At 43.8% G+C, this 230,686-nt stretch carries 206 protein-coding genes and 5 tRNA genes (1 of these 211 only partly in view); 135 read left to right on the top strand and 76 right to left on the bottom strand.

The genetic code is table 11. The features are described from left to right. Positions 1–2,526: the 3' portion of an efflux RND transporter permease subunit gene (locus AAEO56_RS05145; RefSeq protein ID WP_341695953.1), read on the top strand. The gene continues 552 nt to the left of window position 1, outside the view; the window shows 2,526 of its 3,078 coding nt (coding positions 553–3,078); its start codon lies beyond the left edge, outside the window; it ends in the stop codon at positions 2,524–2,526. Position 2,527: 1 nt separating this feature from the next. Beyond that, positions 2,528–3,853: a TolC family protein gene (locus AAEO56_RS05140; RefSeq protein ID WP_341695952.1), complete on the top strand. Its 1,326-nt coding sequence runs from the start codon at positions 2,528–2,530 to the stop codon at positions 3,851–3,853. Positions 3,854–3,905: 52 nt separating this feature from the next. Here the strand turns inward: AAEO56_RS05140 and AAEO56_RS05135 are convergent, their stop codons facing one another. Beyond that, positions 3,906–5,495, bottom strand: coding sequence for a hypothetical protein (locus tag AAEO56_RS05135; protein WP_341695951.1), 1,590 nt, complete (start codon positions 5,493–5,495; stop codon positions 3,906–3,908). Between the two features lie 384 nt (positions 5,496–5,879). On the opposite strand from AAEO56_RS05135, the gene AAEO56_RS05130 reads away from it, so the two are divergent. From AAEO56_RS05130 to clpX, 6 genes are all read left to right on the top strand, one after another. Then, the gene (locus AAEO56_RS05130; protein ID WP_341695950.1) at positions 5,880–7,127 is read left to right on the top strand and encodes an OmpP1/FadL family transporter; all 1,248 of its coding nucleotides are present in this window, start codon (positions 5,880–5,882) and stop codon (positions 7,125–7,127) included. Positions 7,128–7,137: 10 nt separating this feature from the next. Then, positions 7,138–8,706 (top strand): G-D-S-L family lipolytic protein, encoded by a 1,569-nt coding sequence (locus AAEO56_RS05125; RefSeq protein WP_341695949.1) that lies wholly within the window; start codon positions 7,138–7,140, stop codon positions 8,704–8,706. A 76-nt stretch (positions 8,707–8,782) separates the two neighbouring features. Then, complete coding sequence (locus AAEO56_RS05120) at positions 8,783–9,133, top strand: phage holin family protein (RefSeq protein ID WP_341695948.1); 351 nt, start codon at positions 8,783–8,785, stop codon at positions 9,131–9,133. Between the two features lie 115 nt (positions 9,134–9,248). Continuing rightward, complete coding sequence (gene tig, locus AAEO56_RS05115) at positions 9,249–10,574, top strand: trigger factor (RefSeq protein ID WP_341695947.1); 1,326 nt, start codon at positions 9,249–9,251, stop codon at positions 10,572–10,574. Between the two features lie 95 nt (positions 10,575–10,669). Beyond that, the gene (clpP, locus tag AAEO56_RS05110; RefSeq protein WP_341695946.1) at positions 10,670–11,344 is read left to right on the top strand and encodes an ATP-dependent Clp endopeptidase proteolytic subunit ClpP; all 675 of its coding nucleotides are present in this window, start codon (positions 10,670–10,672) and stop codon (positions 11,342–11,344) included. Between the two features lie 74 nt (positions 11,345–11,418). Continuing rightward, positions 11,419–12,651, top strand: a complete 1,233-nt coding sequence (clpX, locus tag AAEO56_RS05105; protein ID WP_341695945.1) for an ATP-dependent Clp protease ATP-binding subunit ClpX — start codon at positions 11,419–11,421, stop codon at positions 12,649–12,651. A 110-nt stretch (positions 12,652–12,761) separates the two neighbouring features. Here the strand turns inward: clpX and AAEO56_RS05100 are convergent, their stop codons facing one another. Together AAEO56_RS05100 and AAEO56_RS05095 are read right to left on the bottom strand one after the other, a co-directional pair. Further along, entirely contained in the window at positions 12,762–12,941 is a 180-nt protein-coding gene (locus tag AAEO56_RS05100; protein ID WP_341695944.1) for a hypothetical protein, read from the bottom strand. 73 nt (positions 12,942–13,014) lie between these two features. Continuing rightward, positions 13,015–14,547: a GH3 auxin-responsive promoter family protein gene (locus tag AAEO56_RS05095; RefSeq protein ID WP_341695943.1), complete on the bottom strand. Its 1,533-nt coding sequence runs from the start codon at positions 14,545–14,547 to the stop codon at positions 13,015–13,017. A 40-nt stretch (positions 14,548–14,587) separates the two neighbouring features. Between AAEO56_RS05095 and AAEO56_RS05090 the strand changes: the two genes are divergently transcribed. After that, positions 14,588–15,382, top strand: a complete 795-nt coding sequence (locus AAEO56_RS05090; protein WP_341695942.1) for a DUF2797 domain-containing protein — start codon at positions 14,588–14,590, stop codon at positions 15,380–15,382. A gap of 106 nt (positions 15,383–15,488) precedes the next feature. Beyond that, positions 15,489–16,223: a hypothetical protein gene (locus AAEO56_RS05085; protein ID WP_341695941.1), complete on the top strand. Its 735-nt coding sequence runs from the start codon at positions 15,489–15,491 to the stop codon at positions 16,221–16,223. A 203-nt stretch (positions 16,224–16,426) separates the two neighbouring features. On the opposite strand, the gene AAEO56_RS05080 is transcribed toward AAEO56_RS05085, so the two are convergent. After that, on the bottom strand, positions 16,427–19,090 hold the full coding sequence (locus tag AAEO56_RS05080; protein ID WP_341695940.1) for an AsmA-like C-terminal region-containing protein: 2,664 nt from the start codon (positions 19,088–19,090) through the stop codon (positions 16,427–16,429). Between the two features lie 131 nt (positions 19,091–19,221). Then, positions 19,222–21,048, bottom strand: a complete 1,827-nt coding sequence (sppA, locus tag AAEO56_RS05075; protein WP_407934950.1) for a signal peptide peptidase SppA — start codon at positions 21,046–21,048, stop codon at positions 19,222–19,224. A 344-nt stretch (positions 21,049–21,392) separates the two neighbouring features. Here sppA and folK point away from each other — a divergent pair, with 344 nt between their 5' ends. The 3 genes from folK to AAEO56_RS05060 all read left to right on the top strand — a co-directional run bounded on the left by folK (position 21,393) and on the right by AAEO56_RS05060 (position 24,175). Continuing rightward, entirely contained in the window at positions 21,393–22,526 is a 1,134-nt protein-coding gene (folK, locus tag AAEO56_RS05070; RefSeq protein WP_341695939.1) for a 2-amino-4-hydroxy-6-hydroxymethyldihydropteridine diphosphokinase, read from the top strand. A 281-nt stretch (positions 22,527–22,807) separates the two neighbouring features. Then, positions 22,808–23,542 (top strand): suppressor of fused domain protein, encoded by a 735-nt coding sequence (locus AAEO56_RS05065; protein WP_341695938.1) that lies wholly within the window; start codon positions 22,808–22,810, stop codon positions 23,540–23,542. A 3-nt stretch (positions 23,543–23,545) separates the two neighbouring features. After that, the gene (locus tag AAEO56_RS05060) at positions 23,546–24,175 is read left to right on the top strand and encodes an HAD-IA family hydrolase (RefSeq protein WP_341695937.1); all 630 of its coding nucleotides are present in this window, start codon (positions 23,546–23,548) and stop codon (positions 24,173–24,175) included. A 46-nt stretch (positions 24,176–24,221) separates the two neighbouring features. On the opposite strand, the gene AAEO56_RS05055 is transcribed toward AAEO56_RS05060, so the two are convergent. Together AAEO56_RS05055 and AAEO56_RS05050 are read right to left on the bottom strand one after the other, a co-directional pair. Further along, positions 24,222–28,520 carry an Ig-like domain-containing protein gene (locus AAEO56_RS05055; RefSeq protein ID WP_341695936.1) on the bottom strand — a complete coding sequence of 1,433 codons (4,299 nt, stop codon included), beginning with the start codon at positions 28,518–28,520 and terminating at the stop codon, positions 24,222–24,224. Positions 28,521–28,572: 52 nt separating this feature from the next. Continuing rightward, positions 28,573–29,115: an RNA methyltransferase gene (locus AAEO56_RS05050; protein WP_341695935.1), complete on the bottom strand. Its 543-nt coding sequence runs from the start codon at positions 29,113–29,115 to the stop codon at positions 28,573–28,575. Positions 29,116–29,758: 643 nt separating this feature from the next. Here AAEO56_RS05050 and mutS point away from each other — a divergent pair. The 3 genes from mutS to AAEO56_RS05035 all read left to right on the top strand — a co-directional run bounded on the left by mutS (position 29,759) and on the right by AAEO56_RS05035 (position 32,797). After that, a complete protein-coding gene (mutS, locus tag AAEO56_RS05045) occupies positions 29,759–32,365 on the top strand; it encodes a DNA mismatch repair protein MutS (protein ID WP_341695934.1) in 2,607 nt (868 codons plus the stop codon). Positions 32,366–32,626: 261 nt separating this feature from the next. Beyond that, positions 32,627–32,699, top strand: a tRNA-Gly gene (locus AAEO56_RS05040). A 12-nt stretch (positions 32,700–32,711) separates the two neighbouring features. Further along, positions 32,712–32,797 (top strand) — tRNA-Leu (locus AAEO56_RS05035). 358 nt (positions 32,798–33,155) lie between these two features. Here the strand turns inward: AAEO56_RS05035 and AAEO56_RS05030 are convergent. Together AAEO56_RS05030 and AAEO56_RS05025 are read right to left on the bottom strand one after the other, a co-directional pair. Continuing rightward, the gene (locus AAEO56_RS05030) at positions 33,156–33,371 is read right to left on the bottom strand and encodes a hypothetical protein (protein WP_341695933.1); all 216 of its coding nucleotides are present in this window, start codon (positions 33,369–33,371) and stop codon (positions 33,156–33,158) included. A gap of 231 nt (positions 33,372–33,602) precedes the next feature. Further along, complete coding sequence (locus AAEO56_RS05025; RefSeq protein ID WP_341695932.1) at positions 33,603–35,738, bottom strand: S46 family peptidase; 2,136 nt, start codon at positions 35,736–35,738, stop codon at positions 33,603–33,605. Positions 35,739–35,945: 207 nt separating this feature from the next. On the opposite strand from AAEO56_RS05025, the gene AAEO56_RS05020 reads away from it, so the two are divergent. The 7 genes from AAEO56_RS05020 to AAEO56_RS04990 all read left to right on the top strand — a co-directional run bounded on the left by AAEO56_RS05020 (position 35,946) and on the right by AAEO56_RS04990 (position 41,825). Next, complete coding sequence (locus tag AAEO56_RS05020) at positions 35,946–36,524, top strand: hypothetical protein (protein WP_341695931.1); 579 nt, start codon at positions 35,946–35,948, stop codon at positions 36,522–36,524. Between the two features lie 216 nt (positions 36,525–36,740). After that, positions 36,741–37,415 (top strand): response regulator transcription factor, encoded by a 675-nt coding sequence (locus tag AAEO56_RS05015; RefSeq protein WP_341695930.1) that lies wholly within the window; start codon positions 36,741–36,743, stop codon positions 37,413–37,415. Between the two features lies 1 nt (position 37,416). Then, a complete protein-coding gene (locus AAEO56_RS05010) occupies positions 37,417–38,811 on the top strand; it encodes a HAMP domain-containing sensor histidine kinase (RefSeq protein ID WP_341695929.1) in 1,395 nt (464 codons plus the stop codon). Between the two features lie 77 nt (positions 38,812–38,888). Continuing rightward, a complete protein-coding gene (locus AAEO56_RS05005) occupies positions 38,889–39,614 on the top strand; it encodes a hypothetical protein (protein ID WP_341695928.1) in 726 nt (241 codons plus the stop codon). A gap of 23 nt (positions 39,615–39,637) precedes the next feature. Next, positions 39,638–40,582: a bestrophin family protein gene (locus tag AAEO56_RS05000; RefSeq protein ID WP_341695927.1), complete on the top strand. Its 945-nt coding sequence runs from the start codon at positions 39,638–39,640 to the stop codon at positions 40,580–40,582. A gap of 95 nt (positions 40,583–40,677) precedes the next feature. Beyond that, the gene (locus tag AAEO56_RS04995; protein ID WP_341695926.1) at positions 40,678–41,247 is read left to right on the top strand and encodes a Crp/Fnr family transcriptional regulator; all 570 of its coding nucleotides are present in this window, start codon (positions 40,678–40,680) and stop codon (positions 41,245–41,247) included. Between the two features lie 143 nt (positions 41,248–41,390). Beyond that, positions 41,391–41,825 (top strand): carboxymuconolactone decarboxylase family protein, encoded by a 435-nt coding sequence (locus AAEO56_RS04990; RefSeq protein WP_341695925.1) that lies wholly within the window; start codon positions 41,391–41,393, stop codon positions 41,823–41,825. Between the two features lie 50 nt (positions 41,826–41,875). Here the strand turns inward: AAEO56_RS04990 and AAEO56_RS04985 are convergent, their stop codons facing one another. Both AAEO56_RS04985 and AAEO56_RS04980 read right to left on the bottom strand, forming a co-directional pair. Further along, positions 41,876–42,322 carry a GNAT family N-acetyltransferase gene (locus AAEO56_RS04985; RefSeq protein ID WP_341695924.1) on the bottom strand — a complete coding sequence of 149 codons (447 nt, stop codon included), beginning with the start codon at positions 42,320–42,322 and terminating at the stop codon, positions 41,876–41,878. Then, positions 42,306–43,547: a 3-deoxy-D-manno-octulosonic acid transferase gene (locus tag AAEO56_RS04980; RefSeq protein WP_341695923.1), complete on the bottom strand. Its 1,242-nt coding sequence runs from the start codon at positions 43,545–43,547 to the stop codon at positions 42,306–42,308. Before AAEO56_RS04980 ends, AAEO56_RS04985 begins: the two co-directional genes overlap by 17 nt. Before the next feature lie 92 nt (positions 43,548–43,639). Here AAEO56_RS04980 and AAEO56_RS04975 point away from each other — a divergent pair, with 92 nt between their 5' ends. Both AAEO56_RS04975 and galE read left to right on the top strand, forming a co-directional pair. Further along, a complete protein-coding gene (locus AAEO56_RS04975; protein ID WP_341695922.1) occupies positions 43,640–44,770 on the top strand; it encodes a DegT/DnrJ/EryC1/StrS family aminotransferase in 1,131 nt (376 codons plus the stop codon). Positions 44,771–44,836: 66 nt separating this feature from the next. Further along, complete coding sequence (galE, locus tag AAEO56_RS04970; RefSeq protein WP_341695921.1) at positions 44,837–45,856, top strand: UDP-glucose 4-epimerase GalE; 1,020 nt, start codon at positions 44,837–44,839, stop codon at positions 45,854–45,856. 76 nt (positions 45,857–45,932) lie between these two features. Here galE and AAEO56_RS04965 read toward each other — a convergent pair whose 3' ends face one another. The 3 genes from AAEO56_RS04965 to fabD all read right to left on the bottom strand — a co-directional run bounded on the left by AAEO56_RS04965 (position 45,933) and on the right by fabD (position 48,430). Next, positions 45,933–46,910, bottom strand: coding sequence for a hypothetical protein (locus AAEO56_RS04965; RefSeq protein WP_341695920.1), 978 nt, complete (start codon positions 46,908–46,910; stop codon positions 45,933–45,935). Positions 46,911–47,046: 136 nt separating this feature from the next. Then, positions 47,047–47,466 (bottom strand): endonuclease domain-containing protein, encoded by a 420-nt coding sequence (locus AAEO56_RS04960; RefSeq protein WP_341695919.1) that lies wholly within the window; start codon positions 47,464–47,466, stop codon positions 47,047–47,049. 88 nt (positions 47,467–47,554) lie between these two features. Beyond that, entirely contained in the window at positions 47,555–48,430 is an 876-nt protein-coding gene (gene fabD / locus AAEO56_RS04955) for an ACP S-malonyltransferase (protein ID WP_341695918.1), read from the bottom strand. Positions 48,431–48,781: 351 nt separating this feature from the next. Here fabD and AAEO56_RS04950 point away from each other — a divergent pair, with 351 nt between their 5' ends. After that, positions 48,782–50,407, top strand: a complete 1,626-nt coding sequence (locus tag AAEO56_RS04950; RefSeq protein WP_341695917.1) for a hypothetical protein — start codon at positions 48,782–48,784, stop codon at positions 50,405–50,407. A 59-nt stretch (positions 50,408–50,466) separates the two neighbouring features. On the opposite strand, the gene AAEO56_RS04945 is transcribed toward AAEO56_RS04950, so the two are convergent. The 5 genes from AAEO56_RS04945 to AAEO56_RS04925 all read right to left on the bottom strand — a co-directional run bounded on the left by AAEO56_RS04945 (position 50,467) and on the right by AAEO56_RS04925 (position 55,210). Then, entirely contained in the window at positions 50,467–51,177 is a 711-nt protein-coding gene (locus AAEO56_RS04945) for a YiiX/YebB-like N1pC/P60 family cysteine hydrolase (RefSeq protein WP_341695916.1), read from the bottom strand. Between the two features lie 19 nt (positions 51,178–51,196). Beyond that, a complete protein-coding gene (locus AAEO56_RS04940) occupies positions 51,197–51,580 on the bottom strand; it encodes a DUF4878 domain-containing protein (protein ID WP_341695915.1) in 384 nt (127 codons plus the stop codon). Between the two features lie 64 nt (positions 51,581–51,644). Continuing rightward, positions 51,645–52,811, bottom strand: a complete 1,167-nt coding sequence (purT, locus tag AAEO56_RS04935) for a formate-dependent phosphoribosylglycinamide formyltransferase (RefSeq protein WP_407934949.1) — start codon at positions 52,809–52,811, stop codon at positions 51,645–51,647. 86 nt (positions 52,812–52,897) lie between these two features. Continuing rightward, positions 52,898–54,082 (bottom strand): pyridoxal phosphate-dependent aminotransferase, encoded by a 1,185-nt coding sequence (locus tag AAEO56_RS04930; protein ID WP_341695914.1) that lies wholly within the window; start codon positions 54,080–54,082, stop codon positions 52,898–52,900. 33 nt (positions 54,083–54,115) lie between these two features. Beyond that, positions 54,116–55,210 carry a fatty acid desaturase family protein gene (locus AAEO56_RS04925; RefSeq protein ID WP_341695913.1) on the bottom strand — a complete coding sequence of 365 codons (1,095 nt, stop codon included), beginning with the start codon at positions 55,208–55,210 and terminating at the stop codon, positions 54,116–54,118. 106 nt (positions 55,211–55,316) lie between these two features. On the opposite strand from AAEO56_RS04925, the gene rsmG reads away from it, so the two are divergent. Further along, positions 55,317–55,946 carry a 16S rRNA (guanine(527)-N(7))-methyltransferase RsmG gene (gene rsmG, locus AAEO56_RS04920; protein ID WP_341695912.1) on the top strand — a complete coding sequence of 210 codons (630 nt, stop codon included), beginning with the start codon at positions 55,317–55,319 and terminating at the stop codon, positions 55,944–55,946. A gap of 48 nt (positions 55,947–55,994) precedes the next feature. Here rsmG and AAEO56_RS04915 read toward each other — a convergent pair whose 3' ends face one another. The 3 genes from AAEO56_RS04915 to AAEO56_RS04905 form a co-directional block, all read right to left on the bottom strand. Beyond that, positions 55,995–57,041, bottom strand: a complete 1,047-nt coding sequence (locus tag AAEO56_RS04915; RefSeq protein ID WP_341695911.1) for an Omp28-related outer membrane protein — start codon at positions 57,039–57,041, stop codon at positions 55,995–55,997. A 33-nt stretch (positions 57,042–57,074) separates the two neighbouring features. Further along, the gene (locus AAEO56_RS04910; RefSeq protein WP_341695910.1) at positions 57,075–57,824 is read right to left on the bottom strand and encodes a T9SS type A sorting domain-containing protein; all 750 of its coding nucleotides are present in this window, start codon (positions 57,822–57,824) and stop codon (positions 57,075–57,077) included. A gap of 108 nt (positions 57,825–57,932) precedes the next feature. Further along, a complete protein-coding gene (locus AAEO56_RS04905) occupies positions 57,933–59,450 on the bottom strand; it encodes a T9SS type A sorting domain-containing protein (protein ID WP_341695909.1) in 1,518 nt (505 codons plus the stop codon). Positions 59,451–59,735: 285 nt separating this feature from the next. On the opposite strand from AAEO56_RS04905, the gene AAEO56_RS04900 reads away from it, so the two are divergent. Both AAEO56_RS04900 and AAEO56_RS04895 read left to right on the top strand, forming a co-directional pair. Beyond that, positions 59,736–60,212 carry a TlpA family protein disulfide reductase gene (locus AAEO56_RS04900; protein WP_341695908.1) on the top strand — a complete coding sequence of 159 codons (477 nt, stop codon included), beginning with the start codon at positions 59,736–59,738 and terminating at the stop codon, positions 60,210–60,212. 4 nt (positions 60,213–60,216) lie between these two features. Then, complete coding sequence (locus AAEO56_RS04895; RefSeq protein WP_341695907.1) at positions 60,217–61,917, top strand: DUF6029 family protein; 1,701 nt, start codon at positions 60,217–60,219, stop codon at positions 61,915–61,917. A gap of 158 nt (positions 61,918–62,075) precedes the next feature. Here the strand turns inward: AAEO56_RS04895 and pruA are convergent, their stop codons facing one another. The 3 genes from pruA to AAEO56_RS04880 all read right to left on the bottom strand — a co-directional run bounded on the left by pruA (position 62,076) and on the right by AAEO56_RS04880 (position 65,899). Beyond that, complete coding sequence (gene pruA / locus AAEO56_RS04890) at positions 62,076–63,701, bottom strand: L-glutamate gamma-semialdehyde dehydrogenase (RefSeq protein WP_341695906.1); 1,626 nt, start codon at positions 63,699–63,701, stop codon at positions 62,076–62,078. Positions 63,702–64,142: 441 nt separating this feature from the next. After that, positions 64,143–64,529 carry a Co2+/Mg2+ efflux protein ApaG gene (gene apaG / locus AAEO56_RS04885; RefSeq protein WP_341695905.1) on the bottom strand — a complete coding sequence of 129 codons (387 nt, stop codon included), beginning with the start codon at positions 64,527–64,529 and terminating at the stop codon, positions 64,143–64,145. Positions 64,530–64,633: 104 nt separating this feature from the next. After that, the gene (locus tag AAEO56_RS04880) at positions 64,634–65,899 is read right to left on the bottom strand and encodes a type IX secretion system plug protein (protein ID WP_341695904.1); all 1,266 of its coding nucleotides are present in this window, start codon (positions 65,897–65,899) and stop codon (positions 64,634–64,636) included. 175 nt (positions 65,900–66,074) lie between these two features. Between AAEO56_RS04880 and AAEO56_RS04875 the strand changes: the two genes are divergently transcribed. From AAEO56_RS04875 to AAEO56_RS04860, 4 genes are all read left to right on the top strand, one after another. Then, positions 66,075–68,879, top strand: a complete 2,805-nt coding sequence (locus AAEO56_RS04875) for a M16 family metallopeptidase (protein WP_341695903.1) — start codon at positions 66,075–66,077, stop codon at positions 68,877–68,879. Between the two features lie 142 nt (positions 68,880–69,021). Then, on the top strand, positions 69,022–69,840 hold the full coding sequence (map, locus tag AAEO56_RS04870; protein WP_341695902.1) for a type I methionyl aminopeptidase: 819 nt from the start codon (positions 69,022–69,024) through the stop codon (positions 69,838–69,840). 59 nt (positions 69,841–69,899) lie between these two features. Further along, on the top strand, positions 69,900–70,298 hold the full coding sequence (locus AAEO56_RS04865; RefSeq protein ID WP_341695901.1) for a GxxExxY protein: 399 nt from the start codon (positions 69,900–69,902) through the stop codon (positions 70,296–70,298). A 56-nt stretch (positions 70,299–70,354) separates the two neighbouring features. After that, positions 70,355–71,122 (top strand): class I SAM-dependent methyltransferase, encoded by a 768-nt coding sequence (locus AAEO56_RS04860; protein ID WP_341695900.1) that lies wholly within the window; start codon positions 70,355–70,357, stop codon positions 71,120–71,122. A gap of 212 nt (positions 71,123–71,334) precedes the next feature. Here the strand turns inward: AAEO56_RS04860 and gpmI are convergent, their stop codons facing one another. Next, positions 71,335–72,855 carry a 2,3-bisphosphoglycerate-independent phosphoglycerate mutase gene (gpmI, locus tag AAEO56_RS04855; protein ID WP_341695899.1) on the bottom strand — a complete coding sequence of 507 codons (1,521 nt, stop codon included), beginning with the start codon at positions 72,853–72,855 and terminating at the stop codon, positions 71,335–71,337. Positions 72,856–73,191: 336 nt separating this feature from the next. On the opposite strand from gpmI, the gene AAEO56_RS04850 reads away from it, so the two are divergent. Further along, positions 73,192–73,899, top strand: coding sequence for a murein L,D-transpeptidase catalytic domain family protein (locus tag AAEO56_RS04850; RefSeq protein WP_341695898.1), 708 nt, complete (start codon positions 73,192–73,194; stop codon positions 73,897–73,899). Here AAEO56_RS04850 and AAEO56_RS04845 read toward each other — a convergent pair. Beyond that, positions 73,888–75,459, bottom strand: coding sequence for a L,D-transpeptidase family protein (locus tag AAEO56_RS04845; RefSeq protein ID WP_341695897.1), 1,572 nt, complete (start codon positions 75,457–75,459; stop codon positions 73,888–73,890). The genes AAEO56_RS04850 and AAEO56_RS04845 overlap by 12 nt on opposite strands. Before the next feature lie 352 nt (positions 75,460–75,811). Between AAEO56_RS04845 and AAEO56_RS04840 the strand changes: the two genes are divergently transcribed. Further along, positions 75,812–75,884: transfer RNA gene (locus AAEO56_RS04840), tRNA-Gly, on the top strand. A gap of 210 nt (positions 75,885–76,094) precedes the next feature. Here the strand turns inward: AAEO56_RS04840 and AAEO56_RS04835 are convergent. The 4 genes from AAEO56_RS04835 to pepE are packed head-to-tail and all read right to left on the bottom strand — an operon-like array spanning position 76,095 to position 77,966. After that, positions 76,095–76,640, bottom strand: a complete 546-nt coding sequence (locus tag AAEO56_RS04835; RefSeq protein ID WP_341695896.1) for a 3'-5' exonuclease — start codon at positions 76,638–76,640, stop codon at positions 76,095–76,097. A 32-nt stretch (positions 76,641–76,672) separates the two neighbouring features. Then, positions 76,673–76,948, bottom strand: coding sequence for a type II toxin-antitoxin system RelE/ParE family toxin (locus AAEO56_RS19280; protein WP_407934953.1), 276 nt, complete (start codon positions 76,946–76,948; stop codon positions 76,673–76,675). Further along, positions 76,948–77,199 carry a hypothetical protein gene (locus tag AAEO56_RS04830; RefSeq protein ID WP_341695895.1) on the bottom strand — a complete coding sequence of 84 codons (252 nt, stop codon included), beginning with the start codon at positions 77,197–77,199 and terminating at the stop codon, positions 76,948–76,950. Before AAEO56_RS04830 ends, AAEO56_RS19280 begins: the two co-directional genes overlap by 1 nt. A 59-nt stretch (positions 77,200–77,258) precedes the next feature. Continuing rightward, a complete protein-coding gene (gene pepE / locus AAEO56_RS04825; protein ID WP_341695894.1) occupies positions 77,259–77,966 on the bottom strand; it encodes a dipeptidase PepE in 708 nt (235 codons plus the stop codon). Between the two features lie 113 nt (positions 77,967–78,079). On the opposite strand from pepE, the gene AAEO56_RS04820 reads away from it, so the two are divergent. The 11 genes from AAEO56_RS04820 (at position 78,080) to AAEO56_RS04770 (ending at position 87,732) form a co-directional block, all read left to right on the top strand. Next, positions 78,080–78,808 carry a hypothetical protein gene (locus AAEO56_RS04820; protein ID WP_341695893.1) on the top strand — a complete coding sequence of 243 codons (729 nt, stop codon included), beginning with the start codon at positions 78,080–78,082 and terminating at the stop codon, positions 78,806–78,808. Continuing rightward, positions 78,798–79,508, top strand: a complete 711-nt coding sequence (locus AAEO56_RS04815) for a hypothetical protein (RefSeq protein WP_341695892.1) — start codon at positions 78,798–78,800, stop codon at positions 79,506–79,508. The genes AAEO56_RS04820 and AAEO56_RS04815 overlap by 11 nt, the downstream gene beginning before the upstream one ends. Further along, a complete protein-coding gene (locus AAEO56_RS04810; RefSeq protein ID WP_341695891.1) occupies positions 79,498–80,250 on the top strand; it encodes a hypothetical protein in 753 nt (250 codons plus the stop codon). Before AAEO56_RS04815 ends, AAEO56_RS04810 begins: the two co-directional genes overlap by 11 nt. After that, entirely contained in the window at positions 80,240–80,989 is a 750-nt protein-coding gene (locus AAEO56_RS04805; protein WP_341695890.1) for a hypothetical protein, read from the top strand. The genes AAEO56_RS04810 and AAEO56_RS04805 overlap by 11 nt, the downstream gene beginning before the upstream one ends. Then, a complete protein-coding gene (locus AAEO56_RS04800; RefSeq protein ID WP_341695889.1) occupies positions 80,979–81,719 on the top strand; it encodes a hypothetical protein in 741 nt (246 codons plus the stop codon). Before AAEO56_RS04805 ends, AAEO56_RS04800 begins: the two co-directional genes overlap by 11 nt. Then, positions 81,709–82,491, top strand: coding sequence for a carboxypeptidase-like regulatory domain-containing protein (locus tag AAEO56_RS04795; protein ID WP_341695888.1), 783 nt, complete (start codon positions 81,709–81,711; stop codon positions 82,489–82,491). Before AAEO56_RS04800 ends, AAEO56_RS04795 begins: the two co-directional genes overlap by 11 nt. A 244-nt stretch (positions 82,492–82,735) precedes the next feature. Then, positions 82,736–83,239 (top strand): DUF6702 family protein, encoded by a 504-nt coding sequence (locus tag AAEO56_RS04790; protein WP_341695887.1) that lies wholly within the window; start codon positions 82,736–82,738, stop codon positions 83,237–83,239. 12 nt (positions 83,240–83,251) lie between these two features. After that, entirely contained in the window at positions 83,252–85,507 is a 2,256-nt protein-coding gene (locus tag AAEO56_RS04785; RefSeq protein ID WP_341695886.1) for a M1 family metallopeptidase, read from the top strand. A 233-nt stretch (positions 85,508–85,740) separates the two neighbouring features. Beyond that, positions 85,741–86,748, top strand: coding sequence for a T9SS type A sorting domain-containing protein (locus tag AAEO56_RS04780; protein ID WP_341695885.1), 1,008 nt, complete (start codon positions 85,741–85,743; stop codon positions 86,746–86,748). Positions 86,749–86,825: 77 nt separating this feature from the next. Then, positions 86,826–87,119, top strand: coding sequence for a Sec-independent protein translocase subunit TatA/TatB (locus AAEO56_RS04775; RefSeq protein WP_341695884.1), 294 nt, complete (start codon positions 86,826–86,828; stop codon positions 87,117–87,119). A 1-nt stretch (position 87,120) separates the two neighbouring features. Further along, on the top strand, positions 87,121–87,732 hold the full coding sequence (locus tag AAEO56_RS04770; RefSeq protein WP_341695883.1) for a phosphatase PAP2 family protein: 612 nt from the start codon (positions 87,121–87,123) through the stop codon (positions 87,730–87,732). Here AAEO56_RS04770 and AAEO56_RS04765 read toward each other — a convergent pair. Continuing rightward, complete coding sequence (locus AAEO56_RS04765; protein WP_341695882.1) at positions 87,691–88,332, bottom strand: O-methyltransferase; 642 nt, start codon at positions 88,330–88,332, stop codon at positions 87,691–87,693. The genes AAEO56_RS04770 and AAEO56_RS04765 overlap by 42 nt on opposite strands. A gap of 120 nt (positions 88,333–88,452) precedes the next feature. On the opposite strand from AAEO56_RS04765, the gene AAEO56_RS04760 reads away from it, so the two are divergent. Further along, positions 88,453–90,714, top strand: a complete 2,262-nt coding sequence (locus AAEO56_RS04760; protein ID WP_341695881.1) for a T9SS type A sorting domain-containing protein — start codon at positions 88,453–88,455, stop codon at positions 90,712–90,714. 483 nt (positions 90,715–91,197) lie between these two features. Beyond that, positions 91,198–92,250: a 23S rRNA (adenine(2503)-C(2))-methyltransferase RlmN gene (gene rlmN / locus AAEO56_RS04755; RefSeq protein WP_341695880.1), complete on the top strand. Its 1,053-nt coding sequence runs from the start codon at positions 91,198–91,200 to the stop codon at positions 92,248–92,250. Positions 92,251–92,351: 101 nt separating this feature from the next. Here rlmN and AAEO56_RS04750 read toward each other — a convergent pair whose 3' ends face one another. Beyond that, entirely contained in the window at positions 92,352–93,887 is a 1,536-nt protein-coding gene (locus tag AAEO56_RS04750; protein ID WP_341695879.1) for a S1C family serine protease, read from the bottom strand. Positions 93,888–94,195: 308 nt separating this feature from the next. On the opposite strand from AAEO56_RS04750, the gene AAEO56_RS04745 reads away from it, so the two are divergent. The 5 genes from AAEO56_RS04745 (at position 94,196) to AAEO56_RS04725 (ending at position 99,451) form a co-directional block, all read left to right on the top strand. Continuing rightward, positions 94,196–95,173 (top strand): polyprenyl synthetase family protein, encoded by a 978-nt coding sequence (locus AAEO56_RS04745; protein ID WP_341695878.1) that lies wholly within the window; start codon positions 94,196–94,198, stop codon positions 95,171–95,173. 591 nt (positions 95,174–95,764) lie between these two features. Continuing rightward, complete coding sequence (locus tag AAEO56_RS04740; RefSeq protein ID WP_341695877.1) at positions 95,765–96,952, top strand: aspartyl protease family protein; 1,188 nt, start codon at positions 95,765–95,767, stop codon at positions 96,950–96,952. A 173-nt stretch (positions 96,953–97,125) separates the two neighbouring features. Continuing rightward, complete coding sequence (locus AAEO56_RS04735; RefSeq protein ID WP_341695876.1) at positions 97,126–97,686, top strand: RNA polymerase sigma factor; 561 nt, start codon at positions 97,126–97,128, stop codon at positions 97,684–97,686. Continuing rightward, positions 97,673–98,401 (top strand): hypothetical protein, encoded by a 729-nt coding sequence (locus AAEO56_RS04730; RefSeq protein WP_341695875.1) that lies wholly within the window; start codon positions 97,673–97,675, stop codon positions 98,399–98,401. Before AAEO56_RS04735 ends, AAEO56_RS04730 begins: the two co-directional genes overlap by 14 nt. Before the next feature lie 33 nt (positions 98,402–98,434). Further along, complete coding sequence (locus AAEO56_RS04725; protein ID WP_341695874.1) at positions 98,435–99,451, top strand: coiled-coil domain-containing protein; 1,017 nt, start codon at positions 98,435–98,437, stop codon at positions 99,449–99,451. A 462-nt stretch (positions 99,452–99,913) separates the two neighbouring features. On the opposite strand, the gene AAEO56_RS04720 is transcribed toward AAEO56_RS04725, so the two are convergent. The 5 genes from AAEO56_RS04720 to AAEO56_RS04700 all read right to left on the bottom strand — a co-directional run bounded on the left by AAEO56_RS04720 (position 99,914) and on the right by AAEO56_RS04700 (position 105,129). Next, complete coding sequence (locus AAEO56_RS04720; protein WP_341695873.1) at positions 99,914–100,600, bottom strand: hypothetical protein; 687 nt, start codon at positions 100,598–100,600, stop codon at positions 99,914–99,916. 134 nt (positions 100,601–100,734) lie between these two features. Next, complete coding sequence (locus tag AAEO56_RS04715; protein ID WP_341695872.1) at positions 100,735–101,577, bottom strand: mechanosensitive ion channel family protein; 843 nt, start codon at positions 101,575–101,577, stop codon at positions 100,735–100,737. Then, a complete protein-coding gene (locus tag AAEO56_RS04710; protein ID WP_341695871.1) occupies positions 101,574–103,595 on the bottom strand; it encodes a thioredoxin domain-containing protein in 2,022 nt (673 codons plus the stop codon). The genes AAEO56_RS04715 and AAEO56_RS04710 overlap by 4 nt, the downstream gene beginning before the upstream one ends. Positions 103,596–103,821: 226 nt before the next feature. After that, entirely contained in the window at positions 103,822–104,232 is a 411-nt protein-coding gene (locus AAEO56_RS04705) for a hypothetical protein (protein ID WP_341695870.1), read from the bottom strand. A 153-nt stretch (positions 104,233–104,385) separates the two neighbouring features. After that, the gene (locus AAEO56_RS04700) at positions 104,386–105,129 is read right to left on the bottom strand and encodes a helix-turn-helix transcriptional regulator (protein ID WP_341695869.1); all 744 of its coding nucleotides are present in this window, start codon (positions 105,127–105,129) and stop codon (positions 104,386–104,388) included. 184 nt (positions 105,130–105,313) lie between these two features. Here AAEO56_RS04700 and AAEO56_RS04695 point away from each other — a divergent pair, with 184 nt between their 5' ends. The 35 genes from AAEO56_RS04695 (at position 105,314) to AAEO56_RS04525 (ending at position 135,158) form a co-directional block, all read left to right on the top strand. Then, positions 105,314–105,523: a hypothetical protein gene (locus AAEO56_RS04695; RefSeq protein ID WP_341695868.1), complete on the top strand. Its 210-nt coding sequence runs from the start codon at positions 105,314–105,316 to the stop codon at positions 105,521–105,523. Between the two features lie 2 nt (positions 105,524–105,525). Next, on the top strand, positions 105,526–105,714 hold the full coding sequence (locus AAEO56_RS04690) for a hypothetical protein (RefSeq protein ID WP_341695867.1): 189 nt from the start codon (positions 105,526–105,528) through the stop codon (positions 105,712–105,714). A 113-nt stretch (positions 105,715–105,827) separates the two neighbouring features. After that, positions 105,828–106,040: a hypothetical protein gene (locus AAEO56_RS04685; protein ID WP_341695866.1), complete on the top strand. Its 213-nt coding sequence runs from the start codon at positions 105,828–105,830 to the stop codon at positions 106,038–106,040. Positions 106,041–106,173: 133 nt separating this feature from the next. After that, on the top strand, positions 106,174–106,401 hold the full coding sequence (locus AAEO56_RS04680) for a hypothetical protein (RefSeq protein WP_341695865.1): 228 nt from the start codon (positions 106,174–106,176) through the stop codon (positions 106,399–106,401). Next, entirely contained in the window at positions 106,401–106,652 is a 252-nt protein-coding gene (locus AAEO56_RS04675) for a hypothetical protein (RefSeq protein WP_341695864.1), read from the top strand. The genes AAEO56_RS04680 and AAEO56_RS04675 overlap by 1 nt, the downstream gene beginning before the upstream one ends. Before the next feature lie 136 nt (positions 106,653–106,788). Then, positions 106,789–107,226 (top strand): hypothetical protein, encoded by a 438-nt coding sequence (locus AAEO56_RS04670; protein ID WP_341695863.1) that lies wholly within the window; start codon positions 106,789–106,791, stop codon positions 107,224–107,226. A gap of 441 nt (positions 107,227–107,667) precedes the next feature. Next, positions 107,668–108,306, top strand: coding sequence for a glycosyltransferase (locus AAEO56_RS04665; protein ID WP_341695862.1), 639 nt, complete (start codon positions 107,668–107,670; stop codon positions 108,304–108,306). Continuing rightward, a complete protein-coding gene (locus tag AAEO56_RS04660) occupies positions 108,303–108,773 on the top strand; it encodes a sigma-70 RNA polymerase sigma factor region 4 domain-containing protein (RefSeq protein WP_341695861.1) in 471 nt (156 codons plus the stop codon). The genes AAEO56_RS04665 and AAEO56_RS04660 overlap by 4 nt, the downstream gene beginning before the upstream one ends. 1,009 nt (positions 108,774–109,782) lie before the next feature. Then, positions 109,783–110,136: a hypothetical protein gene (locus tag AAEO56_RS04655; RefSeq protein WP_341695860.1), complete on the top strand. Its 354-nt coding sequence runs from the start codon at positions 109,783–109,785 to the stop codon at positions 110,134–110,136. 398 nt (positions 110,137–110,534) lie between these two features. After that, positions 110,535–111,077: a terminase small subunit gene (locus tag AAEO56_RS04650; protein WP_341695859.1), complete on the top strand. Its 543-nt coding sequence runs from the start codon at positions 110,535–110,537 to the stop codon at positions 111,075–111,077. 489 nt (positions 111,078–111,566) lie between these two features. Continuing rightward, positions 111,567–112,901 carry a phage terminase large subunit gene (locus tag AAEO56_RS04645; RefSeq protein WP_341695858.1) on the top strand — a complete coding sequence of 445 codons (1,335 nt, stop codon included), beginning with the start codon at positions 111,567–111,569 and terminating at the stop codon, positions 112,899–112,901. Between the two features lie 633 nt (positions 112,902–113,534). Next, positions 113,535–114,182, top strand: a complete 648-nt coding sequence (locus AAEO56_RS04640) for a hypothetical protein (RefSeq protein ID WP_341695857.1) — start codon at positions 113,535–113,537, stop codon at positions 114,180–114,182. A gap of 100 nt (positions 114,183–114,282) precedes the next feature. Continuing rightward, a complete protein-coding gene (locus AAEO56_RS04635; protein ID WP_341695856.1) occupies positions 114,283–114,738 on the top strand; it encodes a hypothetical protein in 456 nt (151 codons plus the stop codon). Continuing rightward, the gene (locus AAEO56_RS04630) at positions 114,729–115,247 is read left to right on the top strand and encodes a hypothetical protein (RefSeq protein WP_341695855.1); all 519 of its coding nucleotides are present in this window, start codon (positions 114,729–114,731) and stop codon (positions 115,245–115,247) included. Before AAEO56_RS04635 ends, AAEO56_RS04630 begins: the two co-directional genes overlap by 10 nt. A gap of 577 nt (positions 115,248–115,824) precedes the next feature. Further along, entirely contained in the window at positions 115,825–116,829 is a 1,005-nt protein-coding gene (locus tag AAEO56_RS04625) for a hypothetical protein (RefSeq protein WP_341695854.1), read from the top strand. A gap of 2 nt (positions 116,830–116,831) precedes the next feature. Next, the gene (locus AAEO56_RS04620) at positions 116,832–117,401 is read left to right on the top strand and encodes a hypothetical protein (protein WP_341695853.1); all 570 of its coding nucleotides are present in this window, start codon (positions 116,832–116,834) and stop codon (positions 117,399–117,401) included. Between the two features lie 496 nt (positions 117,402–117,897). Continuing rightward, the gene (locus AAEO56_RS04615; protein WP_341695852.1) at positions 117,898–120,195 is read left to right on the top strand and encodes a hypothetical protein; all 2,298 of its coding nucleotides are present in this window, start codon (positions 117,898–117,900) and stop codon (positions 120,193–120,195) included. Beyond that, on the top strand, positions 120,192–120,407 hold the full coding sequence (locus tag AAEO56_RS04610; protein WP_341695851.1) for a hypothetical protein: 216 nt from the start codon (positions 120,192–120,194) through the stop codon (positions 120,405–120,407). Before AAEO56_RS04615 ends, AAEO56_RS04610 begins: the two co-directional genes overlap by 4 nt. Beyond that, complete coding sequence (locus AAEO56_RS04605; protein WP_341695850.1) at positions 120,386–120,730, top strand: hypothetical protein; 345 nt, start codon at positions 120,386–120,388, stop codon at positions 120,728–120,730. The genes AAEO56_RS04610 and AAEO56_RS04605 overlap by 22 nt, the downstream gene beginning before the upstream one ends. Beyond that, the gene (locus AAEO56_RS04600) at positions 120,727–122,574 is read left to right on the top strand and encodes a hypothetical protein (RefSeq protein WP_341695849.1); all 1,848 of its coding nucleotides are present in this window, start codon (positions 120,727–120,729) and stop codon (positions 122,572–122,574) included. Before AAEO56_RS04605 ends, AAEO56_RS04600 begins: the two co-directional genes overlap by 4 nt. A 335-nt stretch (positions 122,575–122,909) precedes the next feature. Further along, positions 122,910–123,983, top strand: a complete 1,074-nt coding sequence (locus AAEO56_RS04595) for an XkdF-like putative serine protease domain-containing protein (RefSeq protein ID WP_341695848.1) — start codon at positions 122,910–122,912, stop codon at positions 123,981–123,983. 7 nt (positions 123,984–123,990) lie between these two features. Beyond that, positions 123,991–124,932 (top strand): hypothetical protein, encoded by a 942-nt coding sequence (locus AAEO56_RS04590; protein ID WP_341695847.1) that lies wholly within the window; start codon positions 123,991–123,993, stop codon positions 124,930–124,932. A 391-nt stretch (positions 124,933–125,323) separates the two neighbouring features. Then, positions 125,324–125,854 (top strand): hypothetical protein, encoded by a 531-nt coding sequence (locus AAEO56_RS04585; protein ID WP_341695846.1) that lies wholly within the window; start codon positions 125,324–125,326, stop codon positions 125,852–125,854. A gap of 135 nt (positions 125,855–125,989) precedes the next feature. After that, the gene (locus tag AAEO56_RS04580) at positions 125,990–126,538 is read left to right on the top strand and encodes a hypothetical protein (protein WP_341695845.1); all 549 of its coding nucleotides are present in this window, start codon (positions 125,990–125,992) and stop codon (positions 126,536–126,538) included. 14 nt (positions 126,539–126,552) lie between these two features. Further along, complete coding sequence (locus AAEO56_RS04575) at positions 126,553–127,017, top strand: helix-turn-helix domain-containing protein (protein ID WP_341695844.1); 465 nt, start codon at positions 126,553–126,555, stop codon at positions 127,015–127,017. Beyond that, positions 126,978–127,433, top strand: a complete 456-nt coding sequence (locus AAEO56_RS04570; RefSeq protein WP_341695843.1) for a hypothetical protein — start codon at positions 126,978–126,980, stop codon at positions 127,431–127,433. The genes AAEO56_RS04575 and AAEO56_RS04570 overlap by 40 nt, the downstream gene beginning before the upstream one ends. Before the next feature lie 217 nt (positions 127,434–127,650). After that, positions 127,651–127,959, top strand: a complete 309-nt coding sequence (locus AAEO56_RS04565) for a hypothetical protein (RefSeq protein WP_341695842.1) — start codon at positions 127,651–127,653, stop codon at positions 127,957–127,959. Next, positions 127,956–129,116 carry a phage portal family protein gene (locus AAEO56_RS04560; protein WP_341695841.1) on the top strand — a complete coding sequence of 387 codons (1,161 nt, stop codon included), beginning with the start codon at positions 127,956–127,958 and terminating at the stop codon, positions 129,114–129,116. The genes AAEO56_RS04565 and AAEO56_RS04560 overlap by 4 nt, the downstream gene beginning before the upstream one ends. Before the next feature lie 5 nt (positions 129,117–129,121). Beyond that, positions 129,122–129,598: a DUF6712 family protein gene (locus AAEO56_RS04555; protein ID WP_341695840.1), complete on the top strand. Its 477-nt coding sequence runs from the start codon at positions 129,122–129,124 to the stop codon at positions 129,596–129,598. Further along, the gene (locus AAEO56_RS04550; protein WP_341695839.1) at positions 129,586–130,137 is read left to right on the top strand and encodes a hypothetical protein; all 552 of its coding nucleotides are present in this window, start codon (positions 129,586–129,588) and stop codon (positions 130,135–130,137) included. The genes AAEO56_RS04555 and AAEO56_RS04550 overlap by 13 nt, the downstream gene beginning before the upstream one ends. Continuing rightward, entirely contained in the window at positions 130,137–133,373 is a 3,237-nt protein-coding gene (locus AAEO56_RS04545; protein WP_341695838.1) for an autotransporter outer membrane beta-barrel domain-containing protein, read from the top strand. The genes AAEO56_RS04550 and AAEO56_RS04545 overlap by 1 nt, the downstream gene beginning before the upstream one ends. Before the next feature lie 10 nt (positions 133,374–133,383). Further along, positions 133,384–133,623, top strand: a complete 240-nt coding sequence (locus AAEO56_RS04540; protein ID WP_341695837.1) for a hypothetical protein — start codon at positions 133,384–133,386, stop codon at positions 133,621–133,623. A gap of 1 nt (position 133,624) precedes the next feature. After that, positions 133,625–133,891, top strand: coding sequence for a hypothetical protein (locus AAEO56_RS04535; RefSeq protein ID WP_341695836.1), 267 nt, complete (start codon positions 133,625–133,627; stop codon positions 133,889–133,891). Further along, on the top strand, positions 133,888–134,526 hold the full coding sequence (locus AAEO56_RS04530; RefSeq protein ID WP_341695835.1) for a peptidoglycan-binding protein: 639 nt from the start codon (positions 133,888–133,890) through the stop codon (positions 134,524–134,526). The genes AAEO56_RS04535 and AAEO56_RS04530 overlap by 4 nt, the downstream gene beginning before the upstream one ends. Next, on the top strand, positions 134,523–135,158 hold the full coding sequence (locus tag AAEO56_RS04525) for a DUF6549 family protein (protein ID WP_341695834.1): 636 nt from the start codon (positions 134,523–134,525) through the stop codon (positions 135,156–135,158). Before AAEO56_RS04530 ends, AAEO56_RS04525 begins: the two co-directional genes overlap by 4 nt. A gap of 76 nt (positions 135,159–135,234) precedes the next feature. Here the strand turns inward: AAEO56_RS04525 and AAEO56_RS04520 are convergent. Further along, positions 135,235–135,307 (bottom strand) — tRNA-Phe (locus AAEO56_RS04520). Positions 135,308–135,441: 134 nt separating this feature from the next. On the opposite strand from AAEO56_RS04520, the gene AAEO56_RS04515 reads away from it, so the two are divergent. From AAEO56_RS04515 to AAEO56_RS04490, 6 genes are all read left to right on the top strand, one after another. After that, on the top strand, positions 135,442–136,173 hold the full coding sequence (locus tag AAEO56_RS04515) for a type III pantothenate kinase (RefSeq protein WP_341695833.1): 732 nt from the start codon (positions 135,442–135,444) through the stop codon (positions 136,171–136,173). After that, positions 136,170–137,438 (top strand): outer membrane beta-barrel protein, encoded by a 1,269-nt coding sequence (locus AAEO56_RS04510; RefSeq protein WP_341695832.1) that lies wholly within the window; start codon positions 136,170–136,172, stop codon positions 137,436–137,438. Before AAEO56_RS04515 ends, AAEO56_RS04510 begins: the two co-directional genes overlap by 4 nt. Before the next feature lie 17 nt (positions 137,439–137,455). After that, entirely contained in the window at positions 137,456–138,820 is a 1,365-nt protein-coding gene (locus tag AAEO56_RS04505) for a tetratricopeptide repeat protein (RefSeq protein WP_341695831.1), read from the top strand. 3 nt (positions 138,821–138,823) lie between these two features. After that, positions 138,824–139,369: an LPS export ABC transporter periplasmic protein LptC gene (gene lptC, locus AAEO56_RS04500; protein WP_341695830.1), complete on the top strand. Its 546-nt coding sequence runs from the start codon at positions 138,824–138,826 to the stop codon at positions 139,367–139,369. 202 nt (positions 139,370–139,571) lie between these two features. Beyond that, positions 139,572–140,840, top strand: coding sequence for a hemolysin family protein (locus tag AAEO56_RS04495; protein ID WP_341695829.1), 1,269 nt, complete (start codon positions 139,572–139,574; stop codon positions 140,838–140,840). 101 nt (positions 140,841–140,941) lie between these two features. After that, positions 140,942–143,047, top strand: a complete 2,106-nt coding sequence (locus AAEO56_RS04490; RefSeq protein ID WP_341695828.1) for a peptidylprolyl isomerase — start codon at positions 140,942–140,944, stop codon at positions 143,045–143,047. Between the two features lie 160 nt (positions 143,048–143,207). Here AAEO56_RS04490 and rpe read toward each other — a convergent pair whose 3' ends face one another. From rpe to AAEO56_RS04465, 5 genes are all read right to left on the bottom strand, one after another. Then, entirely contained in the window at positions 143,208–143,876 is a 669-nt protein-coding gene (gene rpe, locus AAEO56_RS04485) for a ribulose-phosphate 3-epimerase (RefSeq protein WP_341695827.1), read from the bottom strand. Positions 143,877–144,375: 499 nt separating this feature from the next. Further along, positions 144,376–145,239, bottom strand: coding sequence for a sigma-70 family RNA polymerase sigma factor (locus AAEO56_RS04480; RefSeq protein WP_020212501.1), 864 nt, complete (start codon positions 145,237–145,239; stop codon positions 144,376–144,378). A 212-nt stretch (positions 145,240–145,451) separates the two neighbouring features. Further along, on the bottom strand, positions 145,452–146,441 hold the full coding sequence (locus AAEO56_RS04475; protein WP_341695826.1) for a hypothetical protein: 990 nt from the start codon (positions 146,439–146,441) through the stop codon (positions 145,452–145,454). A 2-nt stretch (positions 146,442–146,443) separates the two neighbouring features. Then, a complete protein-coding gene (locus tag AAEO56_RS04470) occupies positions 146,444–146,980 on the bottom strand; it encodes an RNA polymerase sigma factor (RefSeq protein WP_341695825.1) in 537 nt (178 codons plus the stop codon). A gap of 168 nt (positions 146,981–147,148) precedes the next feature. Continuing rightward, positions 147,149–148,111 carry a hypothetical protein gene (locus tag AAEO56_RS04465; protein WP_341695824.1) on the bottom strand — a complete coding sequence of 321 codons (963 nt, stop codon included), beginning with the start codon at positions 148,109–148,111 and terminating at the stop codon, positions 147,149–147,151. A 103-nt stretch (positions 148,112–148,214) separates the two neighbouring features. On the opposite strand from AAEO56_RS04465, the gene AAEO56_RS04460 reads away from it, so the two are divergent. The 4 genes from AAEO56_RS04460 (at position 148,215) to AAEO56_RS04445 (ending at position 151,007) form a co-directional block, all read left to right on the top strand. Beyond that, on the top strand, positions 148,215–148,862 hold the full coding sequence (locus AAEO56_RS04460) for an LA_2272 family surface repeat-containing protein (RefSeq protein WP_341695823.1): 648 nt from the start codon (positions 148,215–148,217) through the stop codon (positions 148,860–148,862). 3 nt (positions 148,863–148,865) lie between these two features. After that, positions 148,866–149,495, top strand: a complete 630-nt coding sequence (locus tag AAEO56_RS04455) for a hypothetical protein (RefSeq protein ID WP_341695822.1) — start codon at positions 148,866–148,868, stop codon at positions 149,493–149,495. Further along, positions 149,492–150,262, top strand: a complete 771-nt coding sequence (locus AAEO56_RS04450) for an LA_2272 family surface repeat-containing protein (protein WP_341695821.1) — start codon at positions 149,492–149,494, stop codon at positions 150,260–150,262. Before AAEO56_RS04455 ends, AAEO56_RS04450 begins: the two co-directional genes overlap by 4 nt. Before the next feature lie 142 nt (positions 150,263–150,404). Next, complete coding sequence (locus AAEO56_RS04445) at positions 150,405–151,007, top strand: CDP-alcohol phosphatidyltransferase family protein (protein ID WP_341695820.1); 603 nt, start codon at positions 150,405–150,407, stop codon at positions 151,005–151,007. 2 nt (positions 151,008–151,009) lie between these two features. On the opposite strand, the gene AAEO56_RS04440 is transcribed toward AAEO56_RS04445, so the two are convergent. The 4 genes from AAEO56_RS04440 to rpsO all read right to left on the bottom strand — a co-directional run bounded on the left by AAEO56_RS04440 (position 151,010) and on the right by rpsO (position 154,503). Then, a complete protein-coding gene (locus tag AAEO56_RS04440) occupies positions 151,010–151,339 on the bottom strand; it encodes a GNAT family N-acetyltransferase (RefSeq protein ID WP_341695819.1) in 330 nt (109 codons plus the stop codon). Between the two features lie 40 nt (positions 151,340–151,379). Beyond that, complete coding sequence (locus AAEO56_RS04435) at positions 151,380–151,517, bottom strand: hypothetical protein (RefSeq protein WP_341695818.1); 138 nt, start codon at positions 151,515–151,517, stop codon at positions 151,380–151,382. 226 nt (positions 151,518–151,743) lie between these two features. Beyond that, positions 151,744–154,089, bottom strand: a complete 2,346-nt coding sequence (locus tag AAEO56_RS04430) for a polyribonucleotide nucleotidyltransferase (protein WP_341695817.1) — start codon at positions 154,087–154,089, stop codon at positions 151,744–151,746. 144 nt (positions 154,090–154,233) lie between these two features. Then, on the bottom strand, positions 154,234–154,503 hold the full coding sequence (gene rpsO / locus AAEO56_RS04425) for a 30S ribosomal protein S15 (RefSeq protein ID WP_341695816.1): 270 nt from the start codon (positions 154,501–154,503) through the stop codon (positions 154,234–154,236). A gap of 277 nt (positions 154,504–154,780) precedes the next feature. Between rpsO and AAEO56_RS04420 the strand changes: the two genes are divergently transcribed. Further along, on the top strand, positions 154,781–154,963 hold the full coding sequence (locus tag AAEO56_RS04420; protein WP_341695815.1) for a hypothetical protein: 183 nt from the start codon (positions 154,781–154,783) through the stop codon (positions 154,961–154,963). A gap of 5 nt (positions 154,964–154,968) precedes the next feature. On the opposite strand, the gene AAEO56_RS04415 is transcribed toward AAEO56_RS04420, so the two are convergent. Next, the gene (locus AAEO56_RS04415) at positions 154,969–155,424 is read right to left on the bottom strand and encodes a GAF domain-containing protein (RefSeq protein ID WP_341695814.1); all 456 of its coding nucleotides are present in this window, start codon (positions 155,422–155,424) and stop codon (positions 154,969–154,971) included. 76 nt (positions 155,425–155,500) lie between these two features. Here AAEO56_RS04415 and xrtF point away from each other — a divergent pair, with 76 nt between their 5' ends. The 7 genes from xrtF to AAEO56_RS04380 all read left to right on the top strand — a co-directional run bounded on the left by xrtF (position 155,501) and on the right by AAEO56_RS04380 (position 161,920). Further along, positions 155,501–156,052 carry an exosortase family protein XrtF gene (gene xrtF / locus AAEO56_RS04410; RefSeq protein WP_341695813.1) on the top strand — a complete coding sequence of 184 codons (552 nt, stop codon included), beginning with the start codon at positions 155,501–155,503 and terminating at the stop codon, positions 156,050–156,052. Then, entirely contained in the window at positions 156,030–156,509 is a 480-nt protein-coding gene (locus AAEO56_RS04405) for an exosortase F system-associated membrane protein (RefSeq protein WP_407934952.1), read from the top strand. The genes xrtF and AAEO56_RS04405 overlap by 23 nt, the downstream gene beginning before the upstream one ends. A gap of 119 nt (positions 156,510–156,628) precedes the next feature. Then, positions 156,629–157,063, top strand: a complete 435-nt coding sequence (locus tag AAEO56_RS04400; RefSeq protein WP_341695811.1) for an HYC_CC_PP family protein — start codon at positions 156,629–156,631, stop codon at positions 157,061–157,063. A 65-nt stretch (positions 157,064–157,128) separates the two neighbouring features. After that, on the top strand, positions 157,129–159,369 hold the full coding sequence (locus AAEO56_RS04395) for a TonB-dependent receptor plug domain-containing protein (protein WP_341695810.1): 2,241 nt from the start codon (positions 157,129–157,131) through the stop codon (positions 159,367–159,369). A 58-nt stretch (positions 159,370–159,427) separates the two neighbouring features. Continuing rightward, positions 159,428–159,769, top strand: coding sequence for a heavy-metal-associated domain-containing protein (locus AAEO56_RS04390; RefSeq protein ID WP_341695809.1), 342 nt, complete (start codon positions 159,428–159,430; stop codon positions 159,767–159,769). A 128-nt stretch (positions 159,770–159,897) separates the two neighbouring features. Next, on the top strand, positions 159,898–160,281 hold the full coding sequence (locus tag AAEO56_RS04385; protein WP_341695808.1) for a hypothetical protein: 384 nt from the start codon (positions 159,898–159,900) through the stop codon (positions 160,279–160,281). A gap of 283 nt (positions 160,282–160,564) precedes the next feature. Then, positions 160,565–161,920, top strand: coding sequence for a hypothetical protein (locus AAEO56_RS04380; RefSeq protein WP_341695807.1), 1,356 nt, complete (start codon positions 160,565–160,567; stop codon positions 161,918–161,920). Positions 161,921–161,963: 43 nt separating this feature from the next. On the opposite strand, the gene AAEO56_RS04375 is transcribed toward AAEO56_RS04380, so the two are convergent. The 8 genes from AAEO56_RS04375 to miaB form a co-directional block, all read right to left on the bottom strand. Continuing rightward, the gene (locus AAEO56_RS04375) at positions 161,964–164,324 is read right to left on the bottom strand and encodes a hypothetical protein (RefSeq protein WP_341695806.1); all 2,361 of its coding nucleotides are present in this window, start codon (positions 164,322–164,324) and stop codon (positions 161,964–161,966) included. Between the two features lie 150 nt (positions 164,325–164,474). Then, positions 164,475–166,106: a chaperonin GroEL gene (gene groL, locus AAEO56_RS04370; RefSeq protein ID WP_341695805.1), complete on the bottom strand. Its 1,632-nt coding sequence runs from the start codon at positions 166,104–166,106 to the stop codon at positions 164,475–164,477. A gap of 36 nt (positions 166,107–166,142) precedes the next feature. After that, the gene (locus tag AAEO56_RS04365) at positions 166,143–166,418 is read right to left on the bottom strand and encodes a co-chaperone GroES (RefSeq protein WP_035135923.1); all 276 of its coding nucleotides are present in this window, start codon (positions 166,416–166,418) and stop codon (positions 166,143–166,145) included. A gap of 142 nt (positions 166,419–166,560) precedes the next feature. Beyond that, positions 166,561–166,932, bottom strand: a complete 372-nt coding sequence (gene secG / locus AAEO56_RS04360; RefSeq protein WP_341695804.1) for a preprotein translocase subunit SecG — start codon at positions 166,930–166,932, stop codon at positions 166,561–166,563. A 4-nt stretch (positions 166,933–166,936) separates the two neighbouring features. After that, the gene (locus AAEO56_RS04355; protein WP_341695803.1) at positions 166,937–167,863 is read right to left on the bottom strand and encodes a tetratricopeptide repeat protein; all 927 of its coding nucleotides are present in this window, start codon (positions 167,861–167,863) and stop codon (positions 166,937–166,939) included. Positions 167,864–167,950: 87 nt separating this feature from the next. Continuing rightward, positions 167,951–168,454 (bottom strand): LptE family protein, encoded by a 504-nt coding sequence (locus tag AAEO56_RS04350; RefSeq protein ID WP_341695802.1) that lies wholly within the window; start codon positions 168,452–168,454, stop codon positions 167,951–167,953. A gap of 11 nt (positions 168,455–168,465) precedes the next feature. Further along, positions 168,466–169,737 carry a sigma-54 interaction domain-containing protein gene (locus AAEO56_RS04345; RefSeq protein ID WP_341695801.1) on the bottom strand — a complete coding sequence of 424 codons (1,272 nt, stop codon included), beginning with the start codon at positions 169,735–169,737 and terminating at the stop codon, positions 168,466–168,468. Between the two features lie 98 nt (positions 169,738–169,835). After that, complete coding sequence (gene miaB / locus AAEO56_RS04340; RefSeq protein WP_341695800.1) at positions 169,836–171,281, bottom strand: tRNA (N6-isopentenyl adenosine(37)-C2)-methylthiotransferase MiaB; 1,446 nt, start codon at positions 171,279–171,281, stop codon at positions 169,836–169,838. Between the two features lie 322 nt (positions 171,282–171,603). On the opposite strand from miaB, the gene topA reads away from it, so the two are divergent. The 8 genes from topA to AAEO56_RS04300 all read left to right on the top strand — a co-directional run bounded on the left by topA (position 171,604) and on the right by AAEO56_RS04300 (position 183,151). After that, positions 171,604–174,123, top strand: coding sequence for a type I DNA topoisomerase (topA, locus tag AAEO56_RS04335; protein WP_341695799.1), 2,520 nt, complete (start codon positions 171,604–171,606; stop codon positions 174,121–174,123). 9 nt (positions 174,124–174,132) lie between these two features. Further along, positions 174,133–175,284 carry a formimidoylglutamase gene (locus AAEO56_RS04330; RefSeq protein WP_341695798.1) on the top strand — a complete coding sequence of 384 codons (1,152 nt, stop codon included), beginning with the start codon at positions 174,133–174,135 and terminating at the stop codon, positions 175,282–175,284. A 149-nt stretch (positions 175,285–175,433) separates the two neighbouring features. Further along, positions 175,434–176,822 (top strand): T9SS ring complex lipoprotein PorK/GldK, encoded by a 1,389-nt coding sequence (gene porK, locus AAEO56_RS04325; protein WP_341695797.1) that lies wholly within the window; start codon positions 175,434–175,436, stop codon positions 176,820–176,822. A gap of 58 nt (positions 176,823–176,880) precedes the next feature. Then, the gene (gene porL / locus AAEO56_RS04320; RefSeq protein WP_407934948.1) at positions 176,881–177,513 is read left to right on the top strand and encodes a type IX secretion system motor protein PorL/GldL; all 633 of its coding nucleotides are present in this window, start codon (positions 176,881–176,883) and stop codon (positions 177,511–177,513) included. A 48-nt stretch (positions 177,514–177,561) separates the two neighbouring features. After that, complete coding sequence (gene porM, locus AAEO56_RS04315) at positions 177,562–179,100, top strand: type IX secretion system motor protein PorM/GldM (RefSeq protein WP_341695796.1); 1,539 nt, start codon at positions 177,562–177,564, stop codon at positions 179,098–179,100. A 25-nt stretch (positions 179,101–179,125) separates the two neighbouring features. Further along, the gene (gene porN / locus AAEO56_RS04310; protein ID WP_341695795.1) at positions 179,126–180,043 is read left to right on the top strand and encodes a type IX secretion system ring subunit PorN/GldN; all 918 of its coding nucleotides are present in this window, start codon (positions 179,126–179,128) and stop codon (positions 180,041–180,043) included. 65 nt (positions 180,044–180,108) lie between these two features. Beyond that, positions 180,109–181,161: an NAD(P)/FAD-dependent oxidoreductase gene (locus AAEO56_RS04305; protein WP_341695794.1), complete on the top strand. Its 1,053-nt coding sequence runs from the start codon at positions 180,109–180,111 to the stop codon at positions 181,159–181,161. 82 nt (positions 181,162–181,243) lie between these two features. Then, the gene (locus AAEO56_RS04300; RefSeq protein WP_341695793.1) at positions 181,244–183,151 is read left to right on the top strand and encodes an ABC-F family ATP-binding cassette domain-containing protein; all 1,908 of its coding nucleotides are present in this window, start codon (positions 181,244–181,246) and stop codon (positions 183,149–183,151) included. A gap of 74 nt (positions 183,152–183,225) precedes the next feature. Here the strand turns inward: AAEO56_RS04300 and AAEO56_RS04295 are convergent, their stop codons facing one another. Next, the gene (locus tag AAEO56_RS04295; protein WP_341695792.1) at positions 183,226–183,537 is read right to left on the bottom strand and encodes a hypothetical protein; all 312 of its coding nucleotides are present in this window, start codon (positions 183,535–183,537) and stop codon (positions 183,226–183,228) included. A 77-nt stretch (positions 183,538–183,614) separates the two neighbouring features. Further along, entirely contained in the window at positions 183,615–184,583 is a 969-nt protein-coding gene (locus AAEO56_RS04290; protein ID WP_341695791.1) for an App1 family protein, read from the bottom strand. 66 nt (positions 184,584–184,649) lie between these two features. On the opposite strand from AAEO56_RS04290, the gene AAEO56_RS04285 reads away from it, so the two are divergent. Next, positions 184,650–185,528, top strand: a complete 879-nt coding sequence (locus tag AAEO56_RS04285) for a diacylglycerol/lipid kinase family protein (RefSeq protein ID WP_341695790.1) — start codon at positions 184,650–184,652, stop codon at positions 185,526–185,528. 106 nt (positions 185,529–185,634) lie between these two features. Here AAEO56_RS04285 and AAEO56_RS04280 read toward each other — a convergent pair whose 3' ends face one another. The 3 genes from AAEO56_RS04280 to AAEO56_RS04270 form a co-directional block, all read right to left on the bottom strand. Beyond that, positions 185,635–186,768 (bottom strand): GNAT family N-acetyltransferase, encoded by a 1,134-nt coding sequence (locus AAEO56_RS04280; protein WP_341695789.1) that lies wholly within the window; start codon positions 186,766–186,768, stop codon positions 185,635–185,637. A gap of 74 nt (positions 186,769–186,842) precedes the next feature. Then, positions 186,843–187,319 (bottom strand): DUF1761 domain-containing protein, encoded by a 477-nt coding sequence (locus tag AAEO56_RS04275; RefSeq protein WP_341695788.1) that lies wholly within the window; start codon positions 187,317–187,319, stop codon positions 186,843–186,845. Positions 187,320–187,396: 77 nt separating this feature from the next. Further along, positions 187,397–187,732 carry a hypothetical protein gene (locus tag AAEO56_RS04270; RefSeq protein ID WP_341695787.1) on the bottom strand — a complete coding sequence of 112 codons (336 nt, stop codon included), beginning with the start codon at positions 187,730–187,732 and terminating at the stop codon, positions 187,397–187,399. A gap of 223 nt (positions 187,733–187,955) precedes the next feature. On the opposite strand from AAEO56_RS04270, the gene AAEO56_RS04265 reads away from it, so the two are divergent. The 5 genes from AAEO56_RS04265 to AAEO56_RS04245 all read left to right on the top strand — a co-directional run bounded on the left by AAEO56_RS04265 (position 187,956) and on the right by AAEO56_RS04245 (position 195,301). Next, positions 187,956–188,132, top strand: coding sequence for a DUF5522 domain-containing protein (locus AAEO56_RS04265; RefSeq protein WP_341695786.1), 177 nt, complete (start codon positions 187,956–187,958; stop codon positions 188,130–188,132). 124 nt (positions 188,133–188,256) lie between these two features. Continuing rightward, positions 188,257–190,242, top strand: a complete 1,986-nt coding sequence (locus AAEO56_RS04260; RefSeq protein WP_341695785.1) for a urocanate hydratase — start codon at positions 188,257–188,259, stop codon at positions 190,240–190,242. Positions 190,243–190,308: 66 nt separating this feature from the next. Next, the gene (locus AAEO56_RS04255; protein WP_341695784.1) at positions 190,309–190,869 is read left to right on the top strand and encodes a DUF4136 domain-containing protein; all 561 of its coding nucleotides are present in this window, start codon (positions 190,309–190,311) and stop codon (positions 190,867–190,869) included. A gap of 91 nt (positions 190,870–190,960) precedes the next feature. After that, the gene (locus AAEO56_RS04250; RefSeq protein ID WP_341695783.1) at positions 190,961–193,102 is read left to right on the top strand and encodes a T9SS type A sorting domain-containing protein; all 2,142 of its coding nucleotides are present in this window, start codon (positions 190,961–190,963) and stop codon (positions 193,100–193,102) included. Between the two features lie 72 nt (positions 193,103–193,174). Next, positions 193,175–195,301: a T9SS type A sorting domain-containing protein gene (locus AAEO56_RS04245; RefSeq protein ID WP_341695782.1), complete on the top strand. Its 2,127-nt coding sequence runs from the start codon at positions 193,175–193,177 to the stop codon at positions 195,299–195,301. 143 nt (positions 195,302–195,444) lie between these two features. Here the strand turns inward: AAEO56_RS04245 and AAEO56_RS04240 are convergent, their stop codons facing one another. After that, on the bottom strand, positions 195,445–196,623 hold the full coding sequence (locus tag AAEO56_RS04240; protein ID WP_341695781.1) for a DUF4932 domain-containing protein: 1,179 nt from the start codon (positions 196,621–196,623) through the stop codon (positions 195,445–195,447). Positions 196,624–197,009: 386 nt separating this feature from the next. Here AAEO56_RS04240 and AAEO56_RS04235 point away from each other — a divergent pair, with 386 nt between their 5' ends. Beyond that, on the top strand, positions 197,010–198,770 hold the full coding sequence (locus AAEO56_RS04235; RefSeq protein WP_341695780.1) for an aromatic amino acid hydroxylase: 1,761 nt from the start codon (positions 197,010–197,012) through the stop codon (positions 198,768–198,770). A gap of 56 nt (positions 198,771–198,826) precedes the next feature. Here AAEO56_RS04235 and AAEO56_RS04230 read toward each other — a convergent pair whose 3' ends face one another. The 6 genes from AAEO56_RS04230 to alaS all read right to left on the bottom strand — a co-directional run bounded on the left by AAEO56_RS04230 (position 198,827) and on the right by alaS (position 205,939). After that, on the bottom strand, positions 198,827–199,447 hold the full coding sequence (locus tag AAEO56_RS04230) for a DUF4230 domain-containing protein (RefSeq protein ID WP_341695779.1): 621 nt from the start codon (positions 199,445–199,447) through the stop codon (positions 198,827–198,829). A gap of 103 nt (positions 199,448–199,550) precedes the next feature. Further along, complete coding sequence (locus AAEO56_RS04225) at positions 199,551–200,507, bottom strand: GSCFA domain-containing protein (protein ID WP_341695778.1); 957 nt, start codon at positions 200,505–200,507, stop codon at positions 199,551–199,553. Further along, entirely contained in the window at positions 200,508–201,269 is a 762-nt protein-coding gene (locus AAEO56_RS04220; protein WP_341695777.1) for a hypothetical protein, read from the bottom strand. 112 nt (positions 201,270–201,381) lie between these two features. After that, entirely contained in the window at positions 201,382–202,173 is a 792-nt protein-coding gene (locus AAEO56_RS04215; RefSeq protein ID WP_341695776.1) for a hypothetical protein, read from the bottom strand. A gap of 128 nt (positions 202,174–202,301) precedes the next feature. Then, a complete protein-coding gene (locus tag AAEO56_RS04210) occupies positions 202,302–203,066 on the bottom strand; it encodes a hypothetical protein (RefSeq protein ID WP_341695775.1) in 765 nt (254 codons plus the stop codon). A gap of 245 nt (positions 203,067–203,311) precedes the next feature. Beyond that, positions 203,312–205,939 (bottom strand): alanine--tRNA ligase, encoded by a 2,628-nt coding sequence (gene alaS / locus AAEO56_RS04205; protein ID WP_341695774.1) that lies wholly within the window; start codon positions 205,937–205,939, stop codon positions 203,312–203,314. 208 nt (positions 205,940–206,147) lie between these two features. Between alaS and AAEO56_RS04200 the strand changes: the two genes are divergently transcribed. From AAEO56_RS04200 to AAEO56_RS04175, 6 genes are all read left to right on the top strand, one after another. Then, on the top strand, positions 206,148–207,125 hold the full coding sequence (locus AAEO56_RS04200) for a M23 family metallopeptidase (protein ID WP_341695773.1): 978 nt from the start codon (positions 206,148–206,150) through the stop codon (positions 207,123–207,125). Next, the gene (locus tag AAEO56_RS04195) at positions 207,125–207,454 is read left to right on the top strand and encodes a MerR family transcriptional regulator (RefSeq protein WP_341695772.1); all 330 of its coding nucleotides are present in this window, start codon (positions 207,125–207,127) and stop codon (positions 207,452–207,454) included. Before AAEO56_RS04200 ends, AAEO56_RS04195 begins: the two co-directional genes overlap by 1 nt. 12 nt (positions 207,455–207,466) lie before the next feature. Next, positions 207,467–208,060, top strand: a complete 594-nt coding sequence (locus AAEO56_RS04190; protein WP_341695771.1) for a LemA family protein — start codon at positions 207,467–207,469, stop codon at positions 208,058–208,060. A gap of 2 nt (positions 208,061–208,062) precedes the next feature. Beyond that, complete coding sequence (locus tag AAEO56_RS04185) at positions 208,063–208,500, top strand: TPM domain-containing protein (protein ID WP_341695770.1); 438 nt, start codon at positions 208,063–208,065, stop codon at positions 208,498–208,500. Continuing rightward, positions 208,497–209,300: a TPM domain-containing protein gene (locus AAEO56_RS04180; protein WP_341695769.1), complete on the top strand. Its 804-nt coding sequence runs from the start codon at positions 208,497–208,499 to the stop codon at positions 209,298–209,300. The genes AAEO56_RS04185 and AAEO56_RS04180 overlap by 4 nt, the downstream gene beginning before the upstream one ends. 171 nt (positions 209,301–209,471) lie before the next feature. Next, the gene (locus tag AAEO56_RS04175) at positions 209,472–211,859 is read left to right on the top strand and encodes a DUF5686 and carboxypeptidase-like regulatory domain-containing protein (RefSeq protein ID WP_341695768.1); all 2,388 of its coding nucleotides are present in this window, start codon (positions 209,472–209,474) and stop codon (positions 211,857–211,859) included. Between the two features lie 251 nt (positions 211,860–212,110). Here the strand turns inward: AAEO56_RS04175 and AAEO56_RS04170 are convergent, their stop codons facing one another. Further along, the gene (locus AAEO56_RS04170) at positions 212,111–214,948 is read right to left on the bottom strand and encodes an outer membrane beta-barrel protein (RefSeq protein ID WP_341695767.1); all 2,838 of its coding nucleotides are present in this window, start codon (positions 214,946–214,948) and stop codon (positions 212,111–212,113) included. A gap of 223 nt (positions 214,949–215,171) precedes the next feature. Here AAEO56_RS04170 and AAEO56_RS04165 point away from each other — a divergent pair, with 223 nt between their 5' ends. Beyond that, the gene (locus AAEO56_RS04165; protein WP_341695766.1) at positions 215,172–216,905 is read left to right on the top strand and encodes a leucine-rich repeat domain-containing protein; all 1,734 of its coding nucleotides are present in this window, start codon (positions 215,172–215,174) and stop codon (positions 216,903–216,905) included. 57 nt (positions 216,906–216,962) lie between these two features. Here the strand turns inward: AAEO56_RS04165 and AAEO56_RS04160 are convergent, their stop codons facing one another. The 5 genes from AAEO56_RS04160 to era all read right to left on the bottom strand — a co-directional run bounded on the left by AAEO56_RS04160 (position 216,963) and on the right by era (position 222,932). After that, on the bottom strand, positions 216,963–219,791 hold the full coding sequence (locus AAEO56_RS04160; protein WP_341695765.1) for an outer membrane beta-barrel protein: 2,829 nt from the start codon (positions 219,789–219,791) through the stop codon (positions 216,963–216,965). A gap of 141 nt (positions 219,792–219,932) precedes the next feature. After that, complete coding sequence (locus AAEO56_RS04155) at positions 219,933–220,409, bottom strand: nucleotidyl transferase AbiEii/AbiGii toxin family protein (protein ID WP_341695764.1); 477 nt, start codon at positions 220,407–220,409, stop codon at positions 219,933–219,935. Further along, on the bottom strand, positions 220,409–220,591 hold the full coding sequence (locus AAEO56_RS04150; protein ID WP_341695763.1) for a hypothetical protein: 183 nt from the start codon (positions 220,589–220,591) through the stop codon (positions 220,409–220,411). Before AAEO56_RS04150 ends, AAEO56_RS04155 begins: the two co-directional genes overlap by 1 nt. 43 nt (positions 220,592–220,634) lie before the next feature. Next, the gene (gene der, locus AAEO56_RS04145; protein WP_341695762.1) at positions 220,635–221,945 is read right to left on the bottom strand and encodes a ribosome biogenesis GTPase Der; all 1,311 of its coding nucleotides are present in this window, start codon (positions 221,943–221,945) and stop codon (positions 220,635–220,637) included. A 102-nt stretch (positions 221,946–222,047) separates the two neighbouring features. After that, entirely contained in the window at positions 222,048–222,932 is an 885-nt protein-coding gene (gene era / locus AAEO56_RS04140; protein ID WP_341695761.1) for a GTPase Era, read from the bottom strand. Between the two features lie 115 nt (positions 222,933–223,047). On the opposite strand from era, the gene AAEO56_RS04135 reads away from it, so the two are divergent. The 5 genes from AAEO56_RS04135 to AAEO56_RS04115 all read left to right on the top strand — a co-directional run bounded on the left by AAEO56_RS04135 (position 223,048) and on the right by AAEO56_RS04115 (position 226,428). After that, positions 223,048–223,120: transfer RNA gene (locus AAEO56_RS04135), tRNA-Met, on the top strand. Between the two features lie 303 nt (positions 223,121–223,423). Further along, positions 223,424–223,909, top strand: a complete 486-nt coding sequence (locus AAEO56_RS04130) for a hypothetical protein (protein WP_341695760.1) — start codon at positions 223,424–223,426, stop codon at positions 223,907–223,909. Positions 223,910–223,978: 69 nt separating this feature from the next. Further along, positions 223,979–224,845, top strand: a complete 867-nt coding sequence (locus AAEO56_RS04125; protein WP_341695759.1) for a hypothetical protein — start codon at positions 223,979–223,981, stop codon at positions 224,843–224,845. 307 nt (positions 224,846–225,152) lie between these two features. Next, positions 225,153–225,698, top strand: coding sequence for a hypothetical protein (locus AAEO56_RS04120; RefSeq protein ID WP_341695758.1), 546 nt, complete (start codon positions 225,153–225,155; stop codon positions 225,696–225,698). A 280-nt stretch (positions 225,699–225,978) separates the two neighbouring features. Next, positions 225,979–226,428: a KTSC domain-containing protein gene (locus tag AAEO56_RS04115; protein WP_341696072.1), complete on the top strand. Its 450-nt coding sequence runs from the start codon at positions 225,979–225,981 to the stop codon at positions 226,426–226,428. A 189-nt stretch (positions 226,429–226,617) separates the two neighbouring features. On the opposite strand, the gene AAEO56_RS04110 is transcribed toward AAEO56_RS04115, so the two are convergent. Continuing rightward, positions 226,618–227,805 carry a T9SS type A sorting domain-containing protein gene (locus AAEO56_RS04110; RefSeq protein WP_341695757.1) on the bottom strand — a complete coding sequence of 396 codons (1,188 nt, stop codon included), beginning with the start codon at positions 227,803–227,805 and terminating at the stop codon, positions 226,618–226,620. 286 nt (positions 227,806–228,091) lie between these two features. On the opposite strand from AAEO56_RS04110, the gene AAEO56_RS04105 reads away from it, so the two are divergent. Together AAEO56_RS04105 and AAEO56_RS04100 are read left to right on the top strand one after the other, a co-directional pair. After that, positions 228,092–229,846 (top strand): tetratricopeptide repeat-containing sensor histidine kinase, encoded by a 1,755-nt coding sequence (locus tag AAEO56_RS04105; protein ID WP_341695756.1) that lies wholly within the window; start codon positions 228,092–228,094, stop codon positions 229,844–229,846. Continuing rightward, positions 229,843–230,595: a LytR/AlgR family response regulator transcription factor gene (locus AAEO56_RS04100; protein ID WP_341695755.1), complete on the top strand. Its 753-nt coding sequence runs from the start codon at positions 229,843–229,845 to the stop codon at positions 230,593–230,595. The genes AAEO56_RS04105 and AAEO56_RS04100 overlap by 4 nt, the downstream gene beginning before the upstream one ends. Positions 230,596–230,686 lie beyond the last annotated feature (91 nt).

Below are 230,686 nucleotides of genomic sequence, written 5' to 3'. Positions count from 1 at the left end.
ATGAGGCTGTGGATAGACCCGGTAAAGCTGAATTCGTATGGCGTAACCGTATCTGATGTGCGCACTGCACTCGAAAGCCAGAACGTGGAGCTTCCGTCAGGTAAGCTTACGGGCGCCAATACCGAACTTACTGTTAAAACGCTGGGCAACCTGGCAACACCGGAAGAATTCAACAATATTATTATAAAGTCTGAAGGGGAAAAAATCGTGAAGATGAGCGATGTGGGAAGGGCAGAACTCGGCCCGGAAAACCTCGAAACCAAAATGACCGACAACGGCAAGCAGGTAGTGGGCCTCGCCATCATTCCGCAGCCGGGTACCAACTATATCGACATTTCGGATGCTTTTTATGAGCAATACGACCAGATGAAAAAAGAGCTTCCGGAAGACCTTACGCTGAATGTAGTTATAGACAACACGATATTCATTAAAAAATCAGTGCTCGAAGTAGCCGAAACACTGGGTATTTCAATCGTCTTGGTAACGCTTATCATTTACCTTTTCTTCAGGGACTGGGCTATAGCGCTCCGTCCGCTGCTCGACATACCGGTGTCGCTTATCGCAACCTTCTTTATTATGTACATCGCAGGGTTTTCGATAAACGTACTGACACTGCTTGCCATCGTATTGGCAACCGGCCTTGTAGTAGATGACGGTATCGTAGTCACAGAAAATATATTTAAGAAAGTAGAGGAAGGCATGAGCCCGATAGAAGCGGCTATGAAAGGTGCTAACGAAATTTTCTTCGCGGTAATTTCCATCTCAATAACGCTTGCCGCGGTATTCCTCCCGGTGATTTTCCTAGAAGGTTTCGTGGGCAGGCTGTTTCGGGAGTTTGGGGTCGTCATTGCTTCGGCAGTACTGATTTCGGCATTCGTATCGCTCACGCTTACCCCCATGCTAAATGCTTACCTGATAAAAGGCGGCGTACACAAAAAATCAAAATTCTACGATTATACCGAGAAGTATTTTGTAAAGATGAATAAAGGCTATGCCGATTCCCTTGCTGGATTTATGAAAAGAAAATGGATCAGCTTTCCAATATTGGTGGTCTGTATTGGGCTCATAGCCTTGTTCTATACCACTATACAGAAAGAGACAGCCCCTTACGATGACCGTAGTTTTGTAGGGATGAACATAACAGCACCAGAAGGTGCATCCTATGACTATATGGACCGCTTTATGCAGGAAATGGAACAGCTTATCAACGATTCTGTTCCCGAAAAAAAGGCGAGTCTTGTCATTACATCGCCGGGATTCGGTTCTTCGTCTGTCAATAGCGGCCGGGTCCGTATTGCCCTGGTCGAACCTGACGAAAGGGAGCGTTCGCAGAAAGAAATCGCCGCCGACCTTACGAAATGGACCAAACGCTATTCGGAAGCGCGTACCTCCGTGTCGGAACAGCCTACTATTGCTGTAAACCGCCGGGGAGGCTTCCCGATACAATACATTATACAGGCGCCGAACTTTGAAATGCTTCAAAAGAAAATACCTGAATTTATGGATGAGGTAGGCAAAGACCCAACCTTCGCTATGACCGATGTAAACCTGAAATTTAATAAGCCGGAGATCAATGTGAGCATTGACCGCGAAAAGGCGCAAAGCCTCGGGGTGTCGCTGCTGGATGTGGCGCAGACACTGCAATTGTCGCTCAGTGGGCAGCGTTTCGGGTATTTTATGATGAATGGCAAGCAGTACCAGGTAATGGGGCAGTTTGATAAGCAGGACCGCGAAGCGCCGCTTGACCTTACCTCGATGTTCGTGAAAAGCGATAAAGGTGAGCTTATACAGCTTGACAATATTGTTTCGGTAGATGAGCAGAGCAGCCCACCGCAGCTCTACCATAACAACCGCTATATGTCGGCAACCGTTTCGGCAGGCCTTACGCCCGGTATGAGTATCAGTGATGGTATCGACGCGATGGAACGCGCCAAAGCAAAAGTGCTTGACGATACGTTTACTACCGACCTTGGCGGGGAATCGCGTGACTTTGTGGAAAGTTCCAGTAATACGCTGTTTGCATTCGGATTAGCGCTATTGCTCATTTATCTGATACTGGCTGGACAGTTTGAGAGCTTTATCGATCCGTTTATCATTATCCTTACGGTACCGATGGCCGTAGCAGGAGCATTGCTTTCGCTGTGGCTATTTGGCCAGACGTGGAATATTTTCAGCCAAATAGGCACTATCATGCTTATCGGGCTCGTGACGAAGAACGGTATTTTGATAGTGGAATTTGCCAACCAGCTTCGCGAAGAAGGCAAACCGAAATACGAAGCCATTATGGAAGCTGCTGAATCGCGCCTTCGCCCAATATTGATGACGAGCCTTGCCATTGCGTTGGGTGCGTTGCCTATCGCATTGTCGCTTGGGGCGGCTTCTACAAGCCGTATCGGTATGGGTGTGGTGATTGTTGGCGGTACGATTTTCTCGTTGGTACTGACGCTGTTTATCATCCCGGCAATTTATTTTATGTGGTCGCGCCCTAAAAAGCACCGCCCTGAATTTGATAACATAGAAGAGTAAGATGAGGTTTTTTATTTATATAGCATTTAGCTTATTTACGGTCACATGTGCAGCTCAGGAAGATGCGCCCGTACAACCTTTGTACCCGGTGCTTACCGCCGAGCAGGCTGTAGCAATAGCATTGGAAAACAACTATGACATTAAGCTTGCTGCCAATGACCTGAAGATAGACGAGCAGAATGTCAGCCTTGCCAATGCGGGCCTGCTGCCAAATTTATCAGGAACATTCGGGCAGAATAACAGTCTGCAAAACTCAAGGCAGGTGCGGACGGACGGTACCGTACAGGCACAGGACAATGCCCGCAATAACAGTCTGAACTATGGCGTAAACCTGGGCTGGACTATTTTTGACGGCTTCAGGATGTTTGCGCGCTATGACCAGTTGCAGGAACTCGAAAAACTAGGAAGTACCGAACTGAAATTCACAGTACTCACTAAAGTAAGCGATGTCATGACAACTTACTACGACCTTGTACAGCAGCAACAAACCCTGAAAGCCCTTGATACCGCTGTGGTAATATCAAATCAACGGGTGACCCTTGCCAATAACCGCTTTACAATTGGGAAGGCTGCCAAGCTGGAAGTGCTTAATGCGCAGGTGGACCTTAATACCGATAAGACAAACTACCTCCGCCAAAAAGAACTGTACGAAAACACAAAAACCTACCTGAACGAACTCATGGCACGCGACCTGACGACGCAATTCCGTGTGGTAGATACCGTTGCTATAGATGATAAACTAAAGCTGGTAGACCTTATGTCATTGGCAGGAAGCCAGAACCCTCAGATACAAATAGCGCTTATTAATAAGCGGGTCGCAGAGCTCAACCTGAAACAGGTGCGGGGAGACCGTTATCCACAGATAGCTGTAACTACGGGTTATGTTTTTAACAAAAGTGAGTCAAGCCTTGGTTTTGCCAGAGAGAATACCGGCAGGGGACTGAGCTATGGCATTTCAGCGAATATCAATCTCTTCAACGGGTTTCTGCAAAAGCGCCGGGAAAATATTGCAAAACTACAAATTGACAGCAGCAAGATTCAGATCGAGCAGCAAACGCAATCCATCAATTCCCAGCTTATATCGGCCTACCAAACCTACCTGACCAATCTCGAACTGGTGCAGCTCGAAGCCCGCAATGTGGAGATCGCAGAGCAAAACCTTGATATCACTATGGAAAAATACCGTATTGGTACCATTACCCAGCTTGAGGTACGTACGGCACAGCTTAATTATGTAAATGCGCTTACACGTAATAATTCGGCACAATACCAGGCTAAGATCTCAGAGGTTACATTGAAGGAACTGGCTGGGAACATTAAGTTTTAATCTTTAATCAACTTACAAGCTTTATGTCTGACTTGTAAAGTCCTGAAAAGAGCTATTTCTTTTTTTTCTCCATCTTTTTACTGGCAATTTTCGCCACCGGCTTCGGTAGTACCGTCTGCGTAAGTCCTTCCTGCACAAATTTCCACAGGAAGTTAAACACCGATTTGTCTTTGGAGCGGTCAACACCAATATGTACTTTCTTAAGCTGCCCTTTGCTATCATTCTTTATAAGCAGGTTCCCAATGGCGCTCACCAGCTTTTTCTTCTTTTTCAGGTCGTCCGTATCATAGATCTCAACTTTCAGGTCGTCATAATTTATCGAAAAATCTCCGGTAGCCCTTTCGCGGTTGCCATTAAATGTAAAGTTGATTTCGTTCAGGTCGCCTGAAGTGGTGACACTCATCAAAGGTTTAGAAACAGGATTTACTTCTTCGCTGCGGATATTCTGCAGGTGGCCGGTGATGGTAAATGAGTCGCTGGTATCAAGTGTGTTGAATGACCATTTCACTTTCAGGGGTGTCGACTTCATAAACAGGCACTGCACATCTATAGTGGTTACAGGCAGCTTTTCTTTGCGCACAGGGCTGTAAATATTGGAAACAGTGGCGTAGAATTTCGAGAATGATACTTTGGCAGGCGGTCTCTTAAAGTCAATTTGCTCCTCATAGGTAATCACCGAATTTTTCAGCAGCAGCTTATCGACCCTGAGGTCAAATTTCAGGCCGCGAAGCATTTCGCTGTATAGCTTTTTTCGTGTCGGGTCGTCTTTAGGCAGTTTGTTCCGGTAAATGTTGGCATTCACTTTTTCGAGAACCATTTCCGGCGAATGCACATAGAGCGTGTCGTTAATGAAACCCCAGTCGGCATTAGGCACATTTATCTTTTCGGCAACAATAGCAAACTGGTCTTTTTCTTTCGGCATCATTTTCGTGAACTGTACGCGGTCCTGCTTGGGCACCAGCTTAAAATTGGTTATCGCGATGGCGCTGTCAGACGAGGTGAATTTATCGGCAGTGATGTTATAAAAGCCATCTACCCTGTAAAAAAGGCTGTCGCAGGAAAATTTGTAATCACGGTACCGTACCGGTATATTCTCATCCAGGGTAACACTGTCTATCTTTATATTGAAAAGCTCAAAATTAATATCAGAAGCTTTTAGCGTATAACCTTTCAGCGTGTCGAGCATCCTGAAGTTGCCATGCCGTATCTCTACACTGCCAGTAGTTATAGCATTTTTAAAAGGCTTCAGGTCTTCGTTGGGGTTATATTTCTTTTTTCGCGGGTATAGGGTTACATCAGGGGTATCAATAATTACCTTTTTTACTTTGATACGGTTGTCTTTTAGCAATGCCCACAAATTGAATCGCTCAACAGAAATTGATTTTATCTTTCCGTAAGCGCCCTCCTGTAATTTTGCCTCAAGGCTGTCTTTGGGGGCTATGTAGGCATTCTTCATTGTAAAGCTGCCGCTCAGGAGGTCTACGTCCAGGTCTTCATAACTTACATTGTAGGGGAAATCCTTTTCATTCCGGATGATCGAGGGGAGCTTTTGGCTTATCCAGTAACTCACGCCGTAACTGCCCACAATAACGAGCAGGAGTAGCGCGAGGATGCCTATAGCTATTTTTTTTAAAGTCTTCATTCTTTTGGGATTATGATGTAATGTACTACAATAACGGCGCACACCGAAGCGATTTATGTTTTAATTAACCTCATCCATGATTGCACAATTTTTTAATAAAAGTGATTCATATCATATAAGCGTTAATGCCATCCCGTTATTTTTGCGCTGGGCCTCAGCAGGTAGCTAATTCAAAGTGCGGGACCTGCTATGGGTTACAGGGTAGATGTTATAAATTGCTTTACAATATATTTACTGCGGGATTTTCAAAAATAGCATCTTTTTATTGCTAAATAAATTATTATGAATGCATAATAATTTTAAGCAAATTCTTGTACAATCCATAAAATATCATAAATTTGATATAAGATTATTAACAACGAGAACTAACACTTTAATTTAACTATGAGAAAATTATTATCCTTAGCTATGATGGCTTGTGCTGCTACGTCTGCCTTTGCGGGCGGATACCGCGTTAGCCTTCAGGGACAGAAGCAGCTGGGCATGGGTCATACGGGCGTAGCTGTGGTAAACAGTGCGGAAGTATTGTTTTTCAACCCGGCCGGTGCGGTATTCCTTAAAGACCGTTTCAGTGTTTCGGTAGGTGCCAATGCACTTTTCGCCAGAACAAAATTCCAGAATGAACAATACAACTGGAAAGCCTCTACTTCGAATACCGGTACACCGTTCAGCCTGTACGCCTCGTACAAGGCAATGGACTGGCTCGCGCTTGGAGTTGCAGTGTACACCCCTTACGGCAGCGCCGTGGAATGGAACAAAGACTGGGAAGGCTCACACCTTGTAAATAATATCGACCTTGAGGCTATTTATATCCAGCCTATCGCGTCAATAAAGGTAAATGATAAATTCAGTATCGGCGGTGGCCCTATATATGTAACGGGTGGTGTGGAACTGAACAGGAACCTTACCCGAAGCCTTACCGACGAGCAGGGAAACAGGTCGGACATTACCATAAAAGCACAAAATGTTACTGCATGGGGATGGAGCGCAGGCTTTATGTTTAACCCGACCGATAAAATAAGGCTTGGGGTTAACTACCGTTCTGAGATCACAATGAAAGCGCGCGGCGGCGATGCTACCTTCAGCGACCTTCCGGCCTTTGCGCAGGGAATTTATACCAATACAAAATTTAATGCCAACCTTCCGCTTCCTGCAGAGCTTACTGCCGGTTTCTCCGTAGAGCTTACCGACAAATGGCTTGTTGCTTTTGATTACAACAGGGCGTTTTGGAATGTTTACAAATCCCTAAATGTAGATTTTGCAAGCGGCATACCATCATCAATAAACCCACGTAATTACAAAGACGCAAGTACTTTCAGGGTAGGTACGCAGTTCAAGCCTAATGATAAAATTGCTTTACGTGCCGGATGGTACTATGACGAAAGCCCGGTTCAGCAGGGCTATTTCGCACCGGAAACTCCAAGGAACGATTCTATGGGCTTTACCGGAGGCTTTACCTACCAGTTTGCTCCAAAATTTGGTGTCGATGTGTCTTTCCTTTACCTGCGTTTTGCTGAAACCAAATCATCATATGACCATTATACTGAAGATGGAAACCCGAACGTCTCTTTTGGCGGTACTTACAAAAACGTGGTATTCTCTCCGGGTGTTGGTTTAACTTATAGCTTCTAATTAAAATACTATGAAAAATAAAGTAATATACTTAGCAATACTGGCCGCCGGATTCGCATCGTGTGAGCCGGAATTTGACAACGAGGTAACGAACGGCAGCTACAGCGCCGGCGATGCCGATTTCAGCACCTACGTGGCTGTGGGCAACTCGCTTACCGCAGGATATATGGACAATACCGTATCCAGGGTAAGCCAGTCATACTCGTACCCAAGCATACTGGCAAAACAATTTGCAATTGTAGGTGGGGGTGAATTCACGCAGCCTTCTTACGCAGAGGATATAAACAACCTTGGCGGTATTTCGGGAATCCCCGGGTTTCCCACAAGGCTTGTGATCGATGCTTCAGCCGGCGGGCCGGAACCGATAGCGGGAACTTCTACCGTAACCTTAACGCCGCAGGCAATGGCCTTTAACAACATGGGCGTTCCGGGGGCAAAATCCTTCCACCTCCTTGCACCGGGATACGGTAACCCTGCGGGGCTTACAACAGGGCAGGCGAATCCGTACTATGTGCGCTTTGCAATGTCGCCTACTTCAACCGTGTTGGGCGATGCGATGTCTAAAAACCCGACGTTCTTCACCAACTGGATAGGCTCTAACGATGTGCTTGCTTACGCAACTTCGGGTGGGGTAGGTGTAGACCAGAACGGTAACACGAACCCTGCTACCTATGGTTTCAACGATATTACAGACCGTAACGTTTTTGCAAGCGTTTACGCTACGATCATTAATACCCTTACATCAAATGGAGCTAAAGGTGTTGTCGCTACAATACCGAATGTTACAGCTATTCCGTTCTTTACTACAGTGCCTTATAACCCGCTTACGGCTTCGGCAATAGGTGGTGGCGATGAGGCTGTGGGAACAGCAACGATCAACCAGCTTAATGCATCGCTTTTAGGCCCGGTTAAGCAGGTGCTTACAGCATATGGGCAGGGTAACAGGATACAGCTTCTTTCTTTGACAGAACCAAATCCGCTTCTTATTAAGGATGAAACGCTTGCCAACATGTCGGCACAGCTTACAGGTGCGCTTACACAGGCTGGAGTACCTGCACAGCAGGCAGCGTTGATAGGCGCTATTTTCGGCCAGGCAAGGCACGCGACAGCGACTGACCTTGTACTGCTAACTACAAGGACGGTAATAGGCACAGCGCCTTCAAGCCCTATGGCGATCGCACCACTCAATAAATATGGCGTAACATTCCCACTTGACGACCAGCATATATTGACAGCAAGCGAAGTTACAATTGTTAATAATGCTACTACGGCATTCAATAACAGCATCAAAGCGATTGCAGCAACTAAAGATCTTGCTGTGGCAGATATGAATATGATCATGAACCAGCTGATATCAGGTCTAAGGTTAGATGACGGTACTATTTATACGGCCAATTATTTCAGCACGGCGACATTGAGCACAGTAGTATTCTCGCTTGACGGTGTTCACCCGAACGCAAGGGGCTATGCGCTTGTAGCTAATGAGATCATCAAGGTTATCAACGAGCACTACAATTCGAAACTGCCATTGGTGAGCCCTGGAAATTATCCGGGAGCCACAGTACTTCCGTCTAACTAATAGTTATAAAATTTTTCTAAAAAGCGTCCTGGTTCAGGGCGCTTTTTTTTATTTTTACAGTAATTACTTATGGTTTATGAAAACACTTATCAATATCTTTTTCACGACTGTTTTCGTATTGCTGTTGGCACACCTGCTTCCTGGCGTCCGTGTTAATAGCTTTATGACGGCACTGCTTGTAGCATTGGTGCTTGGCCTGCTCAATATTTTTGTAAAGCCGCTGCTCGTGCTATTCACGCTCCCTGCTACGATTTTTACACTCGGGCTTTTCCTGCTGGTTATCAATGCAATTATCATTATGCTTTGCGATGAGCTTGTGCCCGGATTTGAGGTAGATGGCTTCTGGAGGGCGTTACTTTTCAGTTTGGTGCTGTCGTTCTGCCAGTCGTTGGTATCAGGCTTTACGAAAGAAGAAAAGAAGTCGTAGCTTCTCTGTAAAAGTATTTTCACCCTCTTGTGATACAATATTTTAAAAACTTGTATAGGTTGTAAAAAATCAATAATTTTGCAACCCAATATTTTATGGTAAAACACATAGCAGAATGAATATTACAAGAGAGAATAAAGATGCATTAAATGCAGTTGTAACAGTGAATGTTACTAAAGACGATTATAAACAAAAAGTAGATAAAGTTTTACAGGATTACAGGAAAAATGCTTCGATTCCTGGATTCAGGAAAGGTGCGGTACCTATGAGCCTTATCCAGAAACAATACGGCAAGGCAGTTTTGCTTGAAGAAGTAAACAAATTGCTGCAATCATCCCTTAACGATTACCTTGCTAAAGAAAAACTGGATATCCTTGGCAACCCGCTCCCGAAAGTTACGGAAGACTTCAATTGGGATGCTGATGATTTTGCATTCGAATTCGAGCTTGGCCTTGCACCGTCATTCAGTGTAGACCTTGCTGCTAAGAACAAAGTTGTAAAATACAACATTCTTGCCGACGATAAAATGCTCCATGAGCAGATAGAGCGCATCCAGAAGCAATATGGCAAGCTGGTATCTAAAGATAAAGTAGAAGAAGGCGATGATATCGTTGGTACTTTCACCAATGAGGAAAAAGGCATTGAAAACAGGACAACGATCACAACCGATATCTTTAAGGACAAAAAAGCAGCTAAGAAATTCATCGGTAAAAAAGTAGGCGATGTGGTTACAATTGGTACCAAAGGCCTTTTTGACGACGACCACAAGCTTATGGATGTCCTTGCAGTAGGCCATGATGACGTTCACGGTCTTGATGTTGAGGTGAACTTCACTATAGAAGAAATAAATACACACGAGAAAACAGAACTTAACCAGGAGCTTTTCGACAAGCTTTTTGGTGAAGGCAATGTATCGTCTGTAGAAGAACTTAAAGCAAAAATCAAGGAAGATGCAGAGCAGCAGTTTGCACAGCAGGCCGACCAGAAATTCCTTAACGATGTGACCGAATCGCTTATCGAGAATACGAAATTCGACCTTCCTTCTGAATTCCTTACAAAATGGCTTCAGACAGCAGGCGAGACACCACTTACACCGGAGCAGGCGGAAGAAGAATTCAAAAGGTCGGAAAACGGTCTTCGTTACCAGCTTATCGAAGGTAAGGTAATGAGCGAAAATAACCTTCAGCTTACTTTCGAAGAGCTTAAAGCCGCTACAGCTGATGTGATCAAAAAGCAGATGGCACAATTCGGCCAGATGAACCCAACAGATGCTGATGTTGATGGCATCGTGGCAAGGGTGCTTTCGAATAAAGATGAGGTTAAGCGTCTGTCTGAGCAGGTTATGAGTGAAAAATTGATGAACCTTTTCAAAGAAAAAGTAAATTATACAACTAAAGAAGTTACTTATCAGGACTTTATCAAAGAGATGTACGGGGAATAATTCTCGTGAAAAATGAGTATCTTTGAACGTCAGGCTATAATGGCCTGACGTTTTTTCGTTCTTTTAAATAAACTAAAAAATTTTTAAAAAAGACTATGGACTACGGTAAAGAATTTAAAAAATATGCCACGAAACACCACGGTGTGAATAACTTATATTATGATAAGATCGTTGGCCGCGTAACACCAATGAACCTTACGCCTTACATCATGGAGGAGCGCCAGATGAACGTTGCACAGATCGACGTTTTCTCGCGCCTTATGATGGACAGGATCATTTTCCTGGGAACAGGCATAGATGACCAGGTGGCGAATATCGTTCAGGCGCAGCTGCTTTTCCTTGAGAGCACCGATGCTTCCAAAGACATCCAGATCTACATCAACTCACCGGGCGGAAGCGTTTACGCAGGCCTTGGCATGTATGACACGATGCAGTACATCAAGCCTGACGTGGCTACTATCTGTACAGGTATGGCGGCATCTATGGGCGCGGTATTGCTTTGTGCCGGTGCGGCAGGAAAACGTTCGGCATTGCCGCATTCAAGGGTAATGATCCACCAGCCATCGGGCGGCGCACAGGGTGTTGCTACCGATATGGAGATCAACCTTCGCGAAATGCTGAAGCTGAAAGAAGAATTGTACGAGATCATTGCGAAGCACTCTGGCCAGACGTACGAAAAAGTACACAAGGACAGCGAAAGGGATTACTGGATGAAAGCCCCTGAAGCTAAGGAGTATGGAATGATCGATGAGGTACTGATTAGAGAATAAAAAAATAAATTTCTGCGTTATACCAACCTAAGGCGCACATAATGCGTCTTAGGTTATATAAGCAAATACAAACAATGGCTAAAGAAGTATTAGAATGTTCCTTTTGCGGCAGGAAGAAGCCGGAAACCAATCTGCTGATTGCGGGTATAAACGCGCACATCTGCGACCGCTGTATTGAGCAGGCCCACGGTATTGTGCTGGAAGAGCTGCGTCAAAGCGGGTCTACTGCAATGGCCTCCGAACTGGAACTGAAAAAACCAAAAGAAATAAGGGCGTTCCTTGACCAGTATGTTATTGGGCAGGACCAGACCAAAAAAGTATTGTCCGTTGCGGTGTACAACCACTACAAAAGGCTGATGCAGCAACAGGGCGACGATGATGTTGAGATCGAAAAGAGCAACATCCTTATGGCAGGGCAGACGGGTACAGGCAAAACGCTTGTGGCCAAGACCATTGCCCGCATGCTTAACGTGCCGCTTACTATTGTAGATGCTACGGTTTTGACCGAAGCAGGATATGTGGGCGAGGATGTGGAAAGCATACTGACACGCCTTTTGCAGGTGGCCGATTATGATGTGAAGAAAGCCGAACGCGGTATTGTGTTTATCGATGAGATCGACAAGATCGCCCGTAAAAGCGATAACCCGTCAATAACCCGCGATGTATCGGGTGAAGGTGTACAGCAGGCATTGCTGAAGCTCCTTGAAGGTACCGTCGTGAACGTTCCGCCGAAAGGGGGAAGGAAGCACCCCGACCAGAAATTCATTGAGGTAAATACTCAGAATATCCTGTTTATTGCAGGAGGAGCGTTTGATGGTATCGAACGCATTATATCCAAAAGATTGAACCGCCAGGCGGTGGGCTACAGCACTTCACGTAATGTTGACAACATCGATAAAGACAACCTGCTGCAGTACATCATCCCGAAAGACATCAAGGATTTTGGACTGATACCTGAGATCATTGGGCGTATGCCGGTATTAACGCACATGGACCCACTCGACAGGGAAACGCTTCGTGCCATTCTTACAGAGCCTAAAAATGCCCTTGTAAAACAGTATCAAAAGCTATTCGCAATGGACGATGTGGCCCTGACCGTTGAAGACGATGCGTTAGATTATATTGTAGAAAAAGCTTTGGAATATAAGTTGGGTGCAAGGGGACTGCGTTCACTATGTGAAGCAATACTTACCGAAGCGATGTATGAACTTCCGGGATCGGATGAGAAGGAACTGCACATCGACAGGGAGTATGTGGAGCACCATTTGAACAGGACATTGCTGAAGCGTTTGAAAACGGCCTCTTAAGGGAACACGGATAACGCTGATTTAGCGGATGACCACAGATATTTTTATAGATACTGAAGGGCAAATATAAAATAATCAATAAAAAATAGAACATAACAAAAAAGCCATCGTTAAACGGTGGCTTTTGTCTTTTTGGCAATGCCCTCAGCAGGCACTGGAGTCTTTTCTTTTGTTTCGTTCTGCACGATGCAGCGGCGCCTGGAGCAGCCGTAGCGGTGTACCTGTGGGCCGCATGAGGTTAGTAATAATAATCCGGCAGCAGCAAGTGTTAAGAGTGTTTTCCTTTTCATTATATCATTTTCATATATAAATGCAAAGGTAATGCCAAATTTTAAATCACTGTAAATCTATGTGTTAAAGTTTTTATGTGGTGAATGTATCCTCCACCTGCATCGCCTTTAGCTGTTCCAAATAATGGCGCTCGTTTGAAAGTCGTGGTATCTTGTGCTGCCCGCCCAGCTTGTCCTGCTCCTTGAGCCAGTCGTAGAATAGCTTTGGCCTTGCAATATTTAATACAAGCGGATTTAGGGTCATATTGTTGTAGCGCTTGGCCTCATAATCAGAATTCAGTGCCTGCAATGCCTCATCAAGGGTTTTGCGGTAATGCTCGACATCTGCCGGGGCATTCTTAAATTCGATGATCCATTCGTGCGCGCCTTTTTCGCGGCCTTCCATAAATACGGGTGCCACGGTATAATCGATTACTTCGGTTCCGGTCAGGGCGCAGGCTTTCGCAATAGCGTTGTCGGTGTTCTCTACCATCAGCTCTTCGCCAAAAACATTGATATGGTGCTTCGTCCTGCCGGTAACCCGTATTCGGTATGGGTCGATAGACGTAAATCGAATGGTGTCGCCTATCATGTAGCGCCACAGCCCGGCGTTGGTAGTGATCACGATGGCGTAGTTCTTATTCAGTTCCACATCAGCCAGGCGGATGACTTTCTGGTTAGGTGTCCCGAAAGTATCCATCGGGATGAATTCGTAAAAAATACCGTAGTCAAGCATCAGCAGTAATTCATTACTGTCGTTTGAGTCCTGTATTGCAAAAAAGCCTTCGGAAGCGTTGTAGATCTCATAGTACTGGAAATCACTTTTCGGGAGTATTTTTTTATATTGCTCCCGGTAGGGTTCAAAACTCACCCCACCGTGGAAATAGACTTCAAGGTTCGGCCATACCTCCAACAGGTTGCCCTTTCCCGTCTCCTCGAGTACACGGTTCATAAGCACCAGCATCCATGAAGGCACCCCGGCAAAACTCGTTACGTTCTCTACCATGGTTTCTTTCACGATGGCGGCCAGTTTGGTTTCCCATTCGCTCATCAGCGACACTTTGTTGCTCGGCGTACTGCTGAATTCGGCCCATATAGGCATGTTGTCTATAAGGATGGCCGAAAGGTCGCCAAAGAATGTATTGTTATCGGCATATAGCTGCTTGCTGCCGCCCAGCCGAAGGCTCTTTCCGGTAAACAGCTGGGAGTCTTCGTTATTATTAAGGTAGAGGCACAGCAGGTCTTTACTGGCTTTATAATGGCAGTCTTCGAGTGCCTCGGTGCTTACAGGAATGAATTTGGATTTGGCGTTTGTCGTCCCGCTCGATTTTGCAAACCATTTTATCGGCGTAGGCCAGAAAACATTCTGCTCACCCTGACGCGTCTGCTCGATCATAGGCTCCAGGTCTTCGTAGGTCGACACCGGTACCCGTTCGGCGAAAGCCCTGTAATTCTTTACCGAAGAAAACTCATATTTACCACCAATAACGGTGCCTTCCGCATTTCGGATAAGGTTCATGAGCAGTTCTTCCTGCACTTCGTTGGGGTACTTCATGAACAATTCCATTTGGTGGATGCGTTTTTTAAGTATCCAGGAAGCGATCGAATTGATTATCGGCAATGCCATATTTTAGTATCTTTATGCCCATAAAAATACTAAATTTTCCATGCAATACGAAGGTGTTCTCACAAAAATGCAAACTGAGTCCGGCAATCCCATCCAATACTACATGGTGTTTGAAAATAGTTTTTTGAATGTGAACCAGTTATTGGGCAAAGACTTCGAGATCAATTTTATGGGTTTCAGCTGCCTGAACTGCACCAAAAAGAAGAAAATCTACAGGATGGGCTTCTGTTACGATTGTTTTTACAGCATCCCTTCGGCAGGCGACTGGATCATGCGCCCCGAGCTGAGCACCGCACACCTTGATGTCGCCGACCGCGACCTGGAGTTCGAAAAGAAAGTCCAGCTACAGCCGCATGTCGTTTACCTTGCATCATCATCCGATATGAAAGTAGGGGTAACGCGCAAAACACAGGTACCCACACGATGGATCGACCAGGGAGCATCGTTCGCGATCCCACTTATCGAAGTGCCCAACCGCTACCTTGCCGGGATTACAGAAGTCGCCCTGAAAAACCACTTCTCCGACAAGATCAACTGGAAGAAGATGCTGCTCAACGATGTCGCCCCGATTGATCTTGTCGCGCGCCGTAACGAAGTGCAGGAACTCCTGCCGGATGAAGTGCGCGATTATTTTGCCACAACCCCGGAAAAGCTGTATGAACTGCAATACCCCGTTTTGGAATACCCAAAAAAAATAACCAGCCTCAATATTGCTACAACGCCTGTCTATAACGGAAAGCTGGTTGGCATAAAAGGGCAGTACCTAATTTTTGAGGACGGTACCGTATTTAATGTAAGGTCGTATGAGGGTTTTGTGGTGCAGATAAATGTTTGATTTGGTTCTCTGTTGATAAAGGTATAAACTTATATAGTTTTCACGCTATATTATTTATTAATTCAATATTTTAGTAGAAAAGATGTATAAATCTATTAAGACATTTATGAAAGACTTTTGGAGTGTAATGTCAGCAGGTAATCTAGCTGTTTTTTTTGGGATAATAATTGCAGGAATAATTGTGACGTGGTATACAGCATATCAATATTATGATGGTGTTGTTTCGGGACATTTAGCTGACGAAAAAAATGAGCAACTCAGAATTAAGCAAGAGAAAATAATTGAACTACAGAATGAATCACTAAACTTTTATACAGGGACAGTATCCCCAGTGCTTAAATTAGGAATTCTTGACAAAAATCATAATTATATTGAATTGCATAATATGAGTAATTATCCAATTCACGATCTTAATTTAGAATTTTATTACCCAGATCTTATTCGAAAAAAATGCCCGCCAAAAAGTATAAATGGGCGTTTAATCTATGATGAGGAATGTCTCAAGACAACTTCTGTCACTTATACTAGAACATTTAATATACCTCCACAAAGTGCTATAGTTTTAACAGAAATGCCGTTAGTAGTAGGACAAGGGATAAATAACCTCGAAGTTAAAATAATTACAAGAAAAACCAGAGAATTATTGCAACTTGTTGTAATGAAGCAGGGAGATAAAATTACCAGTCAATGTCGAACATATGAATTAGATTCTAAGGGGCACAAACTTATAAGAACAGATATAAATCAACTTGAACTTCCTGAAAATTACTGGAATCAACATTTTTATCCTATTCAATCGGGATTAATAGTTAACCCAAATCATACTGAAAAACTACTATAATACCCGTAAGTGGTTTTCTTCAAATAAAAATATATCTTAAGGCATAATCTGCTTCTTTATAAAGCAAGAGTGAAGCTCGCTCCCCTCTCCTTTGGAGAGGGGGTTGGGGGGTGAGGCCAAAAAAAACACCCGTCAAGTCCTAAACATGACGGGTGCTTTATTAATATGAGTGAGGCTATCAACTGACAACCATCAACCAACAACTATTTTTCGTCTTTCTTCTCCTTCTTCTTGAACAAGCCATTCATCAGCTTGCCTGCGCCTTCTTTGGCCTTGTCCTCCAACTGTTTTTTAACTTCCTCATTTTTAGGCTTTGCAGTCGCAGTAGTATCTTTCGTTGTCGAAGTATTCTTGTTGCCGCCAAGCAGGTTGCTCAACGCTTCCTTGCCTTTATCAATACCCTGGTTCAGGTATTTATCTTTTTGTTGATTTACCAGCTGTGTGGTAAGGCTTGTAACCGATTTGGAAAGGTCGGTACTCACTTTAGGGTTCTTAAAGTTGCCGGTAATGACGGCGTTAACCGGTACGCTGATCTTGCTGCCGTCAGTTTTAAGTGAACTAAGCAGCTTGTTCACCTCGCTGCCAAGGTATTTGGCAGGAACATCGAAGGATACGTTATAATTCATCGTCTGGTCAAAGCCGTGCTGCCCACTTATCTGGATCGGGATGTCCTGGTATTTCAGGGTGATAGGCTTAATATTCACCTTGCCGTTCTCGAAAGTCAGGCCTATTTTTTGGTTCAGGTTCAGCTTTTTCAGGTCGAGGAACTTCAGGTTGCTGGTCACCGCCGTAAGCACTTTGGATTTTTCAGGATTAACGGATGTCGAAAGCAGCTGCCCCAACAGGTCGCCGCTCAGTGTGTTCAGGTTTGGCGTCATTTCCTTAGGGTCAAGGCTTCCGGATAATTTTATGGTCGAATTCAGCTTACCCGTAATAACCTCCGCAATAGGCGCGATAGATTTCAGCATTTCCAACTGCGTGAACGATTGTGTGATATCAACGCTGTTGAGTGAAAGAGCCATATCAAATGTAGGTGTCGCACTCTTGGTAGACACGCTTCCGTTTGCCGCTATAAGCCCCCCGAAGATGGAAGTCTTTAGGTCTTGTAACGTCACCGCTTCGTTTTTTATGATCATTTTTCCGGAGACATCTTTCAGGTTCAGGTTGTCATATACCACAGTGTTGGCTTTGGCTGTAATAGTACAGTCCAGGAATGCCGGAATCTTTACGGCGTCGCTTGTTGTCGTTGTTTTCTTAACTTCTTTGCCGTTCTTTTTAGTAGTGGTCGTTTTCGTGTCAGGAGCCATGAAATCGGCAACTAGCAACTTATTGGAATTCATATTGAAATTCCCCTTCAGCACCTGGTCTTTGAATATAAAGCCGTAAAAGTTATCCAGCGTGCCGGTAACCGAAATATCCGAACCGCCCGTTTTGGCATCAAAGCGGCTAAGTGTAATGCGGCTTGGATTGAAGGCTATATCCGCCTGGTTGATAACGATAGGTTTTGCCATGCCTTCACCGGAATAGTTGAATCCACTCAGGCTTAGGGTACCGTTATTCTGTATTTTTTCATACTGGCTCTTTTCTACAGCCTGCATGTCGAATTTCGTCTCTACATCGGCTTTCAGCATACCTGATAGCGGCATGTCCAGCTTCACGGGGTAGGCTTTCCCGAAATTGGTCAGGTTGATGGTCCCTTTCAGTTTGGCATCTACTAATGGGTTTTCCACAATATTCTTTATACTGGCGCTGGCATCAAAAACGTCCTGGTCAATACGGAACGACAGCTTGTCAAGGTTTACATAAGTATCATTCAGTTGCCCGGTCTCATTAATAATTTTCGTATCGATCACAATATTTTCCACTGATTTCGGAAGGTCAGGATATTTGAACGAAGCATTGTTTGAGGCTATCGCGATATTGAATTTCGGAACGCTATTGTCACCGTTCACGCCATTCACTTTTCCGTTAATAGTAAAGTCACCTTCTGTTTTCACGGCAGCAAGGTTACCCGAATACGCTTCCGGCACCAGGCCCAAAAAGTTCTTAAACGACGAAGTAGGTGTTTTAAAGGTAAGGTCAAACTGTTGGCCGGCTTCCACCATAGCAAGGCTTCCGTTGAATTCTAAAGGCAGTTGGTTGATCATTGCCTTATTGTCCTTAAACGTGTAAATGCTTTTCTCAAGGTCAAGCCCAAGCACCGCATCAAGGCTAAGTGTTACGTTGCGCATGTAGTTGGTCTTGTCCATATCTAGTGTAAGCTTTGCTGTAGTCTTGGTGTCAAGGTCTAGCTTGCTTGCCGCAAAATTTCCTTTGCCGGTATGGTTAAGGCTGTCGATAACCATTTTAATTTTCGAACGCTCATCGTAGTATTTAAAGCGAAGGTTCTCTATTTTATAATCCTGCACATTAAGCGCAAAAGGCTTGCTTTCTTTATCGTCGGAAGGCTTTTCGTCTTTATTTTTTAACGCAATATCAAAGTTGCCCACGCCATCTTTATTGAAAAGGATATTAATAACGCCGTCCTTAGTGCTTAACGATTCTATGTTCATAGCCTCGCCATCACCTTTGAACAGTTCTTTTATAGACATGTCAAGGTTCAGCTCGCCCATATAAACCAGCGTATCGCCTGCAAAAGGAGCTTTATTGATGATGCTTAGCTTATCAACAGTTACATTCGCTTTCGGGAAACTGCTGAAAAGGCTCAGGCTCACATCCTCGAAGGCCACAGTAGCATCCACCTGCTCATTGATAGCCTTAGCGATCATCTCTTTTATCTTGTTCTTAAAAAGGAATGGCGCTGCTGCCAGCGCGATAATGATAACCAGTAGGGTTATCCCGGTCCATTTCAGGATTTTCTTAACCATAATTCAATTTTGTAATATTTGCATTAAAGGTATTGCAACTGCTCCAATATTCAAAAAATAAAATAACCACATAGTTATGTCAGGATAGCTATGTGGTTAAATTTTAAGCAGTCGTATGTATGATAACGCGTTTACCTGATGTTTATTTCATAAGGCATGATCGCCTGTGTTCCCCTCAGCTGGCTCACACGCCTCAGGCGCTCTATCATCTGGTAGTTTTGCTCGCCAACTTCTTCTTTAATGAACTCTTCTTTCGTTTTGGCGAATGGCATCCCGCTAAGGCCGGCAAATAGCTTTTCGAAAGTCATTTCATATTCCGGGAAGTTAACGGTGTTGTACGTTTTTATTTTGGCAAGCTTCGCGGCATATTTTATAGCATCATCCATACCGCCTATCTCGTCTACAAGGCCGTTTTTCAAAGCCTCGCTACCAGTCCATACACGGCCCTGGGCAATAGAATCTACTTCTTCAAAACTCATTTTTCGGCCTGCCGCCACACGGTTTACAAACGTAGTGTAGACCCTTTCGATGCTCTGCTGTATTACCTCGCGGGTATTATCCTGCAATGGCGTAAACAGGCTGTACCCCGATGCATTGCTGTGCGTGCTTACCTGCTCGGTATGTACTCCGATCCTGTTTGAAAGTTCTGAGAAATTTGGCAATACACCAAATACACCTATCGAGCCTGTAATGGTGCCCGGCTCGGCAAATATCCTGTTGGCGTTGCACGAAATATAATACCCACCGGATGCCGCATAGTTACCCATAGATACCACTACCGGTTTTTTCTTTTTGGCTAGCTCAATTTCCCTCCATATAAGCTCTGATGTCAGTGCGCTTCCACCCGGGGAGTTTACGCGGAGCACGATCGCTTTCACGTTGTCATCTTCAAGTGCCGCCTTAAACGATTCCCTCATCGGATCTTCGCCAATGGATGTCAGCCCGCCTTCGCCGCCGGTAATTTCCCCCTGCGCATAAATGATGGCAATATCGTCTTTAGCACCCGACATTAAGCCGTCTAGTGCAGTAGCGTCTACATAATCCAGTATGTCAACTGAGTTGTAATCCTCGTCTTTCTTTACTTTCAGTGCTTTTTTGATGCCGCTGTGGTATTCATCCTCATAGCCTATCTTGTCGATTAGCTTGTTCTCCTTTGCCATTTCAGGCGTACGGCCTTTAAGGTTTTCGGCAATGCTGTTGATGCTGTCTAACGGTATGTTACGGCTTTTCGAAATATCTTCCGACACCGATGCCCAAATAGATGTAAGCATTGCTGTAATTTGCTCCCTGTTGGCAGGGCTCATTTCGTTGGCAAGGAACGGTTCAACCGCGCTTTTGTATTTGCCATGGCGGATCACTTCCATTTTGACGCCTGTTTTTTCCTGTAGGTCCTTAAAGAACATTACCTCAGACGATAATCCTTTGAAATCCACCTCGCCCACAGGGTTCAGGTACAAGGTGTCGGCAACCGAATTTAGATAGTAATCGGTTTGCGTATAATTATCAGAATAGGCTACAACAAATTTGCCCGATTTCTTGAAATCATCCAGTTGGTCCCTTAGCGATTTTATCTGCGCTATACCCAGCGTGGTCATGCCATTGGTTATAGAAATACCTTTGATGCGGTCGTCTTTCTTGGCTGAATTTATAGCTTTCAGAACATCCGACAGGCCTTCGTGGGGCTCAGAATTCAGGAAGCTGTATTCGTCGTTATAAAATGTTCCCGAGTAATCTTCGGTCACTTTGCTCAGGTCAAGCTCTATTACCGAGTTATCTTTTACCTGTACGGTGTTTTTATCACCACCACTGCCCACGGCAATGCCTATGATAAGGATAAATATAAAGAACAGGAAACAGAAAAGGAAAAGGCCTGTAAGCGTGGCCAGCAGCATTTTAAAAAATGAAGGCCCGGTTTTCACGGGTTTATAAGGATAATGCTGATTTGGATTAGTGTCCATAAAAATTAATATTTACTTTTTATATATAAGTAGCAAAAGTAAGCAATATGTTACAAAGCAACAGGGGATAAAAGCATTAGGAGTGTTTAGCCACGAATTACACAAATTTTCACAAATTTTTATTTTGTTTTCGCTAAGTTGAGAGGCAAGTAAATTCAACACTGGCAAATTGGTGGAAATTCGTGTAATTCGTGGCTTATTTTTTATGACGCGTTTACCTTCTTTTTCCTGTGATTACCATATTATGCTCTAAAAGAATTAGTGAAATTAGTGGCTAAGGCTTCCTTCATCAAATTTATCAACAACCGGCAATTGCATTTGAATGTTTGTTTACTTTGCAGCCTATGAGATTCCAAAACACCGCCATCTTATCGCTGGGCAGCAATATGGGCAACAGGCTCGATAACCTGCAATGGGCCATCAACGCCATTCATACTAAAATTGCCACGGTAACAGCCGTTTCGGGTATTTACGAAAACCCGGCTTTCGGCTTTCAAGGTGATGATTTCTACAATTGTGCCATTGCTGTGAATACCTCCAAAACCGCACCGCAATTGCTCAGTGAGTTGCTTGCTGCAGAACTGGAGGGAGGGAGGACCCGCAGCGCTACCGAAAGGCACACTTCCCGTACCATCGATATTGATATTATCTCCTTTAATAGTGAAGTCATTAATGAGGAGCACCTGCACATACCGCATCCGCGGATGCACCTGCGCAATTTTGTATTGTACCCGTTGCGCGACGTGGCACCCGGATGGATGCACCCCGAACTAAAACTGGATGTCAATGCCCTGATAGCACAAAGCGGCGATACCGGCCGGTGCGAATTCGTGATGCAGCTTCCGGCACCGTTGGCAGATTTCCATCCGCATACATTCAATTATATTGCTATAGAAGGGAATATAGGCGCGGGAAAGACCAGCCTTGCCGGTAAAATTTCGGAAGATTTTAATGCCAAGCTGATACTGGAGCGTTTTGCCGACAACCCATTCCTGCCAAAATTCTACAAAGACCAGAGCCGTTACGCGTTTTCTCTCGAAATGTCCTTCCTGGCCGACCGTTACCAGCAACTGACCGACGACCTTGCGCAATTCGACCTGTTCCGCGATTTCGTTGTCGCCGACTACCATATCTTCAAATCGCTTATCTTTTCAAAAGTCACTTTAAGCGAAGACGAATACCGCCTGTACCGCAAACTGTTCGATATCATGTATAAAGAAATGCGCAGGCCGGGACTGTATGTTTACCTCTACCAAAATACCGAAATGCTGCTCCACCATATCAGGCAGCGAGGCCGCAGCTATGAGCAGGACATCAAGGGCGAATACCTCGAAAGCATCAACCAGGGCTACCTCGATTATATCAAATCGCAGGCAGACCTCAACGTACTCATCATCGATGTAACCGACCGCGATTTTGTAAACAAACAGGAAGACTATATCTGGCTTTTGGAACAGATAAACGCAAAAGTAATTTAAGTAATTTGGGCGTGCCGGCTACTCCCGATAGCTATCGGGACTACGCCGTCGGGCCATCCGCTGTATCTGTTTCGTGCCTCCGCAGGATGCCGCTCCTGTCCCTCACGCGGGCCTCACCCCCAGCCCCTCTCCGAAGGAGAGGGGAGAAGCTACACTCAAACCGAATAATAAGTCTGAGTAAGCACGTCTTCGCTCCCCTATCCTTCGGAGAGGGGCTGGGGGTGAGGTCGGTAATAAAACCATTTTTTATATATTTACAAATCAACTATTATTATAAAACCATGGAAGAAAGAAAACCCGACGAATACTCTGAAGCAGGAAACCCGATATACAAATACGAACCTCTTGATCGCGAAATTGAAGCCGTTTCAGGCGACCCCAATGTAATTGAATATATCGACGCGCATCTGGAACAATTTTTCAATGACGAAGATGTGACTGTTTTCCACGAAATTATTTCCGATAAGGTACATGTCGATATCTACATGATAAGAGGCGGTGAACAGCGTGACTATAACATCCTGATGACATCCGGTATGAGCAGCCTCCCGATGAACGTACCCGAAGGCAGGGAAGACCTTGCGTATGCCGAGGTAGTCGCGCTATTGCCAAAAGACTGGCCGCTCACACAGGAAGCTTTCGAGAATGAAGATAATTACTGGCCCATCCGTCAGTTGAAAACACTTGCCCGCTTCCCGCATTTATACGGTACGTGGGTTGGCGAAGGCCATACTATTGCCAATGGTAATCCCCCACAGCGTATGTCACCTAATTGTGCTTTCGAAGGCGTAATCCTGCTTCCCGGGTTTGTGCTTCCGGAAGAATTTAACACGATCGACACCGGCGATAAAGTAATAAACATCCTTACCATGATTCCGCTTTATGCTAATGAAATGGATTTCAAGCTAAAAAAAGGAGCCAGTGCCCTCATGCCCCTTTTCGATAAGTATAATGTTGGAGATGTCATCAATATCAACAGAAGGGATACCTGCAAAAGGAAATTCGGGTTGTTTTAAAAAATGTACAAATACATAGTATTCGATTTTGACGGCACACTGGTCGATTCGCGGGGAATATTCCTGATGCTGTACAACGAACTTGCCACAAAGCACGGCTATACGCAAATGACGAGCGAAAATTTAGAACAGTTGCGCGGCCTCAGCATTAGCGAACGCTGCAAAATTCTTAAGGTGCCGTTGTATAAACTGCCTTTCCTTGCTGCGGAAATAATCAAAAAGTATAAAGCTTCTATCCCTGCATTGCAATTCAATGTGGGTATAAAGGAAATGCTAGAATCGATGGCGGCAGGAGGGATGCCCTATGCAGTGCTTTCATCCAATTCCAAAAGCAACATACAGGAGTTCTTTGCACTTCAGGGAATTGCTGTTACTGACATTTATACTTCGGGAAAAATTTTCGGTAAGGATACAATGCTCAAAAAATTCCTGAAAGATAAAAGCCTTACAGCGTCGGAAATTCTGTACTTAGGCGATGAGGCCCGCGATATCATTGCCTGCAAAAAAGCCGGTGTAAAAATTGCCTGGGTAATCTGGGGCTACGATTCGTATGCCGCCATACAAAGCCATTCACCGGATTATATTATCAATCATCCGTCGGAACTACTGAATCTGATTTTACGACAAGAGTAAGCACGTCTGGCTCCCTCTCCTTCGGGAGAGGGTCGGGGAGAGGCCCCTATCGCAACAAACTAAAATGCCCTTTTATTTCCGGTATACTATTATCCAGTTTTATCACATACCAATAGTCTGTAGCAGGCAGTCGGTATCCGTTAAAGGTGCCATCCCAGCCCCTGTTCCTCCTGTTCAGTACTGTTATCAGCTTGCCATAACGGTCAAAAATATCAACAGTCAGCTCAGGGAACTGGTTTATTCCCCCCAGGGTAAACTCATCGTTTATAGTGTCTCCGTTCGGGGTAAAGAATTTAGGTACAACAAACACAAGGAACGTATAATCATCTTCGCCGCAGCCATTGGTCGAAACTGCAGACACCGTATGGTAGCCGTTTAGGAGATTGTTAAATTGCGGCGAATTCTGGTAAGGCCCGCCATCTATGGAATATTCATAATTTTCAGGGTCGTTATTAACCATAATCACAAGGGCATCGTCCGATTTTACACTTACGGTGCTGATAACCGGTGCAGTAAGCATGCTTACAGTAAATTCCTTTGTGGCGGTACACCCGTCGGGAGTGGTAACAACCACAGAGTAAACTCCTGCTGTGGTCACGGTTATTATTTGTGAAGTTTCAGCTGTCGACCACACATAGGTCATGCCCGTAACACCTGCATCCAGGTCAACATCTCCACCTTCACAGAAAAGTACGCGCTCATCACCTCCAACTGCGGGCAGGGGATGGTAGAAAACAGTAACAGCTTCACGCGTTGCAGAAGAGCAGCCATTGTTCACCGCTTCGGCATAGAAAGTCCTGTCGCCTGTAATTACAGGGCTTTGTATGGAATTTCCGATGCCTACCAGGTGGCCACCTGTCGGGGCATCATACCAGTTTATGGTTCCGTCAGACGGTATTCCTTGAAGTGTTGCCCTAACCGGCCCGCATACATCCACGGTCGCGGTAACGGTTAGTGTTGGCAACGGCACTACCGTTGCTTCTATCGGGGTACGCGCTGCAGATACGCAGCCCCCCGGGCTCACCACTTCGGCGTAATAGGTAGTAGTTGCAGTAAGGACAGGTGTTGTAAAGCTCTGTCCTGTAGATAAAACAGGGCCTCCTGTTGCGGTCGCATACCAGTTGATGGTTCCCGAGGAAGGCACCGCACTTATAGTTGTCCTTCCTGTTTCGCATATAACTCCATTGGTAGTCGATGTTACGGTTGGCAGCGCATTTACGGTAACCGTTAGCGGCTGCCTGATGAGTGAAGTACATACGCTTACTGCCTCGGCATAAAAAGTTGTTGTTGCAGTAACAACCGGGCTGGTTATAGTATTTCCTGTGCCAATAGGCGTACCGCCCGTTGCTGTAGTATACCAGTTTACCGTGCCTGCCGATGGTGTGGCCTGTAGTGTTGCCGTTCCCGGGCCGCATAATGTTGGAGGCGTTGTAACGGTCACGGTCGGCGATGCGCTTATGGTGACACTAACTGCTTTTCGTGTTGTCGAAATACAGGTGCCGTTAGCGGCTTCTGCATAATAAGTCGTGCTGGCATTTATTGCAGGTGTGGTAAAGTTATTCCCCGTACCCACTGATGTCCCGCCGGTTGCGGTGGTATACCAGGTGATTGTTGCCCCTGCCGATGGTGCCGCCTGCAGGGTTGCAGTGCTTCCGGTACAGGTGGTTACAGGTGTAGTTACTGTAAGGGTTGGCAGCGGCGTTACCGTAACCAGTATGGAGGTACGAACAGCCGATGTACAGCCCTCTGGGCTAACCGCTTCGGCATAATAAGTCTTCGAGGCATTCAGTACAGGGGTTGTATAGCTGTTGCCTGTCCCTAATAGCGTACCGCCCGTTGCGGCATTGTACCAGTTGATGGTAGCAGGCGTTTGGGTGCTGACAGCGATAGTCGCTGCCTGCCCTGCACAAACCGTTACCGGGCTGGCGGAATTTATAGTGGGAAGTGCGTTTACCGTAACGGTAACAGGCTGCCTTGCAGAAATACAGGATCCGTTAGCTGCTTCGGCATAATAGGTTGTTGTAGTGCTGATCACAGGAGTAGTGTACGTTGTGCCTGTAGCAAGTACCGTTCCTCCGGTAGCTGTGGCATACCAGTTCACCACACCTACCGAAGGTGTTGCCTGTATAGTGGTGCTGCCCTGGCCGCATAATGGCGCAGGGGTTGTAACGGTCAGGGTAGGCAATGTGCTTACATTAACCGTTACAGCGCTACGGGCTGCAGAAGTACAGGTAGCGCTTACAGCTTCGGCGTAATAAATTGTATTGGCAGTAATGGCAGGTGTGGTAAAATTGCTGCCGGTGCCCACTAATGCCCCGCCTGTGGCTGTGGTATACCAATTAATTACTGCTCCCGCCGATGGTGTTGCCGTAAGGTTTGCCGGGCTTCCGGCACAGGTAGTTACCGGGGTAGTCACAGTAAGGGTTGGCAGCGCATTTACGGTAACCTGTGTTGAGGCACGAACGTCAGAGGTACATCCCTGGGCATTTACTGCTTCGGCATAATAGGACGCTGTTGTTGTAAGTACAGGTGTGGTAAAGCTGTTGCCTGTTCCTAAAAGCGTACCTCCTGTCAATGAATCATACCAGTTGATGGTAGCAGGGGTAGAGGTGCCCACCGAGATAGTAGCTGTCTGTCCGGCGCAAATGGATGCGGGGCTGGCTGAATTTATAACAGGGAGCGCGTTTACGGTAACGGTAGCTGGCTGCCTTGCGGCAGAAACACACGTTCCGTTCACGGCTTCGGCATAATAGGTGGTTGTAGCAGTAATTACAGGTGTGGTATAGCTTGTCCCCGTGGCAAGTATCGTGCCGCCGGTAGCTGCCGCATACCAGTTTACTACTCCGGCCGATGGTGTTGCCTGGATAGTTGCGCTGCCCTGTCCGCAAAGAGGGGCAGGCGCAGTTACAGCAACAGTTGGCTGGGGCGACGGTGTAACTGTTATCTCAACTCGCGTGGCCGAGACACAACCTGTCGAAGAGCTCACAGCCTCGGCAAAATAGGAGGTAGTGCTTGTTATAGCAGGAGTTGTAAAGCTGGTTCCTGTGCCCACAGATGTTCCGCCTGTAGCCACGGTATACCAGCGTACTGTTCCTGCCGATGGTGTGGCCTGTACAACTGCTGTGCTGCCCTGGCAAACGCTTACTGAAGGTGCGGTGGTCGTTATTGTCGGCAGTGCACTTATCGTTGCAGTTACCGGTGTGCGCGGTACTGTGGCGCAATTCCCTTCATAAGCGGTTGCATAATAGGTTGTTGACGATGTAATGACAGGTGTTGTAAAAGAAGTCCCTGTAGCCAACGGGGTTCCCCCTGTTGCACTTGTGTACCAATATACCGGCATGCTGTAGCTTGCCACTGCTGCCAGCGTAACCGTACCGCCGCCGCATCGTGAAGCAGGCGTGTTCGATGTTATTTTAGCAAAGCTGATAGTGGTACTTGCTGAGATATTCAGTACGGGATCGCCCGGCATACCTCCATATTCAACCACATAACCCTGTGCGGCATAGGCACCTGTTGTGTCGCCTGTAATCGAGAGGTCGTTCCAGGATCCGGGAACACCTATACCCGGAGCGGTAATATGCGCGTAATCTTCGTTGTTTTGGTTATTGGGCTCTCCGGTGTTCCAAAAGGCATATGTGGGGGAAGATCCCGCAGGGCCTCCATTCCAAAAAATTGTGCCTGCTTCCGGCCCGGTCTCCCAGCGCCATACGCCTTCTACTGCTGCATCGCTTCCGCCTATCCATCCGTTACCCGATGCCTGCAGGCCGCACAGGAGTGCTTCTTCCTGCGTGGTCAGCGTGGCAAGGTAGCCCTGCAATCCAAAGTAGGTGCTGGCCGCTGCGGCTGTTTTTGCGTTTGTCCATGTAATGCCCAGTAGGGGTACAAACATATAATAGTGGCCGGTAGAAGGAAGGTAATTCGCTGCGCCCACAGTTATAGAAAAATTACGTGTTCCTGTAGCATTGGCATTATTACTCGTGTACATAACATCTTCTACGGCAGAAATAAAATCGGCATAAGATGCACTGCCGCCAACGCCGTGCAATGTGAGTTTTCCTGTAGCTGCATTCCAGCTTGCAGAAATAGTAGGGTGCCCCGCCGGCAGCGATAGCAGGTCCTGCCCGTTTACATAGCCTGCCGATATCTGGATATAAATATTATCGGTACTGGAATCATCGGGATCGGTGATATTAAAGTCGGTTACAATAGGCATTGGAGTACCCGGGCAGTATACCTGGTTTCCGTCTGCGGTAACATATGGGGCTACATTCTGTGCTTTTAATGCAGAGGCCGGCAGGATGCAAAATAATAGGATTGCAAAAAACGATTGCGTAAAAGTATTCATCCTGTAAAAATTTAGCGTAAAATTATTCATTTCGTAAAAGTAGATAAATATACTAGTGCGTGCGGGTTGTATAGTTTTTTTGAAAGATATCCCACACTACAACGCCTGCACTTACCGAAATGTTGAGGGAATGTTTAGTTCCTAATTGCGGAATCTCTATTGCGCCGGTGCATTGTTGTACTGCTTCCTGGGCCACTCCCTTCACTTCATTGCCAAAAACGAGTGCATATTTCTTATTTTGTTGTGGTTCGAAATCATTTAGGTACACTGCACCTTCCACCTGCTCAACTGCCCAAACTTCGATATTTTGAGACTGTAGTGAAGCGATTACATCCAATACATTCTTTTGGTATTCCCAGGCAACAGTTTCTGTTGCGCCAAGGGCGGTTTTGTGTATTTCCTTATTCGGAGGCACCGCAGTGATCCCGCAGAGGTAAATTTTTTCGATAAGGAAAGCATCAGCTGTACGGAACACGGATCCTATATTGTGAAGGCTGCGTATGTCGTCCAGTACGAGTATTAGGGGAGTCTTTTCAGCTTCTTTAAAGTCGCCGATGCTCATCCGCCCCAACTCATCGTTGGCCAGTTTTCTCATGTAATTTTTTAGAATAGATAAAGGCAAAAGTAACATAAATAAAAGATTTAGGTAAACTTTAACGTTTTCGGGTGGTTTTATCTGGGGTTACTTGGGCGTGCCGCCTCCGCAGGCTATGGCGTCAGGCTGTACGCTATATCTGCCTTCGTTCCTCTGGCAGGATGCCGCTTCCATCCTTCACGCGAGCTACACTCATGCCGGTTATGCATGTCCCCGGCGATGCCCGGGGCTAATTTGTATAACTCTTTCAGGTTGAAGAATAGCAACCCCAACGGGGTTAAATATAGTAGCCCCGGGCACTGCCCGGGCAAATAAGGGTAATGTATTAAAAAGCCCTGTAGGGGCGTAACCATCTCATCCGAATGCGCACGCAACTACCCGGCACGAGTGTACTTCCGCGTGAGGGACAGGAGCGGCATCCTGACGAGGCACGAGGCAGATACAGCGGATGGCCCGGCCACTGCGTTGGATGAAGCCTGGGTGTGGCACGCCCAAATAAATAAACATCCAACTAAGGTTTGAGTAAGCAACCTTAAACGTTAAACCTGAAACCTTCAGAAGTTATCCACCATTTACAAACACTGTGCTTTACTTTTTTTTAATTTGAGTAAATTCGCCTCTTAATCAAACCCTACCCTTTACATTGGCATCAAAAGAAAAAATCGCGAAGGAAACCCCGTTAATGAAGCAATACAACGCCATCAAGGTGAAATATCCCGATGCATGCCTTCTGTTCAGAGTGGGTGATTTTTATGAAACCTTTGGTGAAGATGCCGTAAGGGCTGCGGGAATATTGGGTATTGTGCTGACCAAAAGGGGAGCGGGCAGCGAAACTGAAACAGCTCTGGCCGGGTTTCCGCACCACTCCTTAAATACGTACCTCCCAAAGCTGGTAAAAGCAGGGCTCCGTGTAGCGATATGCGACCAGCTGGAAGACCCGAAAATGACCAAGACTATCGTGAAGCGCGGCGTGACCGAACTGGTTACCCCCGGCGTATCGATGAACGATGAGGTTCTGCACTCCAAGTCGAATAACTTTCTGGCATCGGTATATTTCGGGCGAAAGAACATGGGGATATCGTTCCTTGATGTTTCTACCGGCGAATTCCTTACCGCACAGGGCAATGAGGAATATATCGATAAGCTGCTACAGAACTTTAGCCCGAGCGAAGTGCTTGTTCCAAAGAATGAGAAAACCAACTTCCGCGATACTTTTGGCGATGACTACCATACTTTTTTCCTGGAGGACTGGGTATATAAAGAAGATTATGCATTCGATAGCCTGACAGCGCACTTTGGTACCAACTCGCTCAAAGGCTTTGGGGTAGAGGAATTGCAGGAAGGCATCATAGCATCAGGAGCTGTGTTGTATTACCTTTCGGAAACGCAGCATAACAAAGTGCAGCACATCACGGCCATCCAACGCATTGCCGAAGATGCTTATGTGTGGATGGACCGCTTTACCATACGGAACCTCGAGCTGTACCAAAGCCCGAACGTGAATGCTGTAACATTACTCGATGTGATCGACCGCACGCTTTCGCCGATGGGGAGCAGGCTACTGAAACGCTGGCTTGCACTTCCGCTAAAAGATGCCAACAAAATAAGGGCGCGCCATGAAGTCGTGGCTTACCTTAAAGAAAATAAGAATACGCTGCAAAAGATACAGCAGCAGATAAAACAGATATCCGACCTGGAAAGGCTGATTTCGAAAATAGCTACCGGGAAAGTGTCGCCCCGCGAAGTAGTTTACCTGAAAGATTCATTGGATGCTATCGTGCCTATAAAGCAATTGGCGCTGGAAAGTAAAAACGAGGCCCTTAAAGCCATTGGCGACAGCCTGCATGCCTGCGAACTCCTTCGTGAAAAGATAAAAACAACGCTCAACCCCGAAGCCCCGGTTGCCATCAGCAAAGGTAACGCCATTGCAAAGGGCATCCACCCGGAACTGGATGAGCTTCGTGCGATTGCTTATTCCGGCAAAGAATATTTGGAGGGGATAGAAAAGCGGGAATCAGCGCAGACAGGCATATCGTCATTAAAAATATCCTTTAATAATGTTTTCGGGTATTATATAGAGGTACGCAATACCCACAAAGACAAGGTGCCTGCCGAATGGATCAGGAAGCAGACCCTCGTGAATGCCGAGCGTTACATTACCGAAGAGCTGAAAGAATACGAAACCAAGATACTGGGCGCGGAAGAGAAGATACATCATTTGGAAACACAGTTGTTCGACCAGCTTGTCGTGTGGATAGCCACCTATATAAAACCCGTACAGCTCAACGCCAGCCTTGTTGCCCAGATGGACTGCCTCGCCTCCTTCACGCAGCTTGCTATTGAAAATAAATACGTTTGCCCGGAGATAGATGACAGCTTTGAGCTGGACATCAGGAACGGCCGCCACCCGGTTATCGAAAAACAGCTTCCTGTCGGTACGCCTTATATTGCCAATGATGTATTCCTCGACCGCTCCCAGCAGCAGATCATCATGATCACGGGGCCAAACATGTCGGGTAAGTCGGCAATCCTTCGCCAAACAGCGCTCATCGTCCTTCTTGCGCAAATGGGAAGCTTTGTGCCCGCCGAAAGCGTGCGCATGGGGACGGTCGATAAGATATTCACAAGGGTAGGGGCATCGGACAATATTTCGATGGGCGAATCGACCTTTATGGTAGAGATGAATGAGACCGCCAGCATCCTGAACAATCTCTCTGACCGCAGCCTGATATTGCTTGACGAAATAGGTCGTGGTACAAGTACGTATGACGGTATCTCTATCGCCTGGGCTATTGCCGAATTCCTGCACGAGCACCCTGCACAGCCGAAAACACTTTTTGCAACCCACTACCACGAGCTGAATGAGATGCAGGACATCTTCGACAGGATACAGAATTATAACGTATCAGTAAAAGAGCTCAAGGATACGGTGCTGTTTATCCGTAAGCTGGTTAAGGGAGGCTCCGCCCACAGTTTTGGTATCCACGTGGCCAAAATGGCGGGAATGCCCCAAACGGTTATCCAGAAAGCGCAAAAAATGCTGAAGAAACTGGAGAAGAACCATTCGGGAGAAGCGCTCGGCAATATGAAGGCTGTAGCCAAAGATGAATTACAATTAAGTTTCTTTAATCTCGACGATCCATTATTGGAAGAGATAAAGGAAGAGATCATGAATATTGATATCAATACGCTTACACCGGTAGAGGCGCTTATGAAGCTGAATGAGATTAAAAGGATGTTGGTGAAGTAGGCCTCACCCCAACCCTCTCCGAAGGAGAGGGGGCAGCTACACTCATTCATAAACTTTGGAGCAATAAAGACTTTGCGCTACTTTGTGTCTTCTTTGCGAACCTTTGTGGAATGCTTCAAAAAAACTTTTCATTTTAAGCCAAACGTTATCAGAAAGTTATCTTTTTTAGTGAATTTTTTTTCAAAAAAGCCTTGCGAAATTCAATTTATGTACTACATTTGCAACCGCAATACTGAACTAAAGAACGGTAATTGACATAATGCGAAAATAGCTCAGTTGGTAGAGCGCCACCTTGCCAAGGTGGAGGTCGCGGGTTCGAATCCCGTTTTTCGCTCAACCTTTTTAAGCTCGAGTGGTGGAATCGGTAGACACGCTGGACTTAAAATCCAGTGGGCAGTAATGCCCGTGTGGGTTCAAGTCCCACCTTGAGTACACAGTACAAAGCCTCAACATTGTTGAGGCTTTTTTTATGGCTAAACCGGAATGGAATTAGCGTCCGGTACCTTTTGCAGGCGGAGAATCTATCTATAATTCCGGTACTTCATTTCTCGTCATTGCCATTAAATCCTGTTCTTCTTCTTTGAGGCTATCTCTGTAATTGTAAAGCTGCTCCCGTCATCAAATTCCTGCCTTCCGTATACTATACAATATTAATGGTCCTTTAGTTGCTTAATTAGTAATTTCCATGAAATTGTTTAGTCGGACGCTATCATACGAACCCATTGGCTGTAAACAAAAAAAAGCCCTTCGCATTGCGAAAGGCTTCTTTGATACTTTAATCTTGCAGATCTTAGTGAGCAGCAGGAGTAGTAGTTTCAGTTTTAACTGTAGTTGAGTCAGTTTTAACTGTAGCTGAGTCAGTAGTTGCAGGAGCAGTTTCTTCAACAGCAGGAGTTTCAACAGTAGTCTCAGTTGTAGTTTCAGTTTCAGTTTCTTTAGCTGCATCTTTACAAGAAACAACACTCATCATAGCTACTAGCGCAAGGCTCAATACGATTTTTTTCATCTTACTAAATTATAAAGGTTAATTATTAATTCGGGGCAAAGATATAAATTTTTTGACATCTCAAAATATTTATATCAAATTTTTTTATAACGGTTTTAGCGGTTGAAATTCAATGTTTTAATATATCGTTTTCGTGCCTAAAGGCTTATTTTTGCTGTGGTTAATGCCGGTAAAACAGCAGTTTGGTATTTTATCAATAAACTGCTGTTAGGACTGCTGAAGTATAACAGTCTATTTTTTCTTCGCATTTACTATTTTCATCTCGTCAACCAGGTGTTTTGCGCCGGCGTATTTATCGATAATGAACAGCACATAGCGGATATCTACCATAATATTCCTGCAGATGGAAGGATCATAATGAATGTCGCTCATGGTCCCTTCCCACACACGGTCGAAATTCAGGCCGATAAGGTTACCTTTAGCATCAATTGCAGGGCTGCCGGAGTTTCCGCCTGTGGTGTGGTTAGTTCCTATAAAACATACGGGCATCCTGCCTTTTTCGCCATAACGGCCATAATCTTTCTTGTTATAAAGATCGATCAGTTTGGCAGGGACATCAAATTCATAATCACCCGGCACATATTTTTCGATAACACCGTCCAGGTAGGTTACCGGCTGGTAATAAGTCGCATCCCTTGGCTCATAACCGTTTACTTTACCATAGGTTACACGTAGTGTGCTGTTGGCATCAGGGAATATCCTCGCGTCTTTCGGGCTCAGTTCGAGGATGCCTTTCATATAGGTGCGTTGCAGCGAAGCGATCCTTAAATTGATTTCGTCATATTTTGGCCCTACCTTATCGGCATAAGCTGCCGCCATGGCTTTTACAAGCCTGAAGCCGTTGTCGGCATTCAGCTTTTCGATAACGGCCTTCCGGTCACCGCTCAAAAGTTCTTTAACTCCTTCATAGGATGTAAGTTTTGAGGTTCCGTAAACCGATGCGGTAAGCGCCTTATAATCGGCGCCTATAACTTCCTGCGGAAGGAATTGCTTAGGCGACTTCGTTGCGTAAAGTGCGATCAGCTGCTCGAATACTTTTTCATCCACATTTTTGTTGAAGTCTTTATATGTCTCTTCAAGCGCGGCAATGGTATTGTTGCGGCGATCATTGAAAGCCTGCTCTCCCTTCGCCTGCTCCAATTGGAAAAGCCTGTAACCGCTGGTAAGGAGTTCGGTATTGCGCATTGCCACTTCCATAAAATAATCACGTGCCAGGGAATAGGGCTCTATCTCTTTGTAGTTCTTCTCAAAGTCAATGAACAAGTTGCCATATTCAGCCTGTTTTCCGGCTTTGGCTATCTTCGCCAGGAAGTCCTTCTCAAAAGCTTTTTTAATTGCTACGGCATTACTTTTCTTCAGTCCCTGCGTTTCACCAATCCATTTTTTCCAGTAGTTGGCAATGCTGGCATATTTAGCGGCATACTGTATTTTTATTGCCTGGTCTTTACGCATAAAGCCATCAGCTACTTTTAGCGCAGCATCGCGTACTTCTATCTTGGCCGGGTTCAGCACGTTCACGATCTGCTCTACCGCCACTGCCGGAAGGTACTCTGTGGTGCGTCCCGGATAACCGAATACAAGTGTAAAATCGTCTTCTTTAACGCCTCCCAAAGAGATCGGAAAGAAGTGCTTTGGCGTATAAGGTACATTGTCTTTAGAATATTCGGCAGGCTTATTGTCCTTATTGGCATAGATGCGGAAAAGCGAAAAATCGCCGGTATGCCTTGGCCAAACCCAGTTGTCGGTATCCGACCCAAACTTCCCTATTGAGGAAGGCGGCGCACCTACAAGGCGGATATCTTTAAATGTTTCGGTAACAAAGCGCATATATTGGTTGCCTTCATAAAAGTTACGGATACTGTTTTCCTGCCACGATTCTTTAGGAAGCGATTTGGTAAGCGCTGCAATGTTTTCCTGTATTTTTTTCTGCCTGTCTTTTTCGGAAGTGATCGCCTCTGTACCTTCCAGCACTTGTTTGGTCACATCGTCAATACTAACAATGAAGGTTACAACAACACCCGGGTTGGGCAGCTCTTCCGCCAGGCTCATTGCCCAAAAGCCATTGGTGATGTAATCGTGTTCCAGGGTAGAGTGGGCCTGTATCTCGCCAAAACCGCAATGGTGGTTAGTAAGCAGCAACCCTTTTGATGAAATGACCTCCGAAGTACACCCACCGTTGAATTGCGGTACGGCATCTTTAAGGCTCGAATGGTTTACGGCATAAATGTCGTCGGCAGACATTTTCATGCCCAGGCTTTTCATTTCGTTTTCGTTCATCCCTTTAAGGAGCGATGGTATCCACATGCCGCCCTGCTGCGCAAAGGCAGGAAGGGTGAGCAAAAGTACCAGTAAGCGTAATAGTTTCATAGTTTGTTCAGTTTGAGGCGCAAGTTAAATAATTATTGCCGATTACTATTCCCTGCCATTTTAAAAAACGAATATTCTGTTTCTCTTGTCGAATATTTCCTGTTTTACGACAAATATTCATCAGTGAAAAATAGTGCAGGACTTTGATATATATTTGATCCCGGAATGGGCCATTAACCAATAATTCATTCACAAATTAAAGACATTATGAAAAACAAAGTATTTTTAGTAACCGCTTTAGCGGCATTGGCACTCACAACCTATAGCTGTAAAGGCGACAAAGCCGCAGAAGGTAAGGCAACTGAAGCAGAAGCAACATCAGAAACACCGGCAGCAGAGGACAAGCCATTGGTAGGGTCTGAATTTGTTGACCTTGACCTGAGCAGTGAGGGTATTCCAATCATCCTGAAAGCGCCAAAAGATGCCAAAATAATTAAAAGCACTACCGAAGGCGAACTTTTCGTGTACGGAGGCAAAAGGTTCAAACTGACTGTTTCGAAAAGGGATGGAACTGCTGAAAACAGCGTTGGTATGATTAAGGAATTACAGGCAGACAAAGAACTGAATCCAAGTTTCGATAAAATTACGGATGACAAGCCTACTGCATTCATGAAAGCTGATACTAAAGGAAAACTTTCATTCACCGTTGGTATTACTACAGGCGAGAGCAGCGTGATTATACAGGAAGGAATGGGCTTTGACCAGTCTCCTGATCAGTTTACCGACTATACTAACGACGACATCAACCTGATGTACGATGCTGCAAATACAGCTGTCGCTAAATAATTACCCAATACATTTTAGGAACTAAGCAGCTTTCGGGCTGCTTTTTTGTGTTTTAAAATTGCCGGGATAACTGGATGGTGATCGTGTAAGAAATCAAATCCATAAATTTAGTCTGATCTCATTCAGAATATCGCAAATCGTTGCGTTCAATTTTTTTATTTAGAAACCTTTAACATTTGAATTTCTATTTTTGTAGCTAAACCTTTTTCCAACCGAATGAAGCTGCTTATTGTAGAAGACGAACCCAACCTGCTGTCCATCATCAGGAAAGGCCTTTCCGAGCGGAACCACGATGTGAGCGCCGCCCTCGACGGGACAACGGCATTGCAGCTATTGGAAAACAACAGCTTTGATGTGGTTGTCCTCGATGTAATGCTGCCGGATATCAATGGTATCGAGATATGCCGCCGCCTCCGTGCTGCCGGTAATTTTGTTCCTATACTAATGCTCACGGCTTTGGACAGCAGCGAAAATATAGTTTCGGGGCTCAACTCCGGGGCGGATGATTATATGGCCAAGCCTTTTAAGTTCACCGAGCTTGAGGCACGCATCAACGCATTGGCGCGAAGGGTAGGGCAGGCACAAAAACCATCTGAAATTATAGAAGTAGATGACCTTATAATAGACCTTAATGCCAAATCAGTGACACGGGCGGGCGATGCCATACAGCTAACCGCAAAAGAGTTTCTGCTGCTGTATTACCTGGCGAAGAATTCGGGCATGATACTTTCGAGGGAAAAGATACTCGATAATGTATGGAACATCAATTTCGACATGAATACTAATGTTGTGGATGTGTATATCAATTATCTTCGCAAAAAGATAGACAAACCCTACGATAACAAGCTTATCCATACGATAAAGGGGCTTGGATACGTAATAAAGCCATAATATGCAGATAAGGAAGAAGATAACCATAACCTACGTAGCCCTCTCGGTTGTCAGTACGCTGCTGCTGTGCTTTGTGGTGTTCTTTCTTTTCCAGCAGAATAACCGCTATTATTTCCTGAAAAGGCTGCAGGACAGGGCTAAAATAGTAGCTTCGATACACTACCAGAACGACCCGCTTAAATCGAAATATTTTCGCGAGTTCAAAGCCAACGGGCTGGAAGAGATGATCAACGAGAAAGACTATGTGCTGCGTGTAAATGGCGCCAACTCCTTTGAATATAATACCGAGTTGCACCTGTCACCCGATTTTTACGAGAGTGTGCTGAAGGACAAGTCAGGCTGGGAACAGGAAGGGCACCAATATTATTATGCGCAGCTATTTAATGAGGGAAACAACCAGTACATGGTTATCGTTACGGCACGGGACAGGCGCGGGAATACTACAAGCCTTTATCTTACGCGAATTATGATATTTGGCGGCATGGCCTTTGTAATACTGGCCTATTTTCTCGGGCGGTTCCTGGCGCGGCGGGTCATCAACCCCGTGGCAAGGATCACGAAAGAAGTAAACCGTATAAGCGCCTCCAACCTTCACAACCGGCTGCCGCTAACGGGTACCGAAGATTCAGATGAAATAGCTGCTCTTACCCGCACGTTTAACGATATGCTGGACAGGCTTGAAACCTCCTTCGAGATACAGGCCAATTTTATTAATAATGCGTCGCACGAACTGAAAACCCCTATCGCCACCATAATGGCAGAAGCTGAGATCACATTGCTTAAAGAACGTTCGGCAGAAGAATACAGTAGTGCGCTGGAAAGCATAGGCAGGCAGGCCACGCGCCTTTCCAACCTCACCGGAAGCCTCCTGAAACTTACCCAGACGGGCTATGACGGGCAGAAGCAGGTGCAGGATGTGGCCCGTATCGACGAGTTGCTTATGGATGTGAAAAGCGACCTTGACAGGCTGTACCCTGACAACCGTATAAGCATTATACTAAGCAATATGCCCGAAGATGACACGCTCCTGATACTGCCCTGCAACAAGCCGCTGCTCGAGCTGGCAATAGGAAACATCATTGCTAATGGCGTAAAATATTCGGATAACAGCGAAGTGTTTGTCGCCCTTACAGCAGATACTAATAGTATCAAAGTTGTAATTACAGATATCGGTATTGGTATACCGCCAGAAGATGTGCCTTATTTGTACGAACCGTTCTTCAGGGGAAAAAAAGCGTCGCGCTATACGGGTTACGGGCTTGGGCTGCCATTGGCCATGAAGATTATCCGGATGCACAACGGCGAGCTTGCGGTTCAATCCGAGCCTGACAAGGGTACTGTAGTTACGATAACCTTCAGCAGGTCCAACATTAAAAATTCTAATGTTAGATCTTAGGATTTTCTAATCTTATTTTAAATTCCCTCTAATTTAAGGGTTGTTGCTTTGCAGTATAAACTTTAAAAAGTAATACTATGAAAAGCATCCTCATTCCTACAGTACTTGAAAATGATACGCTGCATGCGATAGATATCGCTATTAAGCACGCTAAGGGAAAAAGCTGCACCATAGTATTGCTTACCCTGACAGAAACGCCCGATGCCGGTTCGGCTGTACAGTTCTTAAGGAAAACAAGAAAGGCTTTCACACAGGCACAGCTGGAATTGCTGAATGAATGCTACAACGCGGTAGCTTTATCGGCTAACTGCAGGCTGGAAGTCCATCACCAGTATGGCCTTTCGGCTGCAGTGTTGCGAAACCTCCTGGAATACCTAGGCACCGATATTATTATCCTTTCGCCCTCTTATAAATCCGAAAGGAAAAAGATCCACACGAATTTCTGCAAACTGGCCGGTACCTGCAAAAAGCCCATCCTCCATCTCGGCAATGGGTGCGGCCAGATGGCTTTTAATAAAGCGCTTTATATCGAACGGAACAATGCACAAATTGATATAAAAGATTTGCAGCAGCTGGTAAACACGCAGTTCGACTTCAAGATTGTTAGCCAGGCAACACTCACAGAAGGATATGGTCAGGAAGGTTTTGCACCTTTTGTAAATGAAGCCATAGAAAGGAACGGCATAGACCTGCTGATAGAAACACGCAAGTCGAAAAAGGCGATGATGCCGGAAAACAGAATGAACAATGATGCTTTCGGGCTGCCGGTGCTGTCAATACACGAAGAGGCGGCAAGAGTGTGATTTTAATTTAAAACGAGACAATTATGTTGTTAAAGAAAAGAATACCAATGAAATATGTGTTGGGCAAGATCAAAGTTGAACTTGCACTGGTGGTAGCCTACACGGTAGTGTTTGAGGTTATACACCATTTTTACCATGCATTTTCTATAGATATCCCCATTGCGGTGCCCACGATAATAGGTACTATAATATCGCTGTTGCTGGCTTTCAAATCAAACCAGGCGTATGACCGGTGGTGGGAGGCACGCATTGTTTGGGGTGGTATAGTGAACGATTCCCGCTCGCTGCTCCGCCAGGTAATCAGCTTTTACAAAGACCCCGATTTTTCGACCGAGGCGCACGACTACAAGGAGCGGTTTGCCAAAAGGCAGTCGGGATGGTGCTATGCCCTGGCGCAGTCCCTTCGCGGAAAAGATCCTTACAAGCCACTGTCCGGCCTGCTGAACGAAAAAGAGATGCGCTTTGTGAAAAATCATAAACATGTGCCTAATGCGATACTGATGCTTCATGCCAAAGAAATCAGGAGGGCGAAAGATGAAGGTATGCTAAATACCTACCAGCAGGTAGAAATAGACAATACGCTCACAAGGCTTTGTGACTCGATGGGTAAATGCGAGCGCATTAAGAATACCATATTCCCAACTACTTACAGCTTGTACATCCGCTTTACGCTATGCCTTTTCATATTGCTGCTGCCCTTTAGCCTGACCGATTTCCTTGGCTGGATGCAGATACCGGTAGTAGCAACTATAGCTGCCGCATGTTTCCTTATCGAAAAAATGGCGATACACCTTCAGGACCCGTTTGACAACAGGCCGACCGATACGCCGATGATAACCATATCCTGCGCTATTGAAAAGAACCTGATGCAGATGGTATACGAGTATCGCGACGAATTTGACGAAGAGGCTTTACCACAGGTAACGCGCCACATAGAACCTGTGAAGAATGCATATTTTGTTTTGTAATCCTGTTTTATTTTAACTCGGGGGCTGTCTCAAAAAACAGCCCCTTTTTTATTGACACTAAAATTTATATATTCACAGGTTAAAACGATCAGTCGATGTTTACCGAAATTATTGCGCATATCAGTAAATTTATCACCCTTACAACGGCGGAGGAAGAACTGCTAACGTCTTACCTTTCTATAAAAGAGGTGAAAAAGAAAGAGCACCTTCTGCGTGAAGGCGAAGTGTGCCAGGAGAATTATTTCGTGATAAAAGGCTTGATAAGAATGTACCTTATCACACCAAAGGGTGTGGAGCAGGTGATACAATTCGGCATCGAGAACTGGTGGATAACAGAATATAACAGCTACAAGAGCGGCCAGCCGTCGGGGTTTTACCTGCAGGCTATTGAGAATGCGACTGTAGTTGCGATCAACAGGAATGTTCAGGAAGAACTCTTCGAAAAGATTCCGCAACTGGAGAAGTACTTCAGGCAGGTTCTCGAAAGGGCGTATTCGGCACAACTCACCCGCATCCATTATATTTTTAACCTTACCGGCGAAGAGCAGTACCGGCTTATGCTGCAAAAATATCCCGCATTTGTTCAGCGCGTGCCCCAATATATGCTGGCGTCTTTTCTAGGTATTACACCTGAATTCCTGAGTATGCTGCGGGCAAAGAAGTGATAATTAAAATATCTGCTAATTCTGCTTTGCTGAAAAACTTTGCAACTTTGCAACTTTGTGAAACAACTCTTTCTTAAACTACCTTAAGTTTTTTGTCCTCTCCATGAATGAACTTTGTCCTGTAATAGTAAAACAATTTAATCATGGACAAAAGAATGAACCTGTTCGAAACTGAACCCGAAGGCTATAAAATGATGATGGCATTTGAAAAATACATCGCAGGAACCGGGCTTTCAAAAAATCATTACGAACTTATCAAAATCAGGGCCTCACAGATAAATGGCTGTGCCTTCTGCCTCGATATGCACAACAGGGATGCCCGCAAACTTGGCGAAACAGAGCAGCGCCTTTACACCCTGGTCGCCTGGAGGGATACGCCATTCTTCACCAAAGAGGAGCAGGCTATCCTTGCCCTTACAGAAGAAGTTACGCTAATATCCAACCACGTTTCTGACAGGACTTATAATGAGGCAGTAGCTGTTTTAGGCGAAAAATATACCGCTGAGGTGATCATGGCAATTATTGTGATCAATGGGTGGAACAGGATTGCCATTACTACGGGAATGCAGCCGAAGTAATTATTACCGCATTCACTCCCCTCTCTTTTGGAGAGGGTTGGGGATGAGGCCTATACCACCATTTTCATCATCCCTCTGTTATGCATAATGAATCCTTTTGAGAGGTATAGCTTTTGTGCCCTTGCATTATGCCATTCTACTTCAAGGTAAAGGATTTTGACAGATAGTAGTTTCGCCTGTTCTGCTATAAAATCAAGAGTCTGTTTTCCAAGCCCCAACCCGCGTGCATCGGGTAAAAAGAACAATTCGTCCAGGAAAGCGATCCGGCCTTTATACTCAAAAGAGAAAACAAACGTGAGGATTACATAACCCACAGGCTTGCCGTCATAGCGTATAACCCATCCGCGTCCGAGACCGTCATTTTCTGTAAACTGCATAAATAAATCCTTCGATACCGCTGCATCAATCGGGTAATTATCTATGGCGTAAAACTCCTGCATCATGGCTACAACAGCATTCGCGTCGCCTGTTTCGAAAGGTTTAAATACCGGCTTCATTAGCAATATGATTTATTATTATACCTACAGCGCCGCGGTTCATAGATACGAAAGTACCCGCTATATGGCCTGTTTCCCAACGGGAGTCGTCATTATGAATAAGTAAAGATAAGGCATCCTCCATCTCCTGCTTGGCTTTTACAGCAATACAGCCGCCCATGTGTACCAATGCTACCGCTTCAGGGAATTTCTGGTGGTTTGGCCCAATGATGACAGGCACGCCAAAAGCAGCAGGTTCCAGTATGTTGTGTAGTCCGGCCGTACCAAAGCCACCGCCTACGTAGGCAACATCGGCATAGCTGTATATTTTGGTCAAAAGTCCTACGGTATTTATGATCAGTACATCATAGTCTGCCAGGTTTTTGCCATCTTTATCGCTAAATAGCACGGTTGGCTTAGAAATGCTTTTTTGCAGGTCGGCTATATGGCTTTCGCCAAAAGTGTGTGGGGCAATGATGAATTTGGTGCCAACAGACGAATTGATATAATCCGTAAACATGGCCTCATCTTTTGGCCACGAACTTCCGAAAACGACAGTGATTTTCTCGTTAATGAACTCTTCTATGAATGGCAGGTTGTTGTCCCGTTCGAGTATCTCGCTCACACGGTCGTAACGCGTATCGCCGCTAATGGTCGCATTGGTAAAGCCGATATTTTGTAATAGCTTTTTAGAGCTTTCATACTGCACAAAAAAATGGCTGAACGCTTTTAGGGCATCCCTGTAAAAACCGCCGTACCACTTGAAGAACACCTGCTTCTCCCGGAACATCCCCGAGATAAGATAAGTAGGGATGTTGTTTTTCCTTAGTTCGTTGAGGTAATTGGGCCAAAACTCATACTTGATGAAGAAAACAAGGTCGGGATGGGCGAGGGCAATAAATTTTTCGGCATTCGCCAAAGTATCCAGCGGCAGGTAAACCACTACATTGGCATCTTTTGTGTTTTTGCGTACTTCATAACCCGAAGGCGAAAAAAAAGATACGAGTATTTTGTGGCCGGGATACAACGCCTTTACTTTTTGCATTACGGGCAATCCCTGCTCATATTCGCCCAGTGAAGCGGCATGGAACCAGATCACCTTGTCTGTAGGGGTTATTTTTTGCGAAAGCGTTTCGAAAACGATGGTACGGCCTTCAACAAAAAGTTTCATTTTTGGGCTGAAAAGCGCGGCTATTTTTACGATGCCCGAGGCAATTATAGTAAGCAGGTTATATATAAAAAGCATACGGAAATTATTGATGCGCTAAATTACATATTTTCATTGGCAGGCAGTCATTTAATTAGTAGTTTTGCGTGGATTTAATACTTCACTACAGCATGAAAAAAATACAGATGGTCGACCTGAAAAGCCAGTACGACCGCATAAAAGATAACGTAAACGCTTCTATCCAGGAAGTACTTGACACTACTACATATATCAATGGCCCACAGGTGCAGAGCTTCCAGAAAAACCTGGAGGAGTACCTTGGTGCAAAACACGTGATACCATGTGCTAATGGCACCGATGCATTACAGATAGCAATGATGGGCCTGGGCCTGCAGCCCGGCGATGAGGTGATTACGGCCGATTTTACGTTTGCCGCTACGGTTGAGGTTATTGCGCTCTTGCAGCTCACGCCGGTATTGGTCGATGTAGATGCCGATACGTTCAATATCTCAATAGACGCTATTAAAAAAGCCATTACGCCAAAAACAAAAGCGATCGTACCGGTACACCTTTTCGGGCAGGCAGCCAATATGGAGGCAGTTATGGCTTTGGCCAAAGAGCATAATTTGTATGTAATAGAGGATAACGCACAGGCTATCGGTGCCAGTTATAAATTCGCCGATGGTTCTAAAAAGAAGGCAGGAGTAATAGGCCATGTGGCTTCGACTTCGTTTTTTCCGTCTAAGAACCTGGGCTGCTATGGAGACGGCGGCGCAATCTTTACCAATGACGATGATCTTGCACACGCGCTTCGCGGCATTGTGAACCACGGTATGTATGTACGCTACCACCATGATGTAGTTGGCGTTAACTCAAGGCTCGACAGCATTCAGGCTACCATTCTAAATGCAAAGCTTCCGTTGCTTGACGGTTATAATGATGCAAGGCAAACCGCTGCCGAAAAATACAGCGCCGCATTTGCCAACCACGCTCATATTATTACGCCGACCGTAAAGGGCGACAGGGACAGCCATGTGTTCCACCAGTATACACTAAGGATTATTAATGCCAACAGGGATGCGCTGATGCAGCACCTCTTGGATAAAGGTATCCCATGCGCCATCTATTACCCTATCGCACTGCACAGCCAAAAGGCGTATGCCAGTGCGCGTTACAATGAAGCCGATTTCCCGGTTACGAATCAATTGGTGAAGGAAGTAATTTCCCTTCCAATGCATACCGAACTGGATGACGAACAGATTAAATTTATAACGGATAGCGTTTTAGAATTTTTAAAATAGTTGTTAGTTGACAGTTGCCGGTTGATGGCAGCTTCCCACAACTAACAACCGACAACTAAATAATAAATGAAAATACTAGTAACAGGAGGCCTTGGCTTTATCGGGTCTCATACTGTGGTAGAACTACAAAATGAAGGTTTTGATGTAGTCGTGATCGACGATCTTTCTAATGCCGAAGAACGCGTTGTAGACGGTATTGCAGCTATAACGGGAAAGAAACCTCATTTTGAAAAAATAGACCTCCGTGAAAAAGCAGCTGTACAGCAGTTCTTCCAAAAGCATGATGATGTTTCGGGCGTAATCCATTTTGCGGCTTCGAAGGCCGTTGGCGAAAGCGTTGAAAACCCGTTGCTATACTATGAAAATAATGTCGCTTCATTAGTCTATCTGTTGCAGGAATTACAAAAAAAACCGGAAGCAAATTTTATTTTCAGTTCATCATGTACCGTTTACGGACAGGCAGAAAAGATGCCTATTTCTGAAAACGCACCGGTTCAGCCCGCAATGTCGCCTTATGGCAATACAAAACAGGTAGGCGAGGAGATTATTCATGATGTGGCGAAAGCAAGCGCCATCAATGCCATTTTGCTGCGGTATTTTAACCCGGTAGGGGCCCATGAATCAGCGAATATAGGGGAACTCCCGCTTGGTGTGCCGCAAAACCTGGTGCCGTTCATTACCCAGACCGCAATAGGCCTCAGGGAGCAGCTATCCGTATTCGGAGACGATTACAATACTCCCGATGGCACCTGCGTCCGCGATTATATACACGTGGTAGATTTGGCGAAAGCCCATGTCATGGCACTTAAAAGACTTGTGGATAAAGCCAATGCCGAAAAAGTAGAGGTGTTCAACCTGGGTACCGGCAAAGGCAGCAGCGTACTCGAAGTAGTACACGCTTTTGAAAAAGCAACAGGGCAAAAGCTTAATTATAAAATAGTGCCAAAAAGGCCTGGCGATGTAACCGAAGCCTACGCAGATACCACCAAAGCGAATAATGTGCTGGGCTGGAAATCCGAACTCACATTGGAAGATGCACTGGCTTCTGCCTGGAAATGGGAGCAGAAGGTAAGGGGGAAGGAATAGTTACAGTTTCAGCCAACAGCTAAAATTATAGTGTAGAGCCGTAGCATTGCTGCGGCTTTATTCGTTTAGTCAATCATCAAAATTTAAAAGGAAGCCGGTACATAATATCAAGGCTGATAACGTGCTGGTAAGTAGTGCCGCTTTTTGGGAACGTATTGTAAAATGTAGGGCTGTATATCAGTCCAACCGACCAGTTATCCGAAAACTGGTAATAGGTGTTTGCTGTTACTCCAAAAGAATGGCTGCGTTTAATACGGGGCTGCTCATCATTAGATGGAAATTTCCATCCGGAGTTTACAATTTTCCAGGTGTTTATAGCATAATTAAAGCCGTAGCCGAAAGACAGGCGATTGAATTTATGATTGTGGGTCAGCGTGAAATTATAAGCTCCCATTTTCTCATGGGCATCAAAATATTCCAATGGCACAGGTATGGGGAACTCAAAATCTATCGTAGCCGATGCATTTAGTTTTACAAACGTATCCTCTTTGTAATAGTATTCAAGCCCTGCCGAAAAGCCCAGGAAGCCAACTTTGCTTTTCGAAGGCTCATTTTTCGGCTGTTGGTAAAAAGCATTCGCGTAAGGCATTGATGCGGTGAAAGCCCACTGGCCTTTTGGCGTAGTGTATTTTTTTGAAAGATAGACATTCCAAAACTTAAGAAAAGGAGGCTCAATAATAGAATCAGTGCTTTTGCTGTCAAGCCTTAAATTACGGCCATAATAAAATCTTTTTTGGGTAGTAAGGTCAACTGCATAACCTACCGGGAATGCCTGCATGAAAATAAGGTTGCCGTAAAGAAACGCCGGATTGGGTGATGCTTTTACGATAAAATCCTTCCGCAATGTATCGCCACTAATAAGCGTTACTTTCAGGTCTTCCTTTGAACGCCTTACTTTTACCTCAGCGGGCAGCATATAGGTACTGTCATTAATTATCGCCTTCCTGTTTTTTTCATAAGAGAAAACTTTAAGCTTGTATTCCTTCCTGGTGAAAATAGTGGCGCAGGAGTTAAGGCATAGCACTACGGCCAGCAACAGTATTTTTTTCAGCATGTCAGTTGGTTTCTTACAAGATAGGAAAATATCGAAAAGGTTGCTTAGAGGTATGTTATGTTTAAGGAAATAAACGCACAGACTTTCACGTCAGGCGATTCCCCTCCTTTGGAGGGGTGCCCAAAGGGCGGGGTGGTTAAGAGCTATAATTATCTATTATAAAACTTTCCAGTTCGCGCATTACATTATCCAGATCGTGTTTAACGCGCAAATCAGATATTTTATAAATTCTTAGCCCTTGTGAGATAAAATAAGCATCCCTTTTTTCATCATAAACATCTTTATCGTTATGACTTGTTCCATCGATTTCAATTATAAGGCTAAGTGTTTTAATATAAAAATCAACAATATAATTCCCAATGATTTTCTGTCTGTCAAAATCAATATTGAAGAACTTCTTTTTATGAACCTGTATCCAAAACGTGACTTCGGATATGACACCTGATTTTCTGAGCGCTCTTGCCCTGCCTGATAATGCAGGATTATAAGGAATATTTTCGGTGTAATTTCTATAAATAGGAATGTCCCGGATATGTGTTACAATTTCTTTTTCCATAGTATACTGAACCACCCCGCCCTTTGGGCACCCCTCCAAAGGAGGGGAATCCCTTTGCGGCAAAGTAGGATGCATATTACATATGGCCTTACGCCCCAGCAGTCACTGCGTCCTTATCTATTTTCTTCACAAGTCCCTGAAGCACATTGCCTGGTCCTACTTCGGTAAACAGCGTTGCACCATCAGCGATCATATTCTGTACGCTCTGTGTCCAGCGCACCGGTGCGGTAAGCTGTATGATGAGGTTGGCCTTTATTTCTTCGGGATCTGTTACCGCACTTGCCGTTACGTTTTGGTACACAGGGCAAACAGGTTTAGAAAAAGTGGTTTTCTCGATAGCTGCGGCCAACTCTTCGCGTGCCGGTTCCATCATTGGCGAGTGGAAAGCCCCGCCCACAGGCAGTATCAGCGCCCTTTTGGCACCAGCCGCTTTCATGGCTTCACAAGCCCTTTCTACTGCTGAGGTCTCTCCGGAGATGACCAGCTGTCCCGGGCAGTTATAATTGGCCGGAACCACAACCCCGTCCACAGAAGCGCAAACATCTTCCACCACTTTGTCCTCAAGGCCTAACACTGCAGCCATAGTCGATGGCGTGATCTCACAGGCTTTCTGCATGGCAAGCGCCCTTTGCGAAACCAGCTTCAGGCCATCTTCAAAGGTCAGTGCCCCCGCTGCTACCAATGCCGAAAATTCGCCAAGCGAGTGCCCGGCAACCATTTCCGGTTGAAAATCAGTCCCAAGTGTTTTGGCTTTTATCACCGAATGAAGGAATACCGCAGGCTGCGTTACCTTCGTTTCTTTCAGTTGGTCGGCAGTCCCTTCAAACATGATGTCGGTAATCCTAAACCCTAATATTTCGTTGGCTTTTTCAAAAAGTTCTTTGGCTTCTGCCGAGCTTTCATACAGGTCTTTGCCCATCCCGGTAAACTGGGCGCCCTGGCCCGGAAATACGTATGCTTTCATATTTTGTTTCGGTTAGTTTGTTTTTGACAAAAATAAGTTTTTTTTCACAGTGCCGGATTTTGACAGCGGCATAAATTTTTTCAGATAAATTGTAATTTATATCTTATTTTTTTAAAATTTCCTACTGCGCCAAAATTTGTACTTTTCGGACATTTTAGTCAGGACTAAATTTTTTAATGATAATAAAATTTGATTTATCCCGAAAAAATAAAATTTGATACAAAACGTGATTTTGATAGTACTCCATCATAAATAATTGCAGGGAATAATTTCCAATGTAAATTTTTATAATAATTAGTACTGTAACTTTATCTCCCATTTGCAGACTAATACTTCAAACACAAAAACATCATGAACAAGTACATTGCGATTCCCATTATTGCATTATTCGGTTTCCTGCTATTTTATTTTGGCCTGCCGGTCATCAGCTACGGCTTTATCGGTTTTGCCGTGATCCTGCTATTCCTTATCGCGCTCGCCATTCTTTTCACCGGCTTCGATGTGTCCGGAAAAAAAGTAATAGTAAAGCTTTCTCCGGTTCATAAAATACTTATGGCGGCAGCCGTAGTATTGATCATCTACATCGTTATCCTGCCATTGTTCACAAGCCTGCCCATGTTCAGAAGCGAATCATACAGGAACCTTATAGGTAAAGTACATTCCGGCAAAGAGATGTCAAACCACATAGCGCCCATATCCATCAACAAGGTAAGGGTCGTAGATGAAGAGCTGGCGCACCTTCTTGGCGAAAAAATATTAGGGTCAGATCCAGCGCTTGGCAGCAAATCCGAACTGGGCGAATTCTTTATCCAGAAAGTAGGCGACGAACTGTACTGGGTAGCGCCACTACTGCACTCGGGCTTTTTCAAATGGCTGAATAATTCAGACGGTACCGAGGGTTATGTAATGGTTTCGGCTACCAATGAGCGCGATGTGAAACTCGTGCAGAACCTCGATGGAAAAGACCTAAAGATTAAATACCAGCCGGGCGCTTATTTTGGCAGCTATGTAGAAAGGCATTTGTATTTCAATGGGTACGCTACTGCGGGACTGGCCGATTTCAACTTCGAGATCAACGACCAGGGCAAGCCGTACTGGGTTGCCACAAAATATGAAAAGGAAATAGGCTTTAGCGGTAATGATGCTACAGGGATTGTACTTGTAGATGCCCAAACCGGCGCTATCGAAGAATATACCATTGCCAATGCACCAAAGTGGGTCGACAGGATTCAGCCCATATCATTTATAATCGACCAACTTTCCGACTGGGGCGAGTACGTTCACGGCTACTGGAATTTTTCCAACGAAAATAAGCTGATGATCACCGAAGACCTTACGCTGGTTTACGGGGAAGACGGAAGGTCGTACTGGTACACCGGCGTTTCATCGGTAGGTAAGGAAGAATCGGCTGTAGGTTTTGTATTGGTCGATACGCGTACCAAAGAAGCTACTATGTACAACCAAAGCGGCGCCACCGAATATGCCGCCCAACGCTCGGCTGAAGGTAAGGTGCAGGAAAAAGGATATAAAGCCTCATTGCCTATACCGTATAATATCAACGATATCCCGACCTATGTAATGACACTCAAAGATGGCGGCGGACTTGTAAAAATGTATGCGATGGTGGCCATTGGCGATTATACAATCGTAGGCGTGGGCAATACTATGCGCGAAACACTGATGTCCTACAAGAACGTGTACAACATGGCCGGCAACCGCATAAACCCCAGCGACAAGGACAACAGGAAGACACTGAAGGCTGTGGTTGGGCGCATCCATAGTGATATTAAAAATGGCAATAGCTTCTATTACTTTACCGTGAGCAGCTACCCGAAAATATTCATTGGCTCTTCACAGCTGTCCAACGAATTGCCGGTAACTGTGGTGGGCGACAGCATTAATATTTCTTTTGATGAAGACAATGAAGAAGTGATCGACGTTTCTACTTTTGACAACCTTATGATAGGGAAGAAGTAGCCGAAAATTTATTTGAATAAATCATTAAATCCTTTCACACTATGTTGTGGAAGGATTTTTTATTTCGAACCGTTGTACTGATTTATCTTAATATCAAAATAAGCCGTATCATACATCGGCATCATTGAATAAAAAAAATCTTTACGGGCTGTTGGTTCGGTAGGTAGCGTAACGCAGCGAAGGTCTTTCTCAAGTATTTTCCATATCAGTTCCGTACAGAATAATTCCTTGTCGTCATCAAAATTACCGTTATGGTCGAATGGGATATGCTTTTCAAGATAGCTTTCAGCCAGCTTTGCCACTTTTTTCCCAATGGCAACATCGGTGCTTTTTATGTGGGTAACAATAATCTTTCCCGGCGCCGAATAGTTCAGGAATTCTTCGAGCGGTTGTATTTGCAGGCCGTCAATATTGGTGACATCGGATGATAGGGAATGAATGACGTGCAGTGCCCCATTACGGCGCACTATTATGCCGGCATGGGTTACATCTATAGAATTGCGGGTAGCGCTTTCATTCAGGTTTTTTGAGATATAGTCACTGAAAAAGCCGAAACCCCTGCGAAGAATAAAGTCACCTTCTTCCAGTTGTGCCATTTCAGCATGCGTAAGCCGTGTAACATCGTGGTTTTTAACGATTTCTTTTTGTTCTGACTGATGGTCAAAATAGAAAAATGCTTTATAGCTCATCAGCATAAAACAAAAAAGCACTACCATGCTTAAAAATAGTCTTTTAATCAGGTAGCGCTTTTTCATAATAACAGCTGCCATCAGGAAGATAGCGTATTATTTATTTCTTGCCTTCTTTATTCATGGTAACTTTCCAGTCGCCATCAACTTTTTTAAGGTCCATTGTTTTTTCAGTTGCATCTTCGCCTTCAGCAGTAACTTTATATTTTACAACAGCTTTGTCTTCTTTAATTTCAGACGATATGATATCTATTTTCACGTCTTTTTTCTTAGCTTCTGCTTTTTGCTCAGGAGTCATCATACCGCCGGCCATGCCCATCATTTGGCCTGTAGTCTCGTCACAGTATTTTTTGGCTTCTTCAAATTCTCCTTTTGTTGTGTGCTCAATAAAACTTTTGGCAACACCTTCAGGTCCGCTTTCTTTACCACATGATACAAATAGTGTAATCGACATGATTGCCAACATTGCAAATAATTTTCTCATAATATAGGTTGTTAAATTTTTGTAAAAATATGCTTTTCAGCGAAAAAAACTAATGTATAGCATATTATTTTTCAACATTTATCAATGCTGCTGCCTTTTTCGCCTTTTCTACGATTTCTCCTACAGGAGTATCCGGAGTGTCGCTTACCAATGCCACACCCATTCGGCGATAGGGGCGGGAGGTAGGCTTGCCAAACAGCCTGAAATCGGTTTTAGGCAGTGCAGCTATTTTTTCAACACCTGTAAATGTCGGGTTGTCGCTGTTTTCAGAGGCCAATATAACAGCACTTGCACCGGCTTTTTCGAGTGTGATCTCTGCAATTGGAAGGCTGAGTATAGCGCGAAGGTGCAGTTCAAATTCATTGAAGTTTTGGGTGCCTGCCAATGTCACCATTCCGGTATCGTGCGGGCGGGGAGATAACTCCGAAAAATATACCCCTTCATCGGTAAGGAAAAATTCCACACCAAACAGCCCGGCACCTCCAAGCGCCTCCGTCACTTTCCGCGCCATGTCCTGCGCTTCCGCCATAGCTGCATCCGATACATTGGCGGGTTGCCAGCTTTCCTGGTAATCACCGCGTTCCTGCCTGTGTCCGATGGGTGCGCAAAACAGGGTAGGGTTATTATTTTGGGTTACGGTTAGTAATGTTATCTCCGAATTGAAATTCACGAATGCCTCCACGATCACTTCCACCACGTCACCACGCGAGCCTTCGACTGCATAACTCCAGGCTTTTTCAATATCAGCTTCAGTCTTAATAGTGCTCTGCCCTTTACCCGATGAAGACATCAGTGGCTTTACGACACACGGAATGCCCACTTCGGCAACAGCCTTTTGCAGCTCTTCAGCCGAGGTGGCATAACGGTAGTTGGCGGTACGCAGGCCCAGCCCTTTCGCTGCCAGGTCACGTATAGCTTTGCGGTTCATGGTAAAGTTGGCCGCTTTAGCCCATGGCACAACAGTGATGCCCTGCTTTTCATAATCGTAAAAACGCTCGGTGCGAATGGCTTCGATCTCGGGAACAATGAAGTCAGGTTTATGCTTGGCGACTATAGCGTCCAGTGCTGCGCCGTCCAGCATATTGATGACTTCAAACCCGTGTGCTACCTGCATGGCGGGTGCATTTTCATAACTGTCAACGGCAATAACCTTTTGTCCGATGCGCTGTGCGGCTATCACAAATTCTTTACCCAGTTCCCCTGAGCCTAATAGGAGTATCTTTTTTTGCATTGTGTTGTTGTTTGTAGTTAGGGGTCAAAGTTACAAAGTTTAAACAGCATAAAAAAAGCCCCCGACATTGTCGGGGGCTATATTGTTTAAGCAAGCGCTTCTTTTATCCTTCGTAATGCTTCTGTGAGCAGTTCCTCGCTGGTGGCGTAAGAAAAACGGATGCAGTTGGGATTCCCGAATGCATCTCCGGTTACTGTCGCTACATTGGCATGTTCCAGCAGGTACATGCTCAGGTCGTCGGCATTGTTTATTTGCACACCGTTAAGTGTTTTTCCAAAGTAATAAGATACGTCAGGGAAAACATAGAATGCACCTTCCGGTACATTGATCTTCACGCCCGGAATTTCTTTCAGCAATCCCACTACAAGATCCCTTCTTTTATGGAAAGCATCTACCATCTCCTCCAGTACCGATGGGTCGGCATCAACAGCGGTAATCGTTGCACGCTGCGCGATACTGTTGGCTCCGCTGGTTACCTGGCCCTGCATTTTGGTACAGGCCTTGGCGATGAATTCAGGTGCGCCTATATATCCGATCCTCCATCCGGTCATGGCAAAGGCTTTCGCCACTCCATTCACGGTAATTGTCCTGTCAAACAGGCCGGGTATCGATGCGATGCTGCAAAATGTACCTGAGAAATTGATATGCTCATAGATTTCATCCGATACGATATAGATATTCGGGTATTTGTTCAGCACCTCGCCGATAGCGGTAAGCTCCTCACGGCTGTAAACAGATCCGCTTGGGTTACATGGCGAACTGAACCACATCATTTTTGTTTTTGGGGTGATGGCTGCCTCAAGCTGTTCCGGTGTCATCTTGAAATCATTCTCGACCGATGTCGGTACTTCTACCGGCACACCGTCCGAAAGCTTGATGATCTCATAATAGCTCACCCAGTAGGGTGCAGGCAGTATCACTTCGTCGCCATCGTTCAGCATTACCTGCCCGATGTTGTAAAGCGATTGCTTCGCGCCTGTAGATACCACAATTTGCGAAGACGTATAGATAAGGTTATTATCCCTTTTAAATTTCCTGCAGATAGCCTCTTTCAGTTCTACATACCCATCTACAGGAGAGTAGGTGCTGTAGTTGTCGTGTATTGCCTGTATGGCTGCCTCTTTAATGAAATCCGGCGTATTAAAGTCCGGTTCGCCAAGGCTAAGGCTTATAATGTCTTTTCCCTGTGCTTTTAGCTCCCTGGCTTTCGCAGCCATAGCAAGGGTTTGTGAAGTAGATAAGTTATTGATTCTGTCAGAAAGCGGGTTCATGCCTGGTGTCGTTTGTGTTATAGTTTGAATTTATTAGCTTATCGCGGGTTTCATTCCCAGTTCTTTAAGGTGCCTGAAATGGGCAGCCACCGCGCTCCTCATGGTTTTGAATTCATGGTACGGCAGGTTATGTTCTTTAGCGGTCTGCTTCACGATTTCGGCGATCTTTCCGTAATGCACGTGGCTTATGTTCGGGAAAATGTGGTGTTCGATCTGGTGGTTAAGCCCGCCTGTAAACCAATTGATGATCTTGTTTTTCGGGGCAAAGTTGGCCGTGGTATACAGTTGGTGTATTGCCCATGTATTTTCCATTTCGCCATTTTCGTCGGGAACCGGATTAGTAGTTTCCTCAACAACATGTGCCAATTGGAATACCACGCTCAATATAAGCCCGGCAACGTAATGCATAACGAAAAATCCTATAAGTACTTTCCACCATGTTATGCCGAGTGCCATAGGGAGCGCCAGCCATACGGTTACATAAATGATCTTCGTGATAACAAGTATCGTCCACTGCTTTATAGGGCTTTGGAATTTACCGTACGATAATCCTCTCTTGATGTAGCGCCTCATCTGCTTGATATCGGTAGTGATAGCCCAGTTGAATGTTAGTAATCCGTAAAGGAAAATGGAGTAATAGTGTTGGAATTTATGAAACCAGCTCCACTCTGCGCTGTGCGTAAAACGGATCACACGGCCGGCGTCAAGGTCTTCGTCGTGCCCGTGGATGTTGGTATAAGTATGGTGAAGCACATTATGCTGCACCTGCCAGTTATTTACATTGCCTGCCAAAATATACAGGCTGCCGCCCATGATTTTGTTAAGCCATGATTTGGAAGAATAGGAGCCGTGGTTGCCATCGTGCATTACATTCATGCCAATGCCGGCCATGCCCACGCCCATCACTATGGTAAGCAGCAAATGTACCCACAACGGCATATCCAGGGTAAGGATAATAAAGTAGGGCGCAAAGAAAAGCGAAAACATAATGATCGCTTTCAGGTGCAGTTTCCAGTTGCCGGTCTTCTTAAGGTTGTTTTCCTTAAAGTAGTCATTAACACGCTTGTTGAGCGTCCTGAAGAATTTTATAGAGTCGTTTTTAGAAAAAACGGGAGGAGAAATATTCATGAAATTTTTTTATGTCTTAGGTTCCAAAGGTAGTCATTATCAATACTGAAACCAAACTAAGTGATAAATATCATATCAATTGATTACTTTTGCGAAAAGCAAAATAATGGAGGAGATAATCAGGCAATTCCCAGATCTTAGCGAAGTTCAGGTACAGCAATTTGAAAAATTGGGAGCGTTGTACGAAGACTGGAACGCAAAGATCAATGTCATTTCAAGGAAAGATATCGATTCTCTTTATACAAAACATGTGCTGCATTCTCTTGGTATTGCTAAGGTTATGGAGTTTAAGCCTGGAGCCGAAGTGCTCGATGTAGGTACCGGCGGCGGATTTCCCGGCATACCGCTTGCTATCTTATTTCCCGAGACCAATTTTTACCTTATCGATGTCATTGCCAAAAAAATAAAGGTAGTGCAGGAAGTTGCCGGCGCGCTTGGCCTGGAAAATGTAAAGGCTGAACAGAAGCGGGCCGAACTTGTAAAAAGCGATTTCGATTTTGTAGTGAGCCGTGCTGTAACCAATATGCCCGACTTTGTAACATGGGTAAAAGACAAGATAAAGAAAAAGCAGCAGCACGAACTAAAGAACGGAATCCTCTATCTCAAAGGCGGCGACCTCACCGAAGAGCTTCAGGATTTCCCTAAAGCCACCGAGTATAACCTTTCAGATTATTTTAGTGACGAATTTTTTGAGACAAAAAAAGTGGTACACCTGCCACTAAAGTTTAAAGCATAAAAAATGCCTCCATTGTTCGGAGGCATTTTTGTATAAGGTAAATTAAATTTATAGCTCCTCAAAATCCTGGCTTACATTAGGTAATGCTTCCCTTACGTTGATGGCATTCCCGTCAGCATCTATAACAAAAGCCACGAACTCTATGTTGGCTGCACTCGCCACATTAGCCGGCACCGGAACGCTGAACGACCTGGTGTACACATGGTTCACCACCGTTTCGCTGCTGTTGATGGCTTCACCCAAAAGAGGGGTAAGCACAGCCCTGAGCACATGGTTGTGGTGGAAATCTTCCAGCAGGTCAAAACCGTCATAATAGGTTGTGTAATTATGCTGGTCATAGATCAGGCCATTTTCCAACACATAAACTACAAGTTTAAGGTTGCTGAAATTGCTGCTGAATTTTACATTCACATTCACATTCATGGTGTTTCCAGTAACAGAAGTTTCCAATGCGAGTCCCATTTTTGGGTTAACGCCTTGTGTAAGCCCGATCACCTGTGCAATATTTTCCGGTTCAGGGAAATTCCACTGCGTTTTCCGGTTCAGGAACCCTTTAGGATAACCTTCGGCGCCAAGCGTATTCTCAAGTTCAGAAGTGTCGTAGTTGTACGGGTCATATACAGAGCTCGAAACATTAGAGCTTGGCCTGTGTATGGATACCGCTACTACATGGTCGCTATGCTGTTTGGCAAGCTCAATTCCGTAGGCAACCCTTGGGCAATAGCCACACCAGGTACCGGTATAGTCCTCAATAAGCACACGCTTTACAAAATTGGTCTCGGAGCCGTCATAGAAACGTACGGTAAGCGTGTCCGAAACTGTCCCGATTACTGCCCTGATCTTAAAATCACCCACCTCGGATGATGTGAGCGTGTTCCCTTCAATTGCTGTGCCATTTACAAAAATAGCCGCCTCACCGGTCACATCAGAGTTGTTGTTGTCCTTTACAGTTAAAGTGATGGTTTCACCTACTATTTTAGCAGAACTGTCAGCGGTTAGCACAACACCTTCCACAGACTTTAATACCTCATAATCGGTCGAACATCCAGAAAAGAAAAGGGTGGCGAATAAAAGCAGTATAAAATTCTTTTTCATTGTCATTTCATTGTAGCCTAAGCAGCGTATTATTTAATTTTTTACGATCCTTATCTGCGACGACTTGTTGTCCTCATTGGTAAACCTTGCAAAATAAACCGCAGCGCTAAGGCCGGAAAGGTCGGCAGATTGCGAGCCTTCTTTAATGTTCTCTGTTTTTACAACCTGTCCTGCCATATTGATAAGCTCCAGTTTTACATTTTGGGTTGCAGAAAATTCCAGTTGGTTGGTTACTACGGTATTTTTAATAGAGATACCCATGTTTTGCAAAGCAGCAAAATCCGTAGTGCCTGCTGTTGGGGAGTACCTGTAGGTAAAAGTTACCAGCGGTTCACCTATCTGTGCACCGGTATTATCAACCTGTACAAAAGCAAGGTTTACCACCACATCTTCACCGGGATTTGTCCCGGCATTACCAAGATAGAAATGATCCTGGTCACCGTTCGAATCGCCGGGGGCAAGCTCCAGCCCGCTTACAGGGCTATTTGGTACTGTGCCTCCTGTAGTGAAACTAAAGTAGCAAAATCCGCCAAAGCAAAATTGGATGTTATCTCCGGAGCCGGTTGTGTTCTGCATAGACAAAACCTTTAATTTCAGGTTCAATGTAGCGTCCGATGTGTTTGTTACGTGCAAAGGTAATTCGGTATAGATTTGCGGCGTCAGGGTATTAGTAACATACTCATAGCCATTTTGTATAACCTGTTCATTTCTGCCAGTTACCGTTATTTGTGCCTGTGCAATCCCGCATAATAATATCCCGGCCATTAAAATAATTTTCTTCATGATCATTGTTTAATTTAAAATAGTTGCAATTGTTTTTTTAAGTAAAAAGCTATCGGGCCTAATTTCTTATTCCCGATAGCAGTATAGATATTTTCAACAGTTATAGAATTACTCTACAACAATTTTCTCGATCCTTTCAGATGTCATCCCTTTTATTTTGGCAACATACAGTCCGCTCTGCAGCGATCCAAGGTTTATAGAACCACCGTTCTCAATACCTTTAGCAGTATATACTACTTTACCTGTAAGGTCAAGAACTGTTACTTCTACAGTTTCCTGCGTTGTAAAGTTAAGGATGCCCGTTGTAGGGTTAGGGTACATTGCAAATGTTTCAGCAGTTATCGTTTCAGTGCCAAGAGTTCCCATAGCCCTGAAAGCTTTGGTAGTTGTAAGCGTTGACCCGAAATTACCAACATTAAGATTTTCGTAAGCAGTTACACCGTTAGAAATGATCTCTATTCCTCCGGCTCCCCATCCGTCACCAGCGCCATCTTTTATAGTTACTGTAAAACACTCAGGGCTGTCGCCTGCCAATGTAACGTTGTGTATTTTAGTAGTGTTAGCATCCGGGCCGCCCGCGCCGTACTGGCCTGGGCCTGCCTGGTAAGGTCCGCCTGAAGCAACAATAGTACCGCCGCTGTTTTTTATTTGCCATGTAATTTCACTAGGATAAGTATCAGTATGAACCTTTACTTCGACAATATTGATAGGAGCTACGCCGGCTACAGAGAAAGCTACAGGTGTTACAGCCTGCTCCGGGTGAGCAGGTGCACTGCCATTTATAGATGTAACTTCCATTGTATACGTTGATCCTGCATTTAAAACGACATTATTGAAATTGATAGATGCTGCGGTCGCGAACTGGTTAAGGTTCCCGTTATACGTTTGTGTTGCTACTGTGGCACCACTATTGTCTTTAAGGACAATTGTTGCATTAGTAATGGCATTTTCACCAAAGTTTTTAAGCTTGCCCTGTACCTGGATAGCATCGCCGGGAGTACAAAGCCTCAATTTAGCCGACGATTGCTCAATGTGACCAAAGTTTTGTGTCCCCACAAGTGTCTGGCAGCCATCGTTGATAACGCTTTTAAGCTGTGCAGCAGTCATCTGGTCTGCAGATGTTGTTGTTTTAGTTTCCTGGCATATAACATACATGGTCGGGAAATAATCTACATCATATTTATTTGCAGCGCCAAGGTTAAGTGCTTCAGTGTCCTCAATAATAGGGTATGGGCTTCCAAGCGTCCAGTTGCCCTGGCTGGGGGCGATAGGTCCCTGTTCGCCATAAATGTTAGCGGTAGTCGTATTGGCGATATCCCCCTCGATAAAAAACACCATAAGCTCATTAGATCCATCCGGTCCATACGCTTCGTAAAGATCTGCCAGCGCATGGGTTTGGTGGTAGTTCCAGCAAGGCGCGCACCATGTAGCAGAAAAGTCTACTACAACGCTTTTCCCCTGGTTAAGATAATCTGCATAAAGTGAATATTCAGCACCATTAATATCGGTAGCAGTAAAGTCAGGTGCGATAGAGCCATCAGTCAACGGATTTCCGTCTCCCGAAACCTGTGCCGACGCAGTTAGCCCTGCGGCTAAAAGCAATCCTAAAAGTAAATTTTTTTTCATATATTCAAGTTTAATAGTTTAGTTATCTGCTGATAATTGAGGCGAAAATTATGTAAAAAAATTGTTACACCGAAAAAAATGCGACAAAATGTTTAAAAAAACATTAAATCTTAATAAAGCGGTGCGGAAAATGTTATAAAAACCATGTTTTCACCCCTAACGTTGTGATTTTTATATTTCTACCATCTCTATAGGGTTATAATTTTCGGAAAAAAGGCCCGTTTGCAGATAAAATTTTTTTAATATTGCCACGCAACTATTTATATCTATTTTAACTAAACAACTATGAAAAAAATCCTGGTGCTTTTCTTATTCCTTACGGCTTCTGTTTATGCACAGAAAGAAATGCCGAATGTGAACCTCAAATCAGAAAATAACAAAAGCTATAACGTAAAAAACGACTTTGCGCAGAAAGACAAGATTTATGTCTTTACATTTTGGGCTACATGGTGCGTTCCCTGCCTTAACGAGCTGGATGCCATCAACCAGCATTATGCAGAATGGTCTAAAGAGCTGAATATGGAAGTTATAGCTGTATCAATAGATGATACCCGTACGCAAAAACGTGTAAAGCCGTTGCTTAACGGTAAAAAATGGCCATACACTATTCTGTTAGATACTAACCAGGACCTAAAGAGGGCTTTGGCGATTGCCAATGTACCCTATACCATTGTTGTTAAAAACAAGAAAGTGGTTTATGTACACAACGGCTACAGCCAGGGTGCTGAAAAAGAACTATACGCTAAACTGAAGACGCTATAGATTGATGAAGAAATTACTTTTATTACTGCTGCCGCTATCGGTGGTAGGGAGCCTTTCAGCACAGGAAAACGATTCCATACAAAAAAAGGATTACGGCAAAGTGTTCGGCGGATTCGAGTCGAATTCCCAATGGTACCTCAACGATAAGGAAAGAGGATTATCCCATCCGGAAGACCCGATACGCTCAAACAACTACCTTTTGGTCAATTACCAGATTGGCAGTTTTAGTGCGGGTGTACAGGTAGAATCTTATGAGCCAAACGCGCTCCTCAATTACAATCCCGGTTTTAAGGGTACCGACCTCGGAACCTATTATGCCAGTTATAAAACAAGCAAATTTGAAGCCACTGCAGGCTATTTTTATGAGCAGTTCGGTAGTGGACTTTTGCTGCGCGCCTGGGAAGACAGGGCGCTGGGTATCAACACGGCCCTTCGCGGCGGACGGATACTGTACCGCCCGTCTGATAACGTAAGGCTGACGGCTTTGTACGGTCGCCAGCGTTCTGGTTTTGATGTGGCGCATGGCGATGTATATGGCTTTGATTCTGATTTTAACCTGAGCAAGCTTTTTAAGTTTGAATCGTCAGACCTTTCTGTAGGGGCAAGCTACGTAGGCCGTTATGAAAAAATTGACCTGCCAGACCCGCCTGTTGATGAACTTACCAATGCTTTTGCCGGAAGGGTAAACTTTATCCACAACGCTTTTTATGCTTCGGGTGAATTCAATTACAAACAAAAAGACGTACTGCTGAATGCATTGAATACCCTGAATTACGACTTTATAAAACCGGGTAATGCATTGCTTCTTAATTTTGGTTATTCTAAAGAAGGACTAGGCATCGATGCTACGTTGCGTCGTATGGAAAACATGGGCTTCCTTTCCGAAAGGACCCCAACCAGTGTAGGCGACGGTATTTCTACAAGCCTTAACTTTAATGACAAGATACTCAGCTTTACACCGGCTTTAACCAAGCAGCACCATTCCAACCTGGCAAACATCTATGTATTCCAGGCGCAGGGCAGGGTAAGTTTTGTAGACCCTACCATCATGATGGCAGGTGAGACCGGCGGGCAATTGGATGTATTTTATGATTTTGCAAAGGAATCGATGTTCGGAGGAAAATACGGTACTAAGGTAGCTATTAATGTTTCGAGCTGGTACAACCTTCCGGGCCAGTACAGGTTCAACCCGGCGCAGTACGATACAAAATTCTTTGGGGTAGGCACGAAGTACTTCTCCGATTACAATGTCGAAATAAAAAAGCAGCTGTCCGAAACCTGGCATACCGCCTTTGAATATGTCAATCAGTATTATAACAAAGAGTGGCTGCAGGGTGGCGAATTGGTAAAAACCAATATCGTTACCGGCGAGGCAACTTATAATTTCTCACCTTCCAAATCCATACGCGTTGAAGCGGAGCACATGTGGGCCGATGCCGATTTTAAGAACTGGGCAGGCGGTACTGTAGAGCTTAACCTGAATGATAAATATTCATTCTATGTTTGGGACATTATGAATTACGGCAACGACGATGCGAAAAAGCGTATCCATTACTACAACGTAGGCGGCGCTTACAGGATTGGAGCTACCCGTATTGCCCTCAATTACGGAAGGCAGCGTGGCGGACTCGTATGCGTAGGCGGTGTATGCCGTTTTGTACCGGAAAGCACCGGAGTGTCAATGCAGATCAGTACCGCGTTTTAAACGCTAACCCCGTCGCTAACCGTCATTGCGAGGAGGAACGACGAAGCAATCTTTCAAATTTACACATTTCGGACCTGACAGGTTTCAAAAACCTTCAGGTCCGGAAACAAAAAAGTTCCCGTTTTTAGCGGGAACTTTTTTGTTGTATATAATTTGTATTATCCCAAAAACGGATACCTGTAATCACTAGGCGGTACAAACGTTTCCTTGATCGTCCTTGGCGATACCCAGCGAAGCAGGTTCAGTATCGATCCGGCTTTATCATTAGTACCTGATGCCCTTGCACCCCCAAAAGGCTGCTGACCCACCACGGCACCTGTAGGCTTATCGTTGATGTAGAAGTTACCCGCGCTGTTCTCAAGCACTTTGGTAGCCTCCTCAATAGCATAGCGGTCCTGGCTGAAAATAGCCCCCGTAAGCGCGTAAGGCGATGTCTCGTCAACCAGCTTTAGCGTTTCTGCCCACTGGCTGTCCTCATAAACATATATTGTCAGTACCGGCCCGAACAATTCGGTACACAGTGTGTTGTATTTGCTGTTGGTGGTTAGGATAACTGTTGGCTCGATGAACCATCCTTTCGACTTGTCGTAATTTCCACCTGCAATAATTTCGGCATCAGCATCTTTTTTTGCAGCGTCGATATATCCGGCAAGTTTGTCAAAAGATGCTTCGTGTATCACAGCCGAAACAAAGTTGGAAGGATCTTCCGGCGATCCCATTTTAAAGGAAGCCATATCCTTAAGCAGATGCTCTTTTACTGCCGGCCAAAGCGACTGCGGGATATAAGCCCTTGATGCAGCCGAACATTTCTGTCCCTGATATTCAAAAGCGCCCCTTGATAGGGCAGTGGCTACCTGTGCAGGGATCGATGACGGGTGAACCATCACAAAATCCTTACCGCCGGTTTCGCCTACGATCCTTGGGTACGTTTTATAGTTGCTGATATTCTTTCCTATGCTTGTCCAGATGTCGTTAAATACGCCAGTCGAACCTGTAAAGTGCACCCCTGCGAAATCAGGGCTGGAGATCAGTGTATCACTTATCATTCCCGCGCTGCCGTGTACCATATTGATAACACCGGCAGGTAATCCTGCAAGCTTGAATACTTCCATGATCACATTAGCGCTGTACACCTGTGCGGCGCTCGGTTTCCATACCACCACATTACCCATAAGGGCAGGTGCGGCAGGCAGGTTGCCGGCAATAGCCGTAAAGTTAAAAGGGGTAACTGCGTAAACAAACCCTTCCAGTGGGCGGTGCTCCATCCTGTTCCATATCCCTTCAGAAGATACCGGCTGTTCCGCATAGATCTGCGCCATAAATTCCACGTTGAAACGAAGGAAGTCGATAAATTCGCATGCAGCATCGATCTCAGCCTGGTGTACGGTCTTCGCCTGGGCGATCATCGTAGCGGCATTTATTTTGGCACGGTAAGGCCCGGCAAGCAGCTCGGCAGCTTTCAGGAATATAGATGCCCTGTGTTCCCATGCCATCGAAGCCCATTTTTTCTTTGCAGAAAGTGCGGCTGCAATAGCCTGCTCTACGTGCTCTTTTTCGGCTTCATGGTATTGGCCCACTGTTTTTTTATGGTCAAACGGCGGGTTTATAGTTTTTGTTTTCCCGGTGCGGATTTCCTCGCTGCCAATGTATAGCGGCACATCCACAGTGGTATTGTACATTTCTTTGAAAGTGGCAAGTACCTGTTCCCTCTCCTTGGTTCCGGGAGCGTAAGACTTAACGGGCTCGTTAATCGCCTTTGGTACGTTGTATATTCCTTTTGGCATAATCGTATGTAGTTTAAAGGATTAAATTTTTGGTATTGCAAATATACGAGAAATTATCAATCCCGTAATTGCAAATACAGCAACAAACAATACGAATTTGTGAATATTCTGTTAGTGGTTGCTGGTCGCGCTAAGTGTCCAAAAGTATAAAATCCCAAAGTCTTTTTTGGGCGTGCCGGCTCCTCCCGATAGCTATCGGGAGGAGCCGTCGGGTTTTCGGCTCTATCTGCTCCGTTCCTCCGCAGGATGCCGCCTCTACCCCTCACGCGGAAGAACGTTGCGATTCATGATAACGGTAACTTAGCGGCTCGAAACGCACTGTTTACAGTATGTGTGCCAACCTCCAAGGTTTTCAAAACCTTGTAGGTTTAATTTGTAGGAAATGAGAGATTGCTTCGTTGTTCCTCCTTGCAATGACTTTGCAGGAAAAGTAATCGAATACTAATTCAACGCATACGGCGCGCTCAGCCTAAACGTAGGCACAATAACCTTAAAAGTTCGTGTAGTAGTAAAGTTCACCATGCTGAAATAACCCCTCATAGCACCGAAAGGCGATGCCAGCAGGCAGCCCGAACTGTAGGTGTGCTTCTCGCCAGGCTTCAGCACAGGCTTTTTACCGATAACCCCTTCGCCGTCTACAATTTCCATATCGTTAAGCGAGTCGAAAATTTCCCAGTGGCGGGTGTTAAGTTGCACAGAATCCTTGCCGTGGTTTTCTATGGTTATCTCATAAGAAAAGGCAAATTGTATCTTGTAGTTCTTGAAGTAGGTGCCTTCAAAACTGGTAGATACTGATATTTTAATGCCTCGTGTTACTTGTGATACCATCCGGGGGGATTTACGTCTTATTATGTAAAAATACAAAAATTATCCTCTGGGTCGCTAAAATCATGGTTTAAATTAAGCTTATCTAATTTTTAATTCTTTAGAGGCTAATTAATAATATTCGTGGAATTTGCCGTCCCGCGCCCAATAACCCTGTCATAACGCTCATTGTTCTGCCTGTAGTATACAAAAATATTATAATCGTCCTCAGTCTGGTAAAAATTGCCGTCAATAGCGTTTTCATTATCTACTTTCCCGTTTTTATCGGCCACGATGTACATGAAATTATTAAATCCCTGCTTTATCATGATGGCTTTCTCATATAGCGAGGTCTTCTCGTTATATTCCATTTTATACTCATCTGTCCTGGCATAATTATTAAACATGCCGCCTACATATATGTCTTTTTTCTCAAAAAATTCAGGTGCACTCAGCGAAAAGAACACCCATGTATAATCGGACTCCAGGAAAGGATTGCTCACGCTAAGGTTGATGTTCTTGGTCACGAAATTGCCATTGACATCCGGGAAATACGTATAGGGTTTGCTCGCACGGGCACTGCTCACATATAATATCGTGTTATACACTTCTCCGGCCGTGATGCGCAGTACGTTGTTTACGGCATTCCGTATGTCTTTGTTCTCAAAATAGAGGTATTCATTACCTGCCCAAAACTGGGTCTCTTTATCATATTTATAAATAAGGTCATTGCCAATGGTATATTGGGGTTTTACATTATAAATGGCATTATCGAAACGGCCATTTTGCGTAAGGACAACTTTTACATTTTGCAGCGGGCTCTGGAATACAAAGGCATCCGTTTTAATAGAGAAATCGAGATTGTGCTTTCCGTCCCTTTCCACCATACCGCGCGCTCTTTTTACCTGTACAGGTACCGATACACGGTCTTCATAAATAATCACCTTCCGCGAAAACACCACATCCCGGTCTTCGTTAAGTACTTTTATTATGTAATTTCCGCTCAATTTTATACTGGTAAATCTATTCGGGAACGTAAGCGTGTACCGGGAATAGATCTGTAGTGTGTTGAAGGAATTCTCATAGGCCTGGATACGCTGCGAATCGAAGCCTGTCAGGTAGTCGTTTACTGTCAGCTGCGAAGAAGGGGTCCAGTCGTAATTGCAATGTTGTATAGAATAATAATAGTTCGCTTCGTTACCAAAAAGGTCGTCAAAAACCAGTTGTATGGTTTCGCCAAGCCTGAAGTAGGGATACACATTTTGGGTGTTCTCCGTAAAAGATACGGTCTTAATATTATAAGGAGGGGCTATTTCCTGCTGAACCTGCCCAAATACTGTAATAGAAAGGATTGCTGCTGCTGCCGTAAAGAGCCGCGTAAGGGCATTTATCATTGTGAAAATTTGTTTTATTCGTGAACGTAAATATAATAAAAATAGTATAACACGGTTATGAGGCTGATTTTATAGGCTAAAAAACTCATCCTGTCGGGTTTTGTGTTAAAAAGCGAAGCAATAAATAGGGCTTTTTGTAGTTTTAACCATACCAATTTATAAACCACAACAAACCATGAAGAACTTCAGATTATGGGTGTTCCTTGCAGCCGTGCCCCTTTCGGGATTTGCACAGGACCTGAAAGGCGATGCGCCCATTCCTTTCGACCCTGCCGTGAAAACCGGTAAACTTAAGAACGGCCTTACCTACTACATCAGGAAAAATTCCAAACCGGAGAACAAAGTCGACCTCAGGCTGGTCATCAATGCCGGTTCTATATTGGAGGATGACGACCAGCAGGGGCTTGCCCACTTTATGGAGCACATGTGCTTTAACGGCACAAAGCGCTTCCCTAAAAATGCCCTCGTAGATTACCTCCAGAGCATCGGCGTAAAATTTGGCCAGCACCTTAATGCTTATACCAGTTTCGATGAAACCGTTTATTTCCTTCCTATCCCCAGCGATAATCCCGAAAAGCTGGAGAAAGGCTTCCAGATCATTGAAGACTGGGCTTTCAATGCAGTGCTTACCCCTGAAGAAATTGACAAGGAGAGGGGAGTAGTGCTCGAAGAATACCGCATCGGCCTTGGTGCCGACAACCGCATGATGAAGCGCTTTATGCCAAAAATGATGTACAAGTCGCATTATGCAGACCGCCTGCCGATCGGGCAAAAAGAGATACTTGAGAATTTTACCTACGATAAGATCACGAAGTTCTATAAAGACTGGTACCGCCCCGACCTGATGGCCGTTATTGTGGTGGGCGACATCGACGTGGCCGCAATGGAGAAAAAGATACAGGAGCATTTTTCATCCTACAGCAACCCTAAGAACGAAAGGCCAAGAAAAATGTTCGAAGTTCCCAACCACAAGGAAACTTTTGTTGCCATAGAAACAGACAAGGAAGCTACGGGATCGGATGTTGAGATCATCTACAAAGATTATGAGATGCCTAAGACCATTGTAACGGTTGGCGATTACCAAAAAGATATCGAGAAGGGGCTTTTCTCAATGATGCTTAACAACCGCCTTCGTGAACTGGCCAATTCTCCCACACCGCCGTTTACTTTTGGGATGAGCTATCACGCGGGCATCGGTGCGAGGACGAAAGAGGGCTACCAGGCGCGTGCCATGACAGCGGAAGGCAAGCAGCTCGAAGCGCTTAAAGTACTTCTTGACGAAAGCCGCCGCGTGCAAAAATATGGCTTTAGCGAAAGCGAGCTGGAGCGAGCAAAGACCGATATCCTGGCGCGCCTGGAACGCGGCTATAATGAGCGGGACAAAACCATGTCGGCAGCCTATGTTGGCCAGTACCAAAGCAATTTCCTTACCAAAAGCCCTGCGCCGGGAATTGAATGGACATTTGACGCAATGAAAAAGATGCTTCCTTCGGTAAAGCTTGCCAACATCAACAGCCTTATCAACGGCTATATGAAGGAGGACAACCGCGTGGTGGTAATTACCGGGCCGGAAAAAGAAGGTGTGGTTATGCCTGCCGAAAAAGAGGTGCTCGCCGTTCTTAACTCCTCAGGAGAAAACCTTAAGCCGTATGATGAGGGTACAAAAGCAACCAGTCTGCTGCGAAATGAAGTGAAGCCGGGCACTATTACCAAAAAGGAATCGAATGCCAAGCTGGGCACCACTACGCTTACCCTAAGCAACGGCGTGAAAGTAACCTACAAGAAAACCGACTTTAAGAACAATGAGATACTTATGGAGGCCGTGAGCTTTGGCGGTACCAACATGTATACTGTTGATGAAATGAAAAAGACCGAGTGGGCCGACAGGGGCCTCACTGATGCCGGTTTTTCCGGGCTGAAGCAAAATGACATTACGAAGTTCATGGCAGGTAAAATTGCAGGTGTGAGGCCTTATATTTATGATTCTACCGAAGGCATGACAGGGAGCACTACGCCGAAAGATATGGAATACCTGTTCCAGATGGTGCATGCTTATTTCACCGACCTCAACCTCGATAAAGAAGCATTTGAAGGCTACAAGAAAAAGCAGATGTCAATGTTTGCTAATATGGGTTCAAACCCGGAGAGTTATTTTACGCAGGAAGTTTCACGATTCGCGGGGCAGAACAACCCAAGGTACACCGACCCGCTCCCTACAGCAGAAACCTGGGCACAGACCGACTATGAGCTGGCCTACAAAAAATATAAGGAGCGCTTTGCCAATGCGGGTGATTTTGAGTTCTTCTTCGTAGGAAACATAGATGATAAGGCAATCGAAGAGTATTCTGCCAAATACCTGGCATCGTTGCCATCTACCGGGAAAAAAGAAAAGATGATTGATTTAGGGATCCGTTCTCTAAAAGGAGAGCACAAAAAGATAGTTTATAAAGGTACCGAGCCTAAGAGCAAAGTAATGATACGGTACAGGGGAGAAGCGGTATATAGTGCAAAAGAAAAACTTGCGCTCGAAGCCCTGGCTGAAATCCTTACTATAAAGCTGACAGAGGAACTTCGTGAAAAAGAAAGCGGGGTTTATAGTGTAAGCGCTAATGGTGCTATGGAAAAAGTGCCGTATGGCTCGTTTCGTTTTACCATTTCTTTTCCGTGCGGGCCTGATAATGCCGAAAAGCTGGCGGCAGGTGCGCTGGCAGAGGTACAAAAGATCATTGCCAACGGCCCCGAAGAAAAAGACCTGAATAAGTACAAAGAGGGTGAGCTGATGGATTATAAGAAGAATATCAAGGAGAACCGCACCTGGCTAAACATACTTACTGATGCCTACACCGATGGCGAAAATGCCGAAGACGTCCTTAAATATGAGGAAAATGTGGCGGCGATCTCAGCAAAGGATATTCAGGCTGTAGCCAAAAAATACCTCAGCGGCGACAAGATCGTAGCGATGCTGATGCCTGAAAAATAAAATTAATTTTTGGATTTAGATTGGAAAGGCCCCGCTGTAATGGCGGGGCTCTTTTGTTTTACTAACAGCCAGCCGGCCTGATTTTCGTAAGAGGGGATAATCTGTATAAAAATCGTACTTTTGTACCCGTAAAATTTTGACAATGATTATTCAAAAGACAAGGGAAGAAATTGAGTTGATGCGCCAGAGCGCACTTATAGTTTCCAAAACATTGGGCATGATAGCCACAGAGATAAAACCGGGTGTAACTACACTGCAACTTGATAAGCTGGCAGAAGAATTCATTCGCGATAATGGCGCTGTCCCGGGATTTAAGGGCCTTTACGGATGCCCTTCCACGTTGCTGACCAGCGTTAATGAACAGGTCGTTCACGGCCTCCCAACCGACAGGCCCATTCAGGAAGGCGATATCGTATCGGTAGATTGTGGCGCTATAATGAACGAATTTTATGGCGACCATGCCTATACTTTTGAGATAGGCGAAGTAGCTGAAGATACTAAGAAGCTATTAAGGGTGACCAAGGAATCCCTATATGTAGGCATTCGCGAATTCAGGATCGGGAACCGTGTTGAAGATGTTGGTAATGCCATACAGCGATATACCGAAGCAGAAGGCTACGGCGTGGTGCGGGAACTTGTAGGCCACGGCCTTGGCAAAAAAATGCACGAAGAGCCCGAAATGCCGAACTATGGCAAACGCGGCCGCGGCAAGCTTTTCATCGAAGGCATGGTAGTAGCTTTGGAGCCAATGATAAATATGGGAACTAAAAACGTAAGGACATTGAAAGATGGCTGGACAATAGTGACCCGCGATGGCAAGCCAAGCGCCCACTTCGAGCATAATGTAGCATTGGTTGACGGCAAACCCGAACTCCTTTCTACTTTCGCTTATATTTATAAAGCATTGGGGATAGAGAGTGATGAAGAGAATGAATTTAGGAAGGTACCGCTGGTGTTGTAATTAAGACTGTTTCGCAAAGATTCACAAAGAAGACACAAAGGTTCGCAAAGATTTTTAATATGGATGTAAACCCATTATCTAATAAAATTATTGGTTTGGCAATTGAAGTGCATAAGAATCTGGGGCCGGGACTTTTGGAATCTGCTTATTGTGAATGCCTAAGCTATGAGATCAGGAAAAGTGGATTATACGTTGAAAGTCAAAAAGCGCTACCAATAATATATAAAGATATTAAACTGGAACATGGCTACAGGTTGGATCTGCTTGTTGAAAATAAGCTTGTACTTGAATTAAAAACAGTTGAATGTTTTACGGAAGTTCACTTCGCACAAATTCTCACCTATTTAAAATTAGGTAATTACCCTCTCGGCCTGTTGATTAATTTTCATACAAAAACCCTTAAAGAAGGAATCAAACGTTTTATAAACCAAAACCACATTGATTCGTATGACCAATAAGCCTTTGTGGTTCTTTGTGTCTTCTTTGCGCATCTTTGTGGAATAGCTTCTAAATAATGAAGAAACTTTTCAAATTCATACTCAACACCATTCCCCGCCCGCTACTGATAAGACTAAGCTACGTGATCAGGCCGGTACTTGCATTCGCACTAAAAGGGAATACATATACCGACCCTATTGACGGAAAAAGCTTTAAGAATTTCCTTCCGTATGGCTACGGACACCAACGCAATAATGTGTTGTCGCCAAGTACGCTCTCCCTGGAAAGGCACCGCCTGCTATGGCTCTACCTCAAGAACGAAACTGATTTTTTCACGGCCCAAAAGAAAGTGTTGCATTTTGCACCCGAGCAGGCATTTTTCAAGCTGTTCAGGAACCAAAAGAACCTTGACTACATCACAACCGACCTTTATTCTCCGCTTGCAGATGTAAAGGCCGATATATGCAACCTCCCTTTTGAGGATAACGCCTACGACCTTATATTGTGCAACCACGTGTTGGAACACATCCCTGATGACACCAAAGCGATGCAGGAACTCTACAGGGTGATGAAACCAGGCGGAATGGGAATCTTCCAGATTCCGCAGGATTTAAGCAGGGCAACCACTTTTGAAGATGACTCGATAACTGATGCTAAAGAGCGCGCAAGGATATTCGGGCAGTACGACCACGTAAGGGTTTACGGTCGGGATTACTTTGATAAGCTGCGCAGCATCGGCTTCAGGGTAGTTGAAGAAGACTATACCAGAAAACTATCCCCGGAAGATGTGGAACGCTATTGCCTTGCCAAAGGGGAGATTATCCCGGTTTGTTATAAAGATTAGAATTTATTCTCTAACAGGAAATTTTTCAGAGTATATCGCGTAGCGATTGAAATTTGGTAGAGATACATCGCACACGTGCCGGTACGTTTTTCCCGTAGGGAATCAATACTATATACACTATATGAAAGTAAAAAGCCTGAGGTCATCCATCAGGCTTTTACATTTTATCTAAGATATCAGCAACTAAGAACCTCATTTCCTCAGCCCCTTCCTTAAGACACCAACGAATGCCTTGTCATTACTGCCGGCTGCTCCAGTCCCATTAGGTCAAGAATAGTAGGCGCGATATCACCCAATATACCGTCTTTTATGTGCGTCAGTTCTTTATCAACTAAAATGATAGGCACAGGGTTGGTGGTATGTGCCGTGTTCGGGCTGCCATCAGGGTTTATCATCGTTTCACAATTGCCATGGTCAGCAATAACTATAGTTGTATAGCCATTTTCAAGGGCGGTTTCGATTACCTCTTTCGCGCAGGCGTCTACTGCTTCGCAGGCTTTAATGGCGGCTTCCATCACACCGGTATGGCCCACCATGTCGCCATTGGCAAAATTAAGGCATACAAAATCCACTTCACCTTTTTTAAGCTCCGGGATCAATGCATCCTTCAGGTCGAAAGCGCTCATTTCGGGTTTCAGGTCGTAGGTAGCGACTTTTGGCGAAGGGCACATAAGGCGTTTCTCGCCTTCAAAAGGCTCTTCGCGCCCGCCTGAAAAGAAGAAGGTAACGTGCGGGTACTTCTCGGTCTCGGCTATGCGTATCTGTTTTTTGCCATTGCGCGACACTATTTCGCCAAGGGTCTCGGTAAGGTTGTCTTTATCATAAACTACATGGATGTCCTTAAAGGTATCATCATAGTTAGTCATCGTCACATAATACAGTTTCAGCTTGTGCATGTTCTGCTCGTGTACATCGAATTGCGAAAGCACCTCAGTAAGCTGCCTGCCTCGGTCGGTACGGAAGTTAAAGAAGATAACCACATCATCCGGCTCAATTTTAGCTAACGGATTGCCCTTATCATCGGTCATAACAATAGGCTTGATGAACTCATCGGTAATACCCTCGTTATAATTTTCGTGGATGCTGTCTACTGCATTGGTTGAAGGTTCACCCGTGCCGTTTACCAAAAGGTCATATGCCAGTTTCACACGCTCCCAGCGCTTATCGCGGTCCATTGCATAATAGCGCCCTACGATAGAAGCTAGTTTTGCTTTGGTATTTTTAAGGTGGTTCTCAAGGTCGGAAATAAAGAATACGCCCGATTTCGGGTCAACATCCCGCCCATCAGTAAACGCGTGTACGAATACATTCTCAACACCGGCTTCCTGCGTCGCATCAACAAGCCCTTTCAGGTGGTCGATATGCGAATGCACGCCGCCATTGGATACAAGGCCCAACAGGTGTACTTTCTTATTGTTTTTTTTTGCGTAATTGAATGCATCGATAAGCGGTTGCTCCTGTGCAAGTGTTTTATTCTGTACAGCAAGGTTGATCCTTACAAGATCCTGGTACACGATGCGGCCTGCGCCGAGGTTCATGTGGCCTACCTCGCTGTTGCCCATCTGTCCTTCGGGAAGACCCACATTAAGGCCGTCGGTACGGAGGGAGGCATTAGGATAATTTTTGTAAAGGCTGTTGATGAAGGGGACATTGGCATTGTCAATGGCCGATACCTTTGGATCTGGCGCTTTTCCCCAGCCGTCAAGTATCATTAAAATTACTTTTTTGTTCATTTTCAACGAATTAGATGTGTTTGGCACGGTTTTGGAACTATAATATCCTGTAAACGTGGGTATAAATTTACTACATATTTAGCCATGTTTCAAGAGATGGGTTCAGGTTTATATATTGTTTTAGCAAAAATTTATAAATTATTTAATAGTCAGGCAATATCACCAGCCGGAACCCGTTATAATGTAGGATTATCAATGAAAGTGAAGGCACATTCGCAGCGGCGAACTGCCAAATGAAAATGTTAAATAATTGATTTTAACACAGTTGCTATTTTTTATTTTGAGCTCTTTAACTTATTTTAGCGACCTGTTAAAAACACAACTACTAAAATTACAATGGTTTACAACTTTTTTACGTCCGTTTTCTTTTTGTTCTTTTCAATTACAGCAACAACACCAAAACACGAAAATTCCTCCGGATTGCTTGCTTCTACAGAAGTAAATTCAGCATCGGCAGCAGAATCGTTGTACAACAACATCAAGTCACATTCCCTTTCAATGCCCGGCTTTGAATGCTTCTCGAAAGCCTTCAACGGTTTTAGCCGTCTTAAGCTTGAGGGGAAAATAAAAAAAGACCTTCTTACGGTTATTGATTTTACCAAATCGTCTGCCACAAAAAGGCTTTGGATCATTGACATGGCTACACAAACTGTTTTATACAATACGCTTGTAGCGCACGGCAGGAATAGCGGCGATGAGTACGCTTCGGTATTCTCAAATGACCCAAATTCAAACTGTAGCAGCCTTGGTTTTTATGCTACTGGCGAAATTTACATGGGCAAGCACGGTGAGTCACTAAGGTTAGACGGCCTTGAGCAGGGCATCAATAACAATGCACGCAACAGGGCAGTAGTAATGCATGCAGCAGACTATGTAAGCGAAAGCTTTGCAATGCAACACCAACGGATTGGCAGGAGTCAGGGATGCCCGGCCCTTCCTAACGAATTGAATGAAGAGATCATCAATCTGATACAGGGTAAATCGTGTATTTTCATATACCACCCGTCGCAAAGCTATATTTCGGCATCTAAATTACTTTCGTAGTTTGTCGTACAGGGCTTTGTCCAGGTTATAAATATCATTGCGAAACTGCAATCCACCCCTATCCATCCACGCGGTCCAGTACAGCTGGTGGATAGGGGTGGTTTTTTTTAGGCCCAGGAATTGGGTTTCGCCTGTTGCCACCATCTCATCCAGCTTTTTCCGGTCTGTATTCTTGTCATCGTGCAGCACATATTCTGCCAGCCTGAAAGGATCTTCCACCCGCACACAGCCCGAACTTAATGCGCGGTCGTTTTTTTTGAAATACTCCCGGTGGTTGGTGTCATGCAGGTACACAGAATACCCATTCCTGAAATTAAATTTTATTCTCCCAAGCGAATTATGGTTTCCCGGGCTTTGTATGTACACATAATGATTCGGTTTCAGGGAATCCCATTTGGCAACCGGAACCTCATTCTTTCCCCTGAAAATTTTAATATTAAGATGCGAAAAATGCGCTGTATCTTTTATCGCGGCGGGTGTAAGGTCTTTTACAAGATAGGTAGGAGGGATAGTCCATGTGGGGTTGATCACCAGTTGGTTGATGGAAGAATACAAGATCGGCGATTTCCTGTCAGGCTTGCCAACGATGACTTTATAAGTGTCTAAGGTATCTTTATTATTTTCAACTATGGTAAGCTGGTAGGCCGGGATATTTACAATTATCGCCTGCTCGCCAAAATCATACGGGAACCACCGCCACCGTTCCAAATTAGCAACTATCTGGGTTTTTCTTTCGTCGCGTTTTATATTCAAAGCTTCGGCAGTACGGCTGTCAACGACTCCGGTAGCATATATGCCATGCCTTTGCTGGAATTTCTTTATAGCCTTAGCAGTTGCCTTATTATATTCGCCATCCTTCGCATCTTTAGCAGAAAGGTCGCCCCAGTAGGTAAGCCGCTGTTTTATTGTGGCCACGACAGCACCGGAATCATTGAGCTTTAAAGGCTTTTCAAATGCAATTTCCCCGATATCCGAATCATCAGGTAATTCGTTAAGATATTTGAGACTTTTGCGCAGCCCTGCATATATCGGATGTTTTGGTCGGCACCGACCCAAAACCTCAGCAGGGTCATGGTTTTGCAAAGCTTCCGTAAGTAGTTTATTAGCATCCAGTTTTTTTGGTGCCAATGCCCAGTCTTTATACATGGAACGGGGCATCAATTTCCCTTTAAACAAATGCGTTGCCAGCTTTGTGAACGATTCCGTCAGCAGGATGTCGTACTGCACGCATTCCTCTTTGGTGATAGTCGTAAGCGCTTCGAATTTTTCCAGCGTATCCAGGCTGTAGTCTTTGGGTTGAAGTCCGTCAGATGCCGCGTCTTTAATAACAGACAGTAGTGCTTTGCGGTCGGTAGTATTGATCCAGGCAGTTTTAGCGCCATTACCTGTATAAAAATCTTTAACGGAAGCAGTAGAATTTTCGAACAGGCCAGGATCAACAGCAAGCGGGGTGTTTTTTAAATAAGCTGAGTTTACAGGTGTCTCATTTTCGTCGACCGCGTTCTTACAGGACGGGAAGAGGAAAAGCATCGACAATAGTATGATAACAGCTTTTGGCATTTCGGTGTGTATTTTCACTATTAAAGGTAATAATAAAATGATGCAGTAAAATGGTATGAGTGCAATACTTTTGTTAAACAATACGTTACGGCGAATTCAGAATGAAACAGTCAGCCTGCCTTCCTTCCGATTTCTTTTCAAAGGTAAAGCAGATGGTGAGTAAAATTTTTCGCAAATGAATATTAGAAGGTATCAAATGAAAATTCGTTTTGCAGAGAGCATATTTCTCATTGGCAATGTTTTAGCCCGTAGCTGCGGGATGGATAAAAAATAAGATACAGAGGTGATCTAAAATTTTTAAAAAAAAGCTTGCATCTAAGAAAAGATATTCCTTATATTTGCACCCACAAAAGCGGAAGTAGCTCAGTTGGTAGAGCTCCAGCCTTCCAAGCTGGTTGTCGCGAGTTCGAGCCTCGTCTTCCGCTCTGCAAAAAAGCCCAAACAGCAATGTTTGGGCTTTTTTTTATGAAATTATAACATCGCTCTCTCTATCCGTCCTGTCATTGCGAGGAGGAACGACGAAGCAATCTTTCCACTTCAGTGAATGAGCTATCGTTCGGAGGAAATATAGCCGCGCTCCATTCTTCCGCCCGCAATGACTGCATCTGAAGATTGATCGAGATTGCGGCAATTAATTAACCCAATATCCTTTCCAGTATCTTCGCTATATTTTTTGCATCATCAACACCTCGATGGTGCGTGCCTTCCAACGGAATATCCAGTAGTGCCAACGCCCCCGCCATTCCCTGCTCATGCCCAAGTTTGTTCTTTAGTGCAAACAACGTCTTTACATTAATATGCGATGGCCCGAAAGGATAACCCACATTCAGCGCGGTACACTGCCTTTGAAACTGTTTTTGGTCGTATGCGCCAAAGCTTGCCCAGGCACGGCTCTGTGACAGGTAATCTTTTTTCAGGATGTTGCAGGCTTCTTTAAACGATATTCCCTGTTCCGCTACCATTTCGGGTGTTATAGTAGTGAGCTCCGTACAGAATGCACTTACATCCGAACGCTCCGGCTTTACAATGATCCCGCGGTTATCCGTGATCTCGCGGGTATGCACATCCAGCAGGCAGATGCCAATTTCTATAATGTCATTCTCCATGCCGGAAGGATTGAGCCCATCCCAGCAGGTAGCCTCAACATCTACCACCAGTATCTTATCTAATTTTTTTGCCATTTGGGCTACGATTATGTTCTTTCAATGTAGAACTATTTAAAAAATCTTTTCGTGTGTAATACCCTTACGATATATATAGTCTTTTCCTTAATAAAAAAATGAATACCATAAGGGAAAACCTGTGCAAATGCAATTCGGATATTTCTATATCGAATTTGATGAAGCTTCGGATTTTCCTGAATGCGCTCTATTGTAGCCAAAATTGCTAAAAGAAAGCGATCATTTAAACTTTCGGATATTTCAATATAATATTCCGAAGATTCCTGTATATCTGATTGGGCTTCGTCTGAAAAAATAATTGAAAACACTATTTTTTGAAGAGTTTGGATTTCACTTCCTTCCAAGGGGTATAATTTATCTGCCCTTTTTCATGACGATCCAGCATATCATCCATCATGGCTTTGTATTCGTCAGAAAGTTCAAAACTATTTGCTTTTTCCCTCAATACATGTTCCATGTAATTTTTTAGCTTTCTTCCTTCCATTTCTGCCTGAACCTGAAGTAAAGCAATGGTTTGATCATCCAATGCTATTTCTTTCCTGTTTTTTTGCTGTAACATAACTGTAAATTTTACAGCTAATATACGTATAATCTATGTGATTATTAAAAGCTAAATAATTACCTCAACCACGACAGGTCACTTCCCGCCTCCAACTCTTCCGGTTCCTTCCCCTGCCTGAACAATCGCGCAGGTAAGTCACCTTTCAAAAGCACAGTATTCCCTTTTATATCCAGCCAGCTGCCTTCGCGAAGCCCCAATACCGGTGGCGTGTTGAACTGATGGAATTCCTTTATACGTGTCTCGCGCGTTTCCCCCATGTGCGTCGACCCCTGCTGCGGGTCTAAATAGTGCGGGTTCAGGTTGAACGGCACCAGCCCCAGTGTCTTAAAGCTTGGCGGATAGACAATCGGCATATCGTTGGTCGTTTGCATTGTCAGCCCGCAGATGTTGCTCCCGGCGCTGCTGCCAAGGTAGGGCGTGCCATTTTTCACGGCATTTTCTATAGCGGTCATAACACCCGTTTTATATAGCTGTGATACCAGCAGGAATGTATTTCCCCCGCCCGTAAAAAGCGCTTCCGCATTGGCTACAGCCTCAGCGGGGTTTTCAAATTCGTGCACGCCTTTCACGCTGATGCCCAGCCCGGCAAAAAAATTGGCAACCCTTTTTGTATAGTCGTCATGGGATATGCCGCCCGGTCGCGCATAGGGAATAAACAGCAGCGAACCACAATCTTTGAAATGCTCCTTCAGCGCAGGGGCCAGGTATTCGAGGTAATTTCCGCCATGAAGTGTGGAGGTGCTTGCAATAATTAGTTTTTTCATCCGTTAAATAGTCTTAGAAAAGGTAAAGTTACAAAGATTTTGATGCGGTGGGAGTTGAAAATGTAACGGCTTTATCTCTGGCAACCGCTTATCAATCACCTATACCAATTATTTTGAAGAACTTCCTTATTCATTCTTTACTGCTCCTGTTTTCACTTGCAGCTATTTCCCAAAACCGTACGCCTGTTAAAGGCAAAGTAACCTCCGATTTCGACGACCTCGAAGGGATCTACGTCATCAACAAGACGGCCGAAACTTCTGTAGTGACCACACGTGGCGGATATTTTACCATAAATGCACAGCCAAACGACACCCTCATATTCTCCGCCCTGCAATTTGAGGCAAAAGATGTTATAATTAATGAAAAAGACTTTGGAGAAACACTGCTTTTCGTACCTTTAGCTATACATACACGCAATTTGGATGAGCTGGTCATTGTAGATTACAGGTATATCAATTCCGAATCGCTGGGGCTGGTTCCCAAAGGGCAGAAACAGTACACGCCTGCCGAAAAAAAACTGGCCACTGCGTCGAAATGGAAAATGAACCCATTGGGGCTCGACCCCCTCATCAATATGTTTTCAGGGCGCACCGCCATGCTGCAAAAAGCAGTGGAAGCGGAGAAGAAAGAGCTTTTAATGGACAAAATAAACTATATTTATAGTGAAGAGGATATCGTCAGACAGTTTAAGATCCCTGAGGAATATGTAAAAGGCTTTATCTTTTATAGTGTAGAAAATAAATATTTTGCGAAAGCCATAAACGCGAAAGATGATAATATGGCGAAATTCCTGCTCGCAGGACTGGCGGTAAAATACCTTAAACTGATCAATGAGAAATAGCCTTTTTATTATAATGCTTTGTATACCGGTGCTTCTTTTTTCGCAGGAGCGCAAAACGCTCAATGGGCGCGTAGTTGTAGACGATGCCGGTATTGGCGATGTTTTCATAATCAACAAGGCTACCGGCATCGAAAAGAAATCGGATGCCATGGGCAACTTTACCATAGAGGCCAAACCCGGAGATAAGATAACGGCCTACAGTCCTCGAACCGTAGTAAGGGATTTTGCCATTAGTGAGCAATCGTTTAAGGAAAACCCATACACCATCAGCGTGAACATACAGGCGTATGAGCTGGATGAAGTGGTGGTCGACAAAAGCATCAACTCTGTATCCCTGGGTATTGTACCCAAAGGCCAGAAACAGTATACTCCCGCCGAAAGGAAGCTTTTTACAGCGACAAGTGGCTTTGGGGTGGATGCATTGCTGAATGCCCTTAGCGGGCGCACCCAGATGCTCAAGCGCGCCGTGGAGACCGAGAAAAAGGAAATGCTGATGGAGAAGATCGGGAATATATGTACCGAAGAGGATATTATAACCGAATATAAGATACCAAAAGAATATGTTAGCGGCTTTGTTTATTACATTGTCGAAGACAGGGAATTTGCGAATGCTGTAAATACTAAAAATTATACGATGGCCCGTTTTTTAATGACGGGGCTATCACTAAAATACCTAAAACTTATCCCAAATGAAAAGTAAGCTGATCTGTCTGTTGCTCCTTGTTTGTACCGTGGCATTCCCTCAGGGGCGAAAATCATTGCGTGGCAACGTTAAATCGGGAGGAGTAACGTTAGTTGGAGTGTTTGTTATTAATAACAAGACCGGTGATGAGACCAAAACCGACAGCCAGGGGAATTTCATTATCGCTGCCAAACCGGGCGATAAGCTTGCGGTGTATAGCGATAAGACCGAGACAAGGGAATTTGTGATCACCGAAGATTCTTTCAGGAACATGCCTTATGCCGTGAGTGTAGAATATAAGGCTACCGAGCTTAACGAGGTGGTTATTGACGAAACAAATAAAGACGACCCGTATGCGCTCGGGCAAAAAGGGCGGCTCGCAGCCAATACCCCGGCAGAGCGTAAAGCAGTTACAGGCGCAAGGATAGGGCCTAAATTTAACGATCCTACTGTGCAGGGTATGGCAATCAATGGCGATGGCATCATCAACATTTTTACAGGAAAAAGAAAAGCATTGAAAAGAGCTGTAGAAATGGAGCGCAGGGAAAGGCTGATTTCAAAATTTAAGACGATCTATAGCGACGAAACGCTTATTGTTGAATTTGGTATCCCAAAGGAAAATGTTGACGGGTTCAGTTACTATTGCATAGAAGACAAAAAAATGGCACAGGCCATCACCGAAATTAAAACCGATGTCATAGAATCCCTTATGCCGGACATGGTATTGAAGTATGTTGAAATGGTGAAAAATGGAAAATAGGCTGCTATACCTGCTGCTTCTTTTTACGGCCACCATATTCGCCCAAAACCGGCAATTGCTCAAGGGTAATGTTACTATTGGGGATGCTGCAGGTGGCGGTATTTTTGTTATAAACAATAAAACAGGGGAGGAGACCAAAACCGACAGCCAGGGCAGCTTCAGCATTATGGCGAAAATTGGCGATGCCCTTGCCGTATACAGCGATAAAACAGAAGTGAGGGAATTTGCCGTTACTGCAAATACATTCAAAGAGACGCCCTATAGGGTAAGTGTTAACTACAAAGCCTACGAACTTGAGGAAGTTGCCATTGATAAATACAAAAATATAAACTCCGAAGCATTGGGTATTGTCCCAAAAGGGCAGAAGCAGTACACCGTTGCCGAGCGGAGGCTGAAGACCGCTGGTGACTTTAAGCCGATTATGCTCCTCGGCATTATTGCAGGCGGTATGCCCATCGACCCTATTATCAACGCCATCAATGGACGTACCAAAATGCTGAAAGGCGCATTGGCAACCGAAAGGAAAGAAATGCTGATGGAAAAGATCAATAATATCTGCAACGAAGAGACTATCATCAACGAATTCCATATACCTGTAGAATACGTAAACGGTTTTATATTTTATATCGTGGAAGACAGGGATTTTGCCGCCGCACTTAAGGCGAATAATAATGACCAGGCAAAATTCCTTATGGCCGGTCTGGCAAAAAAATACCTTAAACTTATAGATGCTAAATAAACTTGTTGCAATATTGTTCGTTTTGTTCCCGTTCGCAATAGAAGCACAGGAAAAACAGTTGCGCGGTATAGTGATCACCGATGAGTTGAAGGTAGAAAACGTTACTGTTACCAATACCACTACGAATATAAGTACGGTAACCGGCAGCAATGGCAGTTTTACAATTGAAGCAAAAGTAAAGGATGTACTTACCTTTCAGGGGGACATCTTCAAACCGCTTATAATTGTCCTGAAACCTTCAGATTTTGCAGAAGAAGCATTAGTGGTCAGGTTGGAACCTGCCGCGACGATGCTCAACGAAGTAGTCGTTACAGGCCTTACCGGTAATCTGGCTGTCGACAGCAAAAAAATAAAGACACCACAGATAAACACCTGGTTTAATGCAGCCGAGATCAACAAGGATGTCCTTACCAATTCTAATATCGGTGCCAACTGGATTGCGGGAGTATCCATGCTCTTCAAAAAGCCGAAGAAGCCCAAACGCGCTACAGAATACACGCAGTCCGTAAAATCGCAACGCCGTTTCTCTGAGATCGTGAAGGACTCCTATCCGGAAGAATTCTTTACGGAAACCCTGAAACTAAGGGTGAGCCTTATTGGCGCTTTTCTCGCTTTTTGCGATGACAGGGCCGATCGGAAACTGCTGCAGGAAAATTATGGCATGGAACTCATCGAATTCCTCAAAACCCAAAGCGCTGAATTCCTAAAACTGAACCCGGATGCGAAATAAATTACTTTGTTTTACTCTTTTACTTTTGCTTCCATTTATGGCTTTCGCCCAAAAGGAGCCGCGGCAGGTATTGTATGGTAAAGTGGTTGCGGACTCGCTGAAAACCGATAATATTTCGGTAAACAACCTCTCATCGAATATTGGCGCCGTAACCGACAATGACGGGAATTTTACAATCTACGCAAGGCCAACGGACACACTGTTATTTTCGAGTATAACGTTCCATTCCATACAAATGGTGCTGAGCAAGGAACATTTTACAGGAAAGCAGCTGGTTATTAAGCTGGATTTGAATGTCACGATGCTCGACGAGGTTGTCATCAGGCCAACAGTACTGCTGGGGGATCTGGCGGCAGATAGTAAGAAAACCAAAACCATGCAGGTCACTTCGTCCCTCGATTCGAAACAGCTTGTAATGACAGCGCCCTACAAACCCCAGTCACCACTAAATGAAAAGCGCTACCCGAATGAAAGTGTACTCAAAGGGATCGACTTCATCAAGATATTTGAAATGTTTAAAAAGCGCAAAAAGAAAGACAAAGCGGAGATTTATAAAGTTGCTGCAAAATCTTTCAGGGAATCGGTAAAGGAAAGGTTTACCTACCACTTTTTTACAGAGACGATTAAAATTCCCCGTGACGAAATCGAGCTGTTTATTAATTTTTGCGATACCAAAGATGCAGCAAAACTTCTTCCTCCCGACAAAGAATTTGAACTGACTGATTACCTTGTAGCTAAGAGTATAGAGTACCTTAAGTTGGATAAGAAATGATTGCTTTATGCCTCGTGGGTTCACAGGGAATGGCGATATCAGCTGTCGCACTCTGTGGACTCACACCAAAGGTGTTATTCTAAATAAGCTCAGTGAATCTCTATGCTCCTCTGTATGTCTCTGTGTTATAGCTTTATCCCACTATTCATTACTGAATTAAGGCAATCTATAGCTTTCATCAATATTCAATATCGAATATCTGAAAAAAGCATTATAAAATAGTTAAGTTTATTACTTTTGGAAAATGAAAGGAATATCCCGGTACATTCTGTTGGCTTTGCTTGCAATTATGCTGAGCGCTGCCGCCGCGCATAAATATTATGTTGCAGTATTCCTGATAGAATTTTCCCCGAAAAAGAAAGTATTGCAAATGACATCACGCGTATTCATTGATGACCTTGAAGCGGCGTTCACGAAAAAATACAACCGGAAATTTTATCTGGGCGAAAAGCGGGAACTGCCGGAAACGGAAGAATACCTTACTAAATACTTTACCGAAAACGTAAAAATAAAGGTCAACGGCAAATCAAAAGCCATAAAATACATGGGAAAGGAAATCGAAAATGATATCCTGATATGCTATTACACCATACCTGCCGATTCGAAAATAAAGTCGGTTGAGGTAAGCAACACTATACTCTTTGATGCCTATCCAGAACAGCAAAACATTATAAACACCAAAATAAACAGTAACAAAAAAAGCCTGTTGCTGACTAATGATGAACCTTCGGGTTCACTTGAGTTTTAATACTACCATTTTATGAAAAAAGCGATCTGTTTATTATCCCTTGCCGCATCGGTTACTATGTCTGCACAGGATAAGCCGGCACAAAAGCGTGAAGGCGGCCATACTGATAACAATAAAATGAGCCAGATGTACGACCTTCTGGCCACGCCAAACATGTTCAGGACGGCATCGGGAGCGCCTGGCCCTGCCTACTACCAGCAACAGGCCGATTATAAGATGGATATTGAGGTCGACGATAAGAACACAAAACTTTACGGTAAAGAGACCATTACTTACCATAACAATGCGCCGGAGAGCCTTGATTACCTATGGGTTCAACTCGACCAGAACCAGAACGCGAAGGATTCCAAATCAAAGCTGATAGAAAGCCAGAAAATGGATCCGGCCTATAAGGCAGATGCTTTTTCGCGCCGTTATATGGAAGATGCCTTTGATGGAGGTTTCCGTATAGAGTATGTTCAGGATGCCAATGGCAAGCCCATGAAATACACCATCAACCAGACCATGATGCGCATTGACTTGCCTACGCCTTTGAAAAAAGGCGAGACCATTTCGTTCTCTATCAAGTGGTGGTACAACATCAATAATTACCGTGTTGTTGGCGGACGTTCCGGCTATGAGCATTTTGATAAAGACAATAATAACCTGTATGTAATAGCGCAGTTCTACCCGCGTATGGCCGTGTATAATGATGTGGAAGGATGGCAGAATATGCAGTTTTGGGGAGCAGGCGAATTTGCCCTGACCTTTGGGAATTATGAGGTGAACATCACTGTCCCTGCCGACCATATCATCGACGGTACCGGCGACCTGATGAACCGTGCCGAAGTGCTTACAGCCGAGCAGCTGAAACGCTATGAGCAGGCTACAAAGTCGTTCGATAAGCCGGTGGTTATCGTAACCCAGGCAGAAGCTGAGAAAGCCGAGAAAGGCTTTTCGGATAAAAAGAAAATATGGCGTTTCAATGCAAAGAATGTGAGGGACTTCGGTTTCTCCTCTTCACGTAAATTCATTTATGATGGTATGGCGGTACAGCTTGACGGTAAGACTGTTATGGCACATTCACTTTATCCAAAGGAAGCCAACCCTATGTGGGGCGAAACCTCAACAAGGGTAGTGGCTCATACGCTAAAAACCTATTCCAAATATACATTCGATTACCCGTACCCAAAAGCGATTTCGGTATCTGCTGAGGACCAGGGCATGGAGTACCCAATGATCTGCTGGAACTATGGCCGACCAGACGAGAAGGGCTATGTATCCGACAGGATAAAATATGGAAACATCGGTGTAATTATACACGAAGTAGGGCATAACTTTTTTCCGATGATCGTAAATTCTGATGAAAGGCAGTGGACGTGGATGGATGAAGGCCTTAATACTTTTATGCAATATCTCACCGAGCAGGAGTACATGCCGAATTATCCGTCTAACCGCGGTCCGGCAGCGAATATTGTGCCTTACATGAGTGGCGACCAAAGCTTTTTAGAGCCGATTATGACCAACTCTGAATCCATACACCAGTTTGGCTCCAACGCCTATGGCAAGCCTTGTACGGGGCTGAACATGCTGCGCGAAGTGGTTATGGGAAAAGAACTGTTCGACCATGCTTTTAAAACCTATGCAAACCGCTGGAAATTTAAGCATCCTACACCGGAAGATTTTTTCCGCACAATGGAAGATGCCTCGGCGGTAGACCTTGACTGGTTCTGGAGGGGATGGTTCTACACTACCGACTATGTAGATATGGGTATTCAGGAAGTAAAGCAGTACTATGTAACCGAAACACAGCCTGCCGCTATGAAGGAATACAAAATAAAAAAAGGCCGTTTTGGCGAAGAGGCTGGCCCGTTTGTTTATATGGTAGCAGAAGCTGATCTTGACAAACAGCAAAAAAAGGCTATGGATGCCAAAGATGTAAAACTGCTGAACGACTACCTTAAGGAGAAATTTTCGGCAGAAGACAGGGCAAAGCTAAAAGCGCCTAAATATTTTTATGAAGTTACGTTTGACAAGCCGGGCGGCATGCTGATGCCAATACTGGTAGAGCTTGCATTTGAAGACGGCACAGTTGAAAGCTACAATTTCCCGGTACAGATATGGAGGAAAAACAACCAAACGGCATCAAGGGTATTTGCAACCGACAAGCCGGTTAAAAAAATAACACTCGATCCGAAACTGCTTACCGCCGACATTGACGTAACCAATAACGTGTGGCCAAAAGAAGCGGTAAAAGACAAATTCGATACACTCGAAAATAAAAAGTAAACTGTGTTCAGGGTAAGGGCATTTAAAAAAAACCAGCCACGAATTACACAAATTATTCAAAAGATTAATTTACCGGGCCATTAAAATTAGCGGTAAGAGAATAAAATTTGTGGAAATTAGTGTAATTCGTGGCTAAACTTTCTTAAAATGCACATGGTGCATTTGCTTTAAACCAGTATTTTAAGTGCTTGGGATAATTAGGATAAATTCCTACCTTTGAAAAAAACCAACCTATGAAAAAAATACTACTATCCGCAGCATTGCTGTTATCCTTAAGCAACTTTGCCCAGGCGCCTATTCAGGCATTTTACAGTGCGTCTGTTATTCCCGAAGATGATAACATCACACATTATTTGCTGGTAAATTCTTCTACTCCGATCGACCAAAGCGCTATGGGCGCTAATATGGTATGGAATTTTGACAATCTGGCTGTGGTAACAAATACGGCGACATCGGTGAAGGCGCCAACAAGTACTGATCTTGCCAACTATCCCGGGACTACAATGGTGGTCGAAACCAATACGGAAGGTGGCAACCCCACATATTACTACCTTTCTGATACAGGCCAGGGCACTAACATCAGGGGGGCTAAAACATCACAGATAACACTAACCTATACCGCTGGCGGACTGATAGGGAATTTTCCAATGTCTGCAAACGAGCAGGTATGGGGTTCGGTTTCCGGGACTTTTGAAGGGAATGGCATTCAGGGCACTTTTTCAGGAAATGCAGGCAGCTCAGTAGATGCTTATGGAACCCTTACCGTAAACCAGGGTTTTACAGATACTAAAAATGTAACCAGGCTAAGGACCGATCAATTCCTTACCCTGAAATACATGGGCATTCCTGTAGGTACGCTTGACCAAACCATATACAGCTATTATAGCGCAGACCTTGTGGCTGGGCCCGTATTGAGGAGCATAACCACACATATAGTGGTTACATCAGCAGGTATAGACCAGACACAAAGCACACTTGAAGTATACGATCAGGCGACTAATGGAGTTGCAGATCACAAGGCGCTTGCCAAAATTGTTATAGCCCCTAATCCTGTTAAAGACGTACTACATTTTGAAGGTAATGACGAGATTGATTCAGTAAGGATAATTGATACGGCCGGAAGGGTAATAGCAAATGGTAAAACGAATGATATTCAGGTAAGCCAGCTTCCTGCAGGAATATATCAGGTACTTGTAAGCAGTCAGAGCGGCAGTGCGGTGCTTAAAATGGTTAAGCAATAATCCTAGTTAAAATTGTTATATCGGCAATCCCTTTCGATGTAACTTTACGTAACTTTGTTTAATAAATACACATAGTCATGTTTGGAATAGGCGGAGGGGAATTTTTCCTGATAATAATAGTGGTGCTTATGCTTTTTGGGTCGGATAAGATACCCGAGATAGCGCGCACACTTGGAAAAGGGATGCAGCAGCTGAAGAATGCTACCAACGACATAAAAAGCGAAATACATAATAGCGCCGGAATAGAAGATATTAAAAAGACATTTACCGAAATAGGCTCTGAAGATGTGTCGAAAGATATAACGGGCGAGATCGAAAAAATGAAAGAACATATCGAAGATACCTCGGGTCCTATAAAACGCATCAGGTAATATGCTTGAATATTTGCAGCAGCTCGACAGGGATGTATTTATCTACCTCAATTCACTGGGGTCAGAGACTTTCGACCCGTTTTGGGAAGTCATAACAAAACAGGTAAGCTGGATCCCGGTTTTTGCAATCATACTTTATCTTGCATTCAAAAGGCTCGGCTGGCGTCACGCACTGTTGGTTGTAGGCATGATTACACTATTGCTGTTGCTTACCGACCAGACTACCAATCTTATAAAAAATAGCATACAGCGTCTTCGCCCCGGTAACAATCCGGAACTTGAAGGACTTATAAGGGCGATACAGCGCAGGGGATCATTCAGCTTTATATCAGGGCACGCTTCTAACTCTATGGCAGTCGCTTTCTTTTTATACAGGGTGCTGCACCCGTATATAAAATACATGGGCTTTTTCTTCCTTTGGCCGCTCATTTTTGCCTATAGCCGCATTTATCTGGGGCTCCATTATCCCGGAGATATATTGATGGGATACTTGTTTGGCCTGTTTACAGGATGGCTGGTACTAAAGTTGTATGTGTACCTTCGTGACCGTTTCTTCCCTGAGCATGAAAAATTAGATCACCCGACTAACAGTGAGCCCGTCACGAATGGGTAACAAAACCGTTTCTACACGCGGGTCATCTTTTAGCAGCCGGTTGTATTCCAGTAATACATTGGTGCTTTTATCGTTGGGTTTTACCTTTTCCAAAACCTTTCCGCTCCACAATACATTATCAGATAATATAATCCCGCCCTTGCGCATCATCGGCACGATCATTTTGAAGTAATTGATGTAATTCTCCTTATCAGCATCGATAAAAACAAGGTCGAACTTTTTATTGAGCTTAGGGATGATTTCCAGTGCGTTGCCCAAATGCTGTGTTATTCTGTCTTTCCAATCTGACATCCCGAAATATTTTCCCTGAAAATCATACAATTCCTCATTGTTGTCAATGGTATCAAGCGTGCCGTTTTCCTGCAGCCCTTCTGCAAGGCAAAGAGTGGCATAGCCGGTATACGTACCTATTTCGAGGATATGCTGCGGAGATACGAGTTTTGCTATCATGCTTAACACCCTTCCCTGGAAATGCCCGCTGAGCATACGTGGCTGTAGTATTTTCTGGTGGGTTTCGCGATTTAGCGCAGTCAGCAGTGGAGGCTCATTTTCGCTATGGGATGCTGCGTAATCTTCCAGTTCTTCGGATATGAAATGCATGGTAATTTTTTTGGTAAAAGTAATAAATGCAAAACAGTTCTTAAATTCTATGGAATATTTTTAAACAGTAATAAGCAATATTACAAAATGCGTTATTTTTACGACCCTAAACCTAAACGAATGAAACTTAAATTTACTTTTTTGCTGATGCTGCTCGTAAGCATTGGCTACAGCCAGGTGACTAACGAAGGTAAGCCTGCAAGCTGGAAACTCCATCTTGAAAACCTGGCGCCGGTCACCATGCCGAAGTTCGACCTGAAAGCCCTGGAGTCCGAAGACAAGGCCAACGAGAACAGGAAAGATATCCCGTGGCGTTTCGGAACGGAGTTCTTTGTAGACCATAACCTGCAAAATAGCGGGAGCTGGCATACGCTGCCGAATGGCGACAGGATTTGGAGGATACGCTACATGTCGAAAGGCGCAAAAACCCTGAACTTCCTTTTCACCGATTTTTACATGCCGAAAGGGGCTAAGGTATACCTTTATAATAATGACCACACCGACCTGTTGGGTGCCTATGATGAATCCCAGAACAATGATCAAAGGGTACTGGGTACATGGCTTGTAAAAGGCGAAGATATCTGGATCGAATATTATGAGCCGCTCGCCGTTGCAGGACAGGGAAAACTCGAAATATTCAAGGTGGTGCACGGTTACCGTACTTCGGATGGTATGATGAAAGCCGTGGATGACAGCCTCAACAACTCCGGCGACTGCAACTATGATGTGGAGTGCTACATGGGTGATATAGATGGGCTTAAAGATATTAATAAGAAAGCCGTGGCGCTCTTAATTACCGGTGGGGACAGCTTTTGTTCCGGTGCTCTTGTAAACAATACCAGTAATGACGGCACGCCTTATTTACTTACCGCCAATCACTGCTACGACAACCCTTCGGAGTGGTCCTTCCGCTTCAATTGGATAAGCCCTAACCCGGTTTGTTCCGGTACCGAAGCAAGCACTACCAATGCACCAAATTTTTACCAGACCGCAAGTGGCGCCACATTAAAGGCCAGACGTGGTGAAAGTGATTTCTGTCTTGTGCGGATTACGGCAACCCTGCCTTCAGCATGGGATTTGGTCTGGGCAGGATGGGACCGTACGGATACCACACCTGCTTCTACTTTTGGTATTCATCACCCTGCGGGCGATATCATGAAAACATGCCGCGATTTCGATGCGCCTTCACCTCAGGTTGATGGCGATGGCGTTAGCCTTTGGGTTATCGGCAGTTGGGATATGGGCGTAACGGAAGGTGGCTCATCAGGTTCGCCGTTATTTAATAATGAAGGGCGTATAATTGGCCAGTTATTCTACGGCCTGGCTGACTGCAACGGAACACAAAACAATGGCTTATTTGATGCCTTCGGGCGTTTTGCTGTATCATGGGATGCCGGTTCCACCGCTGATACGAGGCTAAAAGAATGGCTCGACCCTGCAAATACCGGCGCTACTACTGTAGATACTTATCCTGCACAGGAAACACTTGCGCTGAATGCCAAAATAATCCTCTCGGAAATAGGCCTGCAGGAATGCAGTGCTACTATTTCACCGGTTGTAAAGCTGATCAACATGGGTACGCAGCCACTGGTATCGGCGCAGATCAATTATACGCTGAACGGTGGTACGCCTGCTGTATACAACTGGACAGGCAACCTTGCCGGCAACCAGGCTACAGATATCGAATTGCCGCAATTTAATGGCGCATCGGGCGAAAATGTACTCAATATAAACCTCACGCTCCCAAATGGCGGGACTGATGATGATACGGCAAACAACACGGTATCGTCAACGTTTGTGGCAAGGGTATTTGATATTACCAATATTACTTTCGATCTGTTTACTGATTCCTATTCGGACGAAACTTCATGGGAACTCAGGAATGAGGCAGGCGATATTTTATACAACGGCGATAACTACAATGCATTCCAGAATTATAGCGAAACATTCAGTCTTACAGAAGAGGGATGCTATACCTTTACGATCTTTGATACAGAAGGCGATGGGATCTGCTGTGCTTATGGTCCCGGGCAATATACGCTTACTACAGCAGGCGGCACGGTTATAGCCGAGGGAGGCTCATTCGGTAACTCAGAATCTATAAGCTTCAGGCTTCAGGACACTACAGGCACGGGCGAAAATTCACTTAGCGCAACAGTTAAGGTATATCCTAACCCTTCTAATGGGATTTTCAATATCATCGGTAGCGCTTCATCACTAAAATATGAATTGTACAATGTGCTTGGACAGCAGGTTAGGGCTGGAGAATTGGCTTCTGGCTCAGGTATGCTGGATATTTCATCGGCAGCAAACGGTGTATATATTCTCAAACTGTCTGACGTATCAGGAAAACAGGCCAATTACAAACTGGCGAAAAAATAAATTTTGAGGTAGCCCGGGCTATGCGGCAGGAGTGTAGCTGTTCCCCTCTTGAGAGCTATCGTGTATACACATCTTTTTAGTGCTATTTAAAAGCACCTGCTTTGAAGTGTTGGTTGTAAGGCCTTAGGTTAGAAAAGGTCGCGCAAAGTCGCAAAGACGCAAGGTTGTGTACGTGAAAACATTGCATCGTAATGCTTTGCGGTTTGAAGTATTATGATTCCGGCCTGAGTCTTGGCGGCTTTGCGCCTTTGCGTGATAATCATTTCCACAAAAAGACGCAAAGATGTAGAAAATGCAAATTTAGATTTGTGTCCACACGATAGTCTTGAGAGGGGTTAGGGGTGTGTTACTAATAAAAAGAGGTTGTTCGAAATAATTTCGGACAGCCTCTTTTCGGTTATGAAAATCCGTGAAAATCCGCTTCATCCGTGTTCCATCTTCTCCACAATTTCAATATTCGCAAATAGTTACTACCTTTGCACCATGCAAACGGAAAAGAAAGACATAAGGGCGCTTACAAAAGAACAGCTTCGCGATTTTTTTGTGGCAAATGGGGATAAGGCATTCCGGGGCAACCAGGTATACGAATGGCTGTGGAGCAAACGTGCCCACAATTTTGACGATATGACCAATGTTGCCAAGCCTACGCGGCAGATGCTTGAGGATAACTTTGTCATCAACCACATACATGTGGACGAGATGCAGCAAAGCAGCGACGGTACGGTAAAAAATGCTGTCCGCCTACACGATGGGCTGGTTGTAGAGTCAGTACTAATACCCACAAAAACCCGGACTACCGCCTGTGTATCAAGTCAGGTAGGGTGCAGCCTTGACTGTAATTTTTGCGCAACCGCAAGGCTTAAGCGCATGCGTAACCTCAACCCGGACGAAATATACGACCAGGTTGCCGCTATAGACAGCGAAAGCCGCCTGTACCACAACAGGCCATTGTCTAATATCGTTTTTATGGGCATGGGCGAGCCGCTCATGAACTATAACAATGTGCTGAAGGCTATAGAAAAGATCACTTCTCCCGAAGGGTTGGGAATGTCGCCAAAGCGCATTACCGTTTCTACTTCAGGTTTACCCAAAATGATAAAAAAGCTTGCCGACGACGAGGTACGATTCAAGCTGGCAGTATCACTGCACTCGGCAATCGATGAGATACGCTCGAAGATCATGCCTTTCAGTGCAAATTTCCCGCTTAAAGACCTTAAGGAATCATTAGAATATTGGTACAGCAAGACCAAGAGCCGCGTTACCTATGAGTATGTCGTTTGGAAAGGTATCAACGACAGGAAAGAAGACATCGACGCTTTGGTTAGATTTTGCCGTTACGTACCTTGTAAAGTAAACCTGATTGAATACAACCCTATTGATGACGGCGAGTTCCAGCAGGCCGACCCCGAAGCAATTGAAGCCTACATAAAAGGATTGGAACGCGATGGTATTGTGGTAAAAGTACGCCGCAGCCGCGGAAAAGACATTGATGCTGCCTGCGGGCAATTGGCTAATAAGAATGAAGCTGCCTCGTAAGCGGAGGCATTATTTTTAGTGGACTTATTTCTGGACGATACACTGTAAAAACAAAAGAGGCTGCCCGATCTTCAGGCAGCCTCTTTTTATAAGGAACTCAACTAATTTGCGTAATTGAGGGAAAGATCTTTAAAGATTGTTTCAGCAGGGATCGAAAAACCGAGGCCTTCTACACCAATACCGAAAACTTTAGCATTTACTACACCTATAAATTCGCCATTCTTGTTCACAAGTGCACCGCCGCTGTTACCCCCATTTACACTGGCATCAGTCTGTATCATGTTGTTTTTTTCATATGTCCTGAAACCTGAAATGATACCTTTGCTCAACGATTGTCCAAGCTCAATGGATTTTGGCGTACCGATAGCGAATATTTCATCACCAACCCTATAGTTTTTCACAGTTGGGAGGATAAACGCATGCGCTACAACGGCATCTATCTTCAAAAGGGCAAGGTCCGAATATTCGTTTTTACGAACAAGCTTGGCATTATATTCTTTTCCTTCTTTTGTAATTACTGTAAGCTTGTCATTGGCCGAAACCACGTGGAAGTTTGTTATGATATAACCATCATTGGTAATAAAGCATCCACTACCGTGACCGTCTTTTGTTTTGATGGTAACAGTGGCATCCATTGCATCTTCAAGGTTCGATACCACAGCAGGGCGGTTCAGTCTTAGATCTTCCAGTTTTATCTCCTTGCTTTCTCCCTGTTCGAGCAGCTTAACAACATCTTTGGTGGCAAGGAATGTAAAAAACGACTCATTGATTGCATCTTCAACACTGTTTCTTACTACTTCTCCTTTAGCGCTCCATGCAAATTCGCCTGAAGTGCCACTCATCGTTTTTTTAAATTTCGACTGGTTGTACAAATCAAATATTTCCCACTCAATGTCCAGTTTTGTCATGAGGAAATTCATATATCTTTTGGAAGCGATAGTGTACACGTTGTCAAATTCAACTTTTTTAATCTTCGCGCTGATATATAATGTGTTAGTGTTACTTTTGAAGATGGTGTTCGTCGTATCTATATAATTATTCTTTTTCAGGATATCATTTACCGCATCTGTAAAGATGGAATTGTCAAATTTGATGTCTTCTTCAGCAGTACCCTTATCTTTAAACTTGTTTTTCTTTTTCTTGAGCTGCCTGTGCTTTATCTGTGTATACTTGATATCTTCTTTCTTAACATCGAAAGCAGTATTTTTAAGATAAACATATTTCTGCTCAGTGGTACGGGGAGCAATAGCTAACATATCGTCCTTAGACGTGGTTACCTCTTTCGGATAGTTGAAAGCTTTTGGTCCATAGTCCATAAAAGGTGGGTATAGTAATACTCCAAATGGTACCCATGACATTATATACAATGCTGATTTTCTGTCCTGATAATGGATTTTGTATATCGGCTTATAGCCATCCCGCTCTATGCGCACCTGCTTCATTATAGCGTCGCGTTTCATTTTCGCGACAACATTTTTTCCAGTTCCGGCAAGTACGTCGTCTACATATACTTTTGAGTCGTTAGAGCCTGTCACTATTGTTACCTTTTGCATCTTTGAGTTCAGAATAGAAGCACAGTTGGTAAAAAGCAGCGGGACAAGCACAAAAAATAAAATTTTAGTAAGATTTTTTTTCATAAAAATGTTAGGGTTTTGTTAAAGCAGTAAAGATAAAAATATCAGTGAATTTTGAAATTATTTTTTCATATTTTTCATATTTTTTCTGACTTACAAACAAATCATTGGTAGTCAGTTGTTTATAATTTCTTAAAGTACAATAATTTTTCAGGATTATGATATACTTTAGCTAACTACGATTATGAAATATATTATCAAAGTAAAGTTTAGATCCTTACGTGTATGCGATCATAAATAATTGCTACAGGATAGTAAAGATAACTACGATGTTTTTGGCATTACGCGTCTTTTGCTATCTTTGTGGTTCCATGAAAATAACAGAGCAGATCAAGCAGCCTATAGCACGGGAAATGGAACTTTTCGAGAAAAAGTTTCGCGATTCCATGTCTTCAAAAGTAGCGCTGCTTAACCGTATCACCTATTATATCGTAAACCGCAAGGGCAAGCAGATGCGCCCTATGTTCGTATTCCTTACTGCCAAAATGATTAGCGGCGGGACAGTTAACGAACGCACCTATCGCGGGGCAGCTGTTATTGAGCTGATACATACAGCTACCCTTGTGCACGATGATGTAGTTGACGACAGCAACAGGCGAAGGGGATTTTTCTCCATCAATGCACTCTGGAAAAACAAGATCGCTGTACTGGTTGGTGATTTCCTGCTTTCTAAGGGATTGCTGCTTTCTATAGACAATGGCGATTTCGACCTGCTTCGTATTATCTCTGTCGCTGTACGCGAAATGAGCGAAGGCGAATTATTGCAGATAGAAAAAGCACGAAGACTCGACATTACCGAAGACATCTATTATGAGATCATCCGTCAAAAAACAGCTACGCTCATCGCGGCTTGCTGTTCGCTTGGTGCCTGTTCTGTAGAGCCCGAAAGCGATCACACCGAGAAGATGCGGAAATTCGGCGAACTCATCGGAATGGCATTCCAGATTAAAGACGACCTGTTCGATTATACCGATGATGCCATTGGCAAACCTACCGGCATCGATATTAAAGAACAGAAAATGACCTTGCCGCTTATTTATACCCTCAATCACTGCACAAAGGAAGAAAAAAAGTGGCTTATTAATTCGGTCAAAAATCATAACAAAGATAAAAAGCGTGTAAAAGAAGTCATCGCTTTTGTAAAGCAAAAGAACGGGCTTGGTTATGCAGAAGAAAAAATGGCACAGTTTCGCGAAGAGGCGCTTCTAATCCTCGCCGATTATCCATCTTCGGTTTATAAGGACGCATTGATGCTTATGGTAAATTATGTCATCGAAAGAAAAATATAGCGGGCGTAGCTTCGGTTCATTATATTTTCCTTACCTGTACACCTTCACCTTTTTACAACACTAAGGAAAAAAACTATACATTACCTCAACAATACCGTTTTAGGCAGCATTTTCAGTTTCTTCTTCAACAAGGTAACTATCTGATTTCATCAAAGAATAGTTAGTTTTTTAGTCATATCAATAAAAATTTTGTCTGCGTATAGTATTTATGCTAACGATATAGCGTTTTTACACCAAGAATAGTGTTAAGTTTATCATAACAGTAACGGTCACCACACTATTGGAATAAACTTAATTGCCTCGAAGCTATACTCAGGGAGTTAGAAGAATAAATTGTAAGTTAGTAAAATGTAGTATCGGATAGTGGGGTTGATTGAACTGGAGGATGTAAAGTAGCAGAACTTTAAATATGATTAAATAAATTACCTGCGGGGATTACACTTGCAGCAATTATAAAAAATAGTTTTTTATTTGTTTAGTTAAAAAGGCTGCCCCCTGATTGGCAGCCTTTTTTTATGTAACGGCATACTGATACTGGCAAACAGGCGTTGTAAGTATACCTACCGCCTTACTATGAAACCTGTCTGTTACATGACCGCAATACTATGCCTTGTCTTTATGCAGGCCTACTGCCAGTTGGAGACAGCCGAGGATATACGGAAACTTGTGAACGACGTTGGTATCGAAAAAAGGGATTTTTACTATGAGATACCGTTCGAATATACAGGGGAGATCATAATTAAAGGCGGGGTAGGCGGAGAAACCTATGATTTTCTTTTTGATACGGGCGGCTATACCATGATCGATGCCGCGGTATTACAAAGAAATAATTTTACTGTTTTAGGAAAACAGCTCCTGAGCAGCACCAATGGGCTTGCCCGGGAAACCGATATTGTAAATACAGGAAACTTTACTGTGGGTGATTTGGTGTTTAACAATGTAAAGGCCTACTGCATCGAACTTGATAATTCGCCAAAGTTGCAATGTATGGTCGATGGCGGTATCATTGGTTCGGCTATTATCCAAAACTACATCTGGCAGATTGATTATCCCAACAGGAAAATAATTGTTACCGACAATATAGAGCGGCTTTCAGGAATGGAGGGCGCTGTAAGAATTCCGGTATACCTCAACAATAACCTCCAGCCGTATTTTATGTCGCGCATCAATGGCAGGTCGCAATGGCTGATGTTCGATACCGGATGCGCCTCGCCGCTATGGATAGGGGATAAGGATGCGGAAAACTTTATCGATATGGCTCTAGCCAAAACCAGGATCATTGGCGGTTCGGTAGAAACGCACCATGGTAAGGTAACCGACGGCATCAATGTCTTTAAAGCAGATTGCGTGATCAATGACCTCAGGTTTGACGCAACACCAGCCTATTACAGGGACGGCTCGGGGCTCACACTGTTTGGCAATCCTGTAATAAAGGACTATATCGTAACGCTCAATTTTGGCAATGGCGAAATGTACTTCAAACCCATAAAAGAAATACCTGTAGCAAAACAGTGGGACAGCTTTGGCTTCAGCCTCGAATATGCAGAAGGGTATTATAAGGTAGCAACCGTTATTGCCGGCACAACAGCAGAAAAATCCGGTCTTGCACCGGGCGATCGTGTTACTTCCATCAACGGCAAGAAAATCATATGCCCTGATTTCTGCGATTGCTGGCAGAAATTTTCACAATTGCTCGAAAGTGAGCAGGAAATTGCCCTCACTATCCTTAAAAATGGCAAGCCCCGCCAAATAAAAATTAAGAAGGAGAAAATATTTTAAATTTTTATTAAAACATATCTATTTGTTATTTAAATACTTATGTATTTTTATAAAAAATATTTTACTACCCGTGCAACCATTTCGCAATGCTGTTCGTCTATGCTAATAGAAGTCGGTTAGTAATTGAGAAATGAGAACAGCCTTCTGAACCAAAACAAACCAATACACGAATTTTGAAAGTAATTGCCTTACACCAGGAAGAGAGGGACATCATAAGCCTGGCAGCCGATAATAACCGGCATGCCCAGCAGAAGATCTACTCTAAGTATGCGCCCAAGATGCTGAGCATCTGCCGGCAGTATGTAAAGGACGTGCACCAGGCTGAAGACATCATGATAACGGCTTTTATGAAGGTATTTACCAACCTTAAGAATTTTGAGCACAAAGGCAGTTTTGAAGGATGGATACGGCGGATAATGGTAAACGAATGCATATCGTACCTGAGGGTGCAGAAGAAAGTAGGGTTTTTGGAAGATGAGTTTTATGTTGAGGACACGTTCAATAATATAGAGAGCCATTTTTCGGTAGAGGACATACAATCGCTGATAGACAGCCTGCCGGACGGATACAAAATGGTGTTTAACCTTTATGCGATTGAAGGGTTTAAGCACCAGGAAATAGCAAAGATGCTGGGGATAAATGAAGGGACATCAAAATCGCAACTGTCGCATGCAAGAAAGATGCTTCAGGAACAAATTAACAAGCAAAAGAATTACGTAAATGGAACCGAATAAATTAGAACAGGAATTCAAAAAAAAGCTGGAGCAAAGGACCATCGAGCCATCGCCAATGGCTTGGGACAGGCTGGATGCCATGCTCTCGGTAGGCGAAGAGAAGAAAAAGCCAAACAGGACATGGATGTATATGGCGGCAAGTTTTTTGGTATTCCTTATGGCAGGCGTGTTTTTGTTAAACCAGGAAAAAGAATCCGGTAGCGGTACTATAAATAAAGGCTCCGGGATTGTAAATGAAGAGCAGCCTGTTAAAAAAGAAAACGCAACAGGGCCACTCCGGACAGAAGAGCACAGTGCAACAGAAAACATCACTGCCCCGCAAAGAACCGAAAATGCAATAGCCACTACGCAAACAGTTCAAAAAAAGCCTTCCGGAAGCAGTTCATCGAAGAAACAAGATAGCAAAAGCACTCCAGGTAACATAAAAGAAAAGAGTAATGTTGCCCCGATAAATAGTGAAGGTCTTGCAGCTGTAACCAATCAGGGGATAAAAGAAATGATCAGTATGCCTAATCCTGATGAAGCAGATAAGCTTCTTGCCGCTTCGGGTGACGTTGCCCATAAAAAAAAGAAGTCTATAAAGGTAGATGCCAATTCGTTACTTTCCTCGGTAGAGGGCGAGCTTGATGAAAGCTTCCGGGACAAAGCCCTTCAGGGTGTAGTTAAAAACTTTAATGCAGTGAAATCTTCTGTAGCTAACAGAAACTATCAATAATCATCAATAACAAAACAGTAAATAATTAAAAACATGAAAACAATTACTTTTTATGTAGTGGCATTGCTATGCCTTTGCGCTACAAGGTTACATGCCCAAAGCTTTCAGGAAAGAGCAGGCGCTATCGCTACTAACATTGAGCAGATAACCAAACAGGAAAAAGATTCCCTTAAAGCTGAAGTGGAAGCAGTAAACACACAGCTTGAGAAAAACGAGATTACGAAAGCTGAGGCAGATGCCAAAAAACAGCAGTTTGCCGAACTTCGTGCCAAAAATATTGAAACCAGGGTTGCGGCAGAAGAAGAAAAACTAAGCCAGCTTGTAAAAGATAAAGTTGACGGGAAGATAAAAAATGACAGATTCCATATTTTTATCAACGGTTCTAAGGATACCACAAAGACGAAAGAGTACAGCTATAAAAGGACAACCTCGCAGTTCGTGTTCGCCTTTGGTGTAAACCGCCTTGTGACTGATGATAAAATAGACCAGGATAACTTCAAATGGCGGTCAGATTTTTATGAATGGGGAGTGAGCTGGAATACGAGGCTGCTGAAAAACAACAATCTGCTTCATGCTAAATACGGATTGTCACTGCAATACAACAACCTTCGCCCAGACAATAACAAAATGTTCGTAACGCAGGGAGGCAAAACATTCCTTCAGGATTCCGGCCTCAACCTTGATGTATCCCGCCTTCGTTATGTAAACCTGGTATTGCCGGTGCACCTGGAGTTCGACCTGACCAAAAAACAGGTTAACGGCGACAAGACCTATTTCCCTACACACAAGAGCGTTCGTCTGGGAATTGGAGGCTACACAGGATTTAATGTGAAGGAAAAACAAATACTTAAATATAATGAAAATGGCCATGATGTAAAAGTGAAGCAAAAAGGCGATTTCAATGTAAGTGACTTTGTTTACGGGGCAAGCGCTTACATTGGGTACGGTGAGATAAGCCTGTATGCTAAATACGATCTTCAGCCGGTATTTGCAAATAATGAAATTGATTCAAATAATTTGTCTCTTGGCATAAGATTTGATTTTAATTAAAAAGTTAAGTTAAGGGTTAGTTTTGTACTTGAAAAAGAGGATGCTCCTATAGGGGTGTCCTTTTTTGTGTTTAGTAACTTCTGCAAAGGCACATAAAGCTTGCAATGGTTTTACATTGGCTACTAATTATAATGGGCTTGTTTGCAAAACCATGTGCCTGACAGTTTTTCGAATAGCAGCTTTTATCCGATGTTAAAACGGTTGTCATGTTTATAACCAACAAACCGTCCAAGTGGCACCATAAAGGTATCCTGTGGAAAGACATATTCGTAAAGTAATAACCGTGGCACAAACCCTATACCTAACCAGTGATAAACGGTCAGCACGACGCAAACAGGCGAATAACCTGGAAACAATGCTATGATCATTGGAGGTTGTAGTCCTGAGTATAAAAAAAGCGACATCATTTGATGCCGCTTTTCATAAACCTTATGTTTGGAAGATTTTTTTTAGATCGTATTTTTACAGTATTGTTTCAAGGTAGCCTGAAAGCTGCTGAAGATCAGTAGCTTTTTCAAGGTCAAGCTTGTTTTTCTTGATGAAGTCCAAAACCTCTTTGCTTTTACCCGGTATAAGGTTGGCAACATCTTTTTTCCCAGATACAAATACAGTTTCGCCATCATTTATTTTTACATAAAATTCATCATCAGCTTTTTTGTAAGTGGCAGGTTTTGATGAAGAATAACTGTTGTCTGCAATTTTTCCCGGTTGCAGGTAAATCCTTTCCCTTTTGAAAATTTTCACCTTAGGTTTGTCGCTTATTACATTTAGGTAGCCTATGATTTCTTCACCATCTTCGGTTTTATATTGCTGCAGCGAATAAACCTCGCCGGTAGCAGACATTGTAATGTTTACATTAGGCTGTTTTGGCAAAGTCTGTGTTTTTCCTTCCTGCGGATTGTTAAGTTCAAAATAATCAGAATAAGCATTATAGCGAACAAGCAAAATCTGCTCATTTCCGGATACTTTTGCAGGCATATAGCGTTCATTGGTATACATCGATCCCACAGCTGACATCGGCTTCTCTGCTGATGTTATGATCTGCCCTCTTGCACCTCCTGTATTCAGCGGTGTCTGGTTTATTTGGGCATTCATAAGCAGTGGCGAAAAAGCCATAGCGATACCCGCGATTACATTAAATTTCTTCATGATTGATGTTATAAAAATTAAAGTGCCAAATATACTTTTTTTGTAAAGACATTGCTTACAATGTTGTATAAATTTACAAATAGTATGCCACAAGGTTTTTAAACGATGTATTTAACGGATTATTGCCGATAGGGCTATTTTTCTTTCTCTTGTTTTAAATGCACATCCCTTTGCGGATAAGGTATTGTTATACCTGCGTTTTCGAAGGCTTCTTTTATATTTTCATAAAAGTCAGATACCATTTTACCATGATTGGCACGTTCGGCCCATAAGGTTACCGACAGTTCTATCGAATTCTCTGCAAGTGCCTTTATTTCAATCCCGGGTGAAGGCTCTTTAAGGATCTTGGTATCCCGCTCAATTACGCCGAATATCGCCTCCTTTACCATTTTCAGGTCGCTTTCATAGCCTACGCTCAATATGATCTCGGCACGTCGAAGCGGTTCCTGCGAGAAGTTTTTGATGGTCCCGTTAGATAATGCCCCATTCGGCATATAGATGACCTGGTTGTTCGATGTGATTACCCTGGTGCTGAATATCTGGATGCTGTTTACAGTACCCGCCTGGCCCTGCGCCTCAATATAGTCACCTACGCGGAAGGGCTTAAACAGTATAATGAGCAATCCGCCTGCAAAATTCGATAACGAGCCCTGCAATGCCAGTCCGATGGCAATCCCCGCAGCGCCCAGGGCAGCCATGAACGAGGTGGTTTTTACACCAAGCTGCTCGATTACAGTAACGAAAAGCAGCACCCGGAATACCCATGTAAACACATCGAGTACAAATTTCAAAAGGGTAGGATCGAGATCCCTTTTTGTCATAAGGTTTTTAACGATCCTGCGGAAAAGCTTTATGATAAGTATCCCGATAACAAGTACAACTATAGCCGAAATAAGGCTTGGCGCGTAGTCGACCATGTTAGTTATGAACCGGTTTATATAAGTGTCGATATTCTCGATGGCAAACAAGGGCTTCATAGTGATTTTAATTCTTTTAAAGTATCCTGCAATGACGATTGAGGCAGGTTGCATGCGTTATTTCGGCAAACATAAAACATTAAATTGTCTTTGGCAAAGCGGTTTTCAAGGAAAGGCACCACCGATTCTTCCACACAGCCTGCAATGATGACATGGGGCAGGTAATGGCTATTAATCTCTTTAATAGCTTCAGCTGCACTCTCCCCGCAAACTGCCAATTCCCTGTTTTGTGCCGAAAGTTCCAGCCACAGGTTAAGCCAGTTTGAAAATGCCGACGGATAATCCAACCCCGGTACTATACGGTAAAGCATCTGCAAGGCAATTCGTTCATAATAAGTATTATGGAACAGCAGGCTCAGTTTGTAAAGCACATTCCCCATCACTGAGTTGGATGCCGGGATTACATTGTCTTCCGTTTCGTAATGCGGCGCGATAAGCTGCTCCTCTTTTTTGGATGTATAGGCAAAGAATTGCAGCTTTTCATCGTAAAAATTTTCGAGGCAGTAGTCGGTAAGCTGCTTGGCATAAAACAGCCATTTTTCTTCCAGGGTAGCTTCATACAGTGTTATAAAACCATCAGCAGTATGGGCATAATCTTCCAGAAAACCCTTAATCTTCGCTGTGCCATTTTTGTAGGTGCGCCACAAATGGCCGTCGCTGTGCCACATTTTTCCGGAAATAAACACCGCGTTATTGCGGGCGGCAGTAAGGTATTCCTCATCTCCAAGGGCTTTGTAAGCATCGGCATAGCCTTTCAGCATCACAGCGTTCCACGAAGTTAGGATTTTATCATCAAGTCGTGGTTTGGCGCGGTGCTCGCGGGCTTCGTATAGCAATTTTCCCCATTCGCTTTTTTTCTCCCTTAGTGCATCAGTAGTAATCCCGGCCCTTGTTGCCTGCGCTTCCGGGGTTTCATTTTGTATGAGTACAAATTTTCCATCCTCCCAATACCCATATTCATTAATATTATAGACGCTTGCAAACAGGTCAAATTCTTCTTCGAGCAAATCCTTCAGTTCCTGCTTTTCCCAAGCATAAAAGGCGCCTTCTTCCAGATGGCCGTGCAGGTCGGTACTATCCGCATCCAGTGCGCTGTAAAACGCGCCGTTCTCATCAGTCAGCTCGCTTTTTATAAAGAAAAGTGTCTTTTCAATCACCTCCTTATACAGCGGGTTTTTAGTCCGTTTGTACGCTTCGGCATAGAGGCTCATTAGCTGGCCGTTGTCATACAGCATTTTCTCAAAATGCGGGACGTGCCATTTCATATCAACCGAATAGCGAGAAAAACCACCGCCAATTGTATCAAACAATCCGCCCCAGGCCATCCGTGTAAGCGTAACGTCTGTATACTCCAAAATATCCTGCGACCTGGTTTGGTAGCCATAACGTTGCAGGAATAGGTAGTTGTTGGGTAACATGAATTTGGGTGCTCGTGCATAACCCCCAAACTCATGATCAAAGCTCTTCGCCCATTTTTCAACTAAGGGCTTTATGTTAGCGGGATCCGGTATCTCTCCTTCATCATTGGGCATAACCAGTCCCGTATGCTGTATGCCTTCCATTAGCTTTTCGGCATAATCGGCCATTTTTTCGGGTTCAGAAGCATAAATATCCTGAAGTTGGTTCAGCGCATCCATCCAGTTATTTTTCCTGAAATAAGTGCCGCCCCATACCGGCCTGCCATCAGGAAGCAATACGGCGTTCATGGGCCAGCCGCCCTGCCCGGTCATGAGCTGTACCGCTTTCATATACGTTGCATCCACATCGGGGCGTTCTTCTCGGTCCACTTTTATCGAAACAAAATGGCGGTTCATCACTTTGGCCACTTCTTCATCTTCAAAGCTCTCATGCTCCATTACATGGCACCAATGACACGCAGAATAGCCGATACTCACAATAATGAGTTTGTTTTCTTCCTGTGCTTTAGCGAGCGAGCGATGGTTCCATGCCTTCCAATGGATGGGATTGTTGGCATGCTGGAGCAGATATGGGCTGGTTTCGAGATTCAGTTCGTTCATGGCTTATTTCTATGCTGTAAATTTACTGAAAGACGCAGGGGTGGACAAGCCATTTATGAAAATTGGCTTATCAGGTGTACATGAAAAGTAGTCTCGTTATAATATGAGTTTTATTTTCTCACAAAAGGTTATGTAAACCAGTACGTTAAAGTATAAATAGCAGGCTTAAACGATATGTTATTAAAACCTGAGACAAAAACCCCAGGTTTTAATAGTTCTATACGTGTTATTTCTTGCTTCTTACAGCCACCAGTTTATTACTGGTATCCATGTAATAATACACATTAAATATCGTGTCCTTATCCCGGAGCTTGTAAGCGTGTACGGCGTAGTATTTTTTGTCCTTATCCTTCGGCAATGCGGCTTCAAGGCTGTCCATTGCTTTTAATGCTTCTTCAGCTCTGTCCATATTGCCTGCATCCATGGCGTATTCCCCTATTTTAAGGTATTTCTCATTAAGTGCCATATGCACCTCCTTGGCGTATGCGTCGTGAACGGAATAAGTGTATGAATCTACCTCTTCTTGCGATTTACCGTAGCTCTTTATTAATTCGGCTTTAAGGGGTTCAACCAGTTCAGAGTTGTTCGAGCAGGCTACCATCCCGATAGCGCTTAATAATAGAATTGTTTTTTTCATGGCGTATAAAAATTTATATTTATGTTATTAGACGGTGTAAATATACAAAAGAAAATAATATAAAAGATTATTTTCTTAAAAATGTTTGAAAATTTTCATCTTTAACTTTGTTGGTGTATTTACATATATAGGTTTAACTTGATTTTTCCCAATTTAATAATAATCCTTCGCGACATCCCGTTGGATATTAATTACATAAAATAATGCCTGTACATCATTTAAGGAAAGGTCAAAATCTTTGTATTCCGGGCTGTCATTTAGCGAATGGCAGCTAATAATACCTTTCTCTACATCATGGCCGGTAATTTCTTTCAATAAAGGAAATTTCGATTCGGTTGTGTATATCACCCAAAACCTGAAATCTTTAAAACGTATCAGGCTTGTCCAGTGCTGCCTTTGCAGTTCCCGGGTGGCTACAATATAATTTTGCGGTATGGCGTCGCTGGTCCCGTCATCCATACTGTCTCCCTTTACCCTGAAGGCAAGGTAACGCCCTTTTGCGGGCCGGTCTACAATAATGCCATGTTGCGACATTCCCTTTAGCAGCTCAATGTCCTGGTAGTTATCCAGGAATCCTGCCTGTATTTTGTGCTCGGCCAGTGGCATTGTCATGTAGTACTGGCCATTCGGTAATCTTGTAAAATGATTGGCATTCTTATTTTTAGTAAACTGCAATTCATAGGAATCTACAACATGAATATCTCTTTCGGAAGAAACTTCTGGTTCTTTAGTTTTTAACGAGAAATATTTCCGTATCATTTCTTGTTTTCCCTTCGGAATCGTAGCTCCGTTTTCCCAGCTGCTGATTGTTCTAACCGTCACTCCAAGCTCTGAAGCAAGAAAATCCTGAGTTATACCTGCAAGTTCACGGCTTTCTTTAATGTTTATATCGTTCATAATCAATATTTTAAATATCAATACGAAAAAAATATACTCAATAGTAGAAAATTTTCGTGTAAATATTTTTTATGTAGAAATATTTCTTGTAAATTTGCTACATCAATCAAGTGTAACAATAATTCATTACAAAGATATGGAAATTCAATTGCTAAAAGTTAATGAAAAGTTAAAAATTTCAGGTATGACTTCAGCGGAACTTCTACAGGCAATAGCCAATCTTACACGGCAGAATACTAACGGCAGGTATGATGACAGGATATCGGCGTACAGCCAGGCTCTGGAGCATCGTCAAAACGCAGCTATGGTAAATGCTGTTTACAAATCTGCTCCCGAAGAAATGACTGCTATTATGCTTTTTAATAAGGACAGGCGATTCACAATAACAGAATAATTATGAAACAAGGATTTACAATAGCGCACAGGAACATAGGTGCTTTTAAAAAGCCCTTTGTGATATTGGTGTCGAATTACCCGGCAGATAATGAAGTAATCAACTGGGCCAGTGCACACGAAGGCGACAGGACAAGGAGCGATGTGGGCATTTGGCGGATAAAGCAGAAAAGCCATGCTCACGCTGCTTAAACACGATAAGGCACTGCTTCCCGCTAAAGGGCTTTTTGACAGGAGACCCTTTGTGAAAGTGATTTTTATAGACAGCAAAACTGCACACGTAATAACCCTAAGCAATAATTAAGATGGAACACATTTTCGAATTTACCTACGGCATCCTCTGCCTTACCGGTGCGGCAGCCATGTTTGCCTGCTACCACTACTTTATGCAGCGACGGATAACAGGTTCGCTTGCCATAAAACACAACAGCGAACTCATGATGGCCCTGTGCCTATTCATGGCAGTAGCCATTGCGGTACTTGTCACGACACCCTATTTCTTCAGATTAAGGTATTGATGTAATATTTAAGACCTCATCCGTATCCGGCAAGAGTGTAGCTGCCCCCTCTCCTTGGGAGAGGGGCCGGGGGTGAGGCCAAATCCGCGTTCCTTTTATAATCATTGAAACTAAAAACTAAAACTCAAATATCATGGAAGAAAAACTAAAAAATCTGGAACAAATCGTAAAAGAAACATCTAACTGCGAGCACCGCATTTCCTTCGATGGCACAGAATGGAGGATATATATTGTAGCCTCGCAAACCATTTTCCGCGGTTCACTCGAAGAGGTAGTCAATTGCACTACCGAAGAATTTTTAAGCTACCGCGAAGTTTCAAAACAGGGAGAACATTCAAATAATTATAAATACGCGTACTGATGAACTACAAAATCAAAGGCATAGTTACGGCTATCGGCGAAGTAAAAACCACCAAATTAGGCACAGCGGTACAGCAGATACATTTTGAGCAGGAAGAAAGCGGAAAGATTTTCTACCCCTCGGCGCTTGGCACCAAAATAGCCCTTCTCAACGACATACTCCCCGGCGATGTAGCCGAACTCGAATTCCACATTTCAGGCTCAAAAGGTACATATAACAACGTAGTCATCGATACACTGGTCAGGGTTTAACACACTAGTAAAACAAACACCTTAATTTATCATTATTAAGGTAAGCCAGTTTCAGTTAAGTAGTCCATACTAATATCATTAAGCGGAATCCCGCCCTACGTTAATTACAAATTTATCAATCGGTAACTGTATTTTCATGGGCTATCCGCACTCCATTATTATTTACGCGTCACACCTCAATGGCATCGGCGGCATCGAAACATTTGTAGTCAACTTCTGCAAAAGGATGGCTCTGCACGCGGCAATCACATTTGCGTATGATACCTGTGATGCTAAAACTCGTAACGCTATCTCGGCTTACGCCAAATGCCACAAGCTTGGCGCAAAAGTGCTGCATGCAGATACCCTTATCCTGGCAACGGCATGGGGCAAAAGCCCGGGTAGGCGCATTGTAGCCGCTACACAGATCCAGATGATCCACGCCGACTACGTGGCCTGTATAACTGACTGGGATTTCAAATACAAAAAAGATTCGGCCACAACCCACCATGTCGCCGTCAGTAACCACGTGGCCCGCCAGTTCGAAATCGCAACACCCTATAAAATAGACAAATTGATTTACAACCTGCTATGATGCAAATAACAAATTCCAAAATTCAAATCTCAAAAGGAAGTACTGTTCAATCCGGCAAGAGTGTAGCTGCCCCTCTCTTTGGGAGAGGGGGTTGGGGGTGAGGATAAAACCACAAGAATAATCAATCCCTTGAAACGTTTGGCCCTATTTCTTTTAGAGAAGGGGCAATGTCAGCAAGAGTGCAGCTGCCCCACTCTCCTTGGGAGAGGGCTGGTGGTGAGGACTGTAAGAGTAAGCACCCTCAATCGGCACATCACGCTCGCTGTCTTTGAAGAGGGTTGGGGAGAGGAATATTAGCACGAGTTTAGCTCACTCCCCTCTCCTTTGGAGAGGGGCCGGGGGTGAGGCCAAACCACACCCACTCGGCACATCTCAATCGCTCTCCTTCAGAAAGGGTTGGAGAGTACTTGAATTAATGCAATCCACACCTAAATTATAAACATGATACGACTCGTAACAATATCCCGCATCTCCCGCGAAAAAGGGTTTGAACGCATGCTCCAAGTGGAAAAGCTGTTGCTGGCTTCCGGAATCCCTTTTACGTGGGACTGTTTCGGCAATACGTCCACAGCCTATGCCCGTCAGGTAATCCCGCTGTTCCAAACGATAAAATTCAGGGGAGTGACCCATGAACCTCTCGAAGTGGTAAAACGCTATGACTACCTCATACAGCTCAGCGATACTGAGGGCTTCCCGTATTCGGTTTACGAAGCCATGCAGCAAAAAGTCCCCGTGATTGCTACGGATTTTCCAAGCATCCACGAAATGATCATCGACGGAGAAAACGGCTACATCCTCAATATGGACCTGAGCAATTTTGATAGTAACAAACTTCAGTCTGTACCTGTAATTGATTCCTTCACGGAAAAAAGCACAGAAAAAGACTGGCTAAATTTTTTAAATATGGCAAATAAAAAAGCAGTGCCGGTAAAGGCTAAGAAAAGTATAGTCACTATAAAAGTAGCCCGCAGGTACCACGACACGCTTCTGGGTAAAGTGCTGGAAGCAGGGCATGAGTTTAAAGTAACGCCGGGAAGGGCCACAGTGCTCGAACAGGCAAAAGTAGCAACAACGATATGATAGAGCAACTCGCATTAAGGCACGACACTTGGATAAGGATGGCTCGCGGCATCTGCAGGGATGCCTATGTGGCCGACGATCTTGTGAGCGAGATGTACCTCAAGCTGCACGATCTCGCCGAACGCCGCAACAATGCCGCCTTCAACGACCCTTACGTTTACCACACGATGAAGCACATCTATCTTAATAATTTTATTAAGGAAAAAGAAAAATTTGCCGACCTGAATGAAAATTCTACTTTCATAGATAACGAGGAAGAACCTCCGAAATATGCCAACCTCGAAATCCCCGACTGCATCACCTGGGTAGAAAAGCAGATATTACTGTTGCGGCAGGAAATAAGTGGGCGGGAGATAGAACGGCAGTACCACATCAATTTCCAAAAAGTACACAGGATAGAGAAGAAAGCAAAAGAAAAGCTCGAGCAATGGGCAAGAACCTTCATACCGGCGCAGGCAGCGTTATAAGCCGCCTACCTGCTTACCATCTAACGTAAAGACTTAATGCTTGGCGTCACACACACACACAATTCTTTGATATGATAACGCAATACTATCCGGCATGAGTGTAGCTGCCCCCTCTCCTTGGGAGAGGGGGTTGGGGGTGAGGCCAAACGGTAAGAGTAATCACATCCCCTCTTCCATATAACTTTTTGGAGAGGGCTGGGGAGAGGACTAAACAGCAGGAGTGCAGCTCTCCTCACCACGAGTGTAGCTGCCCCTCCTTGGGAGAGGGGTTGGGGGTGAGGCCAAAACCGCAATAGTAATCACATACCCTCGTCCATATCGCTCTTTTGGACATGGTCGGGGAGAGGACTAAACAGCAGAAGTGTAGCTCTCCCCACCACGAGTGTAGCTGCCCCCTCTCCTTGGGAGAGGGGGTTGGGGGTGAGGACTATAATCATTAGCTAGAAAAAAAACAATAACAATCAAGATAATATATATGCTTGCAAGAAGCGAAAGGCCGTCGCTTTTTAGCAATCCATTTTCCTGCTATTCGCTATATCCCCGCAGAAAAAGCGGGGGATACCGCTTCTATCAGGGCTAGAGTAAAAACTTTCCGCTTACTTTCAAAGGCTTGATTCAATTGCTGTCAGTAAGAGGCGCACGAGTGTAGCTCACTCCCCTCTCTTTTGGAGAGGGTCTGGAAGTGAGGTCAAACCACAAAAGTAATCACACCCTCTCGGCACGTCCCATCTCCCTCTCCTTTGGAGAGGGCCGGGGAGAGGACTAAACAGCAGGAGTGTAGCTCTCCCCACCACGAGTGTAGCTCACTCCCCTCTCCTTGGGAGAGGGGCTGGGGGTGAGGCCAAAATGGTAAGAGTAATCACATTCCCTCTTCCATATAACTCTTTGGAGAGGGCCGGGGAGAGGACTAAGCATGAGTGGAGCTGCCCCTCTCCTTTGGAGAGGGCGGGTGAGAGGTGAGGCCAAATTAATCCACACCAAACATTATAAATTCAAAAAACGCAAACAAATGGGCAAAAACATCCGCGGAGCCGGCGACGTAGTAGCGGCAATCACAAAATTTGCAGGCATAGAGCCCTGCGAAGCATGCAAAAAGAGGCAGGAAAAGTGGAACCGGATCTTCCCTAACCGTATCAGGAAAAACATACGGGAAATGACCGAAGAAGAAATCGCAGGCTGGAAAGCATTCCAGGAAGTCCGCACGCTCAGGCTTTCAGTCGAACAGCGCACATATGTGTGCGGTATCTACGCCGGCGTATTCAATGTTCCCTATTACGAACCCTGCGCCACCTGCGACCCATTACCCTACCTCCGCATGATAGAAAAAATGGACAGCCTAATAAAAACCTATGATCCTGAATAGTTCACTCAAAGCGGCATCCCGATACTGGAGACCAATGCTTTGCGTCTCCCAGACCTATAGTTCTAAAGGCAAGGCCGCTCATCCGGGCACGAGTGTAGCTCACTCCCCTCTCCAAAGGAGAGGGGCTGGGGGTGAGGCCAAACCATAACATTAATCACGTCCTCTCAGCACGTCCCTGCTCCCTCTCCAAAGGAGAGGGCCGGGGAGAGGACTAAACAGCAGGAGTGTAGCTCTCAACACCACGAGTGTAGCTGCCCCATCTCTTTTGGAGAGGGGCTGGGGGTGAGGTCAAACCACAACAGTAATCACGATCTCTCGGCACATCTCGCCCCCCTCTCCTTGGGAGAGGGGCCGGGGGTGAGGACCTACACAACCCGCAACCCAAAACCTGTAACCTTATGAAAAACCCCAAAACCCTCACCATAAAACAGGAAAATTTCTGCCGGGCATACCTACGCCTTGGCAATAAGTCCGCAGCCTATCGCGAAGCCTATAATGTCTACGACAAGCCCATTGTTGCGCCAAGTGCAACTAGGATAAGTAGTAATCCCTTGGTCATGGCACGCATAAAAGAATTACAGCAGGAAGCACAGGTCCGCAACAACATCACCCTCGACGAACTGCTGCAAAACCTAGCCGCAATGGTACGCTTCGACATAGCCGACCTCTACGACGAAAACGGCTCCCTTATCGCCCTCAAAGACATGCCGCTGGAAACCCGCCAAATGATACAGCAACTCGACGTAAGCGAAGTATATGGCCGCAATAGCGAAGGAGTGCGCGATGTAGTTGGCGCCGTAAAAAAAATAAAAACCTACAGCAGGACAGATGCCATAGAAAAACTCATGAAACACCTGGGTGGCTACGAGAAAGACAACCAGCAATCCAAACCCATCCAGAACATCGTATTCCTTAACCTCGGCGATGGCGAACCGGAATAATTTTCAGTCGCAGATTCACCTGCAACCCAAAAAATAGACACAAATGCTTGCATCTTATTTGCAACCAATCCAGCATGAGTGTAGCTGCTCCCCTCTTTTGGAGAGGGGCTAGGGGTGATGCCAAAACACCGCAAGTGTAGCTCACTCCGGGGATGAGGCCCAACCACAATAGTAATCACTTCCACTCGGCACATCCCGTCACCCTCTCCTTCGGAAAGGGCCGGGGAGAGGACTGCTAGCATGAGTGCAGCTCCCTCCCCACTCTTTTGGAGAGGGGCTAGGGGGTGATGCCAAAACCACAATAATAACACGCTTTTTCGGCACGTCCCGCCCCCCTCTCCTTTGGAGAGGGTTGGGGAGAGGATTAATAAGCCCAAATGTAGCTCACTCCCCTCTCCTTTGGAGAGGATCTGGGGGTGAGGTTTACCAAAGTAAAAATCCGCCCAAATCAGCGTCATCCGCGTTCCCTTTTTCAAATCATGATCAAAAATGAAACTCCTTCAAAAGCAAAAAAACGCCATCTACTACCTCAAAGACAACAGCACCGAAGAAGTCCTCTACGGCGGTGCAGCAGGTGGTGGGAAAAGCAAGCTCGGCTGCCTGTGGCTGATCGAGATGTGCCAGAAATACCCCGGCACCCGCTGGCTGATGGGGCGCTCTAAGCTGAAGAGCCTTCGCGAAACCACGCTCAATACCTTCCTGGAAACCGTAGCTGAGCTCGGGTTGGCCAACCAATTCCGCTACAATGCCCAGGAGCACATATTCTATTGGAACAACGGCAGCCAGATAATGCTAAAAGACCTGTACCTGTACCCCAGCGACCCCAACTTCGACAGCCTCGGGTCCCTCGAGATCACCGGTGCCTTTGTCGATGAGTGCAACCAGGTTAGCTATAATGCATGGCAGGTCGTAAAGTCGCGCATCAGGTACAAGCTCACAAAATACGGACTTATCCCAAAAATGCTCGGCACCTGCAACCCTGCAAAGAACTGGACGTACAAAGAATTCTACAAGCCTTCTCGCGACAAAACCCTGCCTCTCTACAGGCGTTTTGTCCAGTCATTGCCCGCCGATAATCCGTTCCTCCCCAAAAGCACCCTGATATCAATGCTGCGTTTCGACAAAGTAAAAAAGGAACGCCTCTATTTCGGCAACTGGGAATACGACGACGACCCTGCAACACTAATTGATACCGACAGTATAGCCGATTACTTCAACCCCTCTCATCTGAAACCTGAAGGACTCAAATTCATGACCATCGATGTGGCCCGCAAAGGAAAGGATAAGACCGTGTTCCGTGTGTGGCATGGCTGGCTGTGCATCCACAGGGAAGCGATGGACATATCCGCCATCAACGAAATAGTCGACCGGGCAAAAGCACTTCAAAAGAACCATGCTATCCCGCTAAGCAACATCATTGCAGATGAAGATGGGGTAGGCGGCGGCGTGATCGACTACCTGCGTTGCAAAGGTTTCGTAAACAACTCGAAACCTATAGAAATAAAGGACGGTTCCACCTACATGGTGCCAAATTTTGACAACCTCAAGAGCCAGTGCTCCATAAAAATGGCCGAAAAAATAGCCAGACGCCAGGCAGGCGAGATATGTACCGATGCCACAGTCATCGAAATAACCTCCGAAGAAATGGAACAGGTCAAGCTAAAGGATATCGACAAAGACGGAAAGCAGGGCATCGTTCCTAAAGACCGCATCAAAGAACTCATCGGCCGCTCCCCGGACGAATGGGACAGCATCATGATGCGCTACTGGTTCGAACTCAAAAAACCCGGCAAACTCGATGTGAGGTTTGTCAGTAAATGGTGATGTTTGAGAACACACACACGCTGTATACTTTACACTTCCCCTCTCCTTTGAAAAATGGTTGTTGAGTTAGGCCAACAGTAGGAGTGAACAACGCACTCTTGGCACGTCTCGCTCCCTCTCCTTTGGAGAGGGTTGGGGAGAGGATTAACCTAATCACGTGTAGCTGCTCCCCTCTCCTTTGGAGAGGGGCTGGGGGTGATGCCTATAAGAGCGAAGAACTGACCCACCTATTATCAGAAGCGAAAGGCCGTCGCTATTTAGCCGTCCATATTCCTGCTATCCGCTATATCCCCGCCGAAAAAGCGGGGGATACCACTCCTATCAAGGCTAATAAGTAAACTTTAGTAATACTTGCTACTATCCGGCATGAGTGTAGCTGCTCCCCCTCTCCTTGGGAGAGGGGGCCGGGGGTGAGGTTGAAACAAAAGAGTGAACAACGCACTCTTGGCACGTCTCGCTCCCTCTCCTTTGGAGAGGGTCGGGGAGAGGATTAACCTAATCACGAGTGTAGCTGCTCCCCTCTCCTTGGGAGAGGGGCTGGGGGTGAGGACTAATTAGCATAAGGGTGAGGACAAAAACCACACTCCTTTTATCAAACCTGAAACAAAACAATCACCTCCCCATTACTACAATATGGAAATCATACTACCCGAAAATATCAGCGAGATAACTCTCGGAAAGTTCATCAAATACGATGAGCTGTTGCAGCGCGATTTGGACACGCAGAACTTCAACAGGCGAAAAATTTCCCTGTTTACAGGAATCCCCTTTAAAGACACAGCGCACCTAAGGCAGGCAGATTATGACAGGCTACTTTTCAAAATTGATGCGGCCCTCAATACCGACGCAGAATTCACCGACCGCTTTACCATGCACGGTATTGAATTTGGTTTTATCCCCGACTTCGATAAGATCACTATTGGCGAATTCGCCGACCTTTCGCAACACGGCCTGAGTTCCGAAACCCTCCATAGGCTCATGGCCGTACTCTTCCGTCCCGTAATCAAAACCATTGGTAGCAGCTATGTTATTATGCCTTATGACGGTACCGAAGAATATGCCGAAATGATGAAGGACATGCCACTGAATGCCGTCAATGGTGCGCTGGTTTTTTTTTACAGTTTAGCGAGCGAATTACAGGCAGCTACCCAGAAGTATTTGACGGAGGAACTACTGAGGGAAAATCCGCTTCCGAATTTTTCAAGGACTTCGGCTGGTATCCGACGATTAAAAAGCTGGCTAAGAACAATATTCTTAAAATCCCGAGGATCGAAAAATTAGGCCTTCACCAATGCCTCGTGTTCCTGGCCTGCGAAATGGTGGAAAACAAAGTGAAGGCGGCCATACGAAAAGGAAATAACACCCAAACATCTTATTTATAATGAACGGATACAGCCAGCTCTTAAGGTACATAAAGCAAATAGCACAGCCACTTGTAAACACTATTACACAAGGCGATTTTGATAAGGTTGATATTAGCAGGAAGAATATTTTTCCGCTGTTGCATGTCGCCATCGGAAACGCCTCCTTTCCCAGCGATGGTGTAGTAAAGTTCAGTGTGCAGATGGGCTGCTTCGATATCCGGGACAGCAACAGGGAGGTTAGCGATGATAAGTATTATGACAATGATAATGAGATCGATAACCTCAATGCAACACTTGCCGTACTCAATCGTGTATGGCTGCTGATGCTAAGAGATTTTGAAGAGCTCAACATATCAGCCAGCGAGTCGCCCAGCCTCGAGATCTGTACCGAATATGAGCAAAACCTGCTTGACGGCTGGATCATGACTTTCGAAGTAGAAACCCCAAATGATATAATAAACCTATGCCAATAAAGGATCTCCTGGAAACTTTGGGTAAAACCGTACAGAAAAATTCCAAAGAAAGGCTTGCTGCACTGGGAAGGTCGGACTCTGGAAAACTTGGGAACAGCATCAAATACGAGCTCAAATCCAGCAAAGATAAGTATAAGCTTACCATCTCTTCATTAGGATATGGAGCCTACATCGACCAGGGAGTACAGGGTAAAACTAGCAGTTTAAGGGCTCCTCAAAGTCCCTTTCATTTTGGAAGCGGAAAAGGCAAAAAAGGCGCACTCACGGCAGCGATCAACATTTGGGTCAAAAGAAAGAGAATCCGTTTTAAGAACGAAAAAACAGGAAAGTTCCTCACCTACAAACAAACCGCATTTCTCATTACCAGATCGGTCTATAACAAAGGAATTAGGGCATCGCATTTTTTAACAAAGCCTTTTGAAGACGAATTTTTTAAGCTGCCGAAGCTACTGGTAAAAGAATACGTACCCGAGATGCTTGAAGAGATAAGAAAAGCCCTGAAACAATAATGTATACCGCATCACTTGCAGAAGCTTAGACAGTAATGTCTAAATACAAATTCGAATTGTAAGACAGGAGTGTAGCCCCCCTCTCCTTCGGAGAGGGGTTGGGGGTGAGGTCAAAAACATAAAGTAAGCACACCCTATCGGCACGTCCCGGCTCCCTCTCCTTTGGAGAGGGTTGGGGGAGAGGACTATCTAAACTGAGTATAGCTCACTCCCCCTCTATCATCGTTATAAGGAACGTCGAAGTAACCTTAGAGTATTAACGAGACGACTATTCAGCATGAGTGTAGCTGCCCCCTCTCCGAAGGAGAGGGGGCTAGGGGTGAGGTCAAAAACATAAAGTAGCACACCCTATCGGCACGTTCCGGCTCCCTCTCCTTTGGAGAGGGTTGGGGGAGAGGACTATCTAAACTGAGTATAGCTCACTCCCCCTCTATCATCGTTATAAGGAACGTCGAAGTAACCTGAGAGTATTGACGAGACGACTATTCAGCCTGAGTGTAGCTGCCCCCTCTCTTTGGGAGAGGGGGTTGGGGGTGAGGATTAACAATTATGATGAGGACTATAAAAAACAAAAATAATGAGCATCAAAACATTATCTCCGCATTACATAAGCGTACCGCTAACCAGTCCATTAACAGGAGTTGTATGCAGCAGCTATGAAGTACGCATTTATATTTGGGATGGCAGCAAAACCGCTGTCCCGGCTGAAGCTGTCTATATAATGACAAAAATCAATGCATCAGGGGCATCAGGCAGCGACAAAATAAATATTTCGCGCATTGTAAATGATTTTATCGAATTTGATTGTACGCAGGAAACCTCAACCGTGCTGGTTGATGGCAATAACCAGGTATGGGTGAAATACGAATGTTACTATGAGGACTTGCCAACAGTGCCTGCTTTACAGGAAGTCAATCTTGCCCTTAAGGGATATGGTTATTTTCTTGAAGGCGAAAACCCGCAATTGCCCGAAAATAAGATACTGCTCACAGGCGATGAGTTCAAAGTAAGCAGGGACGGTTATTTTGTTTTGCCCATAATGGTAGACGAACCGCCGGTACCCGAAAGGACGCTTACGATAAATAGTTTTTTAAGGACAACAGGTGTTAAGTACGGCCTTACGGCAGCAGCCAATTTCCCATATACCGAGATATTTGTATCTGTAAGGCCGGTTGGTAGCACTACTTGGACACCGGTAGCGCATTCTGGCAGCAGCTATATAGTGCCTTCAGAAATAGCCTCAGGCCTGTTCGAAGTAAGGGCAGGAGCATTCGACCCTGTAACATCAACCATCATCTATTCTGCCGTTTATACCATTACTGCCATTAGGATTTACAAGATCGAACCCTACAGCAGTGGGCACGCTACAAGGATCTTTTACAATTTGAACATAAACGCTGCAGCAGTTGACCTCGAGATATATGATGGCAACTGGGATGTATGGCCCTATGATGCCAACAGCCCAAGGGATTTTTCATGGACTCCCACCGGAAATCAGAAAATAAGGATGAAGGTAAACGGCAACTATTCAAATGAGGTGTCACTAACCATACCATTATCCGCAACCATTAATATCCCATAGAAATGAATATAACCGTAATATCATATCCGCTAAACCAGATAAATTATACTATCGAAGCTCAAAGGAGCTACTATTCAAATAAGATGGTAAAATACCTTTGGGTCAATATCGCCGAAGCCGTATCTGACGAATTTGTAGAAATCACATATAATGGTGTGGTAAAAACCCTCCTTATAACCGACGAATGCCGCTATACGCCCATAGATGTTGCATTCCAGAATAAGGAAGGCGCTATTCAGCTGTTCACGTTCTTCAAGGCAAAAAAAGACACCATCAGTATTACAAGCGAAAACTTTGAGAGCAACAGGCCTATAGGCAGCCACCAGTTCATAAAATATAATGTAAACGCCAAAACCAAATTCACAGTCAATAGCGGCTTCATAACCGAAGACAAGAACGAAGCGATCAGGCAATTGCTGCTCTCAGAAAGAGTATGGATGCTTTCCGGTGGAATAACCGTCCCATTAAATGTAAGTACCTCCAGCCAGGAATTCAAGAACCGGCAAAACGACCGCCTCATAAATTACGCCATAGAGTTTGAGCACGCCTATAACGAAAACAATAACGTATAGCCGGGATTAAATTCCAAAAAAGCAAATCACAAATTCCATACACGAAGAATCCGCAACATTTACTCCCAAAGAGTGAATGCTACTCATCCGGCAAGAGTGCAGCTGCCCCTCTCCTTTGGAGAGGGGTTGGGGTGAGGACTATAAGGCAATTCCAATAACTATAACATAATCACGTCTCGAGTCCAGCTGCCCCTCTCTTTGGGAGAGGGGTTGGGGGTGAGGTCGAAAGAGTAAGCACGCCTCTCGGCACATCATGCTCACTCTCCTTCGGAGAGGGTTGGGGAGAGGATTAACCAGAAAGGGTGTAGCTCACTCCCCTCTCCTTCGGAGAGGGGTCGGGGGTGAGGTTAAAAACAAGAGATAACTACAAAGAATTAGATAAAGCAAAGCCTTAAACCCCAAGGGCTTATATATAATAGCCCTGGACAATCGCCCGGGGTTGTAGTGACAAGAACGCCAAAGCCCTGAAAGGGCGCAACTCCACAACACATAAATCATGATGCTTAAAATTTACATAGAAGGTCAGCTTTTGGATTTGTTCAAAGACGAATCCATAGAACTCAACAGCTCCGTGGCCAACACCGAGGACGTTTCTAAACTGAATACCGACTATACCAAAACATTCACGGTCCCTGCCAGCGACAGGAACAACTACATCTTTAAGCATTATTATAACGCCGACATCGACAATACTTTTGATGCAAGGACAAAAAAGGATTGCAGGATAGAAATTGATGGCCTTCCCTTCCGCACGGGTAAGATGAGGTTGGAAAAAGTCGCAGTTAAAAATGGTCGCGCCAGTTCGTACACCATAAACTTCTGGGGCAATCTTGTCAATTTTAAAACGCTTATAAAAGAAGATTTGCTCAGCAGCCTCAATCTCCAGCTTTTAGATTACGACCACATTTATAATTATTCCAAAGTGCGGGACGGACTTACCGCCGGGTTGCACGATCGCGATATCATATATACGCTCCTAAGCCAGCGCCGCCAGTTTCTTTACAATTCAAACAACTCTGATAACACCGACGGCGAAAAACTCGTAAACATAGCCTACAACGGCCAGAACAGGGGCATTGTATGGAGCGATCTTAAGCCGTCTATAAGGTTGCTGGCAGTTATTGAGGCTATTGAGGCAAAATATGGCATCACTTTTAGCCGCGATTTTTTTGGGAGGAATGAGTTCAAAGAGCTGTATATGTGGCTCAATAACGACGAAGGGGCACAGTATACCGAGCAGGCAATTAACTGGATCAATGGCGATGGGGAAGTATTCGGTTTTAATGACGACACGACCGATAGCTGGAACGTAGGCCAGTATCCCTTCAACGGTTACCATAACATGCTATACCGTGTCACGATCACACCACAACCAGGTTTTGAAAACGTTCCCTACAGGATCATTGCAAAAAACAACAATAACAGTATTGAAACAGTACACCAGCAGGTGGATGCCACAGGAGCATATACAGTAGAATTTACCGCTGCGCCCGATCCTCCTTTCAGCCTGAAATTTTATGTAAGCGCAGCTGCTACTTTTGAGTATGATGCCTATATACTGCTTCGTGCAGATCGTGCAGCATTTCCTTATGGCCACACAGATAAAGATGCTGATGCAAATATAAGCACCATTACAGATACCTTCAACGTAGCACCGGCATTGCCAAACATGAAGATCATTGATTTCCTGAAAGGATTATTTAACATGTTCAAGCTCGTTGCCATTCCCGACAATCTGGGTAACATGTACATAAACACAATCGATGATTACTATCATGCAGGCACCGTACATGACATAACAAAATGGGTCAATTGGGAAAAATATGATGTGGAGCGCGCTAAGATATTCAGCACCATGAACTTTAAATACCAGGCGCCAACAACAATTCTCAATATCCAGTACCTTAAAAACAATGGTATTGCCTACGGCAACGCAGAATTAAGTCTTGATGATGACGAAGGCGAGCCACTGGATGGAGAAACGCTCGAAATATCACTTCCTTTCGAAACGGTTATATTCGAAAGGCTTAAAGATAGCAATACTAATGCTCTCACAACCATACAATATGGGCTTATTGCCAATGAAACTATAGAGCCGGCAAAGCCCAAAGCGGTAATTTATTATAACAATCGTACAAATATTACGGCAAACTCCATTTCACTTATAGATAACGACGGGAACGCTAACCGGGTAATAGGGCTTATAAATACGCCCGCCCATACATTAGGCTTGGATTCAGGCAACTTTTCATTGCTTTGGAAGGACGAAAACTCTACCTGGAATTACGCCAGGATTCTGGGCACATTATTTAAAAATTACTGGTCTTCCTATATCACGTCGATATTCAATGTAAAAAGGAGGAATTTTAAGTTTCAGGCAATACTACCGGCGTGGCTTCTCACAAAGCTTAAGCTCAACGATGTGCTTTACATAAAAGACAGGTATTACCGCATAAACGATTTTACAGTAGACCTTACCACATGTGAAACGACGCTAAATCTTATAAATACGTTCGAAACCAATTTTGGCCTTTTCGCACCTTCCCAGTCACGGGTTACACTTAGCGGTATAGAGCAGTTATACGGTGTGTATGTAACCAATGGCGCTGTGATGAATATTGCTAAAGAAGATACAGGATCGGGCACCTCATGGGCCGATGTGTACCAGGAGGGCTACAACCTGAACATTTTTGTAAACGAAAATACCACAGGTGAAACGAGGGCAATGTTTATCAACGTCAACAATGGCGCAGGCAGGTCATTCCAGGTATACCTAATACAAAACATACAATGATAGCACAAACCATCAAAATGCTCCAGTCCGGCCAATGGTACGGCTGCGGTCACACTATTGAGATTGCAAAAGGAAAAAACGGCATTCCCAAAACATGGAAGGAAACCAAAGAAAAAATAAGGCGCATCAGGCACATGCAGGCTACCGAAATGCGGGAGGAAAACACCGAAAAATCTAAAAAGATCATATCATGGCTGAAAAGTATGAAATAGAATTAGAGTTCAATGTAGAAACCAACATTGAGAATGTCACTAACAACACCGTAAACTTTATACAAGTCACTGAAAAAGCCGGTGAAGCTCTTGAAAAGGCTGAAAAAAAGGGTAAGGATTTTGGTGAGACGCTGGTTGGTTTCGGCAGCGCCGTGCTGGAGAACGGAACAGCCATGGAAATGCTCAACCAACATACGCACGGCTATTTTGATAAGGTAAACAGCGTTGTTGAGGTTACAAAACTTTTGTTACACAACAAAAGGCCGCTGCCGCCGCACAGGCAATATATGCCGCAGTTGTTGGTACGTCAACCGGGATCATGAAGGTGTTTAAGATAGCACTTGCCGGAACGGGAATAGGTATTATCGTGCTTGCGTTAGGTTACCTTATCGGCAATTTCGAGAAGGTAAAAAAAGCAGTGATGAGCTTTATACCGGGACTCGAAATCCTGGGCGATATTTTTAGCGGACTGGTAAATTGGGTTACCGACTTTGTTGGGGCTACTTCGGATGCTTCACGCGCACTCGACAAACTGGAAGCGGATGCTCAGGAGAATCTAAAAAGAGACGAACTGGCTTATGAGGCTAATAGCGATTTGTATGACGAATTTACCAACCGTAAGAAAAAGGCGGCACTAGACTACCGCAATAAGATAGGTGAACTAAACAGGGACGAAAAACTATCAGTAGAACAAAAAGAACAGGCCATTGCCGATGCCCATGCCAGAATGCTCAGGGATATTGAGCAGGCAGATAAAGATAGTGCAGCACAGTTGACTAAGTTTCTTGATGGCTATAGAAAACGTGATGAAGATGCCACAGCAAAGACTAACCGGGAAAAGATAGACCTCGCAGAAAAAAGGGCGCTCGAAGAACTTGAGATCGATGAAAACTACGAAATAAAAAGTGCTGCAATTAAAGAATTCTATGCCAATGAACGAGATCGGGATGCAGCAAAGGAAGCTAAAGAAAGACAGGATAAAGCTGACCAGGATAGAAAAAAAGCAAATGAAGAAGCGAAGAAACGCAGGGATGACATAAAAAAAATACTTGAAGATTATGATAAAAAGGAAATAGACGCACTTGCTGATACAAATCTCAAAAAAATTAACATTGAACAGGAAAGGGCTATAAAAGAGCTTGAGATTCTCGGTGCAACAAGAAAACAAAAGGAGCGAATAAATAAGTACTATGATGATCTTAGAAAAAAAGAGGAAGAAAAGCAGGTTGAAGAATTAAAACAAGTTGCAAAAGGAAAAGAATTAGCTCAAAAAAATCTTCAGCTTAATCAAAAGCAATGGGAGGCCGACAACGAAATAGATCCGCTGGTAAAGCTCAAAAAAGAGCGTGAAATTATAAAAGAGCAAGCGGCAATGGAGTTTGCCAAGTTACAAGAAGACATTAAAAACGCGAAGCTATTTTCAAAAGAGAGAGCCGATGCCGAAGCACAGTATGCAATGGCAAAGCAAAATCTCCAACAGGCTCAGTCTGAAAATGATAATCAGCAGAAAAAAATTCTGGCTGATAATGCAGCAGCAGCAGCTGAAAAAGAAAAAGAAAAAGCAGATAAAAAGAAAAAAGACGACGAGGAATTAGCCAAAAACAAAATGGATCTCGCCTTTGTAACATCATCCTATTTGTCAGATCTAATGCGTAAAGATAGTGATAAGAAAGATGAGAGAACCGATGAGGAAAAAGAAGAGGATAGATCCGTTGCCCAAAACCGCTTGAATGTTGCCGGTAATACCGCAAAAATGTTGTTAGAAATGGGCGGCAAAGGAGCAGAGCTCGCAAAAGGCATGGCAGTATCACAGGCAATCCAGGATACTTATAAAGGAGCCACTGCTGCCTACGCAAGTATGGCCGAAATACCTATAGTAGGCCCTGCGCTTGGAGCAGCAGCAGCAGGTGTAGCCGTTGCATCCGGCTTGATGAACGTAAAGAAAATACTTGCCACAAAACCGGTAGAGAAAAGCGCCCCCGGTGGAGCAGGTGCAGGTGGGGGTGCGGCAGCTCCTGCTTTCAATTTGGTACAAGGCACCGGCACCAACCAGATCGCCGAAGCCATCGGCGGGCAAAATACTCCTATACAAGCCTACGTAGTAAGCAGCAACGTTACCTCTGCCCAAAGCCTCGACCGCAATATCGTAGAGCAAAGCACATTGTAATAATAATGTCCTGACACAGCAAGCTTCCGGATTCAGGTAATCGCACTGTTATCATTCCATAATAAGGCAATCTTAATTAACCTCTGTAGAGGCGTTACACTGCAACGTCCCACATAAACCAAATTGATTTACCATACGAGTGTGGCTCTCTCCCCTCTCCTTTGGAGAGGGGCCGGGGGTGAGGACTATGCAGGAAGCTAAAATCCGCGCCCATCCGCTCAAATCCGCGTCATCCGCGTTCCTTTTTCATCCGCTGCCTGCCCAGCTTCAGCGGGGTTCCCTTTTTCAAAAACAAAACAAAATCCACATCCCCCATTATTACTAAAACCGAAACAATGAAAACCTACGAAGCGATATACGATCCCAAAATCACAAAAGGCGTTTTCGGCATTTCCTTAGTAGAAAAGCCCGCCATGGAAGGCAACTTCCTTGCCCTGTCCGAAGCTGAGGTAAAGCTCAGTACCGTCAATGAAGACGAGCGCATACTAATCGGTTTGGTACTCGAGCCCAACAAGCCCATCTACCGCAACCAGGATGGCGAAGAATTCAACGTACTCTTCTCAGAAGACACGGTCAAAGAACTCGCTTTTGGGTTCTATAAAGGCGGCCACCAGCAAAACAGCAGCCTGGAGCACAACAGCCAAATACAGGGAGTAACCTTTGTAGAAAGCTGGATAATAGAGGACAGTAAGAATGATAAGTCGGCGGCGCTTGGCCTGTCCTATCCCAAAGGCAGCTGGATGGCGACCATGAAGGTAGACAGCGATGAGATATGGAACGACTATGTCAAAAGTGGGAAGGTAAAGGGTTTTTCGGTAGATGCCCTGGTTTCCCTTAAAGAAGTAAACTTTAAAAGCAATATAAAAATGAGTGATACAAAAAGGATTGCAGATGCAATTAAAGACGGTTTCGAATCCGCATTGGCCTTTATGAAAAAAGGGCGGGGCATTGCACTTGGTTCGGTAAAGACTACCGATGATAAGGTAGTCATACAATACGAAGGCGACACCCTACAGGTTGGTGGCCGCGTATGGATAGCAGCCGAAGACGGTACCGAAGTTCCGCTTCCGGTAGGAGAATACGAAATGGAGGACAAGAAAGTCCTTGTGGTTAAAGAAGAGGGCAAGATTGCTGAGGTAAAAGACCCCGCAGCTGCCGGTGGCGACCCAAAAAAACCTGCTGCTCCTGCCCCAAAAGACGAAAAAGAATCCGCCAAAGCTGTCGAAAATGCCGTTAAGGCCGCAATGCTGAGGTATCATATCGAACACAAAAAAGAAATAGACGCGCTCAAAGCGCAGATCGTAGAGCTTTCCGCAGCCCCGGCAGCCAGGCCTATAAAGGGTGCACCGGTACAGGTAGAACTTAAGACAGCAAAACAAAGGATTTTTCACGCAATTCAAAATCAGTAAATAAGAAATGGCTACATCACTAACATCGACATCCAATTATTCCGGTAAAGAAGCCGGGGTAATTATAGGCAAGGCATTCAAAGAGGCCGTAACGCTTGACTCCGGGTTTGTCACCCTCAACGAAAATGTAAATTACAAGCTCAATCTCCGCAAGATAGAGCTTACGGGCGGGCGCAGGGAATACACGTGCGGATTCGTACCGGCCGGTTCTATTGTGCTTTCAGAAAAGGTATTGGAACCAAAGAAATTCAAGGATGATTTCGAGGTATGCCTTGAGGATTTCCGAAACCAGTGGAACGATGGCGACTTGGGCGACTCAGCCTTCAACGACGGCGATATGAAAGTCATCATGGACGCCATCCTTGCAGAAAAGCTTGCTCAGGAAGCAGAGGCTATCGACACGATGATATGGCAGGGCGATGCTGACAATGCCGATGAATTCGACGGCTACCTGAAGCTGTTTAGCGACGACGACGATATCATCACAGTCGATGGTATCGCGATCACCAAAGACAACGTAGAGGCACAATTGATGAGAGCCCTTAGCGAAGTTCCGGCTGGCTTGCAGAAAAAGCCTATCAAGGTAGGTGTGGCATCAAACATCGCAATCGCTTACTCGTTCCTGCTCATCTCAAAAGCAATTACAAATGGCCTTGCCAGCGATAGTAATAACAAAGGCAAAAGCGATGCGGCTACCGAAATCAAATTCGGCAAATTCACCCTTGTAGAGCTTCCGGGACTGCCCGATAACCACATGGTGATCGCTGAGCCTAAAAACGTAGTATTCGGCACCGGCCTTAAAGCCGACTTCAACAACGTACACGTAGTAAACACCAACGAAACCCTTCTTGACGGAAAAGTACGCGGATCCCTGGTATACAATGCCGGCGTAGAATACTACAACTCCGAAGAGATTGTTTGGTACAGGCCAGCAACTCCATCGGTATAACTCCACAAACAGTATCGTGAATCTACCACGCTCTGTCGGCACACTCTGGCTCCCTCTCCTTTGGAGAGGGTCGGGGAGAGGACTTATAATAAGAATATGCATCTATTCTCATTACGTTCAAGTTTGTCCGAATACAAGCGTACTGAATTCATCACGCTCTGTCGTTACGTCTCGCTCCCCTCTCCTTGGGAGAGGGGTCGGGGGTGAGGACTTTCCAGCATCCTAAAACAATTAATGCAATTCGTTGCAAAAATCATCCTCGAGTAAGCACGTCCCTCACTTCCACTCCCTTGGAGGGGTGCCCCCTGGGGCGGGGTGGTTAAAACCCTATTGGCTCAAAACAATAACAAAAACAACCACTGCCCACGCAGTACAAAAAAAATCAAACAATATGGCATGTGATATCACATCAGGAAGAAAAGTACCTTGCAAAAATTCATTAGCAGGTACCTCAAAAGTATTTTTCATCAACCACGTCGAAAAGCCCTTCACGGTAGTAGACGGTGTAGCAACAGCGATCAATCCTTTGATTGACGAAGTATTCCAGTACGACCTTTCAGGCGAAGGCAACAGCCTGGCACAATCTATGGTTTCCGACAAAACAGCCGGTACGACCGTAAACACGCAAACCCTCACGCTTGCCCTGCAAAGGATAAGTAAAGAAGACAACCATCAGTTCAATCTCCTTGCCTACGGATTCCCAACCGTAGTGGTAAAAGACCGCAACGGACTGTACCATGCGATTGGTACCTCAGAAGGTGTCGACTTCACCGTTGCCCCAACCACAGGAGCCGCCAAAGCCGACTTCAATGGATATAACCTTACCGGCACAGCAATGGAAGGAGCGCTTGCCCCGATCCTCAGCGACGCAACAGTAACCGCGCTATTGGCCCTTGTACCGGAAAACGCTCCATCGGTATAAATTACCATATTTAAACCAGCAAAAGAAATTTTGCTGGTTAATTAATTAAGTTCTATGAAAATATTTTTTTAATATATTTGGAATAACTAAAATTATTATAAATATTTGCAAAAAATAAACCTATAGGTTAATTGAATGAAAATAGTAGCTATCTTTGATATAATAGAAGAAAGTCTTTACTCCGTTCAATATGACAGTGAAAATAAAAATGAGTTTAGAAGATTATTTGATTTGTGGAATGATCCTATTTACCTTCATGATTTTTTTACTAATCATATAGGTGATTTGCATAGTGGTGTCTGGGGTTCAATATCTATTGAAGAAGCTATAGAAAGGACTCGTCGCGAAGCTAAAATGATGGAGGCAAAAATTTTGGAATTGGCTGAAACTGGAAAGACCTCCAAATATGACAATTTGTCGGAGTATTTTAGACCTTTGACATTAAAAGAAACTGGCAGGAAACTTGAGAGAGATAAAGGAAAAGGACTAAACAAGCACAATTGGTTGCGGGTGTATGCAATTAGAATTGATTCTAACACATTTGTTATTTGTGGTGGGGCAATAAAATTAACTGCTGACATGAATGAGAGAGCTCATTTATTACTAGAGCTAGAAAAATTTAACATAGCGCAAGAATATCTTAAAGATGAAGAAAACCCAGATTTGGAATTCATTGAATTATAATTTTTAAGAGAGATATGAATACAAATAAAATTCTTAACAGGCTAAAAAAAGAGTCTGTTAAAGATACGGAATGGCTTCAAGAAGCCAAGTATCGAAGAGACAATTCAGGTTGGATTGATATATCTTTCTCTATTGCTGTTAAGGCAATTTCAGCAATGAAGAAAAAAGGCATGACACAAAAAGAACTTGCAGTTCTTTTGAACTGTTCTCCTCAATATGTGAATAAACTTTTGAAAGGTCAGGAGAATATTAGCCTTGAAACAATCTATAAATTACAAAACGCACTAGATGTGGTGCTATTTGTAATACCTAACGATCATAAGACGCAGTACGAAAAGTCTGTACAATGTAACCTTATACTGAATGTTGATAAGGTGGAAAGTAAATCCGAGAAAAAAAGGATGCCCTATGGCGAGCCTTTATCTATAACAGAAATTAAATGGAAGACATTAGGGGAGAGTTCGCCTTTAAATTGCTAAAGGTTGTTACGGAACAATTTGCGGTGTATGAGGAAAACAAAATTGACACCAATGATTTGTCAAAACTGGAAATGGTTGTGAGATTCCGTTTTGGGGTAAAACCTAGAACGTCAATAGCTGCATTTGCTTTATTTGAACTTCAGTATGATAAAAATATTGTTGTGACAATTGAAAGTGGTCTTTATATGGAACTTAGCGGTGCAGCATGGGAAGATATGCAAGTTAAGAAAGATAAGTATAAGCTGGAAAAAGAATATGCACAGCATTTTGCAGGTATGGCGCTAGGCATCACTCGTGGGATTTTGCACTCAAAGACAGAGAATACATATCTCAATCAGTATCCAATCCCATTAATCGATGCTTCATTGTATATTCCAGAGGATATAGAGTTTGACAGCATGAGCCATCTTAATTGATGGCTTTTTCTTTATAAATTAATTGGCTGCCAGATTTTTATAAGTGGACTATTTTATAATGATATTCTCATTTTTCACTTAAGTTAGGAAATACGCTAAGTACACACATAGTAAGAAATTGTACCAATTAGCAATTTCTATGCAGGTATTTTTTAATGAGAGGATGAGATTTTGTTTCCAAAATTGAAACAAAATCTCATCCTCTCATTACTATAATATGAACATACTAAACCCCAACAACACAACCCACACCCTGAAGATAATACCGAGGTTTTATCCATTGGGCGATGTAGTACTCGAACTGGCAGGCGAAGAAAGGGAGCCGGGCAGTACGATAACAATTGTACCAACGATTTCTAACGGTTATATGTTCCTGCAATTTGAAAAGGCATTTAAAAACACATCGAATTGGCAGGTAAAAGTAACAGAGGAAAACGAGATCCTTTACCGCGGTAAGATCTTTGTGACAAGCCAGGCAGCGGATACACAGAATTACAAGACAACCAAAGATATATTCCTACTATGAGCGATGTAAAATTTTTATACCTGTCAGGTTATGTCAGGCCAAAGCTTGAAGAAAACAAAACAAAGAACTGGGTGCTCAACGGGCGCGATAACTCCTTTTACCAATATATAATTGACAGGAACAATGGCAGCGTTACCAATGCCGCCATCAACAAATCGTATATCGACCTGACCTTTGGCCGCGGACTTACCGCCCATGATGCAACCCTAAAACCAAACCAGTGGGCCGAATTTGTTTCCCTGATGAGACCACAGGAATTAAAGAAAATTATCACCGATTTCCAAATATTCGGCGAGGCTTCCCTCCAGGTGGTAAAAACCAAAGACCGTAAAAAAGTCTCGGGCATTTACCATCTGCCAAAACAATTGGTCGCACCAAGCCTTGAAAATGAGGATGGCGAGATCGAAAGCTACTGGTATTGCAAAAACTGGAAACAGTTGCATAAAACCCCGCCGGAAGAATTCAGCGCCTTCGGGAGTTCAAAAGACGATATAGAAATATATGTAATAAAGCCCTACACACCGGGATGCAATTACTTCGGCGCACCCGATTATCTTGCCGGGTTGCAATATGCCGAAATGGAAGAAGAGATATCCAACTTCTGCATTAATTCCATCAAGCAGGGATTAACTGCAGGTTACATTATCAACTTCCCCGATGGCGAAGGCCTCACTCCGGAGGAGAAGTTCGACTTTGAAAGAAAGGTAAAAGAGCAGCTGACAGGCTCAACCAATGCCCAGAAGTTCGTAGTCTCTTTCCAGAATAAGGAAGCCGAAATTACGATAGTGCCCTTCCCCGTAAACGAGCAGCAGCACAAGCAATGGGACTTCCTTACTCAGGAAAGCCGCCAACAGATAATGACCGCCCACAGGGTTGTTTCGCCCATGCTTTTCGGTATAAAAGACAGTACAGGCTTTGGTAACAATGCTGATGAGCTCGACACTGCCGAAGCACAACTGGTAAAAAGGGTGATAGCGCCGAAGCAGCAATACATCATCGAGGCCTTGCAGAACATTATATCGCTCAACGGTATTACACTCGACCTTTATTTCAGGCCACTTACCGAAACTCCGGCAGCACCCCAGGATTCCCGCGATGAAGAAAAAAAAGCGCCCGCAATGGCTGTCGCTGCCCAAATGATATCCTCTAATAACTAAGCATCATGGAAATACTTTTAATACGCCCGTCAGAAATTACAGCTTACACACCTATGGGCGGCAACGTTGATGTCGACAAATACATTCCATGCATCTTGGATGTACAGGTCACGGTGATTGAGCCGTTACTGGGAACAAAGCTGTACGAAAAGATAAAACAGGATTTTCAGGACGAAGTCTTAGCCGGTGATTATGAGGTTTTGTTTACCAATTACCTCAAGCCGATACTTCGTCACCAGGTCTTTGCCGAATATGTAGAGATCGGTAGCTATACGGTGGCAAATGGAGGGATATTTAAGCACGCTCCCGAAAACAGTGAAACCGTAAATAAGGCAGAAGTACAGTACCTGGCACAAACCCAGCGCACCAAAGCACAGATGTATATCGAAAGGGCCGAAAGATGGCTGCGCAGCAACCCGCTGCCGGAATATGCAGGAAGTTGTAATAAAGATGTAAAAGTATCAGGCGGATGGTTCCTATAACGGCAAACAGGCAGGTGCAGTGTAAAAGAACAATAGGTGGTATAAAGAGGGTCTTTTTGGCTCCGTACAAAAAAGTGCAGCGAAGCGAAATTACCTACGACGGTGTGAGCCTGCTCGAATTCCCCGAAACTTTCTTTTACACTTTTGACCTTGTGCAGGGGCCGGCATTCCTGCAGCAGCAAAATGAAAATGAAGGGGGTAAATCTTTTGATGTATCGCTCTCCCTAACCTTCAATAAAATCACAGCCTTTGATAACCTGCAATTCCAGAAGCTGCTTAAAAAAGATTACTTCCTTATTATTTTGGACAGCAACGGCGATTATTTCCTTTTAGGCTTCCGAAACGGCTTGACGGCTGAAAGCCTTAAGGTAAGTACCACACAGTACACCATCGATTTCAAAGGTATGGAGGAAGAGTTTGCCCCATTTGTAAACGACATTATGGGTACAGATATCATAACTGTCGAAGGTTTAAATTACATCTTTCAGGATGGGAAGGATTTCATATTTCAGAACGATATTAACTTCATATTTCAGTAATGGAAAATCAAAAACTTACACAAAGGCCACAGGCTGCAACGATAACGGAAAATGCGCTGATACACGTTGCTGAGCCATTCGACATATCCCAGGGGGCGGACGGCAGCAGCTACAAATTCCCGGTAGCAAACCTTTTTGTTGCCGGGCAGGACAATATTGATATTAAAAAATATGTCTTTATTGAAGATGATGATAATTTAAATGTTATCGTATCAAAGATAAACGGCCTGCCTCTATATGAGGTGAACGAAAAGCAATCGGTATGGTTTATCGCATCGGGAAAACGCTCGACACCGGGGCTTTATTCTCCGCAAAGGATATTGAAGTTCAAGATGATGAACAAAGGCAAAGGCAAGTATGGTGTTGGCGCAACGCAGCTCACTGCCGATGATGTTGAGTTGATGTATTCAAATGAAGAAACATTATCTGACATTGGAGCAGACCCTGTAACTGACATCGTGAATTATGGTGCCCTTGAAAGTGAAGGCCAAACGGTTTCGCAATGGCTGAACAGCCATACCTCCGAAATAGTTATACAGCCACAAAATGAAGGTTATACAATATTTCAGGGAACTCTAGATGCTGTACCGGCATCCTATCTGTGGATAGGTGCACCTGGCGTCTATGGAGTAGGAGAGCAGCAATCAACAGAAGCCGATTTTCAGACGATGGACGATACCATACCCCAGTATGAGAACAATGCTCCCTTAGTCCGCAGTGTGGGCCTTATAGAAACTTTGCCCGCAGCCAGGGGGATGCGCATAAAACTAAACCAGATCACCACCATAATTACTCCTATAGATACGCCTGTGCTTTTCACGGGATATACTATCAGCGAAACAGGTATTTCCACAAGCTACACATTCCTTTTTATGGGAGGAAAGGGCACCTGGGGTTATGGAGGCAATACGATTCTTCAGGGGATGCTCTATCTTTTGTTAGAAAAACCACTTAGTATAGCCGATGTCGGAGACAACGATACGACACTCATCATTCCATTAAGTGAAATTGAAGAAGGAGGATTCCTGGCAGCTGCCAATGAAGAAGAACACGATTTTACCGAAACCGGCCTTGAATATTACTTTGGCTATTACATAGGCGGTGTGCTGTATCTTGCATTATTCATTGGTTCACCTGGAGTATATGGAGGTGGTTTGGGCGCTAATGACTTTATAAATGCCGATTTTGCACAGGTTACTAATGGTAATGTTTCCGGTATACCCACACTCGAAGCAGTAACCGCAGTAGGAAGAGAAACAGGTTATCCTATAACAGTATATGGCGATGGGGCAAAACTACAGCATCAGGAAGACGGGCATTTGTTTACGGGTGCCAATGGTTATACTGTTAAGCAGCGTTTTAACGATGTAAGCGGGAACACACAATTTAACCATCCCGAAGATAAGACAGGTCCACATACCTATGCCATGCTGGATGATGTTGGGGAATGTGTCCCGTTATCAGGCACAGCAGAAGGAAAACCGATTACAGGAAATATTGAATTTACGGGTGCGAGACAGTTTATAAATGGCGATCAGGCTAGTGTTTATTCTATATTACAGTTTAATAATAACTCGTTAGGTATGAATTCTATAGATGCCGAGTATTCTCTCTATTCAGGTCTTTATGTTTCACCAACTAATATTTCCGGAAATGTTTATTCTTCTGAATCAAGTTCCAGTTTAGCTTTAGGTGCAACAGGAATAAGTTTGACTCTAAATAATACATCTGAGAGTATAGCAGTTAGTATGGGTTTGACTACAACCCAATTGTTTTTAGACTTTACTGATACAAATTCAAAAGGCATATCGGGGTCGGGAGATTACACAGCAAATATAGGCCTCTTGGATTACACCCAAAAAAAATATGTCGATGCGCGAACCCTACAACAAATTTTGACTAACGGCACTGTCTCAAATATAGGGACAAACCTAGTACTTAATACTGCTATGGGTACATTTCAGTTAAAGACAAATGGTGATGTGTTTTTTGGGGGCGTAGGAACGTTTCAAATATCCCATCCTAACTTTTTATTTGGCGGGCCTGGTACTTTCAGTAGCGATGTTCAATTAACAGGATTCCCAAACACCGCAAATTCTGCAATTACCAAAGGCTATGTAGATAATGCGGTTGCAGGGCTTAACTGGAAAGTAAACTGCGTTGTAGCGACCACAGCAAACATCACTTTGTCAGGGCTTTTAACGATAGATGATGTGACGGTGGCTATAGGGGACAGGGTGCTCGTAAAAAATCAGACTATAGCGGCACAAAATGGTATTTATCTCGCCAATGAAATAGCCTGGGTCAGGGCCGGTGATTCTGATACTGGTGAAGAGCTGGCTAATAAAACTATCCCGGTAACCAAGGGAACAGTGAATCAGGATACATGGTGGACGATAACTAACGATTCTATTACATTAGGCACAACGGCAATAACATTATCTCAAACGGGAGGTATGGGAACCTATACAAACGGCACTGGCATTCAGCTTGTGGGTAATATATTTTCTGCTGACCCTTCTTATATCGCAACGGCAGTGGCTACAGCTCTTGCAGGAAAACAGGCAACGTTGGTTTCCGGCACAAACATAAAGACAATTGAAGGACAAAGCCTTTTGGGCCCGGGAAACATTGATTTCTCAAAGTCAGATGTTGGGCTCGGAAACGTTGACAATACCAGTGATGCAAATAAGCCTGTATCTACGGCACAACAAACCGCGATTGACACAAAGCTAACCAATGGAGGTGACACAACTGGTGCCACAGTAAATATCGGAAGCAATGATGCTCAGCAAGTGGTATTGAAGTACAATAATTCACCTGTCATTACAATACCATCGGCAGCAGGTATTTCCTTACCTAATGGCGGTAGTATATCAAACGCTTCTGCTTCGGGCCGGGGAACGATACTTATGGGAACAACCGGAGTAGGTATAACATTGCAAAGAAATTTGGCTGATGCAGCTGCAGCAGCAACAATAAATAATGCACATACATCAAGCACTGGAAACATAATCGAATTTAACAGCAATATAAGCGGAGCTACAGCAACGCGTGCATTTGTATCAAAAACGGGGCAGTTTCAAGGTACTGCCTTCAAATTGTCAGCGCTAAATACGGCCCCATCTTCCTCAGCCGATACTGGCACAACTGGCGAAATCAGGATAACGGCTACATATATTTATGTGTGCGTGGCAACAAATACCTGGGTACGCTCTGCATTAACAAACTGGTAAAATAAACATCATGATAAAGAAAACATACCACGCCTTTACAAAGGAAGCGATAAACAGCAGAACCCCGACATGGGCTAAAAACATGTTCAGGATAACATTTATACTTACTTCGGCCATTACTATTTTCATAGCAGGTACAAACCTTTTTTCGGAAGAAATAAAGTATGAGTGCATGCTAGGGCTAAAAGCTCTCGACGCTGTTATATACGGACTGTCAAAAATGTTTGGTGTAGAAATAAAAGAAGAATAAGATGCCGCCATTAGCAGAAATATTCCCTTATCTAATGAGTGCAGGTGGGGCTTATGCTTGGTTTGCGGCTAACAAACTGCGTCAGGCTAGTTTACGAAAGGCTAATGTTGAGGTTGACAGCAGTTGGAGGCAGTTCTATAAAGACCTTGTTTCCGACATGAAAAGCGAGATAGTCGAAATGAAGCAGGAAATATTTATGCTCAGGCAAATAGTAGAAAGCTATAAAGCATCCTGTGATGGGTGCCCAAACAAAAAAAGCCAGGTATGAATCATATAGCAGAATTTCAAAAAAACAACGGTCTGAATGATGATGGGGTATTGGGAAGGGTTACTATTGCGAAAATGTGCTTACTATTTGGAATAAAGTACGACGCACAAATGGCCCATTTTTTAGCCAATGTACATCATGAAACAGGCGGCTTTAAAGCAGACACCGAAAATCTTAATTATAGCGCTGCCGGATTAGCAGGCACATGGCCAAACCGTTATCAGGACGCCGCAACAGGTAAGCCGAATGCTTTAGCGCAAGCACTTGCTTCCAGGCCGAAAAAGATTGCTAACAACGTTTATGCTAACCGTATGGGTAATGGAGATGAGGCGTCGGGTGACGGCTGGAAATTCAGGGGTCGCGGATCGCTCCAGCTTACCGGCAGGAATAATTACAAGCTTTTCAGCGATTTTATAAAGGATGCCGAGATTATGTCTGACCCGGATTGTGTTGCAACAAAATATTTTTGGGAATCGGCATTGTTTTATTTCACCAAGAACAAACTGTGGGGCAAAATGAAAGGTACAGCCCCGGCAGATGTAAAAGCCGTCAGAAAAGCAGTGAATGGGGGTTATATCGGTCTCGAAGATGTACGGGCAAAATTCGCATATTATTATAATCTTATCAACAAATGAAAAAATACATCCCTTATATAGTCATTTTAATACTGGCTATATTGCTTTTGTCCTCATTCCGGGAGTGCAACATGCGTGAATCCATTTCGGATAAAAACCTTGAAACTCTCACCGATACGGTACAGCATTACACGAACCGCTTAGGTGGGCAAAGTGCTGGCATAAGGACACTCCAGCTTGACAAAGCGCAATTGCAGAAAATCATTATTGATAAAGATCACCAGCTGGCAGCGCTCACAAAAGAGTTTGCAAAAGTCAGGGCGATAGTGAAATTTCAAACAGTTACGCAGTTCGATACTATCGGCATTGTCTACAAGGATAGCATACCATGTGTTTTTGAACGGTCGGGAACAACGTCTGACAAATGGTACAGCTTTGGGTATGAAGCAGACCAGGCAGGGGTAAAGATTGATTCCTTTAAAACCTGGACATCGGCAAATGTTATAACCGGAACAAAGAGAAAGTGGTTTTTAGGGGAGCAAACAGTCAGGACCGACATCACACTCTCAAACCCGCACATGGCTGTCAGCGATATTACCGCTGCTGAGGTGATAATCCCTTCCCCATGGTATCGAAAATGGTATGTGTGGCTGGCCGTGGGAGCTGTTGGCGGATTTGTAATAGCAAAGTAATATCCTCTTACCTGGCACAATTTTGATACAAAAATAAAAAAACCCTTAATAATCATTAGATTTTCAAGGGTTTTTGTGGTACCTCCAGGAATCGAACCAGGGACACATGGATTTTCAGTCCATTGCTCTACCAACTGAGCTAAGGTACCATTATCTTTTTACTTTCAATTTAAGCTGCTTGCTTGCCTTGTTAGCGGGTGCAAATATAGAACCATTTTTAAATTATCCAAAACAAAAGATAAAAAAAATCAATCACTATATTTGCCGCACTAATAAACATAAAATGCTTTTAGCGGTTGACATTGGCAATACAAGAATTAAAGCGGCTGTATTTGAGGATACTGTGCTTGCCGAAAAATTTGTATTTGATAAAAACGATGCTTCTGTAGAGGCTGAAAAAATTTTTCAAAAATATCCTAAAATAGCCCATAGCATACTTTCATCGGTAGGGAAAGAGCAGGACAGCCTGTTCTTACTACTGAAAGAGAAAACAAAAATGTTCGGGGTAAACCGCGATTTCACATTTCCGTTTCAAAACAATTATAGTACCCCGGCTACGCTTGGTATAGACAGGATGGTGCTTGCTTCCGGGGCTGTAATGCAATTTCCTGGCTGTAACCGGTTGATTATTGATGCAGGAACCTGTGTTACCTATGACTTCGTAGACAGCGAAAATAAATACCAGGGGGGCGCTATTTCGCCGGGTTTAAGGCTGAGGTATGAGAGTATGCATAATTTTACGGCAAAACTTCCGTTGTTATATCCGGAAATGCCCGACAAATTTATTGGCAACTCTACTGCGGCATCAATGCATTCGGGTGTAGTAAACGGGCTGCTGTACGAACTGGAAGGGTTTATTTCGCAGTATAAGCAACAGTATCAGGATGTAACGATAATATTGACAGGAGGGGATGCTGATTTTTTGGCTAAAAGATTAAAAAACACCATATTTGCCAATTCAAATTTCCTGTTGGAAAGTCTGAATTTTTTATACTTATATACGATCAAGAAATGATTAAAAAAATTATTGCAGGCTTCTGCCTCCTTTTGTCCACTGTTGTTTTTTCCCAGGAAAATAATGCGTCCCCTTATTCTTATTTTGGAATTGGCGATATAAAATTCAAAGGTACCGCAGAGAACAGGTCTATGGGTGGACTGGGTATATTGCCGGACAGTATTCACGTTAACCTCCAAAACCCTGCAACATACGCATCGCTAATATTCACTACCTACACTATTGGCGCCAGTAACTCCAAAACAAAATTCAAGACAAATTCTGCCTCGGATGATGCCAACAGGACTACTGTTGATTACATTGCAGTTGCCATACCTTATAATAAATTTGGCTTTGCTTTCGGACTTATGCCGTATACGGCGGTAGGTTACAGGATAGAAAATTCAACTTTAGATCCCTCGGACAACCTTACACGCTTTAGGCGCTTTAATGGAAACGGCGGCCTTAACCGTGTTTTCGGGGGAGTGGCCTACCGGATTACGCCAAAATTCAATATTGGTGCCGATTTTCAGTATAATTTCGGGCAGGTTGAAACTAAAAGCATAACCGGAATAAAGGAAGCGTCGATACAGTATCCAACAAGGGAAATCAACAATTCCGATTACAATGGCATGTCTGTCAACATTGGCGCAGTATACCAGGGTAAATTAGGTAAATACGATTGGGTGACAAGTGCTACATATACTCCGGAGAGCAAGCTTAAAAGCAGTACCGAAAGGCAGTTGGCCACAATAACCATCACTAATTCAAACAATGAGATCGTGCATGACCAGATTGATACAACTGTTTCTACCTCAAGTGTAAAGATGCCCTCTAAGGCAACTTTCGGTACGGGTTTTGGACAAAACAGGAATTGGTTCATTGGTGCAGAATATACTTTTCAGCAAAGCCAGGAACTGGGCAGCCGTTTTGACGATGTTACCAATGCAAAGTTTGAAACAGCGCATAAATTCTCATTAGGCGGCTACTTTATTCCAAAATATGCGTCTTTCACCAGCTATCTTAGCAGGGTTACATACCGTGCCGGTGCGAGGTATGAGAAAACAGGGTTAGTTATAAATGGTGAAGCGATAAACGACATGGGACTTAGCCTTGGGGTTGGCCTTCCGATAGGAGGGCGTATAGGTGGGTCTAACCTTAACCTTGGTGTGGAGTTTGGCCAAAGGGGTACTACAAAAGCAAATCTGATAAAAGAAAATTATGTAAATTTATTCGTAAGCCTTTCTATAAACGACAGGTGGTTCCAAAAAAGGAAATATGAATAGTTAAAAACTATAACGGCATGAAAACATTACGCATAGTATCAGCATTTATAATAGGGGCATTCTCTATGGCGGCAACCGCACAGGGTTCTGCTAAATGCGAAGCCGGTATCAGGGCATTCGAGGAAAAAGTGAATGCAGGGAACTACAATGATGCTGCCGCGCTCATGCCGGACCTGAGGAAGAAATGTCCGGAATATAGCGACAAGCTATATACTTATGGACAAAAGGTTATAGAGTATAAAATTGAGACTGCAGCAACGCCAGCCGAAAGCAGCGCACAGCTGAACGACCTTGTAGCACTCTATACCGAATATGCAAAATACTTCCCTAAAAGCGATGGCGCTGTAAAAAAAGCGCTCCTCCAGAAAGAAAACAAGATGGCTACAGACGATGAGGTGTATAAACTTCTTGATACTGCCTTTAAGTTGAATAGAGAAGGATTTACAGATTATAGCGCCCTCGAAACCTATTTTGCATTGTATCTCGCGCAGTTTGATGCAGGTAAAGGGATTTCACAGGATCAGTTTATTGAAAAGTATGGTGAATTGGCGGCACAGGTGGCTTATGCTAAAAACAAAATTGCAACAGATAAGGATAACCTCCTGAAAAGGCAGGAAACTACTAAGCTTACAGCAACCGAAATACAGCAGATTGCTGATGCCCCAAGAGCTACCGATGCCCTGAATGCTGTGTCGGAAAATATGGCGATGCAATCGTCAAGATATTTTACGTGCGACAAGCTCGAGGCTTATTATGACAAAAATTACGAAGCGCACAAGGGTGATGTTTCCTGGCTCGAAGGCCTTATCATAGGTATGTACAGCAATAAGTGCTACAATTCGCCCGTGCTTTATAAAGGCGCGCAGGCAGTACATGCTTCAAAGCCTTCGGCTAATACGGCATACATGCTGGGGACTATTGAATTGAAAAGGCGCAACCAGAAGCAGGCCATCGTTTACTTTGAACAGTCTGCCGCGCTCGAAAAAACACCCGAAAAGAAAGCTTCGTTGTATTATGATATTGCCGGGATTTTCAGGAATTCCGATAAGGCAAAAGCGAAAGAATTTGCCGTAAAAGCGATCGGGCTTAATGCAAAATTTGGCAAACCATACATATTACTTGCAGAAATGTATACTACTGCCGGTAAGGAATGTGGCCTTTCGGAATTCGACCGTAAAGCGCTTACATGGCTGGCTATAGAAACCATAAAGAAAGCAGAGGTTGCCGAGCCGCGGTATAAGACTACCGTGACTTCGTTGATAAAAAGCTTTGAAAAAAACAAGCCGACAAAGGAAGAAGCCAAAGCTGCAAAAAGAAAGAAAGGCGACGTGATTACCTACGGATGCTGGATCAATGAAACCATTACCGTTCCAACACTGTAATTAATGAAGTTCCATAAAATCTATATAGTGATCGCCGTATTTGCCGGGCTGCTTTTTTCCTGCGAAAGTAACCTCAAGGATGTGCAGCGTATTAATACCGTGACTTTTAGCCCCGCGGGCGAAACGGAAAATATCAACCTTAAATATACCGACTCAGGAAAAGTAAAGGCAATCCTTGTAAGCCCGCTTATGAAAGATTTTTCCAACCTGCAGTACGGTTTTAATGAATTTCCAAAAGGAGTCCATGTAACCCTGTTTGACGGGCCGCAAAAGAAAACTAACGTAGTGTCCGATTATGCGATATGGTACAACAAATCGGATATTATAGACCTTCAGGGCAATGTAAGGATAACTTCCGACGATGGTAAGGTGATGGAAACGCAGCAATTGTATTACGACCAGAAAAATGAGTGGTTTTATACCGAGAAAAGGTTTAAATTTACAGATGAAAAGGGGAGTTACATCGAAGGCCCCGGAGTAGACTTCAGTAAAGACTTCAAGGTGTTTAATGCACAGCGTAATGTTGCAGAAATTAATAATGTTGACTAACAGGATAAAAGATGTATTTTAAGTTTGTACCCTATTTGTTTTTGGTTTTTGCAGCGCTTTTTTTATACGATGGCATAATGAAAGCTATTGAAGGACGAGATGCTGTAATCAGCTTCCTTTTTACGGGTGTGGCAATATTCATGTTTTTCTTCAGGAAGAGATACTACAAAAAGTTCGACAAGGACAAAACAGAATAACAACCATGGAAACGGCAGTGATTATATTATGTCTACTTCTGTCCGCTTTCTTTTCAGGTATGGAGATTGCCTATGTATCTTCCAATAAGGTGTATCTCGAGGTAGAGAAAAAACAGTCTACAATAATCTCAAAAATACTTACCCGCTTAACAGAGAAACCTACGCTGTTCATGACATCAATGCTCGTGGGCAACAGTATTGTACTCGTCATTTACGGATACTATATGGGCAATGATGTATTGCGGTGGCTGTATCCTGCTATAGGCGGTATGAATGTTTTTTTTCAGCTGTTCCTTCAAATAGCAATTTCTACATTTATTATCCTGCTCACTGCAGAGTTTATACCCAAGATATTCTTTCAGGTGTATGCTAATACACTCATCAAGTTTTTCGCGATTCCGGCTTATGGCTTTTACTGCGTTTTCAAAAAAGTTTCGGGACTTATTATTGTCGTGGCTGACTTAATACTTGTAAAGCTGCTGCGTACGAAAGGCGATACCCAAAAAGCTTTTTTCAGCCGCGGAGAGCTCGGGACTTATATCACAGAGCAGCTTAATGGCGCAGACGAGCAGGAGGAAGTTGACACTGAAATACAAATATTCCGCAACGCGCTCGAATTTTCCGGGCTCAAGGCCCGCGACATCATGACGCCCCGCACAGAGATAGCTGCTATAGCGTTAGACGATGTAGTTGCCGAATTGAGGCAGCTCTTCATCGAAACAGGGTACTCTAAAATAGTGGTATATGAAGGTAACCTTGACAATATTATTGGCTATGTGCATTCGTTTGAAATGTTTAAAAAACCGGCTTCCGTCCAGTCAGCAATGATACCGATAGAGTATGCGCCGCAAACCATTTATATAAAAGACCTGCTGAACATGCTTACAAGAAAAAGAAAAAGTATGGTCGTGATACTTGATGAGTACGGAGGCACTTCGGGCATCATAACTATTGAAGACATAATCGAAGAGCTTTTTGGTGAAATTGAAGACGAGCATGACGATGCCGGCGGTGACATTATTGAAATAGCCCTCGAAGACGGCGGCTTTATATTTTCGGCACGGATGGACGTAGAATACATCAATGAAAAATACAGTCTTAATATCCCTGAAACCGACTCGTATACCACGCTTGGCGGGTTCGCAGTACACCATGCTAAAGAGATTCCGCAAACAGGTGAAAAGCTGCTTACAGAAGGCTTTGAGATTTTTATAGAAAGGGCATCTGCCAAAAAGATAGAACTCATAAAACTGGTGCCTTTACAGATTAAATAAAAAAAATTGACGGATTGGCAAAAATATAAGCTCACTCCTTTTATTATTAAACAGATAATTGTATTTTCGCCCACTGAAATAAAATTTAACAACAATAAAAAATGGCGGTTTTATCAAAAATTAGGCAGCGTTCGCTCCTTCTGATACTGGTTATCGGATTCTGTTTATTGGCCTTTATAATAGGCGACATCATAAACAGTGGCGGTTTTGGCGTTACCAAAGAGGTGGGAAGTGTTGATGGCAAAGACATCATGGCACAGGAATTTTTCCAGAAAGTAAACGAGTTCCAGACAAGGCAGCAGGGTGTTACAGCTACACAGGCAGCAAATGCGGTATGGAACCAGGAAGTAGACAACATACTTTTTAGCGAAAGATTTGAAAAAAACGGCATTAGGGTAGGAAAAGACCACGTGCTGAACATGTACGCACAAGATCCTAGTGTTGCACAGAACCCGCAATTTTTGAATGCGCTTGGAAAATTTGACAAGGCTAAATTCAATGAGTTCCTTGTAAACATGAAAACTACAAATCCTGCGCAGTATCAGATGATCGAAAAGAACATGCCGCTTGTAGAGGATATGGCTAAAAGGCAGCTGTATGTTACAATGCTTAAAGCAGGTTTTTACACTACTGATGCAGAAGCAAAAGCAAAATATAAAGACGAGAGCGACAAAGCATCGTTCGATTATGTATTTGTTCCGTTCACGACTATTAATGACGACCAGGTGAAAGTTTCTGACGAGGAGCTGGTTGCTTTCATGAAGAAGAACGAGAAAAAATACAAGTCGGAAGCATCACGCGAAATTGAATACGTGAAATTCGATAACAAGCCGTCTGTTACCGATGAGACTGAAATGAAAACCAACATTAATTCGTTGCTTGCACCAAGTGTTAAGTACAACGACAAGACTTCTAAAAATGATACCCTTCCGGGATTCAGGGAAGTTACCGATGTTGCTGAATTCGTAAACATGAACTCTGAAGTTCCTTACGATTCTACCTACGTTACTAAAGAAAGGCTGCCTGTAGAACACGCGCAGCAAATATTTAACCTTGCTAAAGGTGATGTTTACGGCCCTTATATTGATAATGGCTACTACAAGCTTACTAAAATGGTAAACAGGAAATCTGGCGGAAGCGTAGATGCGAGCCATATCCTTATCTCTTTTTCAGGAAGCAAAATACCTGGCGCTACAAGGAGTAAAGACGAAGCTAAAGCAAAAGCGGACGACCTTTTGAAACAGGTTAACGCTAATCAGTCTTCATTTGCACAATTGGCAAAAGACAATACTGACGATCCGGGATCTAAAGAAAATGGAGGTGAGTACAAAAATATCGTTCCTAACCAGATGGTTAAGCCATTCAATGATTTTATATTCAATAATGCTGTTGGCAAAACAGGTGTTGTTGAAACAGAATTCGGTTACCACGTAATGAAGATTAATGCTAAGAACGATGCTGTACAGATAGCAACTATAGCGCAAAAAATACAGCCGTCTGAAAAAACTTCGGATGAACTCTTTACTAAAGCTTCAAAAATGGAGATGGATGCTAAAGACAAACCATTCGAGAAACTTGCTAAAGACCTTGGCCTTACAATTACCCCGGTAAACAAATTGCTTGCTAACGACGAAAATGTTCAGGGAATAGGTAATAACAGGGACATCGTTAAATGGGCTTTCTCTAAAGATGTAAAGGTAGGCGACGTTAAGAAATTTGACCTGCCAATGGCTCAGGGCCACGTTGTGGCAAGGCTTAAAGCTGTTAACGAAAAAGGTTTGTTGCCGATTGAAGAAGCTAAAATGGTAGTGTTGCCAATTATCCGTAACGAGAAAAAAGCAGAGCTTATCAAAAAGAAAATGGCAGGTACTACTCTTGAAGCTGTCGCGCAAAAGACAGGCTCAAGCGTTGCAACAGCTGCTGATGTTACTCTTGCTTCGCCAATGATAATGAATGTTGGTGCCGAGCCTAAAGTAGTAGGTAAAGCATTTGCTCTTGCTGCAGGAAAAACTTCAGGCCTTATAACCGGCCAGGCAGGTGTATTCATGATAAGGGCAAAATCAATAGTTGCTGCTCCAGCACTTCCGAATTACAGCGCTTACAGTACAAGGATGAAAGCTGAAAGCAGAGGCAGTGTGCCTAACAGGATATCCGGCGCGCTTAAAGAAAAAGCTGATATTGAAGATAACAGGTCTGAATTCAACTAAGGAACAGATCCTATGATAATAAAAATCCCCGCATTTGCGGGGATTTTTGATTTTAAGCACCTGAGATTTGGCTATTTCTAAATTTGATAGTTCTATGAGATTTAAGCAGCCAATAAAAAAACCCGAAATCACTTCCGGGTTTTTTTACTGCTGATAAACTTTATTTGTAATATTGGGTCATGCTTTTCAACCCGGCAATGGTTTCTACAGGGTTCTCAGCACGAAATACATAATTACCGGCAACAAGCACATCGGCTCCTGCTTTTACCAATTCTACCGCATTCTTATCGCTCACACCGCCATCAATTTCTATAAGGGTAGAAGCGCCATTGCGAAGAATCATTTCTTTTAGTTGTGCTACTTTTTTATATGTCCTCTCTATAAATGACTGCCCTCCAAAGCCCGGGTTTACGCTCATCATACATACAAGGTCGATATCGTTAATAATGTCCTCCAAAACCGCAACGTTAGTATGTGGATTAAGCGCAACTCCTGCCTTCATGCCTTCTGCCCGTATTGCCTGTAGCGTGCGGTGCAGGTGTGTACAGGCTTCGTAATGTACTGTAAGGTTATTAGCGCCAAGCTGTGCGAAGGTTTTGATGTACTGGTCGGGGTTTACGATCATTAAGTGAACGTCGACGGTTTTTTTCGCATGGCGTGAAATGGCTTCCAGCACCGGCATCCCAAAAGAGATGTTAGGAACGAAAACGCCATCCATAATATCCACGTGAAACCAGTCTGCCTCGCTGTTGTTTATCATTTCGATGTCGCGTTGCAGGTTGGCAAAATCAGCCGAAAGCACCGATGGCGCAATTAGGGTATTTTTCATTGTAGTGTGTTGTGTTTAGTGGCGCAAAGATAAACCTAAGTTGCAGAGTGGCAAAGTGGCAAAGTCACAAAGTTAAGGAGAAAAAAAGCGGCAAAGTAGCAGAGTTGCAGAATCGCCAAATTGGGATGGAAGTGACGAGAACGTTTAGATAGCTGAACTTTGCAACTTTATGACTTTGCCTCTTTGTAACTCTTTTTTATTTATTCTTACAAAATTTTTAATGCTGCACAATTTTGGCACAATGCTTGCGTTGTAAATTGTAGGATTTTCCCGTTTAATTAATTTGAGTTAGTTACAAAATAGTAAAAGGGAAGTGAGACTTTGATGAAATAAAAAACTCCGGTAATCAGCCGGAGTTCAATCATCAATCAAAAAACGAACAGTTATTGAACTGTAGGTGCTTTATATATTTTTATAGGTGTATCGCATATTTGAACCGCCAAAATACAAATTTTATTTAAAATATGAAATTTTGGGCGGCTTTTTTTGCGTTCCGTTATTACCCAAGGTAGGTTTTAAGGATCTTGCTGCGGGAAGTGTGCTTTAACCTCCTGATAGCCTTCTCTTTAATCTGGCGTACACGCTCACGTGTGAGGTCAAAAGTCTCGCCTATTTCCTCAAGCGTCATCGGATGCTGGTCGCCCAAACCGAAGTATAGCCTTACAACATCGGCTTCACGCGGCGTTAATGTCTCCAGTGCGCGCTCAATTTCAGTACGAAGCGATTCGTGTATAAGCTCTCTGTCAGGGTTCGGCGATTCGCCCGAACGAAGTACGTCATAAAGGTTAGAGTCTTCACCCTCTACAAGCGGCGCATCCATCGAAAGGTGGCGGCCAGAGTTTTTCATACTCTCCTTAACGTCGTTCACGGTCATGTCAAGCTCTTTAGCGATCTCTTCTGCCGAAGGCGCACGCTCATTGCTCTGCTCAAGCAGGGCATACATTTTATTGATCTTATTGATGGAACCAATTTTATTCAAGGGCAGGCGGACAATACGCGACTGTTCTGCAAGTGCCTGCAATATCGACTGGCGAATCCACCATACCGCATATGATATGAATTTGAAACCACGGGTTTCGTCAAAACGCTGTGCGGCTTTTATAAGTCCTAAATTTCCTTCATTGATAAGATCGGGAAGTGTCAATCCCTGGTTTTGGTACTGTTTTGCAACCGATACCACGAAACGAAGATTCGCTTTCGTTAATTTCTCAAGTGCTCTCTGGTCTCCGGCTTTTATTCGTTGTGCTAACTCTACCTCCTCATCTGCTGTGATCAAATCCACTTTTCCAATCTCCTGAAGGTACTTGTCTAATGATGCAGTTTCCCTGTTGGTTACCTGCTTTGTGATTTTTAATTGTCTCATGTAAAGATTCCTGAGTTTAAGTATGTGTTAGTTATACGTAATCTAACGGTAAAAAGTTACACGAATCCTGAGATTATTCAAATTTTAACAATAGCCCCGTTCTGGGGACAGGGACGGGGCTGAAAGTCAACAAACTAAAAATATTCTTTATTATTCTTTTTTTCGAGAACAGAAGTTGCCGGATAGTATTCCGGCGGCATGAACAGGGCTGGCTACTTAAATGTAAAGGTAGTACTGGTAATCATCCGTTCTTTATCGAATACGTTTATACGGTATTGTCCTTTGGCAAAATTCTTTCCGGTGATGGCCTCATTTACTTTGACAGCCTTATTTTCGTAAAGGACATTTGCTGTAAAGCTGTAAGCCAAGAAGCGGTTCCCCGGTATTTCTAAAGTTTTTTCGTTTATTACTTTATTATTCGGGTCTATGACCTGTATGTAAAATATCCTGCTGCCGGCCTGGACGCCAACATCAGGGGGAATGGTAAACTTTATACGCATCTTTTCGGACTTACCATAAAGCCTGTTGAGACTGTCGGCAATTTTGGAAAAGTCGCGCTTTTCAGTTTTTTTATTAATCACTAAAGAATCTGCCCCATAATCAGTGGGGTCTTTAAGTTTACCCCTTCGATATTCGGGTGTAGGCATCTCGGCAGAATTTTCGGGTGCTTTTAATACATTAGTTTCTGCTGTAGAAAAGCTGTGTTCACTATTCGACACAGATGCTGGTTTATCTGTTGCAGGTATTTGCGATTTCCCGCTTTCAGCTACCTCACTGCTGCCCACATCAGTGTGCTGCTTTTTTTCGGTGGCAATAACCACGGTAGATGTAACAGGATTCCCGTATGATGGTGTGCTGCTTTTTATACTATCGGGCCTTTTTTTCGTCTGTGTACCGTTGGCCGATCTGTTTTCCGGCTGGTCATTTGCGGGTGCATTTACGGTATTTTCTTTTGCATTGTTTTCAGGCATCACCATATAAAACTGCGTTAGATACTTTTCCCAAAGGAAATATGTTGCCACGACGACCACACAAACTACTGTAAGTGAAACAATCGTAGTCTTTAACCATGGGAATTTAGACGGTTTTTTTATTTGCCCCAATTGTGAGGAAATCGAATCCCAGCCACCATTTGGAGCCGGTTTTTGCAGGCCGTCCAGCTTCTCGCGGAATGCTTTCCCTATGTCTTTCTTGTTTTCCATGTTCACATTATTGTTAGGGTGCGGCTGCTTGTTGTTATTTTTTCTTTTAATAGGGCTTTTGCACGGTGCAGGTTCGATTTGGATGTGCCCTCGCTGATATCCAGCATTTCTGAAATCTCCTTATGCGAATAGTCGTCAAGCTCATAGAGCGAGAACACAAGCCGGTACTTGTCCGGCAATTGCTGCACCAGCGATAGTATGTAATCTAAAGGCAGGTCCATCTCGGCATCGGTGACACTTGTTTCTCCCTCATAATCCTCTTTAACGGGTATCATTTGGATGCTTTTTTTATAACTGTCTATGGCTTTGTTTATAGTTATGCGCTTCATCCATCCTTCAAATGAGCCCAAACCTTTGTATTTGCCAATTGTTGTAAAAATCTCAATGAAGGCATTATGCAGGTTGTCCTCGGCCTCAGCCTCATTCCGGCAATATTTGAGGCACAGCACAAAAAGCATATCCTTATACAGGCGGTACAGTTCTCCCTGTGCGCCGGCATGGTATTTAATACAGCCTTTTATAATATTGTCTATGTTCAAGCGGGTTGGTTTAATTCGCAATTTAGGATTATTTCATCCTTTTTTATTTATAGTCTTTGATTTATAAAAAGGTTGCGTTGATTATATTTTTATTTTTCACAACATCTTTCAGGTTATAAGCTATAGTATCACAAATGAAAAAAGGTTGCGTGCAGGATTTAATTTTTTTTAAAAATTTAAATTGACTTCGCTTTGCATCCTTTGGATATAGAAATCGATCTTTTGGTGCGCTTTGTTAAAAAACAGCTTTCGGTCGCGTGTACCTGACTCATTCAGCGATTTGGAGTTTTTCACCTGGTGCTTAAAAAAGGAGAGTGCATTGCCGCACGTATCGGCATCATTGGTTATAAAATACCCCAGCATAGTATAAGGTACAAACAGCGATTGCTTTTCGGGAGCGGAGAGCAATACATTGTTATTGAGTATCAGCAATTCGTTATAATACAGATGGAAACGCGAAGTACCGTTGCAGCATCGGTCTTCGGCAGCCTGGAGTATGGCTTTCAGGTCGGCGCAGAGCAATTGGGCATTCGCCAAAGTAAGCAGCCCCGACTGGTAAAAATAAAATATCTGCTGTAAATTACTATTGATGGTAGTATCATTCCAAACCTCGTGTACTTCCACGCTGTCATACACCTGTTTCAGTTTCAGGCTGTGTTCCTGTAGCGAACGGTTTACGGTAAAGTTCTCAAAACGATCCTGGTTTTGTGTCCCCGCCAATAGGTTGAGCCACACATACAGCTTGAATTTCGAAAGCAATGTTCCGCCAATAGTATAAAATAACGGAATGTCTTTCGCCGAATAGTACATCTTTGCGCCGGGATATTCCAGAAAACTACTAATGTTTTCGGCCGATTGCTTGAAATAGGCCTCCATATCTTCAAGGGAACGTATCTCGTTCGTCTTTTCCACGATCACTTTTTTACCATCGGCAAATAGCATGTCCATCGATAGTGAAAAATTTCGGCACAGCGCCACAGCTTCCTCAATAGAAAACTTGCTTTTTTGCGATATGCGCCGGTGTGCAGCATCATAACTAATGTTTAACACTGACGCGATCTCATCGATCATCGAAGCCGATTTATCGATCTTATGCCTTATAGCTTTCAAGAGTTTATCCTGGTTATCCATTATTTGCGATTTTCACAAATGTATGTTTTTTATTAATTCAAAACCGCAATTGAAATTGCTGTAATCACAATAGTTTTGACTTGTAATTTAAAATCATCATACCATGAAAACGAAATTATTATTACCGGCATTATTGTTACTAACAACGCTTTCTTCTCTCGCCCAGGGGCGTGCCCAGGTGTTCAGCCTTACACCGCTTGCAAAAAATGTGGTGGAGGTAAACGGAATGGCAATGGGTATTGGATTTTCCTGGGGGGGCGCTACTGCCGGTGCGACCATCAACGGCCTCAACCTTGAAATTAACCCACTTTCCCCATTCTTTATTTTGATCCAGGATCCCGCAAACGGTGCCAGGAATAATGATCCGGCAGTGGAAGTAAACGGCCTCCATATTGCGGTAGGGGGTTTCAATGGCAATGGGGTTGTAAATGGGCTCGGAATTTCGGTTTATAATATTGGCTATGCCTGCAACGGAATGAGTATTACCGGGCTTTATAATACCAGCGGGATATTGAACGGCCTGCATATTTCGGGAATTGCCAACACAGCAGACAAGGGATTAGGTTTGCTTATAGCGCCGATAAATAACACGGCGCAATATGGCGGACTCCAGCTTGGGTTGTACAATAATGCCGATAGTCTTACCGGCGTGCAGATAGGCATCTTCAACCGTTCGAAAGAGGTAAAAGGCCTGCAAATTGGGTTGTGGAATACCAATGCGAAGCGTTCACTTCCTTTTATTAACTGGTAAGCCATGAAAAATATAGTCATCATCGCACTGCTGTTTACGGGGTCGATGGCATTTGCACAGGGTTACGAACGGTTTATTGTTGAGGCAGGGGCAAGGGTGCCTTTGGACAAGATGGAAGATAAGATCGATGTTTCCCCCGAGTTCGGCTTTTGGTTCCGCAGCAGGATGGACGATAGAGATATGCTGGACATTGGCGGAAGCTTTTATATACCGACCAACCGCCGTGAATTCGACTACACCACACCTGACAGTATTTTCAGTGTAAAGGCCAAAGGCGTTTCGGGCATGGCGGGCTTTCGCGTCAGCAAGGTCTACACCGTGGGCTTTAACCTGAGTGTAGAATGGCTTTCGACTTTTGGGTATGCATTCTTTGTGTATGATGATAAAGAGGCAAGGTATCTGCATAAAATTCATCCCGAAGATTTTAAGGATAGCGACAACCATTCGTTTACCAAAGCTTTCAGCGCGTTCCACATAGGGCAGGGGGTGCGGCTCAATTACGCCAATGTGGGATTGCAGGCCAATTATAACTACACGCCTTATGGCTTGTTCACAGATTATGTTCCGTCCAACTTCGGCTCCCACAGGCCTTACCGTAGGGATTATTTACCGTCAATAGATCAAGTATCATGAAACCAAACTATTTGCTTATGCTTATGTTTTTCCTGTTTTATGCTTCGGTTAAGGCACAGGGAGTGCCGCAACGTAAAGCCCGCTTTCCGGTTGGACTTTATACCACGGGCGACAGTGATATCTACGGGCTTTCTTTTGGTATCGGATCGGATACCTATATAGATTCAGATACTGTTAGTGTGCGTTCTTATGGCATCCGGATTGAACCCATATCACAGTCGCTACTGTTCTTTACTCTCATTTTTCCGGTTGACAGGGTCCGATACCCGCAAACACCTACGGAGATAAGGGAATTCGAAAAGAAGATACCTAATGAGGTCATCAATGGGATCAACATTTCCTGCGGCACGAATGCCTTTGCCGATGTAAATGGTATTACGCTATCCGCTTTTGTGCAATCGCTTCGGCAAACAAACGGGCTGTCGGTAGCGGGGTTCTCCAACTACTCGTTCCGTAATAATGGTATGCAAGTGGCCGTTTGCATGTCGGGCTCTGTTAAGAGCAATGGTGTCGTGGCGGCTTTGTTCGGTACAGAAATTAATACCGGCAGGGGTTTGCAGATATCCGCCTTTGGCAACGATTATAACACTTTTTCCGGTGTGCAAATAGGTATGCTCAACGGGGCTTATGGCAAGGCCGAGAAATTCACAGGAGTCCAGATCGGGCTTTTCAACAATGCCAAAAAGCTCCGGGGTATTCAGATAGGCCTTATCAATAAGAATGAGAAACGGATACTTCCTTTTATTAACTGGAATTTTAAAGATTAATAAAGGCCTCACCCCAGCCCCTCTGCAAGGGAGGAGGGAGCAGCTACACTCTTGCTGTTTAGTCCTCACCCGGCCCTCTCCAAAGGAGAGGGTAACGTGGCGTAACACTCGTGCTGATAAAAACTTTTTAAAATAAAAAAACATGAAAAACATACCCATTCTATTAATTGCCTTCCGATTTATCCTCGGCCCTGTAATGATAGCGATCACCTACAGCCAGGGGACTAAGGCAAGAATTTTACTGATGATCTTACTTCTACTGGGAATATTATCTGATATTTTTGATGGCATCATAGCCCGAAAGGCAGGAGTATCCACCGAAAAATTGCGTCGGATGGACAGCCAGACCGATGTTGTATTCTGGATCTGTGCCGGGTGGTGCAGCTGGCTCCTTCATCCCGAAATTATTATCAATAACAAATATGCAATCATCACCATCTTTACGATGGAAGGCCTTACTTATGTATTCAGCATCCTGAAGTTTGGCAAAGAAACCTGTACGCACGCACTGCTGTCAAAGCTTTGGGGCATTACGCTTTTTGCGGCATTCATTTCGATAATTGGTTTCGGATACGGAGGCATACCATTGGCATTGGCAGTCATCTTTGGGATAATATCGCACCTTGACGTTTACCTGATCATTCTATTTTTGCCAAAATGGACGCACGATGTACCCAGCGCATGGCATGCTTGGCAGCTGAGAAAGGGGAGGGCTATTAAGCGAAATAAGATATTTAACGGATAAAATTAGGATGACAACGCCTTCCACTCCTCTGCGCTCATTTCGAACTTCGTTTCCTTGGTGCCATACAGCCCGGCCTCGCGCCAGCCCTGCATACGGTAAAAAGTATCCGCGCGGGTGTTGAAGCCGGTGCTCAGCCAAACGGTTTCTTTGGTCTGTGAGAAATACCAGTCCAGCATTATTTTATGCAGCTGCTTACCGATGCCTTTCCCTTCAGCATCAGGATGAAGGAACAGTGCCCAGATGTTTTTGTCCTGTAAGTCGGCTATCGCAAAACCGACAAGGTTGAAAAAACCTTGCAGGTTGAGAAACACCGTACCCTTGTAATCGTCCAAGGTCTCTAAGACCTTGTAGGTGTTTTATCGATACAAGAATTTATAATTCGTATTTCTGCTTCAAAAGTTTATGTGCTTCGTTGACAGGAATAAAATTAGATTTTTTCTCTGTGGCAATGCGTTCATCCAAAATCGCTTTTGCTGTATCTGGCAAATCATGATTGTCTATTAGTTTCATTACCTAAATTTTCATCAAATGTAAATAATTTTAAAAGTGCAACATTGCTTTAAACTTAAATCTGTCGGTGGTCATAGTAACATTTGTGGAATTTAACCTTGAATTTCCCTTTGCGAGCCTTTGCGCCTTCTTTGCGAATCTTTGTGGTATAACTTCCCAACTACAACCAAAAAACCCTGCCACTTTACAGCGACAGGGTTCTTCCTGAATTAACCTTAAATAGTAATTAAGATTCTTGTGGCTCTCCGCCATTATCTTCGTTACGCGGTTCCCTTGGTTCCCTCGGGGCGTCGTCTCTTCTTTCTTCTCTTGGGCCACGGTCGCGGGAGTTCCTGTCGTCTCTTCCACGGTTATCGCGTCCACCACCACCATTACGGTTGTCCCTGTAGCCACCACGGTCGTTATCCCTTGGGCGGTCATCACGTTCTCTTGGAACATAATTCTCATCCCTTGGAGGCCTTGGCATAAGCGCTTTCCTCGAAACTTTCTCTTTGCGTGTTTTAGGGTCAATGCCGATGTATTTCACATCAAACACGTCGCCCATGTTCACCACGTCAGATACGTTCTCAGTACGTGCCCAGTCAAGCTCGCTCACGTGAAGCAGTACTTCGTTGCCCGGTGCATCAAGGTATTCTACTACTGCGCCGAAGTCAAGCATTTTGATGACTTTTACGCTGTAGGTTTCACCAACCTGCGGCTTGAATATGATCGAGTCGATCTTGTTCAGTACCATCTGGATTCCTTCAGGGCTTGTGCCTAAGATCTCTACTTCACCCTGCTCGTCTACCTCGTTGATAACGATAGTAGTGCCTGAGGCTTTCTGTAGTTCCTGGATCACTTTTCCACCAGGGCCGATAAGGGCTCCGATGAATGCACCCGGAATGGTAACTTTTATGATTTTCGGAGCGTGGCGTTTCACATCTTCCCTTGGAGTATCGATAACTTCCGTTAGTTTTCCAAGGATGTGAAGGCGGCCTTCGCGCGCCTGGTTAAGCGCCTGTTCCATGATCTCGTACTTAAGGCCGGAGATCTTGATGTCCATCTGGCAGGCAGTGATACCTTCAGATGTTCCGGTTACTTTAAAGTCCATGTCGCCAAGGTGGTCTTCGTCGCCAAGGATATCAGAAAGTACAGCCCAACGGCCTGTAGCATCATCCGATATTAGTCCCATAGCGATACCCGATACCGGGCGTATCATCTGGATACCTGCATCCATTAGCGCAAGCGTACCTGCACATACTGTAGCCATTGAAGATGAACCGTTCGATTCAAGAACTTCAGAAACTACACGTACTGTGTAAGGCACTTCTGCAGGAAGCATGTTTTTAAGTGCACGTTGTGCAAGGTTACCGTGTCCTACTTCGCGCCTTGAGGTACCCCTTAGCGGTTTTGCTTCACCTGTAGAGAACGGCGGGAAGTTGTAGTGCAGATAAAAACGCTCTTCTCCCTGGTCGGTAGGGCGGTCAATAATGTTTGCCTCACGCGATGTACCAAGCGTTACCGTAGCAAGCGCCTGTGTTTCACCCCTTGTGAAAAGAGCAGAACCGTGTGTTGAAGGAAGGTAATCTACCTCACACCAAATAGGGCGTATCTCGTTTGTTTTCCTTCCGTCAAGGCGTGTGCCATTATCAAGGATCACGTTACGTACCGCTTCTTTATTTACCTTGTTAAGGTATTTGCTGATAAGGTCGCCGTTTTCAAGCAACTCCTCATCTGTAAACGATGCTTTCACTTCCTCTTTCACACCTGCAAATTTCTCAGAACGCTCGTGTTTAGCCGAACCTTCACTGGCAATTGCAAAGTATTTGTCGTAAGCAAGTTCTTTTACTTTGGCAAGTACAGCGTCATCGCTTCTTTCCTGCTCATACGTCCTTACTTCTTTTTTGCCTACAGCGGCCTGAAGCCTTTCCTGCGCGGCGATCTGTACTTTAATGGCTTCGTGGGCAAATTTAATAGCCTCGATCATTTCAGCTTCAGATATCTCTTTCATTTCGCCTTCAACCATCGCGATAGAGTCCATAGAAGCGCCTATCATCATGTCGATGTCAGACTCTGCCAGCTGGGCTTTGCTTGGGTTAATGATGAACTGTCCGTTTAGCCTCGCTACGCGCACCTCAGAGATAAGCGTTGCAAAAGGAATGTCGGATAGTGCAAGCGCTGCGGATGCTGCCAGTCCGGCAAGTGCATCGGGCATCACTTCTTCATCATGTGACATTAGTTGGATCATCACCTGCGTTTCGGCATGGTAATCTTTCGGGAAAAGTGGTCGCAGCACACGGTCAACAAGACGCATAGTGAGTACTTCACCGTCGCTTGGCCTTGCTTCGCGCTTAAAGAAACCGCCGGGGAAACGCCCTGCAGCGGCAAATTTTTCGCGGTAGTCAAGCGTAAGCGGTAAAAAGTCAATACCCGGGCTTGCTGTGCGGGCAGATACTACAGTAGCGAGCAGCATGGCATTACCCATCTGCACGACTACTGAGCCGTCGGCCTGTTTGGCCAGTTTACCAGTCTCGATCGAGATGCTTCTTCCATCTCCCAGATCGATGATCTCTTTGGTAACGTTTGGAATCATAAATTCTAATTCTTTTGATTAAACAATGGGTTTGTTGTTGTGTTGTTGTTGTAGTTGTATGGAACCCAATGAAAAACCAAAACTTTTTCTGTGCACAATATGTAAAAACAAAAAGAGGCGCGCGGGCACCTCTTCTCATCTCGATTATTTCCTGATGTTCAGTTCTTTGATAATCTCACGATACCTGTTGATATCTTTCTTTTTCAGGTAGTCAAGAAGGCTTCTCCTTTTACCTACCAGCATTACAAGGGAGCGCTCAGTATTAAAATCGTGGCGATTTTTTTTAAGGTGTCCTGTAAGGTGGTTGATCCTGAATGTGAACAATGCGATCTGTCCTTCTGCAGATCCTGTGTTAGCTTCTGCTCCACCGTGCTTGGCGAAAATTTCTGCTTTTACTTCTTTAGTTAAGTACATGCTAATATTACTAAAATGATTATTATGTATTCAGGTTTATCCTGATTGGGTGCAAAGGTAATCATTATTTTAAAACACGCAACCCATATAATGTTATAAAAGTTTAAGGTTTAAAGTTTCAAGTTGCCACTCATGCTCAACAAATTGGCAGTAGCTTCTTCTTCCGTAGAGTAGTTTCAGAAAACTTTGCGACTCTGCTACTTTGTAACTTTGCAGCTCTTTTTCAAAACAACTTCAGGGATTTATTCTTATTTTTACTTTCATCAAAATTGAATTAATGAAAAACATATCACTTAGCAAGCTATTGCTTTTCTTTTTTGCATTAGCCTCTTGTATTTGGGCTATTATTGATTCAGATAACCTCTATTTTGTTGCGTTTGCCTGGATTATGCTGGTTGCTAACATAGCAAACTTCATTTGTATTATTAGAAAAGAAAGGGGCAACTCTGCTACTTTGTAACTCTTTTAGAAAAGCTTCGCAACCTCTTTGTTTACAAACTCCAAAAACCTTTCGTCCATTTCGGTAAATGGATCCAACACCCCAGAGTCGATATCGATCTGGCCAATGTTTACGCCATTAACAAAAAGCGGAACTACGATTTCTGATTTTACAGAAATGCTGCACGCAATGTAATTGTCCTGTGCGCTCACATCCGGCACTACAAAATTCTGGTTGGATACCGCTACCTGCCCGCAGATGCCTTTGCCGAAGGGGATCACCGTATGGTCGGTAGGTTCGCCGGCGTAGGGGCCAAGAATAAGTTCCTCCTTCTCGCCATTGCGGAAGTAAAAACCTACCCAGTCATAATAATCTATATTTTCTTTTAAAAGATGGCACAGCTGCAGGAGCTTTTCTTCTCTTAAAATGTTTACGTGGTGCAGTATATCGGTCACCTTAGGTTGTAATTCTTCGAATGTCATGATGTAAAAATCTTTAAAGCAAAAGTATTTATTAAACCTGTTCGATTTTCCATATTTTTGTTAAAACTAATTGCCAATGGGTGTTGTCCAAAAAAACAGGGCTTTCTTTTTATTCCTTCTTAAATTCGGGGGCAGCTACCTGATACTTTCGGTGCTGTACTGGGCCTACCTGAGCCAGTATGATGCGGCAACATTTGAAGCCGACAGCATGACGCACCTTGTGGCGCAGCAGGCATCGGGACTTGTAAACTTTTTGGGAGAGGAATCGCACATTGAGAAAAAGCCTTTTGAGGCATCGTATTTTTTCTTTGTAAACGGAAAGCGTGTTGCAAGAATTGTAGAAGGGTGCAATGCCATAAGTGTCATGATATTGTTTGTGGCATTTATAATAGCATTCTCCACCACCTTTAAAAGGACATCAATATATAGTATAACCGGTATTGTATTGCTTCATTTGCTTAATATTGCCAGGATAGCGCTATTAGGCCTGGGCCTGTTTTATTATAATGAATACGGGCACCTGCTGCACGACATTGTTTTTCCCCTTTTTATCTATGGAGTGGTATTTGCCCTATGGATAGCGTGGGTAATGAAATTTTCAGGAAATAAGAAAAAAGATGCAGCTTAATATAAAAGATATTTCAGGCGTATTCATGTTGCTGGTATTTTTGGTGCTGGTTCGCCTTTTCGAGGAAAAACTATTTTACGACCCGCTGCTCGACTTTTTTAGAAAAGAAGGGAAATCGCTGCCGGAATATAGCAGCATACGGCTATTTTTAGGGCTGGCATTTCGTTACGGGATGAATATGCTTTTCTCGCTGGGCATTATTTGGATCGCATTTAAAGACAGGTCTATATTGAAGCTCACGGCTGGTTTGTATCTTGTTTTTTTTGTAATATTCGTTGCAGTACTGTTTACAGCACTCAACGCCGAAGAGCCTAACTTACTCATGATATTCTATGTGCGGAGGTTTTTGATACAGCCGCTTTTGCTTATTTTGTTTTTGCCTGCTTTCTATTACCAAAAGCGTGTAAATGAAAAACCCGATGCAGGTGAGTCAACGGGTTTCAAAAATGATAGTTAGAAAATTTCGCAGTGCTTACAGCGGTATTATTTTACCCGCTTTTTGTTACAAAAACAGATGAAGTGATTTTGCATCCCGTTTCATTATTAATAGATGAATTTTCGTAATTTTGCATCCAAATGAAACTACGCAGCTACATAAGCACATTACTATCTGTACTGATATTGGTATCCAATATCGGGATGGCGCTCAATGTGCATTACTGCCATGGCGAAGTAGCATCGGTTTCTCTGGCTTACAGAATTCAGGAGCCCTGCGGCACAAAGGTTGAAAAGAAAGCCGCCCCGAAGTCGTGCTGTGCAAAACCTGTTGTAACCCATAAGAGCTGCTGCAAAAATGATGTTGTAAAGCTTCAAGACACGAAGTCTGATAATATTATCGTAAAATCCCTCCAGCTTGACCTTGGGGCTTTTTGCCCTGCCGAAGTTTGGAACTCCGATACATTACATTACAGCGAAGCGCCCGTTGCACAAAAAGACCAACCGTCTTTTTACTGCGAATCCCATGCGCCTCCGCTCTTTAAGCTCTATTGCCAATACATTTTCTACGCCTAAGTTCAATGTTCTTACCGCTTTTGCATACGCAAAAGTTACTTGAGTAATAACATTAAACTCTTATTATGCGTACTATTCTAATTTATATATTCCTGTTTTTTGGCTTTTTAGTCAATGCGCAGGAACCTCTTACCGGCATGGTATCCGATGAGACGGGCCAGCCATTGCCCGGTGCCAGTATCAGCTGGCTCAATCTTGGAGCGCCGACTTCAACAAGGGAAGATGGCCATTTTTCTATTCCTTTTTCAGGAGAAAATGACCGCCTGCTTATCAGTTATATTGGTTACAAAACCGATACCCTTACGGTTTCTTCTCCCAGTTTTATCAACCACAAAATGACACCCGATAAAGGGAAAGAACTCAACGAGGTAGTGGTTGAGAAGAACCGTAAAAGCCTTGAACGCTCCCATGTGAAAGCTGCCAACGTCACCACTATGGGGAGCAAAGAACTCCTGAAAGCCGCGTGCTGCAACATTGCCGAGAGCTTTGAGACTAACCCATCTATCGATGTGAATTTTTCTGATGCCCTTACTGGTAGCAAACAGATAAAAATGCTGGGGCTTACCAGTCCGTACCTGTTAATTGCAGAGGAAAATATTCCTGCCGTCCGTGGCGCTTCGCAGGCATACGGATTGTCGTTTGTGCCTGGTACATGGGTCAGCAGTATCCAGATAACCAAAGGCGCGGGGCCTGTTGTCAATGGCTACGAAAGTATCTCGGGGCAGATCAACTACGAGTTGCTAAAGCCGGTAGATGATATCCCGTTTTTCCTGAATGCGTATGGCTCTACCGACAGCCGTTTTGAGCTGAATACCCATTTTAATAAAAAGCTTTCCGACAAATGGAGCAGCAGCCTATTTTTGCACGGCAATACCCGTATCGCGAAAAATGACATGAATGACGACGGCTTCCTTGATAACCCGCTGGCAAAACAGATAAACGTAATGAACCGCTGGCAGTATACCGATGCCGAAAAAGGCTGGGTAAGTTTCATTAACCTGCGCTACATGCGCGATGAGAAACAGTCGGGCGAAGTGGATTTCGACCCAGATAAGGATAAGTTCACCACCAATCACTGGGGTTCGGAGATCAATACCGATAAGGCTGATGTGTCGGCCAAGCTGGGCTACGTCTTCCCTGATATGCCGTTCCAGAGCATTGGCCTGCAAACGTCTTTCAACTGGCACAGGCAGGAGTCGTATTTTGGATTTTCAACCTATGATATTGAGCAGAAGAGCCTGTATTCAAACCTGATATTCAATTCGATAATCAATAACACGCTCAACAAATTCGCCGCCGGGCTTAACTTTACCTACGACAATTATGGTGAATTTGTAAATACTGCCGATTTCAGCAGGATTGACAATTCGATGGGTGCGTTCTTTGAATATACATACGATAACGCCAGCGACTTCAGTGTGGTACTGGGCGGTCGCTTTGATGTGCACAACCGCCTCGGAGCTTTCTTCACCCCGCGGATGCACCTGCGCTACAACCCCTGGGAAAAAGGTACTTTCAGGGCATCTGCCGGAAGGGGCAAGAGGGCTGCGAATATTTTTGCCGAGAACCAGGCCTACTTGGGCAGCTCGAGGCAGATGAATATTTTGGGATCAGGTGGCAAGCTTTACGGACTTGACCCGGAGATAGCATGGAACTATGGTGTGAGTTTTGTTCAGGGATTCCCGCTGTTCAATAAAAATGCCGAGTTCGTGGTCGATTTCTACCGCACCGATTTCCAAAACCAGGTGGTAGCCGATGTGTTCAATTCGCCACAGGCCGTAAATTACTACAACCTTAACGGGAAATCGTATGCCAACAGCCTGCAACTGGAACTGAATTATGAGATAACCATGCATTTCAATATCCGTACGGCCTATAAATATTATGACGTACAGACGGATTATGCCACAGCCGGGCTACAGCAAAGGCCGTTGCAGGCCAAGCACCGCTTCTTTACCAATATTGCCTACGAAACGCATATTGGCGAAGGCGGCAGGCAATGGAAATTCGACTTTACCTATAACTGGATGGGCAGGCAGCGACTCCCTTACACAGGGAGCAACCCGACACAATATCAAATGGGCGACTACTCGCCATCATTCTCGCTGATGAATGCGCAGGTAACCCGTACGTTCTCCAGTGTGTTCGAAGCCTACGTGGGTGCCGAAAACCTTGGCAATTACCAGCAGAAGAAAGCTATTGTAGGTAGTGATGATCCTTTTGGCCCGTATTTTGACAGTAGTATTATCTATGCACCGGTTTTCGGGCAGATGTATTATGCGGGGATACGATTTAAGATAAAATAACACGGGCTCGCTCCTTCGGGGTGAGGTCTATATAAACGCTAAACAAAAAAATATAAAAATGAAAAAACTAATTTTAATACTACTGATAACCCTCAGTGGTTTATCAGTACAGGCACAGGAAAAAAAGGACAAGAATGCTAAGCACGAAATAGAAGTGAAAGGCAACTGTGACCAATGTAAAAAACGCATTGAGAAAGCAGCCTATGGCGTAAAGGGTGTAAAATCGGCCGTGTGGCATGAAGACCACCAAGACCTGCACCTGATCATTGACGAGACGAAATGCAGCCTGGATGATGTACGTGCAGCCATTGCAAAAGCAGGACATGATACCGACACTGTAAAAGCTACGAACGATGACTACAACAATCTCCATAGCTGTTGCCACTACGACAGGGGATAACGGGTTGCCATGTTTGATAATATCATTCCCCAAAAATTTCTTTGGGGAATTTTTTTTGCAAATTTTTTCCTGGAAAAGAATTTTACAGATAAAAAATCCTATAACTTTGTGAGACTAAATTCTTAAGAATGCAGGCAATCCGAAAAATGGTAAATAGCAATAAAGGTTTTATAACCTTTTGGCTGCTATTATTTTTCCTTACTGCAGGACAGGCAAAAGCATTTTTTTCCGCAGCCCCTTCTGGCTATAAAAAAGAAATTGCACGCACTGAGTCATCAAAGCAGCAATTGTCAATTGCAGAAGACAGCTCGTCATTCAGCTTTTTGGAACAAATCAATGACGGCGATATTGACGATATGCCATTTGCCTTTTTTAGTGATTTTTCGTTTAGTGCAACCCTTACTCGTTACACACAACATCTCCGCACAAACGCTGGTGGGTTTTTCAGCAATGGCTGTAAAGTGCCACTGTATAAACTGTACTGCAACTGGAAATTCGATTTTCCTGCGTAAATCTGTAGTATGGCCGCCCGGCCGTGGATACAACAGATTATTATTACCACATAAAAAATTATACCGAAACAACAACGAGCGCCTTTTACAATTCTTTGATTGTATTCGGAATTGTAATGGATAATCCGGTCGTTTGTTATCGTTCAATATCATTTAGCCATACTATAAACCTGTGCTGGCCGCAATGTCACCGGGAGAAGATAAAGTTGTTAATTGCCCGGAATACCGGTATTTTTGCCCTGTTCGCAAAGCCGGTATTCCTTTTTTAACAAACACACTTTTAATGAAAAATATAAAATATGCATTGGCCACGGGGCTGATGACAGTACTGATGGCTCAAAATGCCAATGCACAAACCCAGCCTGTAATGCCTGCCCCGGCATCCAGCACTACCCAGGACTTCTTTAAAGACAGAAAGTTTTACCTGAACGACGATGGGAGCAATTTCGTGAAGTTCACCTTTATGACACAGGCGTGGTTGCGAAGTGCCGATTACAATCCGGGGACAACCATTAATGGCGTGGCGAAAAACAGCGGCACCGATGTAGGTATCCGCCGTTACAGGGTACAGATGTACGGACAGCTTACCGATAAGGTTTTTGCCTATTCGCAGTTTGGTGAGAATAACTTCAATAACATAGCCGACAGAAAAATGGGCTTCTTTGTCCACGATGCCTACGGCGAGTATGCTGTCGACAAGACAAGGCTGTCATTGGGTATGGGATTGTCCGGCTGGAACGGGCTTTCACGCTATGCGTCATCTTCTATAACTAATATTATGGGCATTGACCTACCGCTATACCAAGAGGCAACCAATGACGTGACCGACCAGTTTGGCAGGAAGCTGTCCATTTTTGCAAAAGGAAAACTGGGCAGGCTCGATTACCGCGTTTCCATGGCACAGCCAATGGCTATCCAGAAGTCGGCGACATACAATCCGGCAAATAACATCAGCCAGGCTTCGTCGTTCTCTGCAAACCCGCCAAAAATGCAGTACAACACCTATTTGCAATACCAATTCAAAGACCAGGAATCGAATATGACACCCTATAACACGGGTACATATCTTGGCAGCAAGACGGTATTCAATATCGGGGCCGGCGCTATTTACCAAAAAGATGCCATGTGGCGACTGGATAATGCGGGGAATACTATTGACAGCGATATGCTCCACCTTGCGGCGGATATATATTATGATGCGCCGATCGGTGACAAAGGCCAGGCGATAAGTCTTTATGGTAGCGTGACCCATTTTGATTATGGGAAAAACTATACACGTAATTCAGGACCGATGAACCCGGCTAACGGAAGCAATGACCCATCTGTGCTTAATGGCGGTGGCAATGCATTCCCTATGTTCGGGACCGGCACTGTGGGCTATGTTCAGGCAGGCTATAAATTTAAGGATAACCTTATAGGCACGACTACATTGATGCCCTACGCATCGGTTCAGTATGCCAATTATGAAAGGCTAAATGACCCGATGATGTATTTCGATGCTGGCGTAAACTGGTTCCTTGCCGGGCAGGCATCAAAATTTACATTATCGTACCAAAACCACCCTGTATATAATACGGGTGGCGACCATATAAAAAGTAAAGGTGCTGTTGTAGCTCAGTACCAGGTGTTTTTCAATTAGTTAGTTGACAAGCCCCCTGTTGTTGCGACCGGGGGCTTTTCTATTAATTTATGGGAATGGTTTTAATTTCTGAAATAAGCTTTCCATCGGCGCTGAAACCTTCAATAATTACTTTCATTGTTTTTTGTGCGGTTTTAGGTATTTCAAGTTTAAATCCACCATTTTCATCAGTCATAATAGCAGGTTCCCAGTCGATTACACCAAAATTCTCAAATCCCTTATCATTCGTAGTACTGTATAATACATTCTCAAAGGGCAGCACTCTTTCGAAACCATTTCTCACCATAATTTCGGGCGTTGCATTTTTCGGATTGTAAGTACCACCTCCTCTTTTCAGGTATATTCTGATAATCCCGGTAAAGTTGCGTACAGAGGGCACTATGGCATGTGGGCTCATGTAAATCTCATCAACCTCGCTCATTAGTATATTTCGCAATACCGCAAAGTCCATCTGTTGTATATTATCTATATATACTACCGGTCCGCTTTGGGCACCATTAATACTGTTTACCGTACGGCTCGTAATGCGCACATCCCCTCCGGCGTCACTTATATTAAATCCGCTAAACGTTTTTAGATAATTGAGCAGGCTTTGGTACATGTTGGCCTGCTCTTCGGTTATTTTGTATGCCCTGAGATTCGCATTCCCAAACCTGGTCGCATATTTTAGGCGGTTGGCATCAATAGTTACTTCTTCCAGCTGGATGTTTTCGTTATAGGTATGCGGAATATCCATTTCCTCAGGTGCGGTTGTTTCTAAATAGTAATGCGGCTCCGGCCTGAAGGGCTTATTGAACCTTCTCACACCATTCACTATTTGCGGGGCGAGCCTAAGTTCTTTAGGCTTTTCGCCTTTCCTGAGCAGTGTAAAATTTACATAAGTTGAATCAGCTATAACAATGTTATTAAATAAAAATTCTCTTTTCTCGTCCACCTCTGCCATGTCATCGATTGATGAGGTAAGCGAATAGAGGCGCACCTTTGCAAACTGAGTCGCACCTGAAATCGCAGGGACTGTTCCTTTCAGGGTCAGCCCCATATCAAAAGGGTAATTGTTTTTCGGAGGGCCGGACAAAATATTTCTCCATTCATACTTACTTTCCTGGTTAAGCAGATAGAGGTCGAGCTCATACGTTTTCACTTTCGAAAGTGTTGAAAAATAGTATTTTCCTGAGGCGTTATGGTGGGTTTTGATATAGGGCATCAGAAGAAAAGAGCTGTAAATATCATTGGTTTCGTCCAAGCTTCTCGTGTTTTCGGGAAGTACCGACATGCTGAGGTTCATGTTCGGGTAGCTCACTTTTCCCCTGTATTGAAGTATATCCGATGTCTCCTTTACTTTGGTTAATTCGGTAGTCAGCACTGCTTGCGGATATTTGTATATAAGGCGTTCGGCAAGTTGGTTAAGGTCGTTATCGAGTACGCGTATGGTGTTCATCCCCTCGAAAATGTCTTTCGCAAGTATCGCCATGGTCAGTTCGGTACTTCCGTCTTTAAAAGCAACTTCATACAGCATTGCCTGTTCGTCCTGGTGAAGCAGTATAAAAAGAGGCTTTCCGGCAAGAGATTCGGCAGTAAACTTATTCGTCCTGATCTTTACGATTGCTTTGTCAGGAGAGGAAAAATTGTTTATCTCGAGCGCGATGCCTTTACTCTGCGGCTGGGGGAGCAGTTGTTCGCGCTTTATGCCATCTATCGTTACAACAGCTTTGCATCCGATGGCGCCGGGGGGAAGCTCAAATTTGCCATAGCCTTTTTTGTTGATCTGTACCTTAAGGAGCGTTTTGCCCGAGCCGTCTACAATATCTGCAACCGATATAGGAATAGGGTTATGATTGCAGTCGGCAATGCTTATCCCTATCATATTTGCTATACCGCTTACGATTGTTCCGCCTTCCGGCTTCAGTACGATGCTGATCTTTGAAGGATCGGCCTTCGCCAAAGCAGTACCGGCACCCTGGGCCTCATTAATAATCGAAATTTCATAAACCGATGATTCGTCTTCCGTAAAATTGTTCATCCAGTTGGTATAAAACTGCAGGTAGTATTTGCCGGACCTGAATTTGCTGTTGAGCTTAAAGCTACCCGAAAAGCTTCCGATATTGCCATACACCAGCTTTGTTTCCAGTATTTTGCCATCAGCATCTATAAGCGATGCATATATGTTTACCGTAGAGAAAAACGGCACATTTTTCCTGCGATGGAAAACATAGCCTTTAAACCATACCTGCTCATCCGTCATATAAATGCTTTTGTTCAGCTGTACATGGATATTCTCCCTTTCCAGTAAAAAATAGTCGCTGAGCAATTTGGCAACCTGTTCTTTTTTGTTTTCCTGGGCAATGGCTTTTTGGCTGTAGCCGATTAAGGCAAGAAGTAGTAAGGCGGGTAGGATTTTTTTCATAAGGTGGTCGATGATTGGCAGATTCACATTGCAAATGCCGGTTCGATAAATGTAGGATTTTAACTAAATCCCCCAAAAAGAAAAACCACAATTAACATAATGAAAAAGGAGCGTATAAAACGCCCCTTTTAAGTATAAAAAATGAAATGATTACATCATTCCCGGCATACCGCCGCCCATTGGCATTCCGCCGCCGGCTCCTTCTTCTTTTATGTCTATAAGGGCACACTCGGTAGTAAGTATCATACCCGCAACCGATGCCGCGTTTTCAAGCGCCACACGTGTTACTTTCTTAGGGTCAATGATACCTGCTGCAAGCATATCCACATACTCGTCGGTTTTAGCATTGTAACCAAAATCGCCTGAACCTTCGGCAACTTTAGCCACAACTACAGATCCTTCAAGGCCTGCATTTTCTACAATCGTCCTTAAAGGCGATTCTACAGCGCGGGCAACGATCTGGATACCTGTAGCCTCATCGGCATTTTCAGGCTTGATAGCTGCGAGTGCGCTTTTAGCCCTTAGCAATGCAACACCACCGCCAGCTACGATACCTTCTTCAACAGCGGCCCTTGTAGCGTGCAATGCATCGTCTACACGGTCTTTTTTCTCTTTCATTTCCACTTCAGATGCTGCACCAACATATAGTACGGCAACACCACCGGCAAGTTTTGCAAGGCGTTCCTGTAGTTTCTCCCTGTCATAATCAGACGTGGTCGATTCCATTTGGGCTTTGATCTGGTTTACACGGTTTTTAATCATATCCGATTCACCTGCACCATTCACAATAGTGGTGTTGTCTTTATCGATAACCACTTTTTCACAGGTACCCAGCATGTCAAGAGTTGCGTTTTCAAGGGTGTAACCACGCTCCTCAGCAATTACGGTACCGCCTGTAAGGATAGCGATGTCTTCAAGAAGTGCTTTTCTCCTGTCGCCAAAGCCCGGGGCTTTAACAGCAGCTATCTTCAGCGCACCCCTTAGCTTGTTCACTACAAGGGTAGCAAGGGCTTCGCCATCAACATCCTCTGCAATGATCAATAGTGGTTTGCCTGATTGTGCAACCGGCTCCAATACAGGAAGCAGGTCTTTCATCGAAGACACTTTTTTGTCGTATAATAAAATGTATGGCCTGTCAAGTTCAGCCTCCATTTTTTCTGAATTGGTAACGAAATAAGCAGACAGGTAACCACGGTCGAACTGCATACCTTCCACAACGTCAACATACGTATCGGTTCCTTTAGCTTCTTCAACAGTGATAACGCCCTCTTTACCTACTTTACCGAAAGCAGTAGCGATTAGCTCACCAATTGTTTCGTCGTTGTTCGCTGATATGGAAGCGATCTGTTTGATCTTTTCACTATCAGATCCTACTACTTTAGCCTGTTGCGCAAGGTCGGCAACAATAGCTTCAACAGCTTTGTCTATACCACGCTTAAGGTCCATTGGGTTAGCGCCTGCTGCTACGTTTTTAAGGCCTTCTTTTACGATAGCCTGTGCAAGCACGGTAGCTGTTGTAGTACCGTCACCCGCAAGGTCATTGGTTTTGGAAGCTACTTCCTTAACCATCTGTGCACCCATGTTTTCAAGAGTATCAGCCAGCTCGATCTCTTTTGCTACAGACACACCATCCTTGGTTACTGTAGGCCCGCCAAACGACTTGCTGATGATCACGTTACGGCCTTTCGGGCCTAATGTTACTTTTACCGCATTTGCCAATGCATCCACACCGCGCTTTAAGCCGTCGCGTGCTTCAATATCAAATTTTATCTCTTTTGCCATTTTGTTTGCTGTTATATGTGTTTAAATAGTAAACGCTTAGATTACTGCGAAAATCTCTTCTTCTTTCATGATAAGGTAGTCCTTACCTTCAAATTTCAATTCTGTGCCTGCATATTTGCCATACAAAACGGTATCACCCACTTTTACGGTCATGTCGTGGTCTTTAGTACCGTTACCTACGGCTACTACAATTCCTTTTTGCGGTTTTTCTTTAGCAGTATCAGGAATAAAAATTCCGGAAGCAGTTTGTGTTTCTGCAGCAACCGGTTCGATCAGAACACGGTCTGAAAGGGGTTTAATGTTTAAAGCCATATTATTCTCTATTTTTTGTTGTTATTAAGTTTGTTTTTGGTTTTTCAGAAATTATGCCATTTGTTTGAAGGCTGACAAATTTACAGATACAAAAAATGCCAGCACAAATGAGCCGGCATTTTTATGGTTTTATTATGAAAAATTAGTTCGCAGGTTGTCCCGCCGGTGCAGGTGTGCCGCCTTGTGGCTGTGCAGTGCCCGGTTGTGTTGCCGGTGTTCCTGTAGCAGGAGCTTTAGCAGCCGGTACAGCATCTTCATCGATCATTTTCTCTTCACCGGAAAGGTTAGTTGAAAAGCTAAGGCTCGAAAGCAATATAAGCGCTATTAGTATGGCAGCAAGTGTCCATGTACTCTTATCAAGGAAATCGGTGGTTTTCTGTACGCCTCCCATCATTTGTGTTCCGCCAACAGCAGAAGACAAGCCGCCGCCTTTAGGGTTTTGCACCATAATTACGACTATCAGAAGGAAGCTCACTATTGTTATAAGTACCAGAAAAATTGAAAAGTTAACCATCGTATTAATTGTTATTTTGTTGTAAAGTCTTTATGTCCGAAATACGGTCTGCAAAGAAAACACTTTTTTCCGGATATTTCAAAATTAAAATTTCATAAGCTTGAATGGCTTTTGCATATTTTTTTTGCTCCAGGTAAACTTTCGCCAGGGTTTCGGTCATCAGGCTGGAATTGTCTTCACTGCTCCGCACAATGCTCACAGGAGGTTGCGGGCTGTTTTTTACAGGCGCTATCTTTGGATTGTTCTCAATAAATTTATCGATCAGCTCCAGCTTTTTGGCTAATGAGTCACTGTTTGCCGGTTCAGGGTTATCCTCTCCCGGTTTTTCTTCGCGGCTGACAGGGGTCATTTTAGAAAGTTGCAGCCATTCGGCAAAGGAATGTTTTTCCTGTGGGTTAAAGTCAATTGGCCTGCCTATCTCAAGTTTTTCTTCGGCAGCTGTAATTTCTTCGGTTGGCGCTTCTTCAATTGCATTAAGTACAGGTTCTTCTGTTTCGGCCATCTCCGGCGGCATTTGTTGTGGCTGAGGTGCGCTTTCATCTTCAGCCGGGCCTGCTGCTTCTATAAGCCGTTTTATAGATTCTTCTGCTTTGTCGGTTGGAGATTGAGGCGCGGCTACCACTTCGCTATCGGCAACAGCAATAAGCCCGACAGATTTTTCCCGGTCTTCAAAAAACTTTTTCTGCACGCTTTGGAACTGCTCTGATGTAATGAAATCGAACAGCACCGACCTGTCTGTTGTATATGCCGCAGTTTTCTTCAATTCTGTATTGTACCTGAAGCTGTCCTGGTTATACAGTCCTTTTAAATAAATGGCGCGCGCACTTTGCAGGAACGGGAACTCATTAAGTATCCGCTCCAGCTCACCCGTCTGCTTCTCATTCAGCGAATAAGGCTTATTTAAAAGTTGTATGTAGTCTTTTGTGTTCAAGTTAGTTTTTAAGTTTTAAGTTTACAGTTTTAAGTTTACAGTCCGGCTTGAAAAGCTGTCAACCGTAAACTGTTAACTAAAAACTACCTACCATTTCGCCAGCGACTCATTAAATATATCCTGAGTTATCCTTTCGAATATTTCTTCCAGCGCTAAAGTGAGTGTTGGCCCTGATGGCAGGTTGTCACCAGAGTAATCATAATAGAAGCTGAAGCGTTTTTCAAAATCATCATCTTCTTTCTTTTTGTTGGTAAAGCGCACCATTACCGATATGGTCAGCCTGTTTTGAGCAGCACGCTGGTTGGCAGTTGCGGTCATGGGGCTTACACGGTACTCTACAATCTCCCCTTCATATACCAGGTCGCCGCCGGAAGTAGTAAGGGCCAGATTGGTCTGGTTCAATATAAGGTTCTGGAGTCTTTGCGTAAACTGGCGCTCAATGCCCGGTTCTACCAGTTCCGCATTATTCTGGAAATAATTCACCTGGAATGTTTTGGCATCGATCTTACCGGTCCCGGTAAAATTGTATACAGAGCAGCCGCTGAGTGTAAATAATACCGCCAGCGCCATCAAAATTTTTATGTGTTTCATAATTCGTACCATTATAGGTCAAATTGTTTTATTTTCCTGTAAAGCGTCCTTTCCGATATGCCCAGTTCGTCGGCCGCAGCTTTGCGCTTGCCTTTGTTGCGTTCCAGGGCTTTTTTTATCAGTTCGATCTCTTTTTCGTCAAGCCTGAGTGTCTCTTCTTCCTCAACAGTTTCGGCAAACAGGTAGTTATCATCGTCGTCGTCATGGTGTTCCACAGGTTCCGGCCGTTGTACCTTTTGTTGTGTAAAGACATCCGGCCTTGGCAAATCCTCAAAATCGCTGTGGTTATCGCCACCCGAACCGTATATCTTTTGTATCAGACCTTTGTTCGATTCCTGAACTTTGTTGGTGTTGCCATTCTGCATAAGTTCCATCGTGAGCTTCTTCAGGTCGTTCAGGTCGCTTTTCATGTCAAACAGCACCTTATATAATATCTCCCGCTCGTTACTAAAATCGCTTTCGGCTTTCTGGCCTTTTACCACCGCAGGCAGGTTGGTTCCCGCTTCCGGCAGGTAGTGGTGAAGCGTAGCCAGCGAAATATTGCGGTTTGTTTCTAAAACGGAAATTTGCTCTGCCACATTGCGCAGCTGGCGTATATTTCCGCTCCAACGGTAATTTTGCAGCATTTGCACGGCATTGTCATCCAGCTTTATAGGTGGCATTTTGTATTTATGTGCAAAGTCCGATGAGAATTTACGGAACAGCAGGTGGATGTCGTCTTTCCTTTCACGGAGTGGCGGCAGCATAATATCCACGGTGCTCAAACGATAGTACAGATCCTCACGGAACTTCCCTTTTTCGATCGCATCGAACATATTCACGTTGGTAGCCGCTACAATACGCACATTTGTTTTCTGCACCTGAGAAGAACCAACTTTTATGAATTCGCCGTTTTCCAAAACCCGCAACAGTCTCACCTGTGTAGTAAGCGGCAGTTCGCCTACTTCATCGAGGAAAATGGTACCGCCATCGGCCACTTCAAAATAACCTTCGCGTGTTCCGGTTGCTCCTGTAAATGCGCCTTTTTCGTGGCCAAAGAGTTCGCTGTCAATTGTTCCTTCGGGAATGGCGCCGCAGTTTACGGCGATGTATTTGCCATGCTTCCTGTGTGACAGGGCGTGTATTATCTTGGGGATGCTTTCCTTACCCACACCGCTCTCGCCGGTCACCAATACTGAAATATCAGTAGGGGCTACCTGTATGGCTTTTTCAACCGCGCGGTTCAGTTTGGGGTCGTTCCCTATAATTTCAAATCGTTGTTTTATTGCTTGTACGCTTTCCATAGCCCCCTAACCCCCAAAGGGGGAATTGTTATCGTTAATTTTCATAATATCGTTTAACACCCCTGCAGTTCCCCCTTTGGGGGTTAGGGGGCTTATAACTACTGCATTTCGCTATAGCCCACCGCTTCACCTATTAATGTAGCCGATGTGCATTCGCTTACGAGTACATTCACAAAGTCGCCCGGCTTGTAGTTGCCTTTCGGGAAAACTACCACTGTGTTTTGCGAGTTGCGTCCGCTCCAGTGCTGGTCCGAACGTTTGGATTCTTTCTCGACAAGCACTTCTACTACCTGGCCGACAAAACGCTGGGTGCGTCCCAATGCCATTGACTGCTGAAGGTTGATGATCTCAACGAGCCTGCGGTTCTTCACTTCGTCCGGCACATCGTCCTCCATTTTGCGGGCGGCCAGTGTTCCGGGGCGCTCAGAGTAGGCAAACATGAACCCGAAGTCATATTTGCAGTGCTCCATAAGGCTAAGGGTGTCCTGGTGGTCTTCTTCAGTCTCCGTAGGGAAGCCGGCGATCATGTCCTGCGACAGTGATATTTCCGGTATAATGCGGTAGATGTTGTCTACAAGCTCCATATATTCCTCACGGGTGTGCTGGCGGTTCATTTCTTTTAGTATGCGTGTGCTGCCGCTTTGTACCGGCAGATGGATGTACTTACATATATTATGGTGCTTCGCCATTACCTCTATTACTTCCAGGTGCATGTCCTGCGGATTGGAAGTCGAGAAACGGAAACGCATTTTCGGGAAAGTAGTGGCTACCCTGTCCAGCAGTTGTGCAAAGTCTACTGCTGTAGCTTTCTGCATTTCAGATGCTTTCACGAAATCTTTTTTGAGCCCGCCGCCATACCACAGGTAGCTGTCCACGTTTTGTCCAAGCAGGGTAATCTCCTTAAAGCCCCTGTCCCAAAGGTCTTTAATTTCTTCCATAATACTTTCCGGCTCACGGCTGCGTTCACGTCCACGGGTGAATGGCACCACGCAGAACGTACACATGTTGTCGCATCCTCTGGTAATGGAAACAAATGCTGTCACACCATTGCTGTTGAGGCGTACCGGGGCAATATCGCCATACGTTTCCTCTTTGGAAAGAATTACGTTGATGGCATCACGGCCTTCATCTACTTCTTTCAAAAGGTTGGGGATGTCCTTGTAAGCGTCAGGCCCCACGACCATGTCGACTATCTTCTCTTCTTCCAGGAACTGGCTTTTCAGGCGCTCGGCCATGCAGCCAAGCACACCCACCTTCATTCCCGGGTTTATTTTTTTTACGGCATTGTATTTTTCGAGCCTTTTGCGCACGGTCTGCTCCGCCTTATCGCGGATAGAGCAGGTGTTTACCAGCACAAGATCGGCCTCTTCGATGTTCTGGGTGGTATTATAGCCCTGCCCGGCAAGTATCGAAGCAACAACTTCGCTATCCGAGAAATTCATCTGGCAGCCGTAGCTTTCTATGAAAAGCTTTTTTGTATTTCCTTCTTTCTGCTCCAAAACAAGGCTTTGGCCCTGCTTATTTTCTTCAATTATCTTTTCCATAATTCACTACTGGACATGCTTTTTTAGAACGGCAAAGATAATAATAAAAGTGTAACCCTGTCAACTTGGCAGAATGTTGTTTGAGTAAAATTTTATACTACGCATGGTCCGCTTTTTTGTGTAGGGATAGCAGTCGGTTAAAAAAAATATAATAGCCAAAAGTAACGTATTATCCTGCCATAATTTTTCTTTTACTCCTATATATAGTATATATATAGCTATTGCGCTCCCGACTGCCGTTTCGTAAAATATGAGTAATTAAGACGGGGTACATTATAATATTTAAAAAAATCACATACTTTTGCGACCAAAGAAAAGTATAATGGCAAAGAATTTAGTGATCGTCGAGTCGCCGGCTAAGGCAAAAACCATAGAAAAGTTTTTAGGGGCAGACTACCAGGTAGAGTCCAGCTATGGGCATATCGCCGACCTTCCAAGCAAAGAAATAGGGGTAGATGTGCTCAACGGCTTCAAGCCCAAATATGAAGTGTCTGCCGATAAAAAGGCATTGGTTAAAAAACTCAAAGATCTTTCTAAATCGGCCGAAATGGTTTGGCTGGCTTCCGATGAGGACCGCGAAGGGGAGGCTATTGCATGGCACCTGGCGGAAGAACTGAAGCTGGACAAATCAAAAACAAAACGCATCGTTTTCCACGAGATCACTAAGACAGCGATACAAAAAGCGATAGAAAACCCACGTGGAATCAACTACGACCTTGTTAACGCACAGCAGGCACGCCGCGTGCTCGACAGGCTTGTGGGCTATGAACTTTCGCCGGTGCTTTGGAAAAAAGTAAAAAGCGGGCTTTCGGCAGGAAGGGTGCAATCGGTATCTGTACGCCTTATTGTGGAGCGCGAGCGCGAAATTCAGAATTTCAACGCAGAAGGCTCTTACAGTATTACGGCTGAATTTGTAAATGAGGCAGGTAAAGTTTTCAAGGCAAAGCTTCCGAAAAATTTTGCAACCAAACAGGAGGCGCAGGATTTTTTAAATAAAAATATCGGGTCTGCTTACAAGGTTTCTGACCTTGAAACAAAGCCGGCTAAAAAGTCGCCTGCAGCGCCATTCACCACATCAACATTGCAGCAGGAAGCCGCCAGGAAATTATACTTCCCTGTTGGCGTTACCATGATGATGGCACAACGCCTGTATGAGGCGGGACTTATAACCTACATGAGGACCGACAGTGTAAACCTTTCGCAGGAAGCGATGGGTGCTGCGGAAGCAGAGATCACCAGGTCTTATGGCAAGGAATTCAGCAGGCCGCGCACTTATGCTACCAAAAGCAAAGGTGCCCAGGAAGCCCACGAGGCCATCCGTCCAACCGATATGACGCGCCACACCGTGAACATTGACCGTGACCAGGCAAGGCTGTATGACCTGATATGGAAACGTACTGTAGCTTCGCAAATGAGCGATGCCCAACTGGAACGTACCAATGTAAAGATCGAGGCGAACAATCATAAGGAGCTGTTTACTGCTTCGGGAGAGGTGCTCTTATTTGAAGGCTTCCTGAAAGTATACCTTGAAGGCAATGACGATGAAGATGCTGAACAGGAAGGAATGCTGCCTGCGCTAAGAGTAAACGAAAAATTATCGAATAACTATATCACGGCAACCGAGCGTTTCTCTAGGCCGCCTGCCCGCTACACCGAGGCCGCGCTGGTTAAGAAACTCGAAGAGCTTGGCATTGGCCGACCGTCTACCTATGCGCCAACGATCTCTACAATCATCAACAGGAATTATGTTGAGAAAGGGAATTTTGAGGGGCATGAGAGGAAATACAGCCAGCTTATGCTGAAAGGCGCTTCTGTTACGCAGCAGGAACTTTCTGAAAATGTTGGTTCAGACAAAGGAAAGCTTGTGCCTACTGATATCGGTATTATTGTAAATGACTTCCTTGTGAACCATTTCGGAACGATACTCGATTATAACTTTACCGCTAAGGTAGAGCAGGATTTTGATGAGATTGCTTCCGGTAACGCTGACTGGACGATGATGATGAACGATTTTTACGGGCATTTCCATCCGACAGTTATCAATGTTGAAAAGACAGCAGAGCGCGAATCGGGCGAAAGGATATTGGGCACCGACCCGAAAACAGGAAAACCGGTAAGTGTGCGCCTTGGTAAATTCGGGGCAATGGCACAAATTGGTGATGCCGAAGATGAAAACAAACAATTTGCAAGCCTTTTGCCGGAGCAGAACATAGGAAGCATTACGCTTGACCAGGCTTTGGGGCTGTTCCTGCTGCCGAAAAACCTTGGTACTTACAAAGGGGAAGAGGTAGAAGTGAATAACGGCAGATTTGGCCCGTATGTTCGTTTTGGGAAAATGTTCATTTCGCTCCCGAAAGGAGAAGACCCGCTCGATGTTACTTTTGAAAGGGCACAGGCGCTTATCAATGAAAAAGAGCAGGCCGATGCGCCTATAGGAATGTATCAGAGTGAGCCGATACAAAAAGGCGTTGGGCGTTTCGGTCCATTTATAAAATGGAACGGTATGTTCATTAACGTAAGTAAAAAATACAATTTCGATAACCTTTCGCAATCCGACCTTGAAGCGCTTATTGAAGACAAGCTGCAAAAGGATTTCGATAAAGTTATTCATCACTGGGAAGCTGACGGTATAAAGGTAGAGAAGGCCCGTTGGGGGCGTTCTGTCATCCTTAAAGGCAAAACCAAGATTGAGCTTAATAAGGATGTGGATGCTTCAAAGCTTACTCTTGACCAGGTAAAAGCTATGATAGAGGAGAAGACTCCGGCAAAGAAAACGGCGGCCAAAAAAACGACGGCTAAGAAAGCTCCGGCGAAAAAAGCAGCAGCAGTAAAAAAGAAATAAACAGCAATTATGCCTTTTGAATTTTTAGAACCTTTAGATGCAGACCTGCTCGGTTTTATAAACGAGCTTCCGCCGCAGGCATTAGGCAAAAAAGCCGTACTTCATACAGAAGAAGTTTTTCCCGAGCTGGAAAATGTTTCCATTGCGCTTGTGGGTGTATTGGACAACAGGGGCATGAATGATAAAAAAGATCACGTACACCTTAATTATATACGTAAAGAATTTTACAGCCTTTTTCCCGGTAATTGGGATAAAGGTATTGTCGACATGGGAAATATACCTTCCGGGGAGACTACACAGGATACGTATTATGCTGTAAAAAGTATTGCAGAAGTGCTTATAAAGAGTAAAGTTATCCCGATAATTATAGGCGGTTCGCAGGATTTGGCCTACGGGCTTTACCGCGCTTATGACCGCCTGGAGCAAATGGTAAACCTTGTGGCAATAGACAGCAGGTTTGATTTCGGGAAGGAGAATGAACCGATATCTGCAAGGTCATACCTTACTAGTATTATAGTCGATGAACCGAATAACCTTTTTAATTACAGTAATATAGGTTACCAAACGTATTATAATTCACAGGAGGAGATCGACCTGATTGAGAAATTATACTTTGATGCCTACCGCCTGGGAGAGGTTTGTAACGATCCTTCTATTGCCGAACCGGTGTTCAGGGATGCAGATATGGTATGTATTGATATGACTGCAGTTAAGTCTGGCGATTCAGGAAATATTGTTAAATTTATACCAAATGGTTTTGATGGCAAAGAAATTTGTACTTTAGCGCGCTACGCAGGGATAAGTGATAAGGTTAGTTCCTTTGGAATATTCAACCATGAGGACACCCGGCAGGAAGCAGCGCTTATAGCGCAGGTGGTATGGTATTTTATTGAAGGCATGCACTACCGCTCTAACGAATATCCGTTTGGCAGCAAGGAGCAATACCTGAAGTATATAGTGCCTACGGAAGACGAGGAGATCATCTTTTATAAGAGTGACAAAACAGAAAGATGGTGGATCGATGTCCCTTTTGTATCGGGAGTTGATAATAAATTGAAAAGGAATACGTTATTACCATGTAGCTATCAGGATTATATTAGTGCATGCAACAACGAGTTTCCTGAAAGATTGTGGAAAGCTCAAAGAAAAAACATAATTTAACAGTTTTGTTATAAAAAAGGCCGATTTGTAAACAAGAATTTAAATGTTTGCGTTTGGACATGGTTTTTTTATTAAAAAAATTGTTTTTTTGAAAATAAATAAATAGGTTTACGCCCTTAAAAATAGAATTACAAAAACAACCCAAATCTATGAAGAAGTTCATTGCATTAACAGCAACTTTATCATTTTTAATCAGCTGTGGTTCCAGTGACCGGGGGGAACTGGTAGGTGTTAGAGGAAAAAAGTGGAGGCCTGAAAAGCCTTATGGTATGACTTTAGTTCCGGGCGGCGCTTACATAATGGGTAAGTCAGATGATGACTTGGCTAATGTGCAGGATGCTCCTACTAAAACGGTAACTGTACGTTCTTTTTATATGGACGAGACGGAAATCACAAACAGTGAGTACCGCCAGTTTGTGGAGTGGGTGAAAGATTCGACTATCAGGACCAGGCTTGCTATCCAGGCGGATGAGCAGGGTGCTACACCGGGAAGTGGTGGTATAGGTGAATATGCATTCAAAGACCAGGAGGGTGAAGAGAAATCGCCTTACGATCAATATATGTATGATAACTACTGGAGCCTTGGAGATCCTAACAATCCGGACGATATGTATGCCGGAAGAAGGCTGAACCATAAGCCAAAGCTTATCAAGGACCCGCAAAAATACCCGGATGCTGATTATGTTGAGGTTATGGACTCTATGTATCTTCCTGAATCAGAATCATACAACGGATTAAGGACTGTGGATGTTTCAAAGCTTATATTCTCTTACACGTGGATGGATATTGATGCAGCTGCTAAAGATAAGTCTACTAAAAGCACGAGGAACAAAAGGAGTAAATATATGAGGCATGAAAAAGTAGAGGTTTATCCCGATACTACTGCATGGATCAAAGATTTTGCTTATTCCTACAATGAGCCGATGCACAATGACTATTTCTGGCACGAGGCTTATGGCGAATATCCTGTTGTAGGTGTTACATGGCAGAAAGCAAAAGCATTTTGTGCATGGAGGACTCTTAATAAAAATACATACCAAAAAGATAAGGGTAATCAGTTTGTAAATAAATTCCGTTTGCCTACAGAGGCTGAATGGGAATATGCAGCCAGGGGAGGCCTCGAGTCTGCAACATTTCCTTGGGGTGGTCCTTATGCTAAAAATGATACAGGGTGTTTCCTTGCGAACTTTAAGCCAAACAGGGGTGACTATGCTGCGGACGGTGCTCTTTATACAGTCGAGGCACAATCATTTGAGCCAAACGATTTCAATCTTTATAATATGGCAGGTAACGTTTCTGAGTGGACAGATTCATCTTATGATGCTTCTTCTTACGAGTACGTTTCTACAATGAACCCTAACGTTCCGGATCTTAACAATAATCGTAAGGTAATTCGCGGAGGTTCCTGGAAAGATGTAGGGTACTTCCTTCAGGTAAGTACAAGGGATTGGGAGTATGCCGATTCTGCAAGGAGTTATATTGGCTTCAGGACAGTACAGGATTATATGGGTACACAAAATACCGGTAATCAACAGTAACCAACTTTATTTTTTGAATATTTATTTAACTTAACTAAAAACTAAAATTATTTTTATTATGGCACTACCTAAAAGAGTTATGAATTTTGCCTATGGTATGGGAGCAGCGGTTGTAATCGTTGGAGCACTTTTTAAAATACAACACTGGGCCGGAGCAAGTATAATGCTAATCGTAGGACTTGGTGTAGAAGCTCTTATCTTCGGATTGTCTGCTTTTGACCCTGTTGATAAAGAACTTGACTGGTCACTGGTTTATCCTGAACTTGCAGGTGGCGAGGCTAAGAAAAAAGAAGTGAAAAAAGAAGATCCAAAAGAGGCTCAGGGTCTGCTTTCACAAAAACTTGACAACTTATTGAAAGAAGCTAAAATTGACGGCGCGTTGATGGAAAGCCTTGGTAACAGCATCAAAAACTTTGAGTCTGCTGCAAAAGGAATTTCTCCAACAGTTGATTCAATCGCTTCTCAGAAAAAATACAGTGAGGAAATGTCTATGGCTGCTGCTCAGATGGAGTCACTAAACAGTCTTTATAAAGTTCAGTTAGAGAGCGCTTCACGTAACGCTGACGCTAACAAAGAAATCGCTGATAACGCTGCTAAACTAAAAGACCAAATGCAGGCTATGACACAAAATATTGCTTCTTTGAACAATGTTTACGGTGGTATGCTTTCTGCAATGGGAAACAGAGCTTAATTAGCTAATTAGTATTATATAACAAAAAAAACAAGACACTAATTAGAAATGGCAGGAGGAAAATTAACCCCTAGACAAAAGATGATTAACCTGATGTATCTGGTTTTCATCGCAATGTTGGCACTAAACATGTCAAAAGAAGTATTATCTGCTTTCGGTTTGATGAACGAACAGTTTGAATCTTCGAATGTTGAAAATACTAAAACTAACGCTCAGCTTTATGATGTTATTAAGCTTAAAGCTTCAGAAAGTGCATCGTTTGCCCCGGCAAAAGCATTATCTGATAAAGTAAAAGGAATCTCTGCTGAATTTTATGCTTACATCGAAACTCTCAAAGGTGAGATCGTTAAAGATGTTGAAAGAAAAGAAGATGGTAAGCTTCCTTATGAAGCAATGGATAAAAGTGCCATGATTGATGAAGGCTGGTTTGAAGGCGATGGTTATTCTAAAAAAGGTAATGAGATCATTGCTGCTATTGAAAAGTATAAAAAAGACATGAAGGCAGCTGTAGGATTGGATACTAAATATAAAGCTATTGTGAGAGAGCTTGATAGTAAATTCAATACATCTGACGTCGTTGACGGAGAAGGAGTTAAGAAGAGATATCTTGACTATCACTACAAAGGATTCCCTTCTATCGCTTCTTTGACAAAGCTTACCGCTATGCAAAATAACGTAAAAGTTATGGAAGCTAACGTTTATAACCTTGCTTTGGGTAAAGCGGCTATTGATGCAACTTCAATGAATAAATATCAGGCGATTGTTGTGCTAGACAAAAACGCTTACTTCCAGGGAGAAAAAGTTACTGGTAAAGTAGTATTGGGAAGATATGACGAGGATACTAAACCTGTATCTTTCGAAGGTCCTGGTAAAATTGACCCTGCAACAGGCCAGGCAAAAATTGAAATGACTGCCGGTGCTGTAGGTGAGCAAAACATCAAAGGTAAATTTAACTTCCTTGAAGATGGCAAGAATGTTCCTTTGGCATTTGAAGGTACTTATGTTGTAGTCCCAAAACCAAACTCAGCTACAATCTCTGCTGATAAAATGAATGTAGTATATCGTGGTGTTGATAACCCGATATCTGTTTCATTCGCTGGTATCGGTTCTGATAAAGTTACAGCTTCTGCTCCTGGTATGAGGTCTGCAGGTAAAGCAGGACAATATATGCTTACTCCGGGCTCAGGTACTGAAGTAGTTGTTAATGTTACCGGTAAGCTTCCAGATAATTCAACTGTAAGCGATAAAAAAGTATTCCGTATTAAAGGTCTTCCGGCACCTACTGGTAAAATCAGGAATGAGGTAGCTGCAAAAGGTCCTAAATCAAATCTTGAAGTTTGTACTATTTCTGCGGTTATGGAAGACTTTGATTTCCCTTTAACAGTTAATGTTACTCAGTTTAACTTAAAAGTACCGGGACAACCTACTATTGTTGTTCAGGGTAACAAAATGGATTCAAAAGCAAAGTCAGCTATTGCTAAAGCTGGTAGGGGTGATGTTGTAGTTATCTCTGATATTAAAGCTAATTTCGTAGGTATTGATCAAAAACCACGTACAATTTCTATGTGTACTTACGAAGTACAGTAATTAAATTAAATAAAAAAGTATAACAATGAGCAGGAGGATTTTATCATTATTAGTTTTCTTTGGCCTTATATCCGCTAGCGGGTTTGCACAGTCAAACCTTTTGAATGCCAAGACTCCGCAGGAAATAGGTAAAAAGACTGCCGCACAGGATTCATTGGACAATGACAATCCATTACCTTACGGATACGTTGGTGACAGGGACGTACTACAGTCAAGGAAAGTATGGGAACATATTGATATCGACCAAAGGGTTAATTTTCCCATGTATTTTCCAGTTGAGGAGAATTTAGGTCCTGACAGGAGACCCCTTTATGATGTATTAATAACTGCTGTAAAGGAAGGTAAAATCACCGAAGTGTATGACGATAGTTATTTTACTACAAAAAAGACCATGAAGGATATTCAGGAACGTCTTTTCAGGATTGATACTACATCTGCTGGTACTGATGAATATAATGCAGACCCAGCTGCTTATAGATCCGGTAAAAAGACAATTTCTCCTGAAAACATTGTCAAAACGGAAATTAAAGCAATTGATGTTTCCGGATATGAGATTGTTGGTTTGTGGTATTTTGATAAACGTCAAGGAGAGCTTAAGTACAGAATGCTTGGTATTTCACCAGTAGTTCCGGATGTCCAGACTATGGGTAAAGAAGGTATTGAACAAGAATATTTCCCTTTGTTTTGGGTATTCTTCCCTGCTGCGAGAGATGTACTACACAAGGCAAAAGCCTTTAATGAGAAAAACTCTGCAATGCCGATAACCTTTGACCACCTTCTTAACTCAAGGCGTTTCAGCGCTGTAATGACAAAAGAAGACAACGTTTACGGTGACAGGCTTATACAGGATTATATGAAGGAAAATTCACAAATGCAATTGCTTGAAGCAGAGCGTATCAAAGAAAAGATTCGCAACTTCGAGCAGGATATGTGGAATTACTAATATCATTATTCCAAAATAATAGAAAACTCTTACCCTTTCGGTAAGAGTTTTTTTATTTTTACCTTATGAAAGATTTTATTATCATTGGTGGTGGCCTTGCAGGGATCAGTTTTGCTGAAACGGCTTATTCAAACAGCAGGTCATTTACAGTAATCAGCAATGCTTCACAAAATTCTAGCTTAGTTGCAGCTGGTATTTACAATCCGGTTATATTAAAACGGTTTAGTCTTCCGCAGGATGCACCTAAGCATCTGGAGTATATGAAGCCTTTTTATAAAAGGATTGAAGATCGCCTGGGTTTAAAATTTGATCATAGTATCCCCGTTTACAGAAAGTTTGCTTCAATTGAAGAGCAGAATGATTGGTACACCGCAGCTGATAAACCTATGCTTGAACCTTTCTTGTCGACAACATTGGAACCATCAGGATATGAGTACCTCCCTGCGCCATTTGGGCTTGGCAGGGTGCTACATACAGGATATGTTGATACCACTGTCCTGATTGACGGCTATCATAACTCTTTAATGCAGTCAAAGGCTTTTTTAAACGAAACCTTTGATTATAATACGCTTGAAGTCTCCGCTGACTGCGTTATTTATAAAGGTATTGAAGCCCGCCACATTGTTTTTGCTGAAGGCTTCGGCCTGCATTCCAATCCTTATTTCAAGCATCTGCCACTGGATGGCACTAAGGGCGAACTGTTGGTCATCAGAGCGCCTATGCTTAAAGTCGATGCTATTGTAAATGCCGGTGTGTTTATACTTCCTGTTGGTGGTGACATTTATAAAGTTGGTGCCACCTATGAATGGTACGACAAAACCGACACACCTACTGAAGGAGGTAAGAAAGAACTTGTTGAAAAACTAAATGAGCTTGTTACCTGCGACTATGAGGTCATTTCCCATTTGGCAGGTGTGCGGCCAACTACAAAAGACAGGAAGGCACTTATTGGAACCCATCCTGAATTTAAAAATGTGCATTTGCTTAACGGGCTTGGTACAAGAGGCGTTATGCTCGGGCCGGCTATGGCTAAAGAACTCTATGATTCTATCGAAACAGGAATCCCTGTACCAATGGAAATAAGCTTGGCGCGTTTTAAAAACAGAAAGATTGCGTAATAGTAAATCTGCTTCCTTTGAAAGTAGTACCTTTGCAAAAAAATTGGCAGCTGCGTAAGTGCTGCAATAAGAATTACATTTAATGCTGAACATACATAATTTATCGGTTTCCTTCGGGGGCACGTATTTGTTTGAGGAAGTTACCTTTAGGCTTGGATCCGGCGACAGGGTAGGCCTTGTTGGTAAAAATGGTGCAGGAAAATCGACCATGCTAAAAATATTATCCGGCGATATTGCGCCCGATTCAGGAGTAATTGCAACGGAAAAAGAGGTGAAGATCGGTTTCCTGAGGCAGGATATCGACTTTGTAAAAGGGCGCACCGTACTCGAAGAAGCCTATCAGGCATTTGTGGAAATAAAAGACGTTGAAGGTAAAATCGACAGGATTAACCACCAACTGGCTACCCGTACAGATTATGAAAGTGAAGGATATTCGAAATTAATTGAAGACCTTAGCGACCATACGCACCATTATGAAATATTGGGTGGTTATAACTATGTCGGTGACACTGAAAAGATACTTTTAGGGCTTGGTTTCAAAAGGGAAGACTTTGACAAGGCTACTGATACTTTCTCCGGAGGATGGCGCATGCGTATTGAACTAGCGAAACTGTTGCTTCAATATAATGATGTATTGTTGCTGGATGAGCCTACCAACCACCTTGATATTGAGAGTATAATCTGGTTGGAATCTTTTCTAAGGACCTATCCCGGTGTGGTGATCATTGTGTCGCACGACAAGATGTTTCTGGATAATGTAACGAACCGTACTATTGAAATATCCCTTGGGAAAATATATGATTTCAACAAGCCTTATACCCAATATCTTGACCTTCGTCATGAAATAAGGGAAAAGCAGCTCGCCACCCAGAAGAATCAGGAAAAAAAGATCGAACAGACTGAAAAGCTTATTGAGAAATTCAGGGCTAAGGCATCTAAAGCCTCTATGGCGCAATCGCTTATAAAAAAGCTGGATAAGGTTGAGCGCATCGAAGTAGATGAAGATGATAATTCGGTAATGAATATCTCTTTCCCTGTTTCTATGACCCCGGGACGCGTTGTGGTAGAGGCGGAGCATGTAACTAAGAAATACGGGGAGAAAACTATATTGAAAGATATTGACCTGCTTGTCGAGCGTGGAAGCAAGATCGCTTTTGTAGGCCAGAACGGGCAGGGGAAGTCAACGCTGATAAAAGCAATTACAAAGGACATTGACTATGCCGGTGTAATAAAATTGGGGCATAATGTACAATTAGGCTATTTCGCACAGAATCAGGCGGAATACCTTGATGGCGAGATTACCCTGCTTGAGACCATGGAGAATGCGGCAACCGACACCAACCGCTCAAAGGTGCGCGATATGCTGGGCGCTTTCCTGTTCAGGGGGGACGATGTTGAGAAAAAAGTAAAAGTACTCTCAGGAGGCGAAAGGAACCGTTTGGCGCTATGCAAGCTCCTTCTCCAGCCGATTAACGTACTTGTGATGGATGAGCCTACCAACCACCTTGATATTAAATCGAAGAATGTCCTGAAGGCTGCCCTGCAAAAATTTGAAGGGACTTTGCTGCTGGTATCCCACGACAGGGATTTTCTTCAGGGAATGTCTAACATAGTATATGAATTTAAGGACCAGAAGATAAGGGAATACCTTGGTGATATCAACTTTTATCTTGAACAGCGCAATATGCAGAATATGCGCGAGGTAGAAAAGAGGGATGTGGTAAAGGAACAGCCCAAAGCTGCAAAACAACAGGTGTCTTATGAGGATCAAAAGAAGAATAAAACCCTGCAAAATCGCTTGAGCAAAATAGAAAGCCAAATACAGGAACTGGAAAAGCAGATACAAAAAGATGATCGTTCGCTTGCGGAGCATCCTGAAAAACTAACGGGTGATGCATCTTTCTTTTCGGCCTACGAGAAGAAAAAGAAGGACCTTGATTCTCTTATGGCAGAATGGGAAATCGTACAGGAAGACCTGGAAAAAGCGTAGTTATAAAGATATTTATTATCCTGGCCATTACCGTGGGACAATAATAAAGGGCTGAATTTATCAGCCCTTTTCATTTAATTCTTTGTCCTGATCTCTACTTCCTTTTTCTTGTTAGTGATGATCACATTATTTTGTTTTTCTCCATCCTTGCTCTTCACGCTTACACCATCTTTACCAATGCTTACAGAAGTCCCGTCGGTATCTTCTTCTGCTTTAGTTGTTGTAGGCGGAGGAGGAGGCGCAGGAACTGTTGCCTGTGGCTTTGGCGCTGGCGGCGGAGCAGGATTTTCAACAGGCGGCGGTGTTGGTGGTAGCGGCTCTTCCTTCTTTTTACAGGATGCCAATAACATTATGGCAAGTCCCGTCATTAAAATTACTTTTTTCATATTTTGTACTTTAAGGTTACTAAGGTTCGTTAAAATTAACTAATTTGTAAGATATTATATGTAATACTATCTTAAAGTTATACGATTAGCCCAATTCGTTTAGAATGGGCAATGGCATCGCTGCTATTCTTGAAATAACAAACGGCAACTCCCATAGCTTCCATGTTCTTTACAGCTGCAACTGCCTTTTCCTTCTTATGCCTGCCTGTCTGCCGGATATAAACCGCCTTTACCGTAACCGGGAATATCTTACAGATGCTTTCATAAAGAAAAGGGTCGTGCTGTGAGTCGTCGCCCAGTAATGTGTATTGCAGGTGCGGGTAAAATTCAAGTATGTGCTTTATCTTATCGAACTTATGATTATGGTTGCCACGGCCGGTAACAAAGAAATCGAGAAGGCTTGTTTTAATATCTTTAAGTAATAGGACGGCTCTAGGCAACTCATGTTTTTCTGTAAATTTCACAATAAAGCTGTACAGGTTCCATTCACTGCTGGACACATAAAAAAAAGCGTTTGTTTCCTCTTTCGCGTTCCTGCCTGCAGTGCTTAACGCCTTGTAATGTGCAACAACATCATCGAATATTTTTCGTTTATTGATATTCTTCCACAATAGTATGTACAGTTTTTTAAACGCATTCCGCGTATGGGATACCAAAAAGGTATCGTCAATATCCGATATAAAACCAAGGTCACCTTCATAAGGCCGTATGTAAGTCCCTTTTTCGCAGATTTCCTCGCCTTCATGAAAGGTACTCACATAATAGTCCGTCCAGCCGTAGCCCAACTGCTCGTTTAGCGGGATGCAGAACTTAAAATAACCATCGCTAAGCGCTTTGGTATGGATCTTTATTCCATCGTGTTCAAGGTAGATGTCTGCATTCGGAATCGTTTTTACGCGGAACATCCTGATGATGGATTTTGCGTTTTTGAAACGTTTCTTCTCAAACTCATAATCGCTTGCGGTATTTGGCCTGAAGACATGCCCGAAAACGATCAGTTCTCCCTCATTGGCATAACCGCGGTAAAGTTTTAAAACTGGCTTCATGAAAAATTTATAAATTTGATAAGAGTTTCCCGTTTCTATTTCTCTAAATTTAATAAAAAAAACAGGATGGATACCCTAAAGAAATGTTTATTGATTGTTAATCCTATTGCCGGCGGGAATGATAAGACGGAATTAGTAGCTGCCGCGCGTGAATATGCAGAAAAGGAGGGAGTAGAATTAATCGAATTTGAGACAACAGGGAATGATGACGAAAAGGAAATAATGTCGCTTTATAAAGAACATAAACCCGGGCGTATACTTGTTGCCGGTGGAGACGGCACAGTGAAAATGGTTGCTGAAGCAATGGAGAATAATGATGTTATAATTGGAGTACTGCCCGCAGGTTCTGCTAACGGGCTGTCGGTCGACCTGAATCTTTCCAATGATATAGAGGAAAATCTAAGAATCGCTTTCCATGGTAATGTCATGGAGATGGACATGGTATGCATCAACGGTAAAAAAAGCCTTCACCTTAGCGATATAGGAGTGAATGCCGAACTGATACGGAATTACGAAGGCAGTTCGATACGCGGCAAGCTGGGATACGCCCTGCAGGCCATCAGCACACTGACAGATCTCGATCCGCCCTTCCATGTTAAAATAGAAGCTAACGGGAAAATAATAGAAACTGAAGCCCGCATGGTAGTAATTGCCAACACACAACGTTACGGTACCGGCGTAACCATAAATCCTGTTGGTATAATGGATGACGGTAAGTTTGAGATCGTGATACTAAAGAGCATGGATGTTTTCCTGATAGGCAAGATAATATCCGGCAACATACCTTTAGACAGCGTAGAGGATGTGGAGATCATTTCGACAGAAGAAGCGCTAATCACTACCAGTTTCCCGGTTTGTTTCCAGATTGACGGCGAATACTGCGGGGAGGAGGAAAGGCTCGAAGTAAAGATACTACACAGGCAGATGAAGGTCGCGGTGCCGTAATGATCGAAAATATTCTTGTGGATTTCAAATGTAGCGACGCAGTGCCTGCATCTCGCATACTGATTAAGATTATTGGGAGACGCATTCAATGCGTCTCTATACCATGTTACTTAAAAGGACTCCGCTCTTTCCATTCCACTTTCGGGTCAAAGTAAGGAAACAGCCTTGCCATGAATGCATTGAGTATTGGGTTGGTATGCTTTATCATGCCATAAACAACTTCGGCCTTGGCGCCCACCGAGCTCTTTATCTCCATTGCCGACCGTGCGAAAACAACATGCTTAAATCCTTTCTTGATTGCATAGCCAATCATATCATATAGCATATTCAGGTACAGCATTTTTTCTTTCTGGATACTATCGTCATACCCTAAGAAATACGTATCCATATCGGTGCCGTTTTTTATGAGGGTATTGAACCCAACCAGTTTTCCGTCAAGGAAATAACCATAGAAAAGGAAATCTTCTTTCAGCTGCTGCTTAAAGATCTCGAAATGGTTTTTCGGCAAATGAAATGTATTGAACGAAGCATTGCCCGCAACGGTGAGGTACAGTTCGTGGATCCTGTCCTGCTGTTCGCGAATCTCATTTTCAGTGAGCTTTCTCTTTTCGATGCCTTCTGCTTTTTTGCGGGCGCGGTTGTACTGCGTGCGGTACTTAGTATTCAGGTCGGCCAGGTAGTCGTCAATACTGTTCCAGCTTTCCCTGATATCGAAAATCATGTTGGGCTGGGTGCAGAACTCATAATAACCTTTAAATCCCGCAGCCTTAAAATCGGGCAGTTCTTCGCGGTTAAAATCTTTTATAGCAAGCAGGTTGATGTAAATGCATTTTCTGCGGTAGTCGCGTGCCATCTGCTTTAGCGCTTGCCGGAATAAATGCAATGCTTCGGTTTCCGGGATGGTATCACTAAGCAGGTAAGCATTCTGTCCCGTAAGCGTATTATTGCCGATAACAATAATATGGGAAGAGAATTTTTTGAAAATATAATCCTTGATGCTGAAACTCTTCTTAAAGGTGTCGATGCCTCTCAGGTTGATGTATTGTGCCAGTGCGATGCCGCAAAGTTCCCCGTCTTTGAAAAGCCCTACAAAGTGGCATTCCATGTTCTCCGGTGCCGCTTTTTCGAGCAGCGCAAGATAGGACCGTGTAAGAAAGGTATTTTTTTCGGCAATGGCATCCCAGGCTAACGGAAGCGCTTCGGCACAGTTGAAAATCGAAAAGGAAAATTTTTGGTCCAAAGTTTTTGTTTCATAGCGATCCCCAAAGGTACGGCAACCTCCGGGGATCGTATTGTTTTTACATAAATAGATAGTTATTCCCATGCACAAATTATTCCGCCCATTATAGTAAGGCATACTATAAAATAACCGGCGTTGATTAGTATATATTTCCAGCTTTTATTCTCAAATTGTGCATTGATGCCGACTGCAGGCAGGATGATGAACAGTCCGGCCATAAACCCATGAAGCGCGCCATGTTTGAAGGTACGAAAATTATGGGCGTAGTCGGCTATAAAGGCACTGTAGGAAGGCTTAACTTTCGTAAGGTCGCCGCCCGTAAGCTGTAGCGCACCCACCTGGTGGATCACGATCGTTGGCAGGATAAAGGCAAGCATGAAAGAAAATAGCAGCGTAAGCCCAAATATTTTCAGCATGTTCGCTTTTTTGGCGCTTTCTTCGGTAACTCCGGTTTCGCGCATCCACACGGTACCGAAAACATTTTTGTTATACCAGATAAAACCCACAGGAAGGGTAACCAGGGCAGCCACCAGAATGGCTAAAAAATTCATTTGCATAATTATTTTGTTTTATGGTTTGTTACAACAAATGTAATTTTTTTATTGCAATGCCATAATACGTTAAATGATTAATTTTCAACACCTAAGAACTTTCTGAAATTCCAAAACGGTCTGTTTGCCAGATAAGTGAGGTCGGTCTCATTAGCATACGCCTCCCGCTCAAAACTGATATTCCGGTAGGCTTTTTTCCTGTCCTTAAAGACAAGACGATTGACCAGGTATTCTGTTACATACCAAATGTAAAAAGGTAGTATAAGCATTTCGGCCTGCTGCCGGAGATGGATGCGTTCGTGGTTGATAAGCGCTTTATTTTCCTTCATCTTTTGGTCGTGGACAAAAATGAATGGGAACAGTGCCATAGCGGCGTAACCTTTCGGGACTAAATATTTGGAGGCGATTATCATTTAAAATATTTTCAATTTCACGCAAAGCCGCGAAGCCGCAAAGACTCATGCCGGAGATGGTGTACAATAAGTCGCAAAGATATAGCAATGCAATACTTGCAAGGTGCATGGCTTTGAGACTTCATTAGAAAATCTGCATCGATCCGCAAAAATCCGTGTCATCCGCGTTCCATTTTCCCAAATAATGACAAGGAATAGATGTAAAGTTCCTAAATTTGCGCGTATGACAGGGCAAAATTTAGGAAATAAATTAATAGAAGGTGAAGACTATTACCTTACACCGGAAGGCTACAAGGTTTTTACCGAAGCGTACCACCTTAAACGCGGCTACTGCTGCAAAAGCGGATGCCGCCATTGCCCTTACGGATTTGACAAACGAACAGGAAATATTAAGAAATAGTTTTCAGTCGCAGTGTTCAGTTTACGTATGGCATGTCACTTCGAGCGCAGTCAAGAAGTACGTTGCCCTTCGACTGCGCTCAGGGTGACAAAAAAATAAAGACCAAACGACAAACGAACAAAACATGACATTCCACGAACAGATACAGGAGGGTATCCCCTCGGTTTTACCACAGCCAAAGCCTTACGAGACCGACATTAACCATGCGCCAAAGCGTAAGGAGATACTTTCGGCAGAAGAGAAAAAACTGGCACTGCGCAATGCACTGCGTTACTTCGAGCCGCAGCACCATGCGGAACTCATAAAAGAATTCAGTCACGAACTGGAAACCTACGGGCGCATTTATATGTACCGCCTGCGTCCTGACTACAGGATGTATGCCCGCCCGATAAGCGAATATCCCGGCAAAAGCGAGCAGGCGAAAGCCATCATGCTCATGATCCAGAATAACCTGGACTATGCCGTGGCGCAGCACCCGCACGAACTTATAACCTATGGTGGTAATGGCGCGGTATTCTCTAACTGGGCGCAGTACAGGCTCACCATGAAATACCTCAGCGAAATGACCGATGAACAAACACTCGTCATGTATTCGGGCCACCCGATGGGATTGTTCCCTTCGCATAAGGAAGCGCCAAGGGTAGTGGTGACCAATGGCATGATGATACCCAACTACTCCAAACCGGACGATTGGGAGAAATTCAACGCGCTGGGCGTTACGCAATACGGACAGATGACCGCGGGAAGCTACATGTACATCGGCCCGCAGGGCATTGTACACGGGACGACCATTACGGTACTGAACGGCGGGCGCAAAATATCCAAAAACGGCGAAGGTCTGGAAGGTAAGATATTCGTAACCTCCGGGCTTGGCGGAATGAGCGGTGCACAGCCTAAGGCAGGTAATATTGCAGGCTGCATTACGATATGTGCCGAAGTGAATCCGAAAGCAGTACATACCCGCCACTCACAGGGCTGGGTGGATGAAGTAATGACCGACCTGCCGTCACTCGTAAAACGCGTAAAATTGGCGAAAGCCAATAAAGAAGTAGTATCGATCGCCTACCAGGGCAACATCGTAGAGGTTTGGGAAGAATTTGATAAGCAGGATTTGCATATTGACCTGGGTAGTGACCAGACCTCGCTGCACAACCCGTGGGCAGGCGGCTATTATCCCGTTGGGTTATCTTTTGAAGAAGCCAACACCATGATGGCCGACAACCCGGAACTATTTAAGGAAAAAGTATATGCATCGCTGCGCAGGCAGGCGGATGCTATTAATAAGCATACGGCGAAAGGCACCTATTTCTTTGATTACGGCAATGCGTTCCTTTTGGAAGCCTCGCGTGCCCATGCCGATGTAATGGCGGCCAACAGCATCGACTTCAAATACCCGAGCTATGTGCAGGATATCATGGGCCCAATGTGTTTCGACTATGGCTTTGGGCCGTTCCGTTGGGTATGTGCCTCAGGTAAGCCGGAAGATCTGGCTAAAACCGATACGATTGCCGCAAGTATTTTGGAAGAAATGGCAAAAACCGCACCTAATGAGATCAAACAGCAGATGCAGGACAATATAAAATGGATACGCGGCGCACAGGAGAACAAGCTGGTTGTGGGTTCGCAGGCACGAATCCTGTATGCCGATGCTGAAGGGCGCATTAATATTGCAAGGGCGTTTAATGAGGCTATTGCCAAAGGTGAAATAGGCACGATAATACTGGGACGCGACCACCATGATGTATCCGGTACCGACTCACCATACAGGGAAACGTCAAACATTTACGACGGTTCCCGCTTTACGGCCGATATGGCGATACATAACGTTATTGGCGACAGCTTCCGTGGGGCTACGTGGGTGAGCATTCACAATGGCGGCGGAGTTGGATGGGGAGAGGTTATTAACGGCGGATTTGGTATGGTTCTTGATGGTTCTTCAGATGCATCAAGACGCTTGGAATCAATGCTTTTCTGGGATGTGAACAACGGTATTGCAAGGCGCAGCTGGGCCAGGAACGACGAGGCGATATTTGCCATCAAAAGGGCCATGGAAGCGCAGCCTTTATTGAAAGTCACACTCCCGAATAAAGTGGACGATACCTTACTCTAAACGGTATTCATAAGGGAAGTTGATTTAGCGGATTTGACGTTGCTATGAATAATTAACTCTATTTTTATGAAAACAGTAAAATTGCTATCGTTACTATTTATCACTGCACTTGCGGCTTCGTGCAGTTCTGTAAGGGTGTCATCGGATTATGATGAGACAGCCGACTTTAACCAGTACAAAACCTATGGCTACCTGAAAGACGGTATTGACAAGGCCGAAATATCCGACCTCGACAAGAAAAGGATCATGCGCGCCATCGACGACGAGTTTGCGAAAAAAGGCTTTACCAAAAGTGAGAAGCCGGCGCTGTTGGTGAATATCTTTACTAAAGCTACTAAGGAAGTCAACGTTAACCGTTTTGGCGGTTATTACGGATGGGGTGGCTGGGGCTACGGATACGGTTGGGGCTGGGGTGGCCCGTGGGGCTGGGGTGGTAACTACAACTCAGTGAGCACCTCTACCGAAGGCACACTTTACATCGACCTTATCGACGCTTCTAAAAAAGAACTGGTTTGGCAGGGTGTAGGCAAGGGTGTACTGACCTTTGACCGCGACAAAAAGCAGGAACGCATCAATGAGTTTGTGAAAGAAATCATCGCGCAGTTCCCGCCGAAGCAGAAAAAATAATCGTATTCTTACTTTTTCTTATCAAGCCCGTTTTTTCAACGGGCTTTTTTTATATATTTATCACAACTATTTGTTAACCAATCAATCAGCTATGAAAAAAACGTTACTATTCTTATTGCTTATTATTTCAGGAGTGATGCAGGCGCAGATCGTGAACATTCCGGATGCGAATTTTAAGAACTTTTTAATACAGGCGGTTGATCTTGATGATGGAGAGCCTATTGACACGAATGGGAATGGTGAAATAGAGATGAGTGAAGCTGAGAATGTAAATGCCCTTCAGATTACAGAAGTTTATAATCCTCCAATAATTAATATAGAGGGAATTGGAGCTTTTACAAATGTTGAAGCACTCGATATAACTTTATCCCATTTACCGGCCATAGATATCTCCGCTCTTACAAATCTTGTAAGCCTAATTATTAATGATGCTGCACTTGTGGATCTTAATATCAATGGATTAATAAATTTAGAAACATTTAATTTGGCCAGTTCATCAATTGGATCTCTTGATATTTCACAATTGCAAAGCCTAACAACTATCCGGGTTTTCTCAGGAACTAATAATACCCTTACATCTTTAAATGTTGGTAGTAATCCTAACTTAGACCTTATATCGGTTAGTTCTACTGGAATAGAGTCATTAGATTTGAGCGGCTGTCCTAACATTGCAACATTTAGCTTTAATTTTGGCGGTTCGCATGATGTTTTTTTAAATATAAAAAATGGTGATGCTTCTTATGACTGGCCTATCAGCTCTACATGGGTATACTTCGATAATGATGAAGGACACAAATGTTACATATGTATAGATGAAGGAGAGGAATTTCAAAATGTTTCTGATAATGTGATTTTTAGCACCTACTGCACCTTCACCCCCGGCGGCGATTACAACGTCATCACAGGTTCACTGCTTTTCGATAACGAAGGCGATGGCTGCGATACCAATGACACCGTTATCAGAAACATAAAACTTAACATCAATGACGGTACGGAAAGCGGCTCAACCGTTAGCACCACCGGCCTTTACAACTTTTACACACAAGAAGGAACCTACACCATTACCCCTGATTTTGAAAACGACCTTTTCACCATTACCCCGCCATTCGCGGAAATAAATTTCACCGAAGTCGACAGCCTGGTTACCACTCAAAACTTCTGCCTTACACCAAATGGCAATCATCCCGACCTGGATATCGTAATCGTACCATTCGGCGCACGCCCCGGCTTTGATGCCGACTATAAGATCATCTACAGGAACAAGGGCAACCAGACACTTTCGGGTGATATCGTGTTTGCCTATGGGGAAGATGTGCTGGATTTTGTTTCGGCCAATCCGTCGGAAGATTCCTCATCTTCGGGTAACCTTATTTGGAACTACACCGGCCTGGCGCCATTCCAGCAACGGGAAATATTCGTAACCCTCAACGTAAACGGCCCCATGGAAACCCCGGCAGTGAATATTGATGATAATCTGGAATTCACGGCAACCATCAACCCTGTAATGGGAGATGATACGCCATTAGACAACATTTTTGGCCTGAAGCAAACCGTCATCGGCTCCTTCGACCCGAACGATATTACCTGCCTTGAAGGCGATTCGGTTAACCCGGACAGGATAGGGGAGTACCTGCACTACAACATCAATTTTGAGAATACCGGTACCGCCCCGGCCACATTCATTGTAGTAAAAGATGTGATTGATACCACGCAGTTCGACATGGCTACCTTACAGATGCTCAATGCTTCGCATCCCGTTCAGGCAAAAATCACAGGCAACAAAGTCGAATTCCGTTTTGATGACATTAACCTTGGGCCGGAAGGCAAAGGCAATGTGGTATTCAAAATAAAACCCCTGAATACGCTCCAGGTTAACGACGACGTAACCCAGCAGGCCGACATCTTCTTTGACTACAACTGGCCGATACAAACCAACGAGGCCACGACAGTATTTGAAGTATTGAGCCGGGGCGAATTTGAGAAGGACAATTCAGTAAAAGTGTACCCGAACCCATCCAACGGCATGGTGAACATTACGGCTGCTTCAGAGATCAGGTCGGTAGAATTATACGACATACAGGGCAGGCTGCTGCAGGCGGGAAGCAACGACTCACTAGATATTTCGGGACGTGCCGCCGGAATGTATTTTGTAAAAGTGCTCACCGAAGCCGGGATGAAGGTTGAGAAGGTGTTAAAAAGTAACTCTTTAATTTATAATTATTTAAAGCCGTAAATATTTTGCGGCTTTTTTATTTTTAAACGCAACCTTATGCGAATTTCGTATCTTTATAATAAACCAACTACTATGAAAAAAACATTACTATTATTATCGCTGCTGCTTGCGGGGATAATGCAGGCGCAGATCGTGAATATTCCCGATGCGAATTTTAAGAATCATTTGTTAAGCGTACAGTTCACCCCTGCTTCGGAACCCATCGACACTAATGGAGATGGAGAGTTACAGGTTTCTGAAGCGTTGGCCGTACAGCATCTAAGTATTTTTGAACACCCCGAAATTACAGGCCCCATTTCATCGTTAGAGGGAATCGGGGCATTCACTAACCTGACCTATCTGTCAATCAGCACCTCCGTTTCCAGCATTGATCTTTCAGGGCTTGACCAGGTAACATACCTAAGTATTAATGACGGTCAGATGTCACAATTAAATATGTCAGGAATGGATAGCCTGACAGATCTGTTCCTTGAAATGACAACACTGGCAAGTTTGGATGTCTCTAATTTGCAAAGCCTTGAAAGATTAAGTGTTGATAGTCTATATAATGCTGGATTATTTTCACTGACTATCGGCGAGAATCCAAATTTTAAGGGTATATGGATATTTAGCGATATCATTGAAGAGCTTGATTTAAGCGGATGTCCTAACCTTGAATTTTTGAATGTACAGTTTAATAGCGAAAACCATGATGTTTTTGTAAACCTGAAAAACGGCAATCCGGTACATGCCCTTAATTCATCTGCTATTAGGGATTCTGATTATAATGACAATAACCAATATAAAATGTTTGTATGTGTAGACGAAGGTGAACTGGAATACATTCAATTTATAGAAAGCAATGCCTTAGTGAGTACCTACTGCACCTTCACTCCCGGCGGCGATTACAACGTCATTACCGGTTCATTACTTTTCGACAATGAAGGCGATGGCTGCGACACAAATGATAGCGTTATCAGCAGCATTAAGTTGAATATAAATGATGGTACCGAAAGCGGTTCAGTGATAAGTAATGTAGGTCTTTACAATTTCTATACCCAGGCAGGTACTTTCACTATTACACCTGATTTTGATAACGAAATGTTCACCATCACTCCGCCATTTGCCGAAGTTAGCTTTACAGCAGTAGACAGCCTTGTGAGTACACAGAATTTTTGCTTAACGCCAAATGGTAACCATCCCGACCTTGATATTGTAATTGTGCCTTTCGGCACCCGGCCGGGATTTGATGCCAATTATAAAATTGTTTACAGGAATAAAGGCAACCAAATGCTTTCAGGTTCTGTAGTACTTGCTTACCAGGAAGATGTGTTGGATTTTGTTTCGGCTAACCCGTCGGAAGATTCCTCATCATCCGGTACAATCAACTGGAATTATAACAATCTTGCACCTTTTGAGCAACGGGAAATTTATGTGATATTGAACGTAAATGGCCCGATGGAAATCCCGGCTGTAAATGTTGACGATAATCTGCAATTCACGGCAACCATCAACCCTGTAACGGGAGATGATACGCTATTGGATAATGTATTTGGCCTGAAGGAAACTGTGATAGGTTCATTCGATCCCAACGATATCAATTGTCTCGAAGGGAATTCTGTAAACCCGGATAAAATAGGCGAATACCTTCATTACAACATTAATTTTGAGAATACCGGCACAGCGCCTGCTACTTTCATTGTTGTGAAGGATGTTATCGATACAGCCCAGTTTGACATGGCTACGCTTCAACTGATCAATGCTTCACATCCCGTTCAGGCAAAAGTGACCGGTAATAAAGTGGAGTTCCGCTTTGACGCCATCAACCTCGGCCCGGCAGAAAAAGGCAATGTGGTTTTTAAAATTAAAACACTGAATACACTACAGGCTAATGACGACGTTACACAACAGGCGGATATCTTTTTCGACTACAACTGGCCGATTGCGACCAACGATGCAACGACTATTTTTGAGGTACTAAGCAGGGGCGATTTCGAAAAAGATAACTCGGTGAAAGTATACCCGAATCCTTCCAATGGTATTGTAAATATAAGTGCTGCATCAGTTATAAAGTCAGTTGAGCTTTATGATATTCAAGGCAGGCTGTTACAGGCCGGAAGCAATGCTTCACTGGATATTTCCGGGAGGGCTTTGGGGATGTATTTTGTAAAAGTACTGACCGGGGATGGAATGAAGGTAGAAAAGCTAGTGAAGAAATAGTAAAATATAATATAGCGGGAGTTCATTAATGAATTTGTGCCGGGATAATGAAAGAATATCCGCCAAAGAAGAGCTGGGTTATAATTAAACATTAGCTAATTACTTGCCGGAAGAGAAATCTTCCGGCTTATTTAGTATTGGCACTATTTTTTTGCGAGCTGTTTCAAAAATTCAGGATACCATGTATCTATTTTTTTATTTGGATGCTCTGCACGGATTTTAAAAAGAACCTCAATGAATAATTCCATTTTCGGGAAGCCTCTTTCCGACATCAGGGAAATAGCATCTTTTGTTGCCTTATTTAACGAAGCCTGGTCGTAATTGTCTTTGCAATAAAGCACAAAAACCCCGTATGTCATATATTCATTAAAGACTTTAACAGGTGTAGGATACGCATATGTCCCCTCGGCTTCTTCATTTACCCAAATTTTTCGATTGGCAAAAATCTGATTTATAAGATCCGTATTTGACACTGTAGGCGCATCAACATAATTGTGATCAATTTCAGTAAACATAACCCTTGTATTCGACAACTCATTTTCAAGCGCAGTGAGATTCGGATAGTTATCAACAGGTGGCAGGTTCATGTGGATTAGCGAAAAGTTATTGTTGGTAAATTGCCCAGTATAATTAAATCCGTTGATCAGGGGAGAACATAATATGATATAACTTTCTTTTTTGGTTTCAAAATTATTTTCCAGCCATTTCCATTGCTTTCCAAGGTTGGCACTTTTTTCGTAGTCTGAAATGATTTTTGAGTAAAATTCCCGATGTTCAGAATAGAATTTTCTGAATTTAGATTTCTTTGCAAAATTTTCTATTTCCTTTTTGTAAATGGTTATTGGATTTTTATCAATGTGAATATTTGCAACTCCCATTGCCGGAAATTCAAAAACACTACTTTTTACAAGTTTTTTCCCCTTTAGGTTATATGAAATTGCATTCCCGGTTAAAAAAACATAGTTATAAAGAGAAGCACTCATAAGCGAATCAAAGGTTTTGATTATCGCTTCATTTTCGTAGGGTTTAAAGTAAGATCGCACGTCTTTATAATATTGCCCTTCCTGCTGGATCATATCGCTGTTTTCCTTACCGGTACTGGTAATGGCTATCATGATATGGATCAATTCTTTTAACTCGTTGATCTCGATCTTGTATTTTCCCTGATTCTCTTTTTTGAATTTCTCCGAAAAATTTACTTTTTCCTGAGCAAATGAAATGAATGTAGTTAATATCAATAGGGCTGAAAATATATTTCTCTTCATAATTCTGTAAACGCTACTGTTGATTTTTGTGATTGAATGATTTGTAATCTCGCTCAATTAAGGCGATTTAAAATTTTTTGCCTGCTAAATTACAAATAATACGGTGGTATAAATAATGATTTTCATTATACATGTGGCCAGGCATACCAAAAAGAGTCGCTAATATTCAAATGGACTGACCAAGACATTTAAGATGAAGGAATTAAAAAAATAATATACTATGCCATACTAAAACGGTAACATTTACAGTTTTACTAAAACTGTTTTATTACTTTGTTTCTGTTTCAAAGCCGCGGCCCCTTACCGCGGCTTTTCTATTTTACAATGTTTGATTAATCTACAAAAGGCAGTTTGTTATGGTTAAAATTAAAATATAAATTTTACGTTTTAGGATTGTTAAATGAGAATTTCGTAATTTTACGATTGTAATTAATGTTTTAACTATGAGTGCACAGATTGAGAGCAACCTTTTAATAGACCGGCTTCCGAAGCATTTGAGGCAATTTATAAAGCCACAGGATTACAGCGACTATACGCCGATAAACCAGGCCGTGTGGCGCTATGTAATGCGCAAAAATGTTGATTACCTGAGCAGGGTGGCACACAGCTCTTACCTTGACGGCCTTAAAAAAACAGGTATTGAGATAGACAATATCCCGAGCATGTATGGCATGAACCGAATACTGAAGGAAATAGGCTGGGCAGCTGTAGCGGTGGATGGTTTTATCCCGCCTAATGCCTTTATGGAATTCCAGGCCTATAATGTTTTGGTTATTGCTTCAGACATCCGTCAATTAGAACACATAGAATATACACCGGCACCGGACATTATCCACGAGGGTGCAGGTCATGCGCCGATAATCGCCAACCCGGAATATGCTGAGTATTTAAGGCGCTTCGGCGAAATAGGCTGTAAGGCCATATCGTCGGCACGCGATTATGAAATATATGAGGCAATACGTTTGCTTTCGATACTGAAAGAGGCCGAAGGTACACCAAAAGACGAGATCGAGGCGATAGAAAAACGCGTTGACGAACTACAGAATGATGTAGTTGAACCATCAGAAATGGCGCTGATACGCAACCTGCACTGGTGGACGGTGGAGTATGGCCTCATTGGAACTGTAGAAAACCCGAAAATATATGGCGCCGGGCTGCTTTCTTCTATTGGCGAAAGCGCCTGGTGCATGACCGATAACGTTAAAAAAGTACCCTATACCATTGATGCGGCCTACCAGGGGTTTGATATAACCAAACCACAGCCGCAGCTTTTTGTTACGCCCGATTTTGCCTACCTGAGCCAGGTGCTTGAGGAGTTTGCCAATAAGATGGCGCTCCGCACTGGCGGCCTTTCAGGGATTGAAAAGCTGATAAAATCGAAAGCGCTGGGAACCATTGAGCTAAGCACCGGAATACAAATATCAGGGCTGTTTACCAATGTTTTGGAAAATGACGGGAAACCGGTTTATATACAGACTACCGGCAAAACGGCGTTGTCGTACCGCGAAAAGGAGCTGGTAGGGCATGGCGCATCCTATCATGCAGAAGGTTTCGGTAGCCCTGTAGGAAAGCTTAAAGGCATTAACCTGGCCATTGAGGACATGAGTCCGCGCGACTTACAGGCCTATGCGATCTATGAAGGCGAACGTGTAACACTCGAATTTGAAGGAAACATCACTGTTAGCGGCGAGATCATCACCGGAACAAGGAACCTCCAGGGCAAGATCATTATCATCAGCTTTAAGGATTGTACCGTAACACATAACGATACCGTATTGTTCCGCCCGGAATGGGGTATATACGACATGGCGGTAGGCAAGAAAGTTATTTCGGCTTTCTCCGGGCCTGCCGATGTGAACAGTTTCGACCTAATAACACACGTGCCGTCAAGTAAGACCATAAAGGCTAAAAAATCAATCGAAAGGGAAGAACTTGAAAGCCTTTATAAAAACATCAGGGACATCAGGGAAGGCAAAGCCCCTGCTATCAGCATTACAGCAACCTTTACAAAATTGAAAGAAAGCCACCCGAACGACTGGCTGCTTTCTATAGAGATTGTTGAACTTCTTAGTAAGGATAACAATGAAGCACTATTGCATGAAGTGATGCTGCACCTGGATTCGGTTAAAAAGAAACGTCCCGAAGTCGCCCATCTTATCGAGGGTGGCCTTGAACTCATATTTGAAAAAGAAAAAGCGGTTTAGTTTTTAGCCACGAATTACACAATTCTGCAAACTTTAGAATTAGTAATTCGTGGCTTTTAATTTTCGAAAATCCCATCATTTAAGCGTTTGTTATCCAGTTGCTGCCCGTTGTATTTCAGTGTCCACCCCATAGTATTGGTCAGTATCAGGATTTTGCTTAACTCGCTTATCAGGCGGTTCTGAGCATTGCTTTTCAGGCTGGATTTTTCTATCTTCTTCGCGAGGCTTTCTTTTACCTGCTTGTTTATCTTGTTGTAATCCTCCCCGCCAAATTCATTAAAGCCATTTTGCTCCACATCATAATATTTTAGGTCGGGGCTTATCTTTATCTCTTCCTTCGGGATATTCTTTATGGTGATGGTTTTCGTTGTTTCGTCGATATCGTACTCAATCTTGCTGAGGTCGAAGCCTACTGTGACCTCGGCATTTACGATCACGATGGCTTTCTTCTCGGCATCAAACAGGTTAAGGAAGCCTTTTTTAGTGTCTTTATAGGTAAGCACCTCGCTGAAATGCCCTTCGGTAACAACCAGCTTACCCACATTGCGTATCTGCTCCTGTATTAGCGCGCTTTCCTCGAGGACGGTTGTGTGTCCATCGCCTTTAAATTCGCAATAACGAAACAAAAGGATAATTACCCCAATTGCTATAATAACCAAAAGTGCCTTCTTAGTCATCTTTTTCTTTTAAAGATAAGAAGAACCTGCAAGCGGTTATGTTATAATTGGCTTAAAAAAACAATTTATGAAGCCGGCCAATTGAGAATAAACCATTAAAAATCTAAAATTGAATATGCGGATATTGTTGCTGCAACATTTCTATCTTATCGCTGAGATTGGATAAGAAATCCCGGTGCTGCTGAGAATCAGGGTTAAAGGAACGGTGCTGCAGGCTTTTTTGGATGTTGTCGGCCATTTTCATAGTAGCCTGGGCTTCGATAGTAATAAAAGCTTCTGTAAAACGCTCCCAGATATAGTCTATAGCCGTTTGGTTTGGATGAATCATATCTTCGGCATAAAAGCGGTAGTCGCGCAGTTCGTCCATCATTATCTCGTAAGACGGGAAATAGCTACAGTTGCTGTTTCCGTGTTTCGGGTCCAGCGTTTCATGGATGCCGGCAATAAGGTTGGCCTTGCTCCACTGGTTTTCGGTAAACCCGTCTTTAATATGGCGTACCGGCGACACTGTAAAAATAACCTGCAATGCCGGATTCAGGCTGTGTAATAGTTTGATCATAAAAGAAAGAATGTCTTCAACTTCCATAATATGCACCATCTCTTTGGTAAATTCTTTTTGCGGGACTTTATGGCAATTGGCCACAAAGCCGCCGGTCGCTTTATGCCGGTAAACCCACGCCGTTCCCAACGTGATGATAAGGTGCGTGGCGCTTTTTATTCCGGCATTCGCCAAAGCAATTGCATTGTTTAAATTTTGGAGTAAAACATCCTTATCCGGATCGCTTAGGTTGGAATGCGCATCGAAACAATGCCAGCGTTCGTTGTGAAAAAAAATATCGGCTTCGGTAAACGTTTTTTCATGTACAGCAAAGGCGATGAACTTTTCAAGGGCGAGCGGATGGAACAGTATCCCAAAAGGATTGGTTGTATTCCTGAATTTAAAGTAATCCAGCTTTTGCCCCATATTTACAGCAAAGCAGGAGCCCAAAGACACCACACGCGAATTGTAATCAATAGGATGATTGCTCTTTTGTATGGGTATTTGCGTTGTGAACTGCATTTAGTACAAAAACCAGATTTGTGTCGTTTCGCCTCCCTCAACCTCTGTGGCTGTTATAGGGTAATTACCTGAATTGTAGGTATAGGTAGCCGAGTACGAACCTGTTCCGCCACCTTGGTTTGCGGCTGTAATATTATTGATCCCTCCATACTGCCATGCAATATTAACAGGATTGATTCCTGTTATGTTCATCTCGGGATTATTACCGGCATCAAACGTATAGGTTGCATTACCGGATGCCGATGCATAGGCCGTAATGTTGCCATTGGCCATTGTAAGCATGCCTTCACCGGTAAGTTGTGTTTGCGATTCGTGGTCGCCAGTATACGTTGCCAATGAAATAGTACCATCCGTATTATACGTATATGTAGTCCTGTTGGCCCATGGCACCTGTACAGGCACTTCGCCTTCCCCGCCCGGTATGGTGTTAAAACCATATTCGAGCATTTCGGACACCTTTCCTTCATCATCATAAGTGAATTCGGTTGTTTTTGCGTCTTCATTATTCCCGGAATGCTCCACTTTGGTAATCTGGTCACCGGTATAAGTAAATTCATTGCGCTCTCCGTTGCTTTTGGAAACAAATACCAATTTCGCACCATCATACTGGTACAGAGAGATGAGCATGGAACCGTCCTGGAATTGTTCGATAGTTTTTTTCAAAAGCACTACATTGACAGCGTCGGTTTCTGAATTTGAGTCAGAAGAACAGGATGTTATAAGGAGCAGGATGGCAACAGCCACTGCATAAATTTTTTTCATAAAGTAGATAATTTTTTAATCGTTACAATAATAGCAAAAAAGAGTGATTGGAGCACTGTTAAAAAAGATACGCTGCCAAAACAGGCAGCGTATCGGGTTATAACTATGAATATTACTCGTAGAAGTACTGGATATTGGTGTGTGATTCAGCACCAAAGTAACTTGTTGTTTTGTCAGAGGTTACAGGATAATTATCAGAATTATATGTGTAAGTAATTGATTCAGTTACATCACCGTTACCGAGATCAAATGTCAAAACATTATTTATCCCGCTCTCGGTCATTTGATCTGAATTCAGAAAAGCAAGTGCCATAGCATCGAAGTCAACTGTATTTTTGTATGGGCTATTTTTAGTATCATATGTACATATTGTTGTCTGTCCAGCATTTGTTGACATTAAACTTATTATATTCCCGTTAACTAAATTTATTGTGGCGTCGGCGTACCATGGCTCAGTCTGCGAAACCTCATCACCTTGAAAAGATTTAAAGGATATCGTTCCATCCGGATTATATGTATAAACCGACTTTTCAACCCAAATTTCATCACCTTCCTCTAAAGGGTAATGATATTCAACATAAGTAGCCAATTTACCATTGCTGTTATAAGTAAAAATATCTTTATCTGTAAGAAGGTTACCTGCATCATAATATTTCATATCTGCCAAATGACCATTAGTGTAAGAATATTCAAGGTAACCTCCGTCAGAATAATCTTCTCTCATGAGCTTATTGCCATCATAAGTAAAAGTTGTTGTAAGGGTTCCTTCTTGTGATGTCTCAATCGTCTTTTTCAATAATACAGTGTCGCTGTTGTTGTTATTGTTGTTGGAAGAAGAACTGTCATCAGAACACGATGTCATCATAAATAAGGCAATAGCTGCCATTGCAAAAACTTTTTTCATTGGTAAATTTGGTTGATTAGTGATTAATTCTGCAATGATAACACAAAATAAAAATAAAAATTGCTGCCATTGTTAAATAAATAACCCGCTATGTCAAAAAGATAAAGCGGGTTATCAAAATCGGATTTTTAATAAAAATACTGGATGTTATAAACGCTGCTGTTGGTAGTGGTGTGCACCGCTGTTGCAGGATAATCTTTATTGTTGTAAGTGTAGGTGGTTAGTGTATTTCCTGTAGTGCCATTTTGTGATACCAGTGTTGATGTAACGTTATTTACACCCCCCTCAAATTGTGTAAGCGCCAGGATCCCGTAAGCGTAGGCTTCCTTAAGCGGTGAATTCTTAACGTCGTAAGAATAATTGATGGTTTTGTTTCCTGCTGAGCCTTCAAATTTTATGATATTCCCGTTGCTCACAAGCGTCAGTGTCCCCGTTTGGTAAGCATTCGTCTGATTGCTGTCGTCTCCGGTGAATTGTGCAAAATTTACTTTGTTGCCATTATACGAATAATCAGTGCGGACGGCGTTGTTGTTTACAGGATTTGCAAGGTCATAGTTATAGTCTATATGTGCCCCAAATGTACCGTTGCTGTCATAAAGGAATGTCTCTTTCCTGATAAGGCCGCCATCTTTATAATGCCTGATCTCAGTGAGGAAATTTCCCTGATAAGCATAATTTTCAATAGTACCGTTGTTATGGTTAATGGTCGTGATCTTGTTGCCCTCGTAGATGTACGTCGAAATTAGTTCTGTTCCGTCAGGGGCGGTTTCAATGGTTTTTTTAAGCAGGGTAGCGCTGGTGCCCCCGTTTCCGCCGGTGCCCGATGGCCCGTCATCATTAGAGCAGGAAGCGAATAGCCCCATTGCCATCACTAGTAATACGATCTTTTTCATGTAGCTGAATTTTTAATTTTAATCCAAAGGTAAGGAAAGTTTCAAAGTTACAAAGTGGCAGAGTTTCAAAGTAACAAAGTAACAAAGTAACAAAATAACAAAGTAACAAAATAACAAAGTGGGGAAGGAATAAAAAAGTTGCAGAGTGGCAAAGTTTCAAAGTTCAAAATAAAAGTGGCAGAGTCTCAAAGTAAGGGTCTCCCCATAAACTTTGCAACTCTGCCACTCTGTAACTTTGCTGCTTTTTACTTCACAAACTCCAAAGCCGCAACCAGTGCCTCACTAATACCCGCCGCATTCTTACCGCCTGCGGTTGCAAAGAAAGGCTGCCCGCCGCCGCCGCCCTGGATGTATTTGCCCAGTTCGCGAACCACCTGTCCGGCATTGAGGCCTTTTTCGGCAACAAGCTCTTTGGAGATATAGCACGTCAGCATCGGTTTGCCTTCGTCATTGGTCGCGAGTACGATGAACAGGTTGGTGCCAAGGTTGCCCAGCTCATACGCAAGGTCTTTGGCCCCTGTAGCATCAAGGTCTACCTGTTTGGCAAGGAACTGTACGCCGTTTATTTCCTGCAGTTCTTTCGCAAGGTCGCCCTTCAGGCTTTTTGCCTTATCGCGAAGCAGGCCTTCAAGCTGTTTTTTTAGTTTTGTATTCTCATCCTGCAACGATACCACTGCTTTCAGGGTATCCTGCGGATTTTTCAGAGTATTGTTTATCTCTTCAAGTGCTTTTTCCTGCGAAGCGAAATGTGCTTTAACGGCTTCATTCGTAATGGCCTCGATACGGCGTATGCCTGCTGCCACTGCACCTTCGCTTATTATTTTAAAATACCAAATATCGGCAGTGTTCCTCACGTGGATGCCACCACAAAGCTCCATACTGTCCCCGAATTTGATCGCGCGCACATTGTCGCCGTATTTCTCTCCGAACAACGCCATCGCGCCTTCTTCCACTGCCTGTTTAAACGGAATACTCCTGCGCTCAATAAGCGGCAGGTGCTCCTGTATACGGGCGTTCACGAAATCCTCGACCTGCTGCAATTCGGCATCGGTCACTTTAGCAAAATGCGAGAAGTCGAAGCGCAGGTAGTTCGGGCTAACCAATGAGCCTTTCTGTTCCACATGCGTGCCAAGGATGGTCCTCAGTGCCTGGTGGAGCAGGTGGGTAGCCGAGTGGTTGCTCGCCGAATCGTCGCGCAATTTCTCATTTACCTTTGCAGTAAAAGTGCCTTCAATATTTTCGGGCAATTCCTGCGTGGTGTGTATAATAAGGTTGTTTTCTTTTTTGGTGTCAAGTACCTCTATGCGATCATTGGCAGATGTTAATACACCACGGTCGCCAACCTGACCGCCACCTTCCGGATAGAATGGGGTCGCGCTCAGTACGATTTGGTATTGCACACCGTCTTTTGCAGAGTCTACTTTTCGGTAACGGGTTATCTTCACTTCGTTTTCAGTCTGGTCATAGCCAACAAAACTCTCCGTATTGCCTTCTGTTAAAATAACCCAGTCGCCCTTAGCTACTTCATTGGCTTCACGGGAACGGTCTTTTTGTTTTTTCAGTTCGATATCAAAAGCCGCCTTATCATAGGTATAGCCTTTTTCCTTAAGGATAAGTGCAGTAAGGTCTTCAGGGAATCCGAACGTGTCATATAGCTTGAATACTTTAGCACCTTCGATTTCTTTGCCCTGCGTTTCGGTAACAACATCTTCCAAAAGGTCCATTCCGAGCACCAATTTCTGAAGGAAAGAATTTTCTTCCTCCCTTATCACATTCGTCACAAGTCCTTGCTGGTTTTTTATCTCCGGGAAGAATTCGCCCATCTGGTTGGCTAATACAGCCACCAACTCATTGATGAACGGCTCTTTCTTATCAAGGAAGGTAAAGCCGTAACGTATAGCTCTCCTTAATATCCTGCGTATCACATACCCTGCACCGCCGTTACTTGGCAGCTGTCCGTCGGCAATGGCAAACGCCACGGCACGCACGTGATCGGCAATTACGCGGATAGCAATATTGATCTTTTCTTCGGCATCATTTGCAGCCTTCGAATTATATTTCTTGCCCGTAAGGGTTTCGATTTTTTCTATTAGCGGGGTGAATACGTCGGTATCATAATTCGATGTAACGTTCTGCAAAACCATACACAGGCGCTCGAAGCCCATACCGGTATCTACGTGCTGCGCAGGAAGTTTTTCCAGTGAGCCGTCAGCCTTGCGGTTGAACTCCATAAATACATTGTTCCATATTTCCACTACCTGCGGGTGGTCGTTGTTTACAAGGTCTTTACCCGAAACTTCCGCCTTCTCGGCAGCAGAACGGATATCTACGTGGATCTCCGAGCACGGCCCGCACGGACCCTGGTCGCCCATTTCCCAGAAGTTGTCTTTTTTGTTTCCGAGAAGGATACGGTCTTCAGAGATTAGTTCTTTCCAGATATCATACGCTTCCTGGTCGAAAGGTACGTTCTCCTCCGGGCTGCCTTCAAAAACAGACACGTAAAGAATGTCTTTAGGTATGCCGTATACTTCTGTAAGCAGTTCCCATGCCCAGTTGATGGCCTCTTTCTTGAAGTAATCGCCAAAGCTCCAGTTGCCCAGCATTTCGAACATCGTGTGGTGGTAGGTATCGAAACCCACATCCTCAAGGTCGTTGTGCTTGCCGCTCACGCGAAGGCATTTCTGGGTATCGGCTATACGCTTGCTCTTCGGTGTACCGTTGCCCAGAAAGTATTCCTTAAACTGCGCCATGCCGGAATTGTTGAACATCAGCGTTGGGTCGTCTTTGGTTACTATAGGGGCAGAAGGCACGATTAGGTGGCCTTTGCTTTCAAAAAATTGTAAGAATTGTTTCCTGATATCCTGGGATTTCATACCTGAAATTTTGTTTATTTTATCTGCTCAGACCCCAAAGGTTTTTAAAACCTTTGGGGTCTTTTATGAATTAATTTTATTGTCCGAAGTATCTATATGCTAAAAAACCATTACGTAAAACCGTAACATTTACTACATTTGTTCGTTTATGATTTATGCACCTTACATGCTTTTTTCCATAAGGTGCAAAAATAGAATATTTTAAGACATGGCGAAGGTAAAATATTACTTTGACACAGAAAACCTGGCGTACCGGAAGATAAAGCCTAAGGTGAGTAAAAAAGTTGGTGTTGTCCTGCTTTTCCTCACTGCGGCGGCGCTCTTTGGGTTCCTGTGCTTTGTGGCGCTCCTCAACACCCCGTTCTTCGAAACACCGAAAGACCGGCTGCAGGCACGCGAGATAGAGAATATGCAGATGCGCTACGAGATACTTAACCGAAAGATGGACCAGATCGATGAGGTACTTGCCAGTATCGAGGAACGCGATAACAACATTTACCGCACTTATTTCAACACCACACCCATACCCGAAGAGCAGCGCAAGGCAGGCTTTGGCGGGGTAAACCGATACAAGGAAATGGAAGGCTACAACAATTCCGAACTGGTAATAAGCACTTCTAAAAAACTGGATATAATTTCTAAGGAATTAGTTATACAGTCGAAATCGCTTGATGAGATTGCCAAACTGGCGAAGGACAAAGAAAAACTGCTCACTTCAATACCGGCAATACAGCCTGTTAAAAATGAAGACCTGCGCCAGATGGCCTCCGGTTTTGGGTACAGGAGCGACCCTTTTACCAAGATACGCAAGTTCCACGCCGGGATGGACTTTTCGGCACGCACCGGCACGCCAATTTTTGCCACGGGCGACGGCGTTGTTGTCGCTGCCGATAATAAGATGTCGGGATACGGCAACCGCATCGTGATACGCCATGGCTTTGGCTACGAAACGCTGTACGGCCACATGAGCAAATTCAAGGCAAAGGCGGGCCAGAAGGTAAAGCGTGGCGATGTGATAGGCTATGTGGGCAGTACCGGCAGAAGTGAGGCGCCCCACCTGCACTATGAAGTGCACAAGAATGGCGAGGTAGTAAACCCTTTAAATTTCTATTACGGGAATATTTCTGCGAAAGAATACATTTTAATTTCTAAATTAGCTAACCAGGAAAACCAATCTCTCGATTAATGCATTTAGAACTGCCGGAAAAAAGATATTACAGCATAGGGGAGCTCGCTACGGCCTTCAACGTCAATGCGTCGCTTATCCGTTTTTGGGATAAGGAATTCGATGTGCTCAAGCCAAAGAAGAACGCAAAGGGCAACCGTATGTTTACGCCTGAGGATGTAAAGAACCTCCAGCTCATTTACCATCTGGTAAAAGAACGCGGCTTTACGCTTGATGGCGCACGCGTACACCTGAAGGAAGGCCAGAAAAAGACCCTTGATAAATTTGAAATTATTAGTAAATTAGAAGCTATTAAAAGCAATTTAATAAACATAAAGAACGAACTTTAAAACAAACGAGACATGAAAAAATGGATGATACCGGTAGGTATAATTGTAGTAATTATAGTGATAATCTTTTTTTGGGCGATGGGCGTTAAAAATGGCGCCATAACTAAAAGCCAGGGCGTAAAAGAATCGTGGGGTAACGTACAAACTTCTTATGAGAGGCGCAATGCCCTTATCGGCAACCTTGTAAAAACGGTTGAAGGCGCTGCTAATTTTGAAAAAGGTACGCTTACTGCCGTTACTGAAGCAAGGGCAAAAGCGACTTCGGTTACTGTAGATCCGTCGAATATTACACCGGAACAATTGGCACAATTTAACCAGGCGCAGTCGGGTGTTTCTTCGGCTTTGTCAAGGCTTTTGGTTTCTGTGGAGGCCTATCCGCAACTGCAGAGCAACCAAAACTTCCTGAAGCTTCAGGACGAGCTGGCTTCTACAGAAAATGAGATCCGTACATCGAGGACCCGATTCAACGAGACTGTGAAAGATTACAACAACTACGTTTTGAAATTTCCAAATTCGATGTTCCTGGGCGGTTACCCGGAAAAACCATACTTTGAAGCTTCTGCCGGTTCTGATAAGGCGCCCGATGTGAACTTTAATATCAAGTAGCCATGGCTAAAGCAAAGGATTTCCTTACTCCCGCTGATGAAGAAGCTATTATTGCTGCAATCGGGCAGGCGGAGAAAAACACCTCCGGGGAGATAAGGGTGCATATAGAAGAAAACGCAGGAAAACCTCCGCTCGAAAGGGCAAAGGAGGTTTTTCAGCAATTAGGCATGCAGGCCACGGCGGCACGCAACGGCGTGTTGTTCTACGTTGGCGTGAAAGACCAGACGTTTGCGATCGTTGGCGATGAAGGGATTGATAAAGTTGTCGAGAACGATTTTTGGGATTGCACCAAAGAGATCGTGCTGAACCATTTTAAAGAAAAACGCTTCAGCCAGGGGCTTGTGGAAGGTATATTGCGTGCCGGCGAGCGCCTGAAAACCTACTTCCCTTTTGCAGATGCTGACAAAAACGAACTTCCTGATACCATTTCAAAAGGATGAAAAAAATCTATATATATGGAATGTTGCTATTGGCAATACTGCTGTTCCCGATGGCAGCCTTCGCGCAATTCGATATTCCGGAAAAACCATCATTCCAGACCAGCGTATATGATTATGCAAAGGTTTTAGGCGATGATGAAAAGAAGGCGCTCGAAGAGAAGCTGGTGCGTTATTCTGATACGACTTCGACCCAGATCGTAATTGTCACTATTGAATCGCTCAAAGGCGAAAGCATTGCCGACCTCAGTACCCGATGGGCGCAGGGGTGGGGCATAGGCCAGGCTGATAAAGACAATGGGGTGCTTATCCTTTTGGCGAAATCCGAACGTAAAATATGGATTACGCCGGGCTATGGTGTAGACGACAGGCTTACTGCGGGCGAACTTGGGGAAATGACGCGTGAGGTGATCATTCCCGAATTCAAGGCAGGGAGTTACTATAACGGCCTGGACAAAGGTACTGATGCGATATTCGATATGCTGCGGGGCAAATATAAGGGAGAAAGAAAGGGAAGCGATGGCAAAAAATCGGGTAGCGGAGGCATACCGATAGGGGCTATCGTCTTTATTATAATTGTTATAATCTTTATCATTATCTCAAAAAGAGGCGGTGGAGGACGAGGTGGCCGCGGCTTTACAGGCAGCACGCTTGGCGATATCCTTATACTAAGCAGCCTTGGACGCATGGGTGGCGGAAGAAGCAGTGGCGGCTGGGGAAGTTCCGGCGGCGGCGGTGGTGGCTTTGGCGGCGGTTTCGGTGGCGGCGGCTTTAGTGGCGGCGGTGCCGGGGGAAGCTGGTAAAGTATTTCAGATTGTAGATTTCAGAATTCAGATTGAGCTGCACTCTTGCCAAAATTTAGGTTTACCGAAAGAATAATATAAAAAAAGCTGCTAACGCGGCTTTTTTTACAGCTAAAACATACAATTCCGTAAGTTTTTTCGTTTGCTATTTGCATTCCTAACCACCTTTTTATGAAGCTAAAAAACCTATTGCTTTTTTTGTCTTTCTTTGTTATTGCAATTATGCACGGGCAGCATCGCGTAAGCGGAAAAGTAACAGATGCCACAACTCATGAGCCGCTGGCATTTGCAAGCATAATTTTCAATAATGATAGTACACTTGGTATCAGTACGGATATTGACGGTAAATTTTCATGGACAGGAACAACTCCGGTAAATTCGCTAACCTGTAGCTATGTTGGGTATACCAGCCAAACCATTGCCCTTGGAAACAAAACTCAGGATCTGGTTATTGAGCTTGCTTTCGCAGAAAATGAGCTTAAAGAACTGGTAATTACGCCTACTGAGGATCCTGCTTACGGCATAATGCGTAAAGTGATTGCCAACAAAGAAAAAAATGACCCTGAGAATATTGCCTCTTTCAGGTACAAGACTTATAATAAAGTTATTTATGATATCCGGTCGGAAGCAGCAAAAGACAGCCTTAAGATGCGTAAAGTTTTTAAGGACGGCCATTTGATGATGATGGAGTCGGTTACCGAGCGCAAGTACCTGAAGCCGGAGATGAGCGAGGAAGTAGTGCTTGCCACCAAGGTCTCGGGGTTCAAAAACCCAAGCTTCGCCTCACTGGCTACCGACCTCCAGCCGTTCTCCTTTTATAAGGACAACATCCCGTTCCTGAATAGCAACTACCTTAACCCCATTAGCAAAGGCAGCCTCAGCAAATACAGGTTTACGCTTAGGGATACGCTTTATCGCGAACAGGATACTGTTTATATAATATCCTACAAGCCGCTTCCGCATAAGAATTTTGATGGTTTGACAGGCCTGCTATATATCAACACCAATAAGTATGCGGTGCAGAATGTTACGGCATCACCTTACGATAAAGGAAAGATCGACATACAGATAAAGCAGCAGTATGTTTTTACTAAGGAAGGCTATTGGTTTCCGGAACAGCTTGATTTTACACTGGAGTTTACCGACTATCCCACACCGAAAACAGGCATGTATGCGCAGGGCAAAAGCTATATTGATAATGTTGAGATCGGCTTGCCTTTGACAAAGAGGGATTTCAGGCTGGAATCGGTCTGGATAGAGGATAATGCAGCTAAGAAAGACAGTGTCTACTGGGAAGATGCGCGGCGCGAAAAGCTCAATACCGCCGAAACCACTACCTATACCGTATTGGACAGCCTCGGGCAGAAAGGGAATTTTGACGGGATGCTGCTTTTTATGGAGAAGTTTGCCCGTGGCCGTATCCCGATTAAATTTATTGATATCGATGTACCAAAAACACTCGTTTATAATAAATACGAAGGCGCGCGATGGGGTCTTGGGCTTTATACCAACGAGAAGCTTTTTGAGAAGCTGACACTCGGCGGATTTTTCGGGTATGGTTCGAGGGACTACAAATGGAAATACGGAGGGGAAGTTATTTATGAATTTTCTAAAAAACACCAGTTTACCGTTGGGGCAAAATACCAGGATAACCTTGTCGAAACCGGCAACCACGGATTCGATTACACACCAATGTTCTATAATGTGAGGAGCATTATCGCCTACCAAATGGACCGGATAGAAGAGAACAGCCTGAATATCGGCTTTCGTACTTTCCGGTATGCCAAATGGAATATTGGCTTCCGCAATGAAACCGTTACACCGCAGTATGACTACGTATTTATAAATAACGACGGTACTTCTTTCAGCCGCTATAAAAATACAGAGTTGTCGGTTAACCTCAGGTTCGCTTTCAGGGAGCGGTTCGTGCAGAGCTTTAAGCAAAATGTAAGCCAAAGCACCAAATATCCCATACTGTACCTTTCTTATTCAAGGGGCCTGAAAGATGCTTTTGGCGGTGAACTCAACTATAACAAGATTGAAGGCGCTGTAGAGCAGTCGTTCTTTACAAAGAACATAGGGAAATCATCCTATAGGCTGGAAGCAGGCTATATCGACAGGACATTGCCATACGGGCTGCTCTTTACAGGCGAGGGCAGCTATGATAAAGACTATCCTGTGATTATGAAGAACACCTTCCAAACCATGATGCCCTATGAGTTTTTATCTGACAAATATGCCAACCTCTTTACATCCCATAATTTTGGCGGGTTGCTGTTCAAAGCCGGCTGGTTCCAGCCACAGATATCAATTCACAACAATTTCAGCTGGGGTGATCTTACCAAAGGCGGGACACATAATTTCATCACGTATAAAACCAAGAATAAGCTCTTCACAGAAACCGGTTTACAGTTAGATAACCTCTTCAAAATGAATTACCTTAATATTGGGTACCTGGGTTTTGGAGCAGGCTTGTATTACCGTTACGGGGGATATTCGCTGCCGGATTCAAATGATAACTTTGCATTCAAGTTTACATTGAGTTTCTCCGTTAAGTAGTTAGTGGTCGATTTCTCGCTAATTTTTTTGATTTTCGCGCAAAGTCGCAAAGTCGCGAAGTCTGTAGGGGAAGATTGCACAGCAATTCAGTTTTGCGGCTTTTATTCGTAACAATTCGGCATGAGTCTTTGCGACTTTGCGGCTTTGCGTGAAATTTAAAATCTGCCGTACGATAAGGTCAATTGTAGAGGTTATCAAGAAGCATTGTATTGAAACAAAAAAGGCTGCGATTGCAGCCTTTTGTTATTATATTAAAACCACCAAAATGGTGAGCCGGTATCCTCTTTTTTCTTGGTGCCGAACTTATCAAGCTTCAGGGTAAGGGAGAACATCACGTAGCGTTTGAGTACGATATTCTGCTCATCGCGTATACTGGTTGCATTGATAGTGCGGGAAGTACCTATGTTCTGGTTGAGGAGGTCATATACTTTTACTTTAAATAATAAATTATCTTTCAGGAAATTATAACCTAAGCTGCTATTCCATAAAAAGAAATCCTTTTTGAATCCGTCAGCGATCTGCGAGTTGTAGGTATAGCCGAAGTCATTGCCAAAAACCACATGCTTGGGCCAGTAGCTGGTTGTCTGCAGGTTGATTTTATGTACCACGTTGGATGCCTGGCTAACAGGATAATTAGATGAGTAGTCGGTTTGGTTATAGGTAAAGCTGTACGATGGGTTAATAGTCAGCAGTTCGCCATACTCATAGGTAAAGTTGGCCCTTGGCGTAATCCTCAGTGTTTTAGAATCATATAGTTCCGTATTCAGGAACCCTTTGCCGACATTGTAGTTTCCGTTTATCCCTAAACTAAACCTGTAGGTATGCCCTTCTTTCTTGATAGATTTGCTCCAGTTCCCACCAAACCAACTGTAATAAGTCCCTGAAATGTTCCGGTAGGTTGTAGTGCTTTTGGCGCTTTCGTCTATTAAGGTATAAGCCATTACCTCGTTTTCATTATAATTACCACCTGCCCAAAAACTGTATCCGGAACGTGTGGCGTAATCAAAATCACGATAGCTTAGGTTAAGGTTGTGGTATTTTTGGGGATCGATATTAGGGTTACCAATGGTAGTATATAATGGATTGCTGATATCTTCTACGGGCAGGATCTCATTAGGTTCGGGGAAGTTGACATCGTAGCTGTAACCGATCCACAGCGACCTGGATTTAGACATCCGGTAGCTCAATTGCAGGTCGGCAGATGGCAATACATAATTTTTATTGATACTATACGCCTGTCCCATATAGTCAGAACGGTTTTTAAAGCTGGAAATACGTGGGCCGGCCTCAACATTAAACCACAGTTTATCTTTGCTGATGCTGAAACCTGCCGTTGGCCGCAGGGTATTGGTTTTGGAGGTAAGGTAATTGGAAAGCGCATCATTACGGTCGGTATAGCCGTTCGTAACATTGTTAAAGGTAAAGCCGTCACGGTCCTGGAGTACATTTTTATACTCATAGTTCACGGCCACTTTTACCTGCATGGAGTCGGTAACAGGTTCAAGATATTCAAAACCTGCAGTATAGTTATCATTGGCCTTCCTGTTGTACCGCACCTGGTTCCGGTCGTCGGCTGTAACGCTTTGCACACCGCCGGTATAGGAATATTTATTGGTTTGCGACTGGTTTAATTCGGTGCCATTATTAGTATTGTTATCGTTCTGAAAAACAACGTTCAGGCCACGGCCTTTTTTGCTGCTAAAAGACTTGTTCATAACAAAATAGCTCTCAAAACCTTTATTGTCAGATTCGTTAAACGTATAGGAATCGCTGTCGTTCAGCAGTCTTTCATCTGCTACGCTGCGCGTTTCCTGGCTTGCATCACTCTTTATCTTTGAATTTGCAGATACAAATTTCGGGGCAAAATAAATGGTAGCCGTTGAGTCGATCTTTACATTGAATTCTGTGCTGAAATTGTTGGCGTACTGGTTGCTGTTGGTACGCGAATTTGATTCGATCCTGTAGCTCGGGTCAACCATTTCGCCTGTTTGGGCATCGGCTGTTACAGGCAGAAAATTGGTCTGCCGTGTACGGTTTTGGTTTTCAGAGTTGGCGCCGGTATAAAAATAACTGGCGTTGCCGTCAAATCCTTTCACCCATTCGTCTGCATAGTTTACCCCGAGTATATTCGATCGCGTAATGCCCTTTCCGCCGCCAAACTGCATGCCGTTGATGCCGAACCCACCGTCATCGTTCATCCAGATCGACGTGTTCCTGCCACCGCCCATATTATCGAAAATCTCATTCATAGAAAAGCCGGTGGAATTGATATTGTTCGAAGAGCCAAGAATGCTTATTTTTCGGGCGCCTTTAAAATAATTGCCCAAAACACTGCTTTCATACCGTCCGCTGCTCCCGTAGCCGCCCATGATCTTCCCAAAGAGGCCCTTGTTTTTGTCTTCGTCTATAGTAAGGTTAATGCTGGCATTATCGCCGGTTGCTTTCTGTCCCGATAATTCTTCCTGCTTGGTCTTGGTATCGGTAACCTGGACTTTGTTAATAATGTCGGCTGGCAGGTTTTGCAGGGCGATCTTTCCGTCCTTATCAAAAAACGGCTTGCCATTAACAAGTATCTGGTTTACTTCCTTGCCATTTACGGTTATCTTGCCCTGCTCGTCGATGTCAACGCCGGGGAGCTGCTTTAGCAACGCTTCAACATTGGCATCAGGCCGTACTTTAAACGATGAGGCATTGAATTCGAGCGTGTCCGATTTTATGCGGATTGGAGGGATCTCCCCCTCGATAACCAATTCATTAAGCTGTGTCGACCGGTCGGCAAGCTTTAGCGTACCGAAGTCGCGGTCTTCTGTCATAGAATCGAATTGCTGCCTGTAGTCGGCAAGGCCAACATAAGAAACTTTAAGGAAAACAGGTTGCGAAATTTTGCGGGTCTTCAATTCCCAGGTACCGCTTTTTCCTGAGATAGTGTAGTCAATTACGGAAGAATCTTTTACTGACGTTAGATAGATAGTTGCCGATTCGAGCGGAAAATCTTCAGTGTCGGTGATTTTTCCTTTTAAGGTGATGTTTTGGCTGAAACTAAATGTTGTACAGGCGAAAAACAAAACGAAAGTAAGGATTTTGTGCATGTAAAATTTGGTAATAGGTTGTTGGTTTATGGTAAGGTTTCACTGATAAAACTGCGAAATACGGGATTTATTATGAGTATTCCTCATAACAAGTTTTTTTTTAATACTAACAGGATCGATCAGTTTGGATATAGTAACGGCAATTGCATATTTTTGTTCAGGACGTATAGCCGCAATGAATGCCTGTTGCCTAGGTCCAATTAACCAAAAAAACAAACCGATAATGACAATTCAGGAAGTAAAAAATATTTTCCGTTCCGGGGATGAAAAAGCCATGAAAAAGGCACTGCCCACAATTGAAGCCAATGATGCTGTGAAAGCAGAAGCACTGGAATATTACGCTGATATTTTAAAATACACCGGAGGTAAAGCCCTGGCCGATATTTTAAAGATACCGAAAAACCTCGCTACCAAAAAGGTGAGGGCAAAGAAATGGGAACCCAACGCGAACAGTATTGAGATATTAAATCACCTGAAGATAGACTATCTCAGCTTGTGGAATGAACCCATTCCGGTTTGGGTAAAACATACGCATTTCCGTTCGCTTTCATTTGTAAAATATGCTGAAGGAGATATTGTTTACCCCATTTCTGCGGATGAGTTTGAGATTCGGGATTGTGGGCTGGAGCAAATTCCCGATGCGGTAAGGAAAGTTAATGCAAAACGACTTTCATTTCAGGATAACAAAATTGAAACTGTCCCCAACTGGGTGTTTGACGTTCCCGAAAGGCTGGATATCAGCAGAAACCGTATCGAAAAGATCGAATTGGCAAAAGACTGTACTATTGATACATTACGGCTGAATGATAATAAGTTCACCGACGTTTCTTTTTTGACGCATTTCCCCAAACTTGATTTTTTAGTATTGGATAATAACCCGATAAATGACTTTCCGAAACTTACCGGAAGCCCTTTGAGGTATCTTTATTTTGCGAAATGTCATTTCACCCGGGTCCCGGACAGCATTAACGAATTGAAAGGACTCCTTGGCTTATATATCAACAATAACCCGATACTCGAGATTCCGGAACTGGACTTGCCCCTTTTGAATGGTATCGATATTTCCGGATCACAAATAGCGAGTAAGTACGGCATTAAGGGTACACTTTGGGGGAATGATACCCAGGCATTCCTTAAAAGAAATAACAAAGTTGATGATAGCTTCCTGGAAATATGCCAATTGCTGGAATCGGGCGATATTGCAAAGATGGAAGAAGCCTATGGCATGCTCAGGACAAACGAAGGCAGACTGAAAAAAGCAGAAGAGCGGTATTTGAAATTCATCCAGGGCAGGTTGGGGTCGGCGGCAACAATTTTCGATATTGAAAAAGCAATGCTTTCGGAGAATGAAATTGAAGCCCTTCGTAAAACGATCAACAAAACCAACCGCTCGCTTTCGTTAGCCTATGTGGACGACGATATCTCAAAGCTGCTGGTTGACTTTTTAGGTTCTGTCGTTGAAAGTGTCATCGACCTCGGCGACCTGAAAAAACAATTATCGGCTTGCTCTTCCGAAGAAGAATTGATCAGTCTGGGCGAACAGAAAATCAATGATATAAAAAATGCCATTTTTGACATTACAATTACCTATAAGGGAGGCTGGTTCGGAAAGACGTTGTTGGAGTTTACTTCGGTACAGCACCAATTTTTAGCCTTTGACCATACCCAGTTCGATGCTGCTAATGACTCTGACTATATAGAAGCTTTCTTTGTGTTTTTACAATGCTTTTCATACGACGACTATTATATTGACGTTTTCCAGTCCGATGCTCCGCGTTTTGGTAATATTTTCTGGCTGCTGCCGTATATCCCGAAAGTCATTTGGTTCGATGTAACTGCTCAATACCCACTTTCGCCGCTTTCTTTCAAGCGGTCGGCGTCAGTTACCGAAAATAATGCAGGGAAACGCATTAAGAGTAAGTTAGCCTCTGAGGCGGCTGGTGCATCAGCGGAGTAACCGTATACTCAGGTAAGTTTCATTATAAAGGCGCAGCATTGTTGTGCCTTTATGCTTTTACATACGTCCGCGTCCGCTGCCCGGAGGCCTGTTTCCGCGCGGGCCCCCACGGCGGTTGTCTGCAGGAGGCGCTCCCCCAAATTTACTCAGTTTATAAGTGAGCGAGAACATTACATAGCGCTTCAGGACAATGTTTTCCTCGTTGGTGACGGATGTTGCCTGTACCGTTCTTTTAACGCCTGTATTTTGGTTTAAAAGGTCATATACTTTTACTTTAAACAACAGCTGGTCTTTCAGGAAATTATAGCCAACGCTTGTGTTGAGCAGGTAAAAATCCTTTTTAAATCCATCAGGGATGTTGGAGTTGTAGGTATACCCAAAATCAGCGCCTATTACGGTATGTTTCGGCCAATAGCTGGTAGCTTCCATACCCACATTGTGCACAAAGCTTGACGCAGAATTTACGCTGTAGTTGGTATAGTTATATTCGTTATAGTTGAAGCTGTACGAAGGGCTTATCGTCAACAGCTCGCCATAGCGGTAGGTCACATTAAAATTTGGCGTGAGTCCGATAGATTTGGAATTATACAGCTCGCTGTTGAGAAACCCTTTATCGGTACTGTAATTCAACGAAATCCCCGTATTCAGCAGCAACTCGTGGGCTTCCTTCTTAAAGGATTTGTTCCAGTTGACTGACAGCGAACTGTTCATAATACCCGATACATTCCGGTAGGTAGTGGTCCTCTTAGCACTTTCATCAATTGTGGTAAATTGTGTAACCTGGTTATTGTAAAAAACGGCGTTGCCCGATATATTAAAGCCGGTGCGGGTAGCATTGTCAAAATTGCGGAAACCTACCCTGAAGTTATGCGATTCGGTAAGGTCAAGGTCGGGGTTACCGATGAAAGTGTTGAGCGGGTTGCTGATGTCTTCCACAGGCAGCAACTCGTCAGCATCAGGAAAGCTAACCGCATACCGATAGTTTCCGGATAATGACTTGGATTTACTGAACCGGTAATTTCCCCGGATATTACCCTGCGGCAGGATGTAGCTTTTGTCCAGCGCATATTTTTGGTCCATGTAAGTGGCGTTGTTTTTAAAAGAAGAGAATTGCGCGCCAACTTCACCGCTTATTCTAAGTTTACTCTTTTCAAGCGATAACCCGGCTGTCGGGGAAATCGAACCGGTTTCGGAAGCAAGGTAGTTGGAAAGCGCATCGTTATAAATAGAATACGTATCTGATATGGGATCGTAATCATAGCTGTCCCTGCTGCTGGTGTTTTTAGCTAACGTATAATTAGCGCCTATATCGAGCCGCAGCGAATCGGTAATGGGCTCAAAATAGTCAACCCCAACACCGTAGTTATTGGTAGTGCCTTCATTATTCAGTACCTGGTTCCGGGTGTCGGTCGTAGTTTCTGCAATTCCGCCCGGATAGGTGTATTTTATGGTATTGGACTGGTTAAGGTTTTTCCGTTCGGTTGCATTATCGGTTGCCGAAAGGGTAACGCTGAGGCCCCTCCCTTTGCGCGCAAAATTCTTAAAATAGAACAGGTTATTTGTGAGCCCCCTGCTGTCGCTTTCGGACTGTGATGCCGATGTACTTTCATTGAGCAGCCTGGAATCGGCCAGTCTTTGCGAAAAGCTGTTGGAGGATGTAGTGCTGTTCGAATTGGAAAGCTTAAAGCTTGGCCTGTAGTTAATGGTTGCTGTGGAGTCGATCTTGTAATTCAGCTCACTATTAAAACTGTGTGAATAGGTATCGCTGTCTGATTTTGATGTCGACTGCGTTGTATAGCTCTTATCGATGATCGTCCCCGGATTGTCTGCATCTTCACTCTCCGGCAAATAATTTATCGCCTCATACCTCCGCCTGTTTTCGGTTGAAGCCCCGTTGAAATTATAGCTTGCGCTTGCGTCAAAACCCTTAAACCATTCGTCATTATAGTTGGCCCCGGCAGTGGTACTCTGCGTAATGCCGGGTGTATTATTGCTTCCCGTCAGTGCCTGTGCGCTTGCGCCCCTGCCGATGCTGCCAAATACTTCATCTGAAGTAAACCCTGACGAATTGATATTGTTCGATGATGCCAGGATGCTTATTTTTTGCTTGTCCTTAAAATAGTTGACGAGCCCGCTGGCCTCATACCGCCCGCTGCTGCCGTACCCGCCTGTTATCCGCCCGAAGAGGCCTTTGTTCCGGTCTGCTTTTATTGTTAGGTTAATGCTGAAATTATCGCCGCTGGCCATCTGCTTTGCCAGCTCCTCTTTTTTTGTTTTGGTGTCGGATACCTGCACTTTGTCGATCATATCGGCAGGCAGGTTCTTCAGCGCTATCTGGCCGTCTGCATCAAAAAAGGGTTTGCCGTTAACTAATATCTGGTTCACCTCTTTGCCGTTTACCGTTATTTTTCCATCGGGCGTTATCACGACTCCCGGAAGCTGTTTAAGTAAAGCCTCCACATTCGCATCCGGCCTTACTTTAAACGAAGAGGCATTAAACTCCAGAGTATCTTTCTTAATGCGGATAGGAGGTATCTCGCTTTCTATCACTACTTCGTTAAGCTCTGTAGCTTTATCCTGCAGTTTCAGCGTGCCAAAATCACGGTCTTTATCAACAGACGGCAATTCTTCTTTATAATTGGCCAGCCCCACATACGAGATTTTCAGCGTAACCGGTGCATTTATCCGGGGTACCTTAAGTTCCCAATTGCCGCTTTTCCCGGATATGGTGTAATCAACAACTGTAGAGTCTTTAACCCTTATAAGATAAATGGTCGCCGACTCCAGCGGAAAATCTGTATTATCAGTAACCACACCTTTGAGCGTAACACTCTGGCTATATCCGGCCATGCTGCAAAGCAATAAGAAGTATAGTAATAGGCGCATAGAGGTTAAGCAATTAAATGTTTTGTGCGGTACTCATTAAAAAAAAATATCACACCCGACAGAGTGTGATACTATTTTAGACTGTATTTCAACGGTAAAGTTTAAAAGTGTATGAAATTTTTTCTGGAAAAGCTTGTGGTGCTATTTATTATTGATTTGCTTTAATTGCATAATGTCTAAAAGGTCTTTTGGGCGGTTAGCTTTAACTTTACTGGTAATAAGGTCTTCAAGTGACAGAACATTCCATCTTAAAAATGTGGCTCCGCTTGCTTCGACCACCACACTATCGGTGTATGCCTGTTCAAAAGGCTTATTAACTGAGAAATTCGTGATCAGTTCCAAATCAAGGTCCTCTGGTGAGAATTTAACAGAAATATTTTGCTCCTGGTTTATTACGGCAGGAGGAAAGTCATCAATGTCATATCCCAATTCTTTAAAAACAGCAACTAATTTTCTGAAGTTATCATCAGTTGTCTCTATCCAAAAATCAACATCGGCTGAATGACGTTGATATCCATGAAAGTTTACCGCACCACCGCCAACCATAAGCATCCTTATTTTATATTTAGCTGCTAAAGCTATAAAATTACTGATGCTTTCGTTCCAGGCCTGTAGCATTACTTCGAAGAGATTTCAATAATAAAATTAGAAGATTTATCAGGCTTTGCACTGGTTGGGAACATTTTCATCTGCATCGAAAGCTTTAGAAAATTCATCACTCTTTCGCCTCCTGATAATTTCAGGAATTCTTCCTGCCGCCTCCTGTTGCTTTCTTCTTTTGTTTCAAACCGTATTTCCATAACTGCGTTGTTTTTACACAAAGTTAATCAAAAACAGGATAGATTATTTCTGCCTGAAATAAATATCTATCGGCACACCTTCAAAATTGTATATCTCGCGCATCTTGTTCTCAAGGAAACGCTTGTACGGCTCCTTAACATACTGCGGCATATTACAGAAGAATACAAATTGTGGGGTAGGTGTAGGCAGCTGCATACAGAACTTGATCTTTACGTACTTGCCTTTCAGCGCGGGTGGCGGCATGGCCTCAACTATAGGCAGCATAACCTCATTCAGTTTTGATGTGGCAATGCGTTGTTTCCTGTTCTCGAATACTTCTACCGCAGTTTCAAGCGCTTTCAGCAAACGCTGTTTTGTTATCGCCGATACGAATAGGATAGGCACATCGGTAAACGGCTGCAGCTCTTCGCGTATTTTACGTTCGTAATCGCGGGTGGTCATGGTCTCTTTTTCAACAAGGTCCCATTTGTTTACCAGGATCACAACGCCTTTACGGTTCTTTTCGGCAAGCCAGAAGATGCTCTGGTCCTGTCCTTCAAAACCACGGGTGGCATCAATAACAAGGATACAGATATCACTGTGCTCAATGGCACGAACGGAGCGCATCACCGAATAGAACTCAAGGTCTTCCTTCACCTTGGCCTTACGGCGGATACCCGCAGTGTCAACCAGGTTGAATTCGAACCCGAAACGGTTGTAGGTAGTATCAATAGAATCGCGGGTCGTCCCTGCAATGTCGGTAACAATGTAACGGTCTTCGCCGATAAGCGCGTTAATGAAGGAAGATTTTCCTGCATTAGGACGTCCTACAACGGCAAAACGGGGTAGTGCTACAGCATTTTCATCCGGAGCAACAGCATCCGGAAGCAGCTTTACAAGCGCATCCATAAGGTCGCCTGTGCCCGATCCGCTCATGCCGGCAATGGTATAATATTCGCCAAGTCCAAGGTTATAGAATTCTACAGCATCTTTCTCGCGCATAGAATTGTCGACCTTGTTTACCGCTAATAAAACCGGTTTGGTCACCTTGCGAAGCAGTTTTGCCACTTCGTCATCCATTGGTGTAATGCCTTCCTCAACATCTACCAAAAAGATGATAACATCGGCCTCGTCAATAGCAAGCTCTACCTGACGGCGTATCTCAGCTTCAAAAACATCGTCAGATCCTTTAATGTATCCGCCGGTATCGATCACCGAAAATTCTTTCCCGTTCCATTCGCTCTTGCCGTAATTCCTGTCACGGGTCACCCCGCTGACAGAATCAACAATAGCTTCCCTTCGCTGTATCAGGCGGTTAAAAAAAGTGGACTTGCCCACATTCGGCCTTCCTACAATAGCTACTATATTATTCATTCCTTATTTTAAATTTTTGCAAAAGTACATATAAAGTTTCAGGTTTAAAGTTTAAAGTTCAAAGTTCTGAGTAGCAACGTTAAACCTTAAACTTTAAACAAACTACTTCTGATTGTACCCAAACCTCCTCAACTGGTAGCTGTTACTCCTCCAGTCTTTATTCACTTTTACGAACATTTCGATGTGTATTTGCTTACCAAAGAATTTCTCAAGGTCTGCGCGGGCTTCCATACCCACACGTTTGATGGCCTCACCTTTATGCCCGATAATGATACCTTTCTGGGTCTCGCGTTCCACCATTATTACGGCACGTATGCGTATTATCGTGTCGGTTTCAACAAACTCTTCCGTTTCGATCTCAACGGCATACGGAATTTCTTTTTCGTAATGCAAAAGGATCTTCTCACGGATGGTCTCGTTTACAAAGAAACGTTCTGGCTTATCAGTAAGCGCGTCTTTAGGGTAGTATGCGGGTGACTCCGGCATCAGCGCGATAATACGGCTGAACACCTCAGGAACGTTGAAGTTCTTTAATGCCGAGATAGGGTATATCTCTGCGTTCGGTACTTTCTCTGTCCAAAGCTGTACCTGCTCTTCCAGTTCTTCCTGCGACGACTTGTCTATCTTGTTGAGCAATAGCAGTACGGGGATCTTGGCATGGATAATCTTATTGAAAAAGGCCTCGTCTTTCAGTTCCTTCTCGCCGATCTCTACCATATATATAAGGATGTCAGCATCCTCGAAGGCTGACTTTACGAAGTCCATCATCGAACTCTGTAGCTCGTAGGCCGGTTTGATGATGCCGGGCGTATCAGATAACACTACCTGGAAGTCCTCGCCGTTCACGATACCCAAAATACGGTGGCGCGTTGTCTGCGCCTTGGAGGTGATAATGGAGAGGCGCTCGCCTACAAATGCATTCATGAGGGTCGATTTCCCGACGTTCGGGTTGCCTATGATATTTACAAAACCTGCTTTATGTGCCATAAAAAAATAATTATGCCGCAAAGGTAGGCATATCAGCGCAATACCGAAAATAAAAGATTTTTATGCAATTTAGCTTGCTATTTCAAATAACCGTCGTATATTTGCACTCGAAGATCGCGGGATAGAGCAGTAGGCAGCTCGTCGGGCTCATAACCCGAAGGTCACAGGTTCGAGTCCTGTTCCCGCTACTAAAGCAACCCTCTCAGAAATGAGAGGGTTTTTTGTTTTTGGAAAATATTGTTTTATCTGAGGTATCATATTCGCCGCGGCGGACACAGTTTTGAAATTTCAATATTACCATCTCTATTTATAATCTGCTCAAAATAAATTTATTACGTGGATAATTTTATAAATCTATAATTAAGACAAATGATTTTAATAATTTAGCATTTTTCTGATGTTCATATATTATAGAATGTATAAAATCTAACGATGAATCAGATAGAATGATATTAATTTATAAGTTTAACAATCATATTGCATTATAACCTATGAGTACGGAACTACAAACACAAGAAAATAACTACCCAGCTCAATTAACAAATTTTGAAAAAGGTTTAGTAACCTTTCTTGAGAATCATAATTTACCCACTACAGGGATTTTTGTGGGCGTAGAAGAACGTTTAAGAGTTTTTTCAAACGTTGATTATGTTATTAAACAGCTTGATCCTGAAATGACTACTAAGTCTGTGTATTTAGCGAAATTTTTAGCCGCTTCGGCATCTGGATTGTTTGACGCATCTCTCAATTATCTGTGGGATGAAACTATTCTCCAATTAAGGAAAAGAGTAGCACAATTTGATTTAGAATATTTTTATGATAACACAGTAGGGGGTGATAAGAGAAAAAGCTTTAGAAGCGAGGAAGACCTCGTAAAATTGCCTGATAGTGATCTGATTAACGGAGCGAAAGAAATTGAGCTTATTTCGGATGTAGGTCATAGACATTTGGTGCATATTAACTATATGAGAAATTAGGCAAGTGCCGCCCATCCTAATCAAAATGAAATTTCAGGACTGCAGTTGATTGCTTGGCTTGAAACCTGTATGAAAGAAGTTATAACTTTACCAATCCCTAATGGAGCAATACAGATCAAAAGATTATTAGCAAACATTAAAAAAGAGCCAATCACTGCCGAAAATGCCGACGAAATTGGAGTATTCCTGACTGAATTGACTAATGAGCAATCCAATAATTTGGCTTCAGCTTTTTTTGGAATTTACACTAGAGAGGACACTGATACGCAAACAAGACAAAATATTAAATTGTTATTACCTCTTCTGTGGAAAGCAATAGATGAAGATGTTAAAGATGAATTTGGCATTAAATATGCATATTTTTCTGCAAATCATATGTTGGAACCAAGGAAATTGGCTAGGCAATTTTTAGAAATAGTTAATGGTTTGAGCTATATTCCTGATGACTTAAGGGTTTTAGAAATTCAATTGGCTATGCACAATCTACTAAATGCACACAGAGGAAATAATAACTTTTATAATGAACCGCCGTTCGCCAAGGAATTAATCAGAGTTATTGGAATGCCTCCTAAAGTACCCAAAGCCATTAATAAAAATTATGTTCTAACGGTAGTTGAAGTTTTCTTAACAAATGGTAACGGTGTGGCATGGGATGCAGAAACAATATATTTTGAGTTAATTAATTCTTTTGATAATTATCAAGCCACAGTAGCATTATTGTCCTTCACTACTGATAATATTAGCAGCAAACTTCAACTCACCCTTTCTAAGCAAAAATTTGTAACCTTGTTAAACACAATAAGACAGAAACTTACCAATCCTTCAACAGTTGAGCTTTTAGATATAATACTTGACTTTAAAGGTAGCTATGCAGAAATGAGAAAAGACACTAAAATTCAGCGAAGTCTGAAAAATCTAGAGATTTTACTTAAGTAAATAAAGTCAAGTTTCAATAAATGAAAGGTATCAGGAATCAGGTAGTTTTTTTATTTTCTACAAATATCATTAGTTAGATGGCTCATATCCGCCGCGCGAAACGGATCTTTTTCCGATATGAAAAGCAGTAATCATCAGGTTACTGCTTTTTTTATGGCCATTTTCGGCCTCATATCCGCTATGGATCCATGTAAAAACGCACCATTTACAATCTATTTACAAAGTTTACATTTTAATTTACAATGCAAATTGCCGAGTCGTAAAATATCAAAGTAGATTCGCTGAATCAATTTAAAAAATGAAACAGATGAAAAAAAATCTCTATGTCCTGATCTTGCCGCTTGTTGTGGTGAGCGGAATGTTATTTGCCAATTGTGAAATTAAAACTGAAACTAAGCCATCCCAAAAGCCTATGTCCATTGTTCACAGGAAACCGGACCCGGATGCCATGAAAAAATGGGAGGCTTCTCCTGACGGTATAAAGTACAAAGAATGGGAGGTTTCTCCTGAAGGTAAAAAAGTGCATGCCAGCCATGATAAAATAAGGAAGTACATAAACGCTTTTACTAATATGGAAGCCGTCGTAACCTCTCTTACTTTTCAGCGTGAAAACTCGAAATCAGGGCCGAAATGGCTTATCGTCAGGATTGGAGACGAAGAGTACATGATGCAATTTACTACTGAGGAATTCCGGAAGTTGGACAGCCTGAAAGTTAACGACAACATAATAGTAAGAAGCCGCAGTGCAGGGTATTCCAATAATCATCCTTACTTAATTATATCGGGCGACTATATTGAGCAAAATGGTAAGGTGCTTTTTAAACGTGACTTTAGCAAAAATAAGGGTTGCTAGGGATTGCCGCAATTTACCGGTGGGATAAATGAGTTCAATTATGTAGTTGACAGGCTGAAACATTTATCAGGTTGTGGGGTTTGCAATAACGATACAATTGTATTTGAAGATAACTTTACGGAATGAATAATCCATTGTTAAAAATATCTTTGAAAACAGCTCATCGGTTACCTAATTGCTTAATATCCTGAATATTTCGTTATCATGTGTTGTGCGCTCGGGATAATTGACTACTTTTGCCGCCGCTAACAAAGGCGTTTTTACCACTGCAATTATGAATATGAATAAAATTGTTGAGTACAGAAAGCTACTCGACGTTACCAAAGCGGCTACTTTAAAAGAACTGAAAACCATTTACAGGAACAGCATGAAAGACTGCCATCCTGATACCTGCACCACCGATGAGGAAAGGCATGCAGCCGAAGACAGGAGCAAGGCTATCATCGAGGCGTACCACTTTTTGGTGAGCATCGCCCCGGAAACTTCTGAAAAGAATAAAGAAGAATATACTAAAACCACATCGGCATCACCTATCACGGAGTTTTACTTCGAGAAACAGGCATTATACATCAACTTCCTTGATGGCAGCAGCTACGAGTATTTTGGCGTACCAAGGAACGTTTATGTGAAAATGGTAAATGCAGAATCACCTGCACGTTTTGCCCGCAGGCATATTTATGGAACCTACCTTTACCGCAGCGCATCCAAGATCGTTGCCGAGGCTGAGTAGTCAAACGCTATTATATCATACAAGAGCTTTCCCGAAACGGAAGGCTTTTTTGTTTATCCTTAATTCTGCATGTACTCCTAAGAGTAAGCACGAAATCTCGGCATGTCTCGCTTAGGAGAGGGGCCGGGGGAGAGGGCAAAAAAAGCCCCTCATAACGAGGAGCTTCCGCAACGTACCTAAAACCTAAACCTATTCCATAGCAATTTTATATGTTTGGCTGGTATTCCCTATTGTTACGCTAACTATGTACAGTCCCGGGTTGGGAACAGTAAACGTTTCGCCATTATCAAGGTGCTTTTCTGTTGTGAGGCTCCTTCCGGATAAGTCGTAGAAAGTCAGTTCGTCTATTGTTGCTTCCGTTTGCAATGTAAACCTTCCATCTGAAGATGGGTTCGGGTAGATCACTACATTCTTCAATTGCGGGTTTTCGTGGCCCATTGTCGTGTCGAAAACATAAACCCCCTGGTTTGCAGCAAGGAATGTTTTGTTACCCAATTCGCCCATCGCCCAAGTATAAATTGGCAACACTTCGCTGTCATTGTTCCACGGTGTGCCTGCCGGAGCATCTATCGGCCTTCTGTTTATTTTCGTGGTGCTTTCGCCATCAGTTGTAATCGCATAAAGATCTTCCTGCCCCGCATACATAAAGCGTCCCTGCCCATACGGAAGCCCTGCCTGGTCGGTGATCCAGTTGGCGCCAAAGTCGTCACTCCTTAGTATCATGTTGTAAAGCGATACATATAGTACGTTATCAAGCAGCATAGCGTCCTGGATGATGAGCCCGGGCAGAAAATTTCCGGTATAATAATCTTCGGTCCATTGCCCCTGCGCGGAATTAAACCGGTAGAAAGTGCCATTACCACCGGCCAGGGCAAGAAGCTCGCCGGGAGTGTCCAATACTTTCGACACATTATAAGAATAATTGGGCAGCCCGTTAGAATAGTCGGACCATCCGGCCCCATTGTAACGGATAATTCCGGCGCCTTGTATCGATGCATAAAGCCTGTTGTCCCGATCTGCGAAAGACGATATTTCGAAGGTATTAATATCATAACGCCATAACCCGTCAACTGCAGTAGCAAGAGCCGAGAACACACCTTTTTCTGTTCCTGCGAAAATACGGTTGCCGAATTTCTTGAAGTTAAATATATGTATGTCCTCTTCATTGGTGAATTCCGATCCGTTCCAGGTTTCGCCGTTGTCACTGCTGGTGTAGAGCATGTTTCCTGTAGCGGTGTATATTGTGCCGTCTATCACCTGAAAAGCCGTAAATTCAGAATGCGGAAGCGCATTGATACGTGTCCATCCCTGCGCTGATGAGGTACAGGAGCTAAGTAAGGTAAGACAGGCTGCAAGCAGTTTTAAAAAAGTTTCCATAATACTATTCGTTTTTTTGATTGATGATTTCGATGATTTTCTGAGGCAAAACTACTGATGGACAGCATCCTGATTGTTATGTAATGTAATGAAGGTGAATAATTTTGTAATGAGCAAAAGATGATGTGGAAGCACTTTCGGCCTTCACGGTCCATATAGCGCTTTCATGTGCATATAAATCACCTTCATTACAAAATGAAACGATTGCGAAGGATAATGGCTTAGGTTTGTAAAGCTGTTTATCGTAAATGAAAATAAATTAGATTTGTTGATCAAAGCACCAATTATGCCTGTCCGTTTTTTGCTACATATAGTATTTTCGGCAACTATCCTGCTCGCGGGTTGCAGTGCTTTGGCCCAAAAACAGCCTAAAGATGCCTTTCGACTCAAAATAGATTCGCTAAACGCTGTAGCTGCCGATCATCCGGTCGCCGTACTACGTGAAGCTAACCCTATGATGGTTGAGGCAAAAAAGCAAAAGCGTACTGTTGACTATGGCCTTTTACTTATGGTGAAAGGTGTTGCCGAAACATCACTTGGTAACAATGCGGTAGCCCTGAAAAACCACATGCGTGCGTACCATATTTTCGATTCTATTAAAAATAATACCTGCAAAGTGTACAGCCTGTGCAGTATAGCTTCTGTTTACCTTAATAGTGAGGATTATAAAAAAGCTGAAGACTATCTCTATAAAGCGCTTGCTGTTCCCGGTAAAAAAGACGATCACAGCTATAAGACGATATATGTAAATCTTGGTGTAGTATACCAATATGGAGGCGATGCTGCTAAGTCGATCGTATATTATAATAAAGCCATGCCGTTTCTTGAAGCGCTTCGGGATGATAACGGGCTTGCTGTTACCTGCCATGATATTGCCGAAAGTTATAACATGCTCGGCAATTTTAAAGAAGCGGAAAAGTATGAGCTGAAGGCATTGGACTACCAAAAAAGATCAGGCAGCCAGAACGCACTTGCCATAATATCGCTGGCTCTCGGGAGTTTGTATACCGATTATGGCCACACCGAAAAAGCCCTGAAATACCTTGAAGCAGGAGGGAAGGCCGCTTTTGAGCTGGACTCTCCTTATTATAAAGACATTTATTACCAAAGTATGGCCGAATGGCACAAGGCCAAAGGGCAGTATAAAGATGAGGCGGAATACCTTAATAAATTAATTCACCTGCGCGATACTATCCATGTGGAGGAAACCGGAAGGATACAGTTGGCGCTCGAGGAAGAATTTCAGAACAATATTAAGACAAAGGAAATAGAGATATTAAAGACCCAGAAAAAGCTGGACGAATCGAAAATAGAGCGCAACCGTATATGGTGGGTGGTGTTTTTTACTATTTCTATGCTGTGCCTCGCTATAATAGTCATCCTGTACCGTAATTACAAGCTGAAGCAAAAGGCCAACAAGCTCTTGGGGTATGAAAAATCACAGCTCGAAGAGCAGAACCTTCGCCTGGAAAACGAGAATATACTGGTACAATTCGAAACGCTGCGCAACCAGGTGAGCCCGCATTTTCTTTTCAATTCACTCAACGCACTGGCTTCGCTTATCAAGCGCGACCCCGACAAGGCACTTGAGTTCACTGGTGTCTTTTCCAAAATTTTCCGGAATACGCTGGAGCTCAAAGACCGGCACCTGATTACCGTGGGCGAAGAGATACAGCATGTGCAGTCGTACCTGTACCTGCAAAAAATGCGCTTTGGCGACAGCCTTATTGTCGATATTTCCGTCCCTTCGGCAAACCTGAAGCAATACCTCCCGCCGTTTTCATTGCAAATGGGGGTTGAGAATGCCATAAAGCACAATGTTATTACGATACAGCAGCCGCTTACTATTAAGGTAGATGTTGCAGATGGCGCACTTGTTGTAGCGAATAATTTCCAGCCGAGGCAGCATGTGGAAGATTCTACGGGGACGGGCATTAAGAATATCATTTCCCGCTATAAGTACCTTAATACTGCTGAGCCTGTATTTGAAGTGCGGAATGATGAATATATTGTCGAACTCCCTTTAATTAATGAAGAATGATACGCGCCATTATAATTGAAGACGAAAAGCCGGCTTCCGACTACCTGTTGGCATTATTGCAGAAGTCAGCGCCCGATTTGGTCGTTTTGGCTGTTATAGATAATGTAAAAACTGCTGTAGCATGGCTGGGCAACAATACCGCCGACCTTGTATTCCTTGACATCCATCTGGGCGATGACAACAGCTTTTCGATATTTGAAAAGATAAAGGTGACTATCCCTATCATATTCACCACGGCCTATAACCAGTATGCGATAAAAGCATTTCGCCTCCACAGCATCGATTACCTGCTAAAGCCGTTCTCTGCCGAAGATTTGAAGCAGGCCATGGATAAGTTCAGGGAGCTAAAGCCAAAAAATGAGGGGATCAATATACAAGCATTGATAGAGGCCATGAATAACAAACCTGCAGCAAGGGAGCGTTTTATGGTGGCTTCGGGCCAAAGGATAAAAAGCATCCCGATCGGTGAAGTAGCCTATTTTCTCTCTGAAGGCCGCTATGTAAAGCTGGTTGCCAAAACCGGCGAAGGATACCTGCTCGACCAGTCGCTTGAAAGTGTGGAGAGCGAAGTAGATCCTAACCATTTTTTCAGGATCAACCGCCAGGTGCTTGTGGGGTTTGATGCCATACGGCAAATGGTAGCCTGGTCCAAAAGCCGCGTAAAGCTTGAGCTGAACCCGCCCACTGATTTTGATGTAGTGGTAAGCATTGATAATTCGGGGGATTTCAAGAAGTGGCTGAATAAGTAAATTCTAACCTCATAGGAATATAGTTTTATTTATAGAGGGTACTTCGTTCCTAAATACTTTTCATCTTGAGTAACCAGACTTTGCGGAACTT

This window comes from Flavobacterium arundinis (assembly GCF_038289855.1).
GTDB classification, from domain to species: Bacteria; Bacteroidota; Bacteroidia; order Flavobacteriales; family Flavobacteriaceae; genus Flavobacterium; species Flavobacterium arundinis.
This window is presented reverse-complemented; position numbering and strand designations above follow the sequence as displayed.

Excerpts from the sequence above, each read along its gene's own strand:
- AAEO56_RS04880 (WP_341695904.1), bottom strand. The coding sequence starts at position 65,899 with ATGATAAATGCCCTTACGCGGCTCTTTACGGCAGCAGCAGCAATCCTT.
- AAEO56_RS05055 (WP_341695936.1), bottom strand. The coding sequence starts at position 28,520 with ATGAATACTTTTACGCAATCGTTTTTTGCAATCCTATTATTTTGCATC.
- AAEO56_RS04435 (WP_341695818.1), bottom strand. The coding sequence starts at position 151,517 with ATGAAACTAATAGACAATCATGATTTGCCAGATACAGCAAAAGCGATT.
- AAEO56_RS05085 (WP_341695941.1), top strand. The coding sequence starts at position 15,489 with ATGAAAGACTTTTGGAGTGTAATGTCAGCAGGTAATCTAGCTGTTTTT.
- der (WP_341695762.1), bottom strand. The coding sequence starts at position 221,945 with ATGAATAATATAGTAGCTATTGTAGGAAGGCCGAATGTGGGCAAGTCC.
- AAEO56_RS04555 (WP_341695840.1), top strand. The coding sequence starts at position 129,122 with ATGGAAATACTTTTAATACGCCCGTCAGAAATTACAGCTTACACACCT.
- AAEO56_RS04125 (WP_341695759.1), top strand. The coding sequence starts at position 223,979 with ATGAAAGAAGTTATAACTTTACCAATCCCTAATGGAGCAATACAGATC.
- AAEO56_RS04730 (WP_341695875.1), top strand. The coding sequence starts at position 97,673 with ATGGAACCGAATAAATTAGAACAGGAATTCAAAAAAAAGCTGGAGCAA.
- AAEO56_RS04865 (WP_341695901.1), top strand. The coding sequence starts at position 69,900 with ATGGATGTAAACCCATTATCTAATAAAATTATTGGTTTGGCAATTGAA.
- AAEO56_RS04540 (WP_341695837.1), top strand. The coding sequence starts at position 133,384 with ATGATAAAGAAAACATACCACGCCTTTACAAAGGAAGCGATAAACAGC.
- AAEO56_RS04350 (WP_341695802.1), bottom strand. The coding sequence starts at position 168,454 with ATGAAACACATAAAAATTTTGATGGCGCTGGCGGTATTATTTACACTC.
- AAEO56_RS04285 (WP_341695790.1), top strand. The coding sequence starts at position 184,650 with ATGGATACCCTAAAGAAATGTTTATTGATTGTTAATCCTATTGCCGGC.
- AAEO56_RS04550 (WP_341695839.1), top strand. The coding sequence starts at position 129,586 with ATGGTTCCTATAACGGCAAACAGGCAGGTGCAGTGTAAAAGAACAATA.
- fabD (WP_341695918.1), bottom strand. The coding sequence starts at position 48,430 with ATGAAAGCATACGTATTTCCGGGCCAGGGCGCCCAGTTTACCGGGATG.
- AAEO56_RS04230 (WP_341695779.1), bottom strand. The coding sequence starts at position 199,447 with ATGACTAAGAAGGCACTTTTGGTTATTATAGCAATTGGGGTAATTATC.
- AAEO56_RS04465 (WP_341695824.1), bottom strand. The coding sequence starts at position 148,111 with ATGGATAACCAGGATAAACTCTTGAAAGCTATAAGGCATAAGATCGAT.
- AAEO56_RS04115 (WP_341696072.1), top strand. The coding sequence starts at position 225,979 with ATGAATAAAATTGTTGAGTACAGAAAGCTACTCGACGTTACCAAAGCG.
- purT (WP_407934949.1), bottom strand. The coding sequence starts at position 52,811 with ATGCAAAAAAAGATACTCCTATTAGGCTCAGGGGAACTGGGTAAAGAA.
- lptC (WP_341695830.1), top strand. The coding sequence starts at position 138,824 with ATGAAGTTCCATAAAATCTATATAGTGATCGCCGTATTTGCCGGGCTG.
- AAEO56_RS04940 (WP_341695915.1), bottom strand. The coding sequence starts at position 51,580 with ATGAGAAAATTATTTGCAATGTTGGCAATCATGTCGATTACACTATTT.
- AAEO56_RS05100 (WP_341695944.1), bottom strand. The coding sequence starts at position 12,941 with ATGAAAAGGAAAACACTCTTAACACTTGCTGCTGCCGGATTATTATTA.
- AAEO56_RS04860 (WP_341695900.1), top strand. The coding sequence starts at position 70,355 with ATGAAGAAACTTTTCAAATTCATACTCAACACCATTCCCCGCCCGCTA.
- AAEO56_RS04725 (WP_341695874.1), top strand. The coding sequence starts at position 98,435 with ATGAAAACAATTACTTTTTATGTAGTGGCATTGCTATGCCTTTGCGCT.
- AAEO56_RS05000 (WP_341695927.1), top strand. The coding sequence starts at position 39,638 with ATGTTGTTAAAGAAAAGAATACCAATGAAATATGTGTTGGGCAAGATC.
- AAEO56_RS04210 (WP_341695775.1), bottom strand. The coding sequence starts at position 203,066 with ATGAAAAAGATCGTATTACTAGTGATGGCAATGGGGCTATTCGCTTCC.
- AAEO56_RS04715 (WP_341695872.1), bottom strand. The coding sequence starts at position 101,577 with ATGAAGCCCTTGTTTGCCATCGAGAATATCGACACTTATATAAACCGG.
- AAEO56_RS04605 (WP_341695850.1), top strand. The coding sequence starts at position 120,386 with ATGGCTGAAAAGTATGAAATAGAATTAGAGTTCAATGTAGAAACCAAC.
- rpe (WP_341695827.1), bottom strand. The coding sequence starts at position 143,876 with ATGAAAAATACCCTAATTGCGCCATCGGTGCTTTCGGCTGATTTTGCC.
- AAEO56_RS04585 (WP_341695846.1), top strand. The coding sequence starts at position 125,324 with ATGGCATGTGATATCACATCAGGAAGAAAAGTACCTTGCAAAAATTCA.
- AAEO56_RS04790 (WP_341695887.1), top strand. The coding sequence starts at position 82,736 with ATGAAAGGAATATCCCGGTACATTCTGTTGGCTTTGCTTGCAATTATG.
- AAEO56_RS04590 (WP_341695847.1), top strand. The coding sequence starts at position 123,991 with ATGGCTACATCACTAACATCGACATCCAATTATTCCGGTAAAGAAGCC.
- folK (WP_341695939.1), top strand. The coding sequence starts at position 21,393 with ATGAGATTCCAAAACACCGCCATCTTATCGCTGGGCAGCAATATGGGC.
- AAEO56_RS04390 (WP_341695809.1), top strand. The coding sequence starts at position 159,428 with ATGAAAAAACTAATTTTAATACTACTGATAACCCTCAGTGGTTTATCA.
- AAEO56_RS04490 (WP_341695828.1), top strand. The coding sequence starts at position 140,942 with ATGGCGGTTTTATCAAAAATTAGGCAGCGTTCGCTCCTTCTGATACTG.
- AAEO56_RS05090 (WP_341695942.1), top strand. The coding sequence starts at position 14,588 with ATGCAATACGAAGGTGTTCTCACAAAAATGCAAACTGAGTCCGGCAAT.
- AAEO56_RS04785 (WP_341695886.1), top strand. The coding sequence starts at position 83,252 with ATGAAAAAAGCGATCTGTTTATTATCCCTTGCCGCATCGGTTACTATG.
- AAEO56_RS04180 (WP_341695769.1), top strand. The coding sequence starts at position 208,497 with ATGAAAAAAATCTATATATATGGAATGTTGCTATTGGCAATACTGCTG.
- AAEO56_RS04620 (WP_341695853.1), top strand. The coding sequence starts at position 116,832 with ATGAATATAACCGTAATATCATATCCGCTAAACCAGATAAATTATACT.
- AAEO56_RS04780 (WP_341695885.1), top strand. The coding sequence starts at position 85,741 with ATGAAAAAAATACTACTATCCGCAGCATTGCTGTTATCCTTAAGCAAC.
- AAEO56_RS05005 (WP_341695928.1), top strand. The coding sequence starts at position 38,889 with ATGAAAAGCATCCTCATTCCTACAGTACTTGAAAATGATACGCTGCAT.
- AAEO56_RS04595 (WP_341695848.1), top strand. The coding sequence starts at position 122,910 with ATGAAAACCTACGAAGCGATATACGATCCCAAAATCACAAAAGGCGTT.
- AAEO56_RS04120 (WP_341695758.1), top strand. The coding sequence starts at position 225,153 with ATGAAAAAAAATCTCTATGTCCTGATCTTGCCGCTTGTTGTGGTGAGC.
- AAEO56_RS04925 (WP_341695913.1), bottom strand. The coding sequence starts at position 55,210 with ATGAATATTTCTCCTCCCGTTTTTTCTAAAAACGACTCTATAAAATTC.
- AAEO56_RS05080 (WP_341695940.1), bottom strand. The coding sequence starts at position 19,090 with ATGGTTAAGAAAATCCTGAAATGGACCGGGATAACCCTACTGGTTATC.
- AAEO56_RS04365 (WP_035135923.1), bottom strand. The coding sequence starts at position 166,418 with ATGGCTTTAAACATTAAACCCCTTTCAGACCGTGTTCTGATCGAACCG.
- AAEO56_RS04155 (WP_341695764.1), bottom strand. The coding sequence starts at position 220,409 with ATGCTACAGGCCTGGAACGAAAGCATCAGTAATTTTATAGCTTTAGCA.
- AAEO56_RS05060 (WP_341695937.1), top strand. The coding sequence starts at position 23,546 with ATGTACAAATACATAGTATTCGATTTTGACGGCACACTGGTCGATTCG.
- galE (WP_341695921.1), top strand. The coding sequence starts at position 44,837 with ATGAAAATACTAGTAACAGGAGGCCTTGGCTTTATCGGGTCTCATACT.
- AAEO56_RS04450 (WP_341695821.1), top strand. The coding sequence starts at position 149,492 with ATGAAACCAAACTATTTGCTTATGCTTATGTTTTTCCTGTTTTATGCT.
- apaG (WP_341695905.1), bottom strand. The coding sequence starts at position 64,529 with ATGGTATCACAAGTAACACGAGGCATTAAAATATCAGTATCTACCAGT.
- AAEO56_RS04695 (WP_341695868.1), top strand. The coding sequence starts at position 105,314 with ATGACTTCAGCGGAACTTCTACAGGCAATAGCCAATCTTACACGGCAG.
- AAEO56_RS04395 (WP_341695810.1), top strand. The coding sequence starts at position 157,129 with ATGCGTACTATTCTAATTTATATATTCCTGTTTTTTGGCTTTTTAGTC.
- AAEO56_RS04640 (WP_341695857.1), top strand. The coding sequence starts at position 113,535 with ATGGAAATCATACTACCCGAAAATATCAGCGAGATAACTCTCGGAAAG.
- clpP (WP_341695946.1), top strand. The coding sequence starts at position 10,670 with ATGGACTACGGTAAAGAATTTAAAAAATATGCCACGAAACACCACGGT.
- AAEO56_RS04775 (WP_341695884.1), top strand. The coding sequence starts at position 86,826 with ATGTTTGGAATAGGCGGAGGGGAATTTTTCCTGATAATAATAGTGGTG.
- AAEO56_RS04740 (WP_341695877.1), top strand. The coding sequence starts at position 95,765 with ATGACCGCAATACTATGCCTTGTCTTTATGCAGGCCTACTGCCAGTTG.
- rlmN (WP_341695880.1), top strand. The coding sequence starts at position 91,198 with ATGCAAACGGAAAAGAAAGACATAAGGGCGCTTACAAAAGAACAGCTT.
- AAEO56_RS04150 (WP_341695763.1), bottom strand. The coding sequence starts at position 220,591 with ATGGAAATACGGTTTGAAACAAAAGAAGAAAGCAACAGGAGGCGGCAG.
- AAEO56_RS04800 (WP_341695889.1), top strand. The coding sequence starts at position 80,979 with ATGCTAAATAAACTTGTTGCAATATTGTTCGTTTTGTTCCCGTTCGCA.
- AAEO56_RS04445 (WP_341695820.1), top strand. The coding sequence starts at position 150,405 with ATGAAAAACATACCCATTCTATTAATTGCCTTCCGATTTATCCTCGGC.
- AAEO56_RS04560 (WP_341695841.1), top strand. The coding sequence starts at position 127,956 with ATGAGCGATGTAAAATTTTTATACCTGTCAGGTTATGTCAGGCCAAAG.
- AAEO56_RS04645 (WP_341695858.1), top strand. The coding sequence starts at position 111,567 with ATGAAACTCCTTCAAAAGCAAAAAAACGCCATCTACTACCTCAAAGAC.
- AAEO56_RS04545 (WP_341695838.1), top strand. The coding sequence starts at position 130,137 with ATGGAAAATCAAAAACTTACACAAAGGCCACAGGCTGCAACGATAACG.
- AAEO56_RS04130 (WP_341695760.1), top strand. The coding sequence starts at position 223,424 with ATGAGTACGGAACTACAAACACAAGAAAATAACTACCCAGCTCAATTA.
- AAEO56_RS04745 (WP_341695878.1), top strand. The coding sequence starts at position 94,196 with ATGAAAATAACAGAGCAGATCAAGCAGCCTATAGCACGGGAAATGGAA.
- AAEO56_RS04480 (WP_020212501.1), bottom strand. The coding sequence starts at position 145,239 with ATGAGACAATTAAAAATCACAAAGCAGGTAACCAACAGGGAAACTGCA.
- AAEO56_RS04980 (WP_341695923.1), bottom strand. The coding sequence starts at position 43,547 with ATGCTTTTTATATATAACCTGCTTACTATAATTGCCTCGGGCATCGTA.
- AAEO56_RS04810 (WP_341695891.1), top strand. The coding sequence starts at position 79,498 with ATGAAAAGTAAGCTGATCTGTCTGTTGCTCCTTGTTTGTACCGTGGCA.
- AAEO56_RS04655 (WP_341695860.1), top strand. The coding sequence starts at position 109,783 with ATGGGCAAAAACATCCGCGGAGCCGGCGACGTAGTAGCGGCAATCACA.
- AAEO56_RS04330 (WP_341695798.1), top strand. The coding sequence starts at position 174,133 with ATGCCTTTTGAATTTTTAGAACCTTTAGATGCAGACCTGCTCGGTTTT.
- AAEO56_RS04795 (WP_341695888.1), top strand. The coding sequence starts at position 81,709 with ATGCGAAATAAATTACTTTGTTTTACTCTTTTACTTTTGCTTCCATTT.
- AAEO56_RS04965 (WP_341695920.1), bottom strand. The coding sequence starts at position 46,910 with ATGCTGAAAAAAATACTGTTGCTGGCCGTAGTGCTATGCCTTAACTCC.
- AAEO56_RS04530 (WP_341695835.1), top strand. The coding sequence starts at position 133,888 with ATGAATCATATAGCAGAATTTCAAAAAAACAACGGTCTGAATGATGAT.
- AAEO56_RS04575 (WP_341695844.1), top strand. The coding sequence starts at position 126,553 with ATGAATACAAATAAAATTCTTAACAGGCTAAAAAAAGAGTCTGTTAAA.
- AAEO56_RS04670 (WP_341695863.1), top strand. The coding sequence starts at position 106,789 with ATGGGCTATCCGCACTCCATTATTATTTACGCGTCACACCTCAATGGC.
- AAEO56_RS04985 (WP_341695924.1), bottom strand. The coding sequence starts at position 42,322 with ATGAAGCCGGTATTTAAACCTTTCGAAACAGGCGACGCGAATGCTGTT.
- pepE (WP_341695894.1), bottom strand. The coding sequence starts at position 77,966 with ATGAAAAAACTAATTATTGCAAGCACCTCCACACTTCATGGCGGAAAT.
- AAEO56_RS04455 (WP_341695822.1), top strand. The coding sequence starts at position 148,866 with ATGAAAAATATAGTCATCATCGCACTGCTGTTTACGGGGTCGATGGCA.
- AAEO56_RS04495 (WP_341695829.1), top strand. The coding sequence starts at position 139,572 with ATGGAAACGGCAGTGATTATATTATGTCTACTTCTGTCCGCTTTCTTT.
- AAEO56_RS04850 (WP_341695898.1), top strand. The coding sequence starts at position 73,192 with ATGGTTTACAACTTTTTTACGTCCGTTTTCTTTTTGTTCTTTTCAATT.
- AAEO56_RS04705 (WP_341695870.1), bottom strand. The coding sequence starts at position 104,232 with ATGAAAAAAACAATTCTATTATTAAGCGCTATCGGGATGGTAGCCTGC.
- AAEO56_RS04570 (WP_341695843.1), top strand. The coding sequence starts at position 126,978 with ATGGAAGACATTAGGGGAGAGTTCGCCTTTAAATTGCTAAAGGTTGTT.
- AAEO56_RS04665 (WP_341695862.1), top strand. The coding sequence starts at position 107,668 with ATGATACGACTCGTAACAATATCCCGCATCTCCCGCGAAAAAGGGTTT.
- AAEO56_RS05025 (WP_341695932.1), bottom strand. The coding sequence starts at position 35,738 with ATGAAACTATTACGCTTACTGGTACTTTTGCTCACCCTTCCTGCCTTT.
- AAEO56_RS04700 (WP_341695869.1), bottom strand. The coding sequence starts at position 105,129 with ATGAACGATATAAACATTAAAGAAAGCCGTGAACTTGCAGGTATAACT.
- sppA (WP_407934950.1), bottom strand. The coding sequence starts at position 21,048 with ATGGACACTAATCCAAATCAGCATTATCCTTATAAACCCGTGAAAACC.
- AAEO56_RS04995 (WP_341695926.1), top strand. The coding sequence starts at position 40,678 with ATGTTTACCGAAATTATTGCGCATATCAGTAAATTTATCACCCTTACA.
- AAEO56_RS04615 (WP_341695852.1), top strand. The coding sequence starts at position 117,898 with ATGATGCTTAAAATTTACATAGAAGGTCAGCTTTTGGATTTGTTCAAA.
- AAEO56_RS04675 (WP_341695864.1), top strand. The coding sequence starts at position 106,401 with ATGAACTACAAAATCAAAGGCATAGTTACGGCTATCGGCGAAGTAAAA.
- AAEO56_RS05125 (WP_341695949.1), top strand. The coding sequence starts at position 7,138 with ATGAAAAATAAAGTAATATACTTAGCAATACTGGCCGCCGGATTCGCA.
- AAEO56_RS05010 (WP_341695929.1), top strand. The coding sequence starts at position 37,417 with ATGCAGATAAGGAAGAAGATAACCATAACCTACGTAGCCCTCTCGGTT.
- AAEO56_RS04260 (WP_341695785.1), top strand. The coding sequence starts at position 188,257 with ATGACATTCCACGAACAGATACAGGAGGGTATCCCCTCGGTTTTACCA.
- AAEO56_RS04835 (WP_341695896.1), bottom strand. The coding sequence starts at position 76,640 with ATGGCAAAAAAATTAGATAAGATACTGGTGGTAGATGTTGAGGCTACC.
- AAEO56_RS04515 (WP_341695833.1), top strand. The coding sequence starts at position 135,442 with ATGCTTTTAGCGGTTGACATTGGCAATACAAGAATTAAAGCGGCTGTA.
- porM (WP_341695796.1), top strand. The coding sequence starts at position 177,562 with ATGGCAGGAGGAAAATTAACCCCTAGACAAAAGATGATTAACCTGATG.
- AAEO56_RS05020 (WP_341695931.1), top strand. The coding sequence starts at position 35,946 with ATGAAAAACAAAGTATTTTTAGTAACCGCTTTAGCGGCATTGGCACTC.
- AAEO56_RS04975 (WP_341695922.1), top strand. The coding sequence starts at position 43,640 with ATGAAAAAAATACAGATGGTCGACCTGAAAAGCCAGTACGACCGCATA.
- AAEO56_RS04660 (WP_341695861.1), top strand. The coding sequence starts at position 108,303 with ATGATAGAGCAACTCGCATTAAGGCACGACACTTGGATAAGGATGGCT.
- AAEO56_RS04380 (WP_341695807.1), top strand. The coding sequence starts at position 160,565 with ATGAAAAATATAAAATATGCATTGGCCACGGGGCTGATGACAGTACTG.
- AAEO56_RS04900 (WP_341695908.1), top strand. The coding sequence starts at position 59,736 with ATGAAAAAAATCCTGGTGCTTTTCTTATTCCTTACGGCTTCTGTTTAT.
- AAEO56_RS04305 (WP_341695794.1), top strand. The coding sequence starts at position 180,109 with ATGAAAGATTTTATTATCATTGGTGGTGGCCTTGCAGGGATCAGTTTT.
- AAEO56_RS04805 (WP_341695890.1), top strand. The coding sequence starts at position 80,240 with ATGGAAAATAGGCTGCTATACCTGCTGCTTCTTTTTACGGCCACCATA.
- AAEO56_RS04160 (WP_341695765.1), bottom strand. The coding sequence starts at position 219,791 with ATGCGCCTATTACTATACTTCTTATTGCTTTGCAGCATGGCCGGATAT.
- AAEO56_RS04345 (WP_341695801.1), bottom strand. The coding sequence starts at position 169,737 with ATGGAAAGCGTACAAGCAATAAAACAACGATTTGAAATTATAGGGAAC.
- AAEO56_RS04750 (WP_341695879.1), bottom strand. The coding sequence starts at position 93,887 with ATGAAAAAAAATCTTACTAAAATTTTATTTTTTGTGCTTGTCCCGCTG.
- secG (WP_341695804.1), bottom strand. The coding sequence starts at position 166,932 with ATGGTTAACTTTTCAATTTTTCTGGTACTTATAACAATAGTGAGCTTC.
- AAEO56_RS04165 (WP_341695766.1), top strand. The coding sequence starts at position 215,172 with ATGACAATTCAGGAAGTAAAAAATATTTTCCGTTCCGGGGATGAAAAA.
- AAEO56_RS04910 (WP_341695910.1), bottom strand. The coding sequence starts at position 57,824 with ATGAAGAAAATTATTTTAATGGCCGGGATATTATTATGCGGGATTGCA.
- AAEO56_RS04680 (WP_341695865.1), top strand. The coding sequence starts at position 106,174 with ATGGAAGAAAAACTAAAAAATCTGGAACAAATCGTAAAAGAAACATCT.
- AAEO56_RS04245 (WP_341695782.1), top strand. The coding sequence starts at position 193,175 with ATGAAAAAAACATTACTATTATTATCGCTGCTGCTTGCGGGGATAATG.
- AAEO56_RS04710 (WP_341695871.1), bottom strand. The coding sequence starts at position 103,595 with ATGAACGAACTGAATCTCGAAACCAGCCCATATCTGCTCCAGCATGCC.
- AAEO56_RS05095 (WP_341695943.1), bottom strand. The coding sequence starts at position 14,547 with ATGGCATTGCCGATAATCAATTCGATCGCTTCCTGGATACTTAAAAAA.
- AAEO56_RS04930 (WP_341695914.1), bottom strand. The coding sequence starts at position 54,082 with ATGAACCCGCTTTCTGACAGAATCAATAACTTATCTACTTCACAAACC.
- AAEO56_RS04400 (WP_341695811.1), top strand. The coding sequence starts at position 156,629 with ATGAAACTACGCAGCTACATAAGCACATTACTATCTGTACTGATATTG.
- AAEO56_RS04475 (WP_341695826.1), bottom strand. The coding sequence starts at position 146,441 with ATGGAAAACAAGAAAGACATAGGGAAAGCATTCCGCGAGAAGCTGGAC.
- era (WP_341695761.1), bottom strand. The coding sequence starts at position 222,932 with ATGGCACATAAAGCAGGTTTTGTAAATATCATAGGCAACCCGAACGTC.
- AAEO56_RS04175 (WP_341695768.1), top strand. The coding sequence starts at position 209,472 with ATGAAGCTAAAAAACCTATTGCTTTTTTTGTCTTTCTTTGTTATTGCA.
- topA (WP_341695799.1), top strand. The coding sequence starts at position 171,604 with ATGGCAAAGAATTTAGTGATCGTCGAGTCGCCGGCTAAGGCAAAAACC.
- AAEO56_RS04170 (WP_341695767.1), bottom strand. The coding sequence starts at position 214,948 with ATGCACAAAATCCTTACTTTCGTTTTGTTTTTCGCCTGTACAACATTT.
- AAEO56_RS04415 (WP_341695814.1), bottom strand. The coding sequence starts at position 155,424 with ATGACATTCGAAGAATTACAACCTAAGGTGACCGATATACTGCACCAC.
- map (WP_341695902.1), top strand. The coding sequence starts at position 69,022 with ATGATTATTCAAAAGACAAGGGAAGAAATTGAGTTGATGCGCCAGAGC.
- AAEO56_RS05015 (WP_341695930.1), top strand. The coding sequence starts at position 36,741 with ATGAAGCTGCTTATTGTAGAAGACGAACCCAACCTGCTGTCCATCATC.
- AAEO56_RS04385 (WP_341695808.1), top strand. The coding sequence starts at position 159,898 with ATGCAGGCAATCCGAAAAATGGTAAATAGCAATAAAGGTTTTATAACC.
- AAEO56_RS04270 (WP_341695787.1), bottom strand. The coding sequence starts at position 187,732 with ATGATAATCGCCTCCAAATATTTAGTCCCGAAAGGTTACGCCGCTATG.
- xrtF (WP_341695813.1), top strand. The coding sequence starts at position 155,501 with ATGGGTGTTGTCCAAAAAAACAGGGCTTTCTTTTTATTCCTTCTTAAA.
- AAEO56_RS04690 (WP_341695867.1), top strand. The coding sequence starts at position 105,526 with ATGAAACAAGGATTTACAATAGCGCACAGGAACATAGGTGCTTTTAAA.
- AAEO56_RS04420 (WP_341695815.1), top strand. The coding sequence starts at position 154,781 with ATGAAAAACATATCACTTAGCAAGCTATTGCTTTTCTTTTTTGCATTA.
- AAEO56_RS04760 (WP_341695881.1), top strand. The coding sequence starts at position 88,453 with ATGAAACTTAAATTTACTTTTTTGCTGATGCTGCTCGTAAGCATTGGC.
- AAEO56_RS04100 (WP_341695755.1), top strand. The coding sequence starts at position 229,843 with ATGATACGCGCCATTATAATTGAAGACGAAAAGCCGGCTTCCGACTAC.
- AAEO56_RS04195 (WP_341695772.1), top strand. The coding sequence starts at position 207,125 with ATGCATTTAGAACTGCCGGAAAAAAGATATTACAGCATAGGGGAGCTC.
- AAEO56_RS04525 (WP_341695834.1), top strand. The coding sequence starts at position 134,523 with ATGAAAAAATACATCCCTTATATAGTCATTTTAATACTGGCTATATTG.
- clpX (WP_341695945.1), top strand. The coding sequence starts at position 11,419 with ATGGCTAAAGAAGTATTAGAATGTTCCTTTTGCGGCAGGAAGAAGCCG.
- groL (WP_341695805.1), bottom strand. The coding sequence starts at position 166,106 with ATGGCAAAAGAGATAAAATTTGATATTGAAGCACGCGACGGCTTAAAG.
- AAEO56_RS04720 (WP_341695873.1), bottom strand. The coding sequence starts at position 100,600 with ATGAAGAAATTTAATGTAATCGCGGGTATCGCTATGGCTTTTTCGCCA.
- AAEO56_RS04915 (WP_341695911.1), bottom strand. The coding sequence starts at position 57,041 with ATGAAAAAGAATTTTATACTGCTTTTATTCGCCACCCTTTTCTTTTCT.
- tig (WP_341695947.1), top strand. The coding sequence starts at position 9,249 with ATGAATATTACAAGAGAGAATAAAGATGCATTAAATGCAGTTGTAACA.
- AAEO56_RS04200 (WP_341695773.1), top strand. The coding sequence starts at position 206,148 with ATGGCGAAGGTAAAATATTACTTTGACACAGAAAACCTGGCGTACCGG.
- rsmG (WP_341695912.1), top strand. The coding sequence starts at position 55,317 with ATGGAGGAGATAATCAGGCAATTCCCAGATCTTAGCGAAGTTCAGGTA.
- AAEO56_RS04290 (WP_341695791.1), bottom strand. The coding sequence starts at position 184,583 with ATGAAGCCAGTTTTAAAACTTTACCGCGGTTATGCCAATGAGGGAGAA.
- AAEO56_RS04250 (WP_341695783.1), top strand. The coding sequence starts at position 190,961 with ATGAAAAAAACGTTACTATTCTTATTGCTTATTATTTCAGGAGTGATG.
- AAEO56_RS05135 (WP_341695951.1), bottom strand. The coding sequence starts at position 5,495 with ATGAAGACTTTAAAAAAAATAGCTATAGGCATCCTCGCGCTACTCCTG.
- AAEO56_RS04375 (WP_341695806.1), bottom strand. The coding sequence starts at position 164,324 with ATGAAAAAAATCCTACCCGCCTTACTACTTCTTGCCTTAATCGGCTAC.
- porL (WP_407934948.1), top strand. The coding sequence starts at position 176,881 with ATGGCACTACCTAAAAGAGTTATGAATTTTGCCTATGGTATGGGAGCA.
- alaS (WP_341695774.1), bottom strand. The coding sequence starts at position 205,939 with ATGAAATCCCAGGATATCAGGAAACAATTCTTACAATTTTTTGAAAGC.
- AAEO56_RS05120 (WP_341695948.1), top strand. The coding sequence starts at position 8,783 with ATGAAAACACTTATCAATATCTTTTTCACGACTGTTTTCGTATTGCTG.
- AAEO56_RS04220 (WP_341695777.1), bottom strand. The coding sequence starts at position 201,269 with ATGAAAAAAATTTATGCAGTGGCTGTTGCCATCCTGCTCCTTATAACA.
- AAEO56_RS04110 (WP_341695757.1), bottom strand. The coding sequence starts at position 227,805 with ATGGAAACTTTTTTAAAACTGCTTGCAGCCTGTCTTACCTTACTTAGC.
- porK (WP_341695797.1), top strand. The coding sequence starts at position 175,434 with ATGAAGAAGTTCATTGCATTAACAGCAACTTTATCATTTTTAATCAGC.
- AAEO56_RS04225 (WP_341695778.1), bottom strand. The coding sequence starts at position 200,507 with ATGCAGTTCACAACGCAAATACCCATACAAAAGAGCAATCATCCTATT.
- AAEO56_RS04950 (WP_341695917.1), top strand. The coding sequence starts at position 48,782 with ATGAACAAGTACATTGCGATTCCCATTATTGCATTATTCGGTTTCCTG.
- AAEO56_RS04505 (WP_341695831.1), top strand. The coding sequence starts at position 137,456 with ATGAAAACATTACGCATAGTATCAGCATTTATAATAGGGGCATTCTCT.
- AAEO56_RS04190 (WP_341695771.1), top strand. The coding sequence starts at position 207,467 with ATGAAAAAATGGATGATACCGGTAGGTATAATTGTAGTAATTATAGTG.
- gpmI (WP_341695899.1), bottom strand. The coding sequence starts at position 72,855 with ATGAACAAAAAAGTAATTTTAATGATACTTGACGGCTGGGGAAAAGCG.
- AAEO56_RS04460 (WP_341695823.1), top strand. The coding sequence starts at position 148,215 with ATGAAAACGAAATTATTATTACCGGCATTATTGTTACTAACAACGCTT.
- porN (WP_341695795.1), top strand. The coding sequence starts at position 179,126 with ATGAGCAGGAGGATTTTATCATTATTAGTTTTCTTTGGCCTTATATCC.
- AAEO56_RS04905 (WP_341695909.1), bottom strand. The coding sequence starts at position 59,450 with ATGAAAAAAAATTTACTTTTAGGATTGCTTTTAGCCGCAGGGCTAACT.
- AAEO56_RS05140 (WP_341695952.1), top strand. The coding sequence starts at position 2,528 with ATGAGGTTTTTTATTTATATAGCATTTAGCTTATTTACGGTCACATGT.
- AAEO56_RS04845 (WP_341695897.1), bottom strand. The coding sequence starts at position 75,459 with ATGCCAAAAGCTGTTATCATACTATTGTCGATGCTTTTCCTCTTCCCG.
- AAEO56_RS04565 (WP_341695842.1), top strand. The coding sequence starts at position 127,651 with ATGAACATACTAAACCCCAACAACACAACCCACACCCTGAAGATAATA.
- AAEO56_RS04215 (WP_341695776.1), bottom strand. The coding sequence starts at position 202,173 with ATGAAAAAAGTTTTTGCAATGGCAGCTATTGCCTTATTTATGATGACA.
- miaB (WP_341695800.1), bottom strand. The coding sequence starts at position 171,281 with ATGGAAAAGATAATTGAAGAAAATAAGCAGGGCCAAAGCCTTGTTTTG.
- AAEO56_RS04895 (WP_341695907.1), top strand. The coding sequence starts at position 60,217 with ATGAAGAAATTACTTTTATTACTGCTGCCGCTATCGGTGGTAGGGAGC.
- AAEO56_RS04635 (WP_341695856.1), top strand. The coding sequence starts at position 114,283 with ATGAACGGATACAGCCAGCTCTTAAGGTACATAAAGCAAATAGCACAG.
- AAEO56_RS04510 (WP_341695832.1), top strand. The coding sequence starts at position 136,170 with ATGATTAAAAAAATTATTGCAGGCTTCTGCCTCCTTTTGTCCACTGTT.
- AAEO56_RS05065 (WP_341695938.1), top strand. The coding sequence starts at position 22,808 with ATGGAAGAAAGAAAACCCGACGAATACTCTGAAGCAGGAAACCCGATA.
- AAEO56_RS04630 (WP_341695855.1), top strand. The coding sequence starts at position 114,729 with ATGCCAATAAAGGATCTCCTGGAAACTTTGGGTAAAACCGTACAGAAA.
- AAEO56_RS04650 (WP_341695859.1), top strand. The coding sequence starts at position 110,535 with ATGAAAAACCCCAAAACCCTCACCATAAAACAGGAAAATTTCTGCCGG.
- AAEO56_RS05130 (WP_341695950.1), top strand. The coding sequence starts at position 5,880 with ATGAGAAAATTATTATCCTTAGCTATGATGGCTTGTGCTGCTACGTCT.
- AAEO56_RS04990 (WP_341695925.1), top strand. The coding sequence starts at position 41,391 with ATGGACAAAAGAATGAACCTGTTCGAAACTGAACCCGAAGGCTATAAA.
- AAEO56_RS04830 (WP_341695895.1), bottom strand. The coding sequence starts at position 77,199 with ATGTTACAGCAAAAAAACAGGAAAGAAATAGCATTGGATGATCAAACC.
- AAEO56_RS04535 (WP_341695836.1), top strand. The coding sequence starts at position 133,625 with ATGCCGCCATTAGCAGAAATATTCCCTTATCTAATGAGTGCAGGTGGG.
- AAEO56_RS04580 (WP_341695845.1), top strand. The coding sequence starts at position 125,990 with ATGAAAATAGTAGCTATCTTTGATATAATAGAAGAAAGTCTTTACTCC.
- AAEO56_RS04945 (WP_341695916.1), bottom strand. The coding sequence starts at position 51,177 with ATGGCAGCTGTTATTATGAAAAAGCGCTACCTGATTAAAAGACTATTT.
- AAEO56_RS04875 (WP_341695903.1), top strand. The coding sequence starts at position 66,075 with ATGAAGAACTTCAGATTATGGGTGTTCCTTGCAGCCGTGCCCCTTTCG.
- AAEO56_RS04815 (WP_341695892.1), top strand. The coding sequence starts at position 78,798 with ATGAGAAATAGCCTTTTTATTATAATGCTTTGTATACCGGTGCTTCTT.
- AAEO56_RS05030 (WP_341695933.1), bottom strand. The coding sequence starts at position 33,371 with ATGAAAAAAATCGTATTGAGCCTTGCGCTAGTAGCTATGATGAGTGTT.
- AAEO56_RS04770 (WP_341695883.1), top strand. The coding sequence starts at position 87,121 with ATGCTTGAATATTTGCAGCAGCTCGACAGGGATGTATTTATCTACCTC.
- AAEO56_RS04295 (WP_341695792.1), bottom strand. The coding sequence starts at position 183,537 with ATGAAAAAAGTAATTTTAATGACGGGACTTGCCATAATGTTATTGGCA.
- AAEO56_RS04255 (WP_341695784.1), top strand. The coding sequence starts at position 190,309 with ATGAAAACAGTAAAATTGCTATCGTTACTATTTATCACTGCACTTGCG.
- AAEO56_RS04185 (WP_341695770.1), top strand. The coding sequence starts at position 208,063 with ATGGCTAAAGCAAAGGATTTCCTTACTCCCGCTGATGAAGAAGCTATT.
- AAEO56_RS04625 (WP_341695854.1), top strand. The coding sequence starts at position 115,825 with ATGAGCATCAAAACATTATCTCCGCATTACATAAGCGTACCGCTAACC.
- AAEO56_RS04275 (WP_341695788.1), bottom strand. The coding sequence starts at position 187,319 with ATGAATTTTTTAGCCATTCTGGTGGCTGCCCTGGTTACCCTTCCTGTG.
- AAEO56_RS04430 (WP_341695817.1), bottom strand. The coding sequence starts at position 154,089 with ATGATTCCAAACGTTACCAAAGAGATCATCGATCTGGGAGATGGAAGA.
- AAEO56_RS04105 (WP_341695756.1), top strand. The coding sequence starts at position 228,092 with ATGCCTGTCCGTTTTTTGCTACATATAGTATTTTCGGCAACTATCCTG.
- AAEO56_RS04600 (WP_341695849.1), top strand. The coding sequence starts at position 120,727 with ATGAAGGTGTTTAAGATAGCACTTGCCGGAACGGGAATAGGTATTATC.
- AAEO56_RS04960 (WP_341695919.1), bottom strand. The coding sequence starts at position 47,466 with ATGGAAAAAGAAATTGTAACACATATCCGGGACATTCCTATTTATAGA.
- AAEO56_RS04685 (WP_341695866.1), top strand. The coding sequence starts at position 105,828 with ATGGAACACATTTTCGAATTTACCTACGGCATCCTCTGCCTTACCGGT.
- AAEO56_RS05050 (WP_341695935.1), bottom strand. The coding sequence starts at position 29,115 with ATGAGAAAACTGGCCAACGATGAGTTGGGGCGGATGAGCATCGGCGAC.
- AAEO56_RS04610 (WP_341695851.1), top strand. The coding sequence starts at position 120,192 with ATGATAGCACAAACCATCAAAATGCTCCAGTCCGGCCAATGGTACGGC.
- AAEO56_RS04765 (WP_341695882.1), bottom strand. The coding sequence starts at position 88,332 with ATGCATTTCATATCCGAAGAACTGGAAGATTACGCAGCATCCCATAGC.
- pruA (WP_341695906.1), bottom strand. The coding sequence starts at position 63,701 with ATGCCAAAAGGAATATACAACGTACCAAAGGCGATTAACGAGCCCGTT.
- AAEO56_RS04265 (WP_341695786.1), top strand. The coding sequence starts at position 187,956 with ATGACAGGGCAAAATTTAGGAAATAAATTAATAGAAGGTGAAGACTAT.
- AAEO56_RS04300 (WP_341695793.1), top strand. The coding sequence starts at position 181,244 with ATGCTGAACATACATAATTTATCGGTTTCCTTCGGGGGCACGTATTTG.
- rpsO (WP_341695816.1), bottom strand. The coding sequence starts at position 154,503 with ATGTACTTAACTAAAGAAGTAAAAGCAGAAATTTTCGCCAAGCACGGT.
- AAEO56_RS04235 (WP_341695780.1), top strand. The coding sequence starts at position 197,010 with ATGAGTGCACAGATTGAGAGCAACCTTTTAATAGACCGGCTTCCGAAG.